We start from the raw sequence: 224,687 nt of genomic DNA, 5'->3' as shown, positions 1-224,687 counted from the left end.
GCTGCGCAGCATCAGAATCGCTCTGGCCTCATCCGGCTCCTGCACCTGCACGGTCTGGAAGCGTCGGGTCAGCGCCGGATCTTTCTCGATATACTTTTTATATTCCGCCCAGGTGGTCGCGCCGATGGTGCGCAGCTGGCCACGCGCCAGCGCCGGTTTCAGCAGGTTGGCGGCGTCGCCGGTGCCCTGCTGCCCCCCCGCGCCGACCAGGGTGTGGATCTCATCCACAAACAGCACAATCGGCGTCGGGCTGGACTGCACCTCGTTGATCAGTGCCTGCAGGCGCGCCTCAAACTCCCCTTTCATCCCGGCACCGGCCTGCAGCAGACCGATATCCAGCAGCCAGAGCTGCACGTCACGCAGCGGCGCAGGCACATCGCCCGCCGCGATGCGCAGGGCAAGGCCCTCGACCACCGCCGTTTTGCCGACGCCCGCTTCGCCGGTCAGCAGCGGGTTGTTCTGGCGGCGACGCATCAGGATATCGACCATCTGGCGGATCTCCTCATCACGCCCGGTCACCGGATCGATACTTCCCGCACGGGCGCGTGCCGTCAGGTCCTGGCCATACTGCGCCAGCGTGCTGCCGCTGGCGGCTGGCGGTGCGCCTGCGGCATCCTGCGGTGCGCTCAGCGCCTGCTGCGCTTCTTTGCTGTTGCCGAGCAGCGTGTCGAACTCCGCCAGCAGGGCATCGGCGTTAATCCGGGCAAACTGACCGGAAATGCCTTTCAGCACGCTGGCGAGGTTAAAGGTTTTTAGGATGCCGATGAGCAGATGACCGCCGCGAATGCGGGTTGCGCCATATTTCAGTGAGGCGTAAACCCACGCCCGCTCAACGGCGCTGTCGATATGCTCAGAGAGGTCGGAGACCGCACTGGCGCCGCGCGGCAGGCGATCCAGCGCAGCGACAATGTCCTGAGTCAGGGCCTTTTCATCCAGTGAAAAATGTGTGATGACCTGCTGTAAGTCGCCATCCTGCTGCTGCATCAGCTGATGCAGCCAGTGCACCAGTTCAACATAGGGATTGCCGCGCAGTTTGCAAAAGGCGGTGGCGCTTTCCAGCGAGGTAAATAACAGCGTATCCAGTTTGCCGAACAGGACGGCACGGCTGATTTCTGACATAGGGGACTCTCTTCAATGAAAGACGCAGGCTGTGTAACAGGGAAAGCGGCTGGGCTAGCGCGAGGCAGCCTCAACCTCAAATATAAAATCTTCGCGATCCTGCGGCTGCGGCATCTGCCCCAGCCAGCTGGTATAACCAAGCCGGGCACCGCCACCCAGTGCCACGCCCCCGACCTCATCTGCGGCGAGGATCAGACTGAGATCCCACTGCATTTCGATGCCGAGGTAGTGACGTACCCAGTCGCGCACTTCGCGCGCGCCGGGGGCATCAGGCAGGAAATGGGCATACTGCGCGGCGCTGAGCGGCCCCAGATGGAGGCGGAAACGGTGCTGTACGTCGCGTACCGCCACGCCGAGAAAAGCGGAGGCACCCAGCCGGGGCATATGGCGTCCCGCACCCAGGCGGGCCTGATCGCGGCTGTCCAGCGTAAGCCAGTGCGGCAGGTTCTGCGTCAGCCTGACCGGCACGCCGAAATAGTGCTGCAGAATGCGCACCAGCCCTTCTGCGTCGTGACCGTGACGGCTGAGATGCCCCACCAGCATCAGCCGCGCATGCAGGCTGAGTGAGCTGGCCTGCTGCTGGGCCGGCAACCCGATGCCGGCAAGGCAGGCAAGATAGTTCAGAAAGCGACTGTCGTCGGGCCGATCCAGGGAGACCGTCGGCTGCGCATCCGCCCAGGCGCGATAGAACAGCAGCGTGGCGCGATGATGAAACAGGTCAGCAAATGCCGACAGGCTGTGATCCTGATGATGCACAATCCGTTCGTGCACATATTCGGTCAGATGGGTCGGCAGCGGACCATTGGGGCCAAACAGACCAAAGCTGTAAATCGAAAGATCGTGGCGTCCCGTCTCCTCCCGCGGCGCGGCGCTGGCGACGGTAGAGGGAGCAAACGCCAGTGACGGCGTCTGCCCGATGCGCACCGCTTCAAACTTCGGCAGCGGCGCACGGCCCAGCGGATAACGCTGCCCGCCCTGCGCATCCAGCCGCCGCAGCAGCTGGAACAGATCGTAGCGCCACGGCGCGGCCATCACCTTCTGCCAGAAATCGTCCGGCAGGCGGGTCAGTCGTGGCAGCGTAATGACTTTTTCGCCACTCATATCAGCGCCTTCCGGCCCATGCGCGGCGGCCAGTAGCCGACTTCGCCGCGCTGCTGGCTGTTGAGGGTGAACTCGGTGAAGCTGTTCAGCGCCACAAGGCGGCTGCAGACCCGCTCCAGTACGCTGCCGAGCAGCCACGGGCTGGCACCCGAAAACGCCTGCTCATCCACCTCCAGCGTGATACTGACACCACGCGCAAACACCACCGGGCCTGGCTCCGGCACGCGGCGGTTAACGGCGCTGAGCGTGCAGTGGCGGATGCCGTCAATCTGGCGGGCAACCGGTGCTTCCGCCAGGTTGGCGTAGAGACTTAACAGCTGACGCAGCGCCGCCGCGCCCTCTCCGTCGCTGCTGTCCATCAGGCTGAGGTAGTTCATCTGCAGATGGCTGATCAGCCGCCATGCGGAAAGCCCCTCGGCCAGGGCCGGACGCGGCGGCGTCGGGCCTTTGCACAGCTTCAGCTCCGCCACCGGAATGGAGTCCGGCATGACGAAGTTGCCCTGATCCTGCTGCAGCATCAGCGGCAGATCGCGGCTGGTACACATCACTTCGGCGGAGAGATAGCGCATCTCATCGCGCCACGGCGCGTGATGCTCATCCACCAGCGAGAGAAAGAGTTCTGAACCGATGTAGCCGGTGCGGGTGCCATAGCGCTGCGCCTGTTCAGACAGGGTGCGCTGCTCGCGGCGCAGCGAGAAGTAGGCGCCATAGTCGCCCTGATCGCCACTGAAGGTGCTCCAGAAGGGGCGGAAAACCTGCTCTTCACGCTTGCCCTCAATAGTGGCGAACAGGCGCTGCACCGAATGCACTTCATAATCCAGCGGCCGGATGTTATCCACCACCAGGTGATATTCATGCTGACTGTCGCTGACCTTCAGGCGCTCTGCCGTTTTCGGGAACAGGTTGATGACCGGGGTGCAGTGCAGCGCCAGGTGGCTGTGATCGACCACGCTCTCCAGCCCACTGTCCGCCTTGTCGAGCAGAATGATGATGTCGAATGCCTGGGCGCTGTCGCAGCGGCGCAGAAACGGCGCGAGCTGGTTCAGGCTGATAAACTGGAAGCGCGCCGGGAACGCGAAATATTCCTGCAACAGGCGATAGCCGTCGAAGTTGCGCAGATCGTCAGGCAGCAGCGCCTGCTCCGGCGCGAACCCTTCCTGCTGCAGGGCATCATCTGAAAGCACCTGACGCTGAGGGTGCTTCTCAACGGATTGCAGCACGATGCCCACCCGGTGCGCCATCAGCAGCTCAAGCAGTTTCAGGGCCTGAATATCCGGGCCGCTGAGAAACAGCATCAGGTCATCCACGTTCAGCTGACTCAGCGAGGAGATCCCCTCACAGCTGATGCGGATGCGCAGTGCACTGGCTGCCCCCAGGCCGCTGAGTTTCAGCTCCCCCGTGGGCAGATCGCCGGGCACCCCGCCAAGCGTGACTTCGCTGATGCGCAGCGGATGCAGCATCACATCCTGGGCGGTGGTATAGCTGCAGGTGACGCCGGTTTTTTTCAGGTTCTGGCTTTCCATCATGGTGCCAAGCGGCACATGGAATCCCTGCGTGATGTCCCCTTTCCGGCTGTCCGGGGTCAGCTGGGCGATCGCCATCGACGGCGTCGGCGACAGATAGGAAGGCGCAATCATCTCCAGCAGACGCTGCGAGAAGCGCGGAAACTCCGCATCCATCTTCAGCTGCACGCGGGAGGTCAGAAAGGCGAATCCCTCCATCAGCCGTTCGACGTAGGGGTCTGCCACATCGATGCCGCGCATGCCCAGACGTCCCGCCACTTTGGGATAGCGCGCCGCAAACTCCGCCCCCATCTCACGCAGATAGGCCAGTTCGCGGTTGTAGTAGTCGAGCAGATTGCTGTCCATGATTACCCTGCATCCTGAAGTTCGAAATGGCCGCTCTCCAGATCAACCTGGGTGCGGAACAGAAACGCCAGCGGATAAGGCACACACCAGAGCCGCCCTTTGATTTCAATCGACAGCACGTTGTGCAGGCTGAGCGAACTGAGATCGCTCACGCAGCGCACCTGCAGGCCCTGCGGCAGAATGCGCGGTTCGAAGTGGAGAATGGCGTTGGTCATTTTGCGCTGGATATCCTGCCACTCGATATCGGAGACATTCTGTCCGGCCAGGGGTGCCACGCCGAAATTCCAGACCGAGCGCTGCACCTGATCAAAGCCGCTGAGATCCTGCTGCGCTTCGTTATTGATGGTATTAAACAGCCACTGCAGATCGCGCAGAACGTGGCGGCGCAGCGTGCTGTGCGTAATCAGCATGCTGTTCTCCGCCTCCTGCTGCTTCTCCGGCGCGTTGTCGGTGAGACGATCCAGCAGCGAGGATTGCAGTTTGTCGCGGGACGTTAACGCATCGCGCTTTTTGCGCGCACGAAAGCCGCCATGCAGCTGGGCATAGCCGTCATTCTGCCCGCCTGAATCATGACTCATCAGCACTCTCAACGTTATCAAACAGGACCTGCTGCAGACTCAGCAGCGAAAACTCTGCGCTGTCGGTGAGCCACATTTTCTGCCCCTGACCGATGAACTGATCCGGATCGTCGCCCAGCGGCTGCCATTCGGTGGCACCGGCACGCAGAAAACGTTCTTCCGCTCCTGCCAGCAGCGGATAGCGCGCCGGGATCTGGCACACCTGCTCACTGCCATCAATCAGCTGCACCCGCGTATGACGCCACACCAGATCGGTGACGCTGGCGGGCGCCTGAAACTGCATTTCACGGATCGCCGCGAACGGGATCCAGTAGTAACGGCCCTGACTGATGACTTCACACACCGGCCCAAAGCGGCTGTCGCCATCCATCAGCCAGCTGAAGGACGAAGGCTGATCCTGCTGAGTGGCGCTGCCGGGATTCGCGGCAGCGAGTTCGAGTGCTTCAGCACGCAGTGCAGAGCCGCATGCGGCATCGCCCTCTGCCTCCGCCTGCAGTGCGGCCAGCAGCGTGTCGCACCAGTGCCAGGCACTGCCGGGCAGCACCGGCTGCGCCTCGCCACGCAGCACGGCGTCGCGCTGCAGCTCACCGGCAATCGCCTGCTGCAAAAGATTCACCGTCGGCTGCGCCTGCGGGCTTAACGCCAGCCAGGATTGCAGCTGGGTCTGCGCACGCGACCAGTTGCCTGCCAGACAGAGCAGCTGCACAAACGCGGCCCGCAGGTCAGCGCTGGCCGGAGAGGCCTGGATCTGGCGGGTAACATCAGCCAGCGCTTCGCTCAGCGAGGCATTGGCCAGACGATGCTGTAAGGTTTCCATGCAAACTCCTTTTGCGTCAGTTGAGGGTGCGATAAACCGCAGCGGCCGGATCTTTCAGTTCAGGATGCAGCTTTTCCACCAGCTTCACGCTCAGCGCCGCATTGCCGCTGATCCACGGCGACCAGACTTTGCGCACCTCCTGCAGACGTGCCGCGACCGCGCTCTCATCCGAAGCTTCGCTGACCGGCATCTGTACGACGACCTGCGGGCTGGCCTGCCAGCCGTTAAACCGGTTGCTGAACGGCAGTATCAGCCAGCTGTCCGGTGATTTTTCGTTGCTCAGCACCATCCGCTCGCTGTTGACCGTAGTGATGTGCAGTTCGGTGGTCGCCGACTGATTGCTCAGCCCCATGACCGGGAAGCCCTGCAGGAAGGTCACACCCACCTGCGCCGTCGCGCCGTTACCCTGCTGCGTCAGGCTGCTGTGTCCGCTGAGCCAGCCATCCGACCCGCAGACCAGCCCCTGCTTTGCCGGAACAAACAGCGCGCTACCCTGAGCCGGGTGCTGCCACCAGGTGCGGAAATGGCAGCCATCCAGCAGACTGAACTGCAGCCACGGCGAGGTGTCTGCCTGCGCGGCGTTGACCAGCGGATCGGCAGGCACGGCGGCGGCCGTGGCGGCCGGTGTCGCAGGCGGTGTTGCAGGCGGCGTAACCACGGTTTTCCACTGCTGCGCTCTGGCAGCGCTGCCGGTCGCGATTTCACTGCCCTGCGCGTCGGTGAGCTGCCAGTGCAGCTGTTGCAGCGGTTTACACTGGGACGCCATCAATCCGGCAACGCGCGGCAGGAAGGTTTTCAGCACCGCCGGGTCTTTTTCACCCAGCGTGACGATCCGCAGAGAGATTGTGCTGTTACACCAGCTCGACAGCTGATTGTTTTTTACGTTATCGATCCAGACATCCAGTTTCTGTGCCGGGGACTGGACGATGCGATAGTTTTCAGCATAAGCGTGCGTGCTGAGCAGCAGCGCTGCCAGACCCAGTAATCCATATTTCATGTTGGCGTTCTCAATCTCGCAGAGGGAAGAACTGCGCCGCTTCAGAGAGCGAGTGCAGCAAAGTGGTGTCCTGAGGTGACCCAATCCAGACGGCCAGCGCACTGAAGTTATCCTGCTGTCCAGCATCCGGCTGGTCGTTTTTAATGATCTGCTGCATCAGCGTCAGCCACTCTTCCGGCGTATTCACCATGTGCAGCGACTGCTGCATCTGCTCCAGCGACACGCCGTGCCAGAAACCGTCGGTGCAGAGCAGAAAGGCATCGCCATCTTCAATCTCCACCACGTCGCTGTAGCTGGCGTCGCGCTGCTCATCACCCATCCCCAGCGCAAAATAGAGCAGATTGCTGTTGATCCCTTCGGTACGGTGTCCGGCATCCTTCATCTGCTGCACCAGACTGTGATCGGTGGTGACCAGATAGAGATAACCGCGCCGGAACAGATAGAGGCGGCTGTCCCCGGCGTGGGCCCAGCAGGCCAGATGGTAGTCCCGGTCGATAAACAGGCTGACCATCGTGGTCCCCATCCGGCTGTGTTCACTGCTGACTTTCTGCTGCTGACGAATGGCGTGGTTGGCGTGATTGACATAGCGGCGAATCGACTGCGCATCAAGATGCGCATTGCCATCAAAGGCCTCCAGCAGGCTGCTGCGGGCGATCGACGCGGCAATCTCGCCGCCGGGGAATCCCGCCACGCCATCACACACGACAAAGCAGGCGGAGCGCTTGCCGATCACATCACCGATCTGGTCCTGGTTACTGGCGCGATCGCCCTGATTCGACGTCGAGGCAATAGTGATATTCATGCGTCATCCGTGTGGGTTTGTGAGTCTTTGTACTGATTGACTTCCAGGTCATAGGCGTGCAGGAACGCTTCGCCAAACAGGGTGTGAAAATCGTCCTCGATTTCGCCCGCCGTCTCGCCGTAACGCTCAACAAAATGTTCCCACAGGGCGGCTTTGCGGCTGCCCGGCAGGCCGATGCGTGACACCGATCCCGCCTGGCGCGCCTCCTCCTCCAGCTGTTCCGGATTAAAAGATTGCAGCATGGAGGCGATGATGGCGCGGATCCCGGCGATCATTCCCAGCTGGTGGGCCTGCAGGTCGATCAGCGCATCGCGTACAGCCTGACGCGGTGGCATAAAGCCCGGCATCCGGCTGCCGAACATCTGCATCAGGACGGTCTTGCCTGACGGCAGCAGCTTGAACGGGTTGTTGGCGTCGTCAAGGATCACCGTCATGTCAGCTTTGACGCCGCGCTTGAGGATCGAACGCGATGAGAGCAGCGCGACCGTTCCCTGTGAGAACATGCTGAGCATCTGACCAAACTGCAGCATCTGTTCCCGGTCAAACTGGGGCGTCGGCTGCAGGTCACGCAGACCCATCCCTTCCAGCAGCGCATCCAGCAGTTCCCCCTTCAGGGCGTCGCCGCTGTTCTGGCCGGCGGTCGACGGCTGTTCCGTGGCAGCAGGCTGATATCCCGAGGCGACCGGATCGATACGCAGCCGCCCTTTTGGCGTCGGTGAAGGTGCGCGCTGTACGGCCTGCGGCGTAGGCAGCGTAATCCCGCCATACTCATTTTGCGGCGTGACCGCGTAGGGCTGAGCGGCGTCTTCATCTTCGATCAGGGACGTCTGGCCCGGCGCTTCAGGGTGAGGCTGGCTCTCTGCTGCCTGCTGAGGTGGTGGTGCGTCACTGAACAGCATCGAAAAGTCCTGCGCATCCGGCGTGGCAGGCACCGCTTCCGGCGGACGTCCGGTCGCCGGTTTCACGCTGGCCGGGGCTTCCGGGGGCACATGCAGGGTGGCCGGTTTCGCGGTCTGCGGCTCCGGCTGGGCCAGCGGCACCGCGTTGCCCATCATCAGTCCCAGCGGATCGTCATGGTTGCGGGCATCCATGCTGCTTTCACCCTCAAAGAGGCTCAGCGGGTCCAGTTCAGCGGCGGGCTTTTCAGCCTGAGGTGCCGCCGTCTTCGTCTGAGCAGAGAGCGTGCTTGGCGTTCTGTCGTCAAAAATGCTTTCCCGGGCGAACAGCGCATCGCCTTCATCAAACAGGCTGCTGTTTTTAGGCTGCTGACCAAAATCGAGCGGCGCGTCATTAGCCAGCTGGGAGAGCGGATCTTCCGGGTTACGCTCCGGCGCGGCAGGCGCGGTCAGCGGATGTGCCTCCGGCACTTCCGGCGCGGCTTTGCGCTTAGAGAGATCATCCGAGATCGAAAACTCTTTCGCCAGGCTGTCCCAGATTTCGCTGGGAATGGCCGCCGTCGCGGTTTTTTCCACCGGCGGCTCAGGCACTACCGCCGCAGGGCGCACCGGCTCAGGGCGCGGAGACGTCCTCTCCGTCTGCGGCGGCTGCGCACTGTTGAGGTCACTGACCCGCAGCTGATAATCATCAATGCCCAGAATGTCCCCATCCTGCAGCTCGACCTGACGGCCACGCTCAAGCGGAATATCGTTGAGCAGCACCCGCGTCACATTGCCACGGTTGGTCAGGCGGCACTCACCGCTGGCGGTGATATGCACAATCGCCTGCAGTCGGGAGAGTGTACGGTCGTCATCTGGCAGGACCAGATTGTTGTCCACGCCGCGACCAATGGTGCCGCCGGGCGGAAAGAAGTCACAATGGGTCTGCGGCGGCTGTTGGCCCGGTTTAGTCGTTATTATCGTAAAGCGCATAACGGATTCCTGCGGTTAGCGGTTCGGCATCTATAGTGCGCACCTCTCTGGGAAAGGTGCGGGGTATAGGGAGCAATGAGATGTTACGGGTGATGGGCGAGTATCAATGCGACGCCTTGTAGTGCGAAGCCGGTTCAGATTGATCAAAAGTGAACGTTGCAGGGTGTCAGTTAACCGGTTCAAGACGATTCGCGGGAATATAGCCTGATAGTGGCCCCGTCAGACCTGGCTGACTTTCGTCATATGTCGCCACATAAAACCACGCCTGGTTGATACTCTTAATTTTAATTAAAGATGTTTGTGAAGAGACCTTAGCGACAGACTGACTCCCCTGTTCCGGCCGACTCAGGAGTTCACTTTCCTGAATCCCCTGTTTTAACCGCAGGGTTATTAACCAGGGATAACTATCACAGCCCTGCTCAGCCCAGGCTTTTTTTATCGGCTGTGCTGTAAAAGAAACCAGATCAGCCTGATACACGTGATCATCACACTCTGTAGTAACCTTAAGGTTATTAATCTTCACCATGCCATATTGTTCAGCATGCCCTTCTTTATATTTAAAGAAGTCGTCGGGGATCTGAGTGAAATGCCTGCCAATAAATTCACGCGACACGTCAGACCTATTGATGTTAATAATTTTATGCGCGCTGCTTTTATCATCTGCAACAAAGCGTAGCTGAAGCGATGGAGAATTAATATTGCCATGCCATTCCGGTAACCAGTAAGCCTGTAACGTACCGGACTTAACATTATCGTTTGCCATAACACTCTGGCTTAGCGATAAGCACAACAGTAAAAACTTTAAGACGCCTTTCATTTCCGTCACCACTGTGTCAGATAATAACAGGTCAGGCTCAGGACCGTTTTCAGCGAAAGCGAACCCGACTAGTGTAATAAGTAACGCTGAACATCAGATGGAAGAGATAACTCTGCTACGTAAATCCTGGTCAGAACTACGTTTAAGCCTTCCTTTCCCGACGTTATTTCATGGTCCCAACATCGTGAGCGATAACCTTATCCCTCTTCGTCACTATGTAGTCCCAGAGGTCCTCACCTTTGGTGCTGGGGTAGAATGCGTAGTTAAACGTTCTGTTGCTGAACTCATAGCCCTTAAAGTCGCAAACGTCAGGACAGTGCGTGTTGATCGTTTTCCCCTTAAGCACGATAAAGGAGCCATCTTTAAGGCTTACCGATTTGAGCAAGACCTTATCGCAGGTCAGATTTCCTTCTTCACAACCATACGTTATCTGCGCGTTGAAATGCTTACCTTCAAAACTGAACGTTGTCTTAGCAAACGCCATAAGAGGCAAAGAGATCAGAACAAAAAACCCCAGAAACACCTTCTTAAACTTCATGTTATTCAGCTCCTCCTCATTCTCTTTTAGTCTGGCTCATGTGAAGCTGAGTACTTTCTGTAAACCGTTTCTGCGTCCTGACTTTGCGAGAGCAGTGTGCATTTCAACATTCTGAAGTTTCCAGCGATCGAACCGGTCAGGTCCATCTTAAGATAATCATCAATTAACCTGTCGCCTTCACTGAAGGCGTCAACAGGGAGATGGCTTGCTTCCAGCCAGGCTGAGGCACTTTTAAAGGCATCATCAGTAAACGCCTTATCAGAAGAAACTTTCCCTGCACATCGATTCAACAGCCAGTTACTGAAAATCTGCGGTTGCGTATAGGCGTCTGTTGCAGGTGGCGATATCGCCAGGGCGGCATGCGATATGACCAGAGCAAATAACAGGAACGGTTTTTTCATTTCAGCACCCAGGGGGAAGCGTCACAGGAAATAACTTTCAATCTCAGCACCCCTTCAGGATAAGAGGCACAAAAAAATGCGTTCCATCCTAATATTCTTTTACGGGCATCGCTTCAGCCATTCTCAGCACAACGAATTTCGACTCAAATTCTGCAGGCAACTAAGCACAAACGATTAAAAGAAATGGCGCCAGATAACAAAACCCATCCCACCGCCCATCATTAAGACACCCGTCAGCATATTTAAATGATGAAGGCGGACCAGCCAGCCAATTTCATCTTCAGGCAGCGACTGAATGAACCTGTATGTTTCACGGCTTACCGGCTGATGCCTGCTGCTATTCATCCGAACGCCTTTATAGAGGCGAGCAAACCAGGAAATCTTCAAAGGGTGAAAAGATGAACCTAAAAAGGAGCTGGTCTGAGTGAGTATATCCAGTTGCAGATTCCGCTTACGAAACTCACTTATCAATGCATCATAGTCTCTGGCATGACGCCTGAAGATGATATAACCGACAAGCTGTAACGGGATTGAGATTAAGAATGCACCCACTGATAAAAAAATAAGCACATCAGAAAAAGGTATCGTGTTCATTTTCCGGCACCCATTCAGTAAGGCAGTTTCCTGAGAAGGTCAGTACGCCCTTTGTCAATACGGATAACACAGAGGTTGTTTGCCACCGCATTGGCATTACTATTCTCTTCAGCGGCAAAGGCTTCAAGTCTGCATTGACCATCACGATATTTAAGCCAGTTACGCTGTGTATCGACCATAACAGCGACATACTCATCCGCCACTTTTTTCTGCGCGCCATACAGCTGAAAAATGCGTTTTTTTGCCGTCTGGTACTCCATGTTCAGCTCCTCTTCTGCCAGCTTTTTCTGCTGAACAGTACACTGATACAACGCACCCTCTGAAGGCTGTTTTACACAGATATCATCAGCAAGTACTGAAGCACTGATGAAAAGAGAGGCTGCGGCAAAAACGCACTTAAAGAGCTTCACAGGTATCCTGCAACATCTAGTTGAGCACATAAATAAATATGGACATAAAGAAAACCCAGGCAAAAGTCATGCAGAACGTAAACTGATAAAGATGAAGCGTCTTCTCCATCCACGCCACATTTTCCTGAGGTTGTTGCTGCACGAAGTCATAGGCTCTGATGCTAACCTTTTCCGTTTGAGAAAAGCGCATCTTGCGCCCTTTTCTGAGATTCATGAAAAAAGCGATTTTCTGATAGTTAGCATAAAAACCCAGGTTATTTGCAAATTTCGTTGTCAGATCTAACTGCAAGCCAGCCTTCTGATAGCGGTCAATAAAATCCTGATAAGCCCCCTGATGAGCTTTAAAATAGCAGGCAGCATAGATATGCATAACGATGACTAACGCAGATAAAAACAAACAGCCATACATGAAAAAATCATACAAACTCATAAAATCTTATCCATCAATACACCTGCGCCTTTTTCACCTAATTTAGCTGTTCCATAACCCCCTACTGCGGAGCCGACTATTCCACAAGCTAACGCACCCACGCCTCCGGTGGCAACACCTAATGCTACGCAAACTGAAGTTGCAAGAGTTGCTGACGCTGCACCACCCAGAATGCCTGCTGTCGTGCTCGCTGCAAACTTAGAGTATTCCTTAACCGCCACTTTGGAACATTCACTCTCACGCTCTGAAGTACAACTATGGTAAACCTCATTAGTAGTATTGATAGCGCTAAATCCTACCGAAACCCATCCGCCCATTTTCATAAATTTTGCGGCTTTAGCTGCACCATCAACATAAGTCGAATAACCTCTTATTGCTGTTGCTCCGGCAGTTTGCCAGTCATGGACTATCGAAGAACTGGATAGGTTTAAGGCATGTTTGATCTTGTCATAAGGCCGCATATTTAGCATTAATCGCGATAAACGATTCAACAGTAGATCAAGTTCGCCAAACAACTTTCGGCGCTCGATAAAAAACTGCTGTCCGAACAGAGTTCCTGAAGTCAGATATTGGTTGCGGTAGGCATTTTCAATCGCGACAAGTTTCTTACCGATTTCATCGAAATATTTTTCACCTGCATCTCCAACAATCCCTGAAGCTTTGTCCATGTAATTAGTGATTGCAGCAATTGAAGCATAATGACGATTGAAAAAATCCGCCTCATCCACTGTCAGATGAGTGACACTATCATTAGTTCTTTTTTTAGCCTCAACCAGAGTACGCATTGCTGGGGGATGATTGTTTCCATTGGGATCGGCAACAATTAGTATCTGGCCGGGTTTAGCCCAGGCAACATCAGCATTCAATTGCAAAAAGAAGTTCGCAGCAGCCATATTTCGTGTGCCATAGAGCCACATTGCCTGCTCGGTCAGCCTTCCCGGACGCTGGACAACACAAAACCCCGGTTCAATTGAATTTTTTTCAGCCATCACAATCTCCTTTTGCTATTAAACGCATGTCAGTTCCTGCTTTTAAAATACGCCCCTGGCAGGGGCGTACCTGATTACGCTTCTTTGTTGCCTTTGATGTCCCAGCCTGCGCTGCTCTCTGCGCCTTTGCCGCCGGAAGCACTCTGTTCCCAGTACTGCTGCTTCACTTTAGAAGCCTGGAAGGAGTAGGTCATGCCCAGCGTATCGCCGTTGTCAGAACCGTTGTAATTAACGGTGGTTACCAGCACATCTTCCAGAGTAATGCGTGCATACTCAACCTGAGTCCCACCCGCTTTACAGATAGAGAGTTCAACTTTAGCGAGGTGCTTACCGCTAGCACAGTTCTTCAGCAGTGCCGTGGTCGATTTGTCGATCAGGGCGTTAACGTGCAGGTCGTTAAAGTTAACTTTACCGGCACCGCCGCCGCCGCCAACAGACATGTTGCCTGGCTGAGAGGCACCCCATGAGAAAGAGGTAATATCGGTCCAGCCAGTGTGGTTAGAGTCTTTGGACTCGCCGGTGACACCGTCAACCTTCATAAACATATCAATAGCCATTATCTTTCACTCTTTATTGGTTGAGATTATTGCTTTCAAAAAAGCAAGGATATGGCAAAAAGAAAAGCATGGGGCTGAATAAAACAGTCCATATTTTACCTTTGCCTTGCTTCTGAAATAGCGTCATTAACGCTATTTCAGACTTCTTGCTGCCCGTTTTTTTAATCGGACAAATACTTTTATTTCTCGCTTGTTCATAGCGAAACCTGACATGCGAATGAATGTTCTTCCATTCGCCTGAGATTGCAGCCGGCCATTCTGTAGACAGTAATATCATGCAAAGTTTATAGTAGCGGGCCTGTCAATTGCTCAAAAAAGGAATGAGCGTGAAGAAAATCATCTTACTTTTCCTGGCCATATTAATGTCACTACTTTCACTTTATTCGATCACTGATCTTATCGGGTCGCTATATCTCATTTCTCGCTATGAGCATTTCAATGCCTGTTCACTCGGATTGATTGCCGGTAAAGCCGTTTTCATCGCAGTTTGTGTCGCGGTGACTTTTATACTGGTGAAAAGCGTATGCAAACGCACTCAGTCTGAAAAAGACCGGGCATAGCATTGCCCACCAGGCTCAGGCAAACATCCGGTTAATAGCCTCATCAGCAGGGAAGCGCGCGATGCAGATTCAGACTCCAGCATCGCGCCCCTTCTCACCCTTTAGGCGTTGTCATTTTTCAGTGACGGCAGCTTAGAAACCAGACGCAGTGACACCGTCAGTCCTTCCAGCTGGTAGTGCGGACGCAGGAAGAACTTCGCAGCGTAGTAGCCCGGATTATCCTCCTGCTCTTCCACATTGACCTCAGCCGCCGCCAGCGGCTTACGTGATTTGGTCTCCTGGGAGGAGTTAGCCGGATCGCCATCGACATAGTTCATCACCCAGTCGTTCAGCCAGCGCTCCATCTCATCGCGCTCGCGGAAGGAGCCGATCTTGTCACGCACGATGCACTTCAGGTAGTGCGCGAAGCGGCAGCAGGCAAACAGGTAAGGCAGGCGCGCCGCCAGACGGGCATTGGCCGTGGCATCCGCATCGTGATACTCCGTCGGCTTCTGCAGTGACTGCGCACCGATAAAGGCGGCGAAGTCAGAGTTTTTGCGATGTACCAGCGGCATGAAGCCGTTTTTCGCCAGCTCCGCTTCGCGGCGATCGCTGATGGCGATTTCGGTCGGACACTTCATGTCCACGCCGCCGTCGTCGCTTGGGAAGGTGTGGCACGGCAGGTTTTCAACCGCCCCGCCTGACTCCACGCCGCGAATCGCGGTGCACCAGCCATACTCTTTGAACGAACGGTTGATGTTGGCTGCCATCGCGTAGGCGGCGTTGCTCCACGCGTAGTTGCTGTGATCGGAACCGTCGGTCTGCTCTTCAAAATCGAAGCTGTCGACCGGGTTGGTGCGGATGCCGTACGGCAGACGCGACAGGAAGCGCGGCATCACCAGCCCCAGATAACGGGCATCTTCCGATTCACGCAGACTGCGCCAGGCGGCATATTCGGTGTTCTGGAAGATCTTGGAGAGGTCACGCGGATTCGCCAGCTCCTGCCAGGACTCCATCTGCATCACTTCCGGCGCGGTACCGGTAATAAACGGACAGTGCGCTGCCGCCCCGATACGTGCCATCTCACCCAGCAGCTCAACATCCTGCGGACTGTGATCGAAATAGTAGTCACCTACCAGACAGCCAAACGGCTCGCCGCCGAACTGACCATACTCCTGCTCATAAATCTTCTTGAACAGCGGGCTCTGGTCCCAGCCAGCGCCTTTGTAGCGCTTCAGGGAGCGGCCCAGCTCCTGTTTGGAGATGCTCATGAAGCGGATTTTCAGCATCTCGTCGGTTTCGGTGTTGTTCACCAGGTAGCTCAGGCCACGCCAGGCACTCTCCAGCGACTGAAAATCCGGATGGTGAATAATCTGATTTACCTGCTGCGACAGCTTTTCATCAATCTCCGCGATCAGTGCCTGGATGGTGCGATAGGCATCGCTGGAGACGGTCACGGTATTTTCCAGCGCCTGCTGCGCCAGGGTTTTTACCGCGCTTTCCACGGCAGCACGCGCCTGATCGCTTTTCGGCCGGAACTCTTTGTTCAGCAGCGCGCTGAACTCATCCTGACTGAAGCTGGCCGCGCCCTGTGATTGCGGCTGTTGTGAAGTCTGGGTCATGCTTTAGGCTCCTCTGCGTCAGTGGTGTCACCCTGCTTTGGCAGATGGGTCAGGGCCTGTAACAGCGTCGGGTCCTGCAGCACTTTACCAATCAGCTCTTCCGCGCCGTTTTTGCCATCCATGTAGGTCAGCAGGTTGGCCAGCTGGGTACGCGCTTCCAGCAATTTGCTCAGCGGCTCGACGTTACGGGCCACGGCATCCGGCGAGAAGTCATCCATGCTGTCAAAAGTCAGATCAATATTCAGTTTGCCTTCGCCGTTCAGGGTGTTATCCACCTGGAAAGCGGCGCGCGGCTTCAGGGCTTTCATGCGCTCATCGAAGTTATCGATGTCGATCTCAAGAAATTTACGCTCGTCGATGCCCGGTTGCGGCTCCAGCGGTTTACCGACCAGATCCGCCAGCACGCCCATCACAAACGGCAGCTGAATTTTGCGTTCCGCGCCATAAATTTCCACGTCATATTCAATCTGAACGCGAGGCGCGCGATTGCGGGCAATGAACTTCTGCCCACTGGATTTGCTTGTTGCCATGGTTTTCTCCATTAATGATGCGCGGATAAAGTGTCACAGCAGGCGCGCAGGTCCCGCTGTGTGAGTGCGTTATGTCTGCTTAATCGCGACGGCCGAAAATGGTTTCCAGCTGATGCACCCCATCAGGGGCCAGTTCACGGATGATCTCCAGAAAGTCGCGTTCGATTAAACGCTGAACCCGGTCGATCATCAGTGGTGCCGGATGGCTCGGCTCGTGCTGGGTAAAATAGAGCTTTACCTTTTCCAGCATCAGCTGAGCGTCGGCGCGGGAGCCAATCTGCACACTGCGCCAGTCAGTGGCTGCACGGAGTGCCGCCGGTGCAGGCGCTGCTGCGGTTTCAGCCGGCTGTTCCGTCGCCGCTGCCGTGGGGACCAGGGCGCTGAGATCGGTGGCCTCGCCGCGCTCGGCGATCAGTGCAATCTGCCTGCGCAGCTGCGTCAGTTCCGGCACGGCGGCGTCGCCCAGCCGTTCGGCCACGGTTTCGCAGATGGTCTGCAGCCGCTCATGAATCTGCAGCACCGCCTCAATGCCGGGCTGATCGCCCCGCGCCAGTTCGTCGATCAGACGCGGCAGGCCACCCGGATAATCAGCCACCTCTGTCTTGCTGCCGTCGCACAGCGCAGCGGCATCACGCAGCGTGATCCCATCTGAGGGGTAGCGCAGCAGCCAGCTCTGGCGCACCGCGCTGCTCAGGGGCGACTTGTCACCCAGCAGCGCCAGCGCGTTGATGCGGTAGAAAGGATCCTGTTCGCCATACTCTTCCAGCCGCGGCCACAGCGGCTCCCAGTAAAGCAGTAAGGCCTGCTCAATCAGTTTCAGGCCCTGTGCGTAGCCCGGCAGCCCTTTCAGCTCGGTCCAGGCGTGAGTCAGCGCCAGCATCACCCGCAGATCTTTGCTGCGTTCCAGCAGCGCGATCGCCAGTTTCTCCACTTTGTTCCAGTCCGCCGGTTCCGCCGGAATGATCGTGCTGCCGAACTGCTGCTCCGCTTTACCGGCGCTGGCCTGCTCCATCGCCTGAAAATCGGCGTGATACTCCAGGTTATCCCCACCGGGATTGTCGTCGCTGACCGGAGCCAGCAAAGCCTCAATATTGGTCGTCATGCATATCGCCTCAGGATTCAAACATCGGGGGATAAAGTCCGTTTCGTCCCGGCTTTGCCCCACCGGCCGGATCAAACAGCAGGGAAAAAAGCTGGGCGGTGAAGTTACCGCTGTGCACCTGGGTATAAAGCGGAAACCCGTCGCTCTGGTTCGTCCACCAGAAGCTGGTGTAGAACTGCGGGTCAAAGTTCTCGCCCGGCAGCGTCCAGTTCAGCGTCGAAGGGGTGTCGCCATGCCCGATCACGTTGAGAATGTCTGACGATTCGTCTGACGCCTGAGGAGGCTGCGGCTGCGGGATACTGAGCAGCGCCTGATCCAGCTGTTCCGGTGAGCCGCCGCCCTGCACGACCCGCAGCAGTGTATTGCCCACCTGCTGATACCACTCACCGGAACGCGCCAGCAGCGCGGGTGACCACTCGGCCGGGGTGAAATGACGCAGCGCACAGAGCGGGTAGTTACGCCCCACGCTGTCACGCGCGGCAATCAGGCAGCCCATCTGGATGAGCTGGCTGCCGAGCATCGGGGGCACCACAAAGTTCCATACCGGCGCATTGAGAAACGGCCGTGAAGGCGCGTTATCGCCTTCCTGATTGCTCTGCCAGTGGTGCAGCCCCACCTGAAACCAGCTGGACCACTGGCGATAGAGCACGTCCGGAAAGCGGCGCTTTACAAAGTCACCCGCGCTGGGCAGTTTGCCGTACCAGCAGGGTGCAGCGTATTGAGTCATTGTCGGATCCTGTTTCAGGGGCAGCTAAAGCCGGGAAGCTGGAACGGGTTACGAATGCTGCCAGGGGTAAACGACAGCGTCACCTGATGGCCTTCCACGCTGAACGTTGCTTCGCGGGTCAGTCCGCCAGCCGCCGTCACCCGGGCGCGGTCGAAGAAGCGATTGAGCGCCCACGGGCCGCTGGTGACCAGGGTGGACGTGGTGCCGTTGGTCAGACCGAGCTGCATCCGCACCTGGCTGGTGCCGCCGGGACCCGGCCAGCTGACCAGCTGCACCGCCTGCGGGCCGTGGCTGTAACGCAGAATCTGTCCATCCACATCCAGCGTCAGGTTAAGAATATCGTTGTCCATCCTGACGGTGCGCAGCGTCACGCGGAAGCCTGGGGTGGTTGCGCCGTTGGCAAAGAAGGCATCGCGAATCGACTGCGCCTGCTGGAAGGGACGCAGCAGGGCTTCGCCGCCTGGCAGGGTTTTACCGTCGATGCCCGGCGTAAAGCGCCAGGCCGCGCGGGTGGTGTCCACCTTGCTCGCCAGGTTGTCACGGAAGAAGCTGTCCATCATGCCGCTGCCTGGCGCAAACATGCGGGCCAGGTCGTCAGGGGTTACCTCGCTGCGCGCAGAGCGCACCAGCGGATAGCGACCGGCAATCGCCTGACGGCAGAAGCTGCCGACCTCCATGGTGATGCGTTTGCGGACGTTATCCATGTCGCGACGCTGAGCATCGCTGCTGGCCCCCACGGCCATGCTGGAAACCATGTTCTGCAGCGACCCCGGCAGGCGACCGGCGCTGGCCTGCAGACGGCTGATCGCATCGCTGGCCGGTGGCGGCATCCCGCTGTTGGCGGCATCCTGCACCGCCGTGAGGTAACGATAAAGGTCGTCAATCTGATGCAGGAAATCATCGACTGCCAGCACCTTGCTGCCCTGCTGTAACGGCTGCGCCAGCTCCAGAATCGGCGCGAAGTGCAACGCCACAGCCTGCTCCGGTGCGGCCTGCGCGGCAGCCTGGCCCCGCGCGGCGCTGGCGTCGGGCGAGGTAAACAGCGCTTCCAGCGTGCGGGTGGCGCTGTTATCTGACGGCTGCTGCGGCTGCGCGGTTTTCTCATCAGGCTGCGCCCGGTTCAGCGTCAGCAGTTTACTGAGGTTGATGACCATCTGGCGCAGCGGTGAGTGATTGCCAGAGAGCAGGCGCGCCGTGTTGATGCGCTGTGACAGATCGGCGCTGCTGTTGAGCTGGATATCGCTGAGGAACTGCTCCCACTGGCGGATATAGTCCTGCACATAGAGCTGGCGCACCGCGAGGTCGATCTCCTCGCTTTTCTGCTGCGGCGCGGCCCCATCCAGCACCCAGAGATCGTCCTTATAGAGCGCCTGCGTGACCGGCGCGATCTGCTTATCCACCTGCTGCCAGTAGCCGTCCGGCGTGTAGAGCCCCTCGACCCCGTCGTTGACCGACTTGCCGCTTTTGCGTGAAAACACCAGCTCGCTCTGCGGCCCACCCAGCGCCGACAGCGTGACCGGCTGTAGCGTGCCGTTGCGCTGCAGCAGCCGCTTCAGTCGGCCATAGACCCGCTGTGAGAGCGGCATCTGGTTAATCAGCGTCTGTTCGCGCCTGACCAGCGCCTCATCCTTCGCGTAAGGCGACGACTGGATCTGCGTCTCCAGCAGCTGTTGCAGATGCCACGCCAGCTGTTTGACCTGCTGCTGGGTGACGTTCTGCGGCAGTTCGCGGGAGAGGTTAAGCATCAGCCACGCCTGCAGGAACTTGCCATCGTAATGCTTTGGCTGGTAGAGCATCTGATACGCCTTCAGCGCCTCATAGCTGTAATCAGCGTCGCTGCCATTGTCATTGCGCAGCCAGCGGGTGATGTTCTGTGCCACCTGCGGCAACAGCAGCTGCTTCAGCGCTTTGTCGTAGAGCGCCCGGGTTGCATCGCTGACCTCGGTGCCGCGATAGAGCCCCATCCGGCGCGTCAGCGGTGGCGAGTCGAGCGAGAAGTCGGCGCTCTCCGGCAGGTGCAACAGGGTGTTGAGATAGGGCACCAGCGCAAACAGATCGCCATTGACCTGCTGCTGTAACCGATCGCCCAGCTGCTCCACCTGCGGCGTTTTGGCAGCCATCTCCTGCAGATAGGCTTTGTTTTTGCTGTAGCTGGTGAGCCACAGCGCGCCAGCCACCAGTAACAGCACCAGCAGGGCCAGATAGCCCGACCACAGACCGGCGCGGTTGCGCAGCTCCCACCAGCGGTTGCTGCCCGCCAGGCCAGACTCCTGGAAAATCACATTTTCCAGCACCCCTTTCAGGAAGAAGCTCTGCCCTTTGTTCTGCGGGATCGGCGCCTCTTTATCGACATGGTCCCAGCTTCCCGACTCACCCGCCTGCTGGTTCGGCAGATTGAGTGCACGGTTCAGCTCCCCCATCACCCGGTCAAACGGCAGACCTTCCTGGGTGCCGCTGGCAAAATAGATGCCGCGCGGGGCGAACTGGGTTTCAAAATCAGAGCGGGCAAACAGCGTGTCGAGCGCCTCTGCCAGCACCGGACGCAGTGCCGCAAACTCCTGCGGGAACAGATAGCTCTCGGCCCGCGCCTGCGCGTCGCTCTCCGTCAGCAGCCGATCCGCCAGTCCCGCTTCCAGCCGCTGCTGCAGCAGGGAGTACTCCTGCTGAAACTGGTTATTCAGCTCAAAATCGGCGGCGGAGGCCTGCGCCCACGGGAAGGTGAACCCCCACACCTGTTCACGCTGCGCTTTATCCAGCGCGGCAAAGTAGCTGCGGAACCCTTTGAGCAGGTCCGCCTTGGTCACCAGCACATAGACCGGGAAGCGGATGCCGAGACGGTCATGCAGCTCCATCAGGCGCTGACGCAAAGCGAGCGCCTGGTTGCGCAGCGCTTCAGGCGACTGGGTCAGCAGATCGGAGACGCTGAGGGTGACGACCACGCCGTTGATCGGCTGACGTCCGCGATATTTGCGCAGGAGTCCGAGAAAGTGGTGCCATTCGCTGGCGTCGCGCTCCTGCTGACTCTCCTGGGTGCTGTAACGCCCCGCCGTGTCGAGCAGAACAGCTTCATTGGTAAACCACCAGTCGCAGTTGCGTGTGCCGCCAATCCCGCGCAGCGCCGACTTCCCGAACTTATCCGCCAGCGGAAACTGCAGGCCGGAGTTGACCAGCGCGGTGGTTTTACCGGCACCGGGTGCGCCGATAATCATGTACCACGGCAGCTGGTAGAGATACTGGCGGCCAAAGCGCTGCGCCCAGAACGGTGTCCCTTTGCTGCTGTGACGCTGGAAGTGCGCCTTTTTCAGCATCTCTGTGGCTTCTGAGAAGCGCCCTGCCAGCACCTGCTCTTCGCTGGTCAGCCGCTGCCGGTCCGCTTCCGGGGCGTCACTCTTACCGGTTTCCAGGCTCGACATCAGTTTGCGGTTAAGCCAGAAGTTATAGAACCGCGGGATCGCCTGCCCCAGGCCCCACACCAGATAGAGCAGCGCAATACTGATGATGCGATTCTGCTCCGGCTCAAGCGGACGCGAATCCACGATAGAGAAGACCGGGCCGATGACCCAGATGATAAAAGAGAGCGCGGTGATGCCGACAAAGCCCCACGCAAGGCGGCTGGTCAGTACCGCAAACAGGATATTCAGCATGGATCAGTTCCCTCTCGCCAGGCCGTTAAGTTCGGCATGGGTCGCATCCGGTGCTACCAGCAGCGTGATTTCAACCCGACGGTTACGTGCACGATTTTCTGCGCTGGTGTTTGGCACCAGCGGATTGCTTTCACCGCGCCCTTCCGCTTTCACCCTTGAAGGCTGCGCCAGCTGCTGTTGCAGCAGGCTCTGCACCGACTCGGCACGGGCCAGAGAGAGTTCAAAGTTGGAAGCGAAGCGCGCACTGCGAATCGGCACGTTGTCGCTGTAGCCAATCACCTGAATCTGGCCGCTGACGTTATTCATGGCGGCGGCGATACGCCGGATGACGTCGGTATAACGTCCGCGCACCTCGGTGGCCGCCGATGCAAACAGCCCGTCCCCTTTCAGCGTCACGACGCTGCGGTCCGCCTCGTCGCGCACCGCCACCAGCCCGGCATCAATTTCCGGTTTCAGGAAGGCGCGCAGGTTCAGCGTGGCAGGCGGAGGCGGCGCCGGATTACCGATCTTCACTTCCGGCAGGGCCGTCTGGTAGATACGCGCCAGCACCGGCGAGGTGTAATCGCCCAGACGCCAGTTGAGCACGATATAAAACAGGCAGGCAGCCAGCCCCGCCACGGCCGCGCAGGCCCACAGCGGAATCATCGGCCGCCAGAGTTTGCGCAGTACCGGCTGATCGGTCGGGTGCGGTGACAGCGCCGCCGCGTAACTGCCGCGCACGCTTTTAATCATCTGCAGCAGCCGCTGTTTGATGGTCTCCAGCTGCGAACGGCCGTTGTCCAGCACCCGATAGCGCCCTTCGAATCCCAGCACCAGACAGAAGTAGATCAGTTCCAGCATCAGAATGTGACGACGCGGGTTCTGTGACAGCTTCGCCAGCAGCTGGAAAAACTTTTCGCCGCCCCAGGTTTCGTTGTGAAAGGTGACCAGCAGACCGTTGCTGGTCCAGACGCCGCGACTGCCCCAGGGGGTCAGCGCCGCCGCCTCATCCAGCGCCGTGCAGAGGCAGTAACGCGCGCCGATAATCACTTCATAGCCGAGCCCCGACTGCTGGCAGCTCAGTTCAAAGCGCCGGATCTGGTCGATCAGCTGCTGGCGCAGTTGGGCCGGATCGTCATGGGTGACGGAATGTCGGATCTGGGGAATGGCATTAATCAGGGGATTCGCCGCCGCGACCAGCACATTCTGATGGCTGGCATCCGGCGCAATGTCGCTGTGTGATTTTTCGTGTTCCTGCATCATGCTGCGTGCTCAGTTTATTATTCTGACTGACTGCGGATGGCCCAGAACTCCATGTTCAGGCCCGGAAACTCACCGGCAAGGTGCAGCGCAAAAGCGCCTGAGCGCTCCATCTCTTTCCATAGCTCGCTGTTCTTATCCAGTTCGAAATAGTTGTAACCGGCATGCCACGGGATCTGCGGCGGCGCGCCAGGCATTGCCCGCAGGGCCAGCCCCGGCAGCTGCAGCTGCACCAGATCGCGGATTTTGCTGACCGGCGCGACTTTCATCTGCGCCGGGAAGTGAGTCTGCAGGGTGTCGGCCGGGACGCTGGCTTTAACCGCCAGCACAAAGCCAAACTCATGCACCATGCTGCTTTCCGGCACGGTCGCGACATTGAGGCCGTGTGAGCGCTGGATCAGCGGCAGCTGAATGGCGCTCTCCTCCATCACCTGTGACAGTCCCTGACGCAGCAGCAGTGACAGGCGGCTGAAGCAGCCCTGCAGATCGTCATGATCGTAAAGCGGCAGCCCGTCCGGGGCGCGGGCGGGCGTCCAGGTGCTGAGTTCTGCCGCCAGTTGCACCCAGTGGCTGTAGAGCGTCTCCGGATGAAGCAGCGGCAGATGCTGCAGATGGCTGTGCAGGCCAAGCTGACGATTGAGTAGCGCCAGCAGCATAAAATCGACCATATCGGCGCTGTTGAAGCGGCCTGTGCCGGGCGCCCGCTGGCTCAGCTGCTGGCTGCGTTGCTGGATCAGCCCGTGCAGATCGTTGAACATGTTTTGCAGCGGACGGCTGCTGTTGAGGGTCAGCATCGGTGGAATGTAGTCGCTGTCGAGCCGGATATGGTTGTCGCTGCGTTTTTCAATCACCTGCGCCACGCCCATTGCGGTCCACTCAGCGGTCAGGTCCTGCTCCAGCATCAGACGCAGGCGCAGTTTGCCAAACTGCACGGTGGCGCTGCCCACCGCCTGAGCGTTGTCATCTTCCACTTCCGCTTCCCAGGCCAGATAGCGCGCCAGAGAATCCTGAGACTCCTGGAAGGCAACCGCCTCACGTCCGTTGCGGCGGGCCGGTATCGCCAGCACGACCTTGCTGCGGTCAATCGTGGCAGGCAGATCGAGCGGTGCCGGGCCATGCCGGGGCTGACTGAACGCAAAGAAGGTGCCGTCCGGCAGGCAGCCGCTGGCGGCACTCAGAGCCAGTTTGCCCTGACGCATCAGCGCCTCATCAAACTCCAGATCGTAAAAACCCCAGGTGAAGGGGCGCTGGGACTGACCCCATTCACGCAGGGTACTGAGAAGATAATTTTCTGACTGCTGGAAATGGTGAGGACGCAGAAACATCCCCTCGGTCCAGACCACCTTTTCGGCTCTGTTCATAGGCATCACTGTTTTTCCACTCGTAGGCCGTTAACGCCCGCGACGATGCGGGCATTCAGCTCGCCATCGTTACGTTTCCAGAACGCCCAGAATGCGGGGGCATCGCCTTCCGGGACCGGCAGCGACAGCCGCCAGACTTTGCCATCCAGCGCCTGGTATTCCGCCATGATGCCGATGAAGCGCGCCTCGGGCAGACTCCGGATGCGCAGCGTTTTGCTACGCTGGTCTGGCGTCAGGAAGAACTGTTGCGTATTCAGTTGCGCACTACCCAGCGCGGTCGCCGGCTGGTTTTGCAGGGAGTAGAAATCGGCCGACATGAAATCCGCGTCGGAGGTCAGCAACATGACCCGCACTTTCAGCGGCGCACCGCCGTTAACCTGGTTCTGCGCCTGCACATCCAGGTTGTAGTAGGCCACCGGCGGCGTACTGCTGCTGCAGCCTGCCAGCAGCCAGGCCATCACGCCGATCAGCGCCGCGCGCAGTTGTCGTGTCATCATCATCCTGCCCTCCCTGCTCAGTGCGATTAGTTAATGATCCAGGTTCCGCTGCTGCTGTTCTGGCAGGCAGTGCTGTCACCGTTGACCGCGACGCAGGTCTTCTTCTTGCTGCTGCTGCGTGCACGGCGTTTTGGCTGATCGGCTTTCACGGTCTGATCGTAAAGCTCGCTTTTCACGACGGCGCGGAACGGCACATAGCCTGCCAGCTTAACGGTGGCCTGTGGCGCAGCCGGTGGCGTCGCCTCTTTCGCGCTGGCGGCATCCTTTTCCGGTTCCGCAGCGGCCTGAGCCGGTTCACCCAGCGCCAGCCAGTTGTTCTCTACCTGACCAATGACGGTGTAGCTGTCACCGCTTTTCAGGGTCTCAACCACTTTGCCGCCAAAGCTGGGCTGGCTCATTACCGAGGCAGGATAGAGCGCACGGTAAGGCTGATTCACCGGCGTGAACTGGGCTGGCGGTTTAATCGCATAGCGGTGGCTGATCGCCACGCCATCGACTGTGCTGGTCACCAGCGTGTCATCCGTCATTTTTGGGGGCGTCTTACAGCCCGCAAGAGAGAAAACAACCATCAGGCCTAATGCAATGCGGAGCTTCACCATATTTTTCATGTTGTGTTCCATTCGTACCTAGAAGAGTGGCCAGGGGCCGGGTGTCAGTAATGAACATCGGAGGGTGTTAAATGTCTGGCCGCTGATTAGTACCAGACCAAAAAGCAATCATTAAGCAGATTGCGCTGAATTAGCGTCTGCGCTGCTGAAAAACGATCAACAAAGATTAAGTATGAAAAGCGACTTCGGCAGGCTAAGGCAGAGACGGGAAGAAATTACGCCTGAATGTAAATGATCAAATTGTTGATCTATTTCTTTCCGACAAAATTCCTGAGGCAGGGTAAATCCAGAGATTACTTAAGCCATCCATGACAGAAAAACTTTCGCGTTGACAATTCAGACGCCGCTGAAAGTTTAAGCAGACCGCACCAGCCACCCTTCCCTGACCGCTGTTAGTTGTTAATTTTAAACACTTTATCAATCCATGATCTCTCATAGCTACCGCACGAGTCAGGAAAATCCTGCCCGTGAGCCTGAAACCAAAATCCATTTGTAAATATTAGCTGCAAGTTTACATAAGACTGACGAAAATTCAACGGCACGGTTTTGGTGCAAAAAACATCAGATTTAGTTAACTAATTTTGTTAATACAAATCTGCCTCACTTTTAACCATCTACATAGGAGTAATCTTAACAAGTTGCGTTAATATGAAGTATTTTTACTCAAAAATATGACAGGGCTGAAATCAGCATTAATACCTCTCATGTAATGAGTGGCGCTATTAAGGAAAAATCAGAATGATTCGTGCCCCGAAAGCAGAGAGGCATCTGGCGTCGGTTCGCAAAGGAGGATTCGTATAAATGCCGGTTTATCAATACGTTAATATATTGATGTAGTGCCTGGTTGCAGCCAGGCACCCGGCGTGGGGAGGGAAAAGTAAGCGAAACGTTAAATAAACATGTTAAATTTTTTAACAGACTGATTAATTGTTCTTTACCGGGCCGTCTGACGGTTTCCGAAGGCAAAAATCATCCGGTACATTACATCCTCTAATCGTACAAAAACCACGCCGTAGCGTGGTTCAGCGGTGATAGCGGAGAAGAATGAGAGCCGCAGGCAGCAGCTCCCCGCGTCAGGTTCAGAAAAAACCGAGCGGTTCGATACTGTAGCTGACCAGCAGGTTTTTGGTCTGCTGATAGTGATCCAGCATCATTTTGTGGGTCTCGCGCCCAATCCCCGATTTCTTATAGCCACCAAAGGCCGCGTGCGCCGGATAGAGGTGATAGCAGTTTGTCCAGACGCGTCCGGCTTTGATTGCCCGGCCGACCCGATAAGCACGGTTGATATCGCGGGTCCAGACGCCTGCCCCCAGCCCATAGATGGAGTCGTTGGCGATGCGGACGGCTTCGGCTTCATCCTTAAAGGTGGTGATGCCGATAACCGGGCCAAAGATCTCCTCCTGAAATACCCGCATGCTGTTGTTGCCTTTCAGCAGGGTCGGCTGAATGTAGTAGCCACTGTTGAGGGAATCATCCAGTTTCTCGACGCCTCCGCCCACCAGCACCTCCGCGCCTTCCTGCCGGGCCACGTCCAGATAGGAGAGGATTTTATCAAACTGCTGCTGTGACGCCTGGGCTCCCACCATCGTCTCTGTATCCAGCGGATCGCCCCGTTTAATAGTTTTCACCCGCTTCATGACAGCCGCCATGAACGGCTCATATATTGACTCCTGCACCAGCGCCCGTGACGGGCAGGTACAGACTTCGCCCTGGTTCAGGAAGCCCAGCACCACGCCTTCGGCTGCTTTCTCAATAAAGCTCTCTTCCGCCTGCATGATATCTTCAAAGAAGATATTGGGAGATTTCCCCCCCAGTTCGACCGTAGAGGGGATCAGGCTCTTCGCCGCCAGCTCCAGAATATGGCCGCCGGTGGCGGTTGAACCGGTAAAGGCAACTTTGGCAATGCCGGCGTGGGACGCCAGCGCCTCACCCGCCTCTTTACCGTACCCGTGCACCACGTTCAGCACACCCGGCGGCAGCAGGTCTTTGATCAGATCGACAAACACGGTGATCGACAGCGGCGTCTGTTCCGCCGGTTTCAGTACCACACAATTCCCTGCGCCCAGCGCCGGGGCCAGTTTCCACGCCGCCATTAACAGCGGGAAGTTCCACGGGATAATCTGCGCCACCACGCCCAGCGGCTCATGGAAATGGTAGGCGGCGGTGAACTCATCGATCTCCGCCGCACTGCCCTCCTGGGCCCGGACGCAGCCGGCAAAATAACGGAAGTGGTCAACAGCGAGGGGCAGATCCGCCGCCAGCGTTTCGCGCACGGGCTTACCGTTATCCCAGGTTTCATAAACCGCCATCGTCTCCAGATTCGCTTCAAGCCGATCGGCAATTTTCAGCAGTAGCAGCGCGCGTTGCTGCGGAGAGGTTTTGCCCCAGGCTTCTGCGGCCGCCGCGGCCGCTGCCACCGCGTTATCCACATCGGCCACGTCTGAGCGCGGGAACTCACCGGCCTCAGACCCGTTTACCGGCGAGGTATTAGTGAAGTAGTTGCCGTTCACCGGCGCGACGAATTCACCATTAATAAAGTTGCCATAATTCTTTTGTAACGTGATCAGAGAACCCTGTTCTCCCGGGGCGGCATAACGCATGGTCATTCTCCTGACAGGTGACTGATGTAACAATGACGAAACTTATTATTAACATGAATGATCATCGCCAGCCTGTCAGTTCCGATGACCGGAAACTGTGACCGCGCCGAAGGAATCGTCGCTTCCGCTTCGTTTATAGAAAATTCCGACTTTTTTCGGAAAGGCTGGCAAATAAGAAACTAGTGCGTCACAAAGGGGTCAACGAGAGGATGAATTCATTCGGGAGATAAGCATGCTGGCTTCGGCTTTTACCCAGATGCGCGCTAAAGCCAATTTCGTGCATCAGTTTATCCGCAATCCGCGCATGATGGGCAGCATTACGCCGTCCTCAGAGGCGCTATGCCGCACCATGATTGCCTCGGTGGCGTGGCCTGAAACATTACGTATTGCCGAGCTGGGCGCGGGCGACGGCGTCCTGACTCGGCGGATACTGGCAGAGATGTCCCCTGACGCCACGCTGGATGCCTTTGAGATCAGCGCTGCGCTGGCCGACCAGCTCAGCGCGCTGGACGACACGCGCATGACCGTGCGCACCTGCTCTGCGGAGTACCTGAACGGGGAATATGATGCGATCTTCTCCGGCCTGCCACTGCTGTCCTTACCGCCCGCGCTGCGAGAAGCGATCCTGCGGGCGGTGTTTAATGCCCTGGGGCCGGATGGGATCTTCGTGCAGTTTCAGTACACCTCACTGACCCAGCCCGACCTGTCGCGTTACTTCACCTGGGAACGCGAGCGGGTGCTGAAAAATGTGCCACCCGCCTGGGTTTATCGCTGCCGGCGTCACTACGCGCCCTGAGCCTGCGCTGCGTCCGGGCGCGTCTGTTGCCAGAACTCCACCAGCAAGGCACGCGCCCAGTCTTTCCCCTCGATAACGTCCCCGCCATCAGACAGCCCTTCCGGCAGACAGACGTTCATAATGTGCCGTGAAAATTCGGGATGAAACTGCACCGACAGCGCCTGCGGAGCGTAACGCACAATCTGGCAGCCATCCTGCGCCGACGCCGCCAGCACCTGCGCCTGAGGCGGCGGAGTGATGACCGACTGCCGGTGTGACAGCCAGACGCTGAACCCGGCTGGCAGACCCTGCAGCAGCGGATCGCGCTGCGCCTGAGCGCTGCAGCGGATTGGGAGCAGGCCGCGTTCCCAGCCATGCGGATTATCCGCCACCTCGCCACCCAGCGCATAGGCCATCAGCTGGTGACCATAGCAGACACCCAGCAGCGGCAGCTCCTGCTCAATGGCTGCCCGGACCCAGGCCGCACTGCGCTCACTCCACTCCTCATGATCGGTGACCATCGCCCAGGAGCCGCTGAGGATCGCACCGGCGATCTCATCAAAAGCCGGTAACGCTTCACCGAGATGGGGCCGCACAATCAGGTACTCATGGGGTTGCAGATCGAGGGCGTCGATAAACCAGCGGGGCTGTTCACCAATCTGCGAAACAACGTTAGCGGGCGGGACTTCAAGCTGAATCAGGGCAAGGGGTAAAGCGGGCGTCTGGGTCATACCGAATCGGGTCCTTTTCAGAAGTCGTGTCAAATCAGTCTGCCAGCATCACGTCCGAAAGTCTCACCGTTGCGCGCAGAAAATTTTTTCCGGAATTGGCTGGAATGCCGCAGTTCGTGCCATCATTAGCGGGCTAAGCAAAAAACATCGAAAGGATATTATCGTGGCTGTGCGGCATTTTTTTCTGATTCTGATGGTGGTCTCTGTCTGGGCCTTCAACAATGTGGCGGTGAAATGGGGCCTGCTGGAGCTGCCGCCCCTGTTTCTGACCTTTATGCGTTTTCTGGTCGTCGCCGTGGTGCTGGTGCCGTTTTGCCATATTGAACGTAAGCAACTACCCTGGCTGCTGCTGCTGGCTTTCACCTTCGGGTTTATGCACTTCTCGCTGCTGTTCGTCGGCCTGCGCTACACCGATGCCGGCACCGGCGCGATTGTGGTGCAGCTGGGCACGCCGATTGCCATGCTGCTGGCAATGCTGGTGCTGAAAGAGAAGCTGAAGCTGGTGCAGCTGATGGGCATTATGATCTCGCTGAGCGGTGTGGTGGTGCTGTCAGGCAGCCCGACGATTCCGTCGTGGTGGGTGCTCTGCCTGCTGTTGTGCAGCGCCACCGGCTGGGCTGTCAGTAACCTGATTGTGAAGAAGTCGCCGCCGATTAAGCCACTGACCATGACCGGCTGGATTGCCTTTCTGGCGATGCCGATTGTCGGTGCCTCCAGCCTGGTGATGGAGTCGAATCAGCTTTACGCCCTCGAACATGCTGGCTGGCACGGCTGGTTCGCCATTCTTTACAGCGCCATCGCCTCATCAATTATTGCCTACACGCTCTGGTATGTGCTGCTGAAGAAATATAACGTCAACCTGATCATGCCCTACTCCCTGCTGACGCCTGTGTTGTCGGTGCTGATGGGCATCGTCGTACTGGGAGACAGTCTCAACCGCTTTAAGATTATCGGTGCCTCGCTGGTGATCCTTGGCACCGCCATCGCCGTGCTTAACCTGCGTAACCTGCGCATGCACGCCCGCTTCCCGCGCCTGCGGCGGCGTTAATCCGGCGTGCTATGCTTGAGAAAACGTACTCAGGGAGCACAACATGGATTCAGCGCGCACCGCCTCACTCTGGCAACAGATGGTGCAGGGATTGCAAGGCAGCGATAACGTCTGGCCTCTCCCCGCTTTTATTGATCGTTCAACATTCTCTTCCGCGTTTGCCGTCAGTGAACTGGCGGCCACCAGCCTGGGTCTGGCAACCCAGGCGGTGGCGGCGCTTCTCGCCACCGCCCGCCCGACTTATCCCTCGCCACCTGTTACCGTCAACGTCAGGCAGGCGTCACGCTGGTTCCAGCAGAGCTTTCATCCGTTAAACCGCCCGGGCCCGGCAATGTGGGATGCTTTTGCCGGAGACTACCGCAGTCGCGACGGCTGGATCCGCCTGCATACCAACGCGGCTCATCACCGGCTGGCGATGGAGCAGGTACTGGGCACCCACGCCGATCGCCCGGCGCTGGCGCAGCAGGTTCAGCAGTGGCAGGCCAGCGAACTGGAGCAGGCAATTATTGATGCGGGAGGCTGTGCCGCCAAAATGCGCAGCGCCGAAGCCTGGCAGCAGCATCCCCAGGGTCAGGCGGTGCAGCGCGAGCCGCTGTTTGACTGGCACACGACGGATGCAGCGCCTGCGCCCGCATGGCCGCTGGCTGAAGCGCGTCCGTTACAGGGGATCAGGGTACTGGATCTGACGCGGATTATTGCCGGCCCCGTCGCCACCCGCTTTCTTGCCAGCCTGGGTGCCACGGTACTGCGTATCGATCCCCCCGGCTGGGCGGAGCCGACGCTGGATGAGGAGATGAGCTGCGGCAAGCGACGTGCGGTGCTCGACCTGACACAGCCGGTCGATCGCGACCGGTTTATCCGCCTGCTGCGGGACGCCGATGTTCTGGTACACGGCTATCGGGCCGATGCGCTGGAACGGCTCGGTTTTGACGCCGAAACCCGCCAGTCACTCTCACCGGGGCTGGTCGATGCCAGCCTGAATGCCTGGGGCTGGCAGGGGCCGTGGCGCAACCGGCGCGGTTTCGACAGTCTGGTGCAGATGGGCTGCGGCATTGCCGAACGGGGCATGCAGTGGCAGCAGAGCGATAAACCGTGCCCGCTGCCGGTCCAGGCGCTGGATCATGCCACCGGCTATCTGCTGGCGGCCGCGGTGCTGGAGGGATTACGGCGGCGTCTTACCGGGGGGCACGGCAGCCAGGTACGGCTGTCACTGGCGCGCACCGCATGGCTGTTGCAGCAGCATGCCGCAGGCCAGCACAGCGGCTCGGGCATTGTGCCTCAGGTGAAGGACAACCTGCCCTTCCTGGAGCTGACGCCATGGGGGATTGGCGTCCGGCTGCGCGCCGCCGCCTGGCTGCCCGGCACACCACAGTTCTGCGCAACGCCGGGATGTGTGCCGGGTACGCACCCGGCGGCGTGGTGAACGGCACGGATGAACGCCTGACAAACCGGGCATTAGATAATTAGAAAATAACCTTGAACACATTAGACTTTGCCATTATCCTCCTCCGGAACTCAGGGACGGTGTTTACAGGTATTGTGCCAGCCCGTCAGGATATGCCCTGCGCTACTGTTGCATTTGCTGCACAGAGAAAATCCCGGATAAATTATGTCAAAACAATATATTTATGATGAAAGCGGTAAACCACAGTTTGTGGTTCTGCCCGTTGCGGAGTACGAAAAGTTGCTTTCAGCCAGCGAGGGCGAATGGGAATCGCTTTCTGCTGAGGCCGATGAGCATGATGACGAAACGATCCCCCATGACGTAGCAGGGATCATGATTGAGCAGGAAGTGAGCCTTCAGGCAGCCTGGCGCATCTATCGGGGTCTGAGTCAGCATGAGGTGGCTCAGCAACTGGGCACGACACAAAGTGCGATTTCGCAACTCGAACGACCCGACAGTAAGCCCCAGAAGAAAACACGCGAGCGACTTGCAAAGTTATACGCCTGCCGACCCGAGCAGCTGATTCTTTAAACTGCTCGGATAGCGACCACAGGGCCTTAGCAGAAACTCACATTCTCAGGCAGTCCCGGCAGAACCCGGCGACGCAGGCAATCAGGCGTCGGGCTGCTGTTCGTTACTCTCAAGCAGCTCGTTGTACATCACCTGAATGGCTTCGCGACTCAGCATCGCCAGCGTGCGGTAAAACGCGGTGGTGGCATGCGCTTCCACTTTACCCAGGAAAGCCCCGCACCACGGCAGCAGATACTCTTCGAACAGCGCCAGCTGCGCCGCGCTCTCATCTTCCGCCGACTGATCTTCCAGCCATGACGCAGAGAGCAGCAGAACACCAAAGTGATCCGCGGGCGCATCGCTTAGTGGCATACCGCGCGAGGAGAGAAACGCCCGCACTTCCGGCTCGGTTTTGCCTTCAGGCCACTGTGAAGCGTAAGGCGGCACGTTACAGTCGCTGCCGACAAACAGCGCGTTGTAATCAGCGGCCAGCGCCTGAGGATCGCTGTTTTGTTGCAGACGGGTCAGCAGCTCATCCTGCTCCAGCGGCCACTGTGACTGCAGCTTACCGTCGCGTAGCAGGGTAAACAGCGGGACCAGCAGCGGGTCCTGCGGCTGACGATTAAACAGAGAGCCGATCACGCGGCACAGAATGGAAAACTCATTCATGAGTCAGATTTCCTTGAGGCAAAGTAAGTTAAAAGTCAGCCAGTTCAGCAATATGTTTGCCGCTGCGCTGCTCCAGAAAGTCGAGCAGACGGCGCGGCGTGACATTTAACACCCGATCCTCCGGAAAATCCACTTCACGGGCGATGCGCAGGCAGTGTTCAAAATGGCCCAGCGTAAACGCGGTGTGGGAGTCGGAGCCAAACGCCAGCCATCCACCGGCATTATAAGAGACTATCTCACAGGGTGTTCAGGGGAGGGAAATAGCTATGCACTGTCATTCCCTGTGCTCCCCTCTGGCTTTACCAAGGAAATAAGCGGCTCCATACCCCATCAAAACAGAACCAAAAAAGCCGCATAGCTTCAGAGCCAGACTATCAAACAAAAATAGCGAAGCGAGAGCCAGGAAACTCATCGCTGCTGTTATCGTCCCCTCAAGAAGGTGTGCCGAAAATTTACCCAGCCATTTTGCAAACTTCATTATTGATCCTTCGGCACGTCTGCGGGTGACTATTGATATAACCGAGGCAGGGCTGTTCAGATACGTTGGGTAGTATCCGAATAAAGTCATGCTTTTCAAACCAGAGAAAGGTGGCCCTGAAAAGCCCCTATGCGGGGCTGAGTTCCCGACGAAGCAGTTAAAAGTCAGCCAGTTCAGCAATATATTTGCCGCTGCGCTGCTCCAGAAAGTCGAGCAGGCGGCGAGGCGTAACATTTAACACCCGATCCTCCGGAAAATCCACTTCACGGGCGATGCGCAGGCAGTGTTCGAAATGACCCAGCGTAAACGCGGTATGGGAATCGGAGCCAAACGCCAGCCGTCCACCAGCGTCGCGCACCGCGGCGGCAATCGCGCGACAGTTAGGTTCGCTGCCGGGACGCGAGTGGGTAAAGGAGGAGTTGTTCAGTTCCAGCGCCACGTCATAATGCGCGGCAGCTTCAGCGATAGCCGGGATATCGACCGGGAATTTCGGGTTACCCGGATGGCTGATGATGTGAACCTGTCCGCTGGCCATTGCGGCGATCATCGCGTCAGTGTGCTGTTTTTTGTCGCGCGGCGCATAAACCGGCTCGTGAAAGCCGGCAACGATCAGATCCAGCGCATCAAGCATCGGGCCGGAGCAGTCTATCTCCCCCTGCTGATTTTTAATGTTGGCCTCGATACCGCGCAGAATCGCCACGCCATCGATCACCCGCGGCCAGATGCGCATATTCACAAAGTGCCAGTAGTGCGGCGCGTCAGCCATGTCAGGGCCGTGATCGGTAATGGCAAACAGTTTCAGGCCCGTTTGCTTCGCCTGAGCCACATAGTCGTGCAGCGTGCTGTAAGCATGTGTGCTGGCAACAGTGTGCATATGCAGATCTACCGGATACATTCTTCTCTCCTCCTGAGCGGCCCTGACAGGGCCGGTTAGTTAATAGCCGCGCTGCCGATCCACCCTGCCCGGCGGCATGTCGCCTGCCTGGTCCTGAGTAATGGCGCGGGCAATATAGTCGATCGCTTCGTCGATCAGCGTGACCGCCGCATTATGGGGGGTAATTGTGACGCGCGGATGGGACCAGAGCGGATGCGCTTCAGGAAGCGGCTCCACCTGAAACACATCCAGGGCCGCCGCTTTCAGCTGACCACTCTCCAGTGCTGCCAGCAGATCCGCTTCCACCACCTGCGCACCGCGTGCGATGTTGAGGAAGAACGCGCCGTGCGGCAGCTGCGCTAAAAAGTGCTGGTCGATCAGTTTAATCGTCTCCGGCGTACTCGGCAGCAGGTTGATTAACACCTGCGTCCCCTGCAGGAACGGCTGCAGAGCATCGCGACCGGCGAAGCTGGTGACGCCGTCAATGGTTTTCGGCGAACGGCTCCAGACGCGCAGCGGGAATCCCCAGGGCTTCAGGCCCTCGGCGACGCTCTGCCCCAGCACGCCCGCCCCCAGAATACCGACGGTAAAGGTTTCACGCGCATAGGGAGGCAGCGGCTGCCAGCACGCCTGCTGCTGCTGAAGCCGGTAGTCATCAAAGCGGCGGAACCAGGTCAGGACGCTATGGACAGCATACTCCTGCATCTGGCGCGCCATGCCGGTATCTTCCAGCCGATAGAGCGGCACGCTGTCGGGCAGCATCTCCGGGTGCTGCTCCAGCTGTTTCAGAATCTCATCGACGCCCGCGCCCAGGGCAAAGACGCCGCGCAGGGTAGAACGTCCCCGCAGCATCTCTGCGGGAGGGGAACGGACCAGCGCATAATCGGCCGGCCCCTCATCGCCTGGCTGCCAGGCACGCACCCGCGCCTGTGGCAGACGCTGTTGTAAACCCCTAATCCAGGCCGTTGCAGACTGCGACGGGTGATACCAGATGATCTCCATCCTGCTCTCCTTTTTTTCTTTCAGCGTCAGGGAAAATCCCGGTCAGCGCAAGAAAAAACCCGCGTCGGGCAGGGCTTTTTACCCTAAAAATAATTCCCGTGGCTTCACATTTCCGGCTCGCTTCAGGGTGAAGTGTCAGGATACGGTCTAAAGTTGGTCCTGTGGTCAATGCGTTACGCGCGGCCGCATTTCGGACAAGGAGAAAAACCGATGACAAAAATTGAGGTAAACGCCGCCCCACGGCGTCAGCGTTATGCGCCCTTTCTGCTCACTCTGCTGCTGAGCGTACCCGCCTTCACTGCTCATGCCGACGATCACAGCCGCATGCTGGATAATCAGCCGCAGCCGCCAGACGTTCGTCTGGGGCCGCTGTTTAATGCCGTGCAACAGGCGAAGTTCTACCCGGACCAGAAAACCTTTGCCGATGCCGTGCCGAAATTTGATCCCGCGTCGATACTTGCCGACTGGCAGATGCAGAAGAAACAGCGCAATTTCGATCTGAAGCGTTTTGTTGATGCCAACTTTACCCTGCCCGCCGCTGGCGACAAATATGTGCCGCCAGCCGGGCAAAACCTGCGTGACCACATTGATGGCCTGTGGCCGGTGCTGACGCGCACCACCAGCAGCGCCGGACAATATGACTCGCTGCTGCCGCTTCCCAAGCCCTATGTGGTGCCGGGTGGTCGCTTCCGCGAGATTTATTACTGGGACAGCTACTTCACCATGCTGGGGCTCGCCGAGAGCGGACACTGGGATAAAGTGCAGGATATGGTGGATAACTTCGCCTCGCTGCTTGACCGCTACGGTCACATTCCCAACGGCAACCGCAGCTACTATCTGAGCCGCTCGCAGCCGCCATTCTTCAGCCTGATGGTCGATCTGCTGGCAACGCATGACCAGGGCAAAGCGTACAGTCACTACCTGCCTGAACTGCAGAAAGAGTATGACTACTGGATGGCGGATAGCGACAAAGTGGCGGCGGGCGCGGCCAGCAAGCGGGTGATTAAGCTGGCGGATGGCACGCTGCTTAACCGCTACTGGGATGCCCGTGACGTGCCGCGCACCGAATCCTGGATGGATGATATCGCCACCGCGCAGAAAGCGCCGCAGCGCAATAAAGCGGAACTCTACCGCGAGCTGCGCTCCGGGGCAGCATCGGGATGGGATTTCAGTTCACGCTGGTTTACCGATGCGCATAATCTCTCCACCATCCGCACGACACAGCTGGCCCCGGTTGACCTCAACAGCCTGCTGTTCCATCTGGAGCAGACGCTCTCTAAAGGGTATCAGATGAATAAACAGAGCGATCTGGCGAAGCAGTATGCCGATCGCGCAGAGAAGCGCCAGGCGGCGATTAACCGCTATCTGTGGGACAGTAAGCAGAACTGGTATGCCGACTATGACTGGCAGAAAAAGCAGGTTCATCCGCAGCTGACCGCGGCCACACTGTTCCCGCTCTATCTGCAGGTCGCCAGCGATAAGCAGGCGGAAAGTACCGCCAGCGCGGTAGAGAAACAGCTGCTGAAGCCAGGCGGGCTGGTCACGACCACCGTGAACAACGGTCAGCAGTGGGACGCCCCTAACGGCTGGGCACCGCTGCAGTGGGTTGCAGTCGAAGGACTGGAACATTACAACCAGCCAGAACTGGCTAAAAAGGTGGGATTACGCTTCCTGCAAAATGTCCAGAGCACCTATGACCGTGAGCATAAGCTGGTCGAGAAATATGTCGTTGAAGGCAAAAATCTCGGTGGCGGCGGCGGCGGTGAGTACCCGCTGCAGGATGGCTTCGGCTGGACAAACGGCGTGACGCTGAAACTGCTGGATAAGTACTGCCCGAAAGATAAAACCTGTAACAGCGCCCACGATATTCCTCAGGCGTCAGCCTCTCAGCCCTGATTAGTCTCTGAATACCTCTGGCCTGGCCGGAGGTATTCTTTCCTCACTTCAGCGAATTTTACTTGACGTTCTCTCATCCACAGGCAAAATTGCAGCGTTTTTACAAAAGGTAATAATTCTCATTATGATAATGAGATTACCTATCAATAAATTGATAACACCTGCCTGAACCTTTGTTAAGAAAGGAATTTCGATGAAACTGTCATTGCCGCTGAAAGGTTATGTTCCCCTCTGCACTCTGGTGCTGGCCGCGCCTGCCCTGAGTTACGCTGCCGATATGGTCGTGACTGCGCAGCCGCAGGAAGATGCGACCTCTCCCACCCAAGGCTATCTGGCGACTACCAGCCAGGGCGCAACCAAAAGCGATCGGCCGCTGGTGACCACGCCGCAGTCAATTTCGGTTGTGACCCGTCAGCAGATCCAGGACCAGGGGGCACTGACCCTGAATCAGGCGCTGGGCTACAGCTCCGGTGTCTTTACTAACTTTGGCGGTGCCGCCACCCGTTACGACACCATCGCGCTGCGCGGCTTCCACGGCGGCGATGTCGATAACACCTTCCTCGACGGCATGCGGCTGATGAGTGACGGCGGCAGTTTCAACATTCTGCAGGTGGATAACGCCTTCCTTGAACGCGTCGACGTGATCAAAGGTCCCTCTTCGGCCCTTTACGGCCAGACGGTGCCTGGCGGGCTGGTAAACCTGGTCACTAAGCGTCCTCAGTTCGCGGAAGAGGGTCACATTCAGCTGCAGGCGGGAAGCAATGCCACCACCGGCACGATGTTCGACTACACCAACGCCATCAACGACCAGTGGGCGTACCGTCTGACCGGCGTAACCCGCAACAGCGATACCCAGTACGATCACACCCGCGAAGAGAAATATGCGCTGATGCCGCAGCTGATGTGGCAGCCGGATGAAGATACCCATCTGATCCTGAAAGCCTATCTGCAGAAAGATCCCTCTGGCGGCTATCACGGCTCCGTCCCGGGTGACGGCAGCATCACTGAACACAACGGCTATAAGCTGAGCAAGGGATTCTATGAGGGCAACAGTGACCTCGATCAGTTCAAACGCCGCGAGCAGATCTACAGCTTCGACTTCGCCCATCGCTTTAATGACGTCTGGTCCTTCTCCTCAACCGGTAGCTACAGCCACTCAAATGTCGATCTCGATCAGGTCTATCAGATTGGCTGGGATAAAAATAATCCCGATCTGCTGAACCGCTACTATTCAGGTGAGCGCTCTTCGCTGTCGGCATGGGCTACCGATAACCGTTTACAGGCGGAGTTTGCCACCGGTGAACTGGAGCATCGCGTGACGCTGGGTGCTGAATATCACCGCTACAAAAATGAGATCTCCGCGGCAGGCGGCTCGGCTTCACAGCTGAATGCCCTGACCGGCGAGCAGGTCGGTGACATGCCAGCCTATACCTGGGCGGATAAAACCCGTCGCTACTACCAGACCGGCCTCTATCTGCAGGATGAGATGAAGCTGGATCGCTGGCATCTGGATCTCTCTGGCCGGTACGATCGCATCGTCGCCAATAACAGCGGCAGCGATCGCCGTCAGGATGATCACATCAGCGGGCGCGCTGCCCTGCTCTATGCCTTCGATAACGGCATCTCACCCTATGTCAGCTGGAGCCAGGCGATTACGCCCACCGCCCTCACCGACCGCAACAACAATCTGCTGAAACCGACCACCTCAGAACAGTATGAGGCCGGGGTGAAATATCAGCCGGTTGGCACACGCGATCTCTATACCGCTGCGATTTATGATCTGACGCAGAAAGATGTGGCGAACCGCGACGTGCTGACGGCGACCTATACGCCATCGGGCAAAGTCCATTCCCAGGGTCTTGAGCTGGAGGCGCGTAATCAGCTCACCTCACGCCTGAGCACGGTGGCGAGCTATACCCTGAATCATCTGCGCTACAAAGATTCGGTAGATGGTAATGATGGGCACACGCCTTACGTGGCGCCAAACAGCATGGCGTCTCTCTGGGGCCACTATCAGTTTGATTATGGTCTGAGTGCCGGCGCAGGCGTGCGCTACATCGGCAAGCAGTGGGCGGACAACGAGAACACTACCCGTCTGCCGTCGGTCACGCTGTTTGATGCCTCCGTTCGCGCCGATCTCGGCGCCTGGAACAACAGCCTGAAAGGGGCCTGGGTGCAGGTTAACGCGAATAACCTGACCGATCGCACCTATGTGGCCGCCTGTTACGGCACCGGCTACTGCTACCGTGGCGCTGAACGCAGCGTGATGGCGACCGTCGGTTACGACTTCTGATAAGAGCCTCCGTGATGCAACCCTCCGGCCAGCCCGGAGGGTTTTCTCCTCTGATAACCCGCCTTTTTCAGCCTCTTCAAATCCGCTCAGAATTATCTTTCTCTGCCTGCAGACCTTTCCCTCCCGAACGTTCCTGAAATCCGCCCGGCCTTTTTTCTGCCGCTTCGCTCACAGATAGAACTATGACCGAAATGGTGCGATGACACGCAGGCGACCCTGACGTATAAACAGAGGGTCCGGCGTTAAAAAGGAGTCTCTGACATGAACCCCTATGAACAACATTACAGGCAGCTCCTGGCAAACGGCGCGGTGGCCTGGGCAGGAGAAGGTTATCTCAGAGCCAAAAAACAGCAGGAAGAAATCTTTCAGTGGCTCCGTACTCACCACTATTTACCGGAGCCTGGCGCGCCGGTACTGGAGATGGGATGCGGTAATGGCGCCATGGCCGCACAGTCTCTCGCTGAGCAGGGGTATTCAGTCTGGGGAGTAGACTGGTCAGAGACCGCGATAGAGTGGGCAGAAAAGCGTTTTCAGCAAGCCGGGCTTACCGCGACATTTCTTGTCGGCAATGTCTGTCATATCGATCGCTGTCAGGCGTCAACATTTGAGCTCATTATTGACGGTAGCTGCTTACACTGCCTGATCGACGATGATCGGCAGCGCTTCTTTGCCGAGGTAAGAAGGCTGCTCAGCCCGGAGGGACGATTTGTGATCGGTTCGATGTGCGGCACACCTCGTCATTCAGCAGACATTGCTGCCTATGATCCCTGCAGCCACCATTTATGGAAAGCCGGCAAGCCCTGGCGGACCCTGAAGCCGCTCCCTGATTTACGGCGTGAAGTCGAGAGTGCGCATTTCACGGTGGAGGCAGTCAGCGTTAATGAAAATGCATGGTGGGATCACGCTACGATAGTCTGTTCGCAGCAAAAGAGGCTCACAGCATGATGGGCAAGGGCATTAAAAAGCGATCCGGTCTGAGTCATAAAAAAGGGGACGAATCACTTCGTCCCCTTTTTTGTTTAAACCGTTACGGTCAACTGCGTACCTTGCGGTAGATAAACAGCACCACGATGGCACCGATCACTGCGACCACAAAGCTTCCGAAGTTAAACCCATCGACGCGGCCGAAGCCAAACAGCGTACTGATCCAGCCCCCGACCACAGCACCGATAATACCAAGCACCACCGTCAGAATGAAACCGCCACCGTCTTTACCCGGCATAATCCACTTCGCCAGAATACCCGCGATCAAGCCAAAGACGATCCAGGAAATAATACCCATCTGTTGCTCCTTCCTTTTTTGATTACATCGTGAACGCCTGATTAATCAAGCGGTTTACTGCGCTAAGTATAGCGAGCTTTTCGGAAAGTGCCTGCCTGCCCTCACGATTTTTTCGGCGTACCCTGGCTAAAGCTTTTTTCCGCTGCGCCGATAACCGTAATGAGGTAGTCAGAACGTAAAAATAATAAAACCCCTTGTGGAGCAGGATGTGAAAGAAGCCGACCAGGAACAATATTTAAAACGTGGCACGCTGGCGGTTCTGGGCGTAATGAAAGATCTGCTGCGACTGCAGACACCATTACTGGTGCGTTTCCCGCGCGGGCAGTTTATCAGCCGGATGCTGGCTGCCGATGCAGACCGCCTGCTGTTTGACCTCGGCAGTAATAATCTGGATAACGACTACGCCCTGACCAGCGACGATCTCAGCATCACGGCGGAAACCTACGGCGCAAAGGTTGAGTTCAGTCTCGCCTCGCTGGAGAAGGTCGATTTTGACGGCCTGCCCGCCTTCAGCGCGCCGCTGCCCGAGCTGGTGTGGCAGATTCAGCGACGGGAATTTTTCCGGGTCACTGCCCCGCTGGCGCCGGAGTTCTGGTGCCATACCGTGTGGCCGGATGGCCGGAAAACGCGTCTGCGCCTGCAGGATCTGTCGCTGGGCGGGATCGGTGTGCTGGTGGACGAGGCGCTGCCGGAAGGATTGCAGAATGGCGACAGTTTCAATCAGTTTCGCGTGGAGCTGGGTGAGTATGGTCATTTCGAGGTGCCGGTTAAGCTGCTGCACATCGGCGAACGCACTGTCGTGACGCATAAAAATGAAACCCGCGTCACGCCCCGTCTCAGCTTCCGGTTTGCCACGCTGACTCCGACGCAGGAGCGGCAGCTTCAGCAGATTATCTTCTCCCTTGAGCGACTGGCGCGCGATAAATCGACCCGATTCCAGTAACCCCTTTCCGGATGCGTGCCCCCAGAGGGCCGCATCCAGGCTATGCTTCCTGCTTGATTTCTTTTAAACCGGAACCCAGCAAGGAGACCTTCCCCAATGGAAAACTGGCTCTCATCACGTCATTTTCACTCCCTCTTTTTTAACCAGACATTCTGGCTCAACAGCGCCATCGTGGTGGTCGCCACCCTGGTGATCTACTGGGTGTTGCGCACCCTGATTCGCTTTATCTCCAACCGGATTGCCCTTTACAGCGAACACCGCCACGTTCGTGTCACTGCGATCCTGGTGGAGATCCTGCGAAGCACCAGCCAGACCCTGCTGCTGATCTTTTCGCTGCTGATCGCCCTGAAATTTGTCGATCTGCCCGCCTCATGGAGCGCCACCATTGCCCACGGCTGGTTCCTGGCGCTGATTGTGCAACTTGCCCTGTGGATCGACAGCGGCATCCGGCTGTGGCTGAAGAGCCTGATGCGCGATCCGCTGCACGTGCGTAATCCTGTGACCACGGTGATCCTCGGGATTCTGCTGCGGGTCGTGGTCTGGATCATGATGTTCCTCGCCATTCTGTCGAACATGGGTATCAATATTACCGCACTGGTCGCCAGCCTCGGGGTCGGCGGTATCGCCATTGCACTGGCCATTCAGACCGTGCTGAGCGATGTGTTTGCGTCACTGGCGATTGGTTTTGATAAGCCTTTTGAGCATGGCGATTTTATTGTCTTTGGCGACATTGCCGGTTCCATCGAGCATATCGGCCTGAAAACGACCCGGCTGCGCAGCCTGAGCGGAGAGCAAATCGTCTGCTCAAACACCATTCTGTTGCAGCAGACCATTCACAACTACAAGCGTATGCAGCAGCGCCGCATCGTCTTTAAGTTTGGCATCAGCTACGCCACCCCGTCGGAGCAGGTTCGGGAGATTAGCTCGCTGGTGAAAGCGATCATCGAGGGTGTGGAGACCACGCGTTTTGACCGCGCCCACTTCCTGGCGTTTGAGGATTCGAAGCTGACGTTTGAAGTGGTCTATTACGTGCTGGATGCGGATTACAACAAATATATGGATATTCAGCAGGAGATTAACCTGCAGCTGATGGCGGCCTTGGAAGCGCGCAATATTCGCTTCGCCTTCCCGATCCGTCAGGTCGAGTTCAGCGGCGGCAATCTGCCGCCGGTGGATCTGGTTGCCGTGGAGAATGATAAGGGCGAGGTACGTCAAATGGCGCGCTGAAGTGTTGCCTGGCCTCAGGGGGTTTCAGGCCAGGCAATCCGTCACGCCGCTGCGCCGGATCGCGCTTAACGCGGCTGAAAACGGCAGCGGGCAACAGCGTCGAGCCAGCCTTTGTAGTTTTCCTGCATAGCGTGCGCGCGCGCGTCACGGGGCAGGATAACGCTGCCCCCCTGCAGCGCCTGCATATCACTGCCCTGCTGCCACCATCCCAGCACTTTGCCGGCCAGCAACGCTGCGCCCAGGGCGGAGACTTCGGCGGTGGGCACCCGGTAGAGCGGGCGCTGTAACACATCGGCCTGTAGCTGCATCAGCCAGCTGTTTTCCGTGGCGCTGCCATCCACACACAGCGCCGGAAGCTGCTGACCGCTCGCCTGCTCCATCGCAAAAAAGACATCGGCGATTTGCCAGACGATCGACTCCAGCGCCACCCGCGCCAGCACCGCGGGGGTGGCGGCATCCGTCAATCCACACACCATGCCGCGCGCCTGTAAATCCCACCAGGGCGCGCCCAGTCCTGAGAGCGCCGGGACGAAGTAGATGCCCTGATTGTCATCGCAGCCCTGCGCCAGCGCGGTCAGTTCTCGTGGGTCCTGCACGCCGAGCAGCTTACCCAGCCAGGCCGCGCCTGAGCCGGTGTGGGTAATATTGCCTTCAAAGGCATAACGCAGCGTACCGTCGTGCCAGGCCACGGTAGTGCTGAGGCCATTTTCGGTCAGTAACGGCGTCGCCATGGACATCATCAGGGAGGAGCCGGTGCCGTAGGTGGCTTTTACGACTTCAGCGTCTCCGCGTCGCTGCGCCTGCAGGGCGGCATGCGAATCGCCGATGCGCGCCAGAATGGGGGTGCCCGGCGCTAAGCCGGGAATGGTGTTCACCGCCACCACACCCTGCTCACTGGCGGAGGCGATGATGCGCGGCAGCGCGGCTCGCGGCAACTGAAACAGCGTCAGCAGCTCGTCGTCCCAGTCGTTCAGGTGCAGGCTGTAGAGCTGCGTACGGGCGGCATTAGCATGATCGGTCACAAAGCATTCGCCCGCGCTGAGCTGCCAGCTGAGCCAGCAATCAACCGTGCCGATGCAGAGCTCGCCGGCTGCGGCCCGTGCCGCGCCATCGGGGATGGCAGCCAGCATCCCGGTCAGCTTCGCCGCCGGAAACATCGGATCGACGGCCAGCCCGGTCAGGCCGCTGATCCGGGGGGCTTTGCCTGCCTGGTGCAGATCGCGACAGAACGACTCAGAACGGCGATCCTGCCAGCTTACCAGCGGCGTCAGTGGCTGCCCGTCGCGCCGCTGCCAGATCAGCACCGATTCCCGCTGATTACTGATCGCGACGGCGGCGACAGGCGCACCCCCGCATGCCGCCAGACACCGGGTGATCGCCTCTCTCACCGCCTGCCAGATTGCCATCGGGTCCTGCTCAGCCAGCCCCGGCTGGGGATGGTGCAGGGTTAAACTCTGGCTGCCACGCGCCACCACCCGCCCGGCACGATCAACCGCTATCGCCTTGGCATTGGTCGTGCCTTCATCGATTGCCAGAATCAGAGGTCCCGCCATGTTCACACTCCTGCGCAGATGCGCGCTGCACTCTTCACCACGCTGCTGGCGTCAATGCCATGACGGGCACGCGTGGCGGCCCGATCGCCGGCAATCGCATACTCCCCATCAGCAATACCGAGCCGGACCAGCGGAATACTGCAGCCGCCTTCTGCCAGCACTTCCGCGACCAGGCTGCCGACACCGCCATTGACGTTATGCTCCTCCACGGTCACGACCGCCGGATAGTGATTTAACAGGTTGCGCAGCTGTTGGGTATCACAGGGTCGAATCGATGGAACCGCGATCACGCCCGCTGAAATACCCTGCTCAGCCAGTTGCGCAGCGGCGTGAACCACCTCATGAACTGTGGATCCCATCGCCACCAGGGCGATGTCGCGGCCTTCGCGCAACAGGTCGATCGCACCCGGTCTGAAGCGGTAGGTGTCATCATGCAGCTGCGGCAGATCTTTGCCATCAAGGCGGATATAGACCGGGCCGACGTGCTCCAGGGCGTAATCAATAATCTGACGACACTCCAGCGGACAGGACGGTGCATAGATCTCGATGTTGCCAAAGCCGCGCATCACGGCGATATCGTCAATGCTGTGATGGGTGCTGGCTAACGGGCCATAACTGGCACCGGCATTCAGCCCGAACAGTTTGACGTTGGTGTTGTTGTAGCAGACGTCGACTTTTACCTGCTCATTGGCGCGTGAAACCAGAAATGGCGCGGCGTTGCAGGTCACGGCGATTTTGCCGCCCAGCGCCAGGCCTGCTGCCGTTCCCACCAGCGTCTGCTCCGCGATGCCGACGTTAATCAGCCGGTCGGGAAACGCCTTGATAAAAGGCGCGATTTTGGCGGTGGAGGTGGAGTCCGCGACCACCGGTACCAGATCGACGCCGCGATTCACCGCGTCGATAAAGGCCGTAACCATGACGTTTGCCAGGTGTTGTGCATTACTCATCTTTCAGTTCCTCCAGTGCCAGCGCGATCTCTTCGCCTTTCGGCACCCGGTGATGCCACTCCGCCTTGCTCTGAATAAAGGAGACGCCAAAACCTTTCTCGGTATGCGCCACAACCACCTGCGGCTTGCCGTTCTGCGGCAGGTTTTCAAGGGTGCTGACGACCGCCGCCATCGCATTGCCGTTACATTCACTGACCTCCAGCCCGAAAGCGCGCCATTTTTCCGGCAGCGGGTCCGTGTTCATGATGTCCCGGGTGGCGCCCGCCAGTTGCAGTTTGTTCTTGTCATTGATGATGATCAGATTGTCGAGCCCATAGTGCGCCGCCACCAGAGCGGCCTCCCAGTTGCTCCCTTCCGCCAGTTCGCCGTCACCGGTCACGACAAAGATGCGGCGGGAGCTGCGATCTTTTTTCGCCGCGAGGGCGATGCCTACCGCCACCGGCAGGCCGTGCCCCAGCGCACCGGTGTTCAGCTCCACGCCCGGTGTCTTCTGGCGCACCGGGTGGCCCGGCAGAGGAGAGTCAGCGTGCTGATAGGTGGTAAGCCACTCGGTCGGGAAATAGCCCGCTTCCGCCAGTACGCAGTAGTAGCCCCCTACCGCATGCCCTTTGGACTGAATGTAGATGTCGCGATCGTTATCCTCTGTGCGATCCGGTGCGCAGTTCAGAATACGGAAGTAGAGCGCGGTCAGGATCTCGACCTGCGACAGGTCAGCACCGGTGTGCCCGCCTGCCGGACTGCCCGCGTTAAGCTGGATAATGCGGCGGCGTATCGCCCGCGCCCGGCGTTCAAGCTCATCGACTGAAAGATTGAAAGGGTTCATGTTCTGCCTCTGAATTTTAAATCGACCGTGAATATATATTCACGATGGGTAAAAAAATTAACCGTTAACGTATCCGGTCCGGAATCGGCCGCCTGTCATCCTGTATAAATGCGTCGTTAAACAGCGTGTCAGATCGGTTCATCACCTGACGGCTATCTCCATCCCCCCATGATCCCTACAGCCTGACAACCGGCACGATAGGGACAAAAGGGCCTGCTCACGAATTTCAATGAATATATATTCAATGACGATTTTATATGCATAATGACTATGCGCCTCTGCTGAGGCATCGTCCAACAGGCGATCGTCAAAAAGCGAAAACGATCACAAATTCGCCTGCGTTGTGATTTTGATAATCCTGGTTAACAATACCGGGCAGACTCTGAGAGGGAAAACTGATGGCCAAACAGGATGAACAGCGACTGATGGTGAAGATCGCCACCCTGTACTATATCGAGGGGCTGAAGCAGTCGGAGATCGCGCAGTCGCTGTCCCTGTCGCAGTCCTTTGTCTCACGCATCCTTAATCGCAGCGTAAAAGAGGGCGTGGTCAAAATCAGCGTTGTGCCGCCGGCCAATGTCTATCCTGAGCTGGAAAAAGCGATTGAGCAGACCTACCACCTGCCCCAGGCGATTGTGGTTGATGTGCCGGACCAGGCTTCTCCGCTGCAGATCAAACAGGCGATTGGATCGGCGGCAGCGCACTATCTCGAAACCCGCCTGCGCAACGATGAACTGATTGGCATCTCCTCCTGGAGCGGCACCATCCGGGCGATGGTCGATGCGCTGCATCCGCTCAACATCGCCTGCAAAGGGGTTATTCAGCTGCTGGGCGGGGTTGGCGCTAACGGCAATGTGCAGGCCACCATTCTGACGCAGAATCTGGCGGCGCTGCTGAACTGCCCCGCCTGGCTGCTGCCGTCACAGTCAATCGAACATTCGGTCAGCGATCGCCAGCGGCTGTCAGCCAACGCGGAGGTGGCGGAGGTACTGGATCAGTTTGAGCAGGTCGATCTGGCGATTGTCGGTATTGGCGACCTTGAGCCGTCAGCCCTGTTGCGCAATTCGGGCAACTACTACGATGGTGAAATGCTGCAGACCCTGGCGGCACGCGGTGCCGTGGGGGATATCTGCCTGCACTACTTCGATGCCTGCGGGCAGCCGGTGCTGCAGCCGGAAGAAGATCCGGTGATCGGCATGGAGCTGGCGCAGGTTAAGCAGTGCCCGCAGGTAGTGGGACTGGCAGGCGGACGCGAGAAAGCGCCGGCGATTCGTGCGGCGCTGCTGGGCGGCTACATTAAAGTGCTGATCGTCGATTATCCGACGGCGCGGCTGCTGCTCGCGCCGTAAGGAGTGCGCCCGCTGCCATGCCGGGGCGCTTTCCGGTCAGATCGTGCGGTAGGCGGTGGTAACCTTCCACAGATAGCGCGGAGCCTGCGCCGCCGGATGTTTGTTCTGAACATGCTGGTAAAACTCATCCGGCGACATCGCATTGATCATCGCAATGGCACGATCGCGGTCGCGGGAGAAGGTTCGCAGCAGCGCACCGGCACCATTGGCATAGGAGACGATGGTGGCATAACGCAGCGTCAGCGGATCGCGAATCCCTGACAGAGCGGAATCCTGCAGGATGCGGATATAGGCGGTGCCGATATCGATATTTTTAGCCGGATCTCGCAGTTCGGCATTCGATGGCTGACCGCGGCGACCCTGCGTCCGGTAGACTTCACGCCCGGCGGTCGAGGCTTTGATCTGCATCAGGCCCACCGCATTCGAACGGCTCACCACGCCAGGATTTCCCCCCGACTCGACACTGATAATGGCGCTGATAAGCTTCTCATCAACGCCATAATGACTGGCGGCATCTTCGGTAAACATTGACCATGCGCTGTTAACGCTGGAAGGCGGTGCCTGAGTGAGAGGCGTATTACGCTGTTTCACTGCGTGGTGCGGTGGCTCGCTGGCACAGCCGGTCAGGAGTAACGCTGAGAGTATAAGGTGTCGGATTTTCAGCAATTTTTCGTCTCATAGCGGTAGTGGCGAATGCTATCATACCCAGACAGCCTGAGAGCAAAATTACCGTTTATCCTAAATGCACGAAAAAGCGGCCCGTGTCGTGACTTCAGGGGTGTATTTCGTCATCATCGCCTCAGGTCAAGGGCGCTAACAGCAGGAAAGTATGATGATTTCACGTTCAGTTCGTCTTATCTCCCCCTCCGGTTACTGTCACAATCAGCCTGCGGCGCTGTGCGGCATTGCGCGACTGCGCGAGGCGGGCCATCGGGTAGAGAATGAGCAGATCATTACCCGGCGTTTTCAGCGCTTCGCCGGGACAGACGCCGAACGGCTGGCGGATATTAACCAGCTTGCCACACTCAGCACGCTGCCCGATGTGGTGCTGGCGGTGCGTGGCGGTTATGGTGCCAGCCGGTTACTGGAATCGATCGACTATGTCGGCCTGCAGCGTCGCCTGCTGAATCAGCCGCTGGCGCTGTGCGGGCACAGTGATTTCACTGCCATTCAGCTGGCGCTGCTGGCGCAGGTCGGCTTAATCACCTTCAGCGGGCCGATGCTGGCCGGCAACTTCGGTGCCGCGACCTTATCTGAATTTACCCTGCATCACTTCTGGCAGGCTCTGACATCACCTACAGTAGACGTGGCATGGCAGAGCGAAACGCCTGATGAGGGTGAGTGGCAGGGGACGCTGTGGGGCGGTAATCTGGCGATGCTCTGCTCGCTGACTGGCACGCCGTGGATGCCACAGATTGAAAACGGCATTCTGGTTATTGAGGATGTGAATGAACATCCGTTCCGCATAGAACGTATGCTGATTCAGCTGCAGCAGAGCGGCATTCTGGCGCGCCAGCGGGCGCTGGTCACCGGCAGCTTTACCAGCACCGCACTGACAGAGTATGACAACGGGTTTGACTTCAGCACCGTCTGGCAGCGGGTGCGTGAAACCACCGGCCTGCCGGTGATCAGCGGTCTGGATTTTGGTCACGCGGCTGACACCGTGACCCTGCCACTGGGGGCCAGCGCACGATTAGCGGTCCGTCAGGGCCAGGCCAGTTTACAGGCAAGCGGGCATCCCGTTCTGCGGGAATAAAGAACGTTTCAGGAGATCGACATTGAAGCCGTTGTATGACGATTTGTGGATCTCAACCCCGGAATTTCCGGTGGAAGATGCCGTTAATGACCTGATGATGCATGGCTTTATGCTGCGTCACCCTCGCGGCAATCTGCTGATTGGCCGCGTAGAAAATCCGCTCGATCATGAAGTGCTGGCCGATAGCGGTGGCGTGATCCGCCACTATCTGACCCACTGGCACGAGTCTGCGCCGGGGGCGGCGGTGATCCAGCAGCGCTTCAGCAGCGCACTTTACTGCCATAGCCGGTCGCTGGGCCCCATCAGCCGCTTCGCGGAGCCTGATGACACCTTTTCGCAGCAGGAAACGCACTTCGGGGATTTTCATCTGCTGCCGACGCCGGGGCACACGCCGGGCAGCAGCAGTTACCTCTATACGTCGCCGCTGGGGCTGACCTATCTGTTTGTCGGGGATACGGTGACGCGGTCGCACGACAACTGGATCACCGTGCTGGTGCCGGACAGTAATCCCGCAGAGCTGAGTCAGACGCTGGAATTGTACCGTTCGCTGCGTCCCGACGTGGTGCTGATGAGCACCACGCGCGGACATCTCTCGTGGAAAAAGGTCACCCTGCAGAGCTGGCTGGCGGCGATCGATGAAGCTGAGCAGCACCCGCTCGATCTGCGTCAGCAGCCGCTGTTCTGATTACAGCGTTTTCGTCAGATAGTGGCGCTGGTGGTGGCGTGGATAGTTATCCAGGCTGAAACGCAGCGTATAGCCAAGCTTTTCATAAAACGGTCGCGCCTGAAAACTGGCGGTATCCACCTGGGCAAAGCGGCAGCCGCGATCACGCGCCTCCTGCTCGGCGGCCTGAATCAGCGCGCTGCCCGCCCCCTGCCCGCGCAGCGCCTCACTGACCCACAGCATATCAATCCGCAGCCAGTTTCCGGCCGTTGACCCGGTCAGACCCGCCAGCTTTTTGCCCTGCTCATCACGGATGAAGACGCCAATCGAGCGGATCTCATCCACATTAATAAACTTACGGTTGAAGGCGGTCAGACCCAGTCTGACCTCATCCAGATCCTGTGCGGTAACCGTGTCGGTAATTTCAGGTTTCATCGTGGCTTCCGGTGTCAGGTATCAGGTGTCAGAGCGCACTCTGTCGTCGTAGCGCTCCAGCGTCAGCGCATCCACATCGCGTTTTTCACTGCGGCTGCAGGGCAGCAGTTTATCGCTACCGCGATAAACAAAGAAGGTCGCCTGGGTGCGCTGATTCACAATCAGCTGATCGCCATTGCGAAAGCGGGTAATCGCCACTTTGTCGCCCGCCTCCAGATGGGTACGCTGCTGGCCTGCGGCAATCTGGAAGTGTCCGGGAGGCCACATCAGGGTGGATAATCCATATTCGGCGCGTGAAATGGTCATGGTCGCCCGACCGGGACAGGTGAGCTGAAATTCAGTTTCGCTCCATGCGGGCGCGACGTGGCAGGCCATCAGGCCCAGAGCAATCAATGCTGCCTTCATGCTGTGTCTCCACTGAAGAGGATTTCTACAGGAATGAATAGCTTAACATATCCCTGCCCCCTGATGAGGCACGGGCGCGTCGGGAACAAGACCACGAAAAGATAGAATCGGGGTGAGAAAAAGCGGAAAGTTGAGAAAAGATAAAGTAATCCGGTCAGCCTGTCGGCGACGCATACTGACCGGATAACGGTTATTCGGCGGCAACCTCTGCGGCCACCAGCATCAGCGCCAGCCCGGCATTCTCGCTGTCATACGCCTGCATCGCTGCGCGAATACGCTCGGAGCAGGCAACGACCTGTTGCTTCTTATCGGCATCTAACTGGTCAATCGCGTGGCGAATAATCATTAGACTGGCTTCTTCTTCTTTCATCATTTATCCCTGGATTTGCCTAAGTGGTGCGCAAAGGAGCCAAGAATACCGTTTATTGATAAGCAAAGTCACCCTTTTACATTCCTGTTGCTTAACGATTAAACAAATCGCAAACAGGAAGCGCAGCGGAAACTGCTATGATTAACAAAATGATGGCCTGGCAGAAGAGACGCCACGCCACGACACGCCCAGGGATTGAAGCAGGTAGAAAATCATGATGCGACTCAGCATTTTTATCCTCATCACCATACTGACTGGATGTTCATCTGGCCCGAAAGGGGTCGACTGTCCGGGTGAGGTTTCGACAATTTATGGTCAGCCGATGGGGCAAACGCAGGGACGGATTTTTGATCTGGTCAGCGCCTTCACCGTGACCCGGGATGACGTCAGCGTGGAGAGTGGGCCGCTGCAGTCGCTGGATCGCTTTAAATATGTCCCCTCCGCCGTGACGCGGGAAGGCTACTATGCGCAGCGCCTCTCTGATAAGCAGTTCCGGCTGATCAATCCCTACCAGGATACCCAGATCACCTGGACCTGTCCGTAAGGGGTGAATCCTGCTTCCAGATGGTTTATTGTCAGGAAACGTCAAGCAGCAGGTTTCCCCGATGGAAAAGCGTCTGGATAACAACGGTTATATCGACTTCCCCTTTCCGGCCACCCGCAACGCGGATGGCTCTGTCAATCCGTGCGGTATTGATTTAACGCTGGAAACCAGCCGGCTGGAGGAGATTGCGGTCCTGAACCGCTCAGAAAACCTGCGCCGTCTGGTCGAAGAGGTCAATCTGCAGGAGGGGCTGTTTATGACGCTTGCCTGCGACTGGCAGCAGCAGGCCGATGCGGTCTGCGGCTTTATTGATGTGGCCTTTCGTCCCGATCTGCCGCAGCACGGTCACGACGAGGCACTGGCGCTGGAAGCGCATTTCATCCGCTACCTGGCCGGGCAGGAGAAGCAGCATAACCTGCCTGCGGAAACGCTGGTAAATTATGCCCGCTCGGTGCTCGACTGGAGCTGGTCGCCTCTGCGCCAGCGTCAGCGCGACTATGAAAAGATCACCGTTCAGTTCTATTGTCCGCAGGCTGACGACGCCGAATGGTGTTTCGATCACCTGCGTCATTTTCTGGTGAGCGTTTATCCGGCCTGCGTCACGGCCCGCTCACGCTGATCCCCCTGGCATCCGGAGTCGCTATGCGTTCTGCTGCACTGTCTGCTGTTACCCTCTTCTGTTCGCTCTTTTTCGCCACGTCTGCCCTGGCCGATCGCTGCCAGCAAATTCGCGCCGGTCTTGATATCGGTTCCGGCACCACCAAAATCGCGGTGGCCCGCGTCAATGTCTGCCAGTCGCGCATTGAAAAAGTGCTCTATCAGGATCAGCGCGCCGTCGCCTGGAACGATGCGCTGGCACATGCTCCCGACAATCAGCTCACGCCGGCGATCGCCCGCCAGGGTGCCGCGGCGCTGCAGCAGCTTCTGGCCCATGCTCAGCGCTTTCATCCTCAGCGCATCAGCGGCGTGGCGACCGCCGTGTTTCGCAACGCCCGCAATGGCCAGGCGGTCATTGACGATCTGCAGCGGCAGACCGGGGCTCAAATCAGCCTGATCTCACAGCAGCAGGAGGCGAAGCTCGGCTTCCTCTCCGCCAGAGCCGCGCTGAACGATCCCGCGATCCGTGATGAGCAGTTGCTGGTCTGGGATATTGGCGGCGGATCGATGCAGATGACCGCCTGGCGACAGCAGGCCGGTCAGCCGGTGGCCGATATCTATCAGGGAAAGCTGGCTTCCGTGACGCTGAAAAACTTTATCCTGCGCGTGCTGAAGAACAGCCCGGATGCCCCGTCACCCAACCCGATTGGCTCCTGGCGGCAGTCTGTGCTGCGCTTCGTGCAGTTTTATGCCACTAACGAGGTCAGCCCGCAGATCAAACAGGATGTAGCGGGTCGCCGGGTCATCGGTATTGGTGGTGTGCACGGGTTCTCCATCCGCAATCAGTTACCGGGCAGACCCCATCACTACACCCTGGCAGCATTGCGCCAGCTCTCTCAGCAGCAGGTCTGGAAGGGTGACAGTGAACTGTCTGGCGACTATCGCGCCACGGACGTCAGCAATCTGTTGCTGGTTGAAGGCTATATGGAGGCGCTGAAAATCAACGAGGTGACGATCGTGGAGGCCAGTCTGCTCCAGGGCGTGCTGTTGCAATAGCCCTGTCTCTGCCCTGCTTCGCCTCCGGCTGAGCCGCTGACACCGCGCCATTAACAGCCGGACATAATTTTTTAGCCTCTGATTTGCCTCTGACGGAGCAGGATTCACTATCTTTGCTACGCTTTGAGTGTCTCACTTAAAACCAAGGAGCAACAGATGTCAGGAAAAATCGAAGATAAAGTAAAAGAAGCCGCTGGCGCAGTTCAGGAACAATGGGGCGCAGCAACCGGCTCTTCTGAGCATCAGGCTAAAGGCGCCGCGCGCCGTTATGCCAACCAGGCAAGCTACGCTGCACGCGATGCTGCTGACTGCATCAAGGATCAGGTTCAGTCTAATCCTGTTGCCGGTCTGGCTGTTGCGGCAGGCGTCGGTGTTGTCCTCGGCTTTCTGCTGGGCCGCAAGTAATCCTGCAGAACGTCAGCAGAACGGAAGCCGGTGGCTTCCGTTTTTTTTCGCTCACAGCGACGTGCCGCTGAGAAACATCTGAAAAATAACCCTTTTCAGGCCAGATCGCGGTCAGTCACTATGATTAAGTGAGCTTCCCTTTTTCTGACAACATCAAGGTGACCTTATGAAAACGATTCCTGCCCTGCTGCTCGTTGCAGCGACGCTGACCTCTCTGGCGGGCTGCTCACACCAGAGCAGCGCGATTAAAGAAGATGGACGCCCTCATGCCCCAAGCGGTCAGTCCTCACCAGGCGGTACGCTCGGCTCCGGCCCGGTGGGTCAGCCTCAGTCCTGATTCCCGGCCCCGGCTCTGACGCCGGGGTCTGTTTTTAGTGCGCGGCATTAACCGATAGCGCGCATAAAATAATGTCACTCATTGTTATCCTGCTATTAGTTATTACTGCAATTAACATCACATGCAAAATAAAATAATTTTTTAAGATTCATCCCGGTCCTTTTCAATAAACCCCTACTCTCTTTACGCAATCCTGTAAATACACCCTGAATAAACAACACAGAAATTGTGGAAACAATTTAAACAGATCCTCTACAGCGTTTAAAAAAACATTTCCGTAATGAACTTTCTCGCTGAAACTATTCTCTAATCACGCATAATGATTTTTTGTTTAATATAATTGATACGTGAAAGAGAATTGAGACGTGAAGAAAAAAAAGATTTATCTGATAGACCGCCTTTTAACGCTTTATTCTCGATTTTCCGGCAGAAGACAACCGCAGGCCCTGCAGCAGCTGAACCCGGAGACCGTGGTCATCTATTCCACCACCGCGCTGGGCGATTTCCTGATGAATACGCCCGCTATCTGGAGCCTGAAAAAACGCTTTCCTGCCAGTAAATTTATTCTGGTCTCCAGCCTGAAAAATAAGGATCTCGTCAGCCGCTATCCCTGGTTCGATAAGATTTATATCTGGGATAACAAACTGGCAAATTTTCTGCCGTTATTTTTCAAACTGCGTCGCCATAAACCAGAACTGTCCGTCATATTACACGCGCATTTCCCCTATGATATTATGAGCTCGGTACTGACCGGCAGTCAGGCTATTTTACGCGACCATTACGGCAGCGAATCGCCGGTACTGAATAAATATCTCGACCACTATTCGGGTTATTTCGACGACCACACCATCAAGCGTAAGCTGAAATTAATTGAAGCACTGGGCGCAGAGACGCAGCAGACCCGGATGCATCTGCCAGAGCTGAATAGCAGTGCTACTGCAAACGCGTCGCATCGCCGCATCGGGTTTCAGCTGGGAGCATCGAAAGATATCCGCCGCTGGCCGCTGGAGTCGTTCAGTCAGCTGGCCACCGCCCTGCTTGCGCGCTGGCCTGACAGTGAAATCGTTGTGACCGGTACAGCGGCTGAGCAACCGCTTGAGCAGGCGTTTATCGCCAGCCTGCCGCCGCACTGCCGGAAAAATGTGACGCCCATGGCGGGCAAAACAAATCTCAGTGGCCTGATTACCCTGATCCGCTCGCTGGATCTGCTGGTCACCGGCGACACCGGCCCGCTGCACATCGCCGTGGCGGCGCAGACCCCGACCGTCAGCCTCTTCTCCACCGCTAACCCGCGCTATACCGGCCCCTGTCAGGACAGCGATCGCCACATTATCATTCACCGTCCGGATAAGACGGCGACGCAGCATCCCATGGCGTCGATTAAGGCGGAAGAGGTTGAGCAGGCCGTGGCGCAACTGGTGGGATAATGAACCGCTTATCTACCGCCATTATTACGCTGATTGAATATCATAATCAGCCGACCCCTCTGGGCTGGTTCCGCAGAGTGGACCGGCCGGGTTTTTACCTGCAACAGCTTCCGCTGAATGAGGTGGAATTTGCGCTGCTGATGAGCGACTTTTTTCTCACGTTTAACGTCAGTGCCGACCATTATGATGAGGCCCGCTATTTTCCGGCAGCGCAACGGCGACGCTTTGCTTTCACTCCCGGATTCAAAGCCGGCGCTGAACCGGCTTACCGCCCTGTCACCGTCGCGATGCTGTCTGAGGCGGCCAGCCGGGGATGCTGGCCTGAAGAGGATGACTGAATCAGGGTATGGACAACGGCGTCATAGACTTCACAGCTGTTCAGCGCGTTAACATTCCGTGACGCGGGCTGCAGCACCTGATAATTCACCTGCCAGGGATGCCAGCACGCCGGGTCGCTGTCGCCGAACAGCGCCACCACCGGCAATCCCAGCGCCGCACCGATGTGCATCGCCCCGCCATCACTGCTCACGAGCCCCTGACATAACGACATCGCCGCGATCAGTTGCGGCAGGCTGGTTGTTGAGACCGCTCTGATCGGCAGGTGCGGACAGAGCGCCATGATGTCTGCGGCTTTTTCATCATCACCCGGATGACGCGGATTATCGCGACTGCCGGGTGACCACAGCAGCATGATCTGGCAGGGATGGTGAGCGGCAATCTTCTCAGCCAGTCCGGCAAAACGTGTCGCTTCCCACTGCTGGCTCGGCTTACGGGCGCTGATTTGCAGCGCATACACCGGGAGGCCGCTATCAATTGCGTAAGTGTCGCGCAGGCTGGCGGCAAGGGCGGCGTCAGGCCGCAGCGTCAGTCTGCCCGGTCTGTTTTCACGGAGATTGAAGGGGCGTCCCAGGCTGAACAGCGTTTCGCTGATATGGCACGGCGACTGTTCGGGCGGTGGCAGCAGGTCGGTAATCAGGGGATGCGACTGATCTCCCAGGGCGATGACTCTTGCCGGACGCAGGCTCTTTACCCATTTCAGGCCATGCTGATCCCAGCGGCTTTTCGCCAGTATCACCACCTCATAGCGTTGCTTTTTCAGGGTCAGCATCAGCTTCAGCCGCTGCAACAGGCAGGTCACTCTTCCCTGCCCTGACTCCCGGTGATGCAGTTTGGTGTAAAAGAAGAGCTGCCGGATATCGGGGTTGTGCGCCAGCACAGGGGCGGCGTAGTTGTTCGTCAGTACATCGACCTGATACTGTCCCGACTGCGCCAGCGCACTGATGAGCGGCGTGGTCAGTAACGTGTCGCCAATATTATCCCTGCAAATAATTAAAACCCGCATGTCTGACATCCTCTGCGCACAGTCTGTGCTGGCTGGCTAAAAATAAGACGTCCCCGTTAACGCTCGTGGAATGCTAACGTAACGGTACAGTCAGCTGATTAGTCAGCGAAGTGTCAGATTGGTTCAACAGTTGCCATATTGTTAAAACATGAGGCCGGGCAGAGCGGATGAATACGCTTAACGGGTTTGGGCAGTTAGCCGGCTTCCGGCAGGGAGAGCGTCAGGATCATTCGGCCCGGCACAGAGTATGCCGGGCACGCAGTTTTCAGGACGGGATTAATGGAGCCTGTCGTTTAACAGCTCAAGGGCGACCCGATAAATCAGCCCAGGCTGGGCATCGGGTAACATCCGCTTGATTTTCTCCTCCAGGGCGCGGTTCGTGACGGCCTGATTATCCGCCAGTAATTCCAGCACAGCCTGACCGAACATCAGGCGACAGATATAAATCGCGTCTTTGGTATATTTAGCGTCCATAAATCCTCCTTATGAATGAGTGTTTACAGTAACGGGATTCAGACGCTGAAGAATGGCCGATGCAGGGGCGCTGCCTTTTTTTGCGGTGGCATCAGACAATCCGATTTGCAGAAATATTAAAACGCGATGATGTCACTGAAGGGTCAGGTGAGACGGAGAAAAAGAAAAGCGTGGAACGCGGGCACAAAAAAGCCGGCACAGAACATGACCCTGTGCCGGCCGCATCAGACATTACATATTTTCGATGATAGCGTCACCAAACTCTGAACATTTCAGCAGTTTAGCGCCATCCATCAGGCGTTCGAAATCGTAAGTCACGGTCTTGTTAGCGATAGCGCCTTCAACACCTTTAACAATCAGGTCAGCCGCTTCGAACCACTCCAGGTGGCGCAGCATCATCTCTGCCGACAGGATTACGGAACCTGGGTTCACTTTATCCTGGCCTGCATACTTCGGCGCAGTGCCGTGCGTGGCTTCAAACAGCGCACACTCGTCACCGATGTTGGCGCCTGGTGCGATACCGATACCCCCCACCTGAGCCGCCAGGGCGTCAGAGATGTAGTCACCGTTCAGGTTCATACAGGCGATAACGTCATATTCAGCCGGACGCAGCAGGATCTGCTGCAGGAACGCATCCGCGATCACATCTTTAACGATGATCTCTTTGCCGGTGTTCGGGTTTTTGAACTTCATCCACGGGCCGCCGTCGATCAGCTCGCCGCCGAACTCTTCTTTCACTAACTGGTATCCCCAGTCTTTGAAAGAGCCTTCGGTGAACTTCATGATATTGCCTTTGTGAACCAGGGTCAGTGAATCACGATCGTTGGTGATGGTGTATTCCACTGCCGCACGCACCAGACGCTTGGTTCCCTCTTCGGAGCATGGCTTAACGCCGATACCGCACTGCTCAGGGAAGCGGATTTTCTTCACGCCCATCTCTTCGCGCAGGAACTTGATCACTTTGTCCGCTTCGGCAGAGCCCGCTTTCCACTCGATACCCGCATAGATATCTTCGGAGTTTTCACGGAAGATCACCATGTCGGTCTCTTCAGGACGTTTAACCGGGCTTGGCGTGCCTTTGTAGTAACGAACCGGACGCAGGCAGACGTAGAGGTCAAGCTCCTGACGCAGGGCCACGTTCAGTGAACGAATACCGCCGCCGACCGGAGTGGTCAGTGGACCTTTGATCGCAACGCGATATTCTTTGATTAAATCGAGGGTTTCCTGAGGCAGCCAGACGTCCTGGCCGTAGAGTTCGACTGACTTCTCACCGGTGTAAATCTCCATCCAGGAGATTTTACGCTCGCCGTTGTAGGCTTTCTTCACCGCCGCGTCGACCACTTTCAGCATGACCGGGGAAACATCAACACCGATACCGTCACCCTCGATGTAAGGAATGATCGGATTGTTTGGTACTGTCAGCTTGCCCTGATTCAGGGTGATTTTTTGACCTTCCGCCGGAACAACTACTTTGCTTTCCATTAACCTCTCCTGGGCGTTTGTTAATGATTTGTAAGATGCGCGTCAATACTACTTGAATATTTCCGCCACGCCAATCACCGCAATTTCACGTTATAATGCGCCGAATGTTTCTGACTGCAAAGCCCATGCGAAAAACTTCTCAACGAATTCACCAGGATAAACGATTCAGCCGTCCGGCGCGTGATGCGCGACGTACGCCTGCCCGCCCTGCGGCCCCGCGCCGCGTGATTCTCTTTAACAAACCCTTCGACGTTCTGCCGCAGTTTACGGATGAAGCGGGCCGCCGCACCCTGAAGGATTTTGTTACTGTTGCCGGGGTCTATGCCGCAGGCCGCCTCGATCGTGACAGTGAAGGCCTGATGGTGCTGACCAACGACGGCGCCCTGCAGGCCGCGCTGACTCAGCCCGGCAAACGCACCGGCAAAATCTATTATGTGCAGGTCGAAGGCGCGCCACAGGAGGCGGATCTGCAGCCGTTGCGGGATGGGGTTAATCTGAAAGATGGTCCGACCCTGCCCGCTGGCGTGGAAAAAGTCGATGAACCCGAATGGCTCTGGCCACGCCAGCCGCCGATCCGCGTGCGTAAAAACATTCCGACGCAGTGGCTGAAGGTCACGCTGTATGAGGGGCGTAATCGTCAGGTTCGCCGCATGACCGCCCACATCGGCTTTCCTACCCTGCGCCTGATTCGCTATGCCATGGGTCACTACAGCCTCGACGATCTGGCCCCCGGAGCGTGGCGCGAGATCGGCACAGACCCTGTCTGACAACCGAACTTTCATAACCTCAGGTTAACAATTGCGGAGAAGGGATGTTTAAACCTCATGTTACGGTCGCCTGTCTGGTTCAGGCAGAAGGTGAACTGCTGGTGGTGGAAGAGACCATCAACGGACACGCCACCTGGAACCAGCCAGCCGGCCATCTGGAAGCGGATGAAACGCTGCATGAAGCCGCGGCGCGTGAACTCTATGAAGAGACCGGCATCGTGGCGCAGATGGACTATTTCATTGCGATTAACCAGTGGATAGCCCCCGACACCACGCCTTTTGTGCGTTTTCTGTTTGGGGTCGATCTGCCGGAAAAAGTGGTGACGGAGCCGCAGGACAGCGACATCGACTGCTGCTGGTGGCTGCCGCCAGCGCAGATTCTCACGGCTTCTAACCTGCGTTCGCCGCTGGTGGCGGAAAGCGTCCGCCTGTGGCAACAGGGCACGCGCTACCCGCTTCATCTGATCAGCCCGTTCCGGTGGCCGTTTCACGAGGGTGCGCGTCTGCCTTCTGCATGATAGAATGCGCCGCCTGTTTTTTTATCGTAATGCGAGCGTGTCATGTCTGACAACAGCCAGAAAAAAGTGATCGTCGGTATGTCCGGCGGCGTCGATTCTTCCGTTTCCGCCTGGTTACTGCAGCAGCAGGGTTACCAGGTTGAAGGCCTGTTCATGAAGAACTGGGAGGAGGACGATGGCGAGGAGTATTGTACCGCCGCGGACGATCTGGCGGATGCGCAAGCGGTGTGCGACAAGCTGGGTATGAAGCTGCACAAGGTTAACTTTGCCGCGGAATACTGGGATAACGTCTTCGAGCATTTCCTCGAAGAGTATAAAGCGGGCCGCACCCCTAACCCCGATATTCTCTGTAACAAAGAGATCAAATTCAAAGCGTTCCTGGAGTTCGCGGCTGAGGATCTCGGCGCTGACTTCATCGCTACCGGTCACTATGTGCGCCGTCAGGATGTTGCTGGCCAGAGCCAGCTGCTGCGCGGCCTGGATGGCAACAAAGATCAGAGCTACTTCCTCTACACCCTGAGCCACCAGCAGATTGCGCAGAGCCTGTTCCCGGTCGGCGAGCTGGAAAAGCCGGAAGTGCGCCGCATCGCTGAAGAGCTGGACCTGATCACCGCGAAGAAGAAAGATTCGACCGGCATCTGCTTTATCGGCGAGCGTAAATTCCGCGACTTCCTGGCACGCTATCTGCCGGCCCAGCCAGGCGAGATTGAAACCACTGACGGTCAGATCGTCGGTGAGCACCAGGGGCTGATGTACCACACCCTGGGACAGCGTAAAGGCCTGGGTATCGGTGGCCTGAAAGAGAGCAAAGATGATCCCTGGTATGTGGTCGACAAAGATGTGGCGCGGAACCGCCTGATTGTCGCTCAGGGCGGCGATCATCCGCGTCTGATGTCTGTGGGACTGATTGCGCAGCAGCTGCACTGGGTCGATCGTCAGCCGATCACCGCCCCGCTTCGCTGCACCGTAAAAACCCGTTATCGTCAGACCGATATCCCCTGTGAGATTATTCCTCACGGTGACGATCGGATTGAAGTGCGCTTCGATGAGCCGGTTGCTGCGGTGACGCCCGGCCAGTCTGCGGTCTTTTATCTTGGCGATGTCTGCCTCGGTGGCGGTATTATCGAACAGCGTCTGCCTTTCGTGACAGAGTAAGCGGGCGCAGCCCCTATTGATGACGCGTAAACAGGAGTAACCGTGGCGAAAAATTATCAGGAAATTACGCTGGCGCTGGCGGGCATCTGTCAGTCCGCGCATCTGGTGCAGCAGCTGGCTCAGCAGGGTCACTGCCAGCCAGAGGCGCTGACCGTTTCGCTGCGCAGCGTGCTGGATCTCAATCCTGACTCCACGCTGGCCGTGTTTGGCAACAATGAAGCCAACCTGCGTCTCGGACTGGAAACCCTGATGGCGGTGCTGAACAGCAGCAGTCGCCAGGGCGCCGGTGCCGAACTGACCCGTTACACCCTGAGCATGATGGTGCTGGAACGTAAACTCAGCGCCAGCAAGTCTGCCATGGCGACCCTGGCGCAGCGCATCAGTCAGCTGGATCGCCAGCTGGCGCATTATGAGCTGGAATCCGATACCATTCTCAGCGCCATGGCGGGCATCTATGTCGATGTCATCAGCCCGCTTGGCCCGCGGATTCAGGTGACCGGTTCACCTGCCGTGCTGCAGAACAGCCAGGTTCAGAGTAAAGTGCGCGCCACCCTGCTGGCCGGTATCCGCGCGGCGGTACTCTGGCAGCAGGTCGGTGGTGGCCGACTGCAACTGATGTTCTCGCGTCAGCGTTTGCTGCGTGAAGCGAAAACCCTCTTATCCCGGCTGCCACTGACCTACTAAGTCGGTGTGGCCAAACACTGCTAAATGATTCAGGAGTTGCACTGATGGAATTATCCTCTCTGACCGCCGTCTCACCTGTCGATGGTCGTTACGGCGACAAAGTCAGCCCGCTGCGTGCGATTTTCAGCGAATTTGGTCTGCTGAAATTCCGCGTTGAGGTTGAAGTTCGCTGGTTACAAAAACTGGCCGCGACCGCAGAGATCAAGGAAGTTCCTGCATTTGACGCTGACGCAAACGCTTTCCTTGATGCGATTGTCGCCGGTTTTTCCGAAGAAGATGCCGCGCGCATCAAAACCATCGAACGCACCACCAACCACGATGTGAAAGCGGTCGAGTACTTCCTGAAAGAAAAAGTCGCCGACACGCCTGCATTGCACGCCGTCTCTGAATTTATCCACTTCGCCTGCACCTCGGAAGATATCAACAACCTGTCGCACGCGCTGATGCTGGAAACAGCCCGCCGTGACGTGCTGCTGCCTTACTGGGCGCAGCTGATTGGCGCGGTGAAGGGTCTGGCCAGCGAATACCGTGATATTCCGCTGCTCTCCCGCACCCACGGACAGCCGGCAACGCCGTCAACCATGGGTAAAGAGATGGCAAACGTGGCGTACCGCCTTGAGCGTCAGTTACGTCAGCTGAAGCAGATCGAAGTGCTGGGCAAAATCAACGGCGCAGTGGGCAACTACAACGCCCACATTGCTGCCTACCCGGAAGTGGACTGGCACGCGCTGAGCGAGAATTTTGTCACCTCGCTGGGGATCACCTGGAACCCCTACACCACGCAGATCGAGCCGCACGACTACATCGCCGAGATGTTCGACTGCATCGCCCGCTTTAACACCATCCTGATCGACTTTGATCGCGATATCTGGGGCTACGTGGCGCTGAACCATTTTAAACAGAAAACCATTGCGGGCGAGATTGGCTCGTCAACGATGCCGCATAAGGTCAACCCGATCGACTTCGAAAACTCCGAAGGCAACCTGGGTCTGGCGAATGCAGTCATGCAGCATCTGGCCAGCAAACTGCCGGTGTCGCGCTGGCAGCGTGACCTGACCGACTCTACCGTGCTGCGTAACCTTGGCGTCGGCGTCGGTTATGCGCTGATCGCCTATCAGGCGACGCTGAAAGGCATCTCAAAACTGGAAGTGAACCGCGAGCGTCTGCTGGACGAACTGGATCACAACTGGGAAGTGCTGGCGGAGCCGATCCAGACGGTGATGCGCCGTTACGGCATCGAGAAGCCTTATGAGAAGCTGAAAGAGCTGACGCGCGGCAAACGTGTGGATGCCGCCGGTATGCAGGCCTTTATCGACAGTCTGGCGCTGCCGGAAGAGGAAAAAGTGCGTCTGAAGCAGATGACGCCAGCAAACTATATCGGTCGCGCTGTCCGGATGGTTGACGATCTGAAATAATGCCCGCCGCAGACCGGCTCACTCCGGTCTGCGTTAACATCCTGTTTAATACATTTCGCGTATACTTTCTGCAGGTTGACTCAAACAGAGTGTAAGGACTTTCTATGCGTGTTCTGGTTGTTGAAGACAATGCCCTGCTGCGCCATCATCTCGCCGTCCAGTTACGTGACATGGGCCATCAGGTCGATGCCGCCGAAGACGCCAAAGAAGCCGACTATTTTCTTCGGGAACATCTGCCCGATATCGCGCTGGTGGACCTCGGCCTGCCGGATGAAGATGGCATGTCGCTGATCCGTCGCTGGCGCGGCGACGCCGTGCGCCAGCCCATTCTGGTGCTGACAGCCCGTGAAGGGTGGCAGGCCAAAGTCGAAGCGCTGGAAGCCGGTGCCGACGACTACGTGACCAAACCGTTTCATATCGAAGAGGTGGCCGCCCGGCTGCAGGCGCTGATGCGTCGCAACAGTGGTCACGCCTCGCAGATTATCGATATGGCCCCCTTTCAGGTCGATCTCTCCCGCCGGGAACTCACCGTCAATGAACAGCCGGTGAAGCTCACCGCCTTTGAGTACACCATCGTCGAGACGCTGATTCGTAACGCGGGCAAGGTGGTCAGCAAAGATTCGCTGATGCTCCAGCTCTACCCGGATGCGGAACTGCGTGAAAGCCACACCATCGACGTACTGATGGGCCGCCTGCGCAAAAAGATTTTAGCGCTGCACCCCACTGACGTGATCGCCACCGTGCGTGGCCAGGGTTACCGCTTTGATCTCTGACCATGTCCTGGTTTAATCGTTATCGCCCGATTTCGCTGCGTGCCCGCTTTCTGCTGGCCTCCGCAGCGATTGTTCTGTTTCTCTCCCTCTCTTACGGCATGGTCGCAGTCATAGGCTATGTGGTGAGCTTTGATAAAAACACCTATCGCGTTATGCGTGGTGAGAGCAACCTCTTCTTTACGCTGGCGCAATGGCATGACAACAAGCTCACCATCGCCCAGCCGGAGCGGATGACGCTCAACTTCCCGACGCTGGTGTTTATCTACGACGAGCGCGGCAAGCTGCTGTGGCAGCAGCGCGACGTTCCGGATATCCGCAAAAAGATCCGCCATGAATGGCTGCTGAAGCCCGATTTTTACGAGATTGACACCAGCAACCGCACCAGCATGCTGGCGATGGGGAACAACCTGAATGCGCAGCGACGCCTCAACGACTGGGATAACGACAGCAACGATACCTTTACCCACTCGGTGGCTGTCAACCGTTACGATGCCACCACCAATCTGCCTGCGCTCACCATCGTGGTGGTCGACTCGATCCCGCAGGAGCTTCAGCACTCGGACGTGGTCTGGTCGTGGTTCAGCTACGTGCTGGCCGCCAACCTGATCCTGATTGTTCCGTTGCTGTGGCTGGCCGCGCACTGGAGTCTGCGGCCAATCGGTGCGCTGACTCAGCAGGTGCGCGAACTGGAGACCAGTCAGCGCGAAAACCTGGACGACAATCCCCCACAGGAGCTGCGCAGCCTGGTGCGCAATCTCAATCTGCTGCTGACCAATGAGCGGCAGCGTTATACCCGCTATCGCACCACCCTCTCTGACCTGACCCACAGCCTGAAAACGCCGCTGGCCGTATTGCAGAGTACGCTGCGCTCGCTGCGCAACGGCAAAGAGCTGACGGTGGAAGAGGCAGAACCGGTGATGCTGGAGCAGATCAGTCGTATCTCGCAGCAGGTCGGATATTACCTGCACCGCGCCAGTATGCAGGCCGATCACAATCCGCTGCAGCGCGATCTGCATTCGGTCTCTGGCCTGCTCGACAGCCTCTGTTCGGCCCTGAATAAAGTCTATCAGCGTAAGGGCGTGGCGATTACCCTGGATATCTCCCCGGAGCTGACCTTTGTGGGTGACCAGAATGACTTTATGGAAGTGCTGGGTAACGTGCTCGATAACGCCTGCAAATATTGCCTGGAATTTATCGAAGTAAGCGCGTTTCAGAGCGACAAGGCGCTGCATCTCTATATCGATGACGATGGCCCGGGCATCCCTGAAAGCAAGCGCGACCTGGTGTTTGTTCGCGGACAGCGGGCCGATACGCTGCGTCCCGGCCAGGGATTAGGTCTGGCCGTGGTGCGCGACATTCTTGAGCAGTATGAAGGTAACGTCATCGCCTCCGGCAGTGCACTCGGCGGAACCCGCATGGAAGTGATCTTTCAGCGGCAGGAAGTCGAACATCGCCGCGAGTAGAAAAGCCGCCGGGCTGTTATACTTGCTGGCATTTACAGCCCTAAGCGGAACTCTTTTATGGACTATCAGCTCGATCTTAACTGGCCCGATTTTATTCAGCGCTACTGGCAGAAACGCCCGGTGGTGCTGAAGCGTGGCTTTAAAGACTTTGTCGATCCGATTTCACCGGATGAACTGGCCGGACTGGCGATGGAAAACGAGGTGGACAGCCGCCTTGTCAGCCATCAGGATGGCAAATGGCAGGTCAGCCACGGCCCGTTTGAGAGCTACGATCACCTGGGCGAGAACAACTGGTCGCTGCTGGTACAGGCGGTCAATCACTGGCACGAACCCTCTGCTGCGCTGATGCGCCCTTTCCGTTTCCTGCCTGACTGGCGTATTGATGACCTGATGGTGTCGTTTGCTGTGCCTGGCGGCGGCGTCGGCCCCCATTTTGATCAGTACGATGTCTTTATTATTCAGGGAACCGGTCGCCGTCGCTGGCGCGTCGGTGAAAAAGTGCCGATGAAGCAGCACTGCCCGCATCCCGATCTGCTGCAGGTTGAGCCGTTCGACGCCATCATTGACGAAGAGCTGGAGCCGGGCGATATCCTCTACATTCCACCAGGATTCCCGCACGAAGGCTATTCGCTGGAGAACGCCCTGAACTACTCTGTCGGTTTCCGAGCCCCCAGTGGCCGGGAGCTCATCAGCGGCTTTGCGGATTATGCTCTGGCAAATGAGCTGGGCAGCCTGCGCTTCAGCGACCCGGATGTCCCGGCGCGCGAATGCCCGTCGCAGATCCTGCCACAGGAGATTGAAGGCGTGCGTCAGCTGATGCTGGATGTCGTTAACCAGCCGGAGCATTTCGCGCACTGGTTTGGCGAATTTATTTCGCAGTCGCGCCATGAGCTTGATGTGGCGCCGCCGGAGCCGCCTTATCAGCCTGATGAAATTTATGATGCGCTGCAGCAGGGCGATGCCCTGAGCCGCCTGGGCGGCCTGCGTGTATTAACGGTTGGCGATGCGGTGTATGTCAACGGTGAGCGGGTCGAATGTCCACGCCCTGAGGTGATGGCGGTGCTGGCGCATCACTCCCGCATCACGCTGGATGATCTGGGCGATGCGCTGGATGATCCGGCAGTGCTGGCGCAGATCGCCGGTCTGGTGAATGCCGGGTACTGGTATTTTGGTGACGAATAACCGGTAGTCCGCTTCCGGAATCAGGCTCTCTGCCCCTCAGGTCAGAGAGCCTTCTCTCATTATCCCTTCTTCTGCGCCGCCAGTTCTGACAGACGCACAATCACTTCCACCGTTTTCGCCATGATGTTCAGCGAGGCGAACTCGTGCTTGCCGTGATAGTTGTAGCCCCCGGTAAAGATGTTCGGACAGGGCAGCCCTTTCCACGACAGCGACGACCCATCAGTGCCGCCACGAATCGGTTTCACCACCGGTTCAATACCGCAGTCACGCATCGCCTGCAGGGCCAGGTCAATGATATGCGGGAACGGCTCGACCTTTTCACGCATGTTGCGATAGCTGTTGGTGATCTCAACGGTGACGGAGCAGTCAGGATGCAGGGTTTTGTTAATCTCCGCAGCGATCTGCAGCAGCGTCTGTTTCCGCTGTTCAAAACTTTCCGTCTCAAAGTCACGGATAATATAGAGCATCTCGGCGTGCTCGACACTGCCCTTGATCTGATGCAGATGGTAGAAGCCCTCGTAGCCGTCGGTAAACTGCGGTTTCTCACGGGCCGGTACCGCCGCGTGGAACTGATTTGCCAGCTCCAGCGCATTCACCATCACCCCTTTGGCGGAGCCAGGGTGGACGTTGTTGCCGACGATGCGGACCGTGGCCGAGGCGGCATTGAAGTTCTCATATTCGAATTCACCCAGATCGCTGCCATCAATGGTGTAGGCCCAGTCGGCGGCGAAGCCTTCCACATCAAAGTGAGAGGTGCCGCGTCCGATCTCTTCGTCAGGCGTAAAGGCCACGCGGATCGCCCCGTGCGGCGTATCACTCGCCGCCAGCTGCGCCATCGCCGTCATGATCTCTGCAATGCCCGCTTTGTCATCCGCACCGAGCAGGGTTTTGCCGTCGGTGGTAATCAGCGTATGACCGATTAATTTGTGCAGCACCGGGAACATGACCGGCGACAGGATCTCATTGCCACTTCCCAGCGCGATGTCACCGCCGCGATAGTTTTCAATGATCTGGGGATTCACATGCTTCGCCGTGAAATCAGGCGACGTATCCATGTGGGAGATGAAACCGATGACCGGGGTGGGCCAGTCGACATTGGCAGGCAGCGTACCCATAACACAGCAGTGATCGCTTAAGGTGACATCGACAAATCCCAGCGCCAGCAGCTCTTCCTGCAGCTGCCGTGCCAGCGTCCACTGCCCTTCGCTGCTGGGCACCTGGCGCGCCTGCGGCTTAGCCTGAGTTTCAACGGCCACATAACTTAAAAAGCGCTCAAGTAACTGTTCCATATCCCATCCTTTAAAAGTGCTGTGCGGTATTATTCACCGATCGGCCAGTCACAACGTTGCGTAAAATCATCAGCAGACAGGTTAGCGCTGTCGCTGACCTTCAGCAAAGTAATAAGCCCGAAAAAAACGCCTGATGACGAGATTGTTGCATCGGGGCAGACGTCATCGATAACAACAGGGGCGGCCATCGCCGCCCCTGTTTATTTATAAAGACCGCGCAGTAGCTTATGCACGAACTCCGGCACCACTTCACTCGCCAGGCCGTAATGCCGCTCGGCAAACTCGTTGCCCACCTGGCTCGGCTCCAGGTTCAGCTCAACGGTATGCGCGCCCTGCAGTCTGGCCTCGTGAACAAAGCCCGCCGCCGGATAGACGTGGCCCGAGGTGCCGATGGCGATAAAATAGTCGGCCTGTTCCAGCGCCTGATAAATCTGCTCCATGCCCAGCGGCATCTCACCAAACCAGACCACGTGCGGTCGGAGTGCGGAGGGAAACTGGCAGCAGGTGCAGCGATCGTCCGGGGTGATATCCCCGCTCCACTCAATTACCTGGCCGCTGGTCACACAGCGCACTTTTAACAGCTCGCCGTGCATATGCAGCACCCGGCTGTTTCCGGCGCGCTCATGCAGGTTGTCGATGTTCTGCGTGACCAGCAGAAGATTATCGCCTAACACCTGCTCCAGCTCCGCCAGCGCCAGATGGGCCGCGTTGGGCTGAATCTCTGGCTGCTGCAACTGCTGACGGCGCGCATTGTAGAAGCGCTGCACCAGCGCGGGATCGCGCTGAAAGCCTTCCGGTGTCGCCACATCTTCTACGTGATGCTCTTCCCACAGACCGTCCGCTGCGCGAAATGTACGAATGCCGGACTCGGCGGAAATACCTGCGCCGGTCAGGATCACCACATGCGGCAGAGGGTGGGCGGCCAGTTCGGCCTGACGATCGCGCTCAAATATGCGCTGACGAAAGCGCTGATGCACTTTTCGCCGGGTTTTCTTCAGGCGGGCAAGTCGTATGCGTCGACGTGGTGTTCGCATAAAATCTCCTGGCGTAGCAGCTGCGGCGAGCTGCTCTGAACAGATTCCGGGTAAACATCACCCGATAGTAACGGTTGCCGGGGGCAGAACCCCATAGCAAAGGTCTTAAACAAAAGCGGCGCGATAATCACTCGCGCCGCATTGTGCTACTGACCGCTTAAAACCCGAGCCGGGTCAATGCGGCTGGCGCGTCTGGCGGGATACCAGCTCGCCAGCAGACTCAACAGAATCGCAGTAATCAGTACTGAGAACACATCAATCCAGTGCAGTTCCGACGGCAGAAAGTCGATAAAGTAAATATCGCCCGCCAGCAGATGATGACCGGTGATCGACTCCAGTCCGCGCACCAGTTTCGTCAGGTTCAGCGCCACCAGCACGCCCGCGACCACGCCGCTGACGCTGCCCAGCAGACCTGCCAGCAGCCCGTACCAGATAAAGATGGCACGGATCAGCCGGTCTTTGGCACCCAGGGTACGCAGGACCGCAATGTCGCTGCTCTTATCTTTCACCGCCATCACCAGCGTGGAGACGATGTTGAAGCAGGCGACACCAATCACCAGTACCATCGCCAGATACATAATGGCGCGAATCATCTGAATGTCGCGGTACATGTAGCCGTAAGTGCCGATCCAGCTCTTAATGTAGACGTAAGAACGGGTCGCCTCACCGGCCTCGCGCACCAGCTTAACGGCCTGGAACGGGTCGGTCATCTTCAGGGCGATGCCGGAGACGCTCTCCCCCATCTCCAGATAGTGCTGGGCATCAGCCAGCGGCACCAGCGCCAGGCTGTGATCGAGCATACCGCTGAGTTGCAGGATGCCGCTCACCTGCAGCCGGATGCGTTTTGGCTGCAGCAGTTTATTATCACCATCGTTATTCGGGATCATGATGGTGATCCAGTCGCCCTGCTTCACATTCAGCGATTTGGCAATGCCGCCGCCGAGGATGATCTGCTGTTTACCGGCGGCAAAGGAGGACCAGGCGTTGTCTGCCACAAACTGCGGCAGCGCGCTCAGGCGCGGCTCCTGAGCCGGATCGACGCCCTTGACCTGCAGCGCTTCCAGCCGGGCTCCGCTCTCAATCAGGCCGGTGAAGTTAACGTAGGGGGCGGCGGCCGCAATGCCGGGCACCTTTTCAATCGGGGCGATCATCGATTGCCAGTGCTGAAACGGCTGATTCACCGCCTCGATCTCACCGTGCGGCACCACCGCCAGAATGCGGTTATTCAGCTCACGCTCAAAGCCGTTCATGGCGCTCAGACCGATAATCAGCACCGCCACGCCCAGGGCGATACCGATGGTGGAGATCACCGAAATCAGCGACACCATGCCGCCCCGGCGGCGTCCGCGGCTGAAGCGCAGGCCCAGTAACAGGGATAACGATGAACCCATTACACCGCTCCTGCCAGGGTGAGGCGATCGCTTAACTGCCCGTCACGCATCTCCATCTGACGCGTCATGCGTTTTGCCAGCATCAGATCGTGGGTCACCACCAGAAAGGCGGTGCCCTGACGGACGTTCAGTTCGCCCAGCAGTTCAAAAATGGCGTCGGCGTTGCGCGCATCGAGGTTGCCGGTGGGCTCATCCGCCATCACCAGCCGGGGACGGTTGACCAGCGCACGGGCAATCGCCACACGCTGACGCTCGCCGCCGGAAAGCTCAGACGGCCGGTGCGCGGCACGATGGTCCAGCCCGACCGCGGCCAGCATTTCACGGGCGCGATCCTGCGCTTCCGCTTTGGCGGTTTTGCCAATCAGCAGCGGCATCGCCACATTCTCCAGCGCGCTGAAGTCCGGCAGCAGATGGTGGAACTGATAGATAAAGCCCAGCTCGCGGTTGCGCAGTTCGGCTTTGGCCGGGGAGGACATCGCATTGAGTGACTGGCCGTCGAAGACCACATCGCCAGAGGTTGGCGCATCCAGGCCGCCGAGCAGATGCAGCAGCGTACTCTTACCGGAACCGGAGCTGCCGACAATCGCCATCAGTTCACCCGGCTGGAGGCTGAAAGCCACGTTGCGCAGCACATCGGTCTGCACGCTGCCTTCCTGATAGCGTTTGCACAGGTCGCGACACTGCAACAAAGGAGAGTTACTCATAACGTAAAGCCTCAGCGGGTTGAACGGCGGCAGCGCGCCATGAAGGATAAAGCGTAGACAGCAGCGCCACGATCATCGCGCTGAGGGCGATGGTCACCACCTGCCACGGATTAATATCGACCGGCAATGCTGCGCCATCCAGGAACAGGCCAATGACCGGCATTAAGGTGTTGAGCTGGCTGGCGAGCAGCACGCCCAGCAGGGTGCCGAGCAGCGTGCCGATAATACCGGCGCTGGCTCCCTGAACCATAAACACCGCCACAATCTGCCGGCGCGTCAGGCCCTGGGTTTGCAGGATCGCCACTTCGCCCTGCTTCTCCATGATCAGCAGGCCCAGCGACGTAATGATGTTAAAGGCGGCGACGGCGATGATCAGGCTCAGCAGCAGGCCCATCATGTTCTTCTCCATACGCACCGCCTGGAAGAGATCGCCTTTGCGCTCGCGCCAGTCTTTCCAGACCAGGCCCGCCGGCAGCGTCTGCTGGCTCAGGCTGTCAACCTCAAGCGGTTTGTCGAGCCAGAGTCGCCAGCCGGTGATATTCCCGGCCGGATAGCGCATGACACGCGACGCATCCTGAAGATTGACCAGGATCTGATAACCATCGACTTCGCTGTTGGCAGCATAGGTACCCGCCACGGTAAACAGGCGCTGGCTTGGCACGCGGCCCATCGGCGTAAACTGGCTGACCGACGGCACCATCAGACGCAGCTGGTCGCCGCGTTTAACGCCCAGCTGAGAGGCCAGCTGTTCCCCGAGGATGACATTGTACTGCCCGGCCTGCAGGACGCGCTGATCGGTGTTGACCAGAAACGGCGTCAGCGGATCTTTTTCATCCGGCGCGATACCGAGCATCACCCCGACCGAGACGCTGTGCGGGCTTTGCAACACCACATTCGCCGTGGTCAGCGGTGCAATACGGCTGACCCCGTTGAGGTTGAGGGAACGGGCGGGTTGCTGTTGCGGATTAATGCTGCCTTTGTCGCTGGTGATCAGCGCCTGAGGCATCAGGCCAAGAATATTGCTTTCGAGTTCACGCTCAAATCCGTTCATGACCGATAACACGGTCACCATCGCCAGCACGCCGAGCGTAATGCCAATCGTTGAGAGCCAGGAGACAAAGCGACCGAAGCGATCCGATGCTCGTCCGCGCATGTAACGCAGACCGATAAATAGCGCGACAGGTTGATACATGGAATCCAGTAAGCCGTTGCCTGAAAATAGGTAGTGGGATGATAAAGGAGAGGCTGGCTTTATGAAACCTCTAACCCTCTGAGTCGGCAGCAAAGTTGCATCAGAATGCGTCACATTCCCTGCCAAAGCCGGGGAATAGAGCATAAAGCCGCCGCTTATTGGCTGATTATCCGCCACCGCAGGGGGTAGACTACAATCAGTAACAGGATAAGAAGCGAGGTTATCGCCCGGCCACAGAGGTAGCGACCATGTTCAGATTTCCCAAAGGCAGCATCGTGAAACACCAATCCGGGGAGATCCGGGGCGAGATTATCAACGTCTTTGAGCAGGGAGCGGCATCGGCTGGCTACTACGTAAAGTGGGACGACGGCAACCTCAGTTTTCATCCTGAGCAGGAGTTATCCTGGGCGAATATCGACCGCCCACGCATGCATTACACACAGCAATCCATAAAATAAATGCCCGTTTAACCCCGTCGCTGCATGGCGACGGTGGTTTTTTCCGATCCCCCCGCCCGACTCCGTCTATTCTCTTTTTAGCCGCTGCGTTACCGCTGACACCCGGTAAGCACTGCCCGATTCGGGTTCAGCGCGGCGCGGCAGGAAAATTGTGCCGCAAAGGTGATCCCCCTGACATAATATGGAATGATTACGTCCTGGAAAAATGGAGCAACCCCGAGATCCCATGCCCGAACAGACTCGTTATACCCTGCCCGTTAAATCCGGCGATCACCGGCAGCTTGGTCAGCTTATCGGCGCTGCGCACGCGGTAGAGTGTGCCAGCATTACCGAGCGACATGCCGGTCCGGTGTTGATGATTACGCCCGATACCCAAACCGCCCTGCGTCTGCTGGATGAAATCCGCCAGTTTACCGATCTGCCAGTGGCCCATCTCGCTGACTGGGAAACGCTGCCCTACGACAGCTTTTCACCGCATCAGGATATTATCTCCTCCCGCCTGTCGACCCTTTACCAGCTGCCGGTGATGCAGCGCGGGTTGCTGATTATGCCGGTCAATACGCTGATGCAGCGCGTCTGCCCGCACAGCTTCCTGCACGGTCACGCGCTGGTGATGAAACAGGGACAAAAACTGTCGCGCGACAGGCTGCGCGACCAGCTTGAGCAGGCGGGTTACCGCCATGTCGACCAGGTGATGGAGCACGGTGAATACGCGACGCGCGGCGCCCTGCTCGACCTGTTCCCGATGGGCAGCGATCAGCCCTACCGCATCGATTTCTTCGATGATGAGATTGACAGCCTGCGTCTGTTCGACGTTGACAGTCAGCGTACGCTGGAAGCGGTGCCGGAAATCAATCTGCTGCCCGCGCATGAATTTCCCAGCGACAAGGCAGCCATCGAGCTGTTCCGCAGCCGCTGGCGCGAGATCTTCGACGTGCGCCGCGAGTCGGAGCACATCTATCAGCAGGTCAGCAAAGGCACGCTCCCGGCGGGCATCGAATACTGGCAGCCGCTGTTTTTTGAGCAGCCTCTGCCCAGCCTGTTCAGCTATCTGCCTGACAACACCCTGATTGTGAACTGCGGCGATCTGGAAGGCAGTGCCACCCGCTTCTGGCAGGATGCGGAGGCGCGTTACGAGAATCGTCGCGTCGATCCGATGCGTCCGCTGCTGGAGCCAGCCACCCTGTGGCTGCGTCCGGACGGTCTGATGGGCGAGCTGAAAGCCTGGCCGCGCATCTCCATGACCAATGAGGTGCTGCCGGCAAAAGCCGCCAACACCAATCTCGGTTATACCCCGCTGCCGGATGTGGCCGTTCAGGCCCAGGCAAAAGCGCCCCTTGACCCGCTGCGTCAGTTTATCGACACCTTCAGTGGTGCCGTGGTCTTCTCGGTTGAAAGTGAGGGCCGCCGGGAAAGCCTGCAGGAGCTGCTGGCACGCATCAAACTGCGTCCTCAGCCGGTGCATCGCTTCGATGAGACCGGTGAGGATCGTTTCAGCCTGATGATCGGGGCCAGCGAACGGGGTTTTATCGACACCGTGGGGAACCGGGCGCTGATTTGCGAAAGCGATCTGCTGGGCGAACGCGTCAGCCGTCGCCGTCAGGATACCCGCCGCACCATTAACCCGGATATCCTTATCCGTAACCTGGCGGAGCTGCATCCCGGTCAGCCGGTGGTGCATCTGGAGCATGGCGTGGGCCGCTATATCGGCCTGACCACGCTGGAAGCGGGTGGCATCCAGGCGGAATACCTGATGCTCTCCTACGCGAACGACGCCAAACTTTACGTGCCGGTCTCCTCGCTGCATCTGATTAGCCGCTATGCCGGTGGGGCTGACGAAAACGCGCCGCTGCACAAACTGGGCAGCGATGCCTGGTCGCGCGCACGGCAGAAAGCCGCTGAAAAAGTGCGCGACGTGGCGGCGGAGCTGCTGGACATCTATGCGCAGCGCGCCGCCAAAACCGGTTTTGCCTTTAAGCATGACCGCGAACAGTATCAGCTGTTCTGCGAAAGCTTCCCGTTTGAGACCACCCCCGATCAGGCTCAGGCCATCAATGCGGTGCTGAGCGATATGTGTCAGCCGCTGGCGATGGACCGCCTCGTGTGTGGTGATGTGGGCTTCGGTAAAACGGAAGTGGCCATGCGCGCCGCGTTTCTGGCTATTGAGAACCACAAGCAGGTTGCCGTGCTGGTGCCGACTACCCTGCTGGCGCAGCAGCACTACGATAACTTCCGCGATCGCTTCGCCAACTGGCCGGTGCGCATTGAGATGCTGTCCCGCTTCCGCACCGCGAAAGAGCAGGCGCAGGTGCTGGAACAGGCCTGCGAAGGCAAGATCGACATCCTGATCGGCACGCATAAGCTGCTGATGAGCGATCTGAAATGGCACGATCTGGGTCTGCTGATTGTCGATGAGGAGCACCGTTTCGGGGTGCGTCACAAAGAGCGCATCAAGGCGATGCGGGCCGACGTGGATATCCTGACCCTGACCGCCACGCCTATTCCGCGTACCCTGAATATGGCGATGAGCGGCATGCGCGATCTCTCCATTATCGCCACGCCGCCTGCCCGCCGCTTAGCGGTGAAAACCTTTGTGCGCGAATATGATGATCTGGTGATCCGCGAAGCGATCCTGCGTGAGATTCTGCGTGGCGGCCAGGTCTACTACCTCTACAACGATGTCGAAAATATTGAGAAAGCGGCACAGCGACTCAGCGAACTGGTGCCGGAGGCGCGGGTAGCGATCGGCCACGGGCAGATGCGTGAGCGTGAGCTGGAACGGGTGATGAACGATTTCCACCATCAGCGTTTCAACGTGCTGGTCTGCACCACCATTATCGAAACCGGGATCGATATTCCTACCGCTAACACCATCATCATCGAGCGGGCCGACCACTTTGGCCTGGCGCAGCTGCATCAGTTGCGCGGCCGCGTCGGGCGTTCGCACCATCAGGCTTATGCCTGGCTGTTAACGCCACATCCGAAGGCGATGACCACCGATGCGCATAAGCGACTGGAGGCGATCGCCTCGCTCGAAGATCTGGGGGCCGGTTTTGCGCTGGCAACGCACGATCTGGAGATTCGCGGGGCTGGCGAACTGCTGGGTGATGAGCAGAGCGGGCAGATGGAGACGCTGGGCTTCACGCTCTATATGGAGCTACTGGAGAACGCCGTCGATGCGCTGAAAGCGGGGCGTGAACCTTCACTGGAGGATCTCACCAGCAATCAGACCGAGGTAGAACTGCGGATGCCCGCGCTGCTGCCGGAGACCTTTATACCGGATGTCAGCACCCGTCTGTCGCTCTATAAGCGCATCGCCAGCGCGGAAGCGGAAGAGGAGCTGCAGGAGCTGAAAGTGGAGATGATCGACCGCTTTGGCCTGCTGCCCGATCCGGCGCGCAATCTGCTGGATGTCGCCATCATCCGGCTGAAGGCCCGCGCGGTGGGGCTGCGCAAGATTGAAGCCAGCGATAAAGGCGGCTATTTCGATTTTGCGCCGCAGAACAAGGTGGATCCGGCCTGGCTGATCAGCCTGCTGCAGAAAGAGCCTCAGCAGTGGAAGCTGGATGGCCCGACACGGCTCCGGTTTACGCGTGAGCTGACGGAAAGAAAGATTCGTATGGATTGGGTGCAGAGCTTCGTTTCACAACTGGCTGAGCATCAGGCGTAACCGGTTCTTCCGCGCCTCGCCCGTTTTCCGGTGAAGCGCGGCGCGCAGAACGCCACGAAAAAAGGCGCATCCTGAGATGCGCCTTTTTTATTACGTCGTGCTGTGTGGCCGCGAGTGCGGCAAAGCTTTGCCCAATTACGCCTGGTCACCGTTAAGGATCAGCTGACCATTGCGGTCCAGTGGAATACGGGTGCCGGGATCATTTTCCATACGGATTTTGCCCTGCTGGTCGCCTATTTTATAGGTCACGTCATATCCCAGTTGTTTCTCTTGTTTGTCGTAAACTGTTTTGCAGCGCTGCTCGGTTGTGGTGTAGGTATCCCGATCCTGCAGTCCGCCCTGGACCTGATTACCGGCATAACCGCCCGCTAACGCACCTGCGACGGTTGCCACGTCCCTGCCGCGTCCGCCACCAAACTGGTGACCTAACACGCCCCCGGCTACTGCACCCAACACCGAGCCAGCAATACGGTTCTCATCCTGAACCGCCCGGCGATGCGTCAGCGTGACGTTTCGGCACTCCTGACGTGGCTGTCTGATGCTCTCTTTGATTGGCGTTGCAGCCAGTACCTGAGCGTATTGAGGACCGCGATCAAACACGTTCATGCCTGCTACGGCGGCAACACCCAGTGCTGCTGCCACACCAATACCGATACCCGCTAACATTGATTTATTCACAGGAAGTCCTCCTGAAAAGTGTTACCGCGCATTCCTGCCGTAAAGCATCCTCGTTAACTGAGGCATAACCGACGTGCGCGACTCGCCGTGTTTGTTGGGATGAAGTTTTACAGATGGACCGAAATTGCAACATCAGATAAATGGAGGAAATCGGTCACTTTGCTTTCAGGACCAGTTTTTAGGAGAGTTCTGAGGAGAGAAAAGCAGCAGTATCCGCTTTTACAGGCTATGAATAAATTTATTTAAATCAATGGTATAAAAGAAACCACCCTGCACGCTGTCAGGCACCGGCGTTATCCGGTAATACAGGGCGCGCGTCTGACGTCTGAGCGTTGTTTATCGGGGTGAATGTGGAATAACCCCGGCCAGAGGACCGGGGTCAGAGAACCAAAGGTGGCTCAGAAACGGTAGCCGATACCGATGTTGAAACCATTGATGGCAACATCTTCACTATATTTCACGCGTGTACCTTCATAGCCAACACTTACCGAGAGGTTGCTGACAGGGTTCACGACAATACCTGCGCCCCAGGCCAGAGAAGTTTTATTTTCGCTGTATTCTTCGGACCAGCCATCGAGGTAGGTCACGTTCTCATCCACTTTGGTATGGGCAGCACCAATCAATGCATAAAGACTGACATAGTCATTGAGGCGATAGGCCGGACCTGCCATGAGTGAATAATATTTCACTTTGGTTTTGCCGTCATATCCGCTGATATCACCATAAAAATCTTCGCGCTCTGAAAAACTTTCATCGCCTTTCAGGTAGCTGATTGAGCCAATCACGCTGAGAGGCGAGTCCCACTCATAGCGATACTGAACGTTAACGCCGCGTAGATTTTTAAAGTCTTCAACTTTGCTTTGAGCATAGCCGATGGAGACGGTGTGGTTATTTGCCAGCGCAGTATTGCCGGCTAACAGCCCTGCGCAGAGCACTGCCATGAGGGTAATTTTGCTTTTCATCTGAATCATCCTTTTAATAATTTCATACCTTATTTCCCTGCGCCAGGCGCAGGACTTCATTCCCTGAATTACCCACATCGGACAGAAAGACAATACTGCCTGCCTCACCGCCTGTGTCGGACAGGAATTTATTCACATGATCCGTGCAGGACGCTTGCATGGCCGGTTGCCTGTCAGAAAAACAGGCAGGCCATTATTTAACGCGCGTCAGATTTGATCCGAGAAATTCTGGTCATGACGGCATAAAGCGTCAGGCTTTAATTTACGTTAACCGACTCATTTATTCAGGCCATTCCGTTGATTAATGGCGTTAACGAAGAGAGAAGTCTGTAACAGCACAGCCGTTATTTAATGATTTAATGTCAGAAAAAACAACCTGCCGCGTGCGCTGGAAATGCCTGAAATAACCCTCAAACAACAACGCAGGTAATGAAAATATTAATTATCATGCAACCTGATAACCTTTTATTCGACTATGCCGGAACCAGGATGCGTGTCAGGCCATTATTCACCTGTACACTTCCCTCTCTTTTTATCATCGCGGGTTGGTTTAATCAGGTCATGTAAAAAGCAAAAAAAGCCCCCTGCCATGAGGGGGCTGATAGCAAAACGGTACTCGCCTGTGGCGAATCAGTGCAGCTTAAGCCGCGGACGGATCACCCGGTTGATGCTGCCGACCAGCATCATCAGGCCGGTTTTAAAGTAGCCGTGCAGTGCGATCTGGTGCATACGATAGAGAGAGATGTAGACAAAGCGCGCAATGCGCCCTTCCACCATCATGGAACCGCGCATCAGGTTGCCCATCAGGCTGCCGACGGTACTGAAGCGGGAAAGCGACACCAGCGAGCCATGATCTTTATAGACATAGGCTTTCAGCGGTTTACCGTGACGCTGCGCCAGGATATTTTCCATCGCGCGTGAAGCCATCTGGTGCGCCGACTGAGCACGCGGCGGGACAAATCCGCCACCCGGCAGGGCGCAGGAGGCGCAGTCGCCAATCGCATAGATGTCATCATCCAGCGTGGTCTGCAGCGTCTCTTTCACCACCAGCTGATTAATACGGTTCGTTTCCAGTCCGCCAATCTCTTTCAGGAAGTCTGGTGCTTTGATGCCCGCCGCCCAGACCATCAGATCGGCTTCAATAAACTCACCGCCTTTGGTGTTAAGACCGTTGCGCTCGGCACTGGTCACCATGGTCTGTGTCAGTACCCGCACGCCCAGCTTGGTCAGCTCCTGATGGGCGGCGGCAGAGATGCGCGGTGGCAGTGCAGGCAGAATGCGCTCGCCCGCTTCAACCAGCGTCACGTTCAGCGCTTCGCGTCCCAGACCTTTAAATCCGTAGCTGTGCAGCTGTTTCACCGCGTTGTGCAGTTCGGCTGAGAGCTCAACGCCCGTTGCGCCGCCGCCAACAATGGCGATATTCACTTTCTCGACCTTACCTTCGCTGGCAGAGAACTTCAGAAACAGGTTGAGCATCTCATTATGGAAACGACGCGCCTGATGCGGGTTATCCAGGAAGATACAGTGATCTTTCACGCCAGGCGTGCCGAAGTCATTGGAGGTGCTGCCCAGCGCCATAACCAGCTGGTCATAGGCCACTTCGCGCTGTGGCACCAGCACTTCACCGTGCGCATCAAGCACTTCGGCCAGGCGGATCACTTTACGACTGCGATCGATATCGGTGAGCGATCCCAGCTGGAACTCGAAACCATGATTGCGGGCATGGGCCAGATAGCTCAGTGCATCAATGCCTTCGTCCATCGAGCCGGTCGCCACTTCATGCAGCAGCGGCTTCCACAAATGACTGTGGTTGCGATCGACCAGAATAATCTCGGCCTTCTTTTTACGGCCCAGTTTATGGCCCAGCTGCGTCGCCATTTCCAGGCCGCCTGCTCCCCCGCCGACGATAACAATTTTCTTAACAGATGTAGTCAACAAAGACCCCCTCAAATTGTGAACCAAAAGTTAACTGAAGGTTAAATTAAACCTTAATAAACATAGGGTTGGCGAAGTTAAAAATCGCAATCTGCTGGCAGAATAGCATGGCAGGAAGAGGAGGACATAAGAATATTGATATACATCAAAGAAGACGAATAAAACTCAGAGAATTACGCAATGAAAACAGGCACCCTGCGGTGCCTGCTCTGCTTAACCTGCTGTTTTAAAGGCTTTTATCCGCTGAAGGTGTGGGGATATATTTTTGAATTTGTGCCCTTCCGTCTCGTCCCAGACAATCTGATAAAAGGGATGCAGCTCACTGGCGATGCGCTGCGTATCCAGCGCCTCATCCTGACGGGAAAGAAAAGTCAGGCAGCGATCGCGGTTACGCTCGCGAAAGTCACTGACGCATTTCGTGGCGATGTCCTGATACTCCTCCGGACGGTCGATCTTCCCTTCCATGTTCTCCTGCGGAAACAGGTTAGGGTTGAAGATCGCCTGCCGGATGCCACATAAAAATCCGATGCGTTCTGACCAGTAGCCGCCCAGCCCGACACCGCAAATCAGCGGACGGTCATCGTCGGACAGGGTCAGCATTTTGTCCGTCTCTTTCAGCAGAAACTGCATGTCATGTTTAGGATGGCGGGTGCTGTAACTGATCAACCTGACGTCAGGGTCGATAAACTGCAGTTGCAGCACTTTTTCGTGATTGCCTGGACTGTTTGAATCAAAACCGTGCAGATAGATGATCATGTTAATCCTCAAGGTATCGATAGCGCCGGGCAATCCCTCCTTACCACGACGCTTTATGAGCCAGCCAGCGTTCCTGAAGTGCACTCAGTTGCCGGGCATTCTCTTTCCAGCGAGACGTTGCCTGCAGCGCATCGCGGGTCAATCTGCCCTGATGATACAGCTGCGTTACCCGCTCTGACCCGACCGGGATCAGGTTATCGAGCACACTGATAGCCCCCTGACGCTGATTACAGACCAGAATCATGTCGCAACCGGCAGAGAGAGACTGCTGTGCCCGCTCTGGATAGCTGCCCATGACCGCGGCGCCCTCCATCGAGAGATCGTCGGAGAAAATCACCCCGTTGAAGCCCAGCTGCTCGCGCAGGACGGTTTTCAGCCAGTAAGGCGAACCACTGGCAGGCAGCGGGTCCACGTCGGTGTAGATGACATGCGCGGGCATAATGGCATCCAGCGCCTGCTCGGTTATCAGCTGGCTGAAGATCGCCATGTCATGTTCACGCAGCGTTTTTTCATCGCGCGGATCGCGCGGGGTCTCTTTGTGCGAATCGGCACTGACCGCACCATGCCCCGGAAAATGTTTCCCGGTGGTTTTCATGCCCGCCTCATGCATCCCGGCGATAAAACGACGGGCGACGGCAAGCGCGATAGCCGGATCGTCATGGAAAGCGCGGTCGCCAATCGCGGCGCTGATATGACCCACATCAAGCACCGGCGCGAAGCTGATGTCGATGTCCATCGCGATCATCTCTGCCGCCATCTGCCATCCTGCCTGCTGTGCCATCTCACCGGCGCGCTCAGCGTCGTGAAGGGCGGCAAAAGATTGCATGGCGGGCAGCTGGGTGAAGCCATCGCGGAATCGCTGCACGCGCCCCCCCTCCTGATCCACCGCAACCACCAGCCGGGTGTGCGAGGCGGCGCGAATCTGGCGCACCAGCTCGGCCAGCTGAGCGGGATCGTGATAATTGCGGGCAAATAATATCAAACCGCCGACCAGCGGATGCTGCAGGATGTCGCGCTCTTCGCCATCCAGTTCATAACCCTCAACGTCGAGCATCAGTGGGCCGGGTAAATGTGATTTCATAACCTGAATCCTGTAGCGTTACGCCTCTGCGTGACGCGATTAAATCTGTTGCCAGCTCTGTCGAGCCATCTGTTGTAGTGCTTCATCGTCACACTGAGCGGCACGGAGCTGATACCAGCTGGCTATCAGTAACCGCAGCCAGGGCTGCCAGCGTCTGACCTGCTTAACCAGGGCATCAGGCGGCAGCCGCATTGCCGCAGCATAGTCGGCCAGCCAGTCGGCCTGGTTTTGCGGATCGCTGGCGCAGAGTGCGGCCAGCTCCAGCGCCACATCACCATCCGCGGCATACTCCCAGTCAATCAGATGCAGCCCTGTCTCACCCTGGATAATATTCCCGGCATGCACGTCCATGTGCAGCGGTGCCAGCCTCAGCGGCTGAGGTTCCCCCTGCTGCGTCAGCCGCCGGAGCGCCCGCAGCCAGCGATGATTGCGCTGAGGAACCTGCTGCCAGTACCGCCAGAGCAGCGGCAGCAGCGACAGGCGGTAGCCGGTCAGCGGCTGCTGGTGCAGCTGTTGCAGCAGAGTGACAATCTGCGGACGCTGCTGGCTGAAGCGCTGTTGATCCAGCGCTTCGCCAGGACACCAGCTCAGCACATTCCCCTGCCGGTGGCCTGCAACGGGCTGAGGGGCCACTCCGCTGGCGCGCAGTTTTCGTAACAGACGAAACTCGCGCTGCCGGTCTACAAAGGGAATCGGCGGCTGAGGTGCCGCCCGCGCGATAAAGAGACCACGCGGGCTGACGATTTTCTGACTGTGCCCGGTCAGCCCGGCGAGCGGAAGCGATGTCGTCCTCTCTGGCTCGCCGGTGACCTGATGAATCATCCGCGAAAATGCGGAATCAATGCTGTGCAATGCCGTTGCCAGACCAGATGATTTCCCCGGTCTGCACCAGCATCAGTTGCATCTGCAGGGTCGGCGCTTTCACATCGCCGCGTGCATTGCTGTAAAGCACATACTGCGCGTTAACATTCCGTGCCAGGCCAATCGCTTTACTGCGCGAGTTCAGGCTGTCATCCGGTGACAAACCCAGCGCCTGCTTGGCCTGTGCCAGTTGATCGGCTGAAACCAGAGTGAATTTGCCGTTGTTGTTCAGCGCATTCTGGATCGCCGCCGTGGCTTTCTCGCTTTGCAGCGATCCGTTGGTGCTGTTTTTAATCCGATCCACCAGCAGCACGCTGCCTGGCTCGGCGCTGGTCGCCTGCAGCATCTGCGCCACCAGCGGCTGAACGCTGGCGTCCCAGTTGATCGTCACCAGCTTCGGTGGCTGCGGCACCGGCTGTGGCTGCGGTTGCGGCACCGGTTCAGGTTGCGGAACGGGCTGCACCGGCTCTGAAGGCTGGGTCGGTTCAACCGTGGCGGGCTGCTGCTGCTTCACGACACAGCCGGTGAGAATGAGCGCCATCAGGAGCGCTCCGGTACGATTAATACTGCGTATCACGTCGAAAATCCTTAAAGATAGAGATAGAGACGAACCTTGCTGGCAGTCAGGTTACCCAGTTGCGATGTGGCGACAATGCTCCCCTGTGCCGGAACGGTGACGGTCTGCGCCGGTTCCTGCGGGGTGATTTCCAGCCCCTTGTCGTCATACCAGTAGTAACGATAGTGCACAATGACCGGGGTTTCGCGCTGATTATAAAGCACGCTGGTGGCGCGTTTCAGTCCATCGTTCTCATCCAGCGCCGGCTCATCGGTGATGATCCCTGCCGACAGCACAGAGGACTCCATCACCAGCGACTGCGAGGTATTGATCATCGGTTTATCACTGCTACAGGCCGTCAGGCAGAGCAGGATCGGCAGGCCAGTCAGCCAGGATCGCATAGCACGTTTCCGTTGTCAGTTCAGTTTGAAAGCATCGGGCCCAGCGGTTCGCCACCCAGCAGATGCATGTGAATATGATAAACCTCCTGACCCCCATGTTGATTGCAGTTCACAATCAGCCGATAACCATTCTGATCGATGCCTTCCTGACGGGCGATTTTTGCCGCGGTGGTGAACATGCGGCCCAGCGCATGCTCATGCGCCGCTTCCGCCTCGTTAACCGTCGGGATCAGTACATTCGGCACGATCAGGATATGGGTCGGGGCTTTGGGCGAAATGTCGCGGAAGGCAGTGACCAGCTCATCCTGATAAACCACATCAGCGGGGATTTCGCGGCGGATAATTTTACTAAAAATGGTTTCTTCAGCCATGGTGCAATTCCTTTAGCATGAGTCGTAATCAAGCAGTATGAGGGAGAAATTTGTTTTCTTTCAACCTCGGTGCCACTTTTCTTGTTTTGTTAGCCTGCCTTTGCAGCAGCGCGCTATCTTCCTGGCCAGTATGCCGTTTTGCCGGTCCTGCTGACCACCGCCTCATTATAAAAATGAAACGCTGTTTCATAAATAAGAGTTTCGCCCCCCTTTTCTTCATCTGGTTGCCATCGTGGCGCCATCCCTTGCCAAATCGCGAAGGTTTACCCCTCCGGTCAGTTCTACTTTGCTAACCAGTCCGGTTGAGATGTCCGGCGTCACCAGAGTTAACCGCCATACAACCTCAAGGAGCCTCTGCTATGCGCTCACGTAAAATTGGTCCGGGCCACTATCTGGCCTATGGTTCTGGAGATTTTCTTGGAGCCGGCACGACGGCACTGACTGCCGCCTGGTTGCTCTATTTTTACACCACCTTTTGTGGATTGACCCCGATTCAGGCCACCCTGATTTTCGCCGCCGCCCGCGTTCTGGATGCGATAGTCAGTCCGCTGATGGGGTTCATCACCGATAACTTCGGCTCTACCCGACTGGGTAAACGCTTTGGCCGCCGCAAATTCTTTATCCTGCTCGGCATTCCCGCGGTGTTCAGTTACAGCCTGATGTGGGTCAGCGACATGAGTTTCTGGTGGTATCTCTCCACTTATCTGCTGTTTGACATCGTCTACACCATGATCCTGGTGCCCTATGAAACGCTGGTCCCGGAAATGACGGACGATTTCAGAGAAAAAACGCACTTCTCCGGTGCACGCATCGGGCTGGCACAGCTGTCGGCCATACTGGCAGCGTTTTTGCCTGGCCTTTTGCTGGGCTGGCTGGGAAAAGATAACCCTCTCTCCTTTTTCTACGCCAGTCTGGTCTTCTCCGTCATCTGTGCGCTGGTGCTGACACTGGTGTGGTGTTTTACCTGGGAGCGTCATCCTGATGATTTTTCCGCGGAGTCGCGCCGGGCCGGGCTGGAAAAACAGCAACTGACGCTCCGGCAGAGCCTGAAACGGCTCTATGTGGAGCTGGCTTCTACCCTGCGCATCCGCATCTTCCGCCAGCACCTGGGCATGTATCTCGGTGGCTATATCGCTCAGGATATCTTTAACGCCGTCTTTACCTGGTATGTGGTATTTGTGCTGATGCAGAGCGCCCAGGTCGCCTCAAGCCTGATGGGCACGATGGCGGTGCTGCAGTTCATCGCGGTGATGGTGATGATCCCGCTTTGCATCCGTCTTGGTCCTGCGCCCGCCTACCGTATGGTGGCTCTCCTGTTCGCCCTGGCAGCGCTCTCCTATGCCGGATTGTGGTATGCCGGCCTGAACGACAACATATCACTGCTGCTCGCCGTCTCTGCCCTGGCTGGGCTGGGACGTGGCGGCATCAATTATGTGCCGTGGAACACCTACACCTATATCGCCGACGTGGATGAGGTGATCACCGGTCAGCGACGGGAAGGGATTTTTGCCGGCATCATGACGCTGACGCGGAAAGCATCGCAGGCGGGGGCGGTGATGCTGGTTGGCATCATTCTGCAACTTTCGGGCTTTGTCTCAGGTCAGTCGACGCAGTTACCCGGGGTCAGCCACACCATCCTGGCGATTCTGAGCATCGGCACCGTCGCCGTTCTGGCCTGCGGCTTTATGGTGTCACTGCGCTTCAGGCTGAATCTGCAGACCCATACAGTGCTGCGTCAGGAGACGCAGAAAATGCGCGAAGCGGGCCGTATCGTGCCGGAAAGTATCACCCCGGACGCGCGCAGGATCGTTGAAACGCTGGCGGGCATGCCCTATGAGAATCTGTGGGGTAACAATAATATTGGCTTCCTCAATCGCAACAAGCCCGCTCCCGGCAAACTCCCGGCCCCCTCTCTGATCTCCCCTTCTTTAAACCCGACCTTAAACAGGAATAAATCATGATGCTCTTTCCCGTTAAACAGAGTCCGCTGCTGCGCCAGCCTGAGTATCTGCTGCCACGCCGTGAACTGGTACAGCTGATTGAGAAGCTGACACAAAATCTGATTAACATCACCGATGAAACCGGCGAATTTTTGCTGCGGCTGGATGATGGCCGGGTGATTGATACCAAAGGCTGGGCAGGCTGGGAGTGGACTCACGGCATTGGTCTCTATGGGATGCTGCACTACTACCAGCAGACCGGTGATGAGCAGACACTGTCGATTATCGATACGTGGTTTTCGCAGCGGCTGGCGGAAGGCACGCCGACCAAAAATGTCAATACGGTCTGTCCTTTTCTGACTCTGGCTTATCGCTATGAGGAGACCGGTAATCCGGTCTGGAAGCCGGTACTTGAGCGCTGGGCGGAATGGGTCATGTATGAGATGCCGCGCACCGAACAGGGTGGCCTGCAGCACATTGTCTATAACAGCGAAAACAGGCAGCAACTCTGGGACGATACGCTCATGATGAGTGTGATGGCGCTGGCCAAAATCGGGCAGTTGCTGAAGCGCGACGCGTGGATTGAGGAAGCGGTTTATCAGTTCCTGCTTCATACCCAGTATCTGATGGATCGCGGGACCGGCTTGTGGTTTCACGGCTGGAACTTTGACGGTCGCCATCACTTCGCGAATGCGCGCTGGGCCCGTGGCAACAGCTGGGTGACGATAGTGATCCCCGACTTTCTGGAGATGATGGACTGGCCTGAGCATCACGCCACTCGCCGTTTTCTGCAGCAGGTGCTGGAAAGCCAGGTCAGGGCACTCAGCGCCTGTCAGCACAGCAGTGGATTATGGCACACCCTGCTCGATGACCCGCACAGTTATCCGGAAGCCTCTGCCACGGCTGGCTTTGCCTATGGGATCCTGAAAGGCGTCCGTAAGCGTTATCTGCCCGCTGAATATCGTGAGGTCGCTGAAAAAGCACTGCGCGGTGTGATTGCCAACATTGATGATGATGGCGAGCTGAAACAGGTTTCGTTTGGCACCGCGATGAGCAGCGATCTCGATGACTACCGCAACATTCCCCTGACCTCAATGCCGTACGGCCAGGCGATGGCGCTGCTCTGTCTGACCGAGTATCTGCGGGTTTACCTCTGAGTGATAATAAAAAAAAGCCCCGCAGTGCGGGGCTTTTTCATCAGCGTGTCTCGTTACATGCTGCGGATGTAATCATCCATATCGGTTTTCAGGTTATCGGACTTGGTGCCGAAAATGGCCTGCACACCTGAACCGGCCACCACCACGCCGCGGGCGCCGAGGTTTTTCAGTTCTGACTGATCCACTTTCGCCACATCGGCCACGCTGACGCGCAGACGGGTGATGCAGGCATCCAGGTTAGTGATGTTCTCTTTACCGCCAAACGCAGCAACCAGTTTGCCAGCCATCTCTGTACCGGTCGCAGAAGATTGCTCGCTGCTGCTGCTCTCTTCACGGCCAGGCGTTTTCAGGTTCAGCTTGACGATCAGTACGCGGAACAGGGTGTAGTACACCAGACCGTAGATGATACCGATAATCGGGAACAGCCAGATTTTGCTGCTGTTGCCGCTCAGCACGATAAAGTCGATCAGACCGTGCGAGAAGCTGGTGCCATCACGCATCCCCAGCAGGATACAGATTGGGAACGCCAGACCCGCCAGAATGGCATGGATCACATACAGAATGGGTGCCACGAACATGAATGAGAATTCAATCGGTTCGGTGATACCGGTCAGGAACGAGGTCAGCGCAGCAGAGATCATGATGCCGCCGACTTTGGCACGGTTTTCAGGTTTCGCGGAGTGCCAGATAGCAATCGCAGCAGCCGGCAGGCCGTACATTTTGAACAGGAAGCCGCCTGAGAGTTTACCGGCAGTCGGGTCACCCGCCATGTAGCGTGGAATATCGCCGTGGAATACCTGGCCTGCGGCGTTGGTGTACTCGCCAATCTGCATCTGGAAAGGCACGTTCCAGATGTGATGCAGACCAAACGGCACCAGAGCGCGTTCTACGACGCCATAGATACCAAAGGCCACAACCGGGTTCTGATAGGCCGCCCACTGCGAGAACTCCTGAATCGCGGCACCCACCGGTGGCCAGATGAAGGAGAGCAGCACGCCCAGCACAATCGCCGCCAGGCCGGAAATAATCGGCACAAAACGCTTACCGGCAAAGAAGCCCAGATACTCAGGCAGCTTGATGCGGTAAAAACGGTTAAACATATAGGCGGCGATGGAGCCGGCGATAATTCCGCCCAGCACCCCGGTGTCGGCGAGGTGTTTAGCCTCGATCTCTGCCGCCGGCAGATGCAGAACCAGCGGCGCCACGACCGCCATGGTTTTCACCATGATGCCATACGCGACCACAGCGGCCAGTGCGGAAACGCCGTCATTGTTGGTAAAGCCCAGCGCCACACCAATCGCAAAAATCAGCGGCATATTGGCGAACACCGAGCCGCCCGCTTCTGCCATCACATGCGAAACTACTGCAGGTAACCAGCTGAAATTAGCTGAACCGACCCCTAATAAAATCCCGGCAATCGGCAGAACCGATACCGGCAGCATCAGCGATTTACCGACCTTTTGAAGGTTGGCAAAAGCATTTTTGAACATAGCGTGAAGCTCCTGAGTATGAGTGCATATTTGCGCAGTGCGCGTGGTAAAGAGGGAGGATTCTTTACCGGGGTGGCGGTAACCGCCTTTTGATTTATTACGAAGGGTAAAATAATTACCGATTTTTTACTTTGACGGCTATCACGTTTCAACAATTACAGCGGCATGATTTGCGAAATTTCTGATTAATTCAGCGCTGCAACACGCAATAAAAAACTGACCCTGTTCAGAAAAACAGGGTCATTCGGGAAGATTGCAGATTAATTACAGAGACTGAAATAAACCGGCCGACTCAGGCACCCAGCTGGCTCATCGGGATATGAAACAGCGTGGAGAAGTTGCGGGTGGTCGCCTCCGCCAGCGTTTCGATATCAACCCCTTTCAGCACGGCCAGATAGTCGGCAACGTCGCGCGTATAGGCGGGCTGGTTCTCTTTGCCGCGATAAGGCACCGGGGCCAGATACGGCGAGTCGGTTTCGACCAGCATCCGGTCCAGCGGTACATAGCGTGCGGCCTCACGTAACTGTTCGGCATTACGGAAGGTAACGATACCGGAGAAGGAGATGTAGAAGCCCATATCCAGCAGTTTAGCTACGGTGGGCTGATCTTCTGTGAAGCAGTGCAGCACACCGCCACAGCGCTCAACCTGCTCTTCCCGCAGGATCGCCAGCGTATCGTCACGCGCATCGCGGGTGTGAACAATAATCGGTTTGTTCAGCGCAATACCGGTTCGGATATGTTCCCGGAACGAGCGCTGCTGCTGCTCCCGGGTTTCAGGCTGGTAGTGATAATCCAGCCCGGTTTCACCCAGCGCGACCACGCGGGGATCGGCAGCGAGCCGGCGAAACTCCTCAACATCGTACGCCTCTTCCTGATTCAGCGGATGTACGCCGCAGGAGAGCGCAATGTTTTTTCGCTCCCCCACCAGCTGCTTCAGGGTATGAAAACCCGGCAGCGTGGTGGCGATGGCCAGCATAAATTTCACATCACGCGCCGCCGCTTTGGCAAGCACGTCATCCAGGTCACGGTGGTTCTTTTCATAATCCAGGCCATCAAGATGGCAATGGGAATCGACAATAAACATAAAGACTCTCAGAGTGATTTAGCCGATCAGGGCGGGCTTCTGGTTATCTGCCCAGCTCAGGAGCTGATCGGTCAGCAATAATTCATGGTTGACTGACGCCACATGCAGTAGCTGTTCACGGCAGCGCATCCAGGTCAGGGCCGTGTTGTTGAGCGCGCTGGCTGAAAAGTGGCTGGCCAGTAAGGCCACCACATCCTGGCGATCGATGTTGCTCAGCCACTGCTCCGCATTCTGCTGCCATTTCATGGCGTCCAGCAGTAATGAAATCAGCCAGCCAATGCGTGCTGCCGCATCGTCTGCATTCAGCACAGGCAGCAGTTGCAGGATGTCATGCTGCAACGCCGCAGGCAGCGCGTCGCAGAGCTTCTGTCTGGCCTGCCACGGCCCGGTGTCCAGCAGGCTCAGCGCCGCACCGGGCGCGCCCGCGCTCAGGCGTAACGCCGCCAGCAGCATCGCTTCATCCTGTGAGGCGTGCTTCTTCAGCCAGAGCAGGCTCTGCCCTTCATCCGGTGGCGTCAGGTGCAGCGTCATGCAGCGACTGCGCAGCGTTGCCAGCAGCCGTGACGGATCGCGGCTGCTGAGGAAGAACCAGCTGTTAGCGGGCGGCTCTTCCAGCGTTTTCAGCAGGGCGTTGGCCGCCGCTTCCGAAAGCTGTGCCGCATCCGGCAGCCAGACGACTTTTGCCCCCCCCTGCTGACCAAAGTGGTACATTTTTTCTGTCACCTGCCGCACTGCATCAATGCCCAGCGTGGATTTACCTTTCTCCGCCTCAAGCCGGTACCAGTCCGGGTGCGTATTGGCCTGCATCAGCTGGCAACCGTGGCACTGGCCGCAACTTTTCAGGCCATCCGGCTGCTGACACATCAGCCAGCGGCTCATTCCCCAGACCAGCGCCTCATCGCCCATGCCCGTCATCGCATGGATCATCAGCGCATGGTGAGCGCGATTCTCCTGATGCTGGCTGATGATCTGGCGATAAGGCTGGTTCAGCCACGGATACCAGTTCATCACGCCTGCTCCGCCAGCCACGTATCCAGCGCTGCCTGAAGTGACGCTGTCACATCAGGCAGCGCCTGTGTGGCATCAATCGTGAGGATGGCCGGATCCGCGGCTGCCAGCGCCAGATAGCGCGCCCGGGTGCGTTCGAAGAAGCGCAGCGACTCCTGCTCAATGCGGTCCAGTTCACCACGTGCCCGGGCGCGCTGCAGACCGATCTCAGGTGTCACATCCAGATAGAGCGTCAGATCCGGACGGAAGTCGCCGAGTACCGCACTGCGCAGCGTCTGCATCAGATCGCTGTCGAGTCCCCGTCCGCCCCCCTGATAAGCCTGAGAGGAGAGATCGTGACGATCGCCGATCACCCAGGCCCCGCGCGCCAGCGCCGGTTTGATCACGGTTTCCACCAGCTGAACCCGAGCAGCGTAGAGCATCAGCAGTTCCGCTTTATCGGTAACCTGTTCACCCTCAATCCCCTGCTTGACCAGCACCCGCAGCTGTTCCGCCAGCGGCGTTCCGCCTGGCTCCCGGGTAAAGACCAGATCGGTGATGCCCCGGGCGCGCAGCGTGGCGACGATAGCGTCGCGCGCGGTGGTTTTTCCGGCGCCTTCCAGGCCTTCAATGACGATAAACTTACTGTCCATTTTTTTCCTTAAGCGTCTGCCGGTAGACCTGCACCGCCTTATTATGGCTGGCAAGATTCGTGGTAAAGGTATGCCCGCCCTTGCCATCCGCCACAAAGTAGAGATAGTTGGTTTTTTCCGGATGGGCCGCTGCCTGCAGCGAGGCTTTACCCGGTATGGCGATCGGGCCAGGCGGCAGGCCATTAATCATATAGGTATTGTAACTGCTGGCCGTCTCCAGATCTTTGCGGGTCAGCGTACCGGTGTAGCTGTCGCCCATGCCATAGATCACCGTGGGATCGGTCTGGAGTCGCATCCCCGTACGCAGACGATTGATAAAGACCGACGCAACCCGCGCTCGCTCGGCGCTGACGGCGGTCTCTTTTTCAATAATAGAGGCCATCGTGACCAGATCCTGTGGCGTTTTATAGGGCAGATTGTCTGCCCGGCCCTGCCACACTTCCTCAATGGTTTTTTTCATGCGTTCATGTGCACGCTGCAGCAGCGAAACATCGGTGGTGTTCGCCGTGTAGAGCCAGGTATCGGGAAAAAAGTTGCCCTCCAGCTGATCCGCTGGCACCTTAAGCGCGCTGGCAACGGTAGCGAACTGATCGTCTTTCAGGGTATGCCGGATATAGGGTGCCTTGCGCAGTTCACTCAGCCACTCTTTCAGCCGCTGACCTTCCACAAACCGCAACGGGAACTGTGCTTCTTTACCGCTGGCCAGCAGCTGTAACAGCGAACGCACCGTCATGGTCGGCTCAAGGCGATAGGTTCCCGCCTTAAACGTCGCCAGTTCCGGCTCCAGCTTCAGCAGCGCACCGAACCAGATGCTCTCAGGTATGATCTTCTGCTCTTCCAGCTGCGCTTCAAGCGCCACCCGCCCCGTACCGGCAGGCAGCGTGTAGATCGTTTCCTGATGCAGTGTTAAAGGGGTGGCCGCAAATTGCTTAACCTGCCAGTAACTGACAACCGCGGCGAGACCCACTATCGCCAGCAGAGCGGCGAGAATTTTTTTGCTTCGACTCATGATGCATCCATTATCTTTTCACAGCTTGCGAGCAACTGATTAAACAGCGAGCGTTCAGTAAAGTGCGACGCTTCTATCTGTCGGACCGGCAGAACCGGCATCAGCGTATTACATATCACCACTTCATCGGCGTCCAGCAGCTGCGCCGGTTCGCTTTTTATAACCTGGCAAGCCTGACCTGCCGCCGCGAGTTGTGCCATCAGACTCCGCCGCATAATGCCATCCACCCCCGATTCTGACAGATCGGGGGTGTAAATCTGCGTGCCGTGACGCCAGAATAAATTGGCCGCACAGCATTCCACCACCCAACCTTCAGTGTCAAGCACCAGCGCCTCGTCGGCGTCTGTCTGGTCAAGATGAGCCCTGATCAGCACCTGCTCCAGGCGATTAAGATGTTTGATACCGGCAAACAGAGGATTACGCGCCAGACGAACCGGACTGAGGCTGAGAGACACACCACGCTGCTGCAACGTGGCGTAATGGTGCGGCCAGGGCGCGAGCGAAACAATCCGTGTGGGTTCGGCGCAGCCCTGCCGGCTGTATCCGCGTCCGCCGCTACCGGCGCTGATAATCACTTTCAGAACGGCCTGCTCCTGCCCCTGCGCGGCCTGTTTCATCTCAGCCTCAAGCTGAAGCCAGTCAATGCCGCCGATCCATAACCGTTCGCAGCCCTGCCTGAGCCGCTGAAGGTGGTTCTTCAGCAGCAGAATGTTACCCTGTCGCACAGCCGCGGTGGTAAAGCAGCCGTCGCCAAACTGCAGGCCACGGTCGCTGGCTGCCAGCGTTGATTGTTTGATACCGTTAATCCACATCGTTCTCTCCCGGGGATGACGTGTGATTTCAGCGCATTCTGCAGGATAAAAAAAGGCCCGCATCGCGGGCCTTTTTACGCATCAACACCGATTACACTTTACGGAAAATCAACGAACCGTTGGTTCCGCCAAAGCCAAAGGAGTTACACAGCGTGTATTCCAGGCCGGTAACCTGACGTGCGGTATGAGGCACGAAGTCGAGATCACAGCCTTCATCCGGATTGTCGAGGTTGATGGTCGGTGGAATCGCCTGGTCGCGCAGCGCCAGAATCGAGTAGATCGCCTCCACCGCGCCTGCCGCACCCAGCAGGTGACCGGTCATCGACTTAGTCGAGCTGACCATCACGCTCTGTGCCGCCGCACCAAACACGGATTTCACTGCCTGCGCTTCCGCTTTGTCACCGGCCGGCGTTGACGTGCCGTGCGCGTTAACGTAGCCGATCTGCGCCGGATCCAGCTGAGCGTCACGCAGCGCGTTGACCATCGCTGCCGCCGCACCAGAACCGTTTTCCGGTGGTGATGTCATGTGGTAAGCGTCGCTGCTCATGCCGAAACCGACGATTTCTGCATAGATTTTCGCGCCGCGTTTTTTCGCGTGTTCGTACTCTTCCAGCACCACGATACCGGCACCGTCGCCCAGCACAAAACCATCCCGATCTTTATCCCACGGACGGCTTGCCGCCTGCGGGTTGTCGTTACGGGTTGAGAGCGCACGTGCAGCACCAAAACCGCCCACGCCCAATGGCGTACTGGCTTTCTCTGTGCCACCTGCCAGCATCACGTCAGCATCGTTATAGGCGATGATACGTGCAGCATGACCGATGTTATGGACGCCAGAAGTACAGGCTGTCGCAATAGAGATGCTCGGACCTTTCAGGCCATACATGATGGTGAGATGACCCGCCACCATGTTAACGATGGTTGAAGGCACAAAGAATGGACTGATTTTGCGCGGGCCGCCGTTGACCAGGGAAGTATGATTCTCTTCAATCAGACCCAGGCCACCGATGCCGGAGCCAATCGCTGCGCCCATACGGCCTGCATTTTCCTCGGTCACAACCAGACCGCTGTCCTGCATGGCCTGAATACCAGCCACGATGCCGTATTGGATGAATTCGTCCATCTTGCGCTGATCTTTGCGCGAGATGAAATCATCACAATTAAAATCTCTTACCAGACCTGCAAAACGCGTTGCATAAGCACTGGTATCAAAATGGTCGATCAGGGTAATGCCGCTCTGACCGGCAAGGAGAGCACTCCAGGTAGACTCTACGGTATTGCCGACAGGAGACAACATGCCAAGACCAGTCACAACTACACGACGCTTAGACACGTTCGTCCTCCAGGGAGGGGAAATAGGAACTATGTGGGACAAACAAAAAAATCAGGCGGTCGAGCGACCGCCTGAAGATATTCATTAGCCTTTATGGCTATTGATGTAGTCGATCGCTGCCTGAACGGTAGTGATTTTCTCAGCTTCTTCGTCTGGAATCTCAGTATCAAACTCTTCTTCCAGAGCCATCACCAGCTCAACGGTATCAAGAGAATCGGCACCCAGGTCTTCTACGAAAGATGCAGAGTTGGTGACTTCTTCCTCTTTCACACCCAGCTGCTCACTGATGATTTTCTTAACGCGTTGTTCGATATCGCTCATACTATTTAATTTCCTATCAAAACTCGCTTTCGCGATGGTTTTCGTAGTGTATAAAATGGTGAAAAAGATGCAACAAAATCCCGGCTGGTCTAACCACGATTTTGCGTTATTTTGCGGTTTTAACCGCAAATAATGCAAATGATTTCGTGATTTATCAGACCATGTACATTCCGCCATTGACGTGCAGCGTTTCACCTGTGATGTAGGCTGCTTCGTCAGAGGCTAAAAATGCCACAGCATTGGCGATTTCCTGCGCTTCGCCTAAGCGACCCGCTGGCACTTCCGCCAAAATACCGGAACGTTGATCTTCGTTCAGTGCCCGCGTCATGTCAGTCTCAATAAAGCCTGGAGCCACGACGTTGACGGTAATGCCACGTGACGCGATTTCGCGCGCCAGTGATTTGCTAAAGCCAATCAAACCCGCTTTTGCTGCTGCGTAGTTTGCCTGGCCCGCGTTACCCATGGTGCCGACAACGGAACCAATGGTGATGATACGGCCCACGCGCTTTTTCATCATGGCACGCAGAACCGCCTTAGAAAGGCGGAATACCGATGTGAGGTTAGTATCCAGGATATCCTGCCACTCATCGTCCTTCATGCGCATGAGAAGATTGTCACGCGTAATGCCTGCATTATTGACTAAAATATCCACTTCGCCAAATTCAGCGCGAATATTCTCTAAAACGCTGTTAATGGAGTCAGCGTCAGTCACATTCAGTAACAGGCCCTTGCCCTTGTCGCCAAGGTAAGCACTGATGGCGTCGGCGCCACTCTGGCTGGTTGCAGTTCCGACGACTCTGGCACCGCGTGCCACCAGGGTTTCTGCAATCGCACGACCAATGCCGCGACTCGCGCCGGTAACCAGCGCAACTTTACCTTCAAAGCTCATGATTTTCCTCTTATTCCTTTCCGAGTGCAGCGTTCAGTGAAGCCGTATCGTTCACGGCAGCAGCGGTCAGGGTATCGACAATGCGTTTGGTCAGACCGGTCAGGACTTTGCCCGGACCCATCTCCAGCAGGTGTGTCACACCCTGTGCTGCCATCGCTTCCACGCTCTCGGTCCAGCGAACCGGGCTGTAAAGCTGACGAACCAGCGCATGCCGGATAGCCGACGCGTCAGATTCGGCTTTGACATCAACATTATTAATGACCGGCACCGCAGGCTGATTAAACGTTATGCCTTCAAGCGCCACCGCCAGTTTGTCGGCAGCAGGCTTCATCAGTGCGCAGTGGGAAGGCACGCTGACCGGCAGCGGTAAGGCACGCTTGGCACCCGCTGCTTTACAGGCAGCGCCTGCACGTTCAACGGCTTCTTTGTTACCCGCAATGACCACCTGGCCTGGCGAGTTGAAGTTTACCGGCGAAACAACCTGGCCCTGAGCACTCTGTTCACAGGCCTGACGGATAGCGGCGTCATCCAGGCCAATAATCGCCTGCATTGCGCCCGTGCCTTCCGGCACCGCTTCCTGCATCAGTTTGCCGCGCAGTTCAACCAGTTTCACCGCGTCAGCGAAGTTGAGCACGCCTGCACACACCAGTGCCGAGTACTCGCCCAGGCTGTGACCGGCCATCAGAACGGGCTGTTCGCCGCCCTGCGCCTGCCAGACACGGTAGATAGCCACGGAGGCGGCCAGCAGGGCTGGCTGAGTCTGCCAGGTTTTATTCAGCTCTTCAGCCGGACCCTGACTGACTAACTGCCACAGATCGTATCCCAGCGCGTCAGAAGCTTCACGGAAGGTCTCTTCAACCTGCGGATAAGTGGCTGCTAATTCAGCCAGCATGCCCACGGTCTGTGAACCCTGACCGGGAAAAACAAATGCAATTTGCGTCATCTTTCGTTCCTGTCAATCAAAAGCGAACCAGCGCAGAACCCCAGGTGAATCCACCACCAAAGGCTTCCAGCAGAATAAGGTGTCCGGGTTTGATGCGGCCATCACGAACCGCTTCGTCCAGTGCGCTTGGCACCGAGGCGGCAGAGGTGTTGCCGTGGCGATCCAGTGTGACGACCACTTTATCCATGGTCATGCCGAGTTTTTTCGCGGTGGCGCTGATGATGCGCAGGTTAGCCTGATGCGGCACCAGCCAGTCCAGCATTTCACGATCGAGATTATTGGCCTGCAGCGTTTCGTCAACGATGTGGGCCAGCTCGGTTACGGCGACTTTAAAGACTTCGTTGCCCGCCATGGTGACATAGGCAGGCTGATCCTGATGCGCGCGATCCTGATAAGGCAGGGTCAGCAGCTGCGAATAGCGACCGTCGGCGTGCAGATGGGTAGAGATGATCCCCTGCTCTTCGCTCTGGCCCAGCACAACCGCACCCGCGCCATCACCGAACAGGATGATGGTGCCGCGATCTTCCGGATCCAGCGCACGCGCCAGCACATCAGCACCAATCACCAGCGCATGTTTTACGGCGCCATTTTTGATGTATTGATCGGCCACGCTCAGTGCATAGGTGAAACCGGCGCAGGCGGCCGCAAGGTCAAACGCCGCGCAGTCTTTGATCTCCAGCATTTGCTGGATCATGCAGGCGGAGCTCGGGAAGGCATGGCTGGAAGAGGTTGTGGCGACAATGATCAGCCCAACGTCGTTCGCCTCAATGCCGGCCATTTCCAGCGCGCGCTGAGCGGCGCTGAATCCCATGGTGGCGACGGTTTCGTCAGGTGCAGCAATGCGACGCTCACGGATGCCGGTACGGGTAACAATCCACTCGTCCGACGTCTCCACCATTTTTTCCAGATCGGCATTGGTGCGAACCTGGCTGGGCAGATAACTGCCCGTACCGATAATTTTGGTATACATCTAGGCTTTGTCACTCCTGGCTAATACAGCATCAAGGCGCGCAGCAATTCGTTCGGGAATTTGCTGCCTCACCGCCTGCTCTGCCTGTTCTATCGCCACGGCGAAGGCGTGTTGATTTGCTGCGCCGTGACTCTTGATCACTGTTCCGCGCAATCCTAACAGACAAGCGCCATTGTACTGGTCGGGGTTGAGATGCCCGAAGCGCTTTGCCAGACGTTTCTGAACCCAGCGCCCCAGCAACTGAAGCCACCATGACCGTTTTTTGCCTTCCCCTGAGGACTTCAGCAGAGAAAGAAACATTCTTACCACGCCTTCCATCGTCTTCAGCGTGACGTTCCCGACAAAACCGTCACAGACCATGACATCGGTTTTACCGGTCAGCAGCTCGTTACCTTCGAGGTAACCAATATAGTTGATGTGCGGTGATTCTCGCAGCATAACCGCGGCGTCACGGATCGTTTCCAGCCCTTTGGTCTCTTCATGACCGATGTTGAGCAATGCAACACGGGGCTGTGAAATCCCCAGTACATACTCGGCCATCACGGAACCCATCACGGCAAACTGCACCAGCATCGCACTGTCTGAGTCCACATTCGCGCCCAGATCGAGTACCACCGTTTTACCCTGCTGCTGATGCGGTAAAACGGACATCAGCGCCGGACGCTTAATGCCGTCCAGCGGTTTTAATAAGAGTGTCGACAGCCCCATCAAAGCCCCGGTGTTACCGGCGCTGATGCAGGCCTGGGCACGTCCCTCTTTCACCATCTCCAGCGCCACACGCATTGAGCTGCCGCGACTGTTCCGGATGGCCTGAGCGGGCCGCGCATCACTTGCAATAACCGATTCGGCAGGGATAACCTGCAAACGCCCCATCAGGGAGGAATCCGCTTTGGCAAGCAATGGCATGAGAGTGTCGGGATGTCCGACAAGAAGAAGGAATAGTTCCGAATGAGAGGCCAGTGCCTGCAATGCTGCAGGCACTGTCACGCAGGGACCGAAGTCCCCGCCCATGGCATCAATCGCCAGGGTCAAACGTGTCAAGGTATCGCCTTGCTAAGCAAGAAACTTACTTAACGATAACCTTGCGACCGCGGTAGTAACCGTCCGCAGTGATGTGGTGACGCAGATGAGTTTCGCCAGAAACTTTATCTACTGACAGAGCAGCAGTGGTCAGCGCATCGTGCGAACGACGCATACCACGCTTAGAACGGGTGGGTTTATTCTGTTGTACGGCCATGGACCTTACTCCTATTACTTACGCTTTAAACTGGCTAATACGGCAAATGGATTTGGTTTCTCCGCCTCTGCAGGCAGTTTGCCAAAGACCATGTCCGCCTCGGACACTTCACAGTGTTCAGAATCGTGCACCGGAACGACCGGCAGCGCGAGGATCAGTTCATCCTCAACAACCGCCAGCAGATCGATCTCACCAAATTCGTTGACATCGACCGGCTCGTACGCTTCCGGCAATGCTTCGGCCTGCTCTTCAGAAGAGACGGGACTGAAACAAAAACTGACTTTTACGTGATGGGGAAAGGTCTGGTTGCAGCGCTGACAACGTAACGTCACCTGAACTTCAGCAGTACCCGTCAGTACCGCCAGACGTTGGCTATCAACCGCGAACGACATGGCACAATCCACATCACTGTCCACACTAACGACCGACTCGGCCACACGCTCCACCTGTGCAGATGTGTAGACACCCTGATAATCAAGGCGCTTCTGAGCGGTGCGGACAGGGTCCAGCGTTAGGGGTAATTTTACCTTTTGCATAGGGCGCGCATATTAACTTTGTAATGTCATAGAGTCAAAGAAAAAGGCCGTTAAACAGCATCTTTCAACCACTATTCGCATCCAGTGCGGCGCACAGTTTAAAATGACTGTCACCAATTCGCTATTACTATTGAAAAAAAATGATGCCATCGATTCTTTTAGCTTCGACCTCCCCTTTCCGACAGGCGCTGCTGCGCAAGCTGGGGCTGCCTTTTATTACGGCTGCGCCAGAAGTAGATGAGTCGCCGCTGCCGGATGAATCGGCGCAGGCGCTGGTGACGCGACTTGCCAAAGCCAAAGCGCAGGCACTGGCAGAAACCTACCCCAGTCACTGGATTATCGGCTCTGACCAGGTCTGTGTACTGGATGGCGTGATTACCGGAAAGCCTCACACCGCAGAGAAGGCGCGGGCGCAGCTGCGTGCCGCCAGCGGCAAAGCGATCACGTTTTATACCGGCCTGGCACTCTGTCATCCCGCCAGTGGCACACTGCTGCAGGCGTGTGAACCTTTTGTGGTGCATTTCCGCACCTTAACCGAGGCAGAGATTACCGGCTATGTTGAGAAAGAGCAGCCGCTTCAGTGTGCGGGCAGCTTTAAAAGTGAGGGGCTGGGAATTTGTCTGTTTGACCGACTGGAGGGGCGCGACCCCAACACGCTGGTCGGCCTGCCGCTGATTGCGCTCAATGCAATGCTGCAGCAGGCCGGCATCAATCCTTTAACCGCGTGATGCCGAAGCACTCACCCTTTACGCTGACGTAACCTGAGCAGGCACTGCTTCAGGCCTTCGTCCAGCGGCGCTTCCACCCGCATCACGTCGCCCGTGCCAGGATGGGTAAAGGTCAGGGCCGCCGCGTGCAGGAAGAGGCGATTTAAGCCGGTTGCCGCCAGCTGACTGTCAAAGTCACGTTCGCCATAGCGATCGTCAAACGCGATAGGATGACCGGCGTGCAGCGTATGCACACGAATCTGGTGCGTGCGACCGGTTACCGGGCTGGCTTTCACCAGTGTGGCAAACTCAAATCGCTCTTCCACTTTAAAGCGGGTTTCAGAGGGTTTGCCTTCGCTGCTGACGCGCACCACGCGTTCGCCGCTCTGCAGAATATTTTTCAGCAGAGGAGCCTGAACCACTTTCAGGTGTGACGGCCAGTTGCCGCGCACCAGCGCCAGATAATCCTTCTGCATCCCTTTTTCGCGCAGTTGCTCATGCAGGGAACGCAGCGCCGAGCGCTTTTTCGCCACCAGCAGAATACCGGAGGTGTCACGGTCCAGGCGATGCACCAGTTCCAGGAAGCGAGCTTCGGGACGCAGTGCGCGCAGGCCTTCGATGACGCCGAAGGTCAACCCGCTGCCTCCGTGAACGGCGGTGCCGGAAGGCTTGTTCATCACCAGCAGCGCCTCATCTTCATACAGAATGGCGTCAGCTAGTGAGGCCACTTTTGCCAGCTTCGGTGACACGGCCTCGTCATCGCGTTCGGCGACCCGCACCGGTGGAATGCGAACCTCATCGCCCTCCTCCAGCTTGTATTCGGGCTTGACGCGCTTTTTATTCACCCGCACCTCGCCTTTGCGAACGATGCGATAAACCATGCTTTTTGGCACACCCTTGAGCTGGGTGCGCAAAAAGTTATCAATGCGTTGTCCGGCATTTTCAGCCGTGATGGCGACAAAGTGTACGCCCGGATTCTCTGTTTTCATGGCGGCGATTCTAAATAGTGTCCCCTAATAGCGCCACCCCTTTTTCTGTGCTTAACTCTGGGGTTGATGTGGCGGCAGGTCGCCTCCCTGCTGACTTTTTCAGCAAACCGCTGCTTTGTCCGACACATTAATAAGTTAAATGTAAAGAAACTTCACAAGCTGGCTAAAGTCGCCTTGCTATATGAAGGTTAGCAGTGGAATAATGCTTGAGTTTCTTACCTGAAGCATTTCAGGGCAGAAAAAGAGCGAAATTGTCATTTTGCCGGATTGAGCAGACACGCAGCAATGGCGTAAGACGTAATGCGAAATCAGGCACTTAGCGGGCTGCGGGTTGCGGCCTGGACAACAGTATGGGATGCACGGGTTTTTTAATTGTCTCAGGCATTTCCACTATCTGGTGCTGTTTTCCCTTATGAAAAACAGGCCACCGACGTTATTTGCGCCCCTCGCGCGGTCGACAGCCGTGAGGTTGACGACATTGCACTAAGTCACGGGGCCATCGGTTGATACTCGTCCAGGGTAACTATGCCCGCAGCTGTAATCACTCATGAAAGAATAACGAGTAAGTCACGATGAAAAGAATGTTAATAAACGCAACTCAGCAGGAAGAGTTGCGCGTTGCCCTGGTTGACGGTCAGCGTCTGTACGACCTGGATATCGAAAGCCCCGGACACGAACAGAAAAAAGCCAACATCTACAAAGGTAAAATCACTCGCATTGAACCCAGCCTTGAAGCTGCGTTTGTCGACTACGGCGCAGAGCGTCACGGTTTCCTCCCGTTAAAAGAAATTTCCCGCGAATACTTCCCCTCCAGCTACAACGCGCATGGCCGTCCCAACATTAAAGATGTGCTGCGTGAAGGTCAGGAAGTCATTGTTCAGATCGATAAAGAAGAGCGCGGCAACAAAGGCGCGGCGCTGACCACCTTTATCTCGCTGGCGGGCAGTTATCTGGTGCTGATGCCGAACAACCCGCGTGCAGGCGGTATCTCCCGCCGCATTGAAGGTGACGACCGTACTGAGCTGAAAGAAGCCCTGTCTGCGCTGGAACTGCCGGAAGGCATGGGCCTGATCGTCCGTACCGCAGGCGTCGGCAAATCTGCCGAATCGCTGCAGTGGGATTTAAGTTTCCGTCTTAAGCACTGGGATGCGATCAAAAAAGCCGCAGAGAGCCGTCCGGCGCCCTTCCTGATCCATCAGGAAAGTAACGTGATTGTGCGTGCCTTCCGCGACTATCTGCGTCAGGACATCGGTGAAATCCTTATCGATAACCCGAAAGTTCTGGAGCTGGCGCGTCAGCACATCGCTGCGCTGGGCCGTCCGGACTTCAGCAGCAAAATCAAGCTCTACACCGGTGAAATCCCGCTGTTCAGCCACTATCAGATCGAATCGCAAATTGAATCCGCGTTCCAGCGCGAAGTTCGCCTGCCGTCCGGTGGCTCTATCGTCATCGACAGCACGGAAGCGCTGACCGCTATCGATATCAACTCAGCCCGTGCGACACGCGGCGGTGACATCGAAGAGACGGCGTTTAACACCAACCTGGAAGCGGCCGATGAGATTGCCCGTCAGCTGCGTCTGCGCGACCTGGGCGGGCTGATCGTTATCGATTACATCGATATGACTCCGGTTCGCCATCAGCGCGCCGTCGAGAATCGGCTGCGTGAAGCGGTCCGTCAGGATCGTGCCCGTATTCAGATCAGCCACATTTCACGTTTCGGCCTGCTGGAGATGTCACGTCAGCGTCTGAGCCCGTCACTGGGTGAGTCCAGCCACCACGTCTGCCCGCGCTGTAGCGGCACCGGCACCATTCGTGATAACGAGTCGCTGGCCCTGTCGATTCTGCGTCTGATTGAAGAAGAAGCGCTGAAAGACAACACCAAAGAAGTGCACGCGATTGTTCCGGTTCAGGTGGCCTCTTACCTGCTGAACGAAAAACGTGAAGCGGTCAACGCGATTGAAAAACGCCAGGGTGGCGTGCGGGCGATCATCGTTCCTGATGACAAGATGCAGACCCCACACTACTCCGTGCTGCGCGTGCGTAAAGGCGAAGAGACGCAGACCCTGAGTTATCACCTGCCGAAGCTGCATGAAGCCGAGATGGCAATGCCGTCGGATGAGGAGCACTCTGAGCGTCGTCGTCCTGAGCAGCCAGCTCTGGCTGCCTTTGTGATGCCAGATGCGCCGCCGGCCCCGGTTGAAGTCGCTCCTGAAGCGAAGCGCACCGAAAGCAAGCCCGCAGCAAAAGGCGCGCCGGCGGTGGCACCGTCAGCGACCGTCAGCACCGGTTTCTTCGGACGCCTGCTGGGTGGCCTGAAAAAAATGTTCGCGGGCGAAGAAGCCCCTGCTGCTAAGCCTAAGACCGCTGCCGTTGCTGAACCGCAGAAAGCCGCAGAAAGTGAGCAGGAGCAGAGTTCCTCCCGTGGCGGCGAGCGTCGCAACAATAACAACCGTCGCAACAACAATCGTCGTGAACGCACGCCGCGTAACGGTGACAATGCACAGTCACGCGAAGGCCGTGAACCGCGTGAAAGTCGTGAGCCACGTGAACCGCGTGAGAGCCGTGAGCCACGCGAGAGCCGCGAGCCGCGTGATGGCAACGATAATCGCCGCAACAAGCGTCAGTCTCAGTCTGGCGAGGCTCGCGAAGAGCGTCCGGCACTGAGCGAAGAAGCGCGTCAGCAGCGTGAAGAGCAGCAGCAACAGCGCCGTGAACAGCGTGCAGAACGTCAGCGTCGTCGTCAGGAAGAGAAGCGCGCGGGTGAAGAAGCCGCCAAAGCCGCAGAGCAGTCAGCCGTGGCAGATGCGCCGGAAGCGACTGACGCACAGGAAGAGGAACGCGTTCAGGTTATGCCGCGTCGTAAGCCGCGCCAGCTGAACCAGAAGGTACGCGTTGACGACAACCGCCAGCCTGTGGCAGCGGATGCCAGCGACAATGCGCAGCCTGCCGAAGTGCGTCAGCCTCAGCCAGCCGACGTTGCTCAGCCGCAGCCTGAGTTGCAGAGTGCTCAGACTGATGAGCAGGATGACAACGAGAACCGCGACGGTGCGAATATGCCGCGTCGCTCACGTCGTTCACCGCGTCATCTGCGCGTCAGCGGACAACGTCGTCGTCGTTACCGTGATGAGCGTTATCCGACGCAGTCTGCAATGCCTCTGGCTGCGGCAGCAGCCTCGCCTGAGATGGCGTCCGGTAAAGTCTGGGTTCGCTACCCGGTAAGCCAGGCCAGCGAAGAGCAGGTTCAGAATGTGACGCATGAGACACCGGCGTACAGCCCTGAAGAGAGCGCAGAAGTCACTGCGCTGCCGGTCGCGGCTGCGACTGCGGCTGCGGCTGAATCCGCAGTACAGGCAGACGTCTCTGCAGAGCAGGCTGCGCCGCAAGCCGATGCGCCAGTTCAGCAGGCTGACGCCGCAGTACAGCAGGCCGAGCCACTGGCAGAAACACCCGTGCCGGTGGTGAACACTAACGACACCCGTGCTATTGAAGCACCGGTTGATCAGCAGCCTTCTGTGGTCCCCGCTGCAGACGAAGCAAAAGCAGAAGTGGTCGCGGCTGAAGCCGTTCCTGCTGAACCGGTCACGGAAACCCCGGTTGCGGCCTCTGCGGATACCGCACAGCCAGCTGACGTTGCTGAGCACGCTGCCGTTGATGTCAGCGAAGCGATTGCCGCCGAGGTTGAAGAGGTTCTGAAGGCTCCGGTCGCAGCCGATGCTGACACCGCGCCGGTTCAGGAACCTCACGCACCGGTTGCCGCGCGCGATGTTGCGCCTGCAGCTCCCGTGACCGCAGCCGAGCCGGTAGCAGCCGCGCCTGCTGCTGATGCGGTAGCCAATGACGGCACGCGCTGGAAGCACTTCGCCTCTGCGCCAATGACTAAAGCCCCGGCGCCAGCCTGGCAGTCAGAACCGGCTCCGCACAGTGACTGGGTACGTTCACCGTATCAGTTCGACGGTCGCGGTTCGGCAGGCGGTCACAGCGCCACGCATCAGGCAACAGCCCCGGCAACCAAGCCGTAATCTCTCAGCAGTTGTCATCTGAACCCCGGCCTTAGCCGGGGTTTTTTTATGGCTGCCATTCTGTCCCCCTGCTCCGCCAGTCGCTAAATCACAGGCAAAAAAAATCCCACCCTCCCTGAGGGGAGAGTGGGAAAAACTAAGCGTATCCGGTTAAAGTACGCTCAAATTTTCAGGTCAGATTACGAGTTCATCTTAAACAGTGACATCTTCGACATGTCGGTAAAGGTCTTATAAGAAGCCTGTAGTGCCGTCTGCTGCATGGTGTAGCTGGAAGCGGCCTCGGTGTAATCCACATTCACCAGGTCACTCATCTGGGAGTTATAGATCACGTCGCGGTCATCACCCTGCGCATTCAGCGTATCGATTTCAGACAGCTGGGTACCAATCTCAGCACGCACGGTTAAAACATTATTCAGCGCATTGCCCAAGCCGCGGTTGGTTTTATCCATGGCGTCCTGGAAGGTCTTTTTGGTTGCGGCGTCAGCATCATTCTGCGGCACTTTCAATGCGGCAATCGCGCTATCCAGCATCTTAAACAGGTTGGTTTCGCTGGCGCTGCCATCCGGCTCTTTGGTTGCGTTGCTGGTGATAGACATAAAGACATTGTCACCGGTGTGCGCCACGGTCATGGTACGGCTGGTATCGACCTTCTGGGTGATGGCTTCTGTGCCGCCCGCGTAGCTGACGCCGGTTCCGGCACCATCAACAAAAGGTGCGCTGTCGGTTTTATAACCTGCAAAGATGTAGCGTCCGTTGGCATCCTGGCTGTTTGCCTGGTTCAGCAACTGAGCACGGATCCCCTCCAGCTGGGTGGCGATCGAGCCACGGTCATCGTCGCTCAGCGTACCGGTTGAACCGTTGATGATCAGCGTCTGTGCGCTCTGAATACTGCTGGTCACGCCTTTCAGCGCATTCTCTTCCAGGGAGAGCCCCTGCTCAGCAAAGGTACGCGCCAGCGCATACTGACTTCCCTTCTGCTGGGTCTGTGACAGCACCACCGCGCGTGACGCCGCAATCGGGTCATCCGAGGGATTCGTTACACGGCGACCGCTGGAGAGCTGCTCACCCACTTTCAGCCAGGAGGCCTGCGAGTCGGTAATGCCGCGCACCTGCTGGTCAAAAATCATATTTGTACTGATTCGCATGTTATCTCCTGCCCTTAGCGAATATTGATCAATGCGTTAAACACGGTGCTGGCCGTCTGCAGCACCTGCGCATTAGCCATGTAATATTGCTGGTATTTAGTCAGGTTGGCGTACTCCTCATCGAGGTTTACGCCAGAGACCGACTGCTGGCGATCGGTCAGCTGACTGACCACGCTTTTCTGGGTGGTGCTGGTGGTTTCCAGCGAGCTGGTTTTGTTACCCACGGTGCTGACGATGCTCGCATAAGCCTGCGACAGCGTGGCATTTCCGCCCACCAGCTTCACATCCTGCAGGTTCAGCAGCTTCTGCGCATTGCGGTTATCACTTTCGCCGCCCACGGCGCTCGCCGCGGCTACCTGGGATTCACTGGTAATCGCTACGGACATGTCGTTAATGACGTTCTGAACCGGCTTCACCAGGAAACTGTCTTTCGCGGCAGGTGCCGGGGTGGCCGCGACGGTCAGTTTCAGACCATCAAAGCTCAGCGTCGTGTTGCCACTGGCGTCGGTTCCCTGCGCAATGGTGACCGCCGTGCTGTCTGAAGCACGGGTGGCAGTCCATTTAGTGCCGTCATAGCTGACGGTGTAGTTAGAGGCTTTCAGCGCGCTGGTATCGGTCCATTCGGCGGTGACGGACGCAGCGGTGCTGTTTTTGCTGTTGCTGACTACCAGCGGAGTGCCGATGTTAAAGAAATCGACACCCTGGTCGCCGTTGCTGTCAAAGCCCTGCTTGTGCACGTCGTTAAAGCTGGTGGTAAAGGCCGCCGCCAGCTGTCCGAGCTGATTCTGTGCCAGATCGAGATCCTGAGAGCGGAACGCCAGCAGACCGCCTAGCGATCCGGTGGTGATCAGCTTTTCCGGGATCTCGACGTTGCCCGCCTGTTTGTCGACATAGCCGATGGTGGTGCGTGTCGGATCGCTGCTGGAGTTCATCGCCACCAGATCGCTGGATTTATAGCCGTTGACCAGCGTCAGGCCGTTGGCCATGGATACGGTGTAATTGCCATCCTGCTGCGAAACCGTGACGCCAACCACGTTATTCAGCTCGTTAACCAGCTGATCGCGTTTATCCAGCAGATCGTTAGGTTCGGCACCGTTGCCGTTTGTCAGTTTGGCAATCTGCTGGTTGAGGTCGGCAATCTGCGAGCTGTAGGTGTTGATCTGTTTCACGCTGGAGGCGACATCAGAATTGACGCTGTTCTGCATGTTGTTCAGATACTGCGCCGTGGTCTGAAACTGGCTGACCAGCCCCTGAGCGTTACTGAGCATAGACTGACGCGCCGAGGGATCGTTGGCGTTGCTGACCACGTTCTGCAGGTTGGTAAAGAAGCCCTGCAGGGAGGTGGAGAGACTGGTGGTCGAGGTCGACAGCAGATCGTCAATGTTAGAGATCTGGCTATGCTGGAGATCGACAGCACTGTAGCTGGCACTGGCACCGCGCAACTGCGTTGCGATGAAAGCATCATACTCGCGCTGTACACCGGAGATTTTTACGCCGTTGCCGTAATAGCTGTTGCCCTGCAGGGTACTGTTTGCCTGCGCCAGCACCGTTGTCTGACGGGAGTAGCCCGCCACGGTGTAGTTCGTGATGTTATTACTGGTGGTGCTCAGGGCGGCCTGTGCGGCACTCAATCCGCTCATCGCGGAGTTAATTATGCTGGACATCTCGGTTCCTTACGTTCCCCCGTCAACCGGGCTGGCAGAGATCTGAATGAACGCCAGCGGGCGAAAACGCATCTGGCTTATGGTGATGTTATCGGCTTGCTTAAGTGAAACTTGAGGCGCAATGATCAGAACAGGTCGCCAATATCCTGGCTGTACGCTTTAACGACTTTGTCGCCCATGCTTTTGAATTGCTGAATCATTCCCACCAGCTTCTGCGCATATTTAGGATCGGTGGCATAGCCCGCCGCCTGCAGCGCCTGCGCGCCCTGCTCTGCACTGGATGCGGTAGTGACCGCCGCATAGCGTGGGTTTTTCGTCAGGAGCCGGACGTAGTCGGTCAGCGCCTCGAAATAGGAGTTATAGACCCGGAAGCTGGCCCGGACTTTTTTCGCTTCGCCCTGCTCATATTCGGTGGTCATGATGTCGGTGGTGTCACCCTTCCAGTCGCCACTCGCTTTGATGCCGAAGACGTTGTAGCTCGGTTTACCGTCGCGGGTCAGGATCTGACGCTGGCCCCAGCCCGACTCCAGCGCCGCCTGCGCCAGAATCAGGTGATGAGGGATACCACTCTGCTGACTGGCCGCCTGCGCGGGCTGCGTCAGCTGCGCGATGAACTCGCGGCTGTCGCTGGGCAGGCCAGTTGGCGAAGCGGCAGGCAGACGCGGCATAGCTTTACGCACCATCTGCTCCAGCTGCTGCGCCGGCATCGGCGTCGCCCCGCTGGTGCTGAGGATGAAGCTGTTATCCAGCTTCATCGGCACCGTTCCGGCTTTCTCATCCGGCGCGACAGCGGGCTGCATCTGTTTGACGATGGTTTCCGCCAGGCCAAGCCCGCGTTTCCCCATCTCCTGCGCAATCTGCTGGTCATACATAGAGGTGAAGAGTTTGGTCTGTTCGTTGCTCATAATGCCGTCCTGCGGCAACGCCTCGCGCATACTCTTCAGCATCATCTGTACAAACATCCCTTCGACCTGACGCGCCACCTGCAACGCATGCCCTTTCGGGTCGTTGCTGGCCTGGTGTTTCAGTTCATTCAGGGAGCGGCTGTCGTAAGCCGCACTCATCACAGATTGCATATCAGCCATCAGATAATTTCCAGTTTGGCACGCAGACAGCCGGCACTCTGCATTGACTGCAGAATCGACATCAGCTCGATAGGTGACGCGCCCAGCGCATTCAGCGCACGCACCACGTTGTTCAGGTTGGCGCTGGCGTTGACGCGTTGCAGCGCACCGCCGCTCTGACGCAGATCGATCTGGGTCTGCGTTGTGGCCACCGTCTGACCACCGGCCAGCGGGGTATCAGGCTGGCTGACGTTCTGCTGCTGGTTGACCGTCACAGAGAGGTTGCCCTGCGCCACCGCACACTGATTCAGCGTCACTTCGCGGTTCATCACCACCGAGCCGGTACGGGAGTTGATGATCACTTTGGCATCTTCAACCGGAATCGAGACGTTAATGTTCTGGATATCGGCCAGCAGACGCACCTGCGCGCCATTGTTTGGTGAGACGCGGATCTGCACGGTACGCGCATCCAGCGGCTGAGCCGAGCCATATCCCCCACGCGCGTTAATCGCATCAGCAATTCGCTGCGCCATGGAGAAGTCTTCGTTGTTCAGCTGCAGGTTAATGGTGTTCTGCGAACCAAAGTTGCTCTGCAGTTCACGCTCTACCGTGGCCCCGCCGGTAATCCGGCCGCCGTTAAGCTGGTTAACCTGAACACTGCTGCCGCCTGCCGATGCGCCTGCACCGCCCACGAGGATATTTCCCTGCGCCAGCGCATAGACCTGGTTATCGACCCCTTTCAGCGGCGTCATTAACAGCGTGCCGCCGCGCAGGCTTTTGGCGTTACCCAGTGAAGAGACCACCACATCCAGGTTCTGTCCCTGACGGGCAAACGCGGGCAGTTTTGCGGTGACCATAACCGCCGCCACGTTTTTCAGCTGCATGTTGGTGCCTGCGGGCACGGTAATCCCCAGCTGTGACAGCATGTTGCTGACGGTCTGAGTGGTAAACGGCGTCTGGGTCGTCTGGTCACCGGTACCATCGAGACCCACAACCAGGCCATAGCCCAGTAACTGGTTTTCGCGAACCCCCTGGATGGTGGTTAAGTCACGAATTAAATCGGCTTTTGCCAGCAGGCTGACGCCCAGCAGCAGCGCCAGCCCGGCGCGCAACAGCGTTAACTTTTTCATTGAAACCTCTTACATCGGCGAGATGTTCAGGAAGAAGCGCTGTAACCAACCCATGGTCTGCGCCTCATTGATATAGCCATTTCCGACGTACTCGATACGTGCATCGGCGACAGCGGTAGATAACACGGCGTTGCTGGCGCTGATGGTGCGTGGGTTGACTACACCTGAGAAGCGAATGAACTCCGTGCCCTGATTAATGGCGATCTGTTTTTCACCGACCACGTGCAGGTTGCCGTTCGACAACACCTGATCCACCGTGACGGTAATGGTGCCGGTAAAGGTGTTGTTGGCAGATGCGCCCCCTTTCCCGGCGAAATCGTTTTTGCCTTCCGCGCTGATATTGGCTTTTTCGCCACCGGCACCCACCAGGCCCGCCAGACCGGTCGGCACGGCGTTCAGGCCAAAGCTGTTGCTGCCATCGCGGCTGGCATTGGCGGAAGAGCTTTTGCTGGCACTGACGTTTTCCTGCAGCGTGATGGTCAGGGTATCGCCAATGTTGCGTGGACGGCGGTCTTCAAACAGCGGCTGGTAGCCGTAGTTAAGCGGCGCGACGCCCTGGAAAATGGAGCCGTTTACCACCGGTGGCGCGGACGGCATCGGCTGTGCTGTGGTTGCGCCTTCGACCAGCGGGGTCCGGGGGACCAGGGCACAACCGTTAAGAGTTAGCAGCAGCGAGGCGACTAACCAATGTCCAGGCTTGAGAATCTGTTGCTTCGCCACGGCGTCACGACCTTATTAATGTCTGTCATTCAGGCCAGCATGGGCTGGCCCTGTTCGGGATTAAATCTGCGTTAATTTCGCCAGCATCTGATCAGAGGTACTGATCGCCTTGCTGTTGATTTCGTAAGCGCGCTGCGTCTGAATCATGGTGACCAGCTCTTCCGCCACGTTAACGTTTGAGGTTTCGGTATAGCCCTGATAGAGCAGACCCGCGCCGTTCTGGCCTGGGGTGCTGTCAGTCGGTGCGCCCGATGCCTGAGTTTCCTTGTAGAGGTTTTCACCCACGCTATCCAGACCGGCATCGTTCATGAAGGTGCTCAGGGTTAACTGACCCACCTGCGCAGCCTGGGCCTGGCCCTGCTGCGTCACGCTGACCACTCCGTCACGCGAAACCGTGATGCTGGTGGCGTTAGCCGGAATGGTAATGCCGGGCTGCACCGGGAAACCGGAGTTGGTCACCAGCTGGCCGTTCTGATCCACCTGAAACGCGCCGTCACGGGTATAAGCAGAGGTGCCATCCGGCATCTGAATCTGAAAATAGCCCTGGCCGTTAATGGCGATATCTTTTGAATTGCTGGTCTGTGACAGGTTGCCCTGGGTGTGCAGACGCTCAGTGGTGACCGGACGGACACCGGTGCCGATCTGCAGACCGGATGGCAGCGTCGTCTGTTCGGACGACTGCGTGCCCGGCTGGCGCATGGTCTGGTACATCAGATCTTCGAACACGGCACGCGAACGCTTAAAGCCATTGGTGCTGACGTTAGCCAGGTTGTTGGCAATCACGTCCATGTTCATCTGCTGCGCATCAAGACCGGTCTTAGCGATCCATAAAGAACGAATCATGTTGTTATCCTCGCGCCTTAGCTCATGTTCAGGAGCTGATTGGCTTTTTGTTCATTTTCGTCGACGTTAGTGATGACTTTCATCTGCATCTCAAAACGTCGGGCGTTGGCGATCATATCGACCATGGTTTCCACCGGTTTGACGTTGCTGCCTTCCAGCACGCCAGGCATCACCTGCATGGTGGCGTCAGCCTGCAGCGCCGCACCGCGGGTTGCCTGTGTCGCAGCCGTGGGACGGAACATCCCGTCATCACTGCGCTGCAGCTCCTGGCCGGTGGCCCTGACCAGCTTCAGCTTACCCAACTGAACCGTGGCGTTAGGCGAGTCACCGGCATTCAGGCCGGTAATGGAGCCGTCAGCCGCAATGGTGATTTCGGTGCCCTGCGGGATCACAATCGGACCGCCGTCGCCCATCACAGGATTGCCCTGAACCGTCAGCGTGCCGTTCGGGCTGATCTGCATATTGCCGTTGCGGGTATAAGCTTCGCTGCCGTCAGCGGTACGCACCGCCAGCCAGCCATCCTGCTGCACCGCCACATCGAGTGGACGCTCGGTGTAATCCATCGCGCCCTGGCTCATGTCGGCGCCGGGTGTGGAGGCGGCGACCAGCGTACGGGTTGGCAGTGACCAGCCATTCACCGGCACCGCGCGCAGCGCATTGAGCTGCGCACGAAAGCCAGGTGTTGAGGCGTTGGCGAGGTTGCTGGCGGTGACCGCCTGCTGATCCAGCGTCTGGCTGGCCGCGCCCATCGCGGTATATATCGCGTGATCCATATGGCAATCCTGTTAGCGAATTAACGTAAGTTAACCAGCGTGTTGAGAATCTGGTCCTGAGTTTTGATGGTCTGCGCATTCGCCTGATAGTTACGCTGCGCCACGATCATGTTCACCAGCTCTTTACTCATATCGACGTTTGAGGACTCCAGGGCGCCCGCCGTCAGAGAACCAAAGGTTCCAGTGTTGGCCAGACCGATTGCTGCCTGACCGGATGCGCCTGACGCAGACCAGACGTTGTCGCCCTGTGACTGCAGACCTTCCGGGTTAGAGAAGCTCGCCAGCACAATCTGACCCAGCAGCTGGGTTTTCTTGTTGGAGTAGGTGCCGGTGATGGTGCCGTCATCATTGATGGCGTAGCTGGTCAGATCGCCAGGTGCATAACCATCCTGTGTCGGGCTGCCAAAAGTGGTGGCGCCGGTGTTCTGCTGCAGACTGCCCAGCATGCTCAGGGTGATCGGCTGGTTCGCGACCGCGCCATTGGCGCCGCCCACGTTCAGCGTCAGGCCAACGGTACCGTCGTTGGTGGTGCTCACTACCGCACCGTTTGCATCCAGCTTAGAGACGCCTGTCAGCTTACCGCTGGTATCAAACGTCATGCGGAAGTCGCCCGCCGAGCTGCCGGTGTTACCGTCGATGGTATGAACGGTCCAGCTGTTGCTGGTGGTGTCTTTCACGAAGTACATGTCGAGCGCATGGTCATTACCCTGCGAGTCGAACACGGTTGCCGTGGTTTTCTTGTTGTAGCTGTCTGCGTTCGCCGTCGAGAAGGTGGTCACAGATGGCGTGGTGTCCGTTGAGTTCAGGTTGGCAATCAGTCCGGCCGTGGTGGTGGCGCGGGCTGGCATCTGCTCGGTCGGAATACGGATCGCCACCGGGTTTGCACCCGACTGGATGGTGGCCGGTGAACCGCTGGCCGGATAGCCGGTCACGTTCAGGCCCTGGGTGTTAACCAGATTACGGTTGGCATCAAGGGTGAACTGACCATTACGTGAGTAGAACACGCCGCCGCTGTTGTCGGTCATGCGGAAGAAACCGTTACCGCTCAGCGCCACATCCAGGCCACGGCTGGTGGTGGTAGTCGCACCGTCGTTGAAGTTCTGGATCACGGCCGCCACTTTCGTGCCGAGGCCGACGTTAGAACCGGCAAACATATCGGCAAACGCGATGGTGCTGGATTTAAAGCCCGCGGTGGCGGAGTTGGCGATGTTGTTACCGATGACATCAAGGTTACTAGAGGCAGCGCCAAGGCCGCTGACCGCTTGGGAAAATGACATGTGTGTGTCTCCTGTCTACAGGTTAATCAGAGAATCTGACGTACGTCGTCAAGGGTGGCGGAGCCCATGGTGCCGAGATCCAGTTTGGTGGTGTCGTTCGCGGTACTCACCCCATTGACGTAGGCGTAGTTCAGCGGTTGTGCCACCAGTTGTGTGTTGCCATTGCTTGCAGCAATCGCAACGCTGTATTTACCATCCGGGGCCACTGAACCATCCGTCAGCTTGCCGTCCCACGAGAAGGTGTGCACGCCAGCGCTCAGCGCGCCCAGATCGACGGTGTCGATCACCGCGCCACTGGCATCTTTAATGGTGGCAGTGGCGCCGGTCGAGGCGGAGCCGAGCTCAACACCAAAAGGCGTTGTGGTGCCGTTGCCGACCAGAATCTGGCTGCCGTTGACCATCACGCCATGCCCAATCAGCGTGGAGCTCTGCAGCGACTGGCTGGTGCTGATCTGGCCGGAGATCGATCCCAGCGTGGTGTTCAGTTTTTCAATCCCGCTCAGGGTATTGATCTGTGCCAGCTGCGTGGTGAGCTGGCTGTTATCCATCGGATTGGTGGGATCCTGGTTCTGTAACTGGGTGACCAGCATGGTCAGGAACTGGTTCTGCAGATCCTGCGCATTGTTGCCGGTGCCGGTGCTGGAGGAGCTGAGAACCGACGGATCCAGTTTTTCATTAACGCCTACCGCGATAGCCATGGTTTTTCTCCGTTATTGCCCAATCGTCAGGGTTTTCATCATCATCGACTTCACGGTGTTCAGCACTTCCACGTTGGCCTGGTAGCTGCGTGACGCCGACATGGTGTTGACGCTTTCGGAGACCACATCCACGTTCGGCATCTTCACGTAGCCTTTGGCATCGGCCATCGGGTTGCCCGGGTCATAAACCAGTTTCGCTGGCGTCGGATCCTCGACAACCCGGGCGACTTTCACCCCGCCGGTCGCTGAGCCCGGCGCCGCATCGGTCTGGAAGACCACCTGCTTTGCCACGTAAGGCTTGCCATCGGGACCGGTGACGCTGTCGGCGTTCGCCAGGTTACTGGCACTGACGTTTAATCGCTGTGATTGCGCGGTCATCGCTGAACCGGCAATGTCAAAAATATTCAGCAAGGCCATAATTATTGCCCTTGTAACACGCTCATCATGCCTTTGATCTGGCTGCTGATGAGGGTGAGGTCGGTTTGATATTTCAGGCTGTTATCCGCGAACTGCGTACGCTCACGGTCCATATCTACGGTGTTACCGTCGGCAGAAGGCTGATCGGGAATGCGATAAAGCATGTCCATCGAGGGTACGCCGTTTGTCTGTGCTTCAATGTGGCGAGCTGAAGTGACCTTCAACGCCATGCTGCTGCCTTCCGCACGGCCATTGGACATCACCCGACTCAGCTCGCTGGCAAAGTCGATATCCCGGGCCTGATAACCAGGGGTATCGGCGTTGGCAATATTTGACGCCAGGATCTCCTGACGTTGAGCACGCAGGTTGAGGGCCTCCGTACCAAATTTCAGCGCCGCATCCAGTTTGTCGAGCATGTTTCCTCCGCGTATGAGAATTTCGAGCTGGCAGCTTAATTTGAAAAAGCAAGGGGTCATCGTCTGAATAAGGCCTCAAATGACCGCTATTTTGACAATTGAGGATTTTTCTTAACGGTTACACTCGTTGCCATCATCAGTGAGGAATTGCACCATGCGTCGATATCTGACCCTGCTGACCAGCCTGCTGGTCGCGATCGCCCTGCCGGCTTCTGCGGGAGATCTCAATGCACAACTGAACCAGTTTTTTAAAGCGCGTGACGCCCAGCATGCTCAGGGCATGACGGTGGTGATTCGCACGCCGCAGGCGCAGTGGCCCACCTGTGAGGCGCCTCAGTTCACCCTGCCCGGCAACAGCCGATTGTGGGGCAACATGAGCGTGGCGGCTAACTGCGGTGAAAACCGTCGTTATCTCCAGGTTCAGGTCCAGGTGACCGGGAGCTATCTGGTGGCGAACCGGCTGCTGAGCCGGGGCAGCAGCGTCAGCGAAAGCGACTTCACGCTGCAGACGGGGCGTCTGGATACCCTGCCCGCACGCGCCCTGCTGAACAGCGACTCGGTGGCCGATGCGGTCGTCCTGCGTGATATCCCACCGGGACAGCCGATCAACCCCGCCATGCTGCGTCAGCCGTGGCGGGTTAAGGCGGGTCAGAGTGTGATGGTGATAGCCAGCGGCGACGGCTTTGACGCCAGTGGTGAGGGCAAGGCGCTGAACAACGCCACCCGTTCACAGTGGGTTCGCGTCAGGATGGGGAATGGTCAGATTGTCAGCGGTAAGGTGCGCGAGGATGGGAATATTCTTATAACGCTGTAAAGTGTTAAAGAAGCCCATCATGCTGCCGATAGAAGAATCAACAAAGCGATAACGCTATTATGATTCAGGTGGCAGACTTCCCCTGACCGTACAGGAGCCCGAATATGAGCATTGACAGAACGCAACCTCTGAAACCCGCCAGCACCGTACAGAGCCGCGATACCAGCGAGCCAGGCAGCAGCAAAGTGCGTCAGAGTGCCAGCCCGGCGGCAGCGCCGGCGGCGGCCGCTCAGGTCAATCTGAGCAGCGCGCAGTCTCAGCTGATGCAGCCGAGCAGCAAAGACATCAACGTCGAGCGCGTTGAACAACTGAAAACCGCCATTCGTAATGGCGAACTGAAGATGGATACCGGCAAAATCGCCGATGCGCTGATTGCCGATACTAAGGCGTATTTAGAGGGTAATTAGTTACCATGAGTAATTTGCAGACCACATTAGATAAGATGCAGGACGTGCTGGCATCGCTTTCTGCGGTGCTGGAAGAAGAGCAGCAGCAGCTGGCAAGCGGCAACATTAACAGCAACCTGCTGCAGCGCATCACTGAAGATAAAAGCGCGCTGCTCAGCACGCTGAACTATCTGGATGAGATGCGACGCACCGCTGAAAAGAGTCAGTCCGTGTCGGCACCTTATCGTGGTCAGAACGACATGGCACGCCGCTGGGACGTCATCCAGCAGCATAGCCGTCGTCTGCAGGATGCCAATGTGCATAACGGCATGCTGCTGCAGCATCAGATTCGCTACACCCAGGATGCCCTGGAGGTGCTGAAGCCGCATCAGACCCAGGCGTTCTATGGCCCGGATGGGATGGGTAAAGGCCAGGCCACGTTAAGCCGTAAAGCCTGAGCAGAAAAGTAGCAAAAAAAATCCCGCTGATGCGGGATTTTTTTATGGCAGAAGAGGAACAGCGTCAGGCAGCGGTACGGCGCGCATAGTCGCGCAGCCGGAATCCCAGCAGCGCCAGCGCCAGGAAGTAACTTCCCCCACCCACTGCACAGACCAGCGCCAGACGCAGCAGTCGCCACAGCATCGAGCCCTGCTCCCAGGCGGGCATCCATTGCAGCATGGCAAACAGCGCCCCGGCCATCACCGCCACGGCGATCAGCAGACGCACCAGAAAGCTGCTCCAGCCCGGCTGAGGCATAAAGATCTGCTTCTTGCGCAGCTGCCAGTAGAGCAGCGAGGCATTCAGACAGGCCGCCAGCCCAATCGACAGAGAGAGACCGGCATGTTTCAGCGGGCCGATGAACGCCAGGTTCATCACCTGCGTCATGATCAGCGTGATAATCGCGATTTTAACCGGGGTTTTGATGTCCTGCCGTGAATAGAAGCCGGGTGCCAGCACCTTGACCACAATCAGGCCCATCAGGCCTACAGAGTAGGCGATCAGCGCACGCTGCGTCATCAGCGCATCGAAGGCCGTGAATTTGCCGTACTGGAACAGCGCCACGGTGAGCGGGCCGGAGAGCATCCCCAGCGCCACAGCGCAGGGCAGCGCCAGCAGGAAGCAGAGGCGCAGTCCCCAGTCCATCAGCCGGGAATACTCATCGTGATTGCCGCTGGAAAAACTTTTGGCCAGCGACGGCAGCAGAATGGTACCCAGCGCCACGCCCAGTACGCCGGAGGGGAACTCCATCAGGCGATCGGCGTAGTACATCCAGGAGACGGAACCCGACACCAGGAACGAGGCGAAGATGGTATTGATGATAAGCGAGATCTGACTGACCGAAACGCCCAGGATCGCCGGCCCCATCTGACGCATCACGCGCCAGACGCCTGCGTCACGCAGATTGATGCGTGGCAGCACCAGCATTCCCAGCTTCTTCAGGTGTGGCAGCTGATAGCCGAGCTGCAGCACCCCGCCCACGACGACCGCCCAGGCGAGCGCCATCACCGGCGGATGGAAATGCGGCGCGGCGAACAGGGCGAAGCTGATCATGCTGACGTTCAGCAGGGTCGGCGCAAAAGCTGGCACCGAGAAGCGGTTCCAGGTGTTCAGCACCGCACCCGCCAGCGACGCCAGCGAGATCAGCATTATGTAAGGAAAGGTCACCCGCAGCAGGGAACTGGTCAGGGCAAATTTATCCGCATGGTCGCTGAAGCCCGGTGCGGTAATCATGATCACCCAGGGCGCAGCGAGCATCCCTGCGAAGGTCACCAGCGCCAGCGCCAGTGTCAGCAGGCCTGAGACATAGGAGAGGAACAGACGTGTCGCCTCCTCACCCTGTTTGCTTTTATATTCCGCGAGAATGGGCACAAATGCCTGGGAAAACGCGCCTTCGGCAAAAATACGCCTCAGCAGATTCGGCAGTTTAAACGCAACAAAAAACGCATCGGTCGCCATTCCGGCGCCAAACACCCGCGCCACGATGGCATCACGGGCAAAGCCCAGAACGCGGGAAAACAGGGTCATGGAACTGACCGCTGCCAGCGATTTCAAAAGATTCATAATTGACGGCGCATCCTGAAAAAATCAGTAAAAAGGAGAAGTCGCGCGGGCACCTGAAAGATGCCCGGCGACAGTCTACTGCCACGGAGGGAAATGACCAGCACGGAGTGTTACAAGGCGTTATTCCAGAATGGCACTACGCCAGAGGTTTTCCACCACACGCTGCGCCATCAGCGCCTGTTCACCGCTGGTTTCAGGCGTCGTCTGATTCTGCACGCAGTCGATAAAATGGCGTGCGGCCCCGCTGAACCCGCGCTGGATCAGGTGGCTCTGCCAGGCGGCAGGCGGAGCGATCAGCACGCCGTCGTGCCGCTCTTCCTGCCAGTCGCGCATCTCACTGATGTCGATACATTTACCGTCGCCTGTCGCACTGACCCGCTCACGCTGACTGCCTGCGCGCCGGTGCATGCTGGTGGTGATCGACAGGCCCTCCAGGGCGAAGTGGTGCTCAGCGTAGAGCATCTGTCCCTGTTCGTTGGTATCGATGCGCCCCTGAACATGCTGAACAGGCTTGCCGCCGAGCCAGAGTGCGGTGTCGACGACGTGCAGGTAGTCATCGAGCAGGGTAAAGCGGAGATCCTGAGGCCCGACGCTGTCGCTGCGGTGCTTTTCAATCCGCAGGGAAGCGACGTGTCCCATCTCCGCCCGCAGCTGCTGATAGCGCGGGGCGAAGCGGCGATTAAAGGCGACCATCAGCTTACGCTGCTGTTTCTCCGCCAGCGCCACCAGCGCCTCAGCCTGATCCAGAGTTTCCGCCAGCGGCTTATCGACGCAGACATCTTTTCCGGCCAGCAGCAGCGCCTTCACCACCTCGTAGTGCGTGGCGGTGCTGCTGTGGACAAAAACGGCGTCGCAGGCCGCGGCCAGCGCATTCAGGGAACTGAAACAGTCCATACGGTAACTGTCGCAGAGTGGCCGGGCTTTGGCCTGATTCGGCGAAAATGCCCCCACCAGCGTCCAGTCCGTCGCCGCCGACAACACCGGCAGCCAGGCTTTCTGTGCGATACCGCCGAGTCCCACCACACCAATACGTAAAGTCATCTTAATGCTCCGGCTGCAGCAGTTGAGTGAGCTGAGCCTGAAGTCGGGCGACCTGCTGTTCCAGGGTGGCCACACGCCTCGCCAGATCGCCCTGCTCTTCCGGCTCTTCGGCGGCCAGTGGCGTGTCGCTCTCCCCGGCCAGCAGATGCATAAAGCGGCTTTCGCGCTTGCCCGGCTCGCGCGCCATGCGGATCACCCGGGCGCTGTCGTCACGCTGCATCAGGCCTTCCAGCGTCTGTTCTGTTTCGCTGACGTCACTGAACTCATGAAGACGGCCGCTGCGGGTGCGCAGTTCGCCTGGCGTCTGCGGACCGCGCAGCATCAGTAACGTCAGCACGGCAACTTCGGCGCTGTTCAGCTTCAGCGTGCCAAAGGCGGAGTTACAGAAACGCTGCTCATATTTCACGACCCGCTGACCGGACGCGCTGCTGGCGGTAACCAGATGCCGCTTCACCAGCTGATCGAGTTCATCCTGCACCGCGCTTTCACTCAGCTCCATCACCGGCTCGCGGTTTGATTTCTGGTTACAGGCCACCACGACCCCATTCAGTGACAGCGGATACTGTTCCGGCGTGGTGACCTGCTTCTCCAGCAGGCAGCCCAGCACGCGCAGCGCCTGCGCCGATAAAGCCATCTTCATGCTTGCGTCCTCATTATTGTCCACGCCGGTCAGGCGTCCATTCCCGCTGGGTTAGCGCTGTCAGCACGTGATCCTGCCAGCGTCCGTCAATCAGCAGATAGTCTTTCGCATATCCCTCTTTCTCAAAACCGAGGCGCGCCAGCAGGTCGCCGCTGCGCTGATTGTGCGGCATGTAGTTCGCCATGATGCGGTGAATATGCTGCTGACGCTGCATGTAGCGGATAGCAGACTGTAACGCTTCAAACATCAGCCCCTGTCCCTGCCACTTTTCGCCCAGCGAATAGCCGAGATAACAGGCGTGAAAGGAACCGCGCAGTACGTTGCTGAAGTTGGCTACGCCGCGCACTTCGGTTTCTTCGCTGTCCATCAGAATAAAATAGAAGGCCGAGCCCTGCTTATGCATGTCGGCGATCAGCCCCAGCCGCGCCTGCCAGCCGGAGGGATAGCAGTGACTGTCATCGCGCACCGGCTCCCACGGTTTTAAAAACAGGCGGTTTTCCGCGTAGTAATCTGCCATTCGCCAGGCATCACGTTCGTGAACCAGACGGACCACCAGCCGATCGGTGGTTAAGCGCACCCTGGGCGCGGCAGAACGATAGCCAAACATCCTGACTCCTGAAATCAATGGCTGAGAGTGAAAGCCGTCATTATCTGGCTTTCACTATAACCGCCGCCTGGGCTGCGGTAAAACATTACGGATTTTTTGCCGTAAAGAGGTTGATTTTGTTCCATTATCACCGCGCAGACGCCCCTGCTCAGGCGTCATCAACGCTCGTTCAGCCCGGCCCATCTGTCGGGCTGGTTTGCCGGGAGGGGGAATCTCTTCCATACTTTTCAGGCGCCCGAAACAGGATGAAATGATTCACTCTGTTAAACATTAACCTGTAAACGAGGGAGATCAGGATGAAGCTCTATATCTACGACCACTGCCCCTTCTGTGTGAAAGCGCGCATGATTTTTGGTCTGAAGAATTTGCCGGTTGAGCTGGTGGTCATGCTCAATGACGATGAAGAGACGCCTCAGCGACTGATTGGCCAGAAAATGGCGCCTGTCCTGCAGAAAAAGGATGGCAGCGCGATGCCGGAAAGCATGGAGATTGTGCATTATGTCGACCAGCAGGATGGCAAACCGCTGATTACCGGTGCGCTCAATCCGGCCATTGGCGACTGGCTGCGTCACATGAACAGCTACGTGAATAAGCTGCTGCTGCCGCGCATTGCCGAGGCCCCTTTTGCGGAGTTTGCCACCCCGGCGGCACGTGACTATTTCCGCGCGAAAAAGCAGGCCAGCATCGGTGATTTCGAGGAGCTGAAAACGCATTCGGCCGGACTGATTAAAAAAGTCAGCGGCGATCTGCGCAAACTGGACGGCCTGATCGTCCAGCCTAATGCGGTTAACGGCGAGCTGTCGGAGGATGATTTCAGTCTCTTCCCGCTGCTGCGCTCTCTGACACTGGTTCCGGGCATCGACTGGCCAGCACGGGTCGCTGACTATCGCGACAATATGGCCAAACAGACCCAGGTCAATCTGCTCTCTTCTATTGCGCAGTAATCCCGCCCGGATGAGAGATGCCGCGGTGTTTCTCATCCCTTTTCTGATGACACCTCTCACGCATTCAGGCACGCTATATCCTGTTAACTGACTTTGTTATCCAGGATATAGAACGATGAAAAAGGTATTTTTCGGGCTGACTGCCCTGATGTTTGTGCTGCTGGTGAGCGGCTGCAATAAACTGACCCAGTACACTATCAGCGAACAGGAAGTGAATCAGGCGCTGCAAAAGCATAACAACTACGAGAAAGACATTGGCGTGTCCGGTCTGGTCAATGCGCATATTGTCCTGAATAATCTCACCAGCCAGATCGGCCGCACAGAACCTGGCAAAGTGTCGCTCTCCGGCAATGCAAAGATTAACGTCACCTCTCTGTTCGGCCCGCAGCAGGCTGACATGCAGCTGACGATGCGCGCACAGCCCGTCTATGACCCACAGCAGGGGGCGATCTTTCTGCGCGATCTGGAGATAACCGATGCACAGGTGGCGCCGGAGAAAATGGCCGCCATCATGAAAACCCTGACGCCTTATCTGAATCAGTCGCTGAAGAGCTATTTCGATCAAAACCCGGCTTATCGTCTCAGCGCTGACCGCAGTAAAGGTGAGTCACTGGCGAAAAAATTTGCCAAAGGACTGGAAGTCAGACCGGGCGAACTGGTTATCCCCTTCACGCAGTAATCCCGATTGCCGCGCCATCCGGCGCGGATTTTTGCTGTCAGCAGAAAAAGCAGGTGCAAACGGTTGCCTGAATCCTTATGCTTAGACCCCGGCCAAAACATGCCTTCTGTTTCCTTTCTGCCGGAGCTTCACTGATGACAGCACAACCTCAGCAACTTACCCTGCGTCGCCCTGACGACTGGCACATTCATCTGCGTGACGATGAGATGCTTAAAACGGTCCTGCCCTACACCAGCGCGGTTAATGGTCGTGCCATCGTGATGCCTAACCTGGTGCCGCCGGTGACCAGCGTGGCGGCAGGAGAAGCGTACCGCGACCGCATCCTGGCCGCGCTGCCCGCCGATCACGCCTTTACGCCGCTGATGACCTGTTATCTCACTGACTCACTGGATCCGGATGAGCTTGAGCGTGGCTTCACATCCGGTCTGTTTACCGCCGCCAAGCTCTATCCGGCTCATGCCACCACCAACTCCAGCCACGGCGTTACCAATATCGCCTCCATCGCCCGCGTGCTGGAGCGGATGCAGCAGCTGGGTATGCCGCTGCTGGTTCATGGCGAAGTCACCGATGCCCATATCGACATTTTTGATCGTGAAGCCCGCTTCATTGACACCGTGATGGTGCCGCTGCGCAGTCAGTTTCCGGGGCTGAAAGTGGTGATGGAGCATATCACCACCCAGGATGCCGCGGATTATGTCGCTGCTGCCGATGAGACGCTGGGCGCGACCATTACGCCGCAGCACCTGATGTTTAACCGCAACCACATGCTGGTGGGCGGAATTCGCCCGCATCTTTACTGCCTGCCGATTCTCAAGCGCAATGTGCATCAGGACGCGCTGCGCAGGGTCGTGGCCAGCGGTCATCCGCGTTTCTTCCTCGGCACCGACACCGCTCCGCATCTGCAGCATCTTAAAGAGTCTGCCTGTGGCTGCGCGGGCGTATTTAATGCGCCGACCTCGCTGGCGGCCTACGCGACCGTGTTTGAAGAGCTGAATGCGCTGGAGCATTTCGAAGCGTTCTGTTCTGAAAACGGCCCGCGTTTCTATGGCCTGCCGCTGAATGAAGGCACAATTACGCTGGTGCGTGAGCCCTGGCAGGTGCCGGCGTCCATTGCGCTGGGCAGTGACGCTCTGATCCCTTTCCTCGCGGGTGAAACGCTCAACTGGCGCGTTGCATAATTTTGCTTGCCTCCGGCGGATGGATACTGTAAATATATACAGCATCTTATCCGGAGGCTGCTATGCGTGTTGAAATTACCGTATCAAATACCCGACCTCTTCCTGCTGGCGCGATAGAGGCGTTAAGCGATGAACTGTCGCGCCGCATTGACGAACAGTTCCCTGACTCGACCAATCACGTCAAGGTACGTTATGCCAGTGCCAACAATCTCAGCGTGCTGGGCGGTGGAAAAGAGACGCGCGACCAGATCAGCGAAATCCTGCAACAGACGTGGGAGAGTGCTGACGACTGGTTCATTACTGATTAACCGCCACTGTGCTTTTTTTCCGGGTGTCGCCACCCGGTTTTTTTATCTTTTCTCCCCTCTCGCACTTCCCTCTTCCTGCATCTAGACTCTTACTGATCAATGCCCTATCCTTGCGCTCGTCACGCATAACAGGAGGTGCGACACCATGACTACTGATAAACCGGAAGAGGCGATGACCTTTGGTGAGTTGTTAGCACTGATTGGTGATCAGCAGCGTCGTTTAACGGTGCTGGAAAATGCCTTTTCCAGTCTGATTTTCTGTCTTGACGATCGTGCCAGCCAGCTGCTGGTGCACAATCTGTCGCTGGAAGCCCAGAATCAAAACCATGATGAACAGCTTCAGCAACATTTTGCCCGTCTGGCAGAATCCCTGCAGAAACGCGTCGGCGGCATCGTACCAGACAGCCCGGCGCTCTGAACCGGCGGCCTGCCCCGCTTTTTGGCCTGCCCACTGAATCGTAAAAAAAATGCCTGCCTGCCAGGCATTTTATTTTTTGACTCCTGCCTGTTAAAAGCGAATATTCTGTGAGAAGCTGACTCACGGCATTTTTTAAACAGTGACACCCGGGTTTACTGTTATAATTGTTTCGCTATCGGAATAAAAAAGCCGCATTGAACCTCATCATGCACTTCGTTTAACGAGTAATAAGGAGGTTATAATGGACAGAAGAAAAGACGTTATTCAGACTCACCCGCTGGTGGGCTGGGATATCAGTACCGTTGATAGCTATGACGCCATGATGATCCGCCTGCACTCGCTGTCGTCGCAGGATCAAAAAGAAGAAGAAGCGGATGTTGGCCCCACCTACTGGCTGACAACGGATGTGGCAAGGCAGTTCATCTCGATCCTCGAAGCAGGCATCGCCAAGATTGAATCAGCCGAGCAGATGGAACGACTCCTCAGTAAGCATTAGTTTCTGCCACATCAAAGGGGCACCCTCAGGGGTGCCTTTTTCGTTTCTGTTTCGGTATGCTGTTGATTATCTGACTCTTAGAGCGTAGTTACCATGATTTATGATCTTATCGTCGTTGGCAGCGGCTCAGTAGGTGCGGCGGCTGGCTACTATGCCACCCAGGCAGGCCTCTCGGTATTAATGATCGACAGCGCCCACCCTCCTCACAATCAGGGCACGCATCATGGCGAGAGCCGTCTGATTCGTCACGCCTACGGCGAAGGCGAACGTTATGTGCCGCTGGTGCTGCGGGCGCAGACGCTGTGGGATGAACTGGAACAGCGAGCCGGTGAGCGCATTATGCATCGCAGCGGCGTGCTTAACCTCGCCCCTCACGACTCCCCTTTTATCCGCAACGTTATCGACAGCGCAAGCCGCTGGCAGCTTAACATTGAGGTGATGCAGCCCGGGGAAGTGCGTCAGCGCTGGCCACAGATTAACGTACCAGAGGGCTATCTGGGCGTATTTGAGCCGCAGTCGGGCTTCCTGAAATGTGAACAGGCGGTGCGCAGCTGGGTTCAGCTGGCGGAACAGGCAGGCTGTGCCCAGCTGTTCAACTGCCCGGTCTCAGAACTGGGACGGGATGGCGACCTTCAACAGGTTACAACGCTGGATGGTGTCTATCGCGGCCGTAAAATGGTGGTCAGCGCCGGTACGTGGGTCGGAAAACTCATCCCGAATCTGCCGGTTGCCCCTACCCGTAAGGTGTTTGCCTGGTATCAGGCTGATGGTCGCTACAGTGAGAACAACAGGTTCCCGGGCTTTACCGTCGAGATGCGTGATGGCAGCCAGTTCTATGGCTTCCCGGCCGACAATAACGCCCTGAAAGTGGGTCGTCACGATGGCGGACAGCCGATGCAGCAGCCTGAAGATCGTAAACCCTTCGGTGCCGTGGCGGCAGATGGCAGTGAAGCTTTTGGCTTCCTGCGCCAGTTCTTACCGGGCGTCGGTGTCTGTCTGCATGGCGAAGCGTGCAGCTACGACTTCAGCCCGGATGAAGATTTTATTATTGATACGCTGCCGGACGAACCCAATCGCCTGCTGATAACCGGACTCAGCGGACACGGCTTTAAATTTGCCAGCGTGCTGGGCGAACTGGCCGCGGAATTTGCTCAGCAGAAACCTTTTTCCTTTGATCTCTCTCCGTTCCGCCTTTCGCGTTTCTGACTCTGCAAACGGATGGCATCACAGGGTGCCATCCTGCTGACAAAGATTGACGCAACCTGAATTTCACTGACAAAAATTCGCCCTTATTTCGCCCTGATTGTTCATTTGGGCGGAATGAGGTTGACCGTTTTCCCCTCATCAAAATTATTATTCAGTAATATTGCCCATTTCCCTGCCTTTTTATTCAACCTTTTCCGATGATTTTTTTAAGTTTATAGAAGCGTAAGGGCGATTGCTTTTATATTTCATAATGTGGATGCTTATTTCATATTATTTCTACGTGACGCTCAGATTATGTTATTACGTAATACACCGCATCAGTTTGGCCGGGTTGCTGTGCTGCTGCACTGGTCGATGGCGCTGGCCATTTATGGCATGTTTGCGCTGGGATTATGGATGGTCGGTCTGGGCTATTACGACAGCTGGTATCACGACGCCCCGGAAATTCATAAAAGTATTGGCGTGCTCCTGTTACTGACGCTGATTATCCGCCTGGTGTGGCGCGTTATTTCGCCGCCGCCCAGGCCGCTGAGCAGCCATTCCCCTCTGGTGCGCATCAGTTCTGTCGTGGCACACCTGTTACTTTATACCCTGCTGCTGGCCATTCTGATCAGCGGCTATCTCATCTCCACCGCCGACGGTAAACCCATCGCCGTGTTCAGCTGGTTTACGCTGCCTGCCCTGTTCAGCGGTGCAGGCGAGCAGGCCGACCTCGCAGGCGATATTCACCTCTGGCTGGCCTGGAGTGTGGTGATCCTGTCGATCCTGCACGGTCTGGCTGCGATAAAACACCATGTTATCGATCGCGATAACACCTTAAAACGAATGTCAGGTTTACGCCTCCCCTTACCCTCTGAAAAGGACAGATAATATGTTGAAGAAAAGTCTGCTGACGATGACCGCGGCCAGCCTGCTGCTCGGTTCCCTGAGTGCCAGTGCCGCTGACTACAAAATTGATAAAGAGGGGCAGCACGCCTTTATTCAGTTCCGCATCCAGCATCTGGGTTACAGCTGGCTCTACGGTACCTTTAAGGATTTCGATGGCCGCTTCACCTTTGATGAGAAGAACCCTGCCGCCGATAAAGTCGAGGTGACGATTAATACCAGCAGCGTGGATACCAACCATGCTGAACGTGACAAGCATCTGCGCAGCGCGGATTTCCTGAACAGCAGTAAAAATCCGCAGGCGACTTTTAAATCCACGTCGGTGAAGAAAGAGGGCGATGAATTAGAGATTACCGGCGATCTGACGCTGAACGGCGTCACGAAGCCGGTGACGCTGGAGGCGAAGAAGCTGGGTGAAGGCAAAGATCCGTGGGGCGGTTATCGTGCTGGCTTTGAAGCGGAAGGTGAAATTGCGCTGAAAGATTTCAATATAACGAAAGATCTGGGGCCAGCCTCGCAGAAGGTTCAGCTGATGATCTCGGTGGAAGGTGTGCGTCAGTAAAGCCGCAGGCCGCCTGAATCAGCGTTCAGGCGGCCACGTTTACCGCTTTATGACTTCTTCGGCGCGGGAATGGTCATGTTTAACAGGCCACGCGACTTGTTAAAGATTTTATTGCCATTCTCTCGTCCGGCACGACGGGCGCGCTGCTCTTCCGGAGAGAGCTTCGCCTCTTCCTGACAGATCGGACTGCAGCAGTTCTCAAACTTCTCTGCGCAGCTCTTGCACTGAATAAACAGCAGATGACAGCCGTCATTCACGCAGTTGACGTGGGTATCGCAGGGCTCACCACACTGATGGCAGTTTGCCAGCACATCGTCAGAAATCCGCTCCCCCATCCGCTCATCAAAGACAAAGTTTTTGCCTTTGAATCTGACCGGCAAGCCCTGTTCACGGGCGCGGCGGGCGTACTCGATGATGCCACCTTCGATATGATAGACATCTTCAAAACCGTTATGCCGCATCCAGGCACTGGCCTTTTCGCAGCGGATGCCGCCGGTGCAGTACATGACGATCTTTTTATCTTTCTGCTCCCTGAGCATATCCACGGCCATCGGCAGCTGGTCACGGAAGGTGTCTGCCGGCACTTCCAGCGCGTTGTCAAAACGGCCCACTTCATATTCGTAGTGGTTTCGCATATCGACAAACAGCGCGTCCGGATCGTCCAGCATGGCGTTGACTTCCGCCGCTTTCAGGTAGTGACCGACATTGCTTGCGTCGAAGCTGCTGTCCTCAATACCGTCCGCCACGATGCGATCGCGCACTTTCAGGCGCAGTACCCAGAAGGACTTTCCATCATCATCCAGAGCAACGTTCATACGCAGGTTGTTCAGCGCCGGATCGAACGCATACAGCCAGGCCTTCATCTTTTCATACTGGCTGGCAGGCACGCTGATCTGCGCGTTGATGCCTTCATGGGCAACATAGACGCGACCAAACACCTTGAGGGCGGTCAGGCCAACATAGAGCGCATCGCGGAAGGCTTTAGGATCGGCAATCTGGAAATACTTATAAAAAGAGACAGTGGTGCGCGGCTCAGTTTCAGCCAGCATGCGCGCCTTCAGCTCTTTATTGGAAACGAGGTTATGTAACACTGGCATGGTGTTCTTTCCTGTTATCAATAGGAGAAAATTAGCGGGCACATGATACCTGATTTCAGGTGTATGCAAAGCGTTGCGTCAGGACCGATAGTCAGTTGCTGTTTTTTCCGGCACTCGCGGCGGCTTTCTCCCCGCTCATTGAGGCCCGGTTCCATCAGCGATATTTAAGCGAACGTTAAAAACTGGCACAATAGTGTAAATCAATGAGATATCAGCACCGCAGGGTGCATGACGCAGGAAAATTAACCTTCACATGACTCAGTTGCCTCAGTTTTCACGAGAACTGCTTCACCCGCGCTATTGGCTGACCTGGCTGGGTATCGCTTTTCTTTATCTTTTGGTGCTCCTTCCTTATCCCCTGCTCTATGTGCTCGGCTGCAATATTGGCCGTATCGCCATGCGCTTTATGAATCGTCGCGTCAGCATCGCCCGGCGTAATCTGGAATTAAGTTTTCCGGAGATGCCGGTCAATGAGCGCGAGGCGATGGTGAAACACAATTTCGAATCCGTCGGCATGGGCCTGATTGAAACCGGCATGGCGTGGTTCTGGCCCGACTGGCGTATTAACAAATGGCACAAGCCCTCCGGGCTGGAGCATATTCAGGCCGCGCGCGACAACCAGCGCGGTGTGCTGCTCATCGGCATGCACTTTCTGACGCTGGAGATCGGCGCGCGCATGTTTGGCATCCACAATCCTGGCATTGGCGTCTATCGCCCCAATGACAATAAGCTGATTGACTGGCTGCAGGTCAAAGGTCGCATGCGGTCAAACAAAAGCATGCTCGACCGTAAGGATCTTAAAGGAATGATCCGCGCCCTGAAGCAGGGGGACATTATCTGGTATGCCCCCGATCACGACTATGGCCCGCGCAGCAGCGTCTTTGTGCCCTTCTTTGGCGTGGAAAAGGCGGCAACGACGGTGGGGACCCATCTGCTGATCCGCGCCGGCAACCCCGCAGTCATTCCGTTTGTGCCGCGTCGTCTGCCTGGTGGCCGGGGCTATGAACTGATGATCCTGCCCGACATCCGCAGCGAATTTACGCTGGAAAACGATGAAGTTACCGCGGCCAGGATGAACAAAGTGGTTGAGGAGGGTGTGCTGCTGGCACCTGAGCAATATATGTGGCTGCATCGCCGCTTTAAAACCCGTCCGCAAGGCGAACCCTCCCGCTATTAATCTGTCACGCTAAACGGTCTCACGGCCGTTTAGCGCCTCTTCTGCTGCAATGCTCTGTCCCGATAAATCAATCGCGCGGCTGACCGATATTGCGGCTTCCCGGTTTAACGATCCAGTTATTATCAGATACGCTCGCAGGAGACGCTGATTTCCGCCGCATTCAATCAGCCGGGCTTATTTATTACAACCACAGTAAGCCGCCTGCTGCATATTCTGACAGACATTCATCAGATTCTAATTATTCTGCTTTAATTTCCGCTGGCGCTAATTATTTTTATCACCAGGCCTATTCCTATTTAGCCAGGCTTAATGCTTTCTGGTCACTTATCAATCCATTAAAATTAACTTAATTAACAAGGCATTGTCATGCAACCCGCCGACATATTCATTTTTACAAAAATTTAACAGCCCGATATGCCGTTATTGCATTTGAACCTCTTCCGACTTAACGGTAATTTCAGCAGTGACATTCAGGCTTTTAACGACTTCAGCTCAATTATAAAAAAACGATCACACACAGCGAACCTCAGGGGATCCCTAATATGAGTAAAGGTCTCTACTATTACGTCACCATTACGACCGATCAGGAGAACTACCATTTTCTTCATCGTCAGGGATGCAGGCGGATGCCCGGCAAGGAGCAGATGATTTTTATCGGCACCCTGTATAATCTCAGCCAGGCCTTATCCATCGCCAGAATCAATTTCAAGAAAGTTAAACCCTGCATCAAATGCTGTATTCGCTACGCGGCACCGGTTATTCATGAGTCGGTACAGCCGGTTCTGCACTTCCCGCAAAAAATGCGTTAATCCCGCTGCTGGCGGGAAGTGGTTTATTTCCCGCCAGTTACACGCCCCCGCCCTTTCCCTCCGGCAAATTTCGTCTATTCTTCACTGAAATCAAGTGAACCCGGTAAGGAGAAGATCGATGAGCATGTACAGTACCTTAGAGGAAGCGATTGATGCTGCACGTGAGGAGTTTCTCGCAAACAACCCTGAAGTGGATGAAGAAGAGGCGTCGGTCAGCCAGTTCGGCCTGCAAAAGTATGTGATGCAGGATGGCGATATCATGTGGCAGGCTGAGTTCCTGGTCGACGAAGGTGACGCAGGCGAATGCCTTCCTTACCGCACCGGTGAAGCTGCTCAGGCTATTTTTGACGCTGATTTTGACGAAGTGGAACTGCGTCAGGAGTGGTTAGCGGAAAACACCCTGCACGAGTGGGACGACGGCGAGTTCCAGCTGGAGCCGCCGCTCGACACCGAAGAGGGTGAAGCCGCGGCTCAGGAGTGGGAAGATGATAACAGCGACTCCGATCGCGGTTATTCGTAAGGACCATGGCTGGCATCCACTGGCAACAGCAGGGTGTCCAGCACCAGCGACAGGGGCAGATCAAGGATGGTCAGCACCCGCCATCCGCTGTCGCGTACATCCCACTGTACGCCCGGATAGTACTGATTACCGTGTCCCTGTCCGGGCACGGTTCGGCTGATAATACTGCCGCATCCGCTTAAGCAGAGCACCGCGAGAGCGATAACACCTGCCTTTAAAACTCGTTTCACCACGAAACCCGCCTTTACCTGCCCCAGAAAGTGTCACGCGCGGCATGCGGTGACGGCCTGCGAGTAAATTATCATCCCCGCCCTGTTTTAATCCCATAAAAAAAGCGGCATCGCTGCCGCTTTTTCAGATTACGCGTTTTTTGCCAGCGCGTTAGGGTTGAGCGTCAGTTTCTGATAACTCTCTACCCACTGGTGATACTTCTCCGCATTTTCCCACAGTCGGGTATGGACGCGGGCCAGCACCACCGGATCGCTGATCAGCTGCAGACGCTGGTCGCGGCTGAGTTTTTCCGGTGCATCGCTCAGCGCCTGATCGACACGACGGTCGCGGGCGTAGTCGAGTAACTGACTCTGCCGGTGACGTGAAGTCGCCAGGGCTGTCGCCAGCGCGTTAAACGCCGGATGGAACAGCGCGTGCATAAAGCCGTTCTCCAGTACACGCTCGCGGTTGAGCTGCAGATAGCGGTCGGTGTCCACCAGCTCCTGCGGCGGTGAAGACTCTTCCGGGATCAGGAACAGCTTCGCGCGCTTGCTCTTCAGGCCCAGCGTTGCACGGCTCGACATCACCGACACAAACGGTGACAGGATCAGGGAGAAGACGATCGGTGCCAGCCACCACAGGAAGTTGAGATCCAGCAGTCCCATACCAATTGCCCACACCAGACCCAGTGCCATCTGTGAACCGTGACGTTTGAACGCCTCGCCCCATGGCGTGGCATCGTCATCACGCTGCGGGGAGTTCCAGACGACTTCCCAGCCAAGGAAGGCGCTGACCACAAACACGGTGTGGAACAGCATGCGCACCGGGGCCAGCAGCACCGAGAACAGCGTTTCCAGCACCAGTGACAACAGCACGCGCAGTGCGCCACCGTAAGGCTTCGCCCCTTTAAACCAGATCAGCACCACGCTCAGCAGCTTCGGCAGGAACAGAAGCACCATCGTGGTCGAGAACAGCGCTATCGCCAGCTCCGGACGCCACTGCGGCCAGACCGGGAAGAGCTGTCGCGGCTGCAGGAAGTAGGTCGGCTCCATAAGCGTATGCACGACCTGCAGGGCCGTGGAAAGCGCCAGGAACAGGAACCACAGCGGAGCTGACAGGTAGGACATCACGCCGGTCAGGAACACCGCGCGGTGAACCGGGTGCATCCCTTTTACCAGGAACAGACGGAAGTTCATCAGGTTACCGTGGCACCAGCGGCGGTCACGCTTCAGCTCATCCAGCAGGTTCGGCGGCAGTTCTTCATAAGAGCCCGGCAGGTCATAGGCGATCCAGACGCCCCAGCCGGCACGACGCATCAGTGCCGCCTCGACGAAGTCATGCGACATGATCGAGCCCGCAAACGACCCCTCGCCCGGTAGTGGCGCCAGCGCACAGTGCTCGATAAAGGGTTTCACGCGGATAATGGCGTTATGCCCCCAGTAGTGCGACTCGCCCAGCTGCCAGAAGTGCAGACCGGCGGTAAACAGCGGACCATAGACGCGGGTCGCAAACTGCTGACAGCGCGCATAGAGCGTATCCATTCCTGAGGCTTTCGGCGACGACTGGATGATCCCGGCGTTCGGGTTAGCCTCCATCATACGCACCAGGCCGGTCAGGCACTCGCCACTCATGACGCTATCGGCATCCAGCACGACCATGTAGCTGTAGTTGCTGCCCCAGCGACGACAGAAGTCATCGATGTTGCCGCTTTTACGCTTCACACGACGACGGCGACGGCGATAGAAGATCTTGCCTGCCCCGCCGACGTCACGGACCAGTTCCATCCAGGCTTTCTGTTCGGCAACGGCGATATCCGCATCGTAGCTGTCACTGAGGATGTAGACGTCAAAGTGCTCTGCGTTACCGGTGCGAACCACAGACTCCCAGGTCGCACGCAGACCGGCGTAAACACGCTCTACGTCTTCATTACAGATCGGCATAATCAGCGCGGTGCGATGCGCCGGATTCAGCGGCTCATCCCCGACTGTGGAGTAGGAGATGCTGTATTTATCGCGCCCGATCAGCAACTGCAGGAAGCCCATCAGGGCGGTCCAGAAACCGGCTGACACCCAGCAGAACAGAATGGCAAACAGGAAGAGGATGCCGGTCTGCAGCACATACGGCAGGATCTGCATCACTGACTGCTGCCAGTTCTGGTTGATCATCTCCATCGGGTCCAGCAGCGTCCAGCCCTGATAGGGCAGAATGCTCTTCATGTACCAGGTGGCGACCACGGTCTGGAAAATCGTCAGGATCAGCAGAATGTAGCGACGAATCGAACCGACATGACGCCACTTCTCTTCGGCTCGCTGCTCTTCCGCACTGGCGTAGCGCGGCACAGATTTGCGTCCACGCAGAGAGTCCCAGGCGCGGGCAACCGGGTTGGTGCGCCACGCTTCCGGGAACATCAGTGAACGTTTGACTTTGGGCATCGCCTTCAGCGTGGTGCGGTCGAGGTAATCTTTACCTAGCTGCTGACCGCCCGCCAGTGCATCGGGCCAGGCCATTTCCACCCGCGATGAGACCGATTTTAACGGCGCATCGTCGGGACGGTCACTGGCTGCGACATCCTTGCCCAGCACATCATGAATGAAGTGGAACGCACTGGCATTCTGCAATGAGACGCTCAGGCGAGACTTCCCTGCCGCATCCAGCGGCAGAGATTCCACATAACGTTGAGGTGTAAAAGTCGATTTATTCATTGGCAGGTAACTGATAGCTCCAGGTTTCCGTCAATGTCTTGTCGCCGCTAACCAGCGCCGCACGCATTTCGGTGGACTGCTTGGCATCTTTCACACGCAGACGCAACACCAGACGCCAGCCTTTAGTGACCGGGTTATAACGTACGCTCTGCTCAACCACTTCAGCGTTTTTACCGACGCTGACCTGCGGGGTCACCTGACTGTTTTCCGCCATCTTGCTCATGTCTTTACCCACGAAGTCGATGGTGAAAGCCACGGTGCCATCCGGCTGACGCACCAGGTTCGACTGCTTCACGTCACCCGCTGAGCGCAGGGTGTTTTTGACCCAGGCAATGTCATCCGAGTGCAGCTGCTTCTCGTCGCGTGAGAAGTGCAGGCGATATTTGAAGTTCATCTCTTTGCCAGGCTCTGGCAGCGTCTCCGGCGTCCAGAACGCAACGATGTTATCGTTGGTTTCATCGGCCGTCGGGATCTCAACCAGTTCAACCCGGCCTTTACCCCAGTCGCCTAATGGCTCCACCCAGCCGCTTGGGCGCAGGTCATAGCGGTCATCCAGATCCTGATAGTTGCTGAAGTCACGCCCGCGCTGCAGCAGACCAAAGCCTTTCGGATTCTCGATAGTGTAGGTGCTCACCGCCAGATGACGCGGGTTGTTCAGCGGACGCCAGATCCACTCTCCGTTGCCATTGTGGATAGAGAGGCCGTCAGAGTCATGCAGCGCCGGACGGAAATTATTCACTGTCGATGGCTGGTTCTGACCAAACAGGAACATACTGGTCAGCGGAGCAATACCCAGTTTGCCGACGTTGTCACGCAGGTAAACTTTGGACTGCACATCCACGGTAGAGGCTTCACCCGGACGCAGCACGAAGCGATACGCACCCGTCGCACGAGGCGAATCGAGCAGCGCATAGATCACCAGCTGTTTGTCCTGAGGTTTCGGACGCTCAATCCAGAACTCTTTAAAACGCGGGAACTCTTCACCGGACGGCAATGCCGTATCGATGGCGAGTCCACGCGCCGACAGGCCATAGACCTGACCGGCACCGATTACACGGAAATAGCTGGCGCCCAGGAAGCTGGCTATCTCATCGTTTTTACCCTTGTTATTAAGCGGGTAAAGCACTTTGAAACCGGCAAAACCGAGGTTTTTAACGGCGTCAGCGTCATGTTTTACGTTACCGAAATTGAAATAATCGGGGCTGTATTTGATCTCACGCACCGCGCTGGCGGTCACTTCGTTGATCTGCACCGGGGTATCGAAATACATCCCCTGGTGATAGAACTCCAGCTTGAACGGCGTGCGCAGTTTGCCCCAGTACGCTTTATCGTGGTTAAACTGGATCTGCTGATAGTCAGCAAATTTCATTTCACGAAATTGAGAGGGTAAATTGCTTTTAGGCGCTTCGAAGCTTTTCCCTGCCAACGCTTTGGCTTGTGTGGCAACATCATCAATGTTAAACGCCCAACTGTTATTGGCATATAACGCCAGCAGAACCGCAGTACCAATCCAGCGTACCTTCATCAGTCCGGCTTTATTTTTTTCTTTAGTCAGCACATCCCCCCCTTTCGTGTGCTTAAATCAAACCCGTTTATCTTAAAGGATTATTCGGTTTTCCGACAGCTTATGCGCAACATTGTTCCCGCATTTCGTCAGGCTTAACGCTACTTTTAGGACAATTAGACACTACGGATTCCACTGATAGTATACCCGGTTTATGGCAGGTAGAATTTTACCCGGACATAATCCGGTTTCAGGGTGAAACTGGCTAACCGTACTAACGAACTGGAACTTTATGAGTACTGTAAAACCTGAACGTGAATATTTCCTCGACTCTATCCGCGCCTACCTGATGTTGCTGGGGGTACCGTTTCACGTTTCCCTCATCTACTCCGCGCAGAAATGGGCAGTGAACAGCCAGGAAGCCTCGTTATGGCTGACGCTGCTGAATGATTTTATTCATGCATTTCGCATGCAGGTGTTCTTTGTTATCTCGGGTTATTTCTCCTACATGCTCTATCTGCGCTATCAGCCGCGGCGTTTCCTGAAGGTGCGTCTGGAGCGCGTCGGGATCCCCATGCTCACTGCGGTGCCGCTGATTACGCTGCCGCAATTTTTCATGCTGAAAGCCTGGACAGATAAACTGGCCGACTGGCCCCGCTTCACCCCCTATCAGAAGTTCAATAACCTGATGTGGGAGCTGATTTCACACCTGTGGTTTCTGGTGGTGCTGGTGATGCTGACTACGCTGGGTATGGTGACGTTTCGCTGGCTGCGCGACCAGCACCGCGCCATCGACTACACGCGGGTCGGCTGGGTTACGCTGACGGTGGGTGTACTGGCCTGGGCCCTGCTCTGGTGTGTGTTCCGCCGTCTGGTGTTTATCTTCCAGCCCGCCTGGCTGATGGATGGTCTGTTCAATATCATCGTGATGCAGACGCTCTTCTACCTGCCCTTCTTTATGCTGGGCGCACTGGCGTGGAAACATCCGCCGCTGAAAGCGCTTTTTGTGCGGTTTAATCCGGTGATGTGGATTGGCGCGCTGCTGCTGTTTATCGCCTACTGCACCAATCAGCGTCTGAGCAGTGGCGATGGCTGGCTGTATGAGCTTGATGCGCTGATTACCACGCTGATGGGTCTCTGTATGCTGAATGTCTGCTTCTGCTTTGGTCATAAGCTGCTGAATTCGCATTCGCCGCGCATTATGTATCTGGTTAATGCGTCGCTGTTTATCTATCTGGTGCACCATCCGCTGACGCTGCTGTATGGCATTTATGTCACGCCACGGATTGAAAACAACACGCTGGGGTTCTTTGTCGGCTTACTGATGGTGTTTGGCATCGCGTTTCTGCTGTATGAGATCCACCTGCGCATTCCACTGCTGCGGTTCCTGTTTTCGGGGAAGTTTGAGCGTAAAGAGGTCTGACGAAGCATGTGAGACAGGGCGCACCGGCTTTCATCGTCGGGTGCCTGGTGAGCAGGCTCAGGGAGGCTGTACCTTACGCAAAGACGCAAAACCGCCATCCCTGGCAGGCTCAGCGCGGGCCATCCCTGGCCCGCTATGCTTTGCTACAGGTACAGCCTCCCATCGCTTTACGTCGGGCAGTCGCCTGTGAGAGTCCCGCCCTGGAGTAATGGTCGCCATGAAGCAACGCCTCCGGGATGAGCCTGCGCATGTGCCTGTGCAGGTGCGCACGCAGGCGCAGGCTTACAGCAGCCACTCAATCGGCAGTCGCCACACCAGCCGCACCTGCAGTCGTTGCCACCAGGAGCAGTCCGGTTCGTGCTTATGCACAATCTGCTGCGGCTCGTCCGGATACTCCAGCCAGTTCACCCGCCCCCACTTATCCAGCCGCAGTGTCCAGGCCCGATCACGCATCGACTGACTGAAGCGCTGGTGCGTTTCTCCGGCCAGTGCCGCACTCTCAATCACCAGCCCCATTTCAGTATTCAGCACCGCTGAGCGCGGATCGAAGTTAAAGGAGCCGATAAACAACGTCTTTTGATCCACCGAGAACGTTTTTGCGTGCAGGCTGGAGCCCGAGTTACCGGTTAACCCCCGGTCGTGCGGCGCATCCTGCATGGCCGCCTGCGGTTTCAGTTCATAAAGCGCAATGCCGTGACGCAGCAGTTTTTTGCGCCACCGGGCGTAACCGGCATGAACAATCGACACGTCATTGGCCGCCAGCGAATTGGTCAGAATGGCGATCTTCACTCCTTTGCGTTTCAGCGCCAGCAGCTGAGCGACGCCCGCGCGGGTCGGCACAAAGTAAGCTGAGATAATATCGAACTGCTCTTGTGGCGTGCCAATCACCTCCAGCATACGCTGCGGCAGCAGGCTTTTCGCGCGCGCTTTACCCAGCCCCTTGCGCGGGTCATCACTCAGCAGACGCGCTTTTGCCCAGGTCAGATCCAGCGTGCCCTGCGCCATCTCCTGCAGCAGCGACGCGTTTTCCAGCCGCTGAAGATAGCGCTGCACCGGCTCACTGTGACGCCATTCGGCGGGCAGGCTCACGCTATCCTCGTCCGGTTCATCATCATCCAGCACCTGCTGCAGCGGCGCTACCGGCTTACTGTGCCAGTAGCGTTCAAAATCCCCGGCCACCTCGCTGACTACCGGCCCAATCGCCATGACGTCGAGATCGGCAAACAGCGGCTCATTACCGGTGCCAAAATATTCATCGCCAATGTTGCGCCCGCCCACAATGGTGGTAACACCATCCACGGTGAAGCTTTTGTTGTGCATCCGCCGGTTCAGACGGGCGAAGTCAGTGAGATAGCCCAGTGCGCGCAGGGTGCGAAAAGAGAAAGGATTGAAGAGCCGCACCTCAATATTGGGGTGGCGGTTGAGCTGAGCAAGGGTGTCATCCAGGCCAGGCGTATTGTTATCATCCAGCAGCAGTCGTACCTTGACGCCGCGGCGCGCCGCCTCCAGCATGGCGCTGAACAGCAGGCGGCCAGAGAGATCGTTTTGCCAGATGTAGTACTGAATATCGAGTGACCGCGCCGCCTTTTGCATCAGCAGATAGCGTGCAGCGAACGCATCCAGCCCGTCGCTGAGGGGATGGATGCCGCTCAGCCCCGGATGGCGCTGACACTGAGGGGCCAGCTTTGTTTCCAGCCAGCTGGCAGGCTCCGGTGAGTGGGCGAGTTCAAACGCTTCGGTCATGACAATTCCCTGTATATGGCAGTTATTTTTATTATTCCCCGGTCCCACCGCTGAGGCTATACCTCTGTTCCGACTTAGCAAAAAGTCGCGGGCGTTTTTTAGTCTAGACTTAACCGGACGATCTGTGACCGGCAATGCTCCGGCAGGAGAGGAATATGTCTCATCACCCCCTTTTTGATGCCAGCCAGCGCCACCATCCCCGTCTGTTTCGCAGTTTTTTCCAGGGCAGCTTCCCCTGCTCCACGGCCTGCCGCACGCCCGGAAAACGGCTCGATATGGTCATCAGCAGCGGGCATGACATGCTGCTGGAAAAGGATTATGCGGCCCTGGCTGAGCAGCATCTGCTGACCGCCCGCGACGGCGCACGCTGGCACCTGATTGAGAAGGTGCCGGGTCACTATGACTGGCAGAGCTTTCTGCCGATGGTTGAGGCAGCGCGGCGTCAGCAGGTAGAGATCATCTGGGAGCTGGCTCACTTTGGCTATCCGGATCATCTTAATATCTGGAAAGCGGAATTTGTTGACCATTTTAGCCGTTTCGCCCGCGCAATGGCGCAGCTGATGCGCGATGAAGGCATTGAAAATCCCTTCTTTACGCCGGTTAACCAAATCTCATTCTGGTCATGGGCCGGGGCGGAGGTGGCCTGGTTCAATCCGCATGCCGCAGGGCGCGGCAAAGAGCTGAAGCGCCAGCTGGTGCGTGCATCTCTGGCGGCGATCCATGCCATCCGGGAGGTCTATCCGGGGGCGCGGTTTGTGCTGACCGATCCGCTGGTGCAGATCGCCCATCATCCCACTAATCCGGACAGCAAACCCTACGCCGATGCCCAGCATCAGGCGCAGTTCGAAGCCTGGGATATGCTGGCCGGTCGCGTGGATAAAGAGCTGGGCGGCAGCGAAGATTGCCTGGATATTCTCGGCCTCAACTACTATCCCGATAACCACTGGTTTTTCCCCGATCAGCCGATGTCGCTGGAGGAGCCGGAGCGGGTGCCGCTGCACATTCTGCTGGCGCAGTGCTGGCAGCGCTTCCAGCGCCCGATGCTGATTGCCGAAACCGGCGCGGAGGGCGAGGCCCGTGCCCCCTGGCTGCAGGAGGTCAGTGAGAACGTGGCGGTGGCGCTGGATCAGGGGATTGCCGTAGAGGGCATTTCGCTCTATCCCGTGGTGGAGTATCCCGCGTGGGCGGATGACCGCCGTTCGCCTGGCCCGTTGCTGGGATTAGCGGACCCCAATGGCAACCGTAATCTGCATGAAGCCCTGGCGCTGATACTGCGCAGCCAGCAGATCAGGTTCACGGCACGCGATCAGACGTGCTGAGCGGGTGGCTTTTTGGGATGGCAGGACTGAACGTCGAGTGAAGGATCGGCAGGATGCCGGACATCGGTCAGCCAGACCATGGTAAACAGGAAGGTAACGCCGATCAGGCAGGCCGCCAGCAGACCGATAATGGCGATCAATTTGTCATCTCTGGATTCCATTGCCCTCTCCTTATTCCCTGCGCTGACGCAGCGGTCTCTGTCAGCTCATCCAGAGCGTAATCATCAGGACGAAGATTATAAGCGTTACCGAGGTCACCGCAAGCACCACTATCGCAAAGTGCGCATCGTCCATGGAGTGACGAATCGGCTCATCGTGATCATCGGGCGGCAAAGGTAACGACATAACTATCCTGTGAAAAAGCATGGGCCGCCGGGAGTAATGCGGTGCGTGACAGTGTAGATGAAAGGCGGAGTGACGTCTGTTTCTTTCGTCCGGGAAATAAACCCGCCCGTGCCGACGGCACGGGCCGGTGATCAGGCGCCGCGCCAGCGTCTGAAGATCAGTGAGGTGTTGATGCCCCCAAAGGCAAAGTTGTTGCTCTGAATGTAGTCGGTCTCAATCTCACGGGGCGCGCCCATGATGTAATCGAGCTGCCCGGCATCAGCGGCAGGCTGCGTCAGGTTCAGCGTCGGCGCAAACCACCCTTCCCGCATCATCTCAATGCTCATCCAGGCTTCCAGCGCGCCACAGGCCCCCAGCGTATGGCCGAAATAGGATTTCAGCGATGAGACGGGTGTCGTGTCGCCATAGACCGCCGCCGTGGCGAGACTTTCAGCCATGTCGCCCCGCTCAGTGGCGGTACCGTGCGCATTCACATATCCGATTTCAGCGGCGGTAATTCCGGCGCTTTGCAACGCCCGCTCGATACAGATCTGCATGGTTTCCCGCTGCGGCTGGGTGATGTGCGCCGCGTCGCAGTTGGTATGAAAGCCGGTAAGTTCCGCGTAAATCGTTGCGCCACGCGCCTGCGCATGTTCCAGCGACTCCAGAATGAGCGTTCCGGCGCCTTCACCAATCACCAGGCCATCACGCTGCTGGTCAAAAGGTGCCGGCGTGGTGTGGGGCGCATCGTTGCGCTGACTGGTGGCAAACAGGGTGTCGAACACCGCTGCTTCTGACGGACAGAGCTCCTCTGCCCCGCCAGCGACCATCACCGTCTGATAGCCGTGACGAATCGCCTCCCAGGCGTAACCAATCGCCTGGCTGCCGGAGGTGCAGGCGCTGGACGTCGGGATCACCCGGCCGCGCAGGCCGAAAAAGAGTCCGGCATTGACGGCGGTGGTGTGTGGCATCATCTGGACGTAGGTGGTGCCGGTAATATTGTTGGTGTGCTTTTCCGTCAGCATGGTGGCGAACTCGCTGACCGGCCCGGTGCTGCCGGTCGACGAGCCGTAGGCGATACCGGTTTCACCGCTGGTCAGCACCGGATGGTCAATCAGGCCCGCCTGGGTCAGCGCCAGCTCGGTAGCGCGCGTGGCCAGCAGCGACACGCGACCCATCGCGCGGATGCGCTTGCGGGTGTAGTGCGCCGGCAGCGCAAAGTCATCAATCGGTGCACCCAGCAGCGTATGCAGCCCGTCATAGACCTGCCACTCCGGCATAAAACGCACGGCATTACGACCGGCCCGGATCCGCGCCGAGACTTCAGCCCAGGACTCCCCGAAGGCGGTGACGCCGCCCATGCCCGTCACGACGACACGATGGATCACAGCATGCCTCCATTGATCGAAATGACCTGACGCGTCACATAGCCCGCGATATCGGACATCAGATAGCTCGCCAGCCCGGCGACCTCTTCCGCCGCCCCCATGCGCTTCATCGGCACGATCTTCATCGCCTCATCGATGACCTGCGGGGCCAGCCCCTCCATCCCGGTGTCGATCAGACCCGGTGCAATGCAGTTAACGGTGATTTTGCGCTTAGCCAGTTCAATCGCCAGCGCTTTGGTGGCACCGATAATGCCCGCTTTTGCCGCGCTGTAGTTGACCTGACCGCGGTTGCCCATCATCCCCGACACCGAGGAGAGCGTGATGATACGCCCCCCGCGTCGCAGCGCGATCATCGGCATCACGCAGGGCTGGATCACGTTGTAAAAACTGTCGAGGTTAGTGTGGATCACGCTGTCCCACTCCTCATCCGTCAGCGCCGGGAAAGCGGCATCACGGGTGATGCCCGCGTTGCTGACCACACCGTAGTAGGCACCATGCTGCTCAATGTCAGCCTCCAGCGCGGCGCGGGTGGCGGCGCGATCGGCCACATCAAATCCCAGAACGCGACCGCTGCCGCCTGCGGCGACGATCGCCTCAAGGCACTGCTCAGCGCCAGCCCGATCGCGGTTGAAATGGACGATAACCTGAAAGCCATCCCGGGCGAGACGCAGCGCAATTGCGCGGCCGATGCCTTTACTGGCACCCGTCACCAATACCGAATCTGTCATGGTTGATTTCCTTGTGACATTAATTGCTGTAACTCTGCTTCATTGGGTTGATAAGTATTCAGACGACCGCTGGCCAGCAGCTGCGAGCCGTGGCGAATGTCGCCCTCAAAACTGCCCATGCGGTCGTCGCGCATCAGCAGCGTCATTCTGATATCCAGCGTGGCGCGGGCGGGAAAATGGGGCTGATGCGCCCGCCAGCCGCGTCCGCCGAGCAGCATACCGGGGGGGATCAGGGTGGCACCGCCCTGCTTTGCATGCCAGCCTGACCAGACGCCCACGGTCTGCGCCATCATCTCAACGCCAAACCAGGCGGGCAGTTCACCCTGCGGCGTCAGAAAGGGCGTCAGGACGCCACCGGTGCAGGTCGAGACCTGACAGTGAACCTGATCATCGTCAACGCTAATCAGCTGATCGAGCAGCAGCATGGGTGCGGCGTGGGGCAGCCAGTACGCGGCGGGAGAATTAAAAGTCATCGGGGCGTCCCAGTATCAGACAGGTGTTATTGCCGCCAAAGGCGAATGAATTTGAGGCGATGATCGGCCGCTCCAGCGCCTGCGGCTGTAACAGCAGGCCACAATCCGGCAGCGTCTCATCCTGTGCCGCCGTCCGGAAATCCTGGGCAGGCAGGGGCAGATTCTCCTGCAGGATCAGGGCGCTGAGCGCCGCTTCACAGATACCTGCCGCGCCGAGCGTATGGCCGGTCAGGTGCTTGGTCGAGCTGCACGGCACACGGTTACCAAACAGACGCGCGATAACACCGGCTTCCATCTGGTCGTTGAGCGGCGTCGCCGTGCCATGCAGATTGACATAGCCGACCTGCTGCGGCGACAGCGCCGCCTGCTGCAGCGCCATACGCATCGCCCGTTCAGCGCCTTCGCCCTGCGGATGCGGCGCGGACATGTGCCAGGCGTCAGATGATTCGCCCGCGCCCAGCAGCGCCAGCGGCTGCGGTTCACGCGTCAGCAGCATCAGCGCCGCCCCTTCACCGATAGAGATGCCGTCACGATCGCGGCTGAAAGGCGCGCAGCGACGTTCAGAGAGCGAGGCCAGGCTGTCGAATCCGTTAATCGGCATCCGGCTCAGCGAGTCCGCCCCGCCCACCAGCGCCACATCCACCAGACCGGCTGCGATGAGTCGCTCACCGCTGATCACGGCGCGGGCACTGGAGGAGCAGGCGGTCGAAATGGTATAAGCCGGGCCATTCAGTTGCAGGTAGTGCGCCAGAAATCGGGAAGGATCGCCCAGCTCCTGCATCTGATAGTGATAGTCAGGCTGAGGCGCACCAATCTGGCGATCGCCCTCATCCACACCCGAGGTACTGGTGCCCAGCACGATCGCGACCCGGTCAGCCCCATAGCGCGCCACGGCCGCGTCGAGTGCCGGGCGGATCTGCGCCAGCGCCGCCAGCAGCAGCTGATTATTGCGGGTGTTGTGCGCGCGTAAGGCAGCCGGAACCGGCGGCAGCTCGCCCACAACGCGGCCAAGCCAGCAGCTGCGCTCACCGCTCAGCCAGCCGTCACAGCGCTGCATGCCGGGCGCGATGCCCTGTTGCAGATGGGTGGCAATTTCCCGGTTGTTATTGCCCAGCGCATTCAGCATGCCGAAGGCGGAGAGGTAAATCATGAGGCGTCCAGATGTTGAATGCGGATCTGATAGCCAAACGCATGCTGGCGGATGCTGATCGGCTGGCGCAGAGAGCCGCGTTGCAGGTAATCAATTTCGGTCACCAGCTGGTTATCGGCATCGAACAGCTGGCGCTTTAACCCCTGATCCTCCAGCCGCCAGCCGGACGGCAGCTGTTTCAGCCACACTTCCCGCGGCCAGTAGCTGAGCATGATGTCAGCCAGCACCTGGCTGGCTGGCGGCATCTGCGGCAGCGGCATCAGCTGCTGGGTGTGAATGCCACCGGCATCATAGCGCAGGCTGAACAGGCGAATGCCGACCGAGGAGAGTCCGGCCAGATCGATCTGCTGCTCATCGGCGCTGAGCAGCACCAGCAGCGACTGACTCTGACCTTTGACCTGTCCGGTCAGTAATTGCTGCTGCTGAAAAGCGGGATGGATACCCGGCGGCGGCAGCGTAACCTTTACGCCCGGTTTCAGCCAGGCGGTGGGACGGCTGCTGTCAGGTGCCGGTCCGGCGCAGGCGCTGAGCAGCAGCGCCGTCAGCAGAAGAGAGGCGGCGCGGATCATCGTTTACTCCTTGATCGGGTGGGTCGCATCGCCAGCGGCGACAGCAGGAAAGCGCTGAAAATGCCGCTGCATAAAACAGTGCCAAAACTGGCAATCGCACTGGTGCTGCTGAAGACCAGCATGCCCAGCGTCAGTAACGTCGTGATCATCGCCAGCGACACCGCCAGCAACGACGTCAGGGGCGTCCCCTGCGGATTGCTGAAAAAGAGCGTGTAGTTAATGCCGATGCCCAGCACCAGAATCAGCGCCAGCAGCGCAAAGAGATTCAGTGACGCGCCGATCCAGCCCAGCGTGGCCAGCGCCACCGCCAGCGACAGCGCCGACGGCAGCGCGCTGCGTAAGCCCGCGCGCAGGCCCAGACGCAGCACAAACGTCAGCGTGATGAACAGCAGCGCCAGCGCCAGCAGGCCGGTCAGCAGGGTGCGCCAGAAACTGAACAGCCTGTCGTAACCCGCCTTGCGGTCAATCCAGCTGACGCCGCTATGCTGCGCCGCGAGCGCCGCCAGGGCGGCGCTGTTTCTGACCCCGCTGGTGGGGATCAGTACGCCGCTGCGGCCATCCGGCAGCGTCAGCCACAGCAGTCGCCACCCCTCACTCAGCGGACTGGCCAGCCACGCCGCGGGCGTCACCGGCATCGGGGAGAGATCCGGCGCAGCCAGGGAAATCCCCGCCTGCTGCAGGCGGCTCGTCACGGTGGGCACAGCCTGTTGCAACAGCTGGCGATCCTGCTGCTGCTGCGCCAGCGATCGCAGCGGCAGCAGACGATAGCCCTGCAGCCAGCCCTGCTGCTCTGCCCTGCGAAGATCCGGTGCCATTTTTTCCAGCCGCTGCAGGGTCTGCTGCGCGTCATCGCCCCAGACCACAAACCAGGTCTGATCGGCTCGCTGCCCCGTCAGGGCAGCCAGCTGGCGATCCTGTGCCAGCAGCGAGGCCGGCGCACTCTGCAGATGGGCGATATCATCATCCACATTCAGCCGGGCGATACCGGTGGCGGCGAACATCGCCAGCGCCAGCGGTAAGCCGATGCGCAGCCCGCGCTGCCGTCGCCAGGCGGCGAGCCAGCGTGCCAGCGGCACCATCAGCGGCACCGGACGCACCGGCAGACCGCGCACCAGCCATGGATAGATCAGAATCACCGTCAGGCAGGAGGCCGTTAAGCCGCTGGCGGCAAACACCGCCAGCTGACGCAATCCGGGGAACGGAGCCAGCAGCATCAGCAGCCAGGCGATCGCCGTGGTGCCCAGCGCCAGCAGCAGCGTGCCGCGCACTTTACGCAGACTCTCCCACGGCGTCTGCTGATCGCCGTGAACCATCCGCTCGGTGAGATAATAGAGGGTGTAGTCGGCGGAGATGCCGACAATGCTCAGGCTCATCACCAGCGTCATCAGATGCAGTTCCCCGAAGCAGAGCAGCGTCACCACCGTGCCGGTCATGGCTCCCACGGCTACGGAGGTCACCGCGAGCAGCAGTGGTCGCAGTGAGCGGAAGGCCAGCAGCACCAGCAGGATAACGCCCCCCAGCGTCACGCTGCCCAGCGTTCTGACATCATGCTGCGCCCGCTGGCTGGCGTTGTCGCTGAACAGCACCGTGCCGCGCGTCAGCAGTTTCGCCTGCGGCCAGCGGGCTTTCAGCTGCTGCTCCAGCGCGCTGAGCCGCGTCACCAGCGCATGACTTTGCTGCATACTGAAAGCGTTACTGGCCAGTTCAGCGTGCAGGAAATACCACTGCCGTCCCTGCGCATCGCGCACCGTCAGCCAGCCGTTGTGCAGCGTCAGACGTCCGGCATTCTGCGCCAGCGCCAGCTGCGCCCCCCGCACCAGCATCAGCGGATCGCCCTGCAGCTCTTTGCTGCTGACACCCGAAAATGCCGAGAAGAGCTGCGCCAGCAGCCACTCCGCCTGCGCCCCGCCGCCGTTCTGCAAGCGGCTGCGCGTCGCCTCGTCGATCAGGCCATTACGGTGTTGCCAGGCAAACCGGCCCCACGCCTCCTGCTGCCCGGCATCAAGGTCGCCCTGCACCTGCCTGAGGTCAGGCAGCTCGCGCAGCTGCGCCTGCCACCAGGCCGCGATGCCGGGATCGTCCTCTTCACCGGGTGAAACCAGCCACACCAGCTGGCGATCCAGCCGCTGCATAAAGGCCTGCTGCAGCGCGGGCGGCGCAGCCCCCAGATTCTGCTGCGGCAGTAGTGCCAGCACGCTGCTGTTGAGCTGGCTGCGCGGCAGCAGAAAAGAGAGCGCCGCCGCCAGCAGCAGGCAAATGGCGAGCCAGAGGATGGCAAGCCGTCGATCGTTACGGCCCGGCAAAACGCGCCTGCTCCTCGTCGCTCAGCTGCGGCGGTTCAGTACGGGTATTGCTGAGCTGAATCAGCGTTTTATCACCCTGCTTATCGTCCAGCCGGATGCTGTCCAGAAACGCATTGCCCGCCAGCGAGATACGGTTAAAGATTCTGTTAAGCGGCGCCGCTTTCGGGGTCAGCTCCAGCGCCCAGGCACCGTTGCCGCGATCGCTGAAGGCCACCGTGAAGTTCTGATTCAGCACCTTCTGATCGGCCTGGAACAGCGCCCGCAGCAGATGGTTGAACTGGAACATCTGCGGGTTACTGTCGGCAGTGATCACCTGCGGCTTCTGCCCGCTCAGGCTCTGCACCATGCGCTTATCATCCAGCAGCAGCGTCATCACAAACGGGGTCTGCTGATGCCACCACAGTCCCTGCTGACGCGCGATCAGCATCTGCCCGTGCGACACCAGCGGCTGGCGCATCCCGGCAATGGTGCGCGTCTGGGTAAAGTCTGCCCGGATCACCGGCTGGCTGGCAAAACGCTGCTGCAGCTGATCCAGCGTGACCGCGCTGGCGGCACTGGCCCACAGCAGCAGGCCGGTTAGCATGATTTTCAGCATCCTTTCACTCCTAAACGTTCCAGTAAGATATCGGGTGAAACAAAGCACATGGCCTGACTCTCCTGCTCCACCGCCACCTGCAGGGTGTGTGCCTTAGTGGTGATCTGACCGGCGGCGTTTCGCACCTCATAGTCGATGCGCAGGCGGTTCTCAAACTCCGTGATCCGGGCGCTGACGCGAATCGTCTCTTCACAGCGCAGCGGATGACGGTATTTGACCCGGGTGTCGACCACCGGCCAGACGTAGCCGCTGGCCGCCATTTCGGCATAGCTGTAGTTGATGCTGCGCAGCAGGGCTTCGCGCGCGACTTCAAAGAAGCGGAAGTAGTTACCGTGCCAGACCACCCCCATGGGATCGCAGTCGTGAAACGAGACGGTCAGGACGACGTCAGCCTGATGTTCAGTCATGGTCAGACTCCTTGTGGTGCGCCTGCGGATCAGGCAGCGTCCAGAAATCGAAAAAGTTAAACCAGTCGAGCGGTGCCAGCAGCGCGTAATGGGCCAGCCGCGCCGCATAGCGATCCACCGCCTCCTGCAGCGCCTGCTGACGTTGCGCACGCGGCAACAGCAGCGGATCGGCAAAGCGCTCACAGTGAATGCGCAGTTTACCCTGTTGCTGCAGGGCAAACATCAGCAGCACCGGACAGCGCAGCGCGGCCGCCAGCACAAACGGCCCCTGCGGAAAGGGGGCGGGACGACCGAGAAAGTCGCTCCAGATCACCCGTCGCTCGCCGCCACGCTGCGGATTGACCGCTGTGCGATCCCCGACGATCGCGACCCATTCGCCCGCATCCAGTTTCTGTTGCAGCAGGATCGCCGTCTCCGGCCCGATGTCGCTGACCGGCATCAGATTCACCCCGGCCTGCGGGGCAATGGTCTCCAGCACCGCGCGGAAACGGCGGGCGTTGTCGGTAAAGACCAGCGCGTTAATCACCAGACCGCTGACCTGCTGCGCCATGGCGCGGCAGGCTTCGATATCCCCCAGGTGGGAGGCCAGAATCAGCTTCCCCTGCGGTGCGGGCGTGCGGATCACCGCTTCCGCACCCGGGGCAAAATCGATATCACGCCCCCAGCGCAGATCGCCACGCCAGCTGGCCACTTTATCCAGCATCGCGCCGCCAAACCGCAGGAAATGGCGATAGCTGTTAAGCCGGGCCGGCAGCGCAATCTGCCGCTGCTGCGCGGCGTGGCTGACCTGCGCCAGCCACTGCCGGGAGGCGCTGCGCGCACGCTGACCACTCAGCCAGTAAACCGCCACCACCGGCCAGAGCAGCAGGGTAAAAGGCAGGCGTCCACCGTAGCGATAGACGGCCAGCATAAAGCGCAATCCCCACTGCCCGCGCCGTTCCGTTTCCACAGACCAGTGCGTCTGCGGTCTGCGCATCGCCAGCAGGCGGGGGATGCGCGGCAGCATGCCGAAAAAGAGCCGGGTGTGCATCCAGGAGATGCGCAGGTTGTCATAGAGGGCATCGAAGTGCGACAGCCCGCTGACCGGATAGGTGACGCGGGTCGGGATAAAGCGACTGCGGGTGCCCTGCCAGTAGAGCCGCACCATGATTTCAGTGTCGAAATCCATGCGCTGTCCGACAGGCCGGCGGTCGCACAGTGCCAGCGTGGCGGCCAGCGGATAGACGCGGAAGCCGCACATGCTGTCGCGGATCGACAGCGACAGCGTCTCAATCCAGACCCAGAAATGGGTAATGTAGCGGCCATACAGGCGCGATTTGGGGATGGAGTCATCGTAGAGCGGCTGACCGGAGATCAGCGCATCGGGATAACGCGCCGCTTCCGCCAGCATTAACGGCAGATCTTCCGCCTGATGCTGACCGTCCGCGTCGAGCTGAACCGCGTGGGTGAAACCGCGCGCCGCAGCAGCCCGCAGGCCGTGGATCACCGCCGCCCCTTTGCCCTGATTCGTGTCGAGCCGCAGCAGGCTGAGCTGCGGGGCGTGCAGCGTCGCCAGCTGCAGCTGGGTCGCCGCATCGCTGCCATCATCCACCACGATGATCGGCAGGTTAAAGGGTGCCAGCCGCGCCAGCACCGACGCCATCATCGCGCCGTGGTTGTAGCAGGGGATCACGACGCAGGGTGAGAACGCAGTCGTTAACACAGCGCGATCTTCCCGCTGCTGGCACTCTGCTCGCCCGCTTCACTCAGCAGGCTGTAGCGAAAACTCAGGCGCGATTTTTCGGCGTGCCACTCAAGGTGCAGCTGCAGCAGCGCGCCGGGGGGCACCGGCTGCTGAAATTTGATGTTATCGATGGCCGCAAACTGCCTGCCGGGAGCAAGCAGCAGCAGACCATAGTGCATCACCCAATCCAGCTGTGCCACGCCGGGCAGAATGGGCAGGGTCGGGAAGTGCCCCTGAAACCAGAACAGTTCCGGCTCTACCTCTAACGTCAGCGTGACGCTGTTCGCCTGTAACGTTCGGCTGCGTTCAATCGGCAACATGAAAAAGTTCCTCTATTTGCGGCCAGGCGCGTTTGCTCTGGGCGGTGACCGGAATGGTGGCCACAACCCGCCAGTAGCGTGGCATGGCCAGCGGCTCCAGCCAGCGTTGCAACTGCTGTTTCCACTGCTGACGGCGCTGATGCAGCGCCGCCTCATCCAGCGGTCGGGTGGGCGAAAGCACGACGCCTATCGCCTGCCGTTCATGGCGGGTCACCACCAGTGCCACGGCATCCTCTATCTCCGGCAGATCCCGCAGACGGCGCTCAATCTCACTGAGTGAGATGCGCTTGTCCGCGATTTTAACGATGCGGTCATGGCGGCCTGCCAGCTGAAAACCGCCGTCCGGCTGTTTGTGCAGGCGATCGTCCAGTGGGATGCCGTCCGCTGCGCCAATCAGCGGCGACCAGACCTGCCAGCGATCGGGACTCACCTCCTCCAGCCGGACGTCGGGGAAACAGCGCCACGCCTCCCCGGGCCGCGCCCACTGACGCCAGGCCAGGGTGCCGGTTTCGGTGCTGCCATAGATTTCACTGACCCGACAGCCAAAGCGCTGCCAGACCTGCTCAGCATCCGATGCGCGCAGCGCGCCACCGGCGGAGACAATCAGTTCACAGGCGGGCGTCTGCAGCGACCTGTCCAGCCGCGATAAAAAAGCGGGACTGCTGATAAAGGCATAGCGCCAGTGGCGCGGAAGCTGAGCCAGCTGTTCGCCGTAAAACAGCGGCTGGGCGGCGAACGGGCGCGCCAGCGTCATCGGCAGGAAGATCCGGAACGATAAACCGTACAGGTGCTGATGGCTGACCGAAGCAATCACCCGGCACGCCCGGAGCTGTTCACCCCACAGGGCGCAGAGCCAGCGGCTCTCCTGCTCCATCACCGCCAGGGACTTTACCACCTGACGTGGCGTGCCGGTTGAACCCGATGTGAACAGCACCAGCTCAGCCCCGTCCTGCAGCGGCGGCAGCGCGCCCTGCGCTTCGGCCTCATCCCACGCCAGCCGTGGCAGGCTGACCGCCAGCGGCATGTCGCACAGCACGCCATCCAGCCGATCCTGCATCTCATCGAGCAGCGCGGCGCGGGCATGACCCGGCATCACCGGCGTTTTACCGGCATACCAGCTCGCCAGCAGCGCCACGCAGAAGCGGTAGCTGTCGTCAAAACAGAGCGCCCAGTGTGTGCCCGCCTCTGCCGCTAAGCGCTGGCTGAGCGCCAGCACCTGACGGCGCATGGTGCTGAGCATCAGCGTCTGATCGCCCCGCCAGGCGACTTCCCGGTCGGCGCCCGTCAGCCAGTCGGCCACTCTCATGCTTTGCGCCTCACGCGCTGACGGACGCACCACTCCGCGCCCATCAGCGCGGCGATAAGCAGATAGCTGATCGCGCCGTTCCACAATGTCCAGAGTCGCAGATTCCCCAGCAGGCAGGTGAAGAGCGCCATGCTGCCATTGCCGATAAAGAACAGGCACCAGATTTGGGTGACGCGGCGGGTGTAGCGCACCGCAGCAGGCGGAAGCACGGGCTCACGCAGTCGGGCGATACGTTCCACCAGCGGCATCGCGCTCCAGAGCGAGGCGCCAAACAGCAGCAGCATCGCCAGATTGACCGCCACCGGATACCACAGCAGCAGATGCTGCGAGCGCAGCAGCTGACTGCTGATACAGAGCAGCGCGCCGAGCAGGGCCAGCCAGCCCATCACCGCCCCCATGGCCGTATGCTGACGACGCAGCTGCAGCCAGCGCAGCCCAAACAGCAGCGCCAGCAGCCAGAAAAGTCCCTGCCAGCGCGGCTGGGTGAGCGCCAGCCAGACCAGCAACGGCCAGGCCAGCAGCGTCAGCAGATTGAGCAGGCGAAGAGTGGCAGCAGGCACGGCGGGATCAGGCGTCTTCGCGCATCAGTTGTTCGACCGCATCGACCACGTCCTGCACGGTTCGCACCGCGCGGAAGGTTTCCGGTTTGATTTTACGACCGGTGCGTTTTTGCAGGTGAACCACCATATCGACGGCATCGATGCTGTCGAGTTCGAGATCTTCATACAGGCGGGCCTCAGGATGGATATCCTCCGGCGCAATTTCAAACAGGCTGGTCAGCAGGGCCGACACTTCCTGATAAATCTCTTCTTTGTTCATCATAAAATGGTCTCCGCGTTCAGCTGCGCTGTTGGTTGACGAACGCTGCCAGCGTCGCAACAGAGAAGAAGTGGGCACGCAGGGTTTCACTCTCCGCAGAGAGCGTCACGCCGTAGCGATTTTTCACCGCCAGGCCAAGCTCCAGCGCGTCAATTGAGTCCAGGCCGAGGCCGTCGCCAAACAGCGCATCTTCGGTCTCAATATCCTCGGGGCTGAGATCTTCAAGGTTCAGCGTGTCGATAATCATCTGTTTGATATCGTTGATTAATACATCCATACCGGTTTTCGTCTTACCTGTTCTGGGGGACCAGCGCCTGTTGTAAATGGCGGGTCAGGCGACGCGCGGCCAGCGGCTGCGCATCGGGATTGCTTTCACAAAACGACTGACTGTCGATTCGCGGTTGTACACGCACAGTAAACAGCGGTTTAACTGGCGGAATCTGATACCAGCGGCTCTGCTTATCGAGCATGCGCTGGCTGCAGGTGATGTGGACGACGCGCAGATCGCAGCCGGCGCGCACGGCGATATTGGCGGCGCCCCGCTGCAGGGAGAGCGGCTGACCGTAGCGGGTGCGGGTGCCTTCCGGAAAGATCAGAATATTGTCGCCGCGCGCCAGGCGCTGCTGACTGTCGGGCAGCAGCGTCTCCGCTTCACTGTTGATCAGATAGTCGGCCGCGCGGATCACCCCACGCATAAAAGGATTCTTCTGCAGATCGGCCTTCACCAGACAATCCATCTCCGGCAGCACCGAGGCGATCATCACGTAATCGATCAGCGAGGGATGGTTGGCCACGATGAGGCAGCCGCGATCCTGCTGCAGCAGCTCAGCGCCTTCGATGCGGTAGTCGTAGACCCCGGTCAGCCGGCAGAACCGCAGAAAGCAGCGGAAGCTGAACGCGATAGCGCGTCGGGCCAGCAGACGGCGGCGCAGCGAATCACGCTGAACCAGCAGCAGCAGATTAAAGCCCACCAGCGACAGCAGCAGTCCACCCAGGCCAAACAGCGTGAAACTCAGCGCGGTCATCACCAGACGCCAGCAGTAGTTCAGGCGGCTGCCCGCGCAGAGTGCCGGTTGTGAACAGTCAGCCATGTTCTCTCTCCCAGTGCCATGTCAGGCGTTCACCCGGCAGGCTGAACGCGGGCGACGCCGCCAGCCACTGCTGCAGAAAACGCAGGCTCTGCGGCCACAGCGGCGCGTGGGTCTGCGCCGGTTCAGGGCGACCGCTGCAGCGCAATGCCTCGCCTTTACCCAGCAGCAGCGCCACCGCATAAGGCACATTCATGCCCTGCTCCGGCAGCCAGTGTTGATAATAATCGGGCACGCAGCCGTCGAAATCGACCAGCAGCACCTGCTGATAACCCGCCTGATGCAGGGCGCTGACTTCAATCAATCCCTGCTGGAAAGAGTCGATGCCGGCGGCGATGGAGGTGGAGACCAGCGGCGCTTTGGCCGCAATAGTCAGGCTGCCCACCGCCGAGTTGTGAACCGACATGGCAAAATCAGTGGGTGACATCATCTGCTGATCGGCCAGCGTGGTGAGGATGCGCAGATTACGCTCCAGTTCGCCGTGACGGCTGGTGAAGACGATCGCGTCCACCCGCTGCCGGGCCAGCAGTGCCAGCCCGCTCTCAACCGCCGCACGACTGCCGCCGCTCAGACGACGCGCGGTCATCATCGGTAAAAACTGCGGTTTCGCCATCTCTCCTGCGGGATCGATAGCGGTGCCCTGTCGCGCCCAGTCCTGCCAGGCCTTGTGCCCCTGTAATCCTGGAGCCAGGGCCTGCCAGTCGAGCAGTGAGTAAGCGAGTCTCATCTCAACATTCTTTCGTCAAACGTGTGGTGTCAGCAATTATCAGGACGTTACGACTGCCCGGTGCAGAAAAGTGCATTGCTGAACGCCTCTGCCGATCGCGCCACGGGCGTTCACGGTAGAGGTTTATGCTGAGGTTCAGCAATAGCAGCTCATCTGATTTGTCGGCCGGGTGGAGCCAATCTTTATACTCAGGTCCTCTGACGGGACGTTATTGCGACGGGAGACGCCTTATTGCGCCGCCAGCGCCGACAGGCGCAACTGAATGTCCTGATCCAGATTGGCGATCCAGCGGTTGTAGTTACTGTGGATCTGCCCCTGCCCTGCTTTCAGGTTTTCACTGCTGACATAATCGATGCGGTAGTTCTGGCTGGTGTAGGTGATGCGAATGGTCGCCGCGAAACCACGCTGGGACAGGCGGCCAGTGATCACGCCTGGCGAAACGGGGGTCATCACCCATTTACGGCCAATGCCGGCTTCAATGATCGCCGTTTTCATCTGGTTATCGCTGTAGCGCTGCGTCAGGCTCTGATTCACATTATGAATCGGTGCGGTGCGGGCACAACCGGTCAATAACGCAGCAACCACGGCAAGCGTGAAAATCGTCTTCTTATTCATCAGGAATCCCTTCTTTTATGATATTTATCAGTAATATAAACGGATAATTCGCCGTGCGCAGCCTGCGCTTTTCGTGCGCTTTTCCGTCTGGCTGGTGTAAAACCCGCGCATGATACCATCGAATGTAAAGACAGGTAAGCAGAAGTATGCATCGCTTTATAGCGGATATTCGGGGGATTGCGGCGGAGGAAACAGGCTCTCCTGCTGTCGTCAGGGGGCCGATCCGCGCCGTGAAACTCTGGCGACGGCTGGATCGGCCAGGACGACTATGGCGTTGCGGCGGGCGTCCAGCCTCCCCCCAGCGCACGATAGAGATCGATCTGCGCCAGCAGGAGGTTATTTTTGACGGTGACCCGATTAAGCTGGGTGGAAAACAGGGTGCGCTGCGCATCCAGCTCATCCAGATAAGAGGCATAACCGTTCTGATAGCGGTTGCGGGCAATGCGCAGCGCCTCGGTCACGTAGGCCTCCTGCTTTTGCAGCTCCTGAAGCTGGGCCTCTCGCTGCCTGATGGCGTCAACCGCATCGTTGACTTCCGAAAAGGCGTTGCGCACCACTTTTTCATAGCTGTAAAGCGCCTGGTTCCGCGTGGCCATTGAGACATCGACCTGCGCCGTCAGCGCTTCACGGTTCAGCAAGGGCGCCAGAATGCTGCCGCCCACGCTCCAGAGCCGGAACGGATTATCCGCTAACTGATGCAGCACCGAACTCTGCAGGGTGCCGCTGGCGGTGAGATTAAGCGACGGCAGCAGCTTCGCCTGTGACGACGCCAGGCTGGCATCGGCCGCCAGCAGCTGACGCTGCGCCTGCACGATGTCGGGACGGCGGTTGAGTAGCGCAGAAGGCAGCAGCGACGGCATCTCCTGCGGCAGAATCTGGTCAAACTGCTGACGCCGGGCAAGGGTACGCGGGTTCATTCCCACCAGAATGCTCAGCGCATTCTCCTGCTGGGCGATCTGATGCTGCAGCTGCGGTATCTGCGCTTTGGCCGACTGATATTCTGAGGCCGCCTGCATCCACTCCAGCCGGGAGGTGTAGCCGGTTTCAAACTGACGCCGGGCCAGCTTCAGCGAATTATTGCGGGTGGCCAGCGTCGCCTCGGTGACCCGCAGCTGCTCATCCAGCGCACACAGGTTGAGGTAACCTGACGCGACCGAGCTGGCGATGGTCAGCTCAGCGGCAGACGCCGCCGCCTGCTGCGCCGCTAAGGTCGCCTGCGCCGCCGTGATGCTGCTGCTGCGCGCGCCCCACAGATCAACCTCGTAGCTGCCCTGTAAGACGCCCTGAAACACATCGGTCTCATAAGGCTGCCCCGTCACTGACGAGAGCGTGCGTTCACGGGTCGCGGCCACACCGGCGCTGACGGTGGGAAAGTTATCACCCTGCGTGGCGCGCAGCTGGGCGCGATACTGATCGACCCGGGATCGCGCCGTAAGAATATCGGGATTGTTGCGCAGCGCCTGGCTGACCAGCCGGTTGAGATACTCATCATGAAAGGCACGCCACCACTCTGCCTCCGGCGCGGCGCCGGGGCCGACACTCTCCCGCCAGGCCGCCGGGATCGGCAGCGAAGCCGGTGCCTTTTCAACCTGTGTGGCGCAGCCTGACAGCAGCAGTGACAGGGCAGCGATCGCTACGCGGCCCCTCATGGCGTAGCCTCACCGGCGGGCCGGGCGGCCGTATCGATGCTGACCTCCACGGACATGCCGGGACGCAGCTGTGCCATATCCTGCTCCTTCAGGCGGATGCGAACCGGAATGCGCTGTGCGATTTTGACAAAGTTGCCGGTGGCGTTGTCGGGTGAAATGGCACTGAACTCTGAGCCTGCAGCCGGGGAGATAAACTCCACCTCGCCGTTAAAGCGCTTGCCGTCCAGCGCATCGACCCGAATCGTCACCGGCAGGCCGGGACGAATATGGGCCAGCTGGGTCTCTTTCAGATTGGCGATAATCCATTTGTGATTGGGCACCACCGACGTCAGGCGGGTTCCGGCAGTGACATAGGCGCCGGTGCGGACCGACAGCTGACCGAGCTGGCCGTCATCCGGTGCGGTAATCCGGGTATTCGCCAGGTCGATCTCCGCCAGTTCCAGAGCGGCACGCGCGCTGGCGACATCCCCCTCCAGCGCATCACGGTTTACAATGACCGTTTGCAGATTCTGCTGTGCCACGGCGATCTGCGCCGCCGCCTGACGCACCTGCGCCTGCGCCTGGGCGCTGGCGGCACGGGCGGCATCACGCTCACGCACCGAGAGCGATCCATCCGCCGCAAGGTTTTCAACCCGCTTCAGATCGAAGCCGCTTTTTAGCGCCTGGGCTTTGGCATTCTCCAGTGCCGCTTTGTTGCTCTGAATCGTCGCTTCTGCGCTGCGACGCTGCTGCAGGTTATTGTTCAGCGCCGCCTGCTTCATCGCCAGCTGCGCCTGCGCCTGGTGCACCCGCTGACGATAGATCCGATCGTCAATCGTCATCAGTAACTGCCCTTTTTTCACTGGCTGCAGATCGATCACCTCCACCGAGGTGAGATAGCCACTGACCTGCGGGCTGATAAAGGTCACCTGACCGCGCACATAGGCATTTTCGGTGCTCTGTACCGCGCTGGTAAAGGGCCAGAGTTGCCAGGCGTAGAGAATAACCAGCACGCCCAGCACCACAATGCCGCTACCCACGGCGACAGAAAGAATACGGCGGCGATTAACACGTTCGCGTTCTGCAGCCTGAAGCTCATCCTGCTGACTCATTGTTTCTCCCTTAAATCCTGTAATGCGGCCAGCTGTTGCTGCTCACGCAGGTTAAATCGCGCCTGACGCCACTCCAGATAACGGCGACGGGTTAAACGCCAGAGTACCCACATCAGCGTCGCCAGCGCCAGCGCGGCGGTGAGCAGATAGGTGTCGTTATAGGCGAGCACGTTCGCCTGCAGTGTGGCGACCGTCTGAAGCTGGCTGGTGCTCTGCGCACCGCGCAGCACGCTGTCACCCACCAGCGGGTTAAACAGCGCATTATACTGGCTGAGCCGCTCGGTGACATTGGGATCGAGCAGGGAAAGCTGATCGCCCAGCAGGCTGGAGTGATATTTTTCCCGCCAGACCTGAAAGGTGCCCAGAATGGCGGAACCGATCAGACCGCCGAGGTTCTGGCTCATGCCAAACAGCACCACAAAACTGACCAGATTCTTTGGCTGGGTCACGACGCTGCCAATCCCCATCAGCATGGCGGGCGCCATAAAAAAAGCGCTGCTGAAACCCAGCAGGAACTGGCTGAAATACATTTCGGGACCCCGGGTCAGCGGGCTGGATTGCGAATCCATCAGTGAAGCGATAATCATCACCACCAGCGAGGCGACAATCGGCCAGTTCAGATGATTGGGTTTAATGGTCAGCGCGCTGGCAGCAATGCCGACAATGACCCCGGCGATAATAGCCAGCGCCAGACCACGCATCTGATCGTTCTGCAGGCCAAGCTGCTGTAAGAAGCCGACCGCGCCGGTGTTCTGTTCGGCCAGGACGATACGGATCATGATCATCACGATGCCCAGCCGCACCATGTTGCCGCTGCTGAGCCAGCGGGTATTGATCAGCGGATTGCGCCGGTTATGTTCGATCACCATCGCCGCGACAATCAGCGTCAGCGCTATCGCGGTACAGATACCGAGCCAGGGCGTGGTGAACCACCACTCAATCCGCCCCAGCGACAGCACGCCGCACAGCAGCGCCATGCCAGGTGCCAGCAGAATGAAGGTGACGAAATCCATTTTCTCAAAAGTTTTGATGCGGTCACCCGGCGGCAGTTTCACCATCAGCACCCCGCCCAGCGCAATCATCGCCAGACCGAGTTCAAACAGATAGAGACCGCGCCACTCGTTGAGCTGCAGCAGTTCAGAGGAGAAGAGTCGGGCCAGCGGAATGGCGAGTTGCGACACCGTCAGGCCGATAACCAGCGCTTTCAGGCGATGTTTTGCGGGCCAGGCCTGCACCTGATAGTAGATGCCGAGTGAGCTGAGGGCGGCCGCCACCATGCCGTGCGCGGTGCGCACAATAATTGCGGAACTGAGGTCGTTGGCAAAGAGATGAAAGAACGCCACCAGCACATAGAGCACCAGAAACGCCTCGGTAAAGACCCGCAGTCCAAACTGCTGGCGGAACTTCACCAGCAGCAGGTTGATCGAGATATTGCCCATCACATAGACCGCAGGCAGCCAGGCAATTTCATTCGACCAGGCACCAAAGGTGCCCTGCAGATTGACCAGATTTGCTGTGACCAGCGCGTTACTCAGCGCACCGGTCAGGGAAATCAGCAGACCGATCAGGCCAAACGCCAGGCGTTTGGGCATCGGGTGCAGCGGGGTCGAGGGCGAGCCCGGCAGCATGGGTTTTTCGTGCGGTAACCACTCGCGTGCAGCGTAGGGATTTCGCTTTGCCACTGCTACATACTTCCCATACGACTCAGCAGTTGTTGCAGCACACGTTCGGTAACGGCCAGATCCTGCGGATCGATGTCAGCCAGCATCTCCGTACGCAGCGCATCGGCCTCGGTTTTCACGCGGGCAAACGCCTCGTTGCCTTTTTCGGTCAGCACCAGGTGGCGCTTGCGGCGATCTTCCGGCGGCTGCACCCGCGTCAGCAGCGACTGTTTGACCAGTCGATCCACCAGCGGAACCATGCTGGCATCTTCCAGCCCCAGCAATTGCGCCAGTTCGGTTTGCGTCATGCGTTCCGGTTCGCTGGCGATGAGGCCAATAGCCATCCAGCTGCTCATACTTAAGCCGCTGTCTCTGAGATGACGATCTACCGCCAGGCGCCAGGCATGTGCGGTCAGGTGCAGTAAATGGGTGAAGGTACGGGTATGCTGAGACAAATGTTAGCAGCCTAATGGTTAGGATTCTGATTAAATAGAAAGGTTATTATACGCAAAGCAAAACGGGATTGAAAAGCGCCCGTTCTGTTAAAAACTAGTGGATCGCGGCAGAATGTCCAGAGTCCGCTATCGGGAGCCCGATAATATGAAACAGCCAGCAGCAAACTGGGTGGATCTCCGCCGTGACGCCATCAGCGGTATTGAGGCGCTGCGCGCTCATTTTACCGGTCACGCCTATGATCCGCACTGGCATGACAGCTATCTGATCGGTGTGACTGAGCAGGGAGTACAGCAGTTTCACTCGCGGCGCAGACAGCACCGGAGCCGACCCGGCACGGTGTTTATGCTGGAACCGGAAGAGCTGCATGATGGGGATGCCATCAACGAACAGGGTTTTACCTACCGTATGCTCTACCTTTCTCCACAGCAGATTGCACAGCATCTCAACCCGGCCGGGCGTGACGCGCCGCCCTCCCCCGCATTACAGTTTGCCGCAACGCTGCGCGACGATCGGTCGCTGGCCTATGCCGTCTGGCATGCCTTCGAGGCGCTGTGGCACAACCATCCCGCCCTGATCAAAGAGGCGGTTCTGGATCGGTTATTCGCTCAGCTTACGCCGCACCAGCAGATATTCCTGCCCGATCGCCACCCGGATAAAGATACGGTGCTGGCATTACAGGCGCGTGACTGGCTGATCGCCCATCATGCGGAAAATCCTGGCCTGGCGCAGATGGCACAGCAGCTGCAGGTGGACCGCTTCCGGTTATCACGCCTGTTTCAGGCGCACTGGGGCCTGCCGCCTCACGCCTGGCTGGTGCAGTGGCGGCTGAGCCAGGCGCGCCGGCAGCTGGCGCAGGGCCAGCCGGTTGCCGACGTGGCCGTCGCGCTGGGTTTTGCCGACCAGAGCCATCTGGGGCGCTGGTTTAAACGCGCCTGCCAGCTCACGCCGTCACGCTATCAGCACGCCTGCACAAATCTTCCAGACCCGAACTGACACCGTTGCCACAATGCGTTTTTTGAGTGAGGAGAAACGCAATGCAGGACTTACGATGTGTGATGATACTGAATGCCGCGCTGCCAGCCGGTAAAGCCACCAACGCCGCTGCCGTGCTGGCATTAACGCTGGGGCAGCGTCATCCGGAGCTGGTTGGCGACGCGCTGGAAGATGCGGAGCGCCATCCCTCCCCCGGTCTGATCAGCACCGGTATTCCCGTGCTGGCGGCCACCGATGAGCAGCTGCGGGCACTGCTGCTGCAGGCCGAAGAGGCCGGATACGATCGGGTGCTGTTTCCCGAAGAGGGACAGACCACCACCGATTATCAGGCGCTCAGCATCGCCCTGCGCCAGCAATCGCGGCGGCAGTGGCGGCTGCTGGGTCTCGCGATCGTGGGTGATAAAAAAGCGCTGCGTAAGCTGACGGCAAAGCTGGCGTTATTTGCCTGATCACCCTGCGGGGTGCCTGACTGTTTTTATCTGTCCGGTCGAATCTGCGGGTTGTATAGGTTCTCTGTACAGATTTTTTCTCGGAATAATCCTTATAAGCTGCTGAAAAGCGGCAAATAGCACATTTTGCAAAAGGATTCGATTGTACAGATTGGCTTTCATTGTATAACTTTACTGCCACGAGTTGTCATGCGACTCTGTAACGAATGATGCACTTGCGTCGCCTCTGAAGGTGTCAGTGGATTTCCACCTTCAGAGGTTATTTTTTATCTGCGTTATGTTCACGCTGGCACCATCGCATCTGTCCATGCGATGGTTTTTTTGATCGATTTTGTCCTGACATCCGAACCGGAATCGGGCTGTTATGAAGGGCTTACACATGCAAAATACACTTCCCCGGACTGACCAGGAAATTGCCGACTATTTCAATCCCGCAGCGAATAAACCCGCCAGCGAGATGGAAATGCTGGGTGTCCTGATCGCAGAAATCCTGCAATCGGGTATGCCTGTCAGTAATAAGGCCATTATTTCAAAGCTGATCCACCGGCTGGAACTGGAAAGCGACAGGGATTCGCTGGATATCTACCGTCAGCTGCTTGACTTGGTGGTCCACAAAACCCCGGATGACTTTTAACTGTAGTCGCGATTCCAGGGAGGGAATCCACCGCCTTTTTCTGGTATCTTCGTCGATCCCCCGGTAGTATCTGCCTCTCACTGTTTATCCCATTCTTTCCGCCTTCCGCGCGGGAGCAAAATAACTAAAGAGCCTGCAATCCTTTATGACCCAGACTAATGATGTTACCGCAACTGACGTTGTGGCGGGCGATATCAGCACGGGGCGCGTACTGCGTTCGCCTGCGCTGCTGACCCGCGAATGCCTGGCCGGTGTGATTACCGCGCTGGCCCTGATCCCTGAAGTGATCTCCTTTTCCGTGATTGCCGGTGTCGACCCGAAAGTCAGCCTGGTGGCTTCGGTGGTACTCTGTCTGACCCTGTCGATTCTGGGCGGTCGCCCGGCCATGGTCACGGCTGCCGCCGGTTCCGTGGCGCTGGTCATCGGGCCGATGGTGCATCTGCATGGCGTGGAATATATTCTGCCCGCCGTTGTGCTGGGCGGCATCATCCAGATTCTGTTTGGCCTGGCCGGTCTGGCGCGCATGATGCGTTACATTCCGCGCTCGGTAATGCTGGGGTTCGTGAATGCGCTTGGGGTCCTGATTTTCTTTGCGCAGGTGCCGCACGTCTGGGGTCAGTCACCCCTGGTGTGGATCTTCTTTGCCGTCACCCTGGCCATTGTGCTGCTGCTGCCGCGCCTGATAAAAAGTGTGCCCTCCCCGCTGGTCGCCATTGTAGTGGTGACGGCGGTGGCACTGCTGATGGGCTATCGCATGCCGAACGTGGGTGACGAGGGGCCGATGAGCCCTGGCCTGCCCGGGTTGAATACGCTGCTGGTGCCCCTGAACCTGCAGACGCTGCAGATTATCTGGCCCACGGCACTGAGTATCGCGTTTGTCGGGCTGATGGAGTCGCTACTGACCGCCAAACTGGTCGATGATTTGACGGATACCCCCTCCAGTAAGCGCCGTGAATCCTGGGGCCTGGGCGTGGCGAACATTCTGGCGGGCTTCTATGGCGGTATTGCAGGCTGTGCGATGATCGGTCAGACCATCGTCAATGTGGAACTGGGTCGGGCACGCAGCCGGGTCTCTACCGTTGCGGCCGGTCTGGTGCTGCTGTTACTGGTGACCGGACTGAGCCAGATTATGGCGCAGATCCCGATGGTGGTTCTGGCGGGCATCATGATGGTCGTCGCGGTGAAAACCGTTAACTGGCACAGCCTGCAGCCCGCCACCCTGAAGCGTATGCCGTGGTCAGAAACGCTGATTATGGTGCTGACGGTGGCGGTCACGGTCTGGACGGGCAATCTGGCGCTGGGTGTGCTTGCGGGGGTGATCCTTGCCATGCTGCTCTTTGCCCGCCGCATTGCGCATGTTATCCATGCAGAGCGTCACCTGAGCGATGATGGTCAGTCGGTGCGCTATGTCGTGCGCGGCCCGCTCTTCTTCGCCAGCAGCAACGACCTGTTTGAGCATTTCGATTACGCTCACGATCCCAAAAAGGTCACGATCGATTTAACCCATGCGCAGATCTGGGATGCGTCCAGCGTCGCGGCGCTGGATGGCATTGAGTATCGCTATCAAAGATATGGTGCCGAAGTGACAATTGAGGGGCTGGATTCCCGCAGTACCGACTTCCATCAACGTCTGACCGGTAACTTCGGTTAACGTGCGCGGTTCTGCTGCCTCTGCGGCAGCAGAACCTGTTACGCCTGCTGACGCCGCGTCCGGTAGCGGCCGACCATCGTCATGAGAGCCTGATAGATTAATCCCGCATAGAGACTCATCAGAATTGCCAGACCCGGCGCTTTGCCCTGCTCCTGCCATGACATAAACCACATGAACACGCCCCATAAGAGAGAGAAGACCAGCCAGCCGCGGACGAACTTCATTATGCCATTCATAACCACTCCTCTTAATTGATGCGCTACCTTAGCGATCTCTGGTCTGAAACGCATGGTTACCGTGCACAAGTTGCGAAGCATCTCAAATAATCGACAATAACATTGCCGTCTGCTTCGCGTCAGGCGTTTTGACGGCGCTTATCTATACTTAACGCTCCGCTTAACCGATCAGGGAATTACGATGAAACGTACTGCTTATCTGTTATCGACGCTGACCATCCTTGCTACGCTGACCGCCTGCGCACCGACCCCACCGCCCAGACATGCACCGCCGCCGCCTCCGCCAGGCAAAGATGCCCCGCCACCGCCGCCGCCGGGTGGACAGGCACCGGTGGGCGCACCCGGTGGCGTCGGTCCTGCAGGCCAGCCTCAGGCCTGATATTAATCAGCCAGCCTGCCCTGCAGGCTGGCTGATGCCGCCCCCGCATGGGACGTTACCCATTCTGCCGGCAGGCAGCGACGCTATTCCCCCATCCTGCCCCTGTTCACTCTCATTACCCGACGGCTGATCTGGCAGCGAAAGCGTTACGCCTGACACAACACTGATAACGCGATGCTGTCCGCTACATCAGGTCGGTGCTCTGCGAGTGTTCCAATCATGCTGGCTATGGCCTCACCCGTCACCGGCATATCATTGGCTATTAGTTGCCAAACAGCCTCACCCATTGCCGTGCATGCTGCGTCATATACTGCGCTTCGAAGTTATTATCCATAGAGCCTCCTGTTAAATGTGAGGCATCATACTAAAAATAAAGCGTACAAATTAAAGTGCGCATCTAAAAATTTTCGAGGCTCATTCCGTGATTTTCTATCTTATGGCGAGGCATGGCATTCCCAAAAGACAATTCTTTATTTAGAACATCAAACAGATTGCGAACCTGAATCAAAAAAAACCTCTAACACAGCGGTTATGTTCGTTGCTGATATAAAAACCAGCAACCATTGGTTCACAAAGGTTTAAATTATGAAAATATTTGTTATAAATTTAGCTCGGTCCCCCGAAAGGCGGGCATCCATCGAACAGCAACTGTCCCTGCTTCAGCTTGATTATGAAATCGTTGAGGCTGTAGACGGTTCTCAACTTAATTATGATGAAATCGTGAAGCATACCAAAACACTTAATTACGCGGTAACCTCTGGCGAAATAGGTTGCGCTCTAAGCCACATCAAAATTTATAGAAAAATTGTCAGCAACAATATACCCTTCGCGTTAATACTTGAAGACGACGCACAACTTGATTACCAAATCATTCAGGTTATGCATCATTTAAAACAAAAACAAAACCTATACCCTACGGTTACCCTGCTAACTGAAGTCTCACAATATATCTCCAAGCCAAGATGCATATTAGGCCAAAAATTAAGCATTCATAGTGTGCTTGAAGCATCGTGCTCACATGGATACATCATCAATAATCAAGCAGCTAAAAATCTCGCCACTTTTCTTTATCCCGTTTGGATGGTGGCTGACAGATGGCAAATACTAAAAGAGTATTCCGTTTGCAATGTTGAAGCTGTAATACCATCAATAATAAGAAAGACAGAACACTCTCACTTTTCGACAATACAATCGCATAAAAATTGCAAATGGATAATAGAGAAAAAAGAATATGCCTGGAGTGAAATAAAGAAACGCAGACCATTAAAAATCAAACTCAGGCGTTTAATCTGGACATCTTTTATGAGAGCTTTTATCAAAATAATTAAGTAAACCATTATTTAAAAGGATTTTGCATACAATGCATTTTGAACAGAAAAAACTTCACTCAATACAATCTATGCGCGGTCTCGCGGCGATGCTGGTCGTAATGTTTCATTTCCGAACCGATTTGGCATCGGACATTCCTTTGGCTAATTGGATTTTTGCTCAGGGTGCAATCGGCGTTGATCTGTTTTTTATTATAAGTGGGTTTATTTTTTATTATATTTCTCTAACCGAAAATGGTGGAATTAAATCCTCAGCCGTATTCTTCACAAAAAGAATTTGCCGTATTGTTCCACCATACGTCATAGCGACAATTTTTATAGCAGGTAACTCATGGGATAAATGGTATTCAGCCCTGCATGCTTTCACTTTTCTTCCAGCTGACATTATGCAACCTGCCCCCTTCTTTGGTTATCCGCGGCTTTTTGTTGGTTGGTCGCTTAACTATGAATTTGTCTTTTATAGCATCTGTGCTCTCGCCTTAATTTTTAGGAATTATAAAAACCTAGTTATCACGTTAATTATTGCATGTTCCGTCTCACTTCCAGTCGCTACTCATGGTTATAGGACTTCATTGACCAGCATGAATTATGGATATTATGGATATTTGGCACTGATAACTAATGGGATGATGTTAGAGTTTTTAGCTGGTCTGTTTATCGGGTACATAGCAATTAACTTCAGACTATATCACTCAAAAATAGTTGGCAGAGCAGCAATATCACTAACCGCGCTATATTTTACATATATTACTCTAGGCTTTGGCAGCCTTCCGGGAAACGGTAGTTACGATTTCTTTGCCGCTTCTTTTTTCTTAATACTAACAACTATCAGTTATGAATATCAGTATGGAATCAGACCTCCTAAAATTCTAACATCGATTGGTACCGTATCGTTTTCTGTTTATTTGATGCATCCACACGGTTTATCAATAGCCAGAAAAATTATAGCCCAACACTATCACGGGCTATATTCAGGTTTAATAGCATTTTTGTTAGCTCTGACCCTTACGGTTTTATTTTCTATAATATTCTATAAGCTGTTTGAAACTAATCTTTGCAACCTCATAAGAAATAGACTCATCCCCAAACCTGATAAGCAAGCAGTTTTATAGGGTTTAAATTGATCCGTTAGAAATAGCGGTGATTTTAAATTTTAGGCTGGCTCGTCCATGAGGTCGGGCTTACTTTGTCCTCGTCGCTGATCATGTCCAATTGTAATTCTGTTCGCTAATCGGCTGTTACCTCACTGGTAGTGATTAGCAAGTTTTGACGCTGTTGCTCACCCCTCGCCTGCCAGTCAATCGCAGGACTGTTGAAACAGGTCTGACGCTGTCATCCGTAGTGAATATTCTGCCACTAGCCTGCCCTTCAAACAGTTTTTCATATTGACTGCCCGAAATCAGAATCGCATCGCTGGACCAGCCAGTTAACGACGCCGTGTTAATATCCCGATCATACCCACGAGAAATCCGTCGGGCTGAGCACTTTAGTGCTGCGCGTGAGGCGGCAAAATTAAAATTTCCAGAGTTACTGTTTGATTTCACATTCCATGATCCGAAGACTAAGGGAGTTTCCGATCTGGAGGGTACCTTTACGAGAAAAAAGCAATAACGGGGCATAAAAACGTGGAGCAGACAGCCGCTTATGACAGAAAAATAGTGGTGGTTCCAGTCGTTGGCGGACAGGTGAAAGGGAAATAATATCAGGAATGGATATCAGGAAGATGAATTCAGGCACAAAAAAACCGCCCTTATGAGGCGGTCATACGACACTGCTTATCATTGATTTTATTGGTAAATCGATATGGTGCCCGGGGCGGGACTTGAACCCGCACGACCTTACGATCGAGGGATTTTAAATCCCTTGTGTCTACCGATTTCACCACCCGGGCAGGGTGTAACTGGAGGCGCGTCCCGGAGTCGAACCGAGGTACACGGATTTGCAATCCGCTGCATAGCCACTCTGCCAACGCGCCTTAAACTGATGTGCCGCCAGGTTATCCTGACCTGCGAATCTGGAGCGGGAAACGAGACTCGAACTCGCGACCCCGACCTTGGCAAGGTCGTGCTCTACCAACTGAGCTATTCCCGCAATTTTCAGCAATTTCGTCGAACCTGCTGATTTTACTTATCTTCTGACAGACACGCTGCCTTTCGATGCGTTGCATTCTACTGACCTGACGCGATGAGTCAATAAAATTATCCTCACCGCCTGTCCGTTTGCTGCTTTTTAAATCGTATCGATCACGGTTCGAGCAGATCGCCGCGCGCCGCGCTTAAATACTGGAACATTGACCAGAAAGTCAGCACCGCAGCCACATATAATGCGACGACACCCACCGCCACAATGGTGGCATCCGGACGCCACAGCAAGGCAAACAGTGAGAACATCTGAGCCGTGGTTTTGACTTTACCAATCCAGGACACCGATACGCTGCTGCGTTTGCCAATCTCCGCCATCCACTCACGCAGCGCAGAGATAATGATCTCGCGCGCAATCATGGTTGCGGCAGGAAGAGTAATCCACCAGGCGTGGAAATATTCTGCGACCAGCACCAGCGCAATCGCGACCATGACTTTGTCCGCCACCGGATCGAGAAAAGCCCCGAAACGCGTCGTCTGCTTCCAGCGGCGCGCCAGGAAGCCATCAAACCAGTCGGTGATGGCTGCAAAGACAAAAATCAATGCGGTAGCAAGCGGTGCCCAGGTGAACGGCAGATAGAAAGCCAGCACAAAGAACGGGATGAGCACGACTCGAAACAGGGTGAGACACGTCGGAATGTTTAATTGCATATGCCGGTAACTGTCTGGATATAGGTAGAATTTAGCCTATGTTCCTACATTGCCCCCCCCGTTTCAATGCTAGTGTTTCAGTGAGTAGTATATTTTTTCTGCCAGCGCATGAGAGATACCCGGCACATTGGCGATCTCCTCCACCGACGCATTCATCAGCGGTTGCAGGCCCCCCATGTACTTGAGCAGTTGCTGACGTCGTTTTGGCCCCACCCCTTCGATACTCTCGAGTGCACTGGTGTTCTTTACTTTCGCCCGTTTTTTACGGTGGCCCGAAATCGCATGATTGTGAGCGTCGTCACGAATGTGCTGGATCACATGCAGCGCGGGCGAATCAGGCGGCAGCGAAACGCCCTCACCTTCTGCTTCAAAGAAGAGCGTCTCCAGTCCGGCTTTGCGATCGCTGCCTTTAGCCACGCCGAGCAGAATCGGCCGCGTCTTATCCCAGGGCACGTCCAGTTCCGCAAAGACCTGTATCGCCTGCGCCAGCTGCCCCTTGCCGCCATCAATCAGAATGACATCCGGGATCTTCTCTTCCTCAATGGCTTTGCCATAGCGACGACGCAGCACCTGGTTCATGGCGGCGTAGTCATCGCCCGGCGTAATGCCACTGATGTTGTAGCGGCGATAATCGGCGCGCAGCGGACCATTCTGGTCAAAGACCACGCAGGAGGCGATGGTCTGCTCACCCATGGTGTGACTGATATCGAAACACTCCATGCGCGTGATCCGGTCAAGCTCAAGGAACTCCGCCAGTGCCATCAGGCGTTGATGAATGGTGGAGTGCTGAGAGAGACGCGTGGTTAACGCGGTCGCGGCATTGGTGCGCGCCAGCTTCAAGTAACGGGCGCGATCGCCGCGCGGCTTGCTCTGAATATTAACCCGGCGTCCCGCCAGTTCACTCAGAGACTCAGCCAGCAGCTCGCGCTCTGGCAGGGTAAAGTCCAGCAGGATGTCACCTGGCAGGGTGCGAGCCTCGCTGCCCTGCAGATAGAACTGCCCGACAAAGGTCTGCACCACCTCGGCCAGATCGGTATCCACCGGGACTTTCGGGAAGTAGCTGCGGCTACCCAACACTTTACCCTGACGAATAAAGAGCACGTGAAGACAGGCCATACCGGCGTCGTAGGCCACGCCCATGACATCGAGGTCATCACCCTGATTTGAGACAAACTGCTTTTCAGTGATCCGCCGCACAGCCTGAATCTGGTCGCGCAGTCGTGCAGCCTCTTCAAAACGCAGTCCGCTACTCGCCTCTTCCATGCGTCTGACCAGCTGATTAAGCACCTGATCGTCTTTACCGGCCAGGAACAGGCGCACATAGTCGGTCTGCTGCGCATACTCCTCTTCACTGACCAGCCCGGCCACACAGGGACCCAGGCAGCGGCCTATCTGATATTGCAGACAGGGCCGGGAGCGATTGCGGTAGACGCTGTTTTCGCACTGGCGGATAGGGAACACTTTTTGCAGCAGGCCCAGGGTTTCACGCACCGCGTAGCCATTCGGAAACGGGCCGAAGTATTCGCCTTTGGCATGTTTTGCGCCACGGTGCATCGCCAGACGTGGATGGGTATCGCTGCTGAGGAATATGTAGGGATACGATTTATCATCGCGCAGCAGGACGTTATAGCGCGGCTGATAGAGCTTGATGTAGTTATGCTCAAGCAGCAGCGCTTCGGTTTCGGTATGGGTTACGGTGACATCGATGTGCTGGATATTGCTGACCAGCGCTTCGGTTTTGCGGCTGCCGACCTGCGTGCGGAAGTAGCTGGTCAAACGCTTCTTCAGGTCTTTGGCTTTGCCCACATAGATGACGGTGCCTGAGGCGTCATACATGCGGTAAACACCGGGCTTGCTGGTTACCGTACTCAGAAAAGCTCTGGAATCAAAAACGTCATTCACTACTGATTAACGGCTCCGCATTGTAGAGGCCATGTCGAATGGCCAGATGCGTTAACTCGACGTCGCCACTGATATTCAGTTTGCTGAACATCCGATAGCGGTAACTGTTAACGGTTTTAGGACTGAGATTTAACTGCTCGGAAATTTCCGTCACCTTTTGTCCTCGGGTGATCATCAGCATAATCTGCAATTCCCTTTCCGACAAACAGCTGAAGGGAGATTCCGCTTTTTGTGGTTCAATCTGGCTCAGAGCCATCTGCTGGGCGATGTCTGACGCGATGTAGCGCTGGCCGGCATTGACCGAACGAATCGCGTTGATAACTTCCTGCGGCGCGGCCCCTTTACTGAGGTAACCCGCAGCCCCCGCCTGCATGACTTTGGCAGGCAGCGGATTTTCGGTATGGATAGTCAGCATGATAATTTTGATATCAGGGTTGTAGCGCACGATTTTTCGCGTCGCTTCCAGCCCGCCAATACCCGGCATATTCATGTCCATCAGAATGACATCCACCTGATTGGACCGGCACCATTTGGCCGCATCCTCGCCGCAGTTAACCTCTCCGACCACGGCCAGCCCTTTAACATCCTCCAGGATACGACGGATCCCGGCACGGACAAGTTCATGGTCATCAACAAGAAGCACACTGATCAACGGGGAAACTCCAGAGGCTAAAAAGAGGAAGCAATCAGGTAATGTGAGCGGTAATCATACCCGCTTTTGCCCCAAAAGCACATCAACAAAGCAAAACAGTGGACGCATTGCATCATTACCCTCAGCCGGGCGTGGCGCGTCGCATCAGACTTTTCTGCTCATCATCAGCATCGTTGCATATTGATTAAATTCTCTGTATTTCAGAAGATTAACAACCGCGTTCGGTAAACATGTCTACAACGCATTGCTGTCCGCTCCGGGCCAGTTAATCGTGTGATTACTTTCAGCGATTGATTAGTTGTGCTGGACGAAACAGCCTTTAACGGCAAAGCGGACCGGCACCATCAGCAACTTACCTCCCCTGTGGTATACTCACGCACTGCTGTGCGGACAGATTGCCGACACGTTGTCATTCACCAAGGAGAAACTCATGAGCGATGAAGATTTTGCAACTTCCCAGGAAGCCCGGAAATTAGCGGATGAAATCGCGGGGCTGAAGATGATGATCACCCTGATTCTGAAAGGGATGGGTCAGGCTGATGCGGGAAAAGTGATTATTAACATGGAACGCTATGTACAGACGCTGGGCGACAAACCGCAGGCGGAAGTGTTCAGCAATACCATCAAGCAGATTAAAACCGCCTACCGTCAGTAAGCGTGTTGTGTTGCCCCCAGCCGCGGGGGCAATTGACCTAATTATGCGACTGCCAGTTGACCGACACACCCAGCGTCGGCAGCACCTCTTCCGGGCTGAAGCGTCGGGTGCCCCGATACTTCTCTGCCAGCGCAGGCTGAGTCACCGGAATACGGATCGCAAACAGATTATCTTCTGACAGAATCAGGCCGGGTGTGAGTGGCTCATAGACCACCTGATGCTGCTCAAACATCTTCTCCAGCATTGGCGTTGCCGAACTGATGATGTACTCCATGCCGTGCAGTTCCGCCAGCTGTACCGCGTGCCAGAGTATGTTCAGCGGCAGTTCGGCATCCACATCCAGGCGTGCAGAGAAGCGCGACATTTCCCAGACTTTCTCATGGCTGAAGGGCAGCACGATGCCTTCACTCTGCTCAGGCTCAAACCAGGGCATCAGGCGGGCACAGCCGCAGATCCCTGCACGGGCATTCCATGCGATCAGCCAGGTCACATCTGAACGATCGTAGCGATCATACTCCTGTCCTGGCGTGCTCAGGCGCGGCGGAATAGACCACCCTTCGCCGCGCGCAAAGACGCTGTAACGGTAGCTGCCCAGTTCGGCGAGCAAAGAGGATGGCATATCCTTTAACTGCGTTTGCACTATTTTCATCATGCGCCTCTGACATCCCCATGTTGCAATGATTTTTTGCGCCAGCCTGGCAAAGTTCCGGCGCAGGGTAGACAACTGACCCGTACAAAGAAACTGCCAAAGGTGGCAGTTGTTGATGTTCAAATCAGTCCGATTGCGGCTGCATAACAGGCAATCTGCGTTTTATTGGAAACATTGAAACGCTTTTGCATATTTTTTTGATGAAAGTTAACGGTATGTTCAGAGATGGATAAAATAAGTGAAATCTCGACCGCCGTTTTTCCTTCGGCTGTCCATTTCAGAATTTCCAGCTCGCGCTGACTTAACGCATTTTTCAGTACCATCATCGCATCATCGCTAAAGCGTTCCAGCGTATCCAGGCTTAGTTCCGCTAAAAGGTGGAGTTTCACCTCCAGCTCAGCATGGCAGAGCTGGACAGAAATGGGCTGTTGGGACGATATAGATAATATACCAATGACGCGATTTGGTGCCATTGCAGAGCAAGAAAAACCGCTCTGAAGCCCATATTCCCGCGACTCCCGCCACAGGTTGCCTGCGTCAGCAAACTGCGCCTCCGTCCATGCCATCCCCCTCCCAGGTCGCTGACACAAGCTGAGCACCGGGTCCACCGCGTAATAATTCTGCTTCTCATAGCGTTTAACCCATAATGTGGGATAGGTGCTGTATAAATGAATGCGCGGTCGGGTAAATGGCACCGGGTGCTGAATCAAAAAAGCAAAATAATCGAAGCCTAATGATTCCGTAAAATGTTGCAATAACGCCTTCAATTCAGATGAGGTCGTTAATGCCTGAAATTGTTCTTTCACACTGCTTCGCCAGGCGAAATAATTTTCACTACTCATATTGCCTCAGCATTATTTTCACCCGCCCTTCCGATGCTATTCAATCAGACTCATCAGAGAGTTTAAATTTTTCAGAAAAAATGAATATATCGTCAGAGATGAATCCGTTGCCTGATGAAGCGCCTTTTACCTTTCATCGTCATGGCGGAGTGAAAACGTGTCCCTGTCCGGGCAATGTGAGGTTGGTCACGCCATTTTCAATCACACCCTAAGAATAAGATTTTTCTTATAGGATTTCAATGCCTGTCACCTGGTAACACTTTATCGCAAATTTGCAAATGGAGCGGAAATAATAAATAGCGCTACTGCTTATTGAGTAAATAATGAGTAAACAAGACGTTAATTCAATTCGATTAACGCTGCCTCCCCAGGAACCGCCAACATATTTCTCATCAGGAAATAAGATCGGCGTTTTTAAACCTCTCCGGCATGCAGCTGGCTGCCGGATCATCCAGCCGCCGGGAAACGCGGCGAGGCAGGCGGAGAGGCTCGCTGGCCTGCCGCTGCGGGCTCAGGAGCGCAAATGTTGTGCTGCGTTTTTCTGCAGACTTTCGCCGGTTCTGTTGCTTAAGTTAACCCGCGGCTCCTGACCACCCTCTATTTTTCTTCTGCCATCCGGCGGCTTTTTGCTGTTTATCATCCTGACAGCCTGCAAAAGAAAAGATCAGGCAAAAACTGCTTCCTGATAAGCCTCACTTAACTCTTCAGCCTGATTTCGATCCCGTTAAAAGCGAAGCGGCTGTTGCAATAGCAGGCCCACCCTTTATCGTAGTTTAGTCAGCAGAATGACATTATAGATAGTCACCGGGTTAAACTATCTGAAAAATAATCCTGCCTGTAAAAAAACAGAGATAACGCCCCAGCGCATTTGTTAATTTTCCCTTCTCATTTCACTTAATTCGGCTGTCTGCATGGTGAAATATTTTCATTCTGTCGCTCAGTGACGAGTATTTGATGAGAGAGGAGAAAAAGGGAATAGCGCATTTATTCGGCGGACAGTTTTACTCTTTAAATAGATGGCACTAAAATCAAATGCCTTAATGTTGTTCTCTCAGCGAATGAATGATTTCCGGCCGGTGCCAGATTCCAGCAGATAACTGGACTGAATTTTTACAGATAGCCGATCAATTATTAATCAAAGATGGTATTAGTCCTGACTGATGATTTACCGGCAATAGCCCGCGCCCCGCATCCCCAGATGAAAATGTGAAGCGTGTGCCGTGTTGTAATCCGGGCCCAGCGCATTGCCAAACACCTCACATCCCCCCCGCCACAAGGTATGCAGCATGGCCGCTTTTTGCCCGGGCTGCTGCCAGTGACGACTGACCTCAAGCCGCTGACCATCTGCCAGCTGGAAGCCGGTCACATCCCAGGCATCGGCGGTGGCATGTTCACTCAATCGCCCCTGCGCGCGATGATAAATGTTACGGCAGGCGTAGCTGCCAACATGCGTAATCCGTACCAGTGGACTCTGCATATCCCTGGCGGTCTGTTGACGACTGCGCAGGGCATACATCGTACTGGCAACCGCCATCGGACAGCTCGCCAGAAAGCTGCTGCGGAGGCTCACCGGACCAAATCGCTGAATGCGCAGCGGGTCGCTGAGGGGACAGTTGCCCGTTACTGCCGGTCGTTCGCTGAACGTCACCCACCCGGCCTGCTGAGCGCGGCGCATCACGGCAAGGCAGGCATCGGGATCGCCGGCCAGCCGTTTCATCTTAATCCGGGTCATCCAGCCCGGAGGATCGGTAACGGCGAGCGGGGTAAAGGGATTGAACTGCGGTGGCAGATGCTGCTTCAGCCATGGCAGGCTCATCCAGCCCAGCGCGATTAACAGCAAAAACAGGATAAGCGTGCGCATAACCCCTCTCGCAGCATGATGATTAGCAAACAAAAAGTGTAGAAGCCAGATTCACGCTGCGCTGTGCAACTGACATAACGTGATGAATCCTTACCCTGGCTGACGCACGATTAACCAGAATGCGCAACGATTGCTCTGGCTGACCATGGCCGGAGTCACATCAGGTAAAAAACTGTTACCGGCTTTGGGGTGACTTCCTCTATCTTATGCCGACCAGCCCTTCGGGTAAGGCTATTCATTATCAGCCAGCAGAGCTGACACAACATCAAGACAGGAAAGAGTATTCTATGGTCGATCAATCTAAAGATGCCCCCTTGACGCAGGAAGGCCCCGACAAGCTACGGCGCAACCTGCACAACCGACACATTCAGCTGATCGCCATCGGCGGCGCGATCGGAACCGGCCTGTTTATGGGCTCAGGTAAAACCATCAGCCTGGCCGGCCCCTCGATCATTTTCGTCTATATGATCATCGGCTTTATGCTGTTCTTTGTCATGCGCGCGATGGGAGAACTGCTGCTCTCCAATCTGGAGTATAAATCGTTCAGCGACTTTGCCGCGGATCTACTCGGCCCCTGGGCAGGCTACTTTACCGGCTGGACCTACTGGTTCTGTTGGGTGGTCACCGGCATCGCTGACGTGGTGGCCATCAGCGCCTATTTCCAGCTCTGGTTTCCGGGCTTCTCGATCTGGATGAGCGCCCTGCTCTGCGTGGTGGTCTTTCTGGCACTCAACATTGCGACCGTCAAGCTGTTCGGCGAGATGGAGTTCTGGTTTGCGATTATTAAAATCGTCGCCATTGTCGCGCTGATCGTGACGGGCATTGTGCTGGTCTCCATCCACTACCCCTCTCCGGGCGGCGGTACGGCGGCACTGAGCAACATCTGGGATCATGGCGGACTGTTCCCGAAAGGGCTCAGCGGCTTCTTTGCCGGATTCCAGATTGCAGTGTTCGCCTTTGTCGGGATTGAACTGGTTGGCACGGCGGCAGCAGAGACTCACGATCCGCATAAAGTCCTGCCACGCGCGATTAATGCCATCCCGCTGCGGGTCATCATGTTTTATGTGCTGGCGCTGATGGTCATTATGGCGGTGACGCCATGGACCCAGGTGATGGCCGATCGCAGCCCGTTTGTTGAGATGTTTGTCCTGATTGGCCTGCCCGCTGCCGCGAGTATCGTCAACTTTGTGGTGCTGACCTCAGCTGCCTCCTCCGCGAACAGTGGCATCTTCTCCACCAGCCGGATGCTCTATGGTCTGTCACAGCAGGGGGTTGCCAGCCGCGCCTTTGGCCGGCTCTCAGCCCGCGCCGTCCCGACCACCGGTCTGTTTTTCTCCTGCTTCTGCCTGCTGGCGGGCGTGGCGTTAATCTACCTGATCCCGGATGTGATGACGGTCTTCACCCTGGTAACCACCGTCTCGGCGATTCTGTTTATGTTTGTCTGGACCATTATCCTGTGCAGCTATCTGGCCTATCGCAAAAAGCATCCGCAGCGTCATGCGGAATCCGGCTTTAAGATGCCGCTGGGCAAGCTGATGTGCTGGGTCTGCATGGCCTTCTTTGCCTTTGTGCTGGTGCTGCTGACCCTGCAGGATGATACGCGCCAGGCGCTGATGGTGACGCCACTCTGGTTCGCCCTGCTGGGTGTGGGCTGGTGGCTGCGTCATCGCGGCTCACGCAGTCGCTAATTCTGCCTGTCAGAGAGGAAGCCCGGTCAGATGACCGGGCTTTTTTACAGGCGTTCGCCCAGCGCAGAAAAGCTGGCGGACAACGACGGCCGTTCAGAAGGTAAGCGCTGCGGCCGGGGATCGGGCTGCTGAGGCGTGCCAAGACCAAAGGTAAAGGTATAGTTTTCCCCTTCGCCCATACGCAGGTCAGCTATCGTCGTCTGCCCATCCTGCTCACGCAGGGCATAAAAACCGTGGCTGAACCAGGCGACGCGCTCTGCATACCAGCTGCCACGAAACCCTTTGTAAAGTTCGGGATGACGCGGATACCACGTCACCTGTAGCGGACGCGAAGGCGACAGTAACGACCAGTAAGCTTCGCCATAACGGTCGCCGGTCAGGATCACGCTGCGCCAGACCAGCGTATTGAACGCCGTTGGCGTCACCAGTACCTTATCGGTCGGAATCCCCTGCCCGGTCAGCGACTGCCGGATCTGCCAGCCTGCCACGCCCTGAATCACCACGCTCCAGACCAGATAAAGCGAACTCAGCGTTAATCCCAGCCGGTTGCCGCGCAGCCCCCGTTCACCGCCACGCCAGAGCGCCACAGCCAGCCCCACCAGCAGCGGCAGCGTATAGAGGGGATCGATAATGTAGATGCTGCCAATCGCATAGGGAAAGTCAGTGAGCGGCAGGCCAAGCTGGGTGCCATACACCGTCATCAGGTCGAGCAGCGGGTGCGTGATTAGTGCCAGCCAGATGGCAGGCCACCACGCCCGCCATGCCACCCGTTGACGACACAGCCCCGCCACCAGCCAGGCAACCAGCGGGGAGATCAGCGTGAGCCAGAGCAGCGCATGACTTTCGGTGCGATGCAGCGTCATGTTGCGTATTGCATCGCCATGATCGATAAAGACATCCAGATCGGGCAGGGTGCCGCAGACACCCCCAACCAGTGCCGCCTGCCAGATCGGAACCCGACGCCCCATCACCGCGACGCTGACGGAGGCGCCCAGTACCCACTGCGAAACAGAATCCATAGATTAACTCCGTTACCGAACCGTGAATCTGCGCGGAATCAGCGTACGCGAATGCCTTCAATGATCATGCGCTGAACGTTCTCGACAGTCTGCTCAAAGAACGCGGCGTCGCTGAGGGTCTGTCCGGTCACCGCCTCCACCTGCGTGGCGAAATCGGCATAGTGCTGCGTTGTGGCCCAGAGCATAAAGATCAGATGCTGCGGCTGGACGCCAGCCAGACGCCCTTCATCAATCCAGCGCTCAATTATCGCCGCCTTATCATCCACCAGTTGCTTGAGGTCGCCCGCCAGCTCCCCTTTCAGTAGCGGTGCGCCCTGCAGCATCTCCAGGCAGAACAGCCGGGAGGCCTGAGGATGATCGCGCGACACCTCCAGCTTCAGCCGGATATAGCGCCGGATGGCCATCAGCGGATCCTGATCGTGTGCCAGCGCGCGCAGCGGCGCCAGCCAGACATCCAGAATCTGTTTCAGCACCGCCACATAGAGCGCCTCTTTCGAGGGAAAATAGTAGAGCAGATTGGTTTTGGAAACGTCTGCCAGTTCGGCCACCTTATCGAGGCTGGTGCCATGAATACCAAACTGCGAGAACAGGGTCAGCGCCGCATCCAGTATCGCCGCTCGCTTTGCCGCCACCGCGCGTGAACGACGCGTTGGCTTTTTTTCATCGGTTTTCACTGCCTTACCTCATCCGTCAGGTGTCATCGCATCATAGCAAAGGGATCTCTGGCTGCCTAACCAGCGTGCTGCACCTTTTTTGCTCAGCCTGCATGGAAAACGTGCAGCGAATTTTGACCAAACGGTCTGAAATGGACCAGTCACTCCACTTTTATTTTTCCTCTTCATTTTAACCCATTGTTATATAAACAATTAAAAATTGTGGCACAGGGTTTGCAAAATTGTGACTGAGCGCAGCCCACAGGGATGAGGCAGGATGCAGTGCCGCGCGTGAAACACCTTTCCCCCATCGCAACGAGGTTTCACATGAAGATAGGCGTCTTTATTCCGATTGGTAACAATGGCTGGCTGATCTCCTCCAATGCACCGCAGTACATGCCAACCTTTGAACTCAATAAGGCAATCGTACTGAAAGCAGAGCATTACCATTTCGACTTTGCGCTTTCGATGATCAAACTGCGCGGCTTCGGCGGAAAAACAGAATTCTGGGATCATAACCTGGAGTCATTCACCCTGATGGCTGGTCTGGCAGCCGTCACCTCACGTATTGAAATTTATGCCACTGCCGCCACCCTGACGCTGCCACCGGCCATTGTGGCGCGCATGGCGTCCACCATTGACTCCATCTCTGGCGGCCGTTTCGGCGTCAACCTGGTCACCGGCTGGCAGAAACCGGAATATGAACAGATGGGTATGTGGCCTGGCGATGAGTACTTCAGCAGCCGCTACGCCTATCTGACCGAATACGTTACCGTGCTGCGCGACCTGTGGGGCACCGGAAAATCGGACTTTAAAGGTGAATTCTTCACCATGAACGACTGTCGCGTCAGTCCGCAGCCGCAGCGCCCGATGAAGGTCATCTGCGCCGGTCAGAGCGACGCCGGTATGGCCTTCTCCGCACAGTATGCCGATTACAACTTCTGCTTTGGTAAAGGGGTAAACACCCCTGCCGCGTTCAGCTCAACCTCGATTCGCATGAAACAGGCGGCGGAGAAAGCCGGTCGCGACGTCGGCTCCTACGTCCTGTTCATGATCATTGCCGCGGAAACCGATGAGGAAGCGCGGGCGAAGTGGGAACACTACAAAGCCGGTGCCGATGAAGAGGCGCTCTCCTGGCTGACCACCCAGAGTCAGCAGGATACCAAATCGGGCAGCGACACCAACGTGCGCCAGATGGCCGACCCCACCTCTGCCGTCAACATCAATATGGGTACCCTGGTCGGCTCCTGGGCCAGCGTGGCGCGGATGCTGGATGAAGTGGCTCAGGTTGAAGGCACCCACGGCGTGCTGCTGACCTTTGATGATTTCCTGGAAGGGATCGAGAACTTCGGACAACACATCCAGCCGCTGATGCGCTGTCGCAGCGCCCTGCTGGATGCACAGAAGGAGGTGGCATGATGAATACCGTTTACTGCGCTCACACGCCTGACGTGACTCAGGTCGAACTGCCAGCCCGGCCGGAGCCGATTGCTTTTCCCCCCGGTCAGAGTGCGCTGATCGTGGTCGATATGCAGAACGCCTACGCCACTGAAGGGGGTTATCTTGACCTGGCGGGCTTTGATGTTTCCGCCACACAACCGGTGATAGCGAAGATTCATCAGGCGGTGACGGCGGCGCGTGCCGCAGGCGTGCAGATTATCTGGTTCCAGAACGGCTGGGACAGTGACTATGTTGAAGCCGGTGATGCCGGTTCGCCCAACTTTCACAAATCAAATGCGCTGAAAACCATGCGCAAACGACCTGAACTGCAGGGCACGCTGCTTTCCAAAGGCGGCTGGGATTATGCACTGGTAGATGAACTGGTGCCGCAGCCCGGGGACATTGTGCTGCCTAAATCGCGTTACAGCGGCTTCTATAACACGCCGCTCGACAGCATGCTGCGCAGTCGCGGCATTCGTCATCTGATCTTTACCGGCATTGCCACCAACGTCTGTGTGGAATCGACGCTGCGCGACGGCTTCTTTCTGGAGTACTTCGGCGTGGTGCTGGAAGACGCAACCTACCAGGCAGGCCCGCCATTTGCCCAGCAGGCGGCGCTGTTCAATATCGAAACCTTTTTTGGCTGGGTATCGGATGTCGATACCTTCTGCGAAAGCCTGAAAGCCCCCTGATCACCGAGGATGACGCTATGCCAAAAAGTATCATTGTTCCACCGGGTACCACGACGCCCATCGCCCCGTTTGTCCCTGGCACGCTGGCAGATGGCGTGGTCTATGTTTCGGGCACGCTGCCGTTTGATGCTGACAACAACGTGGTGCATGTCGGGGATGCCGCCGCGCAGACCCGCCACGTACTGGAAACCATTAAAAAGGTGATTGAAACCGCGGGTGGCACGATGGCGGATGTCACCTTCAACTCTATTTTTATCACCGACTGGGCAAACTATGGTGCGGTGAACCAGGTCTACGCCGACTACTTTCCCGGCGATAAACCGGCCCGATTCTGTATTCAGTGCGGGCTGGTCAAACCGGATGCGCTGATTGAGATCGCCAGCGTGGCCCACATTGGCAAGCCGGAGGTCTGATGCAGCTGGATATTCTGGGCCTGCAAAATCCCGATGCACCGACGCTGGTGCTCTCCTCCGGGCTGGGCGGCGTAGCCGGTTTCTGGCAGCCACAGCTGGCGGCGCTGACGACACGCTATCGGGTGGTCTGTTATGACCAGCGAGGCACCGGACGCAGCGCTGACACGCTGCCGGAGGGCTACAGTATGGCGATGATGGCGGCGGAGCTGGCCGATGCGCTGGCGCAGCACGGCATCCTGCGCTTCAGCCTGATTGGTCATGCGCTGGGTGGCCTGCTGGGGATGCAGCTGGCGCTGGATTACCCGGAGCGGATCGAGCGGATCGTGGTGATCAACGGCTGGCTGTCGCTGCATCCCCATACCCGCCGCTGCTTTCAGGTGCGCCAGGATCTGCTGCTGAACGTCGGCGTGGATGCCTTTGTCCGTGCTCAGCCGCTGTTTCTCTATCCGGCAGAATGGATGGCGCAGCATCAGACGCGGCTTGAGCTTGAGGACAGTCATCATGTCGCCCATTTTCAGGGCATGGAAAACCTGATGCGCCGGCTGCACGCCCTGATGAGCGCAGATTTCAGCGCCCGGGCAGCCGCGATCCCGCAACCGGTGCTGGTGATCGCCAGTGAAGATGACCTGCTGGTGCCGTGGAGCTGCTCATCCGTGCTGGCTGCCGCCCTGCCCAACGCCACGGAGCAGAGAATGGCCTGGGGCGGACACGCCATGAGCGTCACCGACGCCGAAACCTTTAATACCCGGCTGCTGCAGTGGCTGGATCAGACTGATGACGTGCAGCCCCTGCAGCGCGTCGTCTAAGCTTTTGCGGAGAAGATTATGAGCCTGGATACCCTTACCCCTGCCGTTGACAAAACGGCCTTTCGTCATGCGATGTCGCGCCTGGGCGCGGCGGTCAACATCATTACCACGGAAGGTCCTGCCGGACGCGCAGGCTTCACCGCCTCTGCGGTGTGCAGTGTCACGGATGCGCCCCCTACACTGCTGGTCTGCCTGAACCGTTCGGCCTCGGTTTATCCGGTGTTCCGCGAAAACATGCAGCTCTGCGTCAACACCCTGGCGGCGGGCCATGAAGCGCTCTCCACGCTGTTTGGTGGTAAAACCCCGATGGCTGAGCGGTTTGTGGCTGCAGAGTGGTCGACGGCCGTTACCGGCTCGCCGGTGCTGAGCGGCGCGGTCGCCTCCTTTGACTGCCGGATCACTCAGATTGTCAGCGTCGGCACCCATGACACCCTGTTCTGTGAAGTCCTGGCCGTGGTGCGCAACGACGATTCTCACGGCCTGGCCTGGTTTGACCGGGGATACCATCCCCTGATGCGGCAGGAAGCCTGATAACCCTTCCCTGAAACCCACCGGCATTCATAACGCTCTGGAGTAGACGATGGCACGATCCTGGTTTCCGCAATGGCAAAAGAAGTCGGCTTTAACAGAAAACGGTATTATCGCCCCGGATGAGACACTGCCTGCGGGGCAGACGCTGGTGCTGGGTTTACAGCACGCGGTGGCGATGTTTGGCGCAACGGTGCTGATGCCGCTGCTGATGGGACTGGATCCCAATCTGGCGATTCTGGTCTCCGGGATAGGGACCCTGCTGTTCTTCTTTATTACCGGCGGTCGCGTGCCCAGCTATCTCGGGTCGAGCGCCGCGTTTGTGGGCGTTGTGATTGCGGTGACCGGTTTCAGCGGTCAGGGATTGAACCCTAACCTCAGCGTGGCGCTGGGTGGCGTCATCGCCTGCGGCCTGCTCTATACGCTGATAGGCGTGGTGGTAATGAAATCCGGCACCCGCTGGATTGAGAATCTGATGCCGCCCGTGGTGACCGGAGCCGTGGTGATGGCTATCGGGCTGAATCTGGCACCGATTGCGGTGCACAGCGTCTCTGCCTCCGCCTTCGACAGCTGGATCGCGGTGATGACCGTGTTATGTATTGGCCTGGTGGCCGTCTTTACCCGCGGAATGGTTCAGCGCCTGCTGATTCTGGTGGGGCTGATTCTGGCGTGGGCGATCTATGCCCTGCTGACTAACGTTCTGGGACTGGGCAAGCCGGTGGATTTTACGGCGCTGTCACAGGCGGCGTGGTTTGGTCTGCCGCATACCACCTCGCCGACCTTTGATCTGCATGCGATGGTATTAATCGCCCCCGTCGCCATTATCCTGGTGGCGGAGAACCTCGGCCACCTGAAAGCGGTAGCGGGCATGACCGGACGCAACCTCGACCCGTATATGGGACGCGCCTTTGTGGGCGATGGTCTTGCCACGATGCTCTCCGGTTCAATCGGCGGCAGCGGGGTGACCACCTATGCGGAAAACATCGGGGTGATGGCGGTGACCAAAGTCTACTCGACGCTGGCATTTGTTGCTGCGGCGGTCATCGCGATCCTGGCCGGTTTCTCACCGAAGTTCGGTGCGCTGATCCACACCATTCCGGCGCCGGTGATCGGCGGTGCTTCGATTGTGGTCTTCGGGCTGATTGCGGTGGCGGGCGCACGCATCTGGGTTCAGAATCAGGTCGATTTAGGCCAGAACAGTAACCTGATCATGGTGGCGACGACGCTGGTCCTTGGCGCAGGTGACTTTGCGCTTAAAATCGGTTCATTCACGCTGGGCGGCATCGGCACGGCGACCTTTGGGGCGATTATCCTCAATGCCATTCTGCGCCGTAACCGCGCCATGCAGCAGGATAAGCTGGCGCGTCAGCAGGGTTAACTACTCCAGCGGTGTGGCAGCAGGCTGCACCGCTTTCTTTCGTTTCAGCCGCAGTTCACTGACAATCACGCCACAGACAATCAGCGCCCCTCCCACCAGCGCCAGTGCAGGCAGCCGCTCACCGGCGATACGTCCGACCACGCCCGCCCAGACCGGCTCACCGGCGTAAATAACCGTGGCACGCGTGGGTGACACGCTGCGCTGCGCCCAGTTCATCGTGACCTGAATCAGCGCGCTGGCGGCGCCCAGTCCCAGCGCACTGAACAGCAGCGGCATGGAAATCACGGGCACCGTCTCCCCATTGGGGATCATCAGCGCAAAGGCACACAGCGACGCCACCGCGAGCTGGATCAGCGTCACACGACGCACATCGACCCGACTGGCAAAGCGGCTGATTAAGATAATCTCAGCGGCAATCGCCAGCGTACTGAACAGGGTGGCTATCTCCCCGGCATTCAGGCTGATACGGCCATCCTGCGGCCCCGCCACCAGCAGCAGACCGGTGAAGGCCAGCACAATCCCCAGCCATGACATGATGCCCGGCGGACGTCGTAAAAACAGCCATTGCAGCAGCGGCACCACCGGCACGTAGAGCGCAGTGAGAAACGCGGACTGACTGCTGGAGATGGTCTGCATTCCCCAGGTCTGCAGACCGTAACCGCCGGCAATCGACAGGCCAATCAGCGTCCCGGCTTTCACTTCCAGCCAGGTTATTCCTTTGAGATAGCGCCGGAAAAAGAGCGCCAGCAGCAGTGCGGCGGTGGCAAAACGCAGACCGACGAAAAAGAACGGTCCCGAGTGCTGCATCGCCCGATGCACCACCAGAAAGGTCCCGCCCCAGATCATAGTTATAAAGATTAACACCAGCTCCTGCCGCGTCAGGCGCAGGGATAAGCCGCGGAGAGTGTCCGACATAATTCACCTGATAAAAGATTCGGACAACATTGTGGAGGAGAGCGAGGGGGAAAAGCAACGACGTTAACCGCCGGATCTTACCGGCGGCTATCAGGGGATTAAGCGTCCGTTTTCTTCGGACTGCTGCGTCCGCCCTTTTCGCCGGCACGCGCGGCACGCTGCGGATCGTTTTTAAAATTACCGCCGCTGTTTTTGCCCCCTTTACGTCCCGCCTCTGCGGCACGTTCACGGTTTTCAGCAAAATTACCTGAACCGCCACGATGTGTTGTCATGATGTGCTCCTGTCGCGTAGTGCGATAAATAAGAATGAGAAAGTCGAGAGCTGACGGCCCGGGGCCTGGATTCAACCCATGGTTAAAGAATAGCCAGATTCTGCTTTCACCCCGCGCACAGTCACATTTAGCAACAGACTATTCACCACCGATTTGAGTAAATAACGAACATTCCTCTGGCTTACAACCGATTAGCTGCGGAATTATTACACAGCTAAACCCGCCCATTCCTTCCCTCCCCTGCGTAAAACGAAAGCTCTTCTATACTTTTTCTGGACGTCTAAACCACCTGGAGAGATCAATGGCTAAGATTCTGGTGCTTTATTACTCAATGTACGGACATATCGAAACGATGGCGAACGCGGTCGCTGAAGGCGCTCGTCGGGTTCCCGGCGCGGAAGTGGATATCCTGCGGGTGCCAGAAACGATGGAGGCCAGTCGCTTTGCGGAGGTGGGCGGCAAAACCGATCAGCTGGCGGCAGAGGCGACGCCGGATGTGCTGCCGCAGTATGACGCCATTATCGTCGGCACCCCGACCCGCTTCGGCAACATGTCCGGTCAGATGCGCACCTTCTGGGATCGCACCGGCGGCCTGTGGGCATCAGGTGCCCTGTTTGGCAAGGTCGCCAGCGTCTTCACCTCAACCGGCACCGGCGGCGGTCAGGAACAGACGATTACCTCGGTCTGGACCACCCTGGCGCATCACGGCATGGTGATCGTGCCCATCGGCTACGGCACCAAAGAGTTGTTTGATATCTCTCAGGTGCGCGGCGGAACACCTTATGGTGCGACCACCCTGGCAGGCGGGGATGGCTCACGTCAGCCCACGGAAGCGGAGCTGAACATCGCCCGTTTTCAGGGCGAACATGTTGCCAGCCTGACCACTAAACTGCAGGACTGATTTAATCAAAGGAGAAAAGTATGTCTACTGAACAATCAAAAGCACATCACGTTGGCGAATGGGCCAGTCTGCGTCATACCTCCCCTGAAATTGCTGAGGCCATTTTCGAAGTGGCTGATTACGATGAGAGACTGGCAGAAGAGATCTGGCGTCAGCAGGGCAGTGACGATGTACTGATTCGCGCCTTTGAAAAAACCGATAAAGATCTCCTGACCTGGGATGACAAACCCGTAGAACGTAAAAACGTCTGATTCAGGGGCGGGATCTTCCCGCCCTCAATTTTTTCGCTCACCAAGGAGAACGCTATGTCTTCCTATCAAAGCATTAATCCCGCCAACAACCAGTTGCTGAAGAGCTGGCCATCCCATGATGATGCCGCCGTCAGCCATGCCCTGAAGGTCGCCGACCAGCTGTTCCACTCCTCCTGGAGCAAAGGGGAGATTCAGCCGCGCCTGCAGGTACTGAAAAAGCTGGCTGACCTGATTGATAGCCGTGCGGAAGAACTCGCCACCATCGCCAGTAAAGAGATGGGTAAACTGATTGGTCAGAGCCGGGGCGAAGTCAAAATCTGCTCGCAGATTGCCCGCTACTACGCGGAGAATGCTGAGCGCATTCTGCAGCCGCACACCTACCCCAGTGAGCTGGGCGAAGCCTGGGTTGAGTATCACCCGATTGGTGTTCTGGTGGCCGTTGAGCCGTGGAACTTCCCCTACTATCAGCTGATGCGCGTGCTGGCGCCTAACCTCGCGCTGGGTAACCCGGTGCTGGCAAAACATGCCAATATCGTGCCGCACTGTGCCGATGTCTTTGAAAAACTGGTTCGCGAAGCAGGTGCGCCTGAAGGAGCCTGGACGAACCTGTTTATCTCTACGGAACAGGTCGCGGATCTGATTGCTGACGATCGGGTTCAGGGGGTTGCCCTGACCGGTTCCGAGCGCGCCGGCAGCGCCGTGGCCGAACAGGCCGGTAAGCACCTTAAGAAATCGACGCTGGAGCTGGGCGGCAACGACGTCTTTGTCGTACTGGATGATGCCGATCTTGATGAAGCCGTGCGTCAGGGCGTGCAGGCGCGCCTGAGCAACTGCGGTCAGGTCTGTACGGCGGCAAAACGGTTTATTCTGCATGAGAAAATTGCCGATCGCTTTATCAGCCAGTTCAGCGCGGCGCTGAGCGCGGCGACGCTGGGCGATCCGCTGGATGAGAAGACCACGCTGGGTCCGCTTTCCTCGGCAGATGCACGCGACCGTCTGGTTAAACAGGTTGATGAAGCTGTTGCCAGCGGCGCAAAACTGCTGACCGGCGGTAAAGCCGTTGACGGCGTGGGCTGCTATTACCAGCCCACGATTCTGACCGGCATCACACCCGATAATCCGGCTTACTATCAGGAGTTCTTTGGCCCGGTGGCACAGGTCTATGTGGTGGCAGACGACCAGGCCGCGGTAGCGCTGGCCAACGACTCTCACTATGGTCTTGGCGGCTCCGTCTGGACGCGGGATATTGCCCGTGGCCGCAGGCTCGCTTCTGCCATTGAAACCGGCATGGTGTTTATTAACTCGCAGAGCGACACCTCCGCAGAGCTGCCTTTCGGCGGCGTGAAACGTTCCGGCTATGGTCGTGAACTTTCCGATCTGGGCATCAAAGAGTTTGCTAACCAGAAACTGGTTGTTGTGGCGGGATAGGCTGCCGCAGGTATAAAAAAAACCCCGTCTCGACGGGGTTTTTTATTGTCAGCAGGATAGGGATATTACGGTGTCGCTTCAGCCGCTGACTTTGTTTTATCGTTCTGCGCGCTGGCAGACGGTGTTGCAGTATCAGCCTTGTCAGCCGTGGCGTTGTCACCGGCTGATTTCGCCGCTGCGTTATCCGCTTTGGCAGCAGCCGCGTTCTCCGCTTTGGCCTTCTCAGCCGCCGCTTTATCCGCGGCAGCTTTATCCGCTTTAGCCTTCTCCGCTGCGGCTTTGTCAGCGGCAGCTTTCTCCGCTCTGGCCTTCTCTGCTGCGGCTTTGTCAGCGGCAGCTTTCTCCGCTCTGGCCTTCTCTGCTGCGGCTTTGTCGGCGGCGGCTTTATCTGCGGCAGCCTTATCCGCATCCGACTGCGCTTTGTCTGCGGTCGCCTTATCGGCTTCCGCTTTGTCAGCGGCAGCATCCTGCGTCGCAGCGGCTTTCGCACTGTCGTCATCAGATGGCGTCGCGGCGGCTGGCTGTGGTGCAGCGGCTGGCTGCATTGGCGTGCCCTGCAGCGCCGCGTTCAGCGCCTGAGAGAACTGATCCCAGCTGCAATAGCCGTTAGCATCCGTCGGGCAGCCCGCCAGTTGCAGCGTCACACGTTTTGGCGGGTTTTTCAGACTCAGCACGTCCGCATTGCGCAGCTGATCGGCGCTCTGATAGACATATTCGACTTTGAGCAGGTCTTTGTCATTTTTCGCGTCGTGCCAGCGTTCAAAGACAACCTGACCACCAATCGGCGTTTTTTCCCAGGTATCAGGCAGCTCATATGGCTTCACCTGCAACGCGCTCAGCAGCGAGGCAATGTTTGAATCGTGCCCCACCATCAGCGTAATAGCTGGTGCACTGGCTTTATCCTGATCGACCAGCTGACTGCGGATGTAATCCACCAGCGGGGCGGCCACTTCGCGCGAGATATCCGGACTGGTAAACAGCGCGTCCTGATAGCCATTTTTAATGGCCGACAGCTCTTTCCACTGTTCAGGCGTCTTGATCTGTCCCCACGCCACCTGCTCCAGCGGGAAACCTTCATAATATTGCAGGGTGAACGCATCCATCAGCGAGTTACCCACTTTCAGCGGGCCACTGACATTCGGCTCTTTACCATTTTCCGCGCTGAAGGTGTTCTGACCGCTGCTCAGATCGCACTGCTTTTTATTGTTACAGGCAGGCGAAGATTTATAGTCAACAATCTTCTCAAGACGCTGGAAAGCAGGCTTCAGCGAGAGTTTTTCATTTTCAGCAGCCATCGCGGCCAGCGCTTTTTTGTTGAAGGCTTCGCTGCCATCTGTGATGACCGGATTAAAGATAGGATCCATGGTGCCCATCGCATCCTGATGCGTGACCGCGATGTCACAGCCCGGGAAAGCGCCATTTACAAAAAACTGGGCGGTGGCAACGGTACGCTGCAGGCTGTTGGCATAGACAAAGACGTTATGGCTGTCAGGACAGCTGCCGTTCTTCGCCAGCCCCTGCTGGGCCAGCCACTGACGGGTATAGTTACCCATGTAGATTTCCAGCACGCCACCTTTGGTGGTCAGCTGACCGCCAGGAACGTCCCACTGCGGCCAGCTTTTTTTAGTGGACTGCTCCAGCACGCTGCCGTTATCGGCCAGCGGCGCACGCAGATTGTGACGGCTTAGCATCAGGACCTGCTGCAGCTGCATATCACCTTCAGCCGCCAGCGCGACGGTTCCGACCGGCAATGCTGCGAGCACTGACAATGCGCAAAGACTCAGTTTCTTGATCATTGTGCCTATTCCATTCATTCAGTAAAGAAACACTCTGGCTATCAACCGATTAGCTCGCCTCAGAGCGACGTAATCCCTAGTGTAACTCAGCTCGCCTCAGAAAAGCGCCAGATGTTTGCAAAAACGGTGAGTAGACTATAGCAGAGAGGATAAAGAGAGATGAATGCAAAGCCGGATGCGGCTCAGTGCGCCTTTTCGGCATGGCAGAAGAACAGAGGAAGGCAGAAACGAAACAGGCCAGCACTGAGTGCTGGCCTGTAAAATCTGGCGGAGGAGGAGAGATTCGAACTCTCGGATGGTTTCCCATCGGCGGTTTTCAAGACCGCTGCCTTAAGCCACTCGGCCACCCCTCCGTTTTGAAACAGTACTGCATTGGCAAAATAATCCACTGACATTTTGCCACTTTATTGCCCGAGGCAGATAAAGTGGCGGAGGAGGAGAGATTCGAACTCTCGGATGGTTTCCCATCGGCGGTTTTCAAGACCGCTGCCTTAAGCCGCTCGGCCACCCCTCCGCAATGACGCGCACTATAAACATCCCGATTATCGATGTAAAGCCTGTATCTGACTGTTCGCATGAAAAACAGCCATTTCCTGTTTTTTCGCTGTCAAAATCACCACTCTGCTCAAACAATTAGCAGATTAGCGCGTAAAGAAGGGTAAAACGGCTTTTCCCTCTTTAATGGCCTGCGTATTCTCGGCTCATATTTAGTGTTCTGCTTAAAGGAGCGCAACATGGAAAGAATTGTCACTTCATCGCAGTCCTCACTGCTCTCAACGCACAAAGTTCTGCGCAATACCTATTTTCTGCTGGGATTAACCCTGGCTTTTTCAGCCGTGACGGCCACGGCCAGCACCCTGCTGGCGCTACCCGCTCCCGGTCTGATCCTGATGCTGGTCGGCTTCTATGGTCTGATGTTTTTAACTTACCGTCTGGCTAACAGCCCGATGGGCATCCTGGCCGCCTTTGCCTTCACCGGCTTCCTGGGTTACTGCCTGGGTCCGATCCTGAGCTCTTTCCTGACCGCAGGGATGGGGGATGTGATCGCACTGGCGCTGGGTGGAACGGCGCTGGTCTTCTTCTGCTGTTCCGCGTATGTGCTGACGACCCGCCGTGATATGTCCTTCCTTGGCGGAATGATGATGGCGGGCTTTGTGGTGCTGCTGGTCGCGGTAGTGGCTAACCTCTTCCTGCAGTTACCTGCTCTGCATCTGGCTATCAGCGCCCTGTTCATTCTCTTTTCAGCCGGCGCGATTTTGTGGGAAACCAGCAATATCATCCACGGCGGAGAAACAAACTATATCCGGGCCACGGTCAGCCTCTATGTTTCACTCTATAACATCTTTGTCAGCCTGCTGAGCCTGCTCGGTTTTGCCCGCAGCAACTGACAGACACGTGCATCAGCGTTGAAAACCCCGCTCCGGCGGGGTTTTTGCTTTTACTGTTACGCCAGTTTGCTACACTGCGCCGTCATTTACAGAGAGGAAGTCACGTGAATTTTAACGGTAACGAAATCGCCGTCGATGCCGAAGGCTATCTGAAAAATCCCAGCGACTGGAGTGCAGCGCTGGCTGAGCATATTGCCGCGCAGGAAGGCCTTACGCTGACAGACGCCCACTGGGAGGTCGTCCATTTTGTGCGCGCCTTCTATCTGGAATTTAACACCTCCCCCGCCGTACGAATGCTGGTGAAGGCGATGGCGAAGAAGTATGGAGAAGAGAAAGGCAACAGCCGCTATCTGTTTCGTCTTTTCCCTGACGGGCCGGCTAAGCAGGCGACGAAAATCGCAGGCCTGCCCAAACCGGCCAAATGTCTCTGACTATCCGGTCGTAAAACTGCGTGGGGGTGATGACGGCTGGTGCGGCTCCACCCGTACACTGTCCACCCGCGCGCTGCGTGGCCCGCCCGCTTTGAGCCAGGCGATGAGGGCTTCGACCTTTTCCGCCTCGCCCCAGGCCAGCACTTCGACACTGCCATCCTCCAGGTTACGCGCATAGCCCAGCACGCCCAGCGCGCGGGCTTCGGCCTGGGTGCTGTAACGGAATCCGACGCCCTGCACGCGGCCATAAACCCATGCTTTAAAACAGGCTGCTGACATACTGCCCTCCTGCTGCTGTTCGTTGCAATTTCCCGTTATCCACCGGACAATGGCACCTCATTTTTTCAGGTAAGCATAGCAAACTATGACAGTCAGATTGATTCTCGCAAAGGGACGTGAAAAGTCCCTGCTCCGTCGCCATCCCTGGGTCTTTTCAGGCGCTGTCGCGCGTCTGGAAGGTAAAGCGCAACTGGGTGAAACCATTGACGTGTGTGACAGTAACGGCAAATGGCTGGCGTGCGCCGCCTATTCTCCTCAGTCACAGATTCGCGCCCGTGTCTGGAGCTGGCAGGCCGATGAATCCATCGATATCGCCTTCTTTGTGCGCCGTTTTGAGCAGGCGCAGCAGTGGCGCACATGGCTGGCAGCGCGCGACGGTCTGGACAGCTATCGTCTGATCGCCGGTGAATCTGATGGTTTACCGGGCGTCACCATTGACCGCTTTGGCAATTTTTTTGTTCTGCAGCTGCTCTCCGCTGGAGCCGAATATCAGCGTGCGGCGATCATTACTGCCCTGCAGCAATGTTTCCCCGGCTGTGCTGTCTATGACCGATCCGACGTCGCCGTGCGGAAGAAAGAGGGTCTGGAACTGACGCAGGGCACGATTACCGGCGAACTGCCGCCGCCTCTGCTGCCGATTACTGAGCATGGCATGAAGCTGCTGGTAGATATCCAGGGTGGCCATAAAACCGGCTACTACCTCGATCAGCGAGACAGCCGTCTCGCCACCCGCCGTTACGCTCAGGATGCCCGGGTACTTAACTGCTTCTCCTATACCGGTGGATTCGCCGTCTCGGCATTGATGGGCGGCTGTAAAGAGGTGATCAGCGTTGATACTTCGCAGGAAGCGCTGGATGTGGCACGTCAGAACGTCGAACTGAATGAACTCGACCTCTCCCGCGCGCGCTTTGAGCGTGATGATGTCTTCAAACTGCTGCGTCGCTATCGTGACAGTGGGGAGAAATTTGATCTGATCATTATGGATCCGCCGAAGTTCGTCGAAAACAAAAGTCAGCTGATGGGCGCCTGTCGCGGCTATAAAGATATCAACATGCTCGCCATTCAGTTGCTGAATCCCGGTGGCGTTCTGCTGACCTTCTCCTGCTCCGGTCTGATGGCCACCGAGCTGTTCCAGAAGATCATTGCCGATGCCGCACTGGATGCCGGCCGCGAGGTGCAGTTTATTGAGCAGTTCCGTCAGGCAGCGGATCATCCGGTGATCGCCAGCTACCCGGAGGGACTCTACCTGAAAGGTTTCGCCTGCCGCGTCATGTGACTTGAAAAATTGGCTCCTGCCCCCATATTGGAAAGAGAGCTTTTTTTCGGAGGTCACTATGATTGCCAGTAAATTTGGTATTGGTCAGCAGGTTCGTCATCGTTTGTCCGGCGTACTGGGCGTTATTGTTGATGTCGATCCTGAGTACTCGTTAGATGAGCCTAAAATTGAAGAGGTTGGCGCGGAAGAGAAGATGCGTTCGGCACCCTGGTATCATGTCGTGATGGAAGATGAAGAAGGCGATCAGGTGCATACCTATGTTGCTGAGATTCAGCTTTCGGGCGAAACCAGCGTTGAACACCCTGAGCAGCCCTCAATGGATGAACTGGCGGCCTCAGTGCGTCAGCAGCTTCAGGCGCCTCATCTGCGACATTAATCTGTGGCGGCACCCTCTGCCGCCACACATCTCTTCTCAGCGCGTGATCCCCAGCCGCGGAATCTCAATCTTCGGACAGCGATCCATAATCACCGTCATACCCGCATCCTGTGCCAGCACGGCCGCCTGCTCATTAATCACACCCAGCTGCAGCCATAGGGTTTTTGCGCCCACCGCAATCGCCTCCTGGGCTACGCCCCACGCGGCTTCAGAATTGCGAAATACATCCACCATATCAATATGGCCCGGAACATCTGCCAGGCTGGCATACGCCTGCTGCCCCAGCAGGGTCTTGCCCGCCAGCTTCGGGCTGACCGGAATCACGTCATACCCCTGATCAAGCAAATATTTCATCACGCCGTAGCTGGGACGCTCAGGGCGATCGCTTGCCCCGACTAAGGCGATGCGTTGGGTGCGGGTCAGCACCTCGCGAATTGTCTGGTCGTTCATCGTTATCTCCTTTCAGGCCAGAGTTGAGTGTAGATGGGCACACCCATGAACGGTTAAGTCAGTGACGTAATTAATTGAGCCAGCGCACGATTAAATATGTTTAAATGTAAACTCACTGCCATAATGTAAGAATTTGCTACACATAATCCTGTGTGTCATCAGTTACCGGAGTTGAAATGAAGCTGTCGCTGGCTGTAATGGGGTGGGTCGCTCTCCTCGTTTCGGCGTCCTGTTCTGCCATCACGTTAAAGCTCGATCCGCAAATCGATCTGCTGGTGCTGGATGGCCGTAAGATTTCAGGCTCGCTCCTCAAGGGCGCAGACAGTTTAGAGCTGGACCGGGGTCAGCATCAGTTTCTGTTTCGGGTAGAGCAGCAACGAAAAGGTCAGAAAGAGAGCACGCTCGCCTATCAATCGGTGCCGATGATCGTCACCTTCACTGCCGTGGCTAAAACCATTACCATCCGGCTGCCTGCGCTGGAGACAAAACGCGAGCGCTATCACTTCGATCGCAGCCTGAATTTTCTGCTGGTGGATGAGAAAGGGAACGAAATCACCAGCCTGCGCGATCGTCTGCCTGCCGCCCCTGCTGTCGACATGGAAAAAGCGATGGTGAACTACAATCGCACCGGTCAGATCGCCTCTGTGCCTCGTTTTGCCCACTCGGCCTCTGAGACGCCTTCTGCGGTCAGTCTGACCGCCGATCTCGACTGGACGATTGAAGCGGAGCATCCCTCACTTCACCGCTGGTTTCAGCGCTTTGACGAAGCGACGCGTCAGCAGTTTCTGACGCTGGTCAAAATGCTGCGCACCAGTTGATAGCGCTGAAAGCGCAGAGGTAAACTCGCGCTATCGCTTTTTCCGCATGACCCTGAATGGAGACGTTTGTGGAGCAGACTACCCGTACCCTTGGCAAACAAAAACATATCGCACTGGTCGCCCATGACCATTGCAAAGCCGCTCTACTTGAGTGGGTTAAACAGAATCAGCCTGCACTGGAATCGCATATCCTCTATGCGACCGGCACCACCGGGAATCTGATCAACCGCGACACCGGCCTGAATGTCACGGCCATGCTGAGCGGCCCGATGGGCGGCGACCAGCAGGTAGGCGCGCTGATTTCAGAAGGAAAGATAGATGCGCTGATCTTTTTCTGGGACCCGCTCAATGCGGTACCCCACGATCCCGATGTCAAAGCGCTGCTGCGTCTGGCAACCGTATGGAATATCCCGGTCGCCACCAATCGCTCCACCGCAGATTTTATTATTCAGTCGCCGCTGTTTGCGCAAAGCAGCGAGATCATGATCCCTGATTATGCGCGCTATCTGGCCGGACGGCTGAAGTAACTCAGGCTTTACGCAACACCGGCACACCCAGCTCACGGAAGTGTCCGACAAAAGGTGACGGCGCGCTTTTATCAAACAGCAGAAAAACCTGCTGGCGCGCCCGTGTCAGGGCGACGTAGGCCAGGCGGCGCTCTTCTGCATCCGGGAACGCTTCCGGCTGCGGTAACAGACCCTGTTCGATAATCGATTCGCGCACGTTCGCCGGAAAGCCCTCTTTGCCCTGCTGCAACCCCAGCAGAATGACGTAGTCCGCCTGCTGGCCTTTACTGGCATGGATGGTCATAAATTCCAGATTGAGTTTCGGCCAGCGGGTTCTGGCTTTGTCCAGCACATCCGGTCGCAGGTAGTGATAGCGCGCCAGCAGCAGGATGCGCTCATCAGGCTTTACATAGCCGCTGAGTTTATTCAGCAACGGCTCCAGCTGATCGTCTGCCAGCAGTGAAATCGACTTTTTATTCCCTTTGGTGATGCTGTTAAGCGGCTTCGCCAGCTGCTGCGGATTCTGCTGGATAAAACGGTTCGCAATGTCGCCGATCCGATCGTTAAAGCGGTAAGTGGTATCCAGCACACAACGGTCACCCTCACCAAAGTAGTGATGAAACGCCGTCGTCAGCGTCATCTCTGCACCGCTGAAACGGTAGATGGCCTGCCAGTCATCGCCAACGGCAAACAGGGCGGTGCGCCTGTTCTGCTGGCGTAAAGCGCTGAGCAAGGCGGCGCGCTGCGGTGAGATATCCTGAAACTCATCCACAAGAATGTGTTTCCAGGGGCTGATAAAGCGCCCTTTTTCCAGCAGAGCAATCGCCTGATGAATCAGCCCCGAGAAATCGACCGCGCCCTCCTCTTTTAACGCACTCTTCCACGCTTTCAGCAGGGGAGCCATCAGCCTGATACGTTTGCTGAACAGATCGCGCACCTCTTCAGGCACTTCTGCGATCATCGCGGCCTGCGCGCCGCCGTGCATGCGCATCAGACCCAGCCAGCGTTCGAGCCGGGACGCCAGGCGCTTAGCCAGTTTGTCATCCTCCCAGAATGGCCCCTCCGGCACCTCCCACTCCAGCTCGTCACGCAGCCATTGGCGCCAGCCATTGGCCTGGGCCTTTTTTTCATGACACTGCTGCTGCCATTCCTGAATCAGCAGTGCACGACGCGCATCGGCATCGCTCTCCAGCTTGCTGATGACCGGCTGCTTGTTGCTGCCTTCACGAATAATATGCAGGGCCAGAGAATGGAAGGTTCGCGCCTGAATGTCACTGGCTGACAGCCGCGACTGGATACGGGCGTTCATCTCTTCTGCAGCCTGTCGGCCAAAGGCCAGCAGCAGAATTTGATCGGCGCTGGCGAGATTGCGCTGCATTAACCAGCCCGCACGCGCCACCAGCACGGAGGTTTTACCGCTCCCGGCGCCCGCCAGCACCAGCAGTGAATCTTCGCCGTTGACTACCGCCTCGCATTGCGATTGATTGAGAGGTGTACTCTCGACCGTGTCGAAGAATGCCCGATAGCGGGTCAGCATTGCGGCGGTCCAGTCACGGTTTCGCTGCCGCAGGGCCGCCTCGCCCTGCTCCAGCCAGCGCTGACAGAAAGCCTGGTTTTCACGACAGTCAGCAAAATCCTTCAGGCGGGAGAGCGGCAGCGGCAACGCATCGAACTGCTGAATAATGGTGTTTTTCAGCGCCTGCAGTTCATGCCGGTTCAGCCAGCGATCCTGTGCACTGAATGCCTCAATGTCATCACGCAGGGTCTGCAGCACGTCGCGGCACACCGCACTCATCTCCAGGCTCCAGCTCTGCCAGGCCTGCAGCAGGTAGTGATAAAAGCGCTGCGTTTCCTGCCATTCCGTGCCATGCAGCCGCACCACTTTTTCATCAGCCAGCAAAAATTCCAGTTCGCCCCACACCACGCCGCGCTTGCAGGCGATATCCAGCAACTGATTAAAAGGGATCAGGTACTCATGCTTATCGCCACTGACTTCGACGCCCGCTGCCATCAGACGGACACGATTATAGGGATGCCGGGCAAGTCGTTTGCCCATCGAAGTTGCTTTCAGTTCCACGCCGACACTCACGTCAGAGAATAGGATTCGGGGAAGTTTACCTGTCAGACCCTTGGCGCTCCAGCCTTAAAACAGGCTAAACTTGGCGTCACATCTTGCGGAATGCAAAAGGAAAAGAAGATCATGCGCACCGTCTTAAACGTTCTTAATTTTGTCCTGGGCGGTTTTTTCACCACCCTGAGCTGGCTGTTTGCCACCCTGATCAGCATCGTACTGATTTTTACCCTGCCGCTGACCCGCTCCTGCTGGGAAATTACCAAACTCTCGCTGCTGCCATTCGGTAACGAGGCGGTGCATGTAGATGTGCTTCGCCCTGAAAATAAAAGTCACATCATGAACACCGGCGGAACCTTTCTGAATATCTTCTGGCTGATTTTCTTCGGCTGGTGGCTCTGCCTTTCCCATATCTCTGTCGGGATTGTGCAGTGCATCAGCATCATCGGTATTCCGGTCGGGCTGGCTAACTTCAAGATCGCCGCGATAGCACTCTGGCCGGTTGGACGCCGGGTGGTGTCAGTGGAAGAGGCGCAGGCTGCGCGCGAAGCCAATGCCCGCCGCTATTAATATGATGTCAGCTACGCTGCCGGGCTGGCGCAAATATCTGTTTAACAGCGCCTGGCGCTATCTGCTGCGCATCCTGTTTGCGCTGAGCGGATGCGCCGCCATTCCCTGGTGGCTGCACCAGATTGAGTGGACCATCCCGCTGACGCTGGGTGTGGTAGCGGCGGCGCTGGCCGATCTCGATGATCGTCTGGCGGGTCGCCTGAAGAATCTGCTGATTACCCTGCTCTGCTTCTGCATCGCCTCGGTTTCCGTCGAGTTACTGTTTCCCTGGCCTCTGGCCTTTATCGCTGGCCTCGCGATCTCAACATGGGGTTTTATTCTGCTGGGCGCGCTGGGTCAGCGTTACGCGACGATCGCCTTTGGCGCGCTGCTGATTGCGGTCTACACCATGCTTGGCATCGGGCTGTTCAGTCAGTGGTATATGCAGCCGATCCTGCTGCTGGTCGGCGCGCTCTGGTACAACCTGCTGACACTGCTGGGTCACCTGATGTTCCCGGTGCGACCGGTGCAGGAGCAGCTGGCCGGCAGTTTTTCACAACTGGCGCGTTATCTGGATGCGAAAGCGAATCTGTTCGACCCGGATGCGGGTGAACAGGATGATGCCGCCTTTGTTGAGGCGGCAATGGTCAACAGCCAGTTAGTGGCCCAGCTCAACCTGACCAAAACCACGCTGCAGAGTCGTCTGCGCGGCGATCGCGGCTCACGCGGAACCCGCCGCAGCCTCCACTACTACTTTGTGGCGCAGGACATTCATGAACGGGCCAGCTCATCTCACCTGCAATATCATCTGCTGCGGGGTGACTGGCGCTATAACGAAATTCTGTTTCGCTTCCAGCGACTGCTGAATATGCAGGCTCAGGCGTGTCGGCAGCTGGCGCATTGCATCCTGATGCGCGAAAGATGGGTGCATGACAGCCGGTTTGAGCGCGCGTTTGAACGTCTGCAAAAAGCCATAGAGCGTCTGGAGCAGCGTGAACCGGAAGCCGCCCATACGCGTGCGCTCTTCTGGCTGCTGCGTAATCTGCGTGCCATCGACGCTCAACTCGCCTCGATTGAATCTGAACAGACCCTGTCAGGCGAAGACACTCAGCACAGCGACAATCTGCTGTCGCGAGAAGGGCTGAGTGGCTGGAGTGATATCCGGCTGCGCTTCAGCCGACATCTCACGCCCGCGTCGGCGCTGTTCCGGCATGCTGTACGGATGTCTGTGGTGCTCTGTATCGGCTACGGTTTTATTCAGGTGACCGGACTGGAACGCGGTTACTGGATCCTGCTGACCAGTCTGTTTGTCTGTCAGCCTAACTACAACGCAACCCAGCGACGGCTGGCGTTGCGTATCGGCGGGACGCTGGCCGGTATTGCGATTGGCCTGCCCGTTTTATGGCTGGTGCCCTCCATAGAGGGTCAGTTAATCCTGATCGTTATCTCCGGCGTGCTCTTTTTTGCCTTCAGACAGGTCCAGTATGCGCAGGCCACGCTGTTTATTACGCTGCTGGTGCTGCTCTGCTTCAATCTGTTAGGTGAAGGATTTGAGGTCGCCCTGCCACGGGTGGTAGATACCTTACTGGGCTGTGGGCTGGCCTGGCTGGCTGTGGCCTTTATCTGGCCTGACTGGCGGTTCCGTCAGTTACCGGCCGTGGCAGAACGCACTCTGCAGGCGAACTGTCGTTATCTTGACGCCATCATGGAGCAGTATCATCAGGGCAAAGACAACCGACTCGCCTATCGCATTGCGCGTCGTGATGCGCACAATGCCGATGCTGAGCTGGCGTCGGTGGTGTCAAATATGAGCAGTGAAAGTCGCACCAGCCAGAAACTGCGTGAATCCGCTTTTCAGCTGCTCTGTTCTAACCACTCGTTTCTGAGTTACATCTCTGCACTGGGTGCCCACCGCGATAAGATCAGCGATCCGGCACTGCTGACGCTGCTGGATGACACCGTCTGCTACGTGGAGGATGTGCTGCAGACGGAGGTGGTCAGTGATGAACAGGCAGAGGCGATGCGCCAGCCGTTAGCTCAGCGCATCAGCCAGCTGGCTGCAGATGCAGACACGCGTGCGCCACTGGTGCTCCAGCAACTCGGGCTGCTGGTGGCACTGATGCCTGAAATGGCTCGCCTGCGCCGCACGCTACTCGCCGACTAACCTTTGCTGCTTCCGGGCGCTGTGTCAGACAACAGCGTACGCTGAAACCAGGCGTTCAGCTCGGCCCGGGTTGCCTGCGGCAGTGCAGCAGCATGATGACCGGTGATTGCGCCCTGCAGCGCCAGCAATGTCTGAAATCCGACGTGCTGGTTGATGGCTTTCAGCTTCAGCCAGCACTGTTTGGCCCCCATCTGGTAAAGATGGTTGACGCTCATGATACCCGCGTCATACAACATCATCTCCAGACGGACACTGAGGTTGGGCAGATCTTTGAGTCGCGGTGAACCCTGCCTGTCCTGCAGCTCCAGCTGCGCCGTTTCCAGTGAGGCGGCGGAGAGCGCCAGCAGGTGCTCAGGATCGCGCCATAACGTCTCATCGACGCGGTAGTAATTGAGACTGACCAGCTTACCCCGCTTGCGAAACACCAGCGGCTGCAGAGGCCGATCGGTGATGTACGCCTGCAGGGGTTCACTGGCGCGCAGGTAGAGCTCACCCTGATTAATTAACGCGAAAACCACACTCTCCACCGCCAGTGCATACCCGCCGAACTGGGTACGGGACTCAATGGCTCCCAGTGGGGCCAGATGCGCTCTGGAGCGCTCTACAACCGGATTCACCTTTTTCATTGCACCACCTCCATGTCAGAAACAGACCGTAAATTGCCTTGGGTATCAGGCAATTAGAAGATAGGAAAAAGCGTAAGCGGGTTCAACGAATAAATAGGGGTTCGCCTAATCTTGTCGCGTTTTTGCGAGGCGTTTTCAGAAATTTGGGTTGATCTTTATCCAGGATGACAGTACTGTATATTCATACAGTCAACTGCTGGTGATTAACTTATGCGAACCCAACATCCTGATAATGCACGCTATGCTCATCGTTATGCGGCCTCTTCTGTTCCGGCAGCTCAGCCTGGTGGAATTACAGAGTTACGTTACAGTGAGCAGCCCGGAATGATGCAGATGTTACTGCTACCGTTATTGCAGCAATTGAGTCAGCAGTCACGCTGGCAGCTGTGGTTAACCCCCGCGCATAAGCTGAATCGCGCCTGGCTACAGGAATCGGGATTACCGCTGAATAAAAGCATGCACATCGCTGATTCAGAACGACTGAATGCGGTTGAGGCGATGGTCAGGGCGTTACGCACAGGCAATTACAGCGTGGTACTGGCATGGATCCCCTACGAGCTGGATGAAGATGAGCGTCGTCAACTGGAAAATGCGGCAGCAGAGGGTGAAGCGCTGGGGCTGATTTTGCGTTCAGGCGGGACATCGGAAGCGCCTCTCAGACCACAAAACTCCATAAAAATTCAGTCGGATTTGTTTCATTAAGTAAAAATAAGAAGTTTCTCAAGCTATTTTTCTTATCTGTCGTCGCTAAACCACTGATTCTGTTAGTTCGAGCATTGACAATGGTTTAGCAGGTTTTTCAGGCTTGCTGCCGCGACAATACTACCAGGCTAATTGTTAGAAATTGTGTATAAATCGCTGTTTTTTTACAGAAGCGCCTCACATCATACTTGTAAGTTTCCAATCTCGTTGTAGACTTTATCTCGCCAGGGTGCTCAATAACCTCCGTTTTTTTGCGGTAGAGTCATAAGCGAGCGTTTTGACCCGGCGAAGGATTTAAACCAAGAGCAACCTTTTTGCTCATTGCCTATTTGGATGATAACGAGGCGCAAAATGAAAAAGACAGCTATCGCAATTGCAGTGGCACTGGCTGGCTTCGCTACCGTAGCGCAGGCCGCTCCTAAAGATGACACCTGGTACACCGGTGCTAAACTGGGCTGGTCTCAGTATCACGACACTGGTTACTACGGTAACGGTTATGAGAACAACAACGGTCCAACTCATGAAAGCCAGCTGGGCGCAGGTGCGTTCGTTGGTTATCAGGCAAACCCATACCTGGGTTTCGAGCTGGGCTATGACTGGCTGGGTCGCATGCCTAACAAAGGCACCGTGACTAACGGCGCATTCAAAGCACAGGGCGTTCAGCTGGCAGCTAAACTGAGCTACCCAATCTATGACGATCTGGACGTGTACACCCGTCTGGGCGGCATGGTATGGCGTGCAGATGCTACGCAGACTAACCCAACCACTGGCCGCATCAGCGACCACGACACCGGCGTATCTCCGCTGGCTGCTGTAGGTGTTGAATACGCACTGACCAAAAACTGGGCTACCCGTCTGGACTACCAGTGGGTTAACAACATCGGTGATGCACAGACCGTTGGTGCACGTCCAGACAACGGCATGCTGAGCGTAGGCGTTTCTTACCGCTTCGGTCAGGATGACGTCGCTGCACCGGCTCCGGCTCCGGCCCCAGCTCCAGCACCCGTTGTTGAAACCAAGCGTTTCACTCTGAAGTCTGACGTTCTGTTCACCTTCAACAAAGCGACCCTGAAGCCAGAAGGCCAGCAGGCTCTGGATCAGCTGTACAGCCAGCTGAGCTCAATGGATCCTAAAGATGGTTCCGTTGTCGTACTGGGCTTCACTGACCGTATCGGTTCAGAGCAGTACAACCAGAAACTGTCTGAGAAACGTGCTCAGTCAGTCGTAGATTACCTGGTTTCTAAAGGTATCCCTTCTAACAAGATCTCTGCACGTGGCATGGGTGAATCTAACCCAGTTACCGGCAACACCTGTGACAGCGTGAAAGGCCGTAACGCCCTGATCGACTGCCTGGCGCCGGACCGTCGCGTAGAAATCGACGTTAAAGGCATCAAAGACGTTGTAACTCAGCCACAGGCTTAAGTTAACACGTAATAAAAAACCCCGCTCAGGCGGGGTTTTTTTATGCCGGTAATAAAGGGATGTTCGGAGCTGGCCACCCTGCTCCACCTGCCCGGCTAATCGTTTTCTGAACCTGATTTACCCAGAATCGCCTGCAGGTCCTGCTTCAGACTCGACATCTGCGTAGCATATTTCTCTTTGCGTTCCGCATCCTCGATCAGCTGAACAATGGTCTCAGAGAGGGTGCAGCCGCGCCGCTGTGCCAGTCCGGCCAGTCGCTGCCAGACCAGATACTCCAGGTCGATCGATTTTTTTCGGGTGTGCTGATGTTCTGCATTGAAATGGCGTTTCCGCCGTGCGCGGATGGTCTGTTTCAGCCGGTTATCAAGATCGGCATGGATATGTTCAGCAATCCATTCATTCACCGTCACCGGATTATTTTCCATCGCCAGCAGTTTATCGACTGCCGCCTGCGCCGCACTCAATTCAAGGTGACGCGTGATCAGTTCACCTTCCCGATGTTTTTTCACCAGGTATTTCCACTTCCATCCACTTTCAAGATTTTCGAGTTGCTGGTATTTCATCGGAATCTCATCGTGATCACGTAACGAGCTAAGAATAACAGCTTTTTTCCCGGATGCAGCAACGAAAAACATGCTGTCAGCTTCACAACTTCACCAGGAAGTCTGCAGTGCTTAACCAGGGTGAATCCTGTATAATCTCGCTTTTCTTAAAACAGATAAATGCGATTATTTTGACCAGCACCCAACTTACGTGGCAGACCTTACAGCCGGATAGCGCACCATACCAATCCGTTTTCTCCCGAATTGCTGATGAAGAAACTGATGCTCTGGCAACGGTACAGCCCCGGTTGCTGAATGCCCTGGCGCATTTACATCATCAGTCGCAGGGATTCCCGTTACTGCTGGTTCGAAGCCAGGAGAATCGCGATTATCTGACCTTCATTGCCCAGGCCGCGCAGCGGGTGATACCCGACAGTACCACGCTGTACGGCGGTGATTACCATATCATGGGTGACATTATCACGCTCCAGCCGCCCTCCGATCCTCAGCGCCCGTTCACCAGTCAGGGTGGTATTCATTTTGCTGAATGGGTTGAGATGGAGCAGCTGTTTGGCTGCGTACGCCAGTATAAAGATCGTCTCCAGCCTGAACCGGGCCTGATCCATCGCGCCAATGGCGGTACGCTGGTGCTCTCACTGCGAAGCCTGATGAACCAGCCGATCCTCTGGTTGCGCCTGAAAAAAGCGATTGAGCAGGGCTACGTGGAGTGGACTTCTCAGGACGAGCGCCGGCCCCTGCCCGTCTCTGTTCCGCCTGTGCCGCTCAGGCTGAATCTGGTGCTGTGCGGAGACCGCGAGGTGCTGGCCGATTTTCAGGAGCTCGATCCTGAAGCGCATGAAATGGCAATTTATACCGAATTTGAAGAGAACATTCAGATTCTGGATGAAGATGACATGCTGGCCTGGTGTCGCTGGAACGAAGAGCTGGCGCGTCAGGCGGGTCTGCCGGTTCCGGAAGCGGACTTCTGGCCGGAACTGATTAAAGAGGGTGTCCGCTATAGCGGTGACCAGGAGACATTGCCCCTCTGTCCGCGCTGGCTGCAGCGCCAGATGCGCGAGTCAGCCCTGATGGGTGACACGCTCAATGCCGAAGCGCTTCGCGACGCACTGGAAGCCCGCTTATGGCGTGAGAACTATCTGAATGAGCGGATGCGGGATGAAATCCTGCTGCGACAGATTCTGATTGAAACCGAAGGTGAAGTGGTCGGTCAGATCAACGGCCTCTCGGTCGTTGAATATCCTGGCCATCCCCGCGCCTGGGGCGACCCGACACGGATTACCTGCGTCGTTCACCCCGGTGATGGGGAGTTCATGGATATTGAGCGTAAGGCGGAGCTAGGCGGCAATATCCACGCTAAAGGCATGATGATCATGCAGGCTTACCTGATTGCAGAGCTGGAGCTCGATCAGCAACTGCCCTTCTCAGCGTCAATGGTATTTGAGCAGTCATACTCTGAAGTTGATGGCGACAGCGCCTCTCTGGCCGAGCTCTGTGCATTGATCAGCGCGCTGGCTAACCAGCCAATCAATCAGCAGATTGCCGTCACCGGATCGGTTGATCAGTTCGGCAACGTCCAGCCGGTAGGCGGCCTGAATGAGAAGATTGAAGGTTTCTTCGAGATCTGCCATCAGCGTGAACTCACCGGCCAGCAGGGCGTCATTATCCCGGCCTGTAATGTGCGTCATCTCAGCCTCAGCCAGGCAGTGGTCAGTGCGGTAGAACAGGGCCGTTTCCACATCTGGGCTGTAGAACGTGCTGATGAGGCCCTGCCACTGCTGACCGGTAAAATATGGCGTACGGAAGATGGCGAGGGCGATTGCCTGCTGCACACCATCCAGGAACGCATCAGCCTGTTCAACCAGCCGGATGTCCCGCAACGTCCCTGGGCGCTGCGCTGGCTTAACTGGTTCAACCAGCGTTAATCCGATTTGCTCAGCGTACAACTGTTCGCTAATATTCGTGATTCACTAAAACAAGGCTTATTGAAAACATGGTAGATAAACGCGAATCCTATACCAAAGAAGATCTGATTCTGTCAGGTCGTGGTGAACTGTTTGGCGAAAATGGTCCGCCGCTTCCTTCCGGCAACATGCTGATGATGGACCGCGTGGTCAAAATGACCGAAGACGGCGGCAAATACGACAAAGGCTTTGTTGAAGCAGAACTGGATATCAATCCCGATCTCTGGTTCTTCGGCTGCCACTTTATCGGCGATCCGGTGATGCCAGGTTGCCTGGGTCTGGATGCCATGTGGCAGCTGGTAGGTTTCTATCTGGGCTGGCTGGGCGGCGAAGGTAAAGGTCGTGCGCTGGGCGTGGGTGAAGTGAAGTTCACTGGACAGGTCCTGCCGGACGCGAAGAAAGTCACCTACCGCATTCACTTCAAACGCGTGATCAACCGCAAGCTGGTGATGGGCGTGGCAGATGGCGAAGTGCTGGTTGACGGTAATCTGATCTACACCGCCAGCGATCTCAAAGTGGGTCTGTTTAAAGACACCGCGGCATTCTGAGCATTCTGCACAGAAACAAAAACCTCCGCGCCAGGCGGAGGTTATTTTCCTTTTTCAGTGACATCCGGTTATGCTGCTACCGACCTGTCCTCCATGGCTTGTCGCCAACCTCCCAACCAGTGAGACTTAGCGTCAATCAACTGATACGGACACATCTCTTTTGAGCGTCCAGTAATGCCTGCCTGATAACCACGTGAATGGGCGCGTTCGAGGCGGTCTCGTTTCTGTCTCTTCATACTCCGTGTCCCTCATGTAAGGTCTGTGGAATCTGGTGGAAAGAAAAGTGGTGAATTAATGTTCAACCACTCTTACGTTCTACCCCCTGCGCACCCAAAGATCAATGCGCAATCTTCATGCCACTGTCATAAATGTGACCTTAATCGGAAAAGAAAGCGCGGTTTTGTGATGGAGACGGCAACACTATCGCCCTGATTAAGCTAGTAAAAAGCCCCTGAATCATGCCGTTATATCGCGACATTTCATCAGGGGCTTAGCTTATTTATTCATAATATTCTTAATTTAGCGCAACCACACTATTGGCAATCTGCTGCGCCGTCTGCTGCCAGCCGGTGGCCAGCGTTCTGACCATGGCATCGTAGCCATCTTCAGTCTGCGGCAGGACAATATTAAATGCCTGTTTGATCAGACGGCCCTGATGCTCCAGCGTCCATTCACCGCTGACAATCGCCTTACCGTCGTAGCGCCCCTGAAAGCCTGTGATAGTGACATTCAGCGTGTCGTGCTGCGCACCCAGCGGCGATCCGGCTACCAGCCGGCCAGGCAGCGCCTTGCTCAGATTGGTGATCAGCGTCTGCTGCAGCTGCTGATCAAGCGGACTGGCCCAGAGGTTGTTGGCGGCAATGACATATTTGACGTCACTGGTCTGGTAGACCAGCCCGTTGCCGGCCAGATAATCCGGCACCGTCACCTGCTGCACCCACAGCATCGGCTGAGCTTCGTTCATCTGGCTGCTGCTGACCTGCATGGAAGCCGCCCCGGAGGGCAGCTGATACCAGGTATTGTCAACGCTGCTGCTGCATGCGCTCATCACCAGCGCGGCACAAAGTATCAATCCTTTTTTCACTGTTTCGCCCTCTTCGGCTGGGGATCCTGTCCCGGTTTCGCCTCAAATACCAGCGCATTGCTCTTGGTGTTGAGTGTCCTCAGCACCGGCTGAAGTTCACGCAGCACCTGATCCAGTCGTTGCATATCCCCGACCAGCTTACTGTAAGCAGGCGAACCGGGCTGCAGTCCTTTCATGCTGCGATTCAGCTCACGCAGCGTCTGCTGCAGATCTTCCGGCAGGGTCTTCATTGCCGGACTGGCGGTCACTTTGTTGATATTGTCGATGGTGCGCTGCAGATCGCGCATCGTCTTCTGACTCTCTTTCAGCGTACCGGTCGCTTCATTGACCATACCGTTCAGAGGCAGGCTGTTGATCTTATCCAGGGCCGCCATCAGTTTCTGCTGAATCTGGCTCAGTCCGCCGCTGACGGTTGGGATCACTTCATAACCTGAGACTTTCTGCGGGCCTTTGTAGGCTGGCGCATTGTCATAGAAGTCGAGATCGACATAGAGCGCACCCGACAGCAGGTTGCCGGTTTTCAGCGTGGCACGCAGGCCACGTTTCTTCCCATCCTGCAGATGCTGCTCCAGATCGAAATTCTCGCCCAGTCGGCTGATAAAGCGATCCGGCTCAATGCGAATCAGCACCGGAACGCGGTAATCGTTGTTCAGTGCCTGATCCAGACCCGCTTTCATCAGCGGTGCCTGTGACACGGTACCGAGGCGAATGCCGCGGAATTCAACCGGTGCACCCGCCTGCAGACCGCGAATGGAGTCTGAGAAGAAGAGCACATAGTCGACGTGATTGGTGTAGAGCGAATCCTGGATGCTGCGCTGATCGTCAAACAGATGATAGTCGGCATGATTTGTCGCCGCTTCACCCAGATCCCAGCCATCCGGCACATCGAAACTGACGCCGCCACTGAACAGCGTGGTCAGCGATCCCATTTCGACCCGCATGCCTGACGCGGACATATCCACGGCGATGCCGCTGTCTTTCCAGAAACGCACGTTGGTGGTCACCAGGCGGTCGTAAGGCGCGGCAATAAACAACTGATAGGTCATCATGCGTTTATCGGTGTCAAACGAACTGGTTTCCACTGTACCGACCCGGTAGCCGCGGAACAGAACCGGATCGCCCGGATTAAGCTGACCGGCTTTTTTGCTGTCCAGTATGATGCGGATCCCTTTGGCATCCGGTGGCGCCAGCGGCGGAGCATCCAGCAGCTTGTACTGCTCAGGTGCCTGGTTTTTCGTGCCGGGCTGCAGTTCGATGTAGGCGCCTGACAACAGCGTGCCAAGGCCGCTGATACCTTCACGGCCCACCTGCGGTTTCACGACCCAGAACACGCTGTCGCTGTGCAGCAGCTTGTCCATGCCCGCGTTCAGGCGCGCTTTAATTTCCACATGATGGAGATCGTCGCTTAGCACCGCGCTTTCCACCACACCGACATCCACGCTGCGGCTTTTTATGGTGGTTTTACCCGCCACAATGCCCTCAGCGTTTTCGGTAATTAATGTCACTTCCGGCCCCTGATGGCTGAAGTGATAGAAGAGGATCCATCCGCCGATAAGCAGCGTGACGATGGGGACAATCCAGACCGGCGACCAGCGCTTAATCTGTTCCACCTTTGCATGGCCGTGGTTAGTTTCCGTCAAGGCGCGACTCCTTCATTGTGTTTTCACGTGCACGATCCCAAAGTAATCGCGGGTCAAAGGTCATGGCAGCGATCATGGTGATGATCACCACCATCGCAAACAGAACTGCCCCCCACGCGGGATAAACATTCATTAATTGCCCCATACGCACCAGCGCAGAGAGCACGGCAATCACAAACACGTCGATCATCGACCAGCGGCCAACAAACTCGACCACTTCATAAATCTTGTGCATTTTGTGGCTGTCCCGCCGTCCGCGTCCGCTGGCACCCCAACAGAGCCAGCCAATTGCCAGCATTTTCAGCGTCGGCACCATGATGCTGGCGATAAAGATCACCAGCGCCACCGGATAGGAGCCATCAGCCCACAGCACAATCACCCCCGCCATGATATTGGAGGGATAGGCGCTGCCCAGCGTCTCCGTGACCATAATCGGCATCAGGTTAGCCGGAATATAGAGCAGCACCGAGGTGAGCAGCAGCGCCAGCGTCCATTGCAGGCTGTGCTTACGCCGGGCCTGCGCCTGGACGCCACAACGCGGACAGGCGGGCTCATCCGCAGGCAGAATGGCGGTGCAGCAGGGACAGGAGCGCAGGCCCTGCGCCAGGCCACTGACGCCCACCTCGGGCGCATGCGGCAGTGCGGGTCGGGGTGAGAGGCGATCCCACAGCGCACGCCGATCGACGCACTGAAAGGCACGCAACTGCAGCAGACAGAACAGAACCCAGGGCCAGAAGCTGGTTTCCAGTCCGATTTCACCATAGGCCATCAGCTTGACGAAGCTGACCAGCACGCCAGCCATGAAGATTTCTGACATGCCCCAGTTGCGCAGATGAAACAGGATTCGGGCGAGACCGACTCTGAGCGGCGTGGGTAACGGTATCGGATTGACCAGCAGAAGGATGGTTATCATGCAGAAGGCGGGAACCGCCTGCACGAACAGCAGAAACAGCGTGGCGAGACTGCTGTAATCTTCCGACACCATCACTCTGGGTATCTGCATCAGGGTGATCTGACTGGTCAGCCCGGCCACCTTCATGGAGACGAATGGAAACAGGTTCGCCAGCACCAGCATAAACAGCGCTGCCATCGCATAGCCCGTTGGTCGTTTACGCGGTTCATGCCAGTTCGCCGTCAGAGCAGTGTGGCAGCGCGGGCATGATGCCCGGCTGCCAACGGGAATGTCCGGCAGCCTGATCGTTAAATCGCACTGTGGACAGAGCATCCACGCGTTACTTTTCACTGCTGAACACATCCGCTAGCCCTGCCCTACGCGCCGTTTTTCAGTGACTCAAGCTCTTCCCAGCGCGCAAACGCGGTTTCCAGCTCCTGCTCGGCCTGAGCAAGATTATCCAGCACCGGTTGCGTCTGATCGTGTGGCTGACTGAAGAAGTCCGGATGACTCATCTTCGCCTGCAGTTCACCGATGCGCGCTTCAAGCTGCTCCAGTTTTTGCGGCAATTGTTCCAGCTCACGCGCCAGATTATAGCTGAGTTTATTCACGTTACGCTTCGCCTCGCTCTTCTCTGCGGCGGGCTTCGCGGTGCTGGTTGCCGCTCTGGCTGGGGCTGAGGCCTTATGCTGCCGGTAGGCTGCACGCTGCTGTTGTGCATCGTGGTAGCCGCCAACAAAGGTGCCAATCTCGCCATTCCCTTCGAAAATCCAGCATTCGGTCACGGTATTATCGACGAACTGACGATCGTGGCTGACCAGCAGTACTGTGCCCTGATAACCATCAATCAGCTCTTCCAGCAGTTCCAGCGTTTCGACGTCGAGGTCGTTAGTCGGTTCATCGAGAATCATCAGGTTGCTGGGACGCAGGAACAGACGCGCCAGCAGCAGGCGGTTACGTTCCCCACCGGAGAGCGCGCGCACCGGGGTCATGGCCCGTTTCGGATGGAACAGGAAGTCCTGCAGATAACCCAGAACGTGGCGCGGTTTGCCGTTGACCAGGACTTCCTGCTTGCCTTCGGCCAGGTTGTCCATCACGGTGCGATCCGGGTCCAGCTCCGCACGGTGCTGGTCAAAGTAGGCCACTTCCAGCTTGGTGCCGGAATGCACGCGGCCATGGTCGGCCTTAAGCTGTTGCAGCATCAGGCGCAGCAGTGTGGTTTTACCGCAGCCGTTTGGCCCGATCAAAGCAATCTTATCGCCACGCTGCACCTGGGAAGAGAAGTCCTTCACCAGCACTTTGCCATCGACCGCGTAATCGACATTTTCCAGTTCAAAGACAATTTTGCCCGAGCGGGAGGCTTCACCCACCTGCATGTTCGCTTTGCCCATCACTTCACGGCGCTCAGAACGCTCGCGACGCAGGGCTTTCAGCGCACGCACGCGACCTTCATTGCGGGTACGACGGGCTTTAATGCCCTGACGGATCCACACCTCTTCCTGCGCCAGCTTGCGGTCAAACTCCGCGTTCTGCATCTCTTCGACGCGCAGCGCTTCCTCTTTACCCGCCAGATACTGATCGTAGTTGCCCGGCCAGGAGACCAGTTTGCCGCGGTCAAGGTCGACGATCCGCGTCGCCATGTTGCGGATAAACGAACGGTCATGGGAGATAAAGACGATGCTGCCGCTGAAATTCTTCAGGAAGGTTTCCAGCCAGTCGATGGTTTCAATATCCAGGTGGTTCGTTGGTTCATCCAGCATCAGAACGCGCGGATTGCTCACCAGCGCACGGCCCAGCGCCGCTTTACGCAGCCAGCCACCCGAAAGCGATGAGAGCTCGGTATCGGGCTTCAGGCCAATCTGCTCCAGTACATCATGGATGCGGCTTTCCAGCTGCCACAGATTCTGATGGTCGAGAATGCTCTGCAGACGCGCCATCTCGTTGAGGTTTTTATCGCTTGGATCGTCCATCACCAGATGGGAAATGGCGTGATAAGCTTTCAGATGCTCTGCCTGCTCTTCAACGCCTTCAGCCACGAAGTCATAAACCGAACCGGTAATATTGCGTGGGGGGTCCTGTTGCAGACGCGCCACGACCAGGTCGGTTTCATAAATAATGCGACCATCATCCAGGGGCTGTTCACCGTTGATGATCTTCATCAGGGTGGATTTACCTGCACCGTTACGGCCGACCAGACAGACGCGCTCGTTCTCTTCGATATGCAGTTCGGTGTTGTCTAACAGCGGCGCATCGCTGAAGGAGAGATAGGCGCCGTGGATACTGATTAATGACATGTAATCTTATTCCTTACCGGCGTGTGTGATCAGCCAGCAGTTGTGAATGTGTCGGTTGCGCGCGAAATCCTGCGACTGCGTTTTCTGGGTAATATCCTGCGCCTGCAGGCCCAGAGATTTCAGGCCATCCATGTCCATTTTAAAACCGCGTTTGTTGTTGGAGAACATGATGGTGCCGCCGCGACGCAGCAGGCGCTTCAGGTTACGCATCAGCATCATATGATCGCGCTGAACGTCGAAGCTCTCTTCCATACGCTTGGAGTTGGAGAAAGTTGGCGGATCGATAAAGATCAGGTCAAAATTCTCATCACTCTCATGCAGCCAGCTCAGGCAGTCCGCCTGCATCAGACGGTGCTGACGACCGGTCAGCCCGTTGAGACGCAGGTTGCGTTCCGCCCACTCCAGATAGGTGCGTGACATATCGACCGTGGTGGTCGAGCGTGCCCCGCCCAGACCGGCATGCACACTGGCGGTGCCGGTGTAAGCAAACAGGTTCAGGAAATCTTTACCCTTGCTCATATTACCGAGCATTTTGCGGGCAATGCGGTGGTCGAGGAACAGACCGGTATCGAGATAGTCGGTCAGGTTCACCAGGAAACGCGCATTAAACTCTTTAACTTCGAAATAGTCGCCCTTCTCACTCAGCTTCTGATACTGCGCTTTGCCCTTCTGACGTTCGCGGGTTTTCATAATCAGACGGTCTGCAGGCAACGCCAGTACGGTGAGCGTCGCACTGATCACATCGAACAGGCGCTGACGCGCTTTGTTGGGATCGATGGTTTTCGGTGGCGCATACTCCTGGATAATCACCCAGTCAGCGTAGCGGTCAACAGCCACGTTGTAGTCTGGCAGATCGGCATCGTAAATGCGGTAGCATTCAATGCCTTCCTGACGCGCCCACTTCTCCAGCTTCTTCACGTTTTTACGCAGACGGTTTGCGTAATCTTCCGCAATCTGTCCGGCGCTTTCGCTGCTGTTCACCGCGAGCTGATAGTTTTTCTGCACGCAATCCAGCGGGCCGTTTTTGGCTTTAAACTGACGGTCGGCGCGCAGCTGCAGGCAGCTCAGCAGCTCAGGTGAGGCGCTGAACAGAGAAAGCTTCCAGCCGCCAAAATGCTGTTTCATCAGGCGTCCAAGCTGACTGTGCAGCGCGATCAGCGCCGGTTCGCTCTCCAGGCGTTCACCGTAAGGGGGGTTGCTCAGCACCGTGCCGTGAACCGCCGCATCCACCGGATTGGTAAGCTTCAGCAGATCCTGCTGTGCAAAGGTAAAGAGTTCTTCCACACCCGCACGGCGGGCATTCGCCTGCGCCCACTCCAGCACCCGGCCGTTCGTGTCATAGCCAAAGAAGCGCGCCTGCGTATTCTCCGTGCCGGTGCGGGCACGATTATGCGCTTCGTTTTTCACGTCCTGCCACAGCGCAGCATTGAACTGGCTCCAGGCCATAAAGCCCCAGTGACGGCGCAGCAGGCCAGGCGCACGATCGCAGGCGATCAGCGCAGCTTCAATCAGCAGCGTACCTGAACCGCACATTGGATCGATCAGCGGTGTGGATGGCTCCCAGCCAGAACGCAGCACAATCGCCGCCGCCAGATTCTCTTTTAACGGTGCCTGACCGGTCTGCTGGCGATAGCCACGCTGATGCAATGAACTGCCGCTCAGATCCAGCGCGATGCTGGCGCGATCGTCATTCAGCCAGACGTTGATACGGATATCCGCCTGCTCACGATCGACATTGGGACGCTCCAGATTCTTACGGGTAAAGCTGTCCACAATGGCGTCTTTGACTTTCAGCGCACCAAACTGGCTGTTGCGAATCGAGTCATTGGTGCCGCTGAAATGGACGACAAAGGTTTTGTCGCTGCCGAACATGGAAGGCCAGTCCACGCCCTGCACACCCAGATAGAGATCGAGGTCGCTGTAGACGCCAAACTCTCCCAGCGGCAACAGGATGCGTGATGCTAAACGGCTCCACATCAGGCTTTGGTACATGACGCGATCGTCGGCTTCGTAGTGAACGCCTCCCTGCACCACTTGCAAATCCTGCGCGCCCAGCGCGTCCAGCTCACTTTTTAACAGCTCTTCGAGCCCACGCGCCGTGCTGGCAAACAGAGAATTCATATCGTCACTTTTTAACTCTTGAGAAAATTGTCGCGCATTATAGCGAATCACAGACCTATGTCATAAAGTTAGCTTCTTTTGTCTTGCGCGTCGGGTTTCAAGGAGAACACCATGATCACGCTTTCCCGCTTATTTATTCATCCTGTGAAGTCGATGCGGGGGCTGGCACTGTCACACGCCCGGGTTTCTGGCAGCGGGCTGGCTTTTGATCGTCTGTTTATGGTGACGGAACCTGACGGCACCTTTATTACTGCCCGGCAGCATCCGGAGATGGTGCGCTTTACACCCGCTATTTTACCTGAGGGGCTGTTACTGGAAGCGCCGGACGGCAGTCACATGCTTATCCGCTTCAGCGATTTCGGGGAGCAGGAACACCCGACCGAGGTCTGGGGCAATCGCTTCAGCGCACGCATCGCCCCGCCCGCCATGAATCAGTGGCTGAGCCAGTTCTTTCCCCGTGACGTCCAGCTGCGCTGGGTCGGACCTGAACCCCGTCGCCGGGTCAAAGCATTTGACCATGTCCCGCTGAGTTTTGCCGATGGCTTTCCGTTTTTGCTGGTGAACAGCGCCTCGCTGCATGACCTGCAACAGCGCTGCCCGGCCAGCGTACGTGCCGAACAGTTTCGTCCCAATCTGGTCGTGAGCGGCGCGGCCGCATGGGATGAAGACAGCTGGGCGGAGATCCGGATAGGTGAAGTTATCTTTGAAGTGCCGAAACCCTGCAGTCGCTGCGTGCTGACCACGGTCAGCCCCGAAACCGGACGCAAACATCCTGCCGGTCATCCGCTCGCCACTCTGCAGACGTTCCGCAGCGCCCAGGATGGCAGCGGGGATATCGATTTTGGCCTGAATCTGGTGGCCCGTAATCAGGGTGTAGTGCGTGCCGGTGACGAAATGGTGATCCTGAAGCGCCATGCGCCGCGCCTCTACGGTGCCGGAGAGGTCATTGAGACGCTGAAACCGCAGCCACAGGCCCCTGATGCCGTGACTATCACCTTTCAGGGACAGACCTTCCGCGGGGATAATCAGCAGGTGTTACTGGATCAGCTGGAAATGCAGGGATTTCGTATCCCCTACTCCTGTCGTGCGGGACTGTGCGGCAGCTGTAAGCTGAATCTGGTATCGGGCGAAGTTAAAGCGCTGAAGAAAGGCGCCGTGCGTCAGGACGGAACGCTGCTGAGCTGCAGCTGTATTCCGGCAGGCGATGTCGAACTGAAGTAGTCAGACCGCGCGGGCATAGCGCGGCGCGACATCCTGATACCAGGGCTGCAGGCGGTCGTTCATCACCTTGATGGCATCGCCGAGCACCATATTTTTGCCGGCCAGCGTCAGTGCTGGCTGAGCCAGCAGGCAGAGCGCCGCGTTACTGCCGCTTTCAACCACCAGCAGACGCGCCTGCGTTCCCTCTTCTGCCAGCGTAACCTGCACCATCTCACCGGGCCGCGGCTGCATAGCCGGGGCATATGCGGTGAAGTGCCAGCTTTTCGGCATCAGCGGTTTCAGGAAGCGCGCGGCGACCAGGGCATTCAGCACCAGTTCAGCGCGATGGCTGCCACTGAGTTTGCACTGACGGCAGGTCTCTTCAAAGGTGTAATAGAGGGCGGCATCATCAACACAGAAACCCGACTCTGAGAACGCATCGGGCGTCAGCATTTTGCGGGAATAGCGGGAGCGAAAAAGCATACCGTCTGCCAGGTCGAGCATCATTCGGTCGTGGCTGTTGTCAAAATACCAACGCCAGTTATCGTCGGGTTTAATGTTCATCGTCTGCCCTGTCTTTTATCGCTGCGCCATACGTCACGCAGAATTCAGCGAAAATAGAATATAAGGAAAAGCTGAAAAATCGTGCAACAGGACAAAATATAAACGAGCCGAGGGGATAAATAAACCCCCCGGCGAAGCATTGTGAGAATTGTCTTAGAGATGTGTGACGATATCTTTAATTAATCCTGGCCCCTGATAAATAAAGCCTGAATAGATCTGAACCAGCGTAGCCCCTGCCGCAATCTTTTCACGCGCAGCGGTCAGAGAATCAATGCCGCCTGCGCCGATAATCGGCAGGCGTCCCTGCAGTTCCTGTGAGAGGCGCTGAATGACCGCCGTGCTGCGCGACTGGACAGGCCGTCCGCTTAAGCCACCGGCTTCCTCAGCATGCTTAAGCCCCGTTACCAGGGAGCGATCGAGCGTGGTATTCGTAGCAATCACGCCATCAATCTGGTGACGTACTAAACTGTCCGCTACCTGAATTAACTCCTCTTCAGAGAGGTCCGGAGCAATTTTTACGGCCAGCGGAACATATTTGAGATGACGCTGCTCCAGCGCTTTTTGTTTCTGTTTAATGGCGGAAAGCAGATCATCCAGAGCCTCACCATATTGCAGTGAGCGCAGACCGGGAGTGTTAGGTGAGGAAATATTGATGGCGATATAACCGGCGTGGGCATACACCTTTTCCATGCAGATCAGGTAATCCTCTTTTCCCTGCTCAACCGGCGTATCTTTATTTTTGCCGATATTAATCCCCAGCACGCCGTTAAAACGCGCTTTTTTCACGTTTTCGACCAGGTGATCGACCCCCAGATTATTGAATCCCATGCGATTGATAATCCCGCCCGCTTCAACCAGTCGGAACATGCGCGGCTTATCATTGCCTGCCTGAGCGCGCGGCGTGACGGTGCCCACTTCAACAAACCCGAAGCCCATCGCCGCAAAGGCATCAATGCACCCCGCGTTTTTATCCAGGCCCGCGGCCAGGCCAAGGGCATTTTTAAAGGTCAGTCCCATACAGGTGACCGGACGCGACGGCAGATTCTGGCGATAAAACCGTTCCAGCGGGGTGCCATTCATAAAGCGCAGTTGCTGAAAAGTGAGTTCGTGCGCGCGTTCGGGGTCGAGTTTAAACAGCGCCGGTCGGACGATAGGATAAAACATGCACTCTCCTGAAGGACGGAAGCAATCGTGAAAGTCGGTGCACGGGAAATTGTGCGCCAGAATGGTAAAGTGCTCTGGCGCAAAAGTAAATCGAAGGGCGGAAAGGCGGGAAGTTAAGTCACCTTGCTTTGATCTTACGCAGCGGAATCGTTTACGGGGCGATTTTCCACCTGAGAGGGAAAGAGATATTCCCGCAGGATACCGTGACGATGCATGATGCCAAAAATGCCGAGACAGACAAACGCTTCCGCGCCCACCATCGACCATGCCGCGCCGATTGCGCCAAACTTCCAGGCCAGGAAACAGCAGAGCGGTACGTTAATCACCCCCGCCGCCATCATGACCCACATACGCTGGCGCGCCAGGCCGTGTGGGATCAGGATCTGTAATCCGGCCGGATAGGCGATGTTGCCAAACAGGAAGCAGAGTACAAAGACGCGCAGCACATCCGCCGACGGAATAAAGTCTTTACCCAGTAAAATCGAGACGACCAGGTCAGCAAAAAACCAGGTAAAGATGACAATCGACAGACTCAGAGAGAATGAGAGCAGCAGACTTTTGCGTGTTGCGGCAATCGCGGCGCGTTTATCCCGGCCGAACAGGTGGCTGACGCGCGGAAAGAAGGCGCTCCCGATCTGCTCCGGCACGGAGTTTGCCGCTTTACGCAGGCGATCGGCACCGTTATAGATCCCCACCATATAGGTAGAGGTAAAGGTCGCCAGGATCACCACGTTGACGCTGTTAAACAGGTTGGCCCCGGCAATGGCAATAAAGACATCCATGCTGTCGGTGATGCGCTGTTTAATTTCACGCGGTTCAAAGCGGTAATGGCCAATGACTTTCATCTCCAGCACAAACTTCAGCGTTATCGCCGCACTAATCATAGAGACGACGCCAGGGATCAGCGCAGCCAGCCAGGTGTCCTGCGGAGATTTCACCAGCAAAAAGGTCAGCGGAATGGCGCAGAAATTACCGAAGGTGGCGATAACTGCGGTTTTGCCCAGCTTCTCAAAGCCCTGCATCAGCCAGCCAAAGGAAAACAGCGAGCCAACCAGCGTCGTGCAGTTCGCCAGCACAATAAAGAACAGTGAGTGCCAGGCGGGATTAAACCAGGTGGCGGTGAGCAGCGTGCCACTGGTCAGCAGCAGCAGCATCAGCTTGGCATTAAAGGTGGACCAGAAGAGCTGACTGACACGCTCCTTATCGTCACGATGATGCGCAATATCTTTGGTGGTAAAGACATTGAATCCCCAGTCGGAGATGGTGCTGCAATAGAGCACGCAGGCGATCGCCAGCGCCAGCGTACCCATCTGTTCTACCCCCAGAACACGGGCCAGATAGGGCAGCGTAGCCAGCGGAAACAGAAACGACGCGCCGCGATACGCCAGCAGCGAAAAAATATTAATAATCAGACTTTTATCGAGTACTTTTGCCATGACGCAACAACCTTATACACATTGCATGTCTCACCTTCTCATTTCGCTAAGGCATAAACAATATCGCTTCAAATTTTTCAGAATCCGGCTGCTTTTACAGGATCAGGCGGCGCGACTGAGCTCTTTTTTAACTTTGTAATGCTGTAACGCAATAAAGAGTTCAGGGCGATTGAACAGTAGCCACTCCTTGACGTTTTCTGTTTTGACATTACGGCCCAGGAAGCGGATGGCATTCAGGACATATTCCGGCACGGGGGTGCCATTATAAAGTGACAGGTAGATCATCAGGCGAAACGAATGAACTAAATAGGCTTTCTCCAGCGAACTGCGCCAGGCGGATTTTGTGATCGAGCTGTTTAACGTACTGTAGGCGTGCATAAAAGCGTTATAACGCTGGTAGAAAAACTCATTACTTTTGGTACTGTTGGTCAGCGAGCCATTACGGATACGCTGTTTATAATAAACCTGACGGCTGACCCAGGCCTGCTGGCTTTTTACAAATACGGAGAGCGTGAAGTTGTGATCTTCATGAACGCGTCCAACAAAGCGTAATTTATGCTGCTCGACAATTCGCTTACTGACGATATAACTCCAGGCCGCCGAGGTATATCTGCCGTTTCGCAGCAGATGCAAAAAGACCTCCTGCGATTTCTGCTGGCCAAAAATTTCGTGTCTGACTTTAGGTGAGGTGACATCAATCTGCCCATCACGATAAACGCAGGAGTTGAAACAGAACAGGTCGGTTTCCGGGTGCTGTTCCGCGACCGTCGCAAGTTCCGCCACCAGGCCATCAACCACGACGTCATCCGGGTCGCAGAAAAAGAGGAACTGGCCTCTGGCCTGCTCAATGCCCACATCGCGAGCACGACCGGCGCCGCCGTTTTCCGTAGTAATTATTTTCACCTGAGAAAGATGCGCATAATTCTGTTCAAGTAAGGCCAGCGTTCCGTCGGTGGAGCCATCATTCACAATGAGAATTTCATTGGGAGATTTAACCTGGCGCAATAAGGAATCAACGCACTCGACAATATATTTCTCAACGTTGTAGGTTGGAATAATTACGGATAACAGGATGTCAGACATAGGTAATTCTCAGCTGTTAAAAATAACAAAACGATTCACCTGCCTGATGCAGGTCCTGACCAGAGGCGAAGCGATGAAAAGAGTGAGAGGCTGATATTCTGTTTCTTTGATTCAGCCCGATTATCTTAAACCGGCTTCGTAAAAAAAGACCAGTCGTAAAAAATATCTTAACGTTTCACAGGACTATCACTGTTAAAAGACGTGCATCAATATCCTGCTGCAATGTTAAAACCGTTGAGGATTGATTTAAAAATAGGTGATAAAGCAGACGTAACCAGATTCAGGAATCTGTAAGCGAACGTCTGAATCCATGAAAAACGTCACCATTGCTTCATTTTTATTACACTCTGCCTTATGGCATAAATCCTAATAACAGACGAAGGAAGCCCACCACCAGTCAGTTTCCGTGCTGCTTCTGACCCGGCCGCTGCGCTTAATGGGGTTGTTGGTCACAATCAGAATGTTCAGGCAATCAGACGAGAGCGATTTTTTTCGGGCATCCCGTCTATTTTTGCGATCTCGCATCACCCTCCTTAATGAATCGTTTCTCTGTTTGCCCTGAAATTAAGAATATTCGGAAGGCTTCCGGATGCGCCCCGGTTTCCGCCGCTTCTATTTGCAGTTTTTACGCTTACTTTGCCGGATAAATCATTTAAGCCCACTGCCCTGCTCTGACAGTATGAAGGCATAAGTTCTCAACATTTGATAATCAATAACTTTTAGTTATAAGGAGTGATGATGCGAGTTATTACGCTGGCAGGCAGCCCACGGTTCCCCTCCCGCTCAACTTCCCTGCTGACGCTGTGTCAGCACAAGCTGGAGGCGCGTGGCGTTGAAGTCATTCCCTGGAATATTCACAACTTTCAGCCTGACGATCTGATCAATGCGCGCTTTGATGCGCCTGCCCTGCTGGCATTACGCGAGGACCTGGCCTCCGCGGATGGGCTGATTGTGGCGACCCCGATCTATAAAGCCTCATTTTCGGGGGCGCTGAAGACCCTGCTTGATCTGCTGCCGGAACGCGCGCTGGAACATAAAGTGGTTCTGCCACTGGCCAGCGGCGGCAGTGCCGGTCATATGCTGGCACTCGACTACGCCCTGAAGCCGGTTCTCAATGCCCTGAAGGCGCAGGAGATTCTGCACGGCGTTTATGCCGAGGATCATCAGGTGATTCATTATGACCGGCAGCCTGAATTACAGGCCTCTCTGGCAGAGCGTCTGGATGAAGCGGTTTCCGCCTTCTGGCTGGCGCTGACCCGTCACCACCACCCCGTTGCGCAAGCGGTTTAAGGAAAGAGCAATGAAGCAGAGATTAGGAAAGTGGCTGGTTGCGGGACTTCTGCTGGCGGGCCTTCAGGTTCAGGCCGCCGAATCCGACCCGGCTGAAATTCGTATCGGTTATCAGAAAGGCTCAGTCAGCATGGTGCTGGCAAAGTCGCATCAGTTACTGGAGAAGCGTTTTCCCCATACGCATATTAAGTGGGTCGAGTTCCCGGCGGGCCCTCAGATGCTGGAAGCGCTGAATGTGAACAGCATCGATCTCGGCAGTACCGGCGACCTTCCGCCGCTGTTTGCGCAGGCCGCGGGCGCTGATCTGCTCTACGTAGGTTCTGAACCGCCGAAACCGAAATCAGAAGTGATTCTGGTGCCGAAAAACAGCCCCCTGAAACAGGTGGCGGATCTGAAAGGGAAAAAAGTCGCCTTCCAGAAAGGCTCCAGCTCGCACAACCTGCTGCTGCGCGCGCTGCAGCAGGCGGGACTCTCCTTTAACGATATTACGCCGGTCTATCTCACGCCCGCCGATGCCCGCGCCGCTTTCCAGCAGGGCAACGTCGATGCCTGGGCTATCTGGGACCCCTACTACTCCTCCGTACTCCAGCAGGGTAACTCGCGTCTGCTGATCGATGGCAGCTCGCTCAACCTGACCGGCTCGTTCTATTTAGCGACCCGCAGCTATGCCGAAGCCCATGGCGCCTTTATTCAGCAGGTGCTCGACACGTTCAGTGCGGCCGATGCGCTCACCATCAGCCAGCGGCAGCAGAGTACTACCCTGCTGGCTCAGGCGATGGGCCTGCCCGAACCGGTTATCGCCAGCTATCTGGATCACCGGCCGCCGACCCGCATTTCACCGGTCAGTGCCGAAACGGCCGCCGCGCAGCAGCGCACCGCCGATCTCTTTTATGCCAATCATCTGTTGCCAGTCAAAGTGACGATTCAGGATCGTCTCTGGCATCCCCACACCGTCACGCAATAAGGAGCAACAATGAGCGTATCTGTTTTCTGGTTCCTGCCAACCCATGGCGACGGACACTATCTTGGCACGGCCGAAGGGGCGCGACCGGTTGATCACGCCTATCTGCAGCAGGTGGCGCAGGCCGCTGACCGTCTTGGCTTTGGCGGCGTCCTTATCCCGACCGGCCGCTCCTGTGAAGATGCCTGGCTGGTGGCCGCCTCGCTGATTCCGGTCACTCAGCGTCTGCGTTTTCTGGTGGCGCTACGGCCGGGTGTGATTTCACCGACGCAGGCCGCCCGTCAGGCCGCCACCCTGGATCGCCTCTCTAACGGGCGGGCGCTGTTCAACCTGGTGACCGGCGGCGATCCGGAAGAGCTGGCGGGCGACGGGGTGTTCCTCGATCACCGCGAGCGTTACGCGGAGTCCGCCGAGTTTACCCGCGTCTGGCGTCGGGTCCTTGAGGGGGAAACCGTCGACTATGAAGGCAAGCATGTGCACGTTCGCGGGGCGCGACTGATGTTTAAACCGGTCCAGCAGCCTCGTCCGCCGCTCTGGTTTGGCGGCTCCTCAGAACCGGCGCAGGAGCTGGCCGCGGAGCAGGTTGATGTCTACCTCACCTGGGGCGAGCCGCCTGCGCAGGTCAAAGAGAAGATTGAGCAGGTGCGCGCGAAAGCGGCCGCTCAGGGCCGGACCGTGCGGTTCGGTATCCGTCTGCATGTGATTGTGCGAGAAACTAATGAAGAGGCCTGGCAGGCGGCTGACCGGCTGATTGCCAATGTGGATGACGCCACCATCGCAAAAGCGCAGGCGGCATTCCAGCGCGCCGATTCTGTCGGACAGCGTCGCATGGCCGCGCTCCACGGGGGTCGCCGCGACAAGCTCGAAATCAGCCCGAACCTCTGGGCAGGTGTCGGTCTGGTGCGTAGCGGTGCCGGAACCGCACTGGTGGGTGATGGCCCGACCGTTGCCGCCCGGATCAAAGAGTATGAAGCGCTGGGTATCGAGACCTTTATTCTGTCAGGCTACCCGCATCTGGAAGAGGCTTATCGCGTCGGGGAACTCCTGTTCCCGCATCTCGACCTGCAGGTGCCGCTGGTCCCGCAGCCTCGCGTCGTTCAGGCGCACGGTGAAGCGGTAGCCAACGATTTTACCCCTGAGAAAAAAGTCGCCCGGGGCTGAGGAGAGCAGAATGGCCAGAACCCGAAAACGTCTTGCCGATACGCTGGTGCCGTGGCTGCTGCCTCTCCTGCTGATCGTGGTGTGGCAGATTGCCTCGCAAACCGGCTGGTTATCAACCCGCATTCTGCCCGCGCCGGAGAAAATCGTGACCACCTTCTGGCAGCTGACGGTCAGCGGCGAACTGTGGCAGCACCTGGCGATTAGCAGCTGGCGGGCGCTGGTCGGTTTCGCTATCGGCGGCTCCATCGGTCTGATACTTGGATTGATCACCGGCACCTCAAAAACCGGTGAGCGTCTGCTCGATACCTCAGTTCAGATGCTGCGCAACGTGCCGCATCTGGCCCTGATTCCGCTGGTGATCCTCTGGTTTGGTATTGATGAGTCGGCCAAGATTTTCCTGGTGGCGCTGGGTACGCTCTTCCCTATCTACCTAAACACCTATCACGGCATCCGTAATATTGACCGCGGGCTGGTTGAGATGGCCCGCAGCTACGGTCTCTCCGGCTGGAGTCTGTTTATCCAGGTGATCCTGCCCGGCGCGCTGCCGAATATCATGGTCGGCGTGCGTTTCGCTCTCGGCCTGATGTGGCTGACGCTGATCGTCGCGGAGACCATTTCCGCCAACGCCGGCATCGGCTATCTGGCGATGAATGCGCGGGAATTTCTGCAGACGGATGTGGTGGTGGTCGCCATTATTCTCTACGCCCTGCTCGGTAAGCTGGCGGATGTCGCCGCGCTGCTGCTGGAGCGTGTCTGGCTGCGCTGGCACCCCGCTTATCAATTAAAGGAGGAGAACGCATGAGTCCGACTCTCTCACCGGCACGCCTTAACACCGGCACCCCGGTTGGCGTCAACGGCGTCAGCAAACAGTATGGCAACCGCACCATTCTCAATAAAATTGACCTGCATATCCCTTCCGGTCAGTTTGTGGCGGTCGTGGGCCGCAGCGGCTGTGGCAAAAGTACCCTGCTGCGCCTGCTGGCCGGACTGGAGCACTGCTCCAGCGGTGAGCTGCTGGCGGGCAATGCGCCGTTGCAGTCGGCGCACGACGATACCCGTCTGATGTTCCAGGATGCGCGACTGCTGCCGTGGAAAAAAGTGATCGACAACGTCGGCCTGGGGCTGCGCGGACGCGAATGGCGCGGCGCGGCGCGGGATGCGCTGGCGGCAGTCGGACTTGCCGATCGGGCGGATGAGTGGCCTGCTGCGCTGTCGGGAGGCCAGAAACAGCGGGTTGCGCTGGCCCGGGCGCTGATCCATCGTCCCGGTCTGTTGCTGCTGGATGAGCCACTGGGAGCGCTGGATGCCCTGACCCGCATCGAAATGCAGGGACTGATTGAGTCGCTGTGGCAGCAGCATCACTTTACCGTGCTGCTGGTCACGCACGATGTCAGTGAGGCGGTTGTGATGGCGGATCGGGTGCTGTTGATTGAGGAGGGAGAGATCGGGCTGGATCTTCAGGTCGATTTGCCCAGGCCGCGACGCCGGGGATCGGCACGACTCGCCGAGCTGGAAGCGGAGGTGCTGGATCGGGTGATGCAGCGTACAGAGCGCACTCCACCGGTGCGACTGGCGCAGCAGCGCTAAAAAAAGGCGGAGGCCGTCTCAGACGCTCCGCCTTTTTATTATCAGGCGTTCAGCGCCCGGGTGATTTTCTCGTAGAGATCGCCAGAGAGTTTATCCAGCGTCAGCAGTTCTTCCAGCGCCTCGCGCATCATCGCCTGACGCGTTTCGTCATAGCGTTTCAGGCGAATCAGCGGCTCCACCATCCGTGCCGCCACCTGCGGATTACGGGTGTTGAGGTCAGTCAGCATCTCGACCAGGAACTTATAGCCGCTGCCATCTTTTGCATGGAAAGCAGCAGGGTTCGCGGAGGCAAAGGCACCCACCAGCGAGCGAACGCGGTTCGGGTTACTCATCGTGAAGGAGCGATGCGTCAGAAGCTGACGCACGTTGCGCATCACGTTGGCAGCCGGACTGGTCGCCTGCAGCACAAACCATTTGTCCATGACCAGACCATCCTGATGCCAGCGCTCATCATACGCCGCCAGCAGCGCATCGCGGCACGGCAGCTGCGCCGCCACAGCGGCAGAAAGAGCGGCCAGCGCATCGGTCATGTTGGTCGCCTGCTGATACTGCGCCTGCACCAGTTTGTCCGCCAGCTGCGCATCGCTGAAGGCGAGATAGGTCAGGCAGATATTTTTCAGGCTGCGCTGACCAATCGCCTCATGCTCCACCCGGTACTCGGGCTGCTGATTGGCGTTGTAAATCGCAAAGAATTCATCGGCCAGTTCGCGCGCCAGCGTACGCTGCAGCGCATCCCGCACCAGT

230 protein-coding genes, 5 tRNA genes and 2 pseudogenes (2 of these 237 cut by a window edge) are annotated in these 224,687 nt (G+C 57.2%); 88 read left to right on the top strand and 149 right to left on the bottom strand.

Annotated elements, in window-relative coordinates; translation table 11 throughout:
• The 16 genes from tssH to AC6I7A_RS07475 all read right to left on the bottom strand — a co-directional run.
• On the bottom strand, positions 1-1,119 hold the start of the coding sequence (gene tssH, locus AC6I7A_RS07550; protein ID WP_058958432.1) for a type VI secretion system ATPase TssH. Its footprint begins 1,491 nt before the window's first position; the window shows 1,119 of its 2,610 coding nt (coding positions 1-1,119); its start codon is at positions 1,117-1,119; its stop codon lies beyond the left edge, outside the window.
• 54 nt (positions 1,120-1,173) lie between these two features.
• A complete protein-coding gene (gene tssG / locus AC6I7A_RS07545; RefSeq protein WP_009090735.1) occupies positions 1,174-2,220 on the bottom strand; it encodes a type VI secretion system baseplate subunit TssG in 1,047 nt (348 codons plus the stop codon).
• Positions 2,217-4,088, bottom strand: a complete 1,872-nt coding sequence (tssF, locus tag AC6I7A_RS07540; protein WP_058958458.1) for a type VI secretion system baseplate subunit TssF — start codon at positions 4,086-4,088, stop codon at positions 2,217-2,219. Before tssF ends, tssG begins: the two co-directional genes overlap by 4 nt.
• A gap of 2 nt (positions 4,089-4,090) precedes the next feature.
• Positions 4,091-4,666, bottom strand: coding sequence for a type VI secretion system baseplate subunit TssE (tssE, locus tag AC6I7A_RS07535; protein WP_009090738.1), 576 nt, complete (start codon positions 4,664-4,666; stop codon positions 4,091-4,093).
• Positions 4,656-5,483, bottom strand: a complete 828-nt coding sequence (locus AC6I7A_RS07530) for a type VI secretion system accessory protein TagJ (protein ID WP_058958459.1) — start codon at positions 5,481-5,483, stop codon at positions 4,656-4,658. The genes tssE and AC6I7A_RS07530 overlap by 11 nt, the downstream gene beginning before the upstream one ends.
• Before the next feature lie 16 nt (positions 5,484-5,499).
• Entirely contained in the window at positions 5,500-6,480 is a 981-nt protein-coding gene (locus AC6I7A_RS07525) for a hypothetical protein (RefSeq protein ID WP_058958460.1), read from the bottom strand.
• Positions 6,481-6,490: 10 nt separating this feature from the next.
• The gene (locus AC6I7A_RS07520) at positions 6,491-7,282 is read right to left on the bottom strand and encodes a PP2C family protein-serine/threonine phosphatase (protein ID WP_046101647.1); all 792 of its coding nucleotides are present in this window, start codon (positions 7,280-7,282) and stop codon (positions 6,491-6,493) included.
• Positions 7,279-9,150, bottom strand: coding sequence for a type VI secretion system-associated FHA domain protein TagH (tagH, locus tag AC6I7A_RS07515; RefSeq protein WP_058958461.1), 1,872 nt, complete (start codon positions 9,148-9,150; stop codon positions 7,279-7,281). The genes AC6I7A_RS07520 and tagH overlap by 4 nt, the downstream gene beginning before the upstream one ends.
• 166 nt (positions 9,151-9,316) lie before the next feature.
• Positions 9,317-9,913 (bottom strand): hypothetical protein, encoded by a 597-nt coding sequence (locus AC6I7A_RS07510; RefSeq protein ID WP_111208831.1) that lies wholly within the window; start codon positions 9,911-9,913, stop codon positions 9,317-9,319.
• A 217-nt stretch (positions 9,914-10,130) separates the two neighbouring features.
• On the bottom strand, positions 10,131-10,505 hold the full coding sequence (locus AC6I7A_RS07505) for a hypothetical protein (protein WP_058958463.1): 375 nt from the start codon (positions 10,503-10,505) through the stop codon (positions 10,131-10,133).
• Positions 10,506-10,531: 26 nt separating this feature from the next.
• Complete coding sequence (locus AC6I7A_RS07500; protein ID WP_058958464.1) at positions 10,532-10,906, bottom strand: T6SS amidase immunity protein Tai4 family protein; 375 nt, start codon at positions 10,904-10,906, stop codon at positions 10,532-10,534.
• Positions 10,907-11,080: 174 nt separating this feature from the next.
• On the bottom strand, positions 11,081-11,500 hold the full coding sequence (locus tag AC6I7A_RS07495) for a hypothetical protein (RefSeq protein ID WP_111208828.1): 420 nt from the start codon (positions 11,498-11,500) through the stop codon (positions 11,081-11,083).
• A 14-nt stretch (positions 11,501-11,514) separates the two neighbouring features.
• Positions 11,515-11,910, bottom strand: a complete 396-nt coding sequence (locus AC6I7A_RS07490) for a lysozyme inhibitor LprI family protein (protein WP_064484527.1) — start codon at positions 11,908-11,910, stop codon at positions 11,515-11,517.
• A gap of 16 nt (positions 11,911-11,926) precedes the next feature.
• A complete protein-coding gene (locus tag AC6I7A_RS07485) occupies positions 11,927-12,340 on the bottom strand; it encodes a hypothetical protein (protein WP_058958466.1) in 414 nt (137 codons plus the stop codon).
• Positions 12,337-13,329 carry a hypothetical protein gene (locus AC6I7A_RS07480; protein ID WP_058958467.1) on the bottom strand — a complete coding sequence of 331 codons (993 nt, stop codon included), beginning with the start codon at positions 13,327-13,329 and terminating at the stop codon, positions 12,337-12,339. Before AC6I7A_RS07480 ends, AC6I7A_RS07485 begins: the two co-directional genes overlap by 4 nt.
• A gap of 74 nt (positions 13,330-13,403) precedes the next feature.
• A complete protein-coding gene (locus AC6I7A_RS07475) occupies positions 13,404-13,886 on the bottom strand; it encodes an Hcp family type VI secretion system effector (protein WP_009090751.1) in 483 nt (160 codons plus the stop codon).
• 320 nt (positions 13,887-14,206) lie between these two features.
• On the opposite strand from AC6I7A_RS07475, the gene AC6I7A_RS07470 reads away from it, so the two are divergent.
• Positions 14,207-14,446 carry a hypothetical protein gene (locus AC6I7A_RS07470; RefSeq protein WP_082668223.1) on the top strand — a complete coding sequence of 80 codons (240 nt, stop codon included), beginning with the start codon at positions 14,207-14,209 and terminating at the stop codon, positions 14,444-14,446.
• A gap of 101 nt (positions 14,447-14,547) precedes the next feature.
• On the opposite strand, the gene tssC is transcribed toward AC6I7A_RS07470, so the two are convergent.
• From tssC to exaC, 10 genes are all read right to left on the bottom strand, one after another.
• Positions 14,548-16,047, bottom strand: coding sequence for a type VI secretion system contractile sheath large subunit (gene tssC / locus AC6I7A_RS07465; protein WP_009090753.1), 1,500 nt, complete (start codon positions 16,045-16,047; stop codon positions 14,548-14,550).
• Positions 16,044-16,577 carry a type VI secretion system contractile sheath small subunit gene (tssB, locus tag AC6I7A_RS07460; protein WP_009090754.1) on the bottom strand — a complete coding sequence of 178 codons (534 nt, stop codon included), beginning with the start codon at positions 16,575-16,577 and terminating at the stop codon, positions 16,044-16,046. Before tssB ends, tssC begins: the two co-directional genes overlap by 4 nt.
• A 79-nt stretch (positions 16,578-16,656) precedes the next feature.
• Entirely contained in the window at positions 16,657-17,679 is a 1,023-nt protein-coding gene (gene tssA, locus AC6I7A_RS07455) for a type VI secretion system protein TssA (RefSeq protein ID WP_009090755.1), read from the bottom strand.
• Positions 17,680-17,689: 10 nt separating this feature from the next.
• Positions 17,690-18,406 (bottom strand): type VI secretion system-associated protein TagF, encoded by a 717-nt coding sequence (gene tagF / locus AC6I7A_RS07450; RefSeq protein WP_009090756.1) that lies wholly within the window; start codon positions 18,404-18,406, stop codon positions 17,690-17,692.
• Positions 18,407-18,420: 14 nt separating this feature from the next.
• Positions 18,421-22,050 (bottom strand): type VI secretion system membrane subunit TssM, encoded by a 3,630-nt coding sequence (tssM, locus tag AC6I7A_RS07445; RefSeq protein WP_009090757.1) that lies wholly within the window; start codon positions 22,048-22,050, stop codon positions 18,421-18,423.
• A gap of 3 nt (positions 22,051-22,053) precedes the next feature.
• Positions 22,054-23,292 (bottom strand): DotU family type VI secretion system protein, encoded by a 1,239-nt coding sequence (locus AC6I7A_RS07440; RefSeq protein WP_046101641.1) that lies wholly within the window; start codon positions 23,290-23,292, stop codon positions 22,054-22,056.
• A 17-nt stretch (positions 23,293-23,309) separates the two neighbouring features.
• Complete coding sequence (gene tssK / locus AC6I7A_RS07435; protein WP_009090759.1) at positions 23,310-24,650, bottom strand: type VI secretion system baseplate subunit TssK; 1,341 nt, start codon at positions 24,648-24,650, stop codon at positions 23,310-23,312.
• Between the two features lie 5 nt (positions 24,651-24,655).
• Entirely contained in the window at positions 24,656-25,150 is a 495-nt protein-coding gene (tssJ, locus tag AC6I7A_RS07430; protein WP_009090760.1) for a type VI secretion system lipoprotein TssJ, read from the bottom strand.
• Between the two features lie 23 nt (positions 25,151-25,173).
• The gene (locus AC6I7A_RS07425; RefSeq protein WP_033736321.1) at positions 25,174-25,767 is read right to left on the bottom strand and encodes an SH3 domain-containing protein; all 594 of its coding nucleotides are present in this window, start codon (positions 25,765-25,767) and stop codon (positions 25,174-25,176) included.
• Between the two features lie 1,067 nt (positions 25,768-26,834).
• The gene (exaC, locus tag AC6I7A_RS07420; protein WP_009090762.1) at positions 26,835-28,355 is read right to left on the bottom strand and encodes an acetaldehyde dehydrogenase ExaC; all 1,521 of its coding nucleotides are present in this window, start codon (positions 28,353-28,355) and stop codon (positions 26,835-26,837) included.
• Between the two features lie 232 nt (positions 28,356-28,587).
• Between exaC and AC6I7A_RS07415 the strand changes: the two genes are divergently transcribed.
• On the top strand, positions 28,588-29,151 hold the full coding sequence (locus AC6I7A_RS07415) for a class I SAM-dependent methyltransferase (RefSeq protein WP_009090764.1): 564 nt from the start codon (positions 28,588-28,590) through the stop codon (positions 29,149-29,151).
• Here AC6I7A_RS07415 and AC6I7A_RS07410 read toward each other — a convergent pair.
• Positions 29,139-29,861 (bottom strand): glutamine amidotransferase, encoded by a 723-nt coding sequence (locus AC6I7A_RS07410; protein ID WP_058958358.1) that lies wholly within the window; start codon positions 29,859-29,861, stop codon positions 29,139-29,141. The genes AC6I7A_RS07415 and AC6I7A_RS07410 overlap by 13 nt on opposite strands.
• 163 nt (positions 29,862-30,024) lie before the next feature.
• Here AC6I7A_RS07410 and AC6I7A_RS07405 point away from each other — a divergent pair, with 163 nt between their 5' ends.
• From AC6I7A_RS07405 to AC6I7A_RS07395, 3 genes are all read left to right on the top strand, one after another.
• Positions 30,025-30,909 (top strand): DMT family transporter, encoded by an 885-nt coding sequence (locus AC6I7A_RS07405; protein WP_058958359.1) that lies wholly within the window; start codon positions 30,025-30,027, stop codon positions 30,907-30,909.
• Between the two features lie 43 nt (positions 30,910-30,952).
• Positions 30,953-32,332 (top strand): CoA transferase, encoded by a 1,380-nt coding sequence (locus tag AC6I7A_RS07400; protein WP_058958360.1) that lies wholly within the window; start codon positions 30,953-30,955, stop codon positions 32,330-32,332.
• 186 nt (positions 32,333-32,518) lie between these two features.
• Positions 32,519-32,884, top strand: coding sequence for a helix-turn-helix domain-containing protein (locus AC6I7A_RS07395; protein ID WP_058958361.1), 366 nt, complete (start codon positions 32,519-32,521; stop codon positions 32,882-32,884).
• An 81-nt stretch (positions 32,885-32,965) separates the two neighbouring features.
• On the opposite strand, the gene AC6I7A_RS07390 is transcribed toward AC6I7A_RS07395, so the two are convergent.
• From AC6I7A_RS07390 to ghrA, 5 genes and pseudogenes are all read right to left on the bottom strand, one after another.
• On the bottom strand, positions 32,966-33,532 hold the full coding sequence (locus AC6I7A_RS07390; protein WP_058958362.1) for a molecular chaperone TorD family protein: 567 nt from the start codon (positions 33,530-33,532) through the stop codon (positions 32,966-32,968).
• A gap of 28 nt (positions 33,533-33,560) precedes the next feature.
• Positions 33,561-33,755, bottom strand: a pseudogene (locus tag AC6I7A_RS07385) (phosphatase); the annotation flags it as partial.
• Positions 33,756-33,806: 51 nt separating this feature from the next.
• Entirely contained in the window at positions 33,807-34,010 is a 204-nt protein-coding gene (locus AC6I7A_RS07380) for a hypothetical protein (RefSeq protein ID WP_046101635.1), read from the bottom strand.
• A gap of 157 nt (positions 34,011-34,167) precedes the next feature.
• Entirely contained in the window at positions 34,168-34,905 is a 738-nt protein-coding gene (locus AC6I7A_RS07375) for a phosphatase (protein WP_058958364.1), read from the bottom strand.
• A gap of 39 nt (positions 34,906-34,944) precedes the next feature.
• The gene (ghrA, locus tag AC6I7A_RS07370) at positions 34,945-35,886 is read right to left on the bottom strand and encodes a glyoxylate/hydroxypyruvate reductase GhrA (protein WP_058958365.1); all 942 of its coding nucleotides are present in this window, start codon (positions 35,884-35,886) and stop codon (positions 34,945-34,947) included.
• 210 nt (positions 35,887-36,096) lie between these two features.
• On the opposite strand from ghrA, the gene treA reads away from it, so the two are divergent.
• From treA to AC6I7A_RS07355, 3 genes are all read left to right on the top strand, one after another.
• Positions 36,097-37,782, top strand: a complete 1,686-nt coding sequence (gene treA / locus AC6I7A_RS07365) for an alpha,alpha-trehalase TreA (RefSeq protein ID WP_058958366.1) — start codon at positions 36,097-36,099, stop codon at positions 37,780-37,782.
• A gap of 193 nt (positions 37,783-37,975) precedes the next feature.
• A complete protein-coding gene (locus AC6I7A_RS07360) occupies positions 37,976-40,075 on the top strand; it encodes a TonB-dependent siderophore receptor (protein ID WP_058958367.1) in 2,100 nt (699 codons plus the stop codon).
• A gap of 261 nt (positions 40,076-40,336) precedes the next feature.
• Positions 40,337-41,020, top strand: coding sequence for a class I SAM-dependent methyltransferase (locus AC6I7A_RS07355; RefSeq protein ID WP_058958368.1), 684 nt, complete (start codon positions 40,337-40,339; stop codon positions 41,018-41,020).
• An 88-nt stretch (positions 41,021-41,108) separates the two neighbouring features.
• Here AC6I7A_RS07355 and AC6I7A_RS07350 read toward each other — a convergent pair whose 3' ends face one another.
• Positions 41,109-41,357, bottom strand: a complete 249-nt coding sequence (locus AC6I7A_RS07350; protein WP_009090782.1) for a GlsB/YeaQ/YmgE family stress response membrane protein — start codon at positions 41,355-41,357, stop codon at positions 41,109-41,111.
• Positions 41,358-41,565: 208 nt separating this feature from the next.
• Here AC6I7A_RS07350 and AC6I7A_RS07345 point away from each other — a divergent pair, with 208 nt between their 5' ends.
• A complete protein-coding gene (locus tag AC6I7A_RS07345; protein WP_058958370.1) occupies positions 41,566-42,300 on the top strand; it encodes a flagellar regulator YcgR PilZN domain-containing protein in 735 nt (244 codons plus the stop codon).
• 96 nt (positions 42,301-42,396) lie between these two features.
• Positions 42,397-43,527: a mechanosensitive ion channel family protein gene (locus AC6I7A_RS07340; RefSeq protein WP_058958369.1), complete on the top strand. Its 1,131-nt coding sequence runs from the start codon at positions 42,397-42,399 to the stop codon at positions 43,525-43,527.
• Between the two features lie 65 nt (positions 43,528-43,592).
• Here the strand turns inward: AC6I7A_RS07340 and AC6I7A_RS07335 are convergent, their stop codons facing one another.
• Genes AC6I7A_RS07335 through AC6I7A_RS07325 form a run of 3 tightly spaced genes read right to left on the bottom strand, consistent with a single transcriptional unit; the run spans position 43,593 to position 46,850 of the window.
• Positions 43,593-45,080: an FGGY family carbohydrate kinase gene (locus tag AC6I7A_RS07335; RefSeq protein ID WP_046101628.1), complete on the bottom strand. Its 1,488-nt coding sequence runs from the start codon at positions 45,078-45,080 to the stop codon at positions 43,593-43,595.
• A gap of 2 nt (positions 45,081-45,082) precedes the next feature.
• Positions 45,083-46,027, bottom strand: a complete 945-nt coding sequence (locus tag AC6I7A_RS07330) for a transketolase family protein (RefSeq protein ID WP_009090787.1) — start codon at positions 46,025-46,027, stop codon at positions 45,083-45,085.
• Positions 46,020-46,850 (bottom strand): transketolase, encoded by an 831-nt coding sequence (locus AC6I7A_RS07325; protein ID WP_009090788.1) that lies wholly within the window; start codon positions 46,848-46,850, stop codon positions 46,020-46,022. The genes AC6I7A_RS07330 and AC6I7A_RS07325 overlap by 8 nt, the downstream gene beginning before the upstream one ends.
• Before the next feature lie 398 nt (positions 46,851-47,248).
• Between AC6I7A_RS07325 and AC6I7A_RS07320 the strand changes: the two genes are divergently transcribed.
• Entirely contained in the window at positions 47,249-48,199 is a 951-nt protein-coding gene (locus AC6I7A_RS07320) for a sugar-binding transcriptional regulator (RefSeq protein WP_046101627.1), read from the top strand.
• 36 nt (positions 48,200-48,235) lie between these two features.
• Here the strand turns inward: AC6I7A_RS07320 and emtA are convergent, their stop codons facing one another.
• Positions 48,236-48,865: a membrane-bound lytic murein transglycosylase EmtA gene (gene emtA, locus AC6I7A_RS07315; RefSeq protein ID WP_072215488.1), complete on the bottom strand. Its 630-nt coding sequence runs from the start codon at positions 48,863-48,865 to the stop codon at positions 48,236-48,238.
• 166 nt (positions 48,866-49,031) lie between these two features.
• On the opposite strand from emtA, the gene ldcA reads away from it, so the two are divergent.
• Complete coding sequence (ldcA, locus tag AC6I7A_RS07310) at positions 49,032-49,955, top strand: muramoyltetrapeptide carboxypeptidase (RefSeq protein WP_009090791.1); 924 nt, start codon at positions 49,032-49,034, stop codon at positions 49,953-49,955.
• A 22-nt stretch (positions 49,956-49,977) separates the two neighbouring features.
• Complete coding sequence (locus tag AC6I7A_RS07305; RefSeq protein ID WP_058957480.1) at positions 49,978-50,640, top strand: MBL fold metallo-hydrolase; 663 nt, start codon at positions 49,978-49,980, stop codon at positions 50,638-50,640.
• Here AC6I7A_RS07305 and AC6I7A_RS07300 read toward each other — a convergent pair whose 3' ends face one another.
• The 3 genes from AC6I7A_RS07300 to AC6I7A_RS07290 all read right to left on the bottom strand — a co-directional run bounded on the left by AC6I7A_RS07300 (position 50,641) and on the right by AC6I7A_RS07290 (position 51,829).
• The gene (locus AC6I7A_RS07300; protein WP_058957481.1) at positions 50,641-51,054 is read right to left on the bottom strand and encodes a GNAT family N-acetyltransferase; all 414 of its coding nucleotides are present in this window, start codon (positions 51,052-51,054) and stop codon (positions 50,641-50,643) included.
• 21 nt (positions 51,055-51,075) lie between these two features.
• Positions 51,076-51,459 carry a hypothetical protein gene (locus AC6I7A_RS07295; protein ID WP_058957482.1) on the bottom strand — a complete coding sequence of 128 codons (384 nt, stop codon included), beginning with the start codon at positions 51,457-51,459 and terminating at the stop codon, positions 51,076-51,078.
• 190 nt (positions 51,460-51,649) lie between these two features.
• Positions 51,650-51,829: a hypothetical protein gene (locus tag AC6I7A_RS07290; RefSeq protein WP_009090798.1), complete on the bottom strand. Its 180-nt coding sequence runs from the start codon at positions 51,827-51,829 to the stop codon at positions 51,650-51,652.
• 214 nt (positions 51,830-52,043) lie between these two features.
• Between AC6I7A_RS07290 and AC6I7A_RS07285 the strand changes: the two genes are divergently transcribed.
• The 7 genes from AC6I7A_RS07285 to AC6I7A_RS07255 all read left to right on the top strand — a co-directional run bounded on the left by AC6I7A_RS07285 (position 52,044) and on the right by AC6I7A_RS07255 (position 56,533).
• Positions 52,044-52,373 carry a hypothetical protein gene (locus AC6I7A_RS07285; protein ID WP_009090800.1) on the top strand — a complete coding sequence of 110 codons (330 nt, stop codon included), beginning with the start codon at positions 52,044-52,046 and terminating at the stop codon, positions 52,371-52,373.
• A gap of 61 nt (positions 52,374-52,434) precedes the next feature.
• Positions 52,435-52,992 carry a hypothetical protein gene (locus AC6I7A_RS07280; RefSeq protein WP_046101621.1) on the top strand — a complete coding sequence of 186 codons (558 nt, stop codon included), beginning with the start codon at positions 52,435-52,437 and terminating at the stop codon, positions 52,990-52,992.
• A gap of 23 nt (positions 52,993-53,015) precedes the next feature.
• Positions 53,016-54,026, top strand: coding sequence for a Ppx/GppA phosphatase family protein (locus AC6I7A_RS07275; RefSeq protein ID WP_009090803.1), 1,011 nt, complete (start codon positions 53,016-53,018; stop codon positions 54,024-54,026).
• A 156-nt stretch (positions 54,027-54,182) separates the two neighbouring features.
• Complete coding sequence (locus AC6I7A_RS07270) at positions 54,183-54,431, top strand: ElaB/YgaM/YqjD family protein (RefSeq protein ID WP_009090805.1); 249 nt, start codon at positions 54,183-54,185, stop codon at positions 54,429-54,431.
• Positions 54,432-54,597: 166 nt separating this feature from the next.
• Positions 54,598-54,768 (top strand): YgdI/YgdR family lipoprotein, encoded by a 171-nt coding sequence (locus AC6I7A_RS07265; protein WP_009090806.1) that lies wholly within the window; start codon positions 54,598-54,600, stop codon positions 54,766-54,768.
• Between the two features lie 365 nt (positions 54,769-55,133).
• Positions 55,134-56,195, top strand: coding sequence for a glycosyltransferase family 9 protein (locus tag AC6I7A_RS07260; protein ID WP_009090808.1), 1,062 nt, complete (start codon positions 55,134-55,136; stop codon positions 56,193-56,195).
• Positions 56,195-56,533, top strand: coding sequence for a DUF1493 family protein (locus AC6I7A_RS07255; protein ID WP_058957483.1), 339 nt, complete (start codon positions 56,195-56,197; stop codon positions 56,531-56,533). The genes AC6I7A_RS07260 and AC6I7A_RS07255 overlap by 1 nt, the downstream gene beginning before the upstream one ends.
• Here the strand turns inward: AC6I7A_RS07255 and AC6I7A_RS07250 are convergent.
• The 3 genes from AC6I7A_RS07250 to icd all read right to left on the bottom strand — a co-directional run bounded on the left by AC6I7A_RS07250 (position 56,461) and on the right by icd (position 59,493).
• Positions 56,461-57,537 carry a glycosyltransferase family 9 protein gene (locus AC6I7A_RS07250; RefSeq protein WP_058957484.1) on the bottom strand — a complete coding sequence of 359 codons (1,077 nt, stop codon included), beginning with the start codon at positions 57,535-57,537 and terminating at the stop codon, positions 56,461-56,463. The genes AC6I7A_RS07255 and AC6I7A_RS07250 overlap by 73 nt on opposite strands.
• A 276-nt stretch (positions 57,538-57,813) precedes the next feature.
• Entirely contained in the window at positions 57,814-58,011 is a 198-nt protein-coding gene (locus AC6I7A_RS07245) for a hypothetical protein (RefSeq protein WP_058957485.1), read from the bottom strand.
• 231 nt (positions 58,012-58,242) lie between these two features.
• A complete protein-coding gene (gene icd / locus AC6I7A_RS07240) occupies positions 58,243-59,493 on the bottom strand; it encodes an NADP-dependent isocitrate dehydrogenase (protein WP_009090813.1) in 1,251 nt (416 codons plus the stop codon).
• Positions 59,494-59,597: 104 nt separating this feature from the next.
• Here icd and rluE point away from each other — a divergent pair, with 104 nt between their 5' ends.
• From rluE to AC6I7A_RS07200, 8 genes are all read left to right on the top strand, one after another.
• The gene (gene rluE / locus AC6I7A_RS07235; RefSeq protein ID WP_058957486.1) at positions 59,598-60,260 is read left to right on the top strand and encodes a 23S rRNA pseudouridine(2457) synthase RluE; all 663 of its coding nucleotides are present in this window, start codon (positions 59,598-59,600) and stop codon (positions 60,258-60,260) included.
• Between the two features lie 44 nt (positions 60,261-60,304).
• A complete protein-coding gene (locus AC6I7A_RS07230) occupies positions 60,305-60,778 on the top strand; it encodes an NUDIX domain-containing protein (protein WP_058957487.1) in 474 nt (157 codons plus the stop codon).
• A gap of 42 nt (positions 60,779-60,820) precedes the next feature.
• The gene (gene mnmA / locus AC6I7A_RS07225; RefSeq protein WP_111207917.1) at positions 60,821-61,933 is read left to right on the top strand and encodes a tRNA 2-thiouridine(34) synthase MnmA; all 1,113 of its coding nucleotides are present in this window, start codon (positions 60,821-60,823) and stop codon (positions 61,931-61,933) included.
• 42 nt (positions 61,934-61,975) lie between these two features.
• On the top strand, positions 61,976-62,617 hold the full coding sequence (gene hflD / locus AC6I7A_RS07220; RefSeq protein ID WP_009090821.1) for a high frequency lysogenization protein HflD: 642 nt from the start codon (positions 61,976-61,978) through the stop codon (positions 62,615-62,617).
• Positions 62,618-62,661: 44 nt separating this feature from the next.
• Positions 62,662-64,032 carry an adenylosuccinate lyase gene (gene purB, locus AC6I7A_RS07215; protein ID WP_009090824.1) on the top strand — a complete coding sequence of 457 codons (1,371 nt, stop codon included), beginning with the start codon at positions 62,662-62,664 and terminating at the stop codon, positions 64,030-64,032.
• Positions 64,033-64,136: 104 nt separating this feature from the next.
• Entirely contained in the window at positions 64,137-64,805 is a 669-nt protein-coding gene (phoP, locus tag AC6I7A_RS07210; protein ID WP_009090826.1) for a two-component system response regulator PhoP, read from the top strand.
• A gap of 2 nt (positions 64,806-64,807) precedes the next feature.
• On the top strand, positions 64,808-66,268 hold the full coding sequence (gene phoQ / locus AC6I7A_RS07205) for a two-component system sensor histidine kinase PhoQ (protein ID WP_046101611.1): 1,461 nt from the start codon (positions 64,808-64,810) through the stop codon (positions 66,266-66,268).
• A 57-nt stretch (positions 66,269-66,325) separates the two neighbouring features.
• Entirely contained in the window at positions 66,326-67,450 is a 1,125-nt protein-coding gene (locus AC6I7A_RS07200; RefSeq protein WP_058957488.1) for a ribosomal protein uL16 3-hydroxylase, read from the top strand.
• A 59-nt stretch (positions 67,451-67,509) separates the two neighbouring features.
• On the opposite strand, the gene pepT is transcribed toward AC6I7A_RS07200, so the two are convergent.
• The 6 genes from pepT to lolC all read right to left on the bottom strand — a co-directional run bounded on the left by pepT (position 67,510) and on the right by lolC (position 73,060).
• Complete coding sequence (pepT, locus tag AC6I7A_RS07195; protein WP_009090830.1) at positions 67,510-68,739, bottom strand: peptidase T; 1,230 nt, start codon at positions 68,737-68,739, stop codon at positions 67,510-67,512.
• Positions 68,740-68,768: 29 nt separating this feature from the next.
• Positions 68,769-68,927, bottom strand: coding sequence for a hypothetical protein (locus AC6I7A_RS07190; RefSeq protein ID WP_195910808.1), 159 nt, complete (start codon positions 68,925-68,927; stop codon positions 68,769-68,771).
• Positions 68,928-68,939: 12 nt separating this feature from the next.
• On the bottom strand, positions 68,940-69,773 hold the full coding sequence (gene cobB / locus AC6I7A_RS07185; protein WP_058957489.1) for a Sir2 family NAD+-dependent deacetylase: 834 nt from the start codon (positions 69,771-69,773) through the stop codon (positions 68,940-68,942).
• 146 nt (positions 69,774-69,919) lie between these two features.
• A complete protein-coding gene (lolE, locus tag AC6I7A_RS07180; RefSeq protein ID WP_009090832.1) occupies positions 69,920-71,164 on the bottom strand; it encodes a lipoprotein-releasing ABC transporter permease subunit LolE in 1,245 nt (414 codons plus the stop codon).
• Entirely contained in the window at positions 71,164-71,868 is a 705-nt protein-coding gene (gene lolD, locus AC6I7A_RS07175; protein WP_009090833.1) for a lipoprotein-releasing ABC transporter ATP-binding protein LolD, read from the bottom strand. The genes lolE and lolD overlap by 1 nt, the downstream gene beginning before the upstream one ends.
• Positions 71,861-73,060, bottom strand: coding sequence for a lipoprotein-releasing ABC transporter permease subunit LolC (gene lolC, locus AC6I7A_RS07170; RefSeq protein WP_058957490.1), 1,200 nt, complete (start codon positions 73,058-73,060; stop codon positions 71,861-71,863). Before lolC ends, lolD begins: the two co-directional genes overlap by 8 nt.
• A 248-nt stretch (positions 73,061-73,308) precedes the next feature.
• Here lolC and AC6I7A_RS07165 point away from each other — a divergent pair, with 248 nt between their 5' ends.
• Entirely contained in the window at positions 73,309-73,518 is a 210-nt protein-coding gene (locus AC6I7A_RS07165) for a hypothetical protein (protein ID WP_009090835.1), read from the top strand.
• A 226-nt stretch (positions 73,519-73,744) separates the two neighbouring features.
• A complete protein-coding gene (gene mfd / locus AC6I7A_RS07160) occupies positions 73,745-77,188 on the top strand; it encodes a transcription-repair coupling factor (protein ID WP_058957491.1) in 3,444 nt (1,147 codons plus the stop codon).
• 135 nt (positions 77,189-77,323) lie between these two features.
• Here the strand turns inward: mfd and AC6I7A_RS07155 are convergent, their stop codons facing one another.
• The 9 genes from AC6I7A_RS07155 to hinT form a co-directional block, all read right to left on the bottom strand.
• Positions 77,324-77,866, bottom strand: coding sequence for a glycine zipper 2TM domain-containing protein (locus AC6I7A_RS07155; protein ID WP_009090837.1), 543 nt, complete (start codon positions 77,864-77,866; stop codon positions 77,324-77,326).
• 398 nt (positions 77,867-78,264) lie between these two features.
• Complete coding sequence (locus AC6I7A_RS07150; protein ID WP_058957516.1) at positions 78,265-78,828, bottom strand: Ail/Lom family outer membrane beta-barrel protein; 564 nt, start codon at positions 78,826-78,828, stop codon at positions 78,265-78,267.
• 630 nt (positions 78,829-79,458) lie between these two features.
• On the bottom strand, positions 79,459-80,763 hold the full coding sequence (locus tag AC6I7A_RS07145; RefSeq protein WP_009090841.1) for an NAD(P)/FAD-dependent oxidoreductase: 1,305 nt from the start codon (positions 80,761-80,763) through the stop codon (positions 79,459-79,461).
• A 213-nt stretch (positions 80,764-80,976) separates the two neighbouring features.
• Positions 80,977-81,519: an alpha/beta hydrolase YcfP gene (ycfP, locus tag AC6I7A_RS07140; RefSeq protein WP_046101607.1), complete on the bottom strand. Its 543-nt coding sequence runs from the start codon at positions 81,517-81,519 to the stop codon at positions 80,977-80,979.
• Positions 81,520-81,559: 40 nt separating this feature from the next.
• On the bottom strand, positions 81,560-82,600 hold the full coding sequence (nagZ, locus tag AC6I7A_RS07135) for a beta-N-acetylhexosaminidase (RefSeq protein ID WP_058957492.1): 1,041 nt from the start codon (positions 82,598-82,600) through the stop codon (positions 81,560-81,562).
• A gap of 39 nt (positions 82,601-82,639) precedes the next feature.
• Positions 82,640-83,422, bottom strand: coding sequence for a thiamine kinase (gene thiK, locus AC6I7A_RS07130; protein WP_058957517.1), 783 nt, complete (start codon positions 83,420-83,422; stop codon positions 82,640-82,642).
• Between the two features lie 16 nt (positions 83,423-83,438).
• Entirely contained in the window at positions 83,439-84,038 is a 600-nt protein-coding gene (lpoB, locus tag AC6I7A_RS07125) for a penicillin-binding protein activator LpoB (protein WP_009090848.1), read from the bottom strand.
• Positions 84,039-84,049: 11 nt separating this feature from the next.
• On the bottom strand, positions 84,050-84,418 hold the full coding sequence (locus AC6I7A_RS07120; RefSeq protein WP_058957493.1) for a YcfL family putative periplasmic lipoprotein: 369 nt from the start codon (positions 84,416-84,418) through the stop codon (positions 84,050-84,052).
• A 20-nt stretch (positions 84,419-84,438) separates the two neighbouring features.
• Positions 84,439-84,789, bottom strand: a complete 351-nt coding sequence (gene hinT, locus AC6I7A_RS07115) for a purine nucleoside phosphoramidase (protein WP_009090851.1) — start codon at positions 84,787-84,789, stop codon at positions 84,439-84,441.
• A gap of 359 nt (positions 84,790-85,148) precedes the next feature.
• On the opposite strand from hinT, the gene AC6I7A_RS07110 reads away from it, so the two are divergent.
• Positions 85,149-86,750 carry an MFS transporter gene (locus tag AC6I7A_RS07110; RefSeq protein ID WP_058957494.1) on the top strand — a complete coding sequence of 534 codons (1,602 nt, stop codon included), beginning with the start codon at positions 85,149-85,151 and terminating at the stop codon, positions 86,748-86,750.
• The gene (bglB, locus tag AC6I7A_RS07105) at positions 86,747-87,886 is read left to right on the top strand and encodes a beta-galactosidase BglB (RefSeq protein WP_046101604.1); all 1,140 of its coding nucleotides are present in this window, start codon (positions 86,747-86,749) and stop codon (positions 87,884-87,886) included. Before AC6I7A_RS07110 ends, bglB begins: the two co-directional genes overlap by 4 nt.
• Before the next feature lie 53 nt (positions 87,887-87,939).
• On the opposite strand, the gene ptsG is transcribed toward bglB, so the two are convergent.
• The 14 genes from ptsG to yceD form a co-directional block, all read right to left on the bottom strand.
• Positions 87,940-89,376, bottom strand: coding sequence for a PTS glucose transporter subunit IIBC (gene ptsG / locus AC6I7A_RS07100; RefSeq protein ID WP_009090856.1), 1,437 nt, complete (start codon positions 89,374-89,376; stop codon positions 87,940-87,942).
• A 292-nt stretch (positions 89,377-89,668) separates the two neighbouring features.
• Complete coding sequence (locus AC6I7A_RS07095; protein WP_058957495.1) at positions 89,669-90,460, bottom strand: metal-dependent hydrolase; 792 nt, start codon at positions 90,458-90,460, stop codon at positions 89,669-89,671.
• Positions 90,461-90,478: 18 nt separating this feature from the next.
• Positions 90,479-91,468 carry a DNA polymerase III subunit delta' gene (gene holB / locus AC6I7A_RS07090; protein WP_058957496.1) on the bottom strand — a complete coding sequence of 330 codons (990 nt, stop codon included), beginning with the start codon at positions 91,466-91,468 and terminating at the stop codon, positions 90,479-90,481.
• The gene (tmk, locus tag AC6I7A_RS07085; RefSeq protein WP_009090858.1) at positions 91,468-92,100 is read right to left on the bottom strand and encodes a dTMP kinase; all 633 of its coding nucleotides are present in this window, start codon (positions 92,098-92,100) and stop codon (positions 91,468-91,470) included. The genes holB and tmk overlap by 1 nt, the downstream gene beginning before the upstream one ends.
• Positions 92,090-93,109: an endolytic transglycosylase MltG gene (gene mltG / locus AC6I7A_RS07080; protein WP_058957497.1), complete on the bottom strand. Its 1,020-nt coding sequence runs from the start codon at positions 93,107-93,109 to the stop codon at positions 92,090-92,092. Before mltG ends, tmk begins: the two co-directional genes overlap by 11 nt.
• Entirely contained in the window at positions 93,106-93,921 is an 816-nt protein-coding gene (gene pabC, locus AC6I7A_RS07075) for an aminodeoxychorismate lyase (RefSeq protein ID WP_058957498.1), read from the bottom strand. Before pabC ends, mltG begins: the two co-directional genes overlap by 4 nt.
• 91 nt (positions 93,922-94,012) lie before the next feature.
• The gene (fabF, locus tag AC6I7A_RS07070) at positions 94,013-95,254 is read right to left on the bottom strand and encodes a beta-ketoacyl-ACP synthase II (protein ID WP_009090861.1); all 1,242 of its coding nucleotides are present in this window, start codon (positions 95,252-95,254) and stop codon (positions 94,013-94,015) included.
• Positions 95,255-95,338: 84 nt separating this feature from the next.
• On the bottom strand, positions 95,339-95,575 hold the full coding sequence (acpP, locus tag AC6I7A_RS07065) for an acyl carrier protein (RefSeq protein WP_003849865.1): 237 nt from the start codon (positions 95,573-95,575) through the stop codon (positions 95,339-95,341).
• Between the two features lie 154 nt (positions 95,576-95,729).
• Entirely contained in the window at positions 95,730-96,464 is a 735-nt protein-coding gene (gene fabG / locus AC6I7A_RS07060; protein ID WP_009090862.1) for a 3-oxoacyl-ACP reductase FabG, read from the bottom strand.
• 10 nt (positions 96,465-96,474) lie between these two features.
• Positions 96,475-97,407, bottom strand: coding sequence for an ACP S-malonyltransferase (gene fabD / locus AC6I7A_RS07055; RefSeq protein WP_058957499.1), 933 nt, complete (start codon positions 97,405-97,407; stop codon positions 96,475-96,477).
• Between the two features lie 16 nt (positions 97,408-97,423).
• Positions 97,424-98,377, bottom strand: a complete 954-nt coding sequence (locus tag AC6I7A_RS07050) for a beta-ketoacyl-ACP synthase III (RefSeq protein WP_009090864.1) — start codon at positions 98,375-98,377, stop codon at positions 97,424-97,426.
• Entirely contained in the window at positions 98,378-99,418 is a 1,041-nt protein-coding gene (plsX, locus tag AC6I7A_RS07045; protein ID WP_009090865.1) for a phosphate acyltransferase PlsX, read from the bottom strand.
• 25 nt (positions 99,419-99,443) lie between these two features.
• Positions 99,444-99,614, bottom strand: a complete 171-nt coding sequence (rpmF, locus tag AC6I7A_RS07040) for a 50S ribosomal protein L32 (RefSeq protein WP_003849870.1) — start codon at positions 99,612-99,614, stop codon at positions 99,444-99,446.
• A 14-nt stretch (positions 99,615-99,628) separates the two neighbouring features.
• Positions 99,629-100,150: a 23S rRNA accumulation protein YceD gene (yceD, locus tag AC6I7A_RS07035; RefSeq protein ID WP_009090867.1), complete on the bottom strand. Its 522-nt coding sequence runs from the start codon at positions 100,148-100,150 to the stop codon at positions 99,629-99,631.
• A gap of 140 nt (positions 100,151-100,290) precedes the next feature.
• On the opposite strand from yceD, the gene AC6I7A_RS07030 reads away from it, so the two are divergent.
• Complete coding sequence (locus AC6I7A_RS07030; RefSeq protein ID WP_058957500.1) at positions 100,291-100,878, top strand: Maf family protein; 588 nt, start codon at positions 100,291-100,293, stop codon at positions 100,876-100,878.
• 11 nt (positions 100,879-100,889) lie between these two features.
• Here AC6I7A_RS07030 and rluC read toward each other — a convergent pair whose 3' ends face one another.
• Positions 100,890-101,846: a 23S rRNA pseudouridine(955/2504/2580) synthase RluC gene (gene rluC, locus AC6I7A_RS07025; protein ID WP_058957501.1), complete on the bottom strand. Its 957-nt coding sequence runs from the start codon at positions 101,844-101,846 to the stop codon at positions 100,890-100,892.
• Positions 101,847-102,418: 572 nt separating this feature from the next.
• On the opposite strand from rluC, the gene rne reads away from it, so the two are divergent.
• Complete coding sequence (gene rne / locus AC6I7A_RS07020; RefSeq protein ID WP_058957502.1) at positions 102,419-105,865, top strand: ribonuclease E; 3,447 nt, start codon at positions 102,419-102,421, stop codon at positions 105,863-105,865.
• Between the two features lie 179 nt (positions 105,866-106,044).
• Here the strand turns inward: rne and flgL are convergent, their stop codons facing one another.
• From flgL to flgB, 11 genes are all read right to left on the bottom strand, one after another.
• Positions 106,045-107,010, bottom strand: coding sequence for a flagellar hook-associated protein FlgL (gene flgL, locus AC6I7A_RS07015; RefSeq protein WP_058957503.1), 966 nt, complete (start codon positions 107,008-107,010; stop codon positions 106,045-106,047).
• 14 nt (positions 107,011-107,024) lie between these two features.
• Positions 107,025-108,674 carry a flagellar hook-associated protein FlgK gene (flgK, locus tag AC6I7A_RS07010; RefSeq protein WP_058957504.1) on the bottom strand — a complete coding sequence of 550 codons (1,650 nt, stop codon included), beginning with the start codon at positions 108,672-108,674 and terminating at the stop codon, positions 107,025-107,027.
• Between the two features lie 125 nt (positions 108,675-108,799).
• The gene (gene flgJ / locus AC6I7A_RS07005; RefSeq protein WP_009090874.1) at positions 108,800-109,759 is read right to left on the bottom strand and encodes a flagellar assembly peptidoglycan hydrolase FlgJ; all 960 of its coding nucleotides are present in this window, start codon (positions 109,757-109,759) and stop codon (positions 108,800-108,802) included.
• Positions 109,759-110,868 (bottom strand): flagellar basal body P-ring protein FlgI, encoded by a 1,110-nt coding sequence (locus AC6I7A_RS07000; protein WP_009090875.1) that lies wholly within the window; start codon positions 110,866-110,868, stop codon positions 109,759-109,761. Before AC6I7A_RS07000 ends, flgJ begins: the two co-directional genes overlap by 1 nt.
• A 9-nt stretch (positions 110,869-110,877) precedes the next feature.
• A complete protein-coding gene (locus AC6I7A_RS06995) occupies positions 110,878-111,588 on the bottom strand; it encodes a flagellar basal body L-ring protein FlgH (protein ID WP_033736336.1) in 711 nt (236 codons plus the stop codon).
• A 60-nt stretch (positions 111,589-111,648) separates the two neighbouring features.
• A complete protein-coding gene (flgG, locus tag AC6I7A_RS06990; RefSeq protein WP_009090877.1) occupies positions 111,649-112,431 on the bottom strand; it encodes a flagellar basal-body rod protein FlgG in 783 nt (260 codons plus the stop codon).
• Positions 112,432-112,448: 17 nt separating this feature from the next.
• Complete coding sequence (locus AC6I7A_RS06985; protein WP_009090878.1) at positions 112,449-113,204, bottom strand: flagellar basal body rod protein FlgF; 756 nt, start codon at positions 113,202-113,204, stop codon at positions 112,449-112,451.
• Between the two features lie 20 nt (positions 113,205-113,224).
• Complete coding sequence (flgE, locus tag AC6I7A_RS06980; protein ID WP_009090879.1) at positions 113,225-114,481, bottom strand: flagellar hook protein FlgE; 1,257 nt, start codon at positions 114,479-114,481, stop codon at positions 113,225-113,227.
• A 26-nt stretch (positions 114,482-114,507) separates the two neighbouring features.
• The gene (flgD, locus tag AC6I7A_RS06975; protein WP_009090880.1) at positions 114,508-115,179 is read right to left on the bottom strand and encodes a flagellar hook assembly protein FlgD; all 672 of its coding nucleotides are present in this window, start codon (positions 115,177-115,179) and stop codon (positions 114,508-114,510) included.
• A gap of 12 nt (positions 115,180-115,191) precedes the next feature.
• Positions 115,192-115,596 carry a flagellar basal body rod protein FlgC gene (gene flgC / locus AC6I7A_RS06970; protein ID WP_009090881.1) on the bottom strand — a complete coding sequence of 135 codons (405 nt, stop codon included), beginning with the start codon at positions 115,594-115,596 and terminating at the stop codon, positions 115,192-115,194.
• A gap of 2 nt (positions 115,597-115,598) precedes the next feature.
• Positions 115,599-116,012, bottom strand: coding sequence for a flagellar basal body rod protein FlgB (flgB, locus tag AC6I7A_RS06965; RefSeq protein ID WP_009090882.1), 414 nt, complete (start codon positions 116,010-116,012; stop codon positions 115,599-115,601).
• Between the two features lie 154 nt (positions 116,013-116,166).
• Between flgB and flgA the strand changes: the two genes are divergently transcribed.
• From flgA to flgN, 3 genes are all read left to right on the top strand, one after another.
• Positions 116,167-116,826 (top strand): flagellar basal body P-ring formation chaperone FlgA, encoded by a 660-nt coding sequence (flgA, locus tag AC6I7A_RS06960; RefSeq protein WP_058957505.1) that lies wholly within the window; start codon positions 116,167-116,169, stop codon positions 116,824-116,826.
• A 104-nt stretch (positions 116,827-116,930) separates the two neighbouring features.
• Positions 116,931-117,233: a flagellar biosynthesis anti-sigma factor FlgM gene (flgM, locus tag AC6I7A_RS06955; RefSeq protein ID WP_009090886.1), complete on the top strand. Its 303-nt coding sequence runs from the start codon at positions 116,931-116,933 to the stop codon at positions 117,231-117,233.
• A gap of 5 nt (positions 117,234-117,238) precedes the next feature.
• Entirely contained in the window at positions 117,239-117,670 is a 432-nt protein-coding gene (flgN, locus tag AC6I7A_RS06950) for a flagellar export chaperone FlgN (RefSeq protein ID WP_009090889.1), read from the top strand.
• A 64-nt stretch (positions 117,671-117,734) separates the two neighbouring features.
• Here the strand turns inward: flgN and murJ are convergent, their stop codons facing one another.
• From murJ to rimJ, 4 genes are all read right to left on the bottom strand, one after another.
• Positions 117,735-119,273: a murein biosynthesis integral membrane protein MurJ gene (gene murJ, locus AC6I7A_RS06945; protein WP_009090890.1), complete on the bottom strand. Its 1,539-nt coding sequence runs from the start codon at positions 119,271-119,273 to the stop codon at positions 117,735-117,737.
• A 120-nt stretch (positions 119,274-119,393) separates the two neighbouring features.
• Complete coding sequence (locus AC6I7A_RS06940) at positions 119,394-120,314, bottom strand: Gfo/Idh/MocA family protein (protein WP_058957506.1); 921 nt, start codon at positions 120,312-120,314, stop codon at positions 119,394-119,396.
• Position 120,315: 1 nt separating this feature from the next.
• Positions 120,316-120,954, bottom strand: coding sequence for a DUF480 domain-containing protein (locus AC6I7A_RS06935; protein ID WP_058957507.1), 639 nt, complete (start codon positions 120,952-120,954; stop codon positions 120,316-120,318).
• 13 nt (positions 120,955-120,967) lie between these two features.
• On the bottom strand, positions 120,968-121,561 hold the full coding sequence (rimJ, locus tag AC6I7A_RS06930) for a ribosomal protein S5-alanine N-acetyltransferase (protein ID WP_009090895.1): 594 nt from the start codon (positions 121,559-121,561) through the stop codon (positions 120,968-120,970).
• 296 nt (positions 121,562-121,857) lie between these two features.
• On the opposite strand from rimJ, the gene grxB reads away from it, so the two are divergent.
• The 9 genes from grxB to AC6I7A_RS06885 all read left to right on the top strand — a co-directional run bounded on the left by grxB (position 121,858) and on the right by AC6I7A_RS06885 (position 128,237).
• The gene (grxB, locus tag AC6I7A_RS06925) at positions 121,858-122,505 is read left to right on the top strand and encodes a glutaredoxin 2 (RefSeq protein WP_009090897.1); all 648 of its coding nucleotides are present in this window, start codon (positions 121,858-121,860) and stop codon (positions 122,503-122,505) included.
• A 115-nt stretch (positions 122,506-122,620) separates the two neighbouring features.
• The gene (locus tag AC6I7A_RS06920; RefSeq protein WP_058957508.1) at positions 122,621-123,184 is read left to right on the top strand and encodes a lipoprotein; all 564 of its coding nucleotides are present in this window, start codon (positions 122,621-122,623) and stop codon (positions 123,182-123,184) included.
• Positions 123,185-123,318: 134 nt separating this feature from the next.
• Complete coding sequence (gene pyrC, locus AC6I7A_RS06915; RefSeq protein ID WP_058957509.1) at positions 123,319-124,362, top strand: dihydroorotase; 1,044 nt, start codon at positions 123,319-123,321, stop codon at positions 124,360-124,362.
• A gap of 62 nt (positions 124,363-124,424) precedes the next feature.
• The gene (gene dinI / locus AC6I7A_RS06910; RefSeq protein WP_003849907.1) at positions 124,425-124,670 is read left to right on the top strand and encodes a DNA damage-inducible protein I; all 246 of its coding nucleotides are present in this window, start codon (positions 124,425-124,427) and stop codon (positions 124,668-124,670) included.
• Between the two features lie 145 nt (positions 124,671-124,815).
• Positions 124,816-125,088 (top strand): hypothetical protein, encoded by a 273-nt coding sequence (locus AC6I7A_RS06905; RefSeq protein ID WP_009090903.1) that lies wholly within the window; start codon positions 124,816-124,818, stop codon positions 125,086-125,088.
• 241 nt (positions 125,089-125,329) lie between these two features.
• Complete coding sequence (bssS, locus tag AC6I7A_RS06900; RefSeq protein WP_009090905.1) at positions 125,330-125,584, top strand: biofilm formation regulator BssS; 255 nt, start codon at positions 125,330-125,332, stop codon at positions 125,582-125,584.
• Positions 125,585-125,677: 93 nt separating this feature from the next.
• Positions 125,678-126,790, top strand: a complete 1,113-nt coding sequence (solA, locus tag AC6I7A_RS06895; protein WP_058957510.1) for an N-methyl-L-tryptophan oxidase — start codon at positions 125,678-125,680, stop codon at positions 126,788-126,790.
• A gap of 294 nt (positions 126,791-127,084) precedes the next feature.
• A complete protein-coding gene (locus AC6I7A_RS06890) occupies positions 127,085-127,660 on the top strand; it encodes a cytochrome b (RefSeq protein WP_033736338.1) in 576 nt (191 codons plus the stop codon).
• Between the two features lie 4 nt (positions 127,661-127,664).
• Positions 127,665-128,237 carry a YceI family protein gene (locus tag AC6I7A_RS06885; RefSeq protein ID WP_009090908.1) on the top strand — a complete coding sequence of 191 codons (573 nt, stop codon included), beginning with the start codon at positions 127,665-127,667 and terminating at the stop codon, positions 128,235-128,237.
• Between the two features lie 47 nt (positions 128,238-128,284).
• Here the strand turns inward: AC6I7A_RS06885 and trhO are convergent, their stop codons facing one another.
• Positions 128,285-129,334, bottom strand: a complete 1,050-nt coding sequence (gene trhO / locus AC6I7A_RS06880) for an oxygen-dependent tRNA uridine(34) hydroxylase TrhO (protein ID WP_009090909.1) — start codon at positions 129,332-129,334, stop codon at positions 128,285-128,287.
• A 253-nt stretch (positions 129,335-129,587) separates the two neighbouring features.
• Here trhO and AC6I7A_RS06875 point away from each other — a divergent pair, with 253 nt between their 5' ends.
• From AC6I7A_RS06875 to AC6I7A_RS06865, 3 genes are all read left to right on the top strand, one after another.
• Positions 129,588-130,511, top strand: a complete 924-nt coding sequence (locus AC6I7A_RS06875) for a Kdo(2)-lipid IV(A) acyltransferase (RefSeq protein WP_009090910.1) — start codon at positions 129,588-129,590, stop codon at positions 130,509-130,511.
• A gap of 542 nt (positions 130,512-131,053) precedes the next feature.
• A complete protein-coding gene (locus AC6I7A_RS06870) occupies positions 131,054-131,320 on the top strand; it encodes a hypothetical protein (RefSeq protein WP_009090911.1) in 267 nt (88 codons plus the stop codon).
• Positions 131,321-131,438: 118 nt separating this feature from the next.
• Complete coding sequence (locus AC6I7A_RS06865) at positions 131,439-131,840, top strand: MysB family protein (RefSeq protein ID WP_009090912.1); 402 nt, start codon at positions 131,439-131,441, stop codon at positions 131,838-131,840.
• Here AC6I7A_RS06865 and AC6I7A_RS06860 read toward each other — a convergent pair.
• The 3 genes from AC6I7A_RS06860 to AC6I7A_RS06850 form a co-directional block, all read right to left on the bottom strand.
• Positions 131,831-132,070: a YceK/YidQ family lipoprotein gene (locus tag AC6I7A_RS06860; RefSeq protein ID WP_033736571.1), complete on the bottom strand. Its 240-nt coding sequence runs from the start codon at positions 132,068-132,070 to the stop codon at positions 131,831-131,833. The genes AC6I7A_RS06865 and AC6I7A_RS06860 overlap by 10 nt on opposite strands.
• Before the next feature lie 129 nt (positions 132,071-132,199).
• A complete protein-coding gene (mdoH, locus tag AC6I7A_RS06855) occupies positions 132,200-134,752 on the bottom strand; it encodes a glucans biosynthesis glucosyltransferase MdoH (RefSeq protein WP_058957511.1) in 2,553 nt (850 codons plus the stop codon).
• Positions 134,745-136,280, bottom strand: coding sequence for a glucan biosynthesis protein G (locus AC6I7A_RS06850; protein ID WP_181161904.1), 1,536 nt, complete (start codon positions 136,278-136,280; stop codon positions 134,745-134,747). The genes mdoH and AC6I7A_RS06850 overlap by 8 nt, the downstream gene beginning before the upstream one ends.
• A 268-nt stretch (positions 136,281-136,548) precedes the next feature.
• On the opposite strand from AC6I7A_RS06850, the gene mdoC reads away from it, so the two are divergent.
• Positions 136,549-137,679 carry a glucans biosynthesis protein MdoC gene (gene mdoC, locus AC6I7A_RS06845; protein ID WP_058957512.1) on the top strand — a complete coding sequence of 377 codons (1,131 nt, stop codon included), beginning with the start codon at positions 136,549-136,551 and terminating at the stop codon, positions 137,677-137,679.
• A 282-nt stretch (positions 137,680-137,961) separates the two neighbouring features.
• Here mdoC and AC6I7A_RS06840 read toward each other — a convergent pair whose 3' ends face one another.
• Positions 137,962-139,422, bottom strand: coding sequence for a phospholipase D family protein (locus AC6I7A_RS06840; protein ID WP_009090917.1), 1,461 nt, complete (start codon positions 139,420-139,422; stop codon positions 137,962-137,964).
• Positions 139,423-139,577: 155 nt separating this feature from the next.
• On the opposite strand from AC6I7A_RS06840, the gene AC6I7A_RS06835 reads away from it, so the two are divergent.
• Positions 139,578-140,741 (top strand): glycoside hydrolase family 1 protein, encoded by a 1,164-nt coding sequence (locus AC6I7A_RS06835; RefSeq protein WP_046101584.1) that lies wholly within the window; start codon positions 139,578-139,580, stop codon positions 140,739-140,741.
• On the opposite strand, the gene AC6I7A_RS06830 is transcribed toward AC6I7A_RS06835, so the two are convergent.
• From AC6I7A_RS06830 to AC6I7A_RS06720, 23 genes are all read right to left on the bottom strand, one after another.
• Positions 140,729-140,902 (bottom strand): hypothetical protein, encoded by a 174-nt coding sequence (locus tag AC6I7A_RS06830; protein WP_009090919.1) that lies wholly within the window; start codon positions 140,900-140,902, stop codon positions 140,729-140,731. The two genes, AC6I7A_RS06835 and AC6I7A_RS06830, sit on opposite strands and share 13 nt — an antisense overlap.
• Before the next feature lie 40 nt (positions 140,903-140,942).
• On the bottom strand, positions 140,943-141,086 hold the full coding sequence (locus AC6I7A_RS06825; RefSeq protein ID WP_009090920.1) for a hypothetical protein: 144 nt from the start codon (positions 141,084-141,086) through the stop codon (positions 140,943-140,945).
• 131 nt (positions 141,087-141,217) lie between these two features.
• Positions 141,218-142,453 (bottom strand): beta-ketoacyl-ACP synthase, encoded by a 1,236-nt coding sequence (locus tag AC6I7A_RS06820; protein ID WP_009090922.1) that lies wholly within the window; start codon positions 142,451-142,453, stop codon positions 141,218-141,220.
• Positions 142,450-143,181 carry a 3-ketoacyl-ACP reductase FabG2 gene (locus AC6I7A_RS06815; RefSeq protein ID WP_009090924.1) on the bottom strand — a complete coding sequence of 244 codons (732 nt, stop codon included), beginning with the start codon at positions 143,179-143,181 and terminating at the stop codon, positions 142,450-142,452. The genes AC6I7A_RS06820 and AC6I7A_RS06815 overlap by 4 nt, the downstream gene beginning before the upstream one ends.
• Positions 143,178-143,654 carry a hotdog family protein gene (locus AC6I7A_RS06810; RefSeq protein ID WP_058957513.1) on the bottom strand — a complete coding sequence of 159 codons (477 nt, stop codon included), beginning with the start codon at positions 143,652-143,654 and terminating at the stop codon, positions 143,178-143,180. The genes AC6I7A_RS06815 and AC6I7A_RS06810 overlap by 4 nt, the downstream gene beginning before the upstream one ends.
• On the bottom strand, positions 143,644-144,804 hold the full coding sequence (locus AC6I7A_RS06805; RefSeq protein WP_058957514.1) for a beta-ketoacyl-[acyl-carrier-protein] synthase family protein: 1,161 nt from the start codon (positions 144,802-144,804) through the stop codon (positions 143,644-143,646). The genes AC6I7A_RS06810 and AC6I7A_RS06805 overlap by 11 nt, the downstream gene beginning before the upstream one ends.
• Entirely contained in the window at positions 144,801-145,373 is a 573-nt protein-coding gene (locus AC6I7A_RS06800; RefSeq protein WP_058957515.1) for a DUF3261 domain-containing protein, read from the bottom strand. Before AC6I7A_RS06800 ends, AC6I7A_RS06805 begins: the two co-directional genes overlap by 4 nt.
• Positions 145,370-147,676, bottom strand: coding sequence for an MMPL family transporter (locus tag AC6I7A_RS06795; RefSeq protein ID WP_498004636.1), 2,307 nt, complete (start codon positions 147,674-147,676; stop codon positions 145,370-145,372). The genes AC6I7A_RS06800 and AC6I7A_RS06795 overlap by 4 nt, the downstream gene beginning before the upstream one ends.
• Complete coding sequence (locus tag AC6I7A_RS06790; RefSeq protein ID WP_058957989.1) at positions 147,663-148,271, bottom strand: LolA family protein; 609 nt, start codon at positions 148,269-148,271, stop codon at positions 147,663-147,665. Before AC6I7A_RS06790 ends, AC6I7A_RS06795 begins: the two co-directional genes overlap by 14 nt.
• Entirely contained in the window at positions 148,265-148,678 is a 414-nt protein-coding gene (locus AC6I7A_RS06785) for an acyl-CoA thioesterase (RefSeq protein WP_009090934.1), read from the bottom strand. The genes AC6I7A_RS06790 and AC6I7A_RS06785 overlap by 7 nt, the downstream gene beginning before the upstream one ends.
• Complete coding sequence (locus AC6I7A_RS06780) at positions 148,671-150,380, bottom strand: glycosyltransferase family 2 protein (protein ID WP_058957990.1); 1,710 nt, start codon at positions 150,378-150,380, stop codon at positions 148,671-148,673. Before AC6I7A_RS06780 ends, AC6I7A_RS06785 begins: the two co-directional genes overlap by 8 nt.
• Positions 150,374-150,721 carry a 3-hydroxyacyl-ACP dehydratase FabZ family protein gene (locus AC6I7A_RS06775; RefSeq protein ID WP_009090938.1) on the bottom strand — a complete coding sequence of 116 codons (348 nt, stop codon included), beginning with the start codon at positions 150,719-150,721 and terminating at the stop codon, positions 150,374-150,376. Before AC6I7A_RS06775 ends, AC6I7A_RS06780 begins: the two co-directional genes overlap by 7 nt.
• Positions 150,708-152,027, bottom strand: coding sequence for an AMP-binding protein (locus tag AC6I7A_RS06770; protein ID WP_058957991.1), 1,320 nt, complete (start codon positions 152,025-152,027; stop codon positions 150,708-150,710). Before AC6I7A_RS06770 ends, AC6I7A_RS06775 begins: the two co-directional genes overlap by 14 nt.
• A complete protein-coding gene (locus tag AC6I7A_RS06765) occupies positions 152,024-152,587 on the bottom strand; it encodes a COG4648 family protein (RefSeq protein ID WP_046101575.1) in 564 nt (187 codons plus the stop codon). Before AC6I7A_RS06765 ends, AC6I7A_RS06770 begins: the two co-directional genes overlap by 4 nt.
• A 7-nt stretch (positions 152,588-152,594) precedes the next feature.
• Positions 152,595-152,849 carry an acyl carrier protein gene (locus AC6I7A_RS06760; RefSeq protein ID WP_009090944.1) on the bottom strand — a complete coding sequence of 85 codons (255 nt, stop codon included), beginning with the start codon at positions 152,847-152,849 and terminating at the stop codon, positions 152,595-152,597.
• Between the two features lie 16 nt (positions 152,850-152,865).
• Positions 152,866-153,123 (bottom strand): phosphopantetheine-binding protein, encoded by a 258-nt coding sequence (locus AC6I7A_RS06755; protein ID WP_009090946.1) that lies wholly within the window; start codon positions 153,121-153,123, stop codon positions 152,866-152,868.
• A gap of 13 nt (positions 153,124-153,136) precedes the next feature.
• Positions 153,137-153,937 carry a lysophospholipid acyltransferase family protein gene (locus tag AC6I7A_RS06750; RefSeq protein ID WP_009090948.1) on the bottom strand — a complete coding sequence of 267 codons (801 nt, stop codon included), beginning with the start codon at positions 153,935-153,937 and terminating at the stop codon, positions 153,137-153,139.
• Entirely contained in the window at positions 153,930-154,661 is a 732-nt protein-coding gene (locus AC6I7A_RS06745) for a beta-ketoacyl synthase chain length factor (RefSeq protein WP_058957992.1), read from the bottom strand. Before AC6I7A_RS06745 ends, AC6I7A_RS06750 begins: the two co-directional genes overlap by 8 nt.
• 228 nt (positions 154,662-154,889) lie before the next feature.
• Positions 154,890-155,276 carry a hypothetical protein gene (locus tag AC6I7A_RS06740; protein WP_058957993.1) on the bottom strand — a complete coding sequence of 129 codons (387 nt, stop codon included), beginning with the start codon at positions 155,274-155,276 and terminating at the stop codon, positions 154,890-154,892.
• Positions 155,277-155,542: 266 nt separating this feature from the next.
• The gene (locus AC6I7A_RS06735; protein ID WP_058957994.1) at positions 155,543-156,925 is read right to left on the bottom strand and encodes an efflux transporter outer membrane subunit; all 1,383 of its coding nucleotides are present in this window, start codon (positions 156,923-156,925) and stop codon (positions 155,543-155,545) included.
• Positions 156,922-158,016 carry an HlyD family secretion protein gene (locus tag AC6I7A_RS06730; RefSeq protein ID WP_009090955.1) on the bottom strand — a complete coding sequence of 365 codons (1,095 nt, stop codon included), beginning with the start codon at positions 158,014-158,016 and terminating at the stop codon, positions 156,922-156,924. Before AC6I7A_RS06730 ends, AC6I7A_RS06735 begins: the two co-directional genes overlap by 4 nt.
• The gene (locus AC6I7A_RS06725) at positions 158,013-159,698 is read right to left on the bottom strand and encodes an MFS transporter (RefSeq protein ID WP_058957995.1); all 1,686 of its coding nucleotides are present in this window, start codon (positions 159,696-159,698) and stop codon (positions 158,013-158,015) included. The genes AC6I7A_RS06730 and AC6I7A_RS06725 overlap by 4 nt, the downstream gene beginning before the upstream one ends.
• Positions 159,699-159,700: 2 nt before the next feature.
• The gene (locus AC6I7A_RS06720) at positions 159,701-160,132 is read right to left on the bottom strand and encodes a MarR family winged helix-turn-helix transcriptional regulator (protein ID WP_009090959.1); all 432 of its coding nucleotides are present in this window, start codon (positions 160,130-160,132) and stop codon (positions 159,701-159,703) included.
• A gap of 145 nt (positions 160,133-160,277) precedes the next feature.
• Between AC6I7A_RS06720 and AC6I7A_RS06715 the strand changes: the two genes are divergently transcribed.
• The 4 genes from AC6I7A_RS06715 (at position 160,278) to AC6I7A_RS06700 (ending at position 163,860) form a co-directional block, all read left to right on the top strand.
• A complete protein-coding gene (locus AC6I7A_RS06715; RefSeq protein WP_058957996.1) occupies positions 160,278-161,126 on the top strand; it encodes an AraC family transcriptional regulator in 849 nt (282 codons plus the stop codon).
• Positions 161,127-161,167: 41 nt separating this feature from the next.
• A complete protein-coding gene (locus AC6I7A_RS06710) occupies positions 161,168-161,575 on the top strand; it encodes a DUF2000 domain-containing protein (protein WP_009090963.1) in 408 nt (135 codons plus the stop codon).
• Positions 161,576-161,954: 379 nt separating this feature from the next.
• On the top strand, positions 161,955-162,209 hold the full coding sequence (locus tag AC6I7A_RS06705) for a biofilm/acid-resistance regulator YmgB/AriR (protein WP_033736573.1): 255 nt from the start codon (positions 161,955-161,957) through the stop codon (positions 162,207-162,209).
• Between the two features lie 145 nt (positions 162,210-162,354).
• Positions 162,355-163,860 carry a SulP family inorganic anion transporter gene (locus AC6I7A_RS06700; protein WP_058957997.1) on the top strand — a complete coding sequence of 502 codons (1,506 nt, stop codon included), beginning with the start codon at positions 162,355-162,357 and terminating at the stop codon, positions 163,858-163,860.
• Between the two features lie 38 nt (positions 163,861-163,898).
• On the opposite strand, the gene AC6I7A_RS06695 is transcribed toward AC6I7A_RS06700, so the two are convergent.
• Positions 163,899-164,096 carry a DUF6404 family protein gene (locus AC6I7A_RS06695; protein ID WP_009090969.1) on the bottom strand — a complete coding sequence of 66 codons (198 nt, stop codon included), beginning with the start codon at positions 164,094-164,096 and terminating at the stop codon, positions 163,899-163,901.
• 181 nt (positions 164,097-164,277) lie between these two features.
• Here AC6I7A_RS06695 and AC6I7A_RS06690 point away from each other — a divergent pair, with 181 nt between their 5' ends.
• The 4 genes and pseudogenes from AC6I7A_RS06690 to AC6I7A_RS06675 form a co-directional block, all read left to right on the top strand.
• A complete protein-coding gene (locus AC6I7A_RS06690; protein WP_009090971.1) occupies positions 164,278-164,475 on the top strand; it encodes a hypothetical protein in 198 nt (65 codons plus the stop codon).
• Positions 164,476-165,060: 585 nt separating this feature from the next.
• Positions 165,061-165,807, top strand: a complete 747-nt coding sequence (locus tag AC6I7A_RS06685; RefSeq protein WP_058957998.1) for a glycosyltransferase family 25 protein — start codon at positions 165,061-165,063, stop codon at positions 165,805-165,807.
• Between the two features lie 28 nt (positions 165,808-165,835).
• Positions 165,836-166,915: an acyltransferase family protein gene (locus AC6I7A_RS06680; protein WP_058957999.1), complete on the top strand. Its 1,080-nt coding sequence runs from the start codon at positions 165,836-165,838 to the stop codon at positions 166,913-166,915.
• Between the two features lie 382 nt (positions 166,916-167,297).
• Positions 167,298-167,503: pseudogene (locus tag AC6I7A_RS06675) on the top strand (integrase); the annotation flags it as partial.
• Between the two features lie 104 nt (positions 167,504-167,607).
• Here the strand turns inward: AC6I7A_RS06675 and AC6I7A_RS06670 are convergent.
• The 6 genes from AC6I7A_RS06670 to uvrY all read right to left on the bottom strand — a co-directional run bounded on the left by AC6I7A_RS06670 (position 167,608) and on the right by uvrY (position 171,149).
• A tRNA-Leu gene (locus tag AC6I7A_RS06670) sits at positions 167,608-167,694 on the bottom strand.
• Between the two features lie 10 nt (positions 167,695-167,704).
• Positions 167,705-167,778 (bottom strand) — tRNA-Cys (locus AC6I7A_RS06665).
• A 40-nt stretch (positions 167,779-167,818) separates the two neighbouring features.
• Positions 167,819-167,894, bottom strand: a tRNA-Gly gene (locus AC6I7A_RS06660).
• A gap of 152 nt (positions 167,895-168,046) precedes the next feature.
• Positions 168,047-168,595, bottom strand: coding sequence for a CDP-diacylglycerol--glycerol-3-phosphate 3-phosphatidyltransferase (gene pgsA, locus AC6I7A_RS06655; protein WP_009090977.1), 549 nt, complete (start codon positions 168,593-168,595; stop codon positions 168,047-168,049).
• 69 nt (positions 168,596-168,664) lie between these two features.
• Positions 168,665-170,497 (bottom strand): excinuclease ABC subunit UvrC, encoded by a 1,833-nt coding sequence (gene uvrC / locus AC6I7A_RS06650; protein ID WP_058958000.1) that lies wholly within the window; start codon positions 170,495-170,497, stop codon positions 168,665-168,667.
• The gene (gene uvrY, locus AC6I7A_RS06645) at positions 170,490-171,149 is read right to left on the bottom strand and encodes a UvrY/SirA/GacA family response regulator transcription factor (RefSeq protein WP_009090981.1); all 660 of its coding nucleotides are present in this window, start codon (positions 171,147-171,149) and stop codon (positions 170,490-170,492) included. Before uvrY ends, uvrC begins: the two co-directional genes overlap by 8 nt.
• Before the next feature lie 430 nt (positions 171,150-171,579).
• Here uvrY and AC6I7A_RS06640 point away from each other — a divergent pair, with 430 nt between their 5' ends.
• Complete coding sequence (locus AC6I7A_RS06640) at positions 171,580-171,804, top strand: DUF2594 family protein (protein ID WP_003849983.1); 225 nt, start codon at positions 171,580-171,582, stop codon at positions 171,802-171,804.
• A 37-nt stretch (positions 171,805-171,841) separates the two neighbouring features.
• Here AC6I7A_RS06640 and AC6I7A_RS06635 read toward each other — a convergent pair whose 3' ends face one another.
• The 3 genes from AC6I7A_RS06635 to AC6I7A_RS06625 all read right to left on the bottom strand — a co-directional run bounded on the left by AC6I7A_RS06635 (position 171,842) and on the right by AC6I7A_RS06625 (position 175,156).
• The gene (locus AC6I7A_RS06635; RefSeq protein ID WP_033736343.1) at positions 171,842-172,453 is read right to left on the bottom strand and encodes an acyl-homoserine-lactone synthase; all 612 of its coding nucleotides are present in this window, start codon (positions 172,451-172,453) and stop codon (positions 171,842-171,844) included.
• Between the two features lie 119 nt (positions 172,454-172,572).
• Positions 172,573-173,295, bottom strand: coding sequence for an autoinducer binding domain-containing protein (locus tag AC6I7A_RS06630; RefSeq protein WP_009090985.1), 723 nt, complete (start codon positions 173,293-173,295; stop codon positions 172,573-172,575).
• Positions 173,296-174,460: 1,165 nt separating this feature from the next.
• Complete coding sequence (locus AC6I7A_RS06625; RefSeq protein ID WP_058958001.1) at positions 174,461-175,156, bottom strand: extensin-like domain-containing protein; 696 nt, start codon at positions 175,154-175,156, stop codon at positions 174,461-174,463.
• 287 nt (positions 175,157-175,443) lie between these two features.
• Here AC6I7A_RS06625 and cycA point away from each other — a divergent pair, with 287 nt between their 5' ends.
• A complete protein-coding gene (gene cycA, locus AC6I7A_RS06620) occupies positions 175,444-176,844 on the top strand; it encodes a D-serine/D-alanine/glycine transporter (protein WP_046101562.1) in 1,401 nt (466 codons plus the stop codon).
• A 44-nt stretch (positions 176,845-176,888) separates the two neighbouring features.
• On the opposite strand, the gene AC6I7A_RS06615 is transcribed toward cycA, so the two are convergent.
• Both AC6I7A_RS06615 and rutR read right to left on the bottom strand, forming a co-directional pair.
• The gene (locus tag AC6I7A_RS06615; protein ID WP_058958002.1) at positions 176,889-177,863 is read right to left on the bottom strand and encodes a metal-dependent hydrolase; all 975 of its coding nucleotides are present in this window, start codon (positions 177,861-177,863) and stop codon (positions 176,889-176,891) included.
• Between the two features lie 38 nt (positions 177,864-177,901).
• A complete protein-coding gene (rutR, locus tag AC6I7A_RS06610) occupies positions 177,902-178,537 on the bottom strand; it encodes an HTH-type transcriptional regulator RutR (protein WP_009090993.1) in 636 nt (211 codons plus the stop codon).
• Between the two features lie 306 nt (positions 178,538-178,843).
• Here rutR and rutA point away from each other — a divergent pair, with 306 nt between their 5' ends.
• Genes rutA through rutG form a run of 6 tightly spaced genes read left to right on the top strand, consistent with a single transcriptional unit; the run spans position 178,844 to position 183,773 of the window.
• The gene (gene rutA / locus AC6I7A_RS06605; RefSeq protein WP_009090995.1) at positions 178,844-179,935 is read left to right on the top strand and encodes a pyrimidine utilization protein A; all 1,092 of its coding nucleotides are present in this window, start codon (positions 178,844-178,846) and stop codon (positions 179,933-179,935) included.
• Positions 179,935-180,648, top strand: coding sequence for a pyrimidine utilization protein B (rutB, locus tag AC6I7A_RS06600; protein WP_033736577.1), 714 nt, complete (start codon positions 179,935-179,937; stop codon positions 180,646-180,648). The genes rutA and rutB overlap by 1 nt, the downstream gene beginning before the upstream one ends.
• Before the next feature lie 17 nt (positions 180,649-180,665).
• Positions 180,666-181,061, top strand: a complete 396-nt coding sequence (gene rutC, locus AC6I7A_RS06595; RefSeq protein WP_009090999.1) for a pyrimidine utilization protein C — start codon at positions 180,666-180,668, stop codon at positions 181,059-181,061.
• On the top strand, positions 181,061-181,867 hold the full coding sequence (gene rutD, locus AC6I7A_RS06590) for a pyrimidine utilization protein D (RefSeq protein ID WP_058958003.1): 807 nt from the start codon (positions 181,061-181,063) through the stop codon (positions 181,865-181,867). The genes rutC and rutD overlap by 1 nt, the downstream gene beginning before the upstream one ends.
• 18 nt (positions 181,868-181,885) lie before the next feature.
• Positions 181,886-182,398, top strand: coding sequence for an NADH-dependent FMN reductase RutF (gene rutF, locus AC6I7A_RS06585; protein ID WP_033736345.1), 513 nt, complete (start codon positions 181,886-181,888; stop codon positions 182,396-182,398).
• A gap of 49 nt (positions 182,399-182,447) precedes the next feature.
• Positions 182,448-183,773, top strand: coding sequence for a pyrimidine utilization transport protein G (gene rutG, locus AC6I7A_RS06580; protein WP_058958004.1), 1,326 nt, complete (start codon positions 182,448-182,450; stop codon positions 183,771-183,773).
• On the opposite strand, the gene AC6I7A_RS06575 is transcribed toward rutG, so the two are convergent.
• Positions 183,774-184,688, bottom strand: a complete 915-nt coding sequence (locus AC6I7A_RS06575; protein ID WP_058958005.1) for a DMT family transporter — start codon at positions 184,686-184,688, stop codon at positions 183,774-183,776. It lies immediately after the preceding gene.
• 98 nt (positions 184,689-184,786) lie between these two features.
• Positions 184,787-184,960 carry a con-10 family general stress protein gene (locus AC6I7A_RS06570; protein WP_009091008.1) on the bottom strand — a complete coding sequence of 58 codons (174 nt, stop codon included), beginning with the start codon at positions 184,958-184,960 and terminating at the stop codon, positions 184,787-184,789.
• 301 nt (positions 184,961-185,261) lie between these two features.
• Here AC6I7A_RS06570 and wrbA point away from each other — a divergent pair, with 301 nt between their 5' ends.
• The 3 genes from wrbA to AC6I7A_RS06555 are packed head-to-tail and all read left to right on the top strand — an operon-like array spanning position 185,262 to position 187,540.
• On the top strand, positions 185,262-185,861 hold the full coding sequence (gene wrbA / locus AC6I7A_RS06565) for an NAD(P)H:quinone oxidoreductase (protein WP_009091010.1): 600 nt from the start codon (positions 185,262-185,264) through the stop codon (positions 185,859-185,861).
• Positions 185,862-185,881: 20 nt separating this feature from the next.
• Positions 185,882-186,112: a YccJ family protein gene (locus AC6I7A_RS06560; RefSeq protein WP_009091011.1), complete on the top strand. Its 231-nt coding sequence runs from the start codon at positions 185,882-185,884 to the stop codon at positions 186,110-186,112.
• Positions 186,113-186,166: 54 nt separating this feature from the next.
• On the top strand, positions 186,167-187,540 hold the full coding sequence (locus AC6I7A_RS06555; RefSeq protein WP_058958006.1) for an NAD-dependent succinate-semialdehyde dehydrogenase: 1,374 nt from the start codon (positions 186,167-186,169) through the stop codon (positions 187,538-187,540).
• Between the two features lie 65 nt (positions 187,541-187,605).
• Here the strand turns inward: AC6I7A_RS06555 and agp are convergent, their stop codons facing one another.
• The 3 genes from agp to AC6I7A_RS06540 form a co-directional block, all read right to left on the bottom strand.
• Positions 187,606-189,336: a bifunctional glucose-1-phosphatase/inositol phosphatase gene (gene agp, locus AC6I7A_RS06550; protein ID WP_082668212.1), complete on the bottom strand. Its 1,731-nt coding sequence runs from the start codon at positions 189,334-189,336 to the stop codon at positions 187,606-187,608.
• A 265-nt stretch (positions 189,337-189,601) separates the two neighbouring features.
• Positions 189,602-189,689, bottom strand: a tRNA-Ser gene (locus AC6I7A_RS06545).
• 73 nt (positions 189,690-189,762) lie between these two features.
• Positions 189,763-189,850 (bottom strand) — tRNA-Ser (locus AC6I7A_RS06540).
• A gap of 220 nt (positions 189,851-190,070) precedes the next feature.
• Here AC6I7A_RS06540 and yccA point away from each other — a divergent pair.
• Positions 190,071-190,724 carry an FtsH protease modulator YccA gene (yccA, locus tag AC6I7A_RS06535; RefSeq protein ID WP_009091017.1) on the top strand — a complete coding sequence of 218 codons (654 nt, stop codon included), beginning with the start codon at positions 190,071-190,073 and terminating at the stop codon, positions 190,722-190,724.
• Positions 190,725-190,828: 104 nt separating this feature from the next.
• Positions 190,829-191,155, top strand: a complete 327-nt coding sequence (locus AC6I7A_RS06530) for a TusE/DsrC/DsvC family sulfur relay protein (protein WP_009091019.1) — start codon at positions 190,829-190,831, stop codon at positions 191,153-191,155.
• On the opposite strand, the gene yccX is transcribed toward AC6I7A_RS06530, so the two are convergent.
• Positions 191,156-191,434 (bottom strand): acylphosphatase, encoded by a 279-nt coding sequence (yccX, locus tag AC6I7A_RS06525; RefSeq protein ID WP_058958008.1) that lies wholly within the window; start codon positions 191,432-191,434, stop codon positions 191,156-191,158.
• 85 nt (positions 191,435-191,519) lie between these two features.
• Here yccX and rlmI point away from each other — a divergent pair, with 85 nt between their 5' ends.
• Positions 191,520-192,710 carry a 23S rRNA (cytosine(1962)-C(5))-methyltransferase RlmI gene (gene rlmI, locus AC6I7A_RS06520; protein WP_058958009.1) on the top strand — a complete coding sequence of 397 codons (1,191 nt, stop codon included), beginning with the start codon at positions 191,520-191,522 and terminating at the stop codon, positions 192,708-192,710.
• Positions 192,711-192,768: 58 nt separating this feature from the next.
• A complete protein-coding gene (gene hspQ, locus AC6I7A_RS06515; protein WP_009091024.1) occupies positions 192,769-193,086 on the top strand; it encodes a heat shock protein HspQ in 318 nt (105 codons plus the stop codon).
• A 36-nt stretch (positions 193,087-193,122) separates the two neighbouring features.
• Here the strand turns inward: hspQ and AC6I7A_RS06510 are convergent, their stop codons facing one another.
• Positions 193,123-193,536: a CoA-binding protein gene (locus AC6I7A_RS06510; RefSeq protein WP_009091026.1), complete on the bottom strand. Its 414-nt coding sequence runs from the start codon at positions 193,534-193,536 to the stop codon at positions 193,123-193,125.
• A 176-nt stretch (positions 193,537-193,712) separates the two neighbouring features.
• Here AC6I7A_RS06510 and AC6I7A_RS06505 point away from each other — a divergent pair, with 176 nt between their 5' ends.
• Positions 193,713-194,354: a YccT family protein gene (locus AC6I7A_RS06505; protein ID WP_009091028.1), complete on the top strand. Its 642-nt coding sequence runs from the start codon at positions 193,713-193,715 to the stop codon at positions 194,352-194,354.
• Positions 194,355-194,422: 68 nt separating this feature from the next.
• A complete protein-coding gene (gene mgsA, locus AC6I7A_RS06500; protein WP_009091029.1) occupies positions 194,423-194,881 on the top strand; it encodes a methylglyoxal synthase in 459 nt (152 codons plus the stop codon).
• A 1-nt stretch (position 194,882) separates the two neighbouring features.
• Here mgsA and helD read toward each other — a convergent pair whose 3' ends face one another.
• Entirely contained in the window at positions 194,883-196,937 is a 2,055-nt protein-coding gene (helD, locus tag AC6I7A_RS06495) for a DNA helicase IV (protein WP_058958012.1), read from the bottom strand.
• A gap of 123 nt (positions 196,938-197,060) precedes the next feature.
• Here helD and AC6I7A_RS06490 point away from each other — a divergent pair, with 123 nt between their 5' ends.
• Together AC6I7A_RS06490 and yccS are read left to right on the top strand one after the other, a co-directional pair.
• A complete protein-coding gene (locus AC6I7A_RS06490; RefSeq protein ID WP_009091033.1) occupies positions 197,061-197,501 on the top strand; it encodes a YccF domain-containing protein in 441 nt (146 codons plus the stop codon).
• Position 197,502: 1 nt separating this feature from the next.
• A complete protein-coding gene (gene yccS / locus AC6I7A_RS06485) occupies positions 197,503-199,644 on the top strand; it encodes a YccS family putative transporter (RefSeq protein WP_369750594.1) in 2,142 nt (713 codons plus the stop codon).
• On the opposite strand, the gene AC6I7A_RS06480 is transcribed toward yccS, so the two are convergent.
• A complete protein-coding gene (locus AC6I7A_RS06480; RefSeq protein ID WP_058958010.1) occupies positions 199,641-200,270 on the bottom strand; it encodes a TfoX/Sxy family DNA transformation protein in 630 nt (209 codons plus the stop codon). The genes yccS and AC6I7A_RS06480 overlap by 4 nt on opposite strands.
• Before the next feature lie 210 nt (positions 200,271-200,480).
• On the opposite strand from AC6I7A_RS06480, the gene sulA reads away from it, so the two are divergent.
• Entirely contained in the window at positions 200,481-200,972 is a 492-nt protein-coding gene (gene sulA / locus AC6I7A_RS06475; RefSeq protein WP_058958011.1) for an SOS-induced cell division inhibitor SulA, read from the top strand.
• A gap of 351 nt (positions 200,973-201,323) precedes the next feature.
• A complete protein-coding gene (gene ompA / locus AC6I7A_RS06470) occupies positions 201,324-202,394 on the top strand; it encodes a porin OmpA (protein ID WP_046101549.1) in 1,071 nt (356 codons plus the stop codon).
• 95 nt (positions 202,395-202,489) lie between these two features.
• Here the strand turns inward: ompA and matP are convergent, their stop codons facing one another.
• Positions 202,490-202,957, bottom strand: a complete 468-nt coding sequence (gene matP, locus AC6I7A_RS06465) for a macrodomain Ter protein MatP (protein ID WP_009091043.1) — start codon at positions 202,955-202,957, stop codon at positions 202,490-202,492.
• A 53-nt stretch (positions 202,958-203,010) separates the two neighbouring features.
• Between matP and AC6I7A_RS06460 the strand changes: the two genes are divergently transcribed.
• A complete protein-coding gene (locus tag AC6I7A_RS06460; protein ID WP_058957431.1) occupies positions 203,011-204,879 on the top strand; it encodes a Lon protease family protein in 1,869 nt (622 codons plus the stop codon).
• Between the two features lie 68 nt (positions 204,880-204,947).
• Positions 204,948-205,466, top strand: a complete 519-nt coding sequence (gene fabA / locus AC6I7A_RS06455) for a bifunctional 3-hydroxydecanoyl-ACP dehydratase/trans-2-decenoyl-ACP isomerase (protein ID WP_009091047.1) — start codon at positions 204,948-204,950, stop codon at positions 205,464-205,466.
• 68 nt (positions 205,467-205,534) lie between these two features.
• Here the strand turns inward: fabA and rmf are convergent, their stop codons facing one another.
• The 6 genes from rmf to rlmKL form a co-directional block, all read right to left on the bottom strand.
• Positions 205,535-205,702: a ribosome modulation factor gene (rmf, locus tag AC6I7A_RS06450; protein WP_008925875.1), complete on the bottom strand. Its 168-nt coding sequence runs from the start codon at positions 205,700-205,702 to the stop codon at positions 205,535-205,537.
• A gap of 278 nt (positions 205,703-205,980) precedes the next feature.
• Positions 205,981-206,550, bottom strand: a complete 570-nt coding sequence (gene pqiC, locus AC6I7A_RS06445; RefSeq protein WP_058957432.1) for a membrane integrity-associated transporter subunit PqiC — start codon at positions 206,548-206,550, stop codon at positions 205,981-205,983.
• Positions 206,547-208,190 (bottom strand): intermembrane transport protein PqiB, encoded by a 1,644-nt coding sequence (gene pqiB, locus AC6I7A_RS06440; protein WP_009091050.1) that lies wholly within the window; start codon positions 208,188-208,190, stop codon positions 206,547-206,549. The genes pqiC and pqiB overlap by 4 nt, the downstream gene beginning before the upstream one ends.
• Positions 208,177-209,445, bottom strand: coding sequence for a membrane integrity-associated transporter subunit PqiA (gene pqiA, locus AC6I7A_RS06435; protein ID WP_058957433.1), 1,269 nt, complete (start codon positions 209,443-209,445; stop codon positions 208,177-208,179). The genes pqiB and pqiA overlap by 14 nt, the downstream gene beginning before the upstream one ends.
• Before the next feature lie 14 nt (positions 209,446-209,459).
• A complete protein-coding gene (locus tag AC6I7A_RS06430) occupies positions 209,460-211,376 on the bottom strand; it encodes an ABC transporter ATP-binding protein (protein ID WP_058957434.1) in 1,917 nt (638 codons plus the stop codon).
• Between the two features lie 6 nt (positions 211,377-211,382).
• Complete coding sequence (rlmKL, locus tag AC6I7A_RS06425) at positions 211,383-213,497, bottom strand: bifunctional 23S rRNA (guanine(2069)-N(7))-methyltransferase RlmK/23S rRNA (guanine(2445)-N(2))-methyltransferase RlmL (protein ID WP_009091055.1); 2,115 nt, start codon at positions 213,495-213,497, stop codon at positions 211,383-211,385.
• Between the two features lie 111 nt (positions 213,498-213,608).
• On the opposite strand from rlmKL, the gene AC6I7A_RS06420 reads away from it, so the two are divergent.
• Entirely contained in the window at positions 213,609-214,718 is a 1,110-nt protein-coding gene (locus tag AC6I7A_RS06420; protein WP_058957435.1) for a YcbX family protein, read from the top strand.
• Here the strand turns inward: AC6I7A_RS06420 and AC6I7A_RS06415 are convergent, their stop codons facing one another.
• The 4 genes from AC6I7A_RS06415 to AC6I7A_RS06400 form a co-directional block, all read right to left on the bottom strand.
• A complete protein-coding gene (locus AC6I7A_RS06415; protein ID WP_009091060.1) occupies positions 214,719-215,261 on the bottom strand; it encodes a cell division protein ZapC in 543 nt (180 codons plus the stop codon).
• 153 nt (positions 215,262-215,414) lie between these two features.
• Positions 215,415-216,425: a quinone-dependent dihydroorotate dehydrogenase gene (pyrD, locus tag AC6I7A_RS06410; protein WP_058957436.1), complete on the bottom strand. Its 1,011-nt coding sequence runs from the start codon at positions 216,423-216,425 to the stop codon at positions 215,415-215,417.
• 134 nt (positions 216,426-216,559) lie between these two features.
• A complete protein-coding gene (locus AC6I7A_RS06405; protein WP_009091062.1) occupies positions 216,560-217,861 on the bottom strand; it encodes a flippase in 1,302 nt (433 codons plus the stop codon).
• A gap of 102 nt (positions 217,862-217,963) precedes the next feature.
• Positions 217,964-218,944 (bottom strand): glycosyltransferase family 2 protein, encoded by a 981-nt coding sequence (locus tag AC6I7A_RS06400; RefSeq protein ID WP_058957437.1) that lies wholly within the window; start codon positions 218,942-218,944, stop codon positions 217,964-217,966.
• A gap of 738 nt (positions 218,945-219,682) precedes the next feature.
• Here AC6I7A_RS06400 and ssuE point away from each other — a divergent pair.
• From ssuE to ssuB, 5 genes are read left to right on the top strand one after another with little or no spacing between them, the layout of a single operon-like run.
• Positions 219,683-220,234: an NADPH-dependent FMN reductase gene (gene ssuE, locus AC6I7A_RS06395; RefSeq protein ID WP_058957438.1), complete on the top strand. Its 552-nt coding sequence runs from the start codon at positions 219,683-219,685 to the stop codon at positions 220,232-220,234.
• 10 nt (positions 220,235-220,244) lie between these two features.
• The gene (locus tag AC6I7A_RS06390; protein WP_009091067.1) at positions 220,245-221,198 is read left to right on the top strand and encodes a sulfonate ABC transporter substrate-binding protein; all 954 of its coding nucleotides are present in this window, start codon (positions 220,245-220,247) and stop codon (positions 221,196-221,198) included.
• A 9-nt stretch (positions 221,199-221,207) separates the two neighbouring features.
• Positions 221,208-222,356 (top strand): FMNH2-dependent alkanesulfonate monooxygenase, encoded by a 1,149-nt coding sequence (ssuD, locus tag AC6I7A_RS06385; RefSeq protein ID WP_058957439.1) that lies wholly within the window; start codon positions 221,208-221,210, stop codon positions 222,354-222,356.
• A 10-nt stretch (positions 222,357-222,366) separates the two neighbouring features.
• A complete protein-coding gene (gene ssuC / locus AC6I7A_RS06380; RefSeq protein WP_058957440.1) occupies positions 222,367-223,158 on the top strand; it encodes an aliphatic sulfonate ABC transporter permease SsuC in 792 nt (263 codons plus the stop codon).
• Entirely contained in the window at positions 223,155-223,943 is a 789-nt protein-coding gene (ssuB, locus tag AC6I7A_RS06375) for an aliphatic sulfonates ABC transporter ATP-binding protein (protein ID WP_058957441.1), read from the top strand. Before ssuC ends, ssuB begins: the two co-directional genes overlap by 4 nt.
• A gap of 41 nt (positions 223,944-223,984) precedes the next feature.
• On the opposite strand, the gene pepN is transcribed toward ssuB, so the two are convergent.
• Positions 223,985-224,687: the 3' end of an aminopeptidase N gene (pepN, locus tag AC6I7A_RS06370; protein ID WP_058957442.1), read on the bottom strand. It continues 1,913 nt past the right edge of the window; the window shows 703 of its 2,616 coding nt (coding positions 1,914-2,616); the start codon falls outside the window, past its right edge — the gene reads right to left on this strand; its stop codon occupies positions 223,985-223,987.

This window comes from Type-F symbiont of Plautia stali (assembly GCF_059731105.1).
This window is presented reverse-complemented; position numbering and strand designations above follow the sequence as displayed.

Coding starts and splice junctions, on each gene's coding strand:
- tssG (WP_009090735.1), bottom strand. CDS start 2,220: ATGAGTGGCGAAAAAGTCATTACGCTGCCACGACTGACCCGCCTGCCG.
- tssF (WP_058958458.1), bottom strand. CDS start 4,088: ATGGACAGCAATCTGCTCGACTACTACAACCGCGAACTGGCCTATCTG.
- tssE (WP_009090738.1), bottom strand. CDS start 4,666: ATGAGTCATGATTCAGGCGGGCAGAATGACGGCTATGCCCAGCTGCAT.
- AC6I7A_RS07530 (WP_058958459.1), bottom strand. CDS start 5,483: ATGGAAACCTTACAGCATCGTCTGGCCAATGCCTCGCTGAGCGAAGCG.
- AC6I7A_RS07525 (WP_058958460.1), bottom strand. CDS start 6,480: ATGAAATATGGATTACTGGGTCTGGCAGCGCTGCTGCTCAGCACGCAC.
- AC6I7A_RS07520 (WP_046101647.1), bottom strand. CDS start 7,282: ATGAATATCACTATTGCCTCGACGTCGAATCAGGGCGATCGCGCCAGT.
- tagH (WP_058958461.1), bottom strand. CDS start 9,150: ATGCGCTTTACGATAATAACGACTAAACCGGGCCAACAGCCGCCGCAG.
- AC6I7A_RS07510 (WP_111208831.1), bottom strand. CDS start 9,913: ATGGCAAACGATAATGTTAAGTCCGGTACGTTACAGGCTTACTGGTTA.
- AC6I7A_RS07505 (WP_058958463.1), bottom strand. CDS start 10,505: ATGAAGTTTAAGAAGGTGTTTCTGGGGTTTTTTGTTCTGATCTCTTTG.
- AC6I7A_RS07500 (WP_058958464.1), bottom strand. CDS start 10,906: ATGAAAAAACCGTTCCTGTTATTTGCTCTGGTCATATCGCATGCCGCC.
- AC6I7A_RS07495 (WP_111208828.1), bottom strand. CDS start 11,500: ATGAACACGATACCTTTTTCTGATGTGCTTATTTTTTTATCAGTGGGT.
- AC6I7A_RS07485 (WP_058958466.1), bottom strand. CDS start 12,340: ATGAGTTTGTATGATTTTTTCATGTATGGCTGTTTGTTTTTATCTGCG.
- AC6I7A_RS07480 (WP_058958467.1), bottom strand. CDS start 13,329: ATGGCTGAAAAAAATTCAATTGAACCGGGGTTTTGTGTTGTCCAGCGT.
- AC6I7A_RS07475 (WP_009090751.1), bottom strand. CDS start 13,886: ATGGCTATTGATATGTTTATGAAGGTTGACGGTGTCACCGGCGAGTCC.
- AC6I7A_RS07470 (WP_082668223.1), top strand. CDS start 14,207: ATGAGCGTGAAGAAAATCATCTTACTTTTCCTGGCCATATTAATGTCA.
- tssC (WP_009090753.1), bottom strand. CDS start 16,047: ATGACCCAGACTTCACAACAGCCGCAATCACAGGGCGCGGCCAGCTTC.
- tssB (WP_009090754.1), bottom strand. CDS start 16,577: ATGGCAACAAGCAAATCCAGTGGGCAGAAGTTCATTGCCCGCAATCGC.
- tssA (WP_009090755.1), bottom strand. CDS start 17,679: ATGACGACCAATATTGAGGCTTTGCTGGCTCCGGTCAGCGACGACAAT.
- tagF (WP_009090756.1), bottom strand. CDS start 18,406: ATGACTCAATACGCTGCACCCTGCTGGTACGGCAAACTGCCCAGCGCG.
- tssM (WP_009090757.1), bottom strand. CDS start 22,050: ATGCTGAATATCCTGTTTGCGGTACTGACCAGCCGCCTTGCGTGGGGC.
- AC6I7A_RS07440 (WP_046101641.1), bottom strand. CDS start 23,292: ATGATGCAGGAACACGAAAAATCACACAGCGACATTGCGCCGGATGCC.
- tssK (WP_009090759.1), bottom strand. CDS start 24,650: ATGAACAGAGCCGAAAAGGTGGTCTGGACCGAGGGGATGTTTCTGCGT.
- tssJ (WP_009090760.1), bottom strand. CDS start 25,150: ATGATGATGACACGACAACTGCGCGCGGCGCTGATCGGCGTGATGGCC.
- AC6I7A_RS07425 (WP_033736321.1), bottom strand. CDS start 25,767: ATGGAACACAACATGAAAAATATGGTGAAGCTCCGCATTGCATTAGGC.
- exaC (WP_009090762.1), bottom strand. CDS start 28,355: ATGCGTTATGCCGCCCCGGGAGAACAGGGTTCTCTGATCACGTTACAA.
- AC6I7A_RS07415 (WP_009090764.1), top strand. CDS start 28,588: ATGCTGGCTTCGGCTTTTACCCAGATGCGCGCTAAAGCCAATTTCGTG.
- AC6I7A_RS07410 (WP_058958358.1), bottom strand. CDS start 29,861: ATGACCCAGACGCCCGCTTTACCCCTTGCCCTGATTCAGCTTGAAGTC.
- AC6I7A_RS07400 (WP_058958360.1), top strand. CDS start 30,953: ATGGATTCAGCGCGCACCGCCTCACTCTGGCAACAGATGGTGCAGGGA.
- AC6I7A_RS07395 (WP_058958361.1), top strand. CDS start 32,519: ATGTCAAAACAATATATTTATGATGAAAGCGGTAAACCACAGTTTGTG.
- AC6I7A_RS07390 (WP_058958362.1), bottom strand. CDS start 33,532: ATGAATGAGTTTTCCATTCTGTGCCGCGTGATCGGCTCTCTGTTTAAT.
- AC6I7A_RS07380 (WP_046101635.1), bottom strand. CDS start 34,010: ATGAAGTTTGCAAAATGGCTGGGTAAATTTTCGGCACACCTTCTTGAG.
- AC6I7A_RS07375 (WP_058958364.1), bottom strand. CDS start 34,905: ATGTATCCGGTAGATCTGCATATGCACACTGTTGCCAGCACACATGCT.
- ghrA (WP_058958365.1), bottom strand. CDS start 35,886: ATGGAGATCATCTGGTATCACCCGTCGCAGTCTGCAACGGCCTGGATT.
- treA (WP_058958366.1), top strand. CDS start 36,097: ATGACAAAAATTGAGGTAAACGCCGCCCCACGGCGTCAGCGTTATGCG.
- AC6I7A_RS07360 (WP_058958367.1), top strand. CDS start 37,976: ATGAAACTGTCATTGCCGCTGAAAGGTTATGTTCCCCTCTGCACTCTG.
- AC6I7A_RS07355 (WP_058958368.1), top strand. CDS start 40,337: ATGAACCCCTATGAACAACATTACAGGCAGCTCCTGGCAAACGGCGCG.
- AC6I7A_RS07350 (WP_009090782.1), bottom strand. CDS start 41,357: ATGGGTATTATTTCCTGGATCGTCTTTGGCTTGATCGCGGGTATTCTG.
- AC6I7A_RS07340 (WP_058958369.1), top strand. CDS start 42,397: ATGGAAAACTGGCTCTCATCACGTCATTTTCACTCCCTCTTTTTTAAC.
- AC6I7A_RS07335 (WP_046101628.1), bottom strand. CDS start 45,080: ATGGCGGGACCTCTGATTCTGGCAATCGATGAAGGCACGACCAATGCC.
- AC6I7A_RS07330 (WP_009090787.1), bottom strand. CDS start 46,027: ATGAGTAATGCACAACACCTGGCAAACGTCATGGTTACGGCCTTTATC.
- AC6I7A_RS07325 (WP_009090788.1), bottom strand. CDS start 46,850: ATGAACCCTTTCAATCTTTCAGTCGATGAGCTTGAACGCCGGGCGCGG.
- AC6I7A_RS07320 (WP_046101627.1), top strand. CDS start 47,249: ATGGCCAAACAGGATGAACAGCGACTGATGGTGAAGATCGCCACCCTG.
- ldcA (WP_009090791.1), top strand. CDS start 49,032: ATGATTTCACGTTCAGTTCGTCTTATCTCCCCCTCCGGTTACTGTCAC.
- AC6I7A_RS07300 (WP_058957481.1), bottom strand. CDS start 51,054: ATGAAACCTGAAATTACCGACACGGTTACCGCACAGGATCTGGATGAG.
- AC6I7A_RS07295 (WP_058957482.1), bottom strand. CDS start 51,459: ATGAAGGCAGCATTGATTGCTCTGGGCCTGATGGCCTGCCACGTCGCG.
- AC6I7A_RS07290 (WP_009090798.1), bottom strand. CDS start 51,829: ATGAAAGAAGAAGAAGCCAGTCTAATGATTATTCGCCACGCGATTGAC.
- AC6I7A_RS07285 (WP_009090800.1), top strand. CDS start 52,044: ATGATGCGACTCAGCATTTTTATCCTCATCACCATACTGACTGGATGT.
- AC6I7A_RS07280 (WP_046101621.1), top strand. CDS start 52,435: ATGGAAAAGCGTCTGGATAACAACGGTTATATCGACTTCCCCTTTCCG.
- AC6I7A_RS07275 (WP_009090803.1), top strand. CDS start 53,016: ATGCGTTCTGCTGCACTGTCTGCTGTTACCCTCTTCTGTTCGCTCTTT.
- AC6I7A_RS07270 (WP_009090805.1), top strand. CDS start 54,183: ATGTCAGGAAAAATCGAAGATAAAGTAAAAGAAGCCGCTGGCGCAGTT.
- AC6I7A_RS07265 (WP_009090806.1), top strand. CDS start 54,598: ATGAAAACGATTCCTGCCCTGCTGCTCGTTGCAGCGACGCTGACCTCT.
- AC6I7A_RS07255 (WP_058957483.1), top strand. CDS start 56,195: ATGAACCGCTTATCTACCGCCATTATTACGCTGATTGAATATCATAAT.
- AC6I7A_RS07250 (WP_058957484.1), bottom strand. CDS start 57,537: ATGCGGGTTTTAATTATTTGCAGGGATAATATTGGCGACACGTTACTG.
- AC6I7A_RS07245 (WP_058957485.1), bottom strand. CDS start 58,011: ATGGACGCTAAATATACCAAAGACGCGATTTATATCTGTCGCCTGATG.
- icd (WP_009090813.1), bottom strand. CDS start 59,493: ATGGAAAGCAAAGTAGTTGTTCCGGCGGAAGGTCAAAAAATCACCCTG.
- rluE (WP_058957486.1), top strand. CDS start 59,598: ATGTTTCTGACTGCAAAGCCCATGCGAAAAACTTCTCAACGAATTCAC.
- AC6I7A_RS07230 (WP_058957487.1), top strand. CDS start 60,305: ATGTTTAAACCTCATGTTACGGTCGCCTGTCTGGTTCAGGCAGAAGGT.
- mnmA (WP_111207917.1), top strand. CDS start 60,821: ATGTCTGACAACAGCCAGAAAAAAGTGATCGTCGGTATGTCCGGCGGC.
- purB (WP_009090824.1), top strand. CDS start 62,662: ATGGAATTATCCTCTCTGACCGCCGTCTCACCTGTCGATGGTCGTTAC.
- phoP (WP_009090826.1), top strand. CDS start 64,137: ATGCGTGTTCTGGTTGTTGAAGACAATGCCCTGCTGCGCCATCATCTC.
- phoQ (WP_046101611.1), top strand. CDS start 64,808: ATGTCCTGGTTTAATCGTTATCGCCCGATTTCGCTGCGTGCCCGCTTT.
- AC6I7A_RS07200 (WP_058957488.1), top strand. CDS start 66,326: ATGGACTATCAGCTCGATCTTAACTGGCCCGATTTTATTCAGCGCTAC.
- pepT (WP_009090830.1), bottom strand. CDS start 68,739: ATGGAACAGTTACTTGAGCGCTTTTTAAGTTATGTGGCCGTTGAAACT.
- AC6I7A_RS07190 (WP_195910808.1), bottom strand. CDS start 68,927: ATGGCCGCCCCTGTTGTTATCGATGACGTCTGCCCCGATGCAACAATC.
- cobB (WP_058957489.1), bottom strand. CDS start 69,773: ATGCGAACACCACGTCGACGCATACGACTTGCCCGCCTGAAGAAAACC.
- lolE (WP_009090832.1), bottom strand. CDS start 71,164: ATGGGTTCATCGTTATCCCTGTTACTGGGCCTGCGCTTCAGCCGCGGA.
- lolD (WP_009090833.1), bottom strand. CDS start 71,868: ATGAGTAACTCTCCTTTGTTGCAGTGTCGCGACCTGTGCAAACGCTAT.
- lolC (WP_058957490.1), bottom strand. CDS start 73,060: ATGTATCAACCTGTCGCGCTATTTATCGGTCTGCGTTACATGCGCGGA.
- AC6I7A_RS07165 (WP_009090835.1), top strand. CDS start 73,309: ATGTTCAGATTTCCCAAAGGCAGCATCGTGAAACACCAATCCGGGGAG.
- mfd (WP_058957491.1), top strand. CDS start 73,745: ATGCCCGAACAGACTCGTTATACCCTGCCCGTTAAATCCGGCGATCAC.
- AC6I7A_RS07150 (WP_058957516.1), bottom strand. CDS start 78,828: ATGAAAAGCAAAATTACCCTCATGGCAGTGCTCTGCGCAGGGCTGTTA.
- ycfP (WP_046101607.1), bottom strand. CDS start 81,519: ATGATCATCTATCTGCACGGTTTTGATTCAAACAGTCCAGGCAATCAC.
- nagZ (WP_058957492.1), bottom strand. CDS start 82,600: ATGAAATCACATTTACCCGGCCCACTGATGCTCGACGTTGAGGGTTAT.
- thiK (WP_058957517.1), bottom strand. CDS start 83,422: ATGATTCATCAGGTCACCGGCGAGCCAGAGAGGACGACATCGCTTCCG.
- AC6I7A_RS07120 (WP_058957493.1), bottom strand. CDS start 84,418: ATGCGATCCTGGCTGACTGGCCTGCCGATCCTGCTCTGCCTGACGGCC.
- hinT (WP_009090851.1), bottom strand. CDS start 84,789: ATGGCTGAAGAAACCATTTTTAGTAAAATTATCCGCCGCGAAATCCCC.
- AC6I7A_RS07110 (WP_058957494.1), top strand. CDS start 85,149: ATGCGCTCACGTAAAATTGGTCCGGGCCACTATCTGGCCTATGGTTCT.
- bglB (WP_046101604.1), top strand. CDS start 86,747: ATGATGCTCTTTCCCGTTAAACAGAGTCCGCTGCTGCGCCAGCCTGAG.
- ptsG (WP_009090856.1), bottom strand. CDS start 89,376: ATGTTCAAAAATGCTTTTGCCAACCTTCAAAAGGTCGGTAAATCGCTG.
- AC6I7A_RS07095 (WP_058957495.1), bottom strand. CDS start 90,460: ATGTTTATTGTCGATTCCCATTGCCATCTTGATGGCCTGGATTATGAA.
- holB (WP_058957496.1), bottom strand. CDS start 91,468: ATGAACTGGTATCCGTGGCTGAACCAGCCTTATCGCCAGATCATCAGC.
- tmk (WP_009090858.1), bottom strand. CDS start 92,100: ATGGACAGTAAGTTTATCGTCATTGAAGGCCTGGAAGGCGCCGGAAAA.
- mltG (WP_058957497.1), bottom strand. CDS start 93,109: ATGAGTCGAAGCAAAAAAATTCTCGCCGCTCTGCTGGCGATAGTGGGT.
- pabC (WP_058957498.1), bottom strand. CDS start 93,921: ATGTGGATTAACGGTATCAAACAATCAACGCTGGCAGCCAGCGACCGT.
- acpP (WP_003849865.1), bottom strand. CDS start 95,575: ATGAGCGATATCGAACAACGCGTTAAGAAAATCATCAGTGAGCAGCTG.
- fabG (WP_009090862.1), bottom strand. CDS start 96,464: ATGAGCTTTGAAGGTAAAGTTGCGCTGGTTACCGGCGCGAGTCGCGGC.
- fabD (WP_058957499.1), bottom strand. CDS start 97,407: ATGACGCAAATTGCATTTGTTTTTCCCGGTCAGGGTTCACAGACCGTG.
- AC6I7A_RS07050 (WP_009090864.1), bottom strand. CDS start 98,377: ATGTATACCAAAATTATCGGTACGGGCAGTTATCTGCCCAGCCAGGTT.
- rpmF (WP_003849870.1), bottom strand. CDS start 99,614: ATGGCCGTACAACAGAATAAACCCACCCGTTCTAAGCGTGGTATGCGT.
- yceD (WP_009090867.1), bottom strand. CDS start 100,150: ATGCAAAAGGTAAAATTACCCCTAACGCTGGACCCTGTCCGCACCGCT.
- AC6I7A_RS07030 (WP_058957500.1), top strand. CDS start 100,291: ATGATGCCATCGATTCTTTTAGCTTCGACCTCCCCTTTCCGACAGGCG.
- rluC (WP_058957501.1), bottom strand. CDS start 101,846: ATGAAAACAGAGAATCCGGGCGTACACTTTGTCGCCATCACGGCTGAA.
- rne (WP_058957502.1), top strand. CDS start 102,419: ATGAAAAGAATGTTAATAAACGCAACTCAGCAGGAAGAGTTGCGCGTT.
- flgL (WP_058957503.1), bottom strand. CDS start 107,010: ATGCGAATCAGTACAAATATGATTTTTGACCAGCAGGTGCGCGGCATT.
- flgK (WP_058957504.1), bottom strand. CDS start 108,674: ATGTCCAGCATAATTAACTCCGCGATGAGCGGATTGAGTGCCGCACAG.
- flgJ (WP_009090874.1), bottom strand. CDS start 109,759: ATGGCTGATATGCAATCTGTGATGAGTGCGGCTTACGACAGCCGCTCC.
- AC6I7A_RS07000 (WP_009090875.1), bottom strand. CDS start 110,868: ATGAAAAAGTTAACGCTGTTGCGCGCCGGGCTGGCGCTGCTGCTGGGC.
- flgG (WP_009090877.1), bottom strand. CDS start 112,431: ATGATTCGTTCTTTATGGATCGCTAAGACCGGTCTTGATGCGCAGCAG.
- AC6I7A_RS06985 (WP_009090878.1), bottom strand. CDS start 113,204: ATGGATCACGCGATATATACCGCGATGGGCGCGGCCAGCCAGACGCTG.
- flgE (WP_009090879.1), bottom strand. CDS start 114,481: ATGTCATTTTCCCAAGCGGTCAGCGGCCTTGGCGCTGCCTCTAGTAAC.
- flgD (WP_009090880.1), bottom strand. CDS start 115,179: ATGGCTATCGCGGTAGGCGTTAATGAAAAACTGGATCCGTCGGTTCTC.
- flgC (WP_009090881.1), bottom strand. CDS start 115,596: ATGGCCTTGCTGAATATTTTTGACATTGCCGGTTCAGCGATGACCGCG.
- flgB (WP_009090882.1), bottom strand. CDS start 116,012: ATGCTCGACAAACTGGATGCGGCGCTGAAATTTGGTACGGAGGCCCTC.
- flgA (WP_058957505.1), top strand. CDS start 116,167: ATGCGTCGATATCTGACCCTGCTGACCAGCCTGCTGGTCGCGATCGCC.
- flgM (WP_009090886.1), top strand. CDS start 116,931: ATGAGCATTGACAGAACGCAACCTCTGAAACCCGCCAGCACCGTACAG.
- flgN (WP_009090889.1), top strand. CDS start 117,239: ATGAGTAATTTGCAGACCACATTAGATAAGATGCAGGACGTGCTGGCA.
- murJ (WP_009090890.1), bottom strand. CDS start 119,273: ATGAATCTTTTGAAATCGCTGGCAGCGGTCAGTTCCATGACCCTGTTT.
- AC6I7A_RS06940 (WP_058957506.1), bottom strand. CDS start 120,314: ATGACTTTACGTATTGGTGTGGTGGGACTCGGCGGTATCGCACAGAAA.
- AC6I7A_RS06935 (WP_058957507.1), bottom strand. CDS start 120,954: ATGAAGATGGCTTTATCGGCGCAGGCGCTGCGCGTGCTGGGCTGCCTG.
- rimJ (WP_009090895.1), bottom strand. CDS start 121,561: ATGTTTGGCTATCGTTCTGCCGCGCCCAGGGTGCGCTTAACCACCGAT.
- grxB (WP_009090897.1), top strand. CDS start 121,858: ATGAAGCTCTATATCTACGACCACTGCCCCTTCTGTGTGAAAGCGCGC.
- AC6I7A_RS06920 (WP_058957508.1), top strand. CDS start 122,621: ATGAAAAAGGTATTTTTCGGGCTGACTGCCCTGATGTTTGTGCTGCTG.
- pyrC (WP_058957509.1), top strand. CDS start 123,319: ATGACAGCACAACCTCAGCAACTTACCCTGCGTCGCCCTGACGACTGG.
- dinI (WP_003849907.1), top strand. CDS start 124,425: ATGCGTGTTGAAATTACCGTATCAAATACCCGACCTCTTCCTGCTGGC.
- AC6I7A_RS06905 (WP_009090903.1), top strand. CDS start 124,816: ATGACTACTGATAAACCGGAAGAGGCGATGACCTTTGGTGAGTTGTTA.
- bssS (WP_009090905.1), top strand. CDS start 125,330: ATGGACAGAAGAAAAGACGTTATTCAGACTCACCCGCTGGTGGGCTGG.
- solA (WP_058957510.1), top strand. CDS start 125,678: ATGATTTATGATCTTATCGTCGTTGGCAGCGGCTCAGTAGGTGCGGCG.
- AC6I7A_RS06890 (WP_033736338.1), top strand. CDS start 127,085: ATGTTATTACGTAATACACCGCATCAGTTTGGCCGGGTTGCTGTGCTG.
- trhO (WP_009090909.1), bottom strand. CDS start 129,334: ATGCCAGTGTTACATAACCTCGTTTCCAATAAAGAGCTGAAGGCGCGC.
- AC6I7A_RS06875 (WP_009090910.1), top strand. CDS start 129,588: ATGACTCAGTTGCCTCAGTTTTCACGAGAACTGCTTCACCCGCGCTAT.
- AC6I7A_RS06870 (WP_009090911.1), top strand. CDS start 131,054: ATGAGTAAAGGTCTCTACTATTACGTCACCATTACGACCGATCAGGAG.
- AC6I7A_RS06865 (WP_009090912.1), top strand. CDS start 131,439: ATGAGCATGTACAGTACCTTAGAGGAAGCGATTGATGCTGCACGTGAG.
- mdoH (WP_058957511.1), bottom strand. CDS start 134,752: ATGAATAAATCGACTTTTACACCTCAACGTTATGTGGAATCTCTGCCG.
- mdoC (WP_058957512.1), top strand. CDS start 136,549: ATGAGTACTGTAAAACCTGAACGTGAATATTTCCTCGACTCTATCCGC.
- AC6I7A_RS06840 (WP_009090917.1), bottom strand. CDS start 139,422: ATGACCGAAGCGTTTGAACTCGCCCACTCACCGGAGCCTGCCAGCTGG.
- AC6I7A_RS06835 (WP_046101584.1), top strand. CDS start 139,578: ATGTCTCATCACCCCCTTTTTGATGCCAGCCAGCGCCACCATCCCCGT.
- AC6I7A_RS06830 (WP_009090919.1), bottom strand. CDS start 140,902: ATGGAATCCAGAGATGACAAATTGATCGCCATTATCGGTCTGCTGGCG.
- AC6I7A_RS06825 (WP_009090920.1), bottom strand. CDS start 141,086: ATGTCGTTACCTTTGCCGCCCGATGATCACGATGAGCCGATTCGTCAC.
- AC6I7A_RS06815 (WP_009090924.1), bottom strand. CDS start 143,181: ATGACAGATTCGGTATTGGTGACGGGTGCCAGTAAAGGCATCGGCCGC.
- AC6I7A_RS06810 (WP_058957513.1), bottom strand. CDS start 143,654: ATGACTTTTAATTCTCCCGCCGCGTACTGGCTGCCCCACGCCGCACCC.
- AC6I7A_RS06805 (WP_058957514.1), bottom strand. CDS start 144,804: ATGATTTACCTCTCCGCCTTCGGCATGCTGAATGCGCTGGGCAATAAC.
- AC6I7A_RS06800 (WP_058957515.1), bottom strand. CDS start 145,373: ATGATCCGCGCCGCCTCTCTTCTGCTGACGGCGCTGCTGCTCAGCGCC.
- AC6I7A_RS06790 (WP_058957989.1), bottom strand. CDS start 148,271: ATGCTGAAAATCATGCTAACCGGCCTGCTGCTGTGGGCCAGTGCCGCC.
- AC6I7A_RS06785 (WP_009090934.1), bottom strand. CDS start 148,678: ATGACTGAACATCAGGCTGACGTCGTCCTGACCGTCTCGTTTCACGAC.
- AC6I7A_RS06775 (WP_009090938.1), bottom strand. CDS start 150,721: ATGTTGCCGATTGAACGCAGCCGAACGTTACAGGCGAACAGCGTCACG.
- AC6I7A_RS06770 (WP_058957991.1), bottom strand. CDS start 152,027: ATGAGAGTGGCCGACTGGCTGACGGGCGCCGACCGGGAAGTCGCCTGG.
- AC6I7A_RS06760 (WP_009090944.1), bottom strand. CDS start 152,849: ATGATGAACAAAGAAGAGATTTATCAGGAAGTGTCGGCCCTGCTGACC.
- AC6I7A_RS06755 (WP_009090946.1), bottom strand. CDS start 153,123: ATGGATGTATTAATCAACGATATCAAACAGATGATTATCGACACGCTG.
- AC6I7A_RS06750 (WP_009090948.1), bottom strand. CDS start 153,937: ATGGCTGACTGTTCACAACCGGCACTCTGCGCGGGCAGCCGCCTGAAC.
- AC6I7A_RS06745 (WP_058957992.1), bottom strand. CDS start 154,661: ATGAGACTCGCTTACTCACTGCTCGACTGGCAGGCCCTGGCTCCAGGA.
- AC6I7A_RS06740 (WP_058957993.1), bottom strand. CDS start 155,276: ATGAATAAGAAGACGATTTTCACGCTTGCCGTGGTTGCTGCGTTATTG.
- AC6I7A_RS06735 (WP_058957994.1), bottom strand. CDS start 156,925: ATGAGGGGCCGCGTAGCGATCGCTGCCCTGTCACTGCTGCTGTCAGGC.
- AC6I7A_RS06730 (WP_009090955.1), bottom strand. CDS start 158,016: ATGAGTCAGCAGGATGAGCTTCAGGCTGCAGAACGCGAACGTGTTAAT.
- AC6I7A_RS06715 (WP_058957996.1), top strand. CDS start 160,278: ATGAAACAGCCAGCAGCAAACTGGGTGGATCTCCGCCGTGACGCCATC.
- AC6I7A_RS06710 (WP_009090963.1), top strand. CDS start 161,168: ATGCAGGACTTACGATGTGTGATGATACTGAATGCCGCGCTGCCAGCC.
- AC6I7A_RS06705 (WP_033736573.1), top strand. CDS start 161,955: ATGCAAAATACACTTCCCCGGACTGACCAGGAAATTGCCGACTATTTC.
- AC6I7A_RS06700 (WP_058957997.1), top strand. CDS start 162,355: ATGACCCAGACTAATGATGTTACCGCAACTGACGTTGTGGCGGGCGAT.
- AC6I7A_RS06695 (WP_009090969.1), bottom strand. CDS start 164,096: ATGAATGGCATAATGAAGTTCGTCCGCGGCTGGCTGGTCTTCTCTCTC.
- AC6I7A_RS06690 (WP_009090971.1), top strand. CDS start 164,278: ATGAAACGTACTGCTTATCTGTTATCGACGCTGACCATCCTTGCTACG.
- AC6I7A_RS06685 (WP_058957998.1), top strand. CDS start 165,061: ATGAAAATATTTGTTATAAATTTAGCTCGGTCCCCCGAAAGGCGGGCA.
- AC6I7A_RS06680 (WP_058957999.1), top strand. CDS start 165,836: ATGCATTTTGAACAGAAAAAACTTCACTCAATACAATCTATGCGCGGT.
- pgsA (WP_009090977.1), bottom strand. CDS start 168,595: ATGCAATTAAACATTCCGACGTGTCTCACCCTGTTTCGAGTCGTGCTC.
- AC6I7A_RS06640 (WP_003849983.1), top strand. CDS start 171,580: ATGAGCGATGAAGATTTTGCAACTTCCCAGGAAGCCCGGAAATTAGCG.
- AC6I7A_RS06635 (WP_033736343.1), bottom strand. CDS start 172,453: ATGAAAATAGTGCAAACGCAGTTAAAGGATATGCCATCCTCTTTGCTC.
- AC6I7A_RS06630 (WP_009090985.1), bottom strand. CDS start 173,295: ATGAGTAGTGAAAATTATTTCGCCTGGCGAAGCAGTGTGAAAGAACAA.
- AC6I7A_RS06625 (WP_058958001.1), bottom strand. CDS start 175,156: ATGCGCACGCTTATCCTGTTTTTGCTGTTAATCGCGCTGGGCTGGATG.
- cycA (WP_046101562.1), top strand. CDS start 175,444: ATGGTCGATCAATCTAAAGATGCCCCCTTGACGCAGGAAGGCCCCGAC.
- AC6I7A_RS06615 (WP_058958002.1), bottom strand. CDS start 177,863: ATGGATTCTGTTTCGCAGTGGGTACTGGGCGCCTCCGTCAGCGTCGCG.
- rutA (WP_009090995.1), top strand. CDS start 178,844: ATGAAGATAGGCGTCTTTATTCCGATTGGTAACAATGGCTGGCTGATC.
- rutB (WP_033736577.1), top strand. CDS start 179,935: ATGAATACCGTTTACTGCGCTCACACGCCTGACGTGACTCAGGTCGAA.
- rutC (WP_009090999.1), top strand. CDS start 180,666: ATGCCAAAAAGTATCATTGTTCCACCGGGTACCACGACGCCCATCGCC.
- rutD (WP_058958003.1), top strand. CDS start 181,061: ATGCAGCTGGATATTCTGGGCCTGCAAAATCCCGATGCACCGACGCTG.
- rutF (WP_033736345.1), top strand. CDS start 181,886: ATGAGCCTGGATACCCTTACCCCTGCCGTTGACAAAACGGCCTTTCGT.
- rutG (WP_058958004.1), top strand. CDS start 182,448: ATGGCACGATCCTGGTTTCCGCAATGGCAAAAGAAGTCGGCTTTAACA.
- AC6I7A_RS06575 (WP_058958005.1), bottom strand. CDS start 184,688: ATGTCGGACACTCTCCGCGGCTTATCCCTGCGCCTGACGCGGCAGGAG.
- AC6I7A_RS06570 (WP_009091008.1), bottom strand. CDS start 184,960: ATGACAACACATCGTGGCGGTTCAGGTAATTTTGCTGAAAACCGTGAA.
- wrbA (WP_009091010.1), top strand. CDS start 185,262: ATGGCTAAGATTCTGGTGCTTTATTACTCAATGTACGGACATATCGAA.
- AC6I7A_RS06560 (WP_009091011.1), top strand. CDS start 185,882: ATGTCTACTGAACAATCAAAAGCACATCACGTTGGCGAATGGGCCAGT.
- AC6I7A_RS06555 (WP_058958006.1), top strand. CDS start 186,167: ATGTCTTCCTATCAAAGCATTAATCCCGCCAACAACCAGTTGCTGAAG.
- agp (WP_082668212.1), bottom strand. CDS start 189,336: ATGATCAAGAAACTGAGTCTTTGCGCATTGTCAGTGCTCGCAGCATTG.
- yccA (WP_009091017.1), top strand. CDS start 190,071: ATGGAAAGAATTGTCACTTCATCGCAGTCCTCACTGCTCTCAACGCAC.
- yccX (WP_058958008.1), bottom strand. CDS start 191,434: ATGTCAGCAGCCTGTTTTAAAGCATGGGTTTATGGCCGCGTGCAGGGC.
- rlmI (WP_058958009.1), top strand. CDS start 191,520: ATGACAGTCAGATTGATTCTCGCAAAGGGACGTGAAAAGTCCCTGCTC.
- hspQ (WP_009091024.1), top strand. CDS start 192,769: ATGATTGCCAGTAAATTTGGTATTGGTCAGCAGGTTCGTCATCGTTTG.
- AC6I7A_RS06510 (WP_009091026.1), bottom strand. CDS start 193,536: ATGAACGACCAGACAATTCGCGAGGTGCTGACCCGCACCCAACGCATC.
- AC6I7A_RS06505 (WP_009091028.1), top strand. CDS start 193,713: ATGAAGCTGTCGCTGGCTGTAATGGGGTGGGTCGCTCTCCTCGTTTCG.
- AC6I7A_RS06490 (WP_009091033.1), top strand. CDS start 197,061: ATGCGCACCGTCTTAAACGTTCTTAATTTTGTCCTGGGCGGTTTTTTC.
- yccS (WP_369750594.1), top strand. CDS start 197,503: ATGATGTCAGCTACGCTGCCGGGCTGGCGCAAATATCTGTTTAACAGC.
- AC6I7A_RS06480 (WP_058958010.1), bottom strand. CDS start 200,270: ATGAAAAAGGTGAATCCGGTTGTAGAGCGCTCCAGAGCGCATCTGGCC.
- sulA (WP_058958011.1), top strand. CDS start 200,481: ATGCGAACCCAACATCCTGATAATGCACGCTATGCTCATCGTTATGCG.
- ompA (WP_046101549.1), top strand. CDS start 201,324: ATGAAAAAGACAGCTATCGCAATTGCAGTGGCACTGGCTGGCTTCGCT.
- matP (WP_009091043.1), bottom strand. CDS start 202,957: ATGAAATACCAGCAACTCGAAAATCTTGAAAGTGGATGGAAGTGGAAA.
- AC6I7A_RS06460 (WP_058957431.1), top strand. CDS start 203,011: ATGCAGCAACGAAAAACATGCTGTCAGCTTCACAACTTCACCAGGAAG.
- fabA (WP_009091047.1), top strand. CDS start 204,948: ATGGTAGATAAACGCGAATCCTATACCAAAGAAGATCTGATTCTGTCA.
- rmf (WP_008925875.1), bottom strand. CDS start 205,702: ATGAAGAGACAGAAACGAGACCGCCTCGAACGCGCCCATTCACGTGGT.
- pqiA (WP_058957433.1), bottom strand. CDS start 209,445: ATGTGTTCAGCAGTGAAAAGTAACGCGTGGATGCTCTGTCCACAGTGC.
- AC6I7A_RS06430 (WP_058957434.1), bottom strand. CDS start 211,376: ATGTCATTAATCAGTATCCACGGCGCCTATCTCTCCTTCAGCGATGCG.
- rlmKL (WP_009091055.1), bottom strand. CDS start 213,497: ATGAATTCTCTGTTTGCCAGCACGGCGCGTGGGCTCGAAGAGCTGTTA.
- AC6I7A_RS06420 (WP_058957435.1), top strand. CDS start 213,609: ATGATCACGCTTTCCCGCTTATTTATTCATCCTGTGAAGTCGATGCGG.
- AC6I7A_RS06415 (WP_009091060.1), bottom strand. CDS start 215,261: ATGAACATTAAACCCGACGATAACTGGCGTTGGTATTTTGACAACAGC.
- pyrD (WP_058957436.1), bottom strand. CDS start 216,425: ATGTTTTATCCTATCGTCCGACCGGCGCTGTTTAAACTCGACCCCGAA.
- AC6I7A_RS06405 (WP_009091062.1), bottom strand. CDS start 217,861: ATGGCAAAAGTACTCGATAAAAGTCTGATTATTAATATTTTTTCGCTG.
- AC6I7A_RS06400 (WP_058957437.1), bottom strand. CDS start 218,944: ATGTCTGACATCCTGTTATCCGTAATTATTCCAACCTACAACGTTGAG.
- ssuE (WP_058957438.1), top strand. CDS start 219,683: ATGCGAGTTATTACGCTGGCAGGCAGCCCACGGTTCCCCTCCCGCTCA.
- AC6I7A_RS06390 (WP_009091067.1), top strand. CDS start 220,245: ATGAAGCAGAGATTAGGAAAGTGGCTGGTTGCGGGACTTCTGCTGGCG.
- ssuD (WP_058957439.1), top strand. CDS start 221,208: ATGAGCGTATCTGTTTTCTGGTTCCTGCCAACCCATGGCGACGGACAC.
- ssuC (WP_058957440.1), top strand. CDS start 222,367: ATGGCCAGAACCCGAAAACGTCTTGCCGATACGCTGGTGCCGTGGCTG.
- ssuB (WP_058957441.1), top strand. CDS start 223,155: ATGAGTCCGACTCTCTCACCGGCACGCCTTAACACCGGCACCCCGGTT.